The 230,686-nt window shown below is 57.1% G+C and carries 208 protein-coding genes and 20 pseudogenes (1 of these 228 cut by a window edge); 120 read left to right on the top strand and 108 right to left on the bottom strand.

The window, feature by feature from the left end:
- From HTIA_RS14945 to HTIA_RS14900, 8 genes are all read left to right on the top strand, one after another.
- Positions 1-1,166, top strand: partial view of an RNA-guided endonuclease InsQ/TnpB family protein gene (locus HTIA_RS14945; RefSeq protein WP_008526046.1) — the 3' portion only. It extends 97 nt beyond the left edge of the window; 1,166 of the gene's 1,263 nt are visible here — the last part of the coding sequence; the start codon falls outside the window, past its left edge; it ends in the stop codon at positions 1,164-1,166.
- Between the two features lie 1,347 nt (positions 1,167-2,513).
- Positions 2,514-3,005, top strand: coding sequence for a hypothetical protein (locus HTIA_RS14930; RefSeq protein ID WP_008526050.1), 492 nt, complete (start codon positions 2,514-2,516; stop codon positions 3,003-3,005).
- A 3-nt stretch (positions 3,006-3,008) separates the two neighbouring features.
- Positions 3,009-3,374: a DUF7568 family protein gene (locus HTIA_RS14925; protein WP_008526051.1), complete on the top strand. Its 366-nt coding sequence runs from the start codon at positions 3,009-3,011 to the stop codon at positions 3,372-3,374.
- A gap of 460 nt (positions 3,375-3,834) precedes the next feature.
- Positions 3,835-4,230 (top strand): DUF7567 family protein, encoded by a 396-nt coding sequence (locus tag HTIA_RS14920; protein WP_008526053.1) that lies wholly within the window; start codon positions 3,835-3,837, stop codon positions 4,228-4,230.
- Between the two features lie 132 nt (positions 4,231-4,362).
- Positions 4,363-4,758 carry a hypothetical protein gene (locus HTIA_RS14915; protein WP_008526054.1) on the top strand — a complete coding sequence of 132 codons (396 nt, stop codon included), beginning with the start codon at positions 4,363-4,365 and terminating at the stop codon, positions 4,756-4,758.
- A gap of 124 nt (positions 4,759-4,882) precedes the next feature.
- Positions 4,883-5,230 carry a winged helix-turn-helix domain-containing protein gene (locus HTIA_RS14910; protein ID WP_008526055.1) on the top strand — a complete coding sequence of 116 codons (348 nt, stop codon included), beginning with the start codon at positions 4,883-4,885 and terminating at the stop codon, positions 5,228-5,230.
- Positions 5,230-5,574 (top strand): hypothetical protein, encoded by a 345-nt coding sequence (locus tag HTIA_RS14905; RefSeq protein ID WP_008526056.1) that lies wholly within the window; start codon positions 5,230-5,232, stop codon positions 5,572-5,574. Before HTIA_RS14910 ends, HTIA_RS14905 begins: the two co-directional genes overlap by 1 nt.
- A gap of 504 nt (positions 5,575-6,078) precedes the next feature.
- The gene (locus tag HTIA_RS14900) at positions 6,079-6,750 is read left to right on the top strand and encodes a hypothetical protein (RefSeq protein ID WP_049938224.1); all 672 of its coding nucleotides are present in this window, start codon (positions 6,079-6,081) and stop codon (positions 6,748-6,750) included.
- 63 nt (positions 6,751-6,813) lie between these two features.
- Here HTIA_RS14900 and HTIA_RS14895 read toward each other — a convergent pair whose 3' ends face one another.
- Positions 6,814-7,635: an ABC transporter ATP-binding protein gene (locus HTIA_RS14895; RefSeq protein WP_008526059.1), complete on the bottom strand. Its 822-nt coding sequence runs from the start codon at positions 7,633-7,635 to the stop codon at positions 6,814-6,816.
- Between the two features lie 8 nt (positions 7,636-7,643).
- The gene (locus HTIA_RS17265; protein ID WP_008526061.1) at positions 7,644-9,080 is read right to left on the bottom strand and encodes a hypothetical protein; all 1,437 of its coding nucleotides are present in this window, start codon (positions 9,078-9,080) and stop codon (positions 7,644-7,646) included.
- A 399-nt stretch (positions 9,081-9,479) separates the two neighbouring features.
- On the opposite strand from HTIA_RS17265, the gene HTIA_RS14885 reads away from it, so the two are divergent.
- From HTIA_RS14885 to HTIA_RS14875, 3 genes are all read left to right on the top strand, one after another.
- On the top strand, positions 9,480-9,971 hold the full coding sequence (locus HTIA_RS14885; protein ID WP_008526063.1) for a hypothetical protein: 492 nt from the start codon (positions 9,480-9,482) through the stop codon (positions 9,969-9,971).
- A 3-nt stretch (positions 9,972-9,974) separates the two neighbouring features.
- Entirely contained in the window at positions 9,975-10,340 is a 366-nt protein-coding gene (locus HTIA_RS14880) for a DUF7568 family protein (protein ID WP_008526065.1), read from the top strand.
- A 73-nt stretch (positions 10,341-10,413) separates the two neighbouring features.
- A complete protein-coding gene (locus tag HTIA_RS14875; RefSeq protein WP_008526066.1) occupies positions 10,414-10,809 on the top strand; it encodes a DUF7567 family protein in 396 nt (131 codons plus the stop codon).
- A gap of 22 nt (positions 10,810-10,831) precedes the next feature.
- On the opposite strand, the gene HTIA_RS14870 is transcribed toward HTIA_RS14875, so the two are convergent.
- A complete protein-coding gene (locus HTIA_RS14870; RefSeq protein ID WP_008526067.1) occupies positions 10,832-11,695 on the bottom strand; it encodes a hypothetical protein in 864 nt (287 codons plus the stop codon).
- Positions 11,696-11,902: 207 nt separating this feature from the next.
- Between HTIA_RS14870 and HTIA_RS14865 the strand changes: the two genes are divergently transcribed.
- Positions 11,903-12,475, top strand: a complete 573-nt coding sequence (locus HTIA_RS14865) for a hypothetical protein (RefSeq protein ID WP_008526068.1) — start codon at positions 11,903-11,905, stop codon at positions 12,473-12,475.
- A gap of 13 nt (positions 12,476-12,488) precedes the next feature.
- Here the strand turns inward: HTIA_RS14865 and HTIA_RS14860 are convergent, their stop codons facing one another.
- From HTIA_RS14860 to HTIA_RS14835, 6 genes are all read right to left on the bottom strand, one after another.
- On the bottom strand, positions 12,489-13,853 hold the full coding sequence (locus HTIA_RS14860; RefSeq protein ID WP_008526069.1) for a restriction endonuclease: 1,365 nt from the start codon (positions 13,851-13,853) through the stop codon (positions 12,489-12,491).
- Positions 13,854-13,966: 113 nt separating this feature from the next.
- On the bottom strand, positions 13,967-14,569 hold the full coding sequence (locus HTIA_RS14855; protein ID WP_008524612.1) for a flavodoxin: 603 nt from the start codon (positions 14,567-14,569) through the stop codon (positions 13,967-13,969).
- Between the two features lie 115 nt (positions 14,570-14,684).
- A complete protein-coding gene (locus tag HTIA_RS14850) occupies positions 14,685-15,698 on the bottom strand; it encodes an aldo/keto reductase (protein ID WP_008524610.1) in 1,014 nt (337 codons plus the stop codon).
- A gap of 2 nt (positions 15,699-15,700) precedes the next feature.
- Positions 15,701-16,081: a cupin domain-containing protein gene (locus tag HTIA_RS14845; protein WP_008524608.1), complete on the bottom strand. Its 381-nt coding sequence runs from the start codon at positions 16,079-16,081 to the stop codon at positions 15,701-15,703.
- Between the two features lie 156 nt (positions 16,082-16,237).
- Entirely contained in the window at positions 16,238-17,089 is an 852-nt protein-coding gene (locus tag HTIA_RS14840) for an aldo/keto reductase (protein WP_008524606.1), read from the bottom strand.
- Positions 17,090-17,141: 52 nt separating this feature from the next.
- Positions 17,142-17,819 (bottom strand): helix-turn-helix domain-containing protein, encoded by a 678-nt coding sequence (locus HTIA_RS14835; RefSeq protein WP_008524604.1) that lies wholly within the window; start codon positions 17,817-17,819, stop codon positions 17,142-17,144.
- A 276-nt stretch (positions 17,820-18,095) separates the two neighbouring features.
- On the opposite strand from HTIA_RS14835, the gene HTIA_RS14830 reads away from it, so the two are divergent.
- The 12 genes from HTIA_RS14830 to HTIA_RS14775 all read left to right on the top strand — a co-directional run bounded on the left by HTIA_RS14830 (position 18,096) and on the right by HTIA_RS14775 (position 25,090).
- Complete coding sequence (locus HTIA_RS14830; protein ID WP_008524602.1) at positions 18,096-18,500, top strand: DUF6166 domain-containing protein; 405 nt, start codon at positions 18,096-18,098, stop codon at positions 18,498-18,500.
- 19 nt (positions 18,501-18,519) lie between these two features.
- Complete coding sequence (locus HTIA_RS14825; RefSeq protein WP_008524600.1) at positions 18,520-18,798, top strand: DUF7389 domain-containing protein; 279 nt, start codon at positions 18,520-18,522, stop codon at positions 18,796-18,798.
- A 39-nt stretch (positions 18,799-18,837) separates the two neighbouring features.
- A complete protein-coding gene (locus HTIA_RS14820; protein ID WP_008524598.1) occupies positions 18,838-19,509 on the top strand; it encodes an IclR family transcriptional regulator in 672 nt (223 codons plus the stop codon).
- A gap of 73 nt (positions 19,510-19,582) precedes the next feature.
- Positions 19,583-19,804 carry a hypothetical protein gene (locus tag HTIA_RS14815; protein ID WP_008524597.1) on the top strand — a complete coding sequence of 74 codons (222 nt, stop codon included), beginning with the start codon at positions 19,583-19,585 and terminating at the stop codon, positions 19,802-19,804.
- Positions 19,805-19,857: 53 nt separating this feature from the next.
- On the top strand, positions 19,858-20,157 hold the full coding sequence (locus HTIA_RS14810) for a hypothetical protein (RefSeq protein ID WP_008524595.1): 300 nt from the start codon (positions 19,858-19,860) through the stop codon (positions 20,155-20,157).
- A gap of 156 nt (positions 20,158-20,313) precedes the next feature.
- Positions 20,314-21,000, top strand: a complete 687-nt coding sequence (locus HTIA_RS14805; RefSeq protein WP_008524593.1) for a DUF6166 domain-containing protein — start codon at positions 20,314-20,316, stop codon at positions 20,998-21,000.
- Positions 21,000-21,152 carry a hypothetical protein gene (locus HTIA_RS16925; protein WP_008524592.1) on the top strand — a complete coding sequence of 51 codons (153 nt, stop codon included), beginning with the start codon at positions 21,000-21,002 and terminating at the stop codon, positions 21,150-21,152. The genes HTIA_RS14805 and HTIA_RS16925 overlap by 1 nt, the downstream gene beginning before the upstream one ends.
- On the top strand, positions 21,152-21,682 hold the full coding sequence (locus HTIA_RS14800) for a hypothetical protein (RefSeq protein ID WP_044951376.1): 531 nt from the start codon (positions 21,152-21,154) through the stop codon (positions 21,680-21,682). The genes HTIA_RS16925 and HTIA_RS14800 overlap by 1 nt, the downstream gene beginning before the upstream one ends.
- A gap of 153 nt (positions 21,683-21,835) precedes the next feature.
- A complete protein-coding gene (locus HTIA_RS14795) occupies positions 21,836-22,153 on the top strand; it encodes a hypothetical protein (RefSeq protein ID WP_242401926.1) in 318 nt (105 codons plus the stop codon).
- Positions 22,154-22,328: 175 nt separating this feature from the next.
- Positions 22,329-23,330: a DUF6610 family protein gene (locus HTIA_RS14790; RefSeq protein ID WP_008524587.1), complete on the top strand. Its 1,002-nt coding sequence runs from the start codon at positions 22,329-22,331 to the stop codon at positions 23,328-23,330.
- Between the two features lie 74 nt (positions 23,331-23,404).
- Entirely contained in the window at positions 23,405-23,752 is a 348-nt protein-coding gene (locus HTIA_RS14785) for a hypothetical protein (RefSeq protein ID WP_008524586.1), read from the top strand.
- Positions 23,753-24,160: 408 nt separating this feature from the next.
- Positions 24,161-25,090: an ArdC-like ssDNA-binding domain-containing protein gene (locus HTIA_RS14775; RefSeq protein ID WP_008524581.1), complete on the top strand. Its 930-nt coding sequence runs from the start codon at positions 24,161-24,163 to the stop codon at positions 25,088-25,090.
- A 123-nt stretch (positions 25,091-25,213) separates the two neighbouring features.
- Here the strand turns inward: HTIA_RS14775 and HTIA_RS14770 are convergent, their stop codons facing one another.
- On the bottom strand, positions 25,214-25,909 hold the full coding sequence (locus HTIA_RS14770) for a nucleotidyltransferase domain-containing protein (RefSeq protein WP_008524579.1): 696 nt from the start codon (positions 25,907-25,909) through the stop codon (positions 25,214-25,216).
- Positions 25,906-26,577 carry a helix-turn-helix domain-containing protein gene (locus tag HTIA_RS14765; RefSeq protein WP_008524577.1) on the bottom strand — a complete coding sequence of 224 codons (672 nt, stop codon included), beginning with the start codon at positions 26,575-26,577 and terminating at the stop codon, positions 25,906-25,908. The genes HTIA_RS14770 and HTIA_RS14765 overlap by 4 nt, the downstream gene beginning before the upstream one ends.
- A gap of 228 nt (positions 26,578-26,805) precedes the next feature.
- Here HTIA_RS14765 and HTIA_RS14760 point away from each other — a divergent pair, with 228 nt between their 5' ends.
- The 3 genes from HTIA_RS14760 (at position 26,806) to HTIA_RS14750 (ending at position 28,388) form a co-directional block, all read left to right on the top strand.
- Positions 26,806-27,627, top strand: a complete 822-nt coding sequence (locus HTIA_RS14760; protein WP_008524575.1) for a hypothetical protein — start codon at positions 26,806-26,808, stop codon at positions 27,625-27,627.
- A 74-nt stretch (positions 27,628-27,701) separates the two neighbouring features.
- Complete coding sequence (locus tag HTIA_RS14755) at positions 27,702-27,953, top strand: AbrB/MazE/SpoVT family DNA-binding domain-containing protein (RefSeq protein WP_008524573.1); 252 nt, start codon at positions 27,702-27,704, stop codon at positions 27,951-27,953.
- Complete coding sequence (locus HTIA_RS14750) at positions 27,954-28,388, top strand: PIN domain-containing protein (RefSeq protein WP_008524572.1); 435 nt, start codon at positions 27,954-27,956, stop codon at positions 28,386-28,388.
- A gap of 37 nt (positions 28,389-28,425) precedes the next feature.
- Here the strand turns inward: HTIA_RS14750 and HTIA_RS14745 are convergent, their stop codons facing one another.
- Positions 28,426-29,349: a helix-turn-helix transcriptional regulator gene (locus HTIA_RS14745; protein WP_008524571.1), complete on the bottom strand. Its 924-nt coding sequence runs from the start codon at positions 29,347-29,349 to the stop codon at positions 28,426-28,428.
- Positions 29,350-29,486: 137 nt separating this feature from the next.
- On the opposite strand from HTIA_RS14745, the gene HTIA_RS14740 reads away from it, so the two are divergent.
- Positions 29,487-29,810, top strand: coding sequence for a hypothetical protein (locus tag HTIA_RS14740; RefSeq protein ID WP_008524570.1), 324 nt, complete (start codon positions 29,487-29,489; stop codon positions 29,808-29,810).
- Positions 29,811-29,945: 135 nt separating this feature from the next.
- Here the strand turns inward: HTIA_RS14740 and HTIA_RS14735 are convergent, their stop codons facing one another.
- From HTIA_RS14735 to HTIA_RS14715, 5 genes are all read right to left on the bottom strand, one after another.
- Positions 29,946-31,340: a Cdc6/Cdc18 family protein gene (locus tag HTIA_RS14735; protein WP_008524569.1), complete on the bottom strand. Its 1,395-nt coding sequence runs from the start codon at positions 31,338-31,340 to the stop codon at positions 29,946-29,948.
- A gap of 825 nt (positions 31,341-32,165) precedes the next feature.
- Positions 32,166-34,313, bottom strand: a complete 2,148-nt coding sequence (locus tag HTIA_RS14730; protein ID WP_008524568.1) for a type B DNA-directed DNA polymerase — start codon at positions 34,311-34,313, stop codon at positions 32,166-32,168.
- 272 nt (positions 34,314-34,585) lie between these two features.
- Positions 34,586-34,963: a hypothetical protein gene (locus HTIA_RS14725; protein WP_008524567.1), complete on the bottom strand. Its 378-nt coding sequence runs from the start codon at positions 34,961-34,963 to the stop codon at positions 34,586-34,588.
- Positions 34,964-34,995: 32 nt separating this feature from the next.
- Positions 34,996-35,316, bottom strand: a complete 321-nt coding sequence (locus HTIA_RS14720; RefSeq protein ID WP_008524566.1) for a hypothetical protein — start codon at positions 35,314-35,316, stop codon at positions 34,996-34,998.
- Positions 35,317-35,318: 2 nt separating this feature from the next.
- Positions 35,319-36,263, bottom strand: coding sequence for a hypothetical protein (locus tag HTIA_RS14715; RefSeq protein ID WP_008526073.1), 945 nt, complete (start codon positions 36,261-36,263; stop codon positions 35,319-35,321).
- 294 nt (positions 36,264-36,557) lie between these two features.
- Here HTIA_RS14715 and HTIA_RS14710 point away from each other — a divergent pair, with 294 nt between their 5' ends.
- The 3 genes from HTIA_RS14710 to HTIA_RS14700 all read left to right on the top strand — a co-directional run bounded on the left by HTIA_RS14710 (position 36,558) and on the right by HTIA_RS14700 (position 38,315).
- On the top strand, positions 36,558-37,337 hold the full coding sequence (locus HTIA_RS14710; RefSeq protein WP_008524564.1) for a hypothetical protein: 780 nt from the start codon (positions 36,558-36,560) through the stop codon (positions 37,335-37,337).
- A 57-nt stretch (positions 37,338-37,394) separates the two neighbouring features.
- Complete coding sequence (locus HTIA_RS17370) at positions 37,395-37,925, top strand: hypothetical protein (protein ID WP_021029493.1); 531 nt, start codon at positions 37,395-37,397, stop codon at positions 37,923-37,925.
- A 66-nt stretch (positions 37,926-37,991) separates the two neighbouring features.
- Complete coding sequence (locus tag HTIA_RS14700) at positions 37,992-38,315, top strand: hypothetical protein (protein WP_044951373.1); 324 nt, start codon at positions 37,992-37,994, stop codon at positions 38,313-38,315.
- Between the two features lie 13 nt (positions 38,316-38,328).
- Here HTIA_RS14700 and HTIA_RS16095 read toward each other — a convergent pair.
- From HTIA_RS16095 to HTIA_RS14675, 6 genes and pseudogenes are all read right to left on the bottom strand, one after another.
- A pseudogene (locus HTIA_RS16095) lies at positions 38,329-38,619 on the bottom strand (transposase); the annotation flags it as partial.
- Between the two features lie 213 nt (positions 38,620-38,832).
- A complete protein-coding gene (locus tag HTIA_RS14695; RefSeq protein ID WP_008526077.1) occupies positions 38,833-40,005 on the bottom strand; it encodes an ISH3 family transposase in 1,173 nt (390 codons plus the stop codon).
- A 73-nt stretch (positions 40,006-40,078) separates the two neighbouring features.
- Positions 40,079-40,615, bottom strand: a pseudogene (locus HTIA_RS14690) (IS5/IS1182 family transposase); the annotation flags it as partial.
- Between the two features lie 9 nt (positions 40,616-40,624).
- The gene (locus tag HTIA_RS14685) at positions 40,625-41,284 is read right to left on the bottom strand and encodes a TIR domain-containing protein (RefSeq protein WP_008526081.1); all 660 of its coding nucleotides are present in this window, start codon (positions 41,282-41,284) and stop codon (positions 40,625-40,627) included.
- Positions 41,277-41,708 carry a hypothetical protein gene (locus tag HTIA_RS14680; protein WP_008526083.1) on the bottom strand — a complete coding sequence of 144 codons (432 nt, stop codon included), beginning with the start codon at positions 41,706-41,708 and terminating at the stop codon, positions 41,277-41,279. The genes HTIA_RS14685 and HTIA_RS14680 overlap by 8 nt, the downstream gene beginning before the upstream one ends.
- 4 nt (positions 41,709-41,712) lie before the next feature.
- Positions 41,713-42,129 (bottom strand): TIR domain-containing protein, encoded by a 417-nt coding sequence (locus HTIA_RS14675; protein ID WP_044951371.1) that lies wholly within the window; start codon positions 42,127-42,129, stop codon positions 41,713-41,715.
- Between the two features lie 62 nt (positions 42,130-42,191).
- On the opposite strand from HTIA_RS14675, the gene HTIA_RS14670 reads away from it, so the two are divergent.
- Both HTIA_RS14670 and HTIA_RS14665 read left to right on the top strand, forming a co-directional pair.
- The gene (locus HTIA_RS14670) at positions 42,192-43,337 is read left to right on the top strand and encodes an ISH3 family transposase (protein ID WP_020931504.1); all 1,146 of its coding nucleotides are present in this window, start codon (positions 42,192-42,194) and stop codon (positions 43,335-43,337) included.
- A 411-nt stretch (positions 43,338-43,748) separates the two neighbouring features.
- On the top strand, positions 43,749-45,254 hold the full coding sequence (locus tag HTIA_RS14665; protein ID WP_008524843.1) for a hypothetical protein: 1,506 nt from the start codon (positions 43,749-43,751) through the stop codon (positions 45,252-45,254).
- 9 nt (positions 45,255-45,263) lie between these two features.
- Here HTIA_RS14665 and HTIA_RS14660 read toward each other — a convergent pair whose 3' ends face one another.
- Together HTIA_RS14660 and HTIA_RS14655 are read right to left on the bottom strand one after the other, a co-directional pair.
- The gene (locus HTIA_RS14660; RefSeq protein ID WP_008524842.1) at positions 45,264-46,067 is read right to left on the bottom strand and encodes a hypothetical protein; all 804 of its coding nucleotides are present in this window, start codon (positions 46,065-46,067) and stop codon (positions 45,264-45,266) included.
- A gap of 63 nt (positions 46,068-46,130) precedes the next feature.
- Complete coding sequence (locus HTIA_RS14655) at positions 46,131-46,655, bottom strand: hypothetical protein (RefSeq protein ID WP_148291002.1); 525 nt, start codon at positions 46,653-46,655, stop codon at positions 46,131-46,133.
- Positions 46,656-46,975: 320 nt separating this feature from the next.
- On the opposite strand from HTIA_RS14655, the gene HTIA_RS14645 reads away from it, so the two are divergent.
- Both HTIA_RS14645 and HTIA_RS14640 read left to right on the top strand, forming a co-directional pair.
- On the top strand, positions 46,976-47,662 hold the full coding sequence (locus HTIA_RS14645; RefSeq protein WP_008524837.1) for an SOS response-associated peptidase: 687 nt from the start codon (positions 46,976-46,978) through the stop codon (positions 47,660-47,662).
- A 113-nt stretch (positions 47,663-47,775) separates the two neighbouring features.
- Positions 47,776-48,456 carry a class I SAM-dependent methyltransferase gene (locus HTIA_RS14640; protein WP_044951370.1) on the top strand — a complete coding sequence of 227 codons (681 nt, stop codon included), beginning with the start codon at positions 47,776-47,778 and terminating at the stop codon, positions 48,454-48,456.
- A gap of 90 nt (positions 48,457-48,546) precedes the next feature.
- On the opposite strand, the gene HTIA_RS16720 is transcribed toward HTIA_RS14640, so the two are convergent.
- From HTIA_RS16720 to HTIA_RS14620, 5 genes are all read right to left on the bottom strand, one after another.
- Positions 48,547-48,684, bottom strand: coding sequence for a hypothetical protein (locus HTIA_RS16720; protein ID WP_008524834.1), 138 nt, complete (start codon positions 48,682-48,684; stop codon positions 48,547-48,549).
- A 33-nt stretch (positions 48,685-48,717) separates the two neighbouring features.
- A complete protein-coding gene (locus HTIA_RS14635; protein WP_008524832.1) occupies positions 48,718-49,146 on the bottom strand; it encodes a hypothetical protein in 429 nt (142 codons plus the stop codon).
- A gap of 91 nt (positions 49,147-49,237) precedes the next feature.
- Positions 49,238-49,669, bottom strand: coding sequence for an HNH endonuclease (locus tag HTIA_RS17255; RefSeq protein ID WP_242401925.1), 432 nt, complete (start codon positions 49,667-49,669; stop codon positions 49,238-49,240).
- A gap of 20 nt (positions 49,670-49,689) precedes the next feature.
- A complete protein-coding gene (locus tag HTIA_RS17250) occupies positions 49,690-49,878 on the bottom strand; it encodes a hypothetical protein (protein WP_008524828.1) in 189 nt (62 codons plus the stop codon).
- A 995-nt stretch (positions 49,879-50,873) separates the two neighbouring features.
- A complete protein-coding gene (locus HTIA_RS14620) occupies positions 50,874-52,364 on the bottom strand; it encodes an AIPR family protein (protein WP_008524824.1) in 1,491 nt (496 codons plus the stop codon).
- A 105-nt stretch (positions 52,365-52,469) separates the two neighbouring features.
- Between HTIA_RS14620 and HTIA_RS14615 the strand changes: the two genes are divergently transcribed.
- The gene (locus HTIA_RS14615; protein ID WP_020931497.1) at positions 52,470-54,767 is read left to right on the top strand and encodes an AAA family ATPase; all 2,298 of its coding nucleotides are present in this window, start codon (positions 52,470-52,472) and stop codon (positions 54,765-54,767) included.
- A gap of 130 nt (positions 54,768-54,897) precedes the next feature.
- Here HTIA_RS14615 and HTIA_RS16740 read toward each other — a convergent pair whose 3' ends face one another.
- The 4 genes and pseudogenes from HTIA_RS16740 to HTIA_RS14605 all read right to left on the bottom strand — a co-directional run bounded on the left by HTIA_RS16740 (position 54,898) and on the right by HTIA_RS14605 (position 57,832).
- The gene (locus tag HTIA_RS16740) at positions 54,898-55,149 is read right to left on the bottom strand and encodes a hypothetical protein (protein WP_148291001.1); all 252 of its coding nucleotides are present in this window, start codon (positions 55,147-55,149) and stop codon (positions 54,898-54,900) included.
- Positions 55,089-55,640 carry an FtsK/SpoIIIE domain-containing protein gene (locus HTIA_RS17490; protein WP_079980347.1) on the bottom strand — a complete coding sequence of 184 codons (552 nt, stop codon included), beginning with the start codon at positions 55,638-55,640 and terminating at the stop codon, positions 55,089-55,091. Before HTIA_RS17490 ends, HTIA_RS16740 begins: the two co-directional genes overlap by 61 nt.
- Before the next feature lie 163 nt (positions 55,641-55,803).
- Positions 55,804-56,448 (bottom strand): annotated as a pseudogene (locus HTIA_RS14610) (IS5 family transposase); the annotation flags it as partial.
- A gap of 79 nt (positions 56,449-56,527) precedes the next feature.
- Positions 56,528-57,832 carry an IS4-like element ISHti13 family transposase gene (locus HTIA_RS14605; protein ID WP_008528742.1) on the bottom strand — a complete coding sequence of 435 codons (1,305 nt, stop codon included), beginning with the start codon at positions 57,830-57,832 and terminating at the stop codon, positions 56,528-56,530.
- Positions 57,833-57,934: 102 nt separating this feature from the next.
- Between HTIA_RS14605 and HTIA_RS14600 the strand changes: the two genes are divergently transcribed.
- On the top strand, positions 57,935-59,053 hold the full coding sequence (locus tag HTIA_RS14600) for an ISH3 family transposase (RefSeq protein ID WP_044951368.1): 1,119 nt from the start codon (positions 57,935-57,937) through the stop codon (positions 59,051-59,053).
- Here the strand turns inward: HTIA_RS14600 and HTIA_RS16070 are convergent.
- Together HTIA_RS16070 and HTIA_RS16535 are read right to left on the bottom strand one after the other, a co-directional pair.
- Positions 59,027-59,203: a hypothetical protein gene (locus HTIA_RS16070; RefSeq protein WP_242401928.1), complete on the bottom strand. Its 177-nt coding sequence runs from the start codon at positions 59,201-59,203 to the stop codon at positions 59,027-59,029. The genes HTIA_RS14600 and HTIA_RS16070 overlap by 27 nt on opposite strands.
- 16 nt (positions 59,204-59,219) lie before the next feature.
- A pseudogene (locus tag HTIA_RS16535) lies at positions 59,220-59,414 on the bottom strand (IS5/IS1182 family transposase); the annotation flags it as partial.
- 543 nt (positions 59,415-59,957) lie between these two features.
- On the opposite strand from HTIA_RS16535, the gene HTIA_RS16065 reads away from it, so the two are divergent.
- Complete coding sequence (locus HTIA_RS16065; RefSeq protein WP_158413132.1) at positions 59,958-61,808, top strand: ATP-binding protein; 1,851 nt, start codon at positions 59,958-59,960, stop codon at positions 61,806-61,808.
- A gap of 52 nt (positions 61,809-61,860) precedes the next feature.
- Entirely contained in the window at positions 61,861-62,805 is a 945-nt protein-coding gene (locus HTIA_RS14590; RefSeq protein ID WP_008528658.1) for a DNA adenine methylase, read from the top strand.
- A gap of 142 nt (positions 62,806-62,947) precedes the next feature.
- On the opposite strand, the pseudogene HTIA_RS16060 reads toward HTIA_RS14590, so the two are convergent.
- The 7 genes and pseudogenes from HTIA_RS16060 to HTIA_RS16715 all read right to left on the bottom strand — a co-directional run.
- Positions 62,948-63,133, bottom strand: a pseudogene (locus HTIA_RS16060) (hypothetical protein); the annotation flags it as partial.
- Positions 63,134-63,299: 166 nt separating this feature from the next.
- Positions 63,300-64,664 (bottom strand): IS66 family transposase, encoded by a 1,365-nt coding sequence (gene tnpC / locus HTIA_RS14585; RefSeq protein WP_008528744.1) that lies wholly within the window; start codon positions 64,662-64,664, stop codon positions 63,300-63,302.
- Positions 64,665-64,973: 309 nt separating this feature from the next.
- On the bottom strand, positions 64,974-66,302 hold the full coding sequence (locus tag HTIA_RS14580; RefSeq protein WP_008528581.1) for a hypothetical protein: 1,329 nt from the start codon (positions 66,300-66,302) through the stop codon (positions 64,974-64,976).
- A 7-nt stretch (positions 66,303-66,309) separates the two neighbouring features.
- On the bottom strand, positions 66,310-69,087 hold the full coding sequence (locus tag HTIA_RS15530; RefSeq protein ID WP_008528582.1) for an MrcB family domain-containing protein: 2,778 nt from the start codon (positions 69,085-69,087) through the stop codon (positions 66,310-66,312).
- An 84-nt stretch (positions 69,088-69,171) separates the two neighbouring features.
- On the bottom strand, positions 69,172-69,651 hold the full coding sequence (locus tag HTIA_RS14570) for a hypothetical protein (RefSeq protein ID WP_008528583.1): 480 nt from the start codon (positions 69,649-69,651) through the stop codon (positions 69,172-69,174).
- A 2-nt stretch (positions 69,652-69,653) separates the two neighbouring features.
- Entirely contained in the window at positions 69,654-71,696 is a 2,043-nt protein-coding gene (locus tag HTIA_RS14565) for an AAA family ATPase (protein ID WP_008528584.1), read from the bottom strand.
- A complete protein-coding gene (locus tag HTIA_RS16715; RefSeq protein WP_158413131.1) occupies positions 71,696-71,842 on the bottom strand; it encodes a hypothetical protein in 147 nt (48 codons plus the stop codon). Before HTIA_RS16715 ends, HTIA_RS14565 begins: the two co-directional genes overlap by 1 nt.
- A 189-nt stretch (positions 71,843-72,031) precedes the next feature.
- Between HTIA_RS16715 and tnpC (HTIA_RS14560) the strand changes: the two genes are divergently transcribed.
- Positions 72,032-73,477, top strand: a complete 1,446-nt coding sequence (gene tnpC, locus HTIA_RS14560) for an IS66 family transposase (RefSeq protein ID WP_008528725.1) — start codon at positions 72,032-72,034, stop codon at positions 73,475-73,477.
- 23 nt (positions 73,478-73,500) lie between these two features.
- On the opposite strand, the gene HTIA_RS14555 is transcribed toward tnpC (HTIA_RS14560), so the two are convergent.
- Positions 73,501-74,934: a DEAD/DEAH box helicase family protein gene (locus HTIA_RS14555; protein WP_008528629.1), complete on the bottom strand. Its 1,434-nt coding sequence runs from the start codon at positions 74,932-74,934 to the stop codon at positions 73,501-73,503.
- Positions 74,935-75,224: 290 nt separating this feature from the next.
- On the opposite strand from HTIA_RS14555, the gene HTIA_RS14550 reads away from it, so the two are divergent.
- The gene (locus tag HTIA_RS14550) at positions 75,225-77,231 is read left to right on the top strand and encodes a homing endonuclease associated repeat-containing protein (RefSeq protein WP_148291000.1); all 2,007 of its coding nucleotides are present in this window, start codon (positions 75,225-75,227) and stop codon (positions 77,229-77,231) included.
- A 9-nt stretch (positions 77,232-77,240) separates the two neighbouring features.
- Here the strand turns inward: HTIA_RS14550 and HTIA_RS14545 are convergent, their stop codons facing one another.
- Entirely contained in the window at positions 77,241-78,815 is a 1,575-nt protein-coding gene (locus HTIA_RS14545; protein ID WP_008528631.1) for a DNA gyrase C-terminal beta-propeller domain-containing protein, read from the bottom strand.
- A gap of 178 nt (positions 78,816-78,993) precedes the next feature.
- On the opposite strand from HTIA_RS14545, the gene HTIA_RS16055 reads away from it, so the two are divergent.
- On the top strand, positions 78,994-79,935 hold the full coding sequence (locus HTIA_RS16055) for an IS701 family transposase (protein ID WP_242401930.1): 942 nt from the start codon (positions 78,994-78,996) through the stop codon (positions 79,933-79,935).
- Here HTIA_RS16055 and HTIA_RS14530 read toward each other — a convergent pair.
- Complete coding sequence (locus HTIA_RS14530) at positions 79,832-80,977, bottom strand: ISH3 family transposase (RefSeq protein ID WP_044951360.1); 1,146 nt, start codon at positions 80,975-80,977, stop codon at positions 79,832-79,834. The genes HTIA_RS16055 and HTIA_RS14530 overlap by 104 nt on opposite strands.
- A gap of 46 nt (positions 80,978-81,023) precedes the next feature.
- Here HTIA_RS14530 and HTIA_RS14525 point away from each other — a divergent pair.
- A pseudogene (locus HTIA_RS14525) lies at positions 81,024-81,599 on the top strand (IS701-like element ISHti12 family transposase); the annotation flags it as partial.
- 746 nt (positions 81,600-82,345) lie between these two features.
- Positions 82,346-82,618, top strand: a complete 273-nt coding sequence (locus HTIA_RS14520) for a hypothetical protein (protein WP_008524956.1) — start codon at positions 82,346-82,348, stop codon at positions 82,616-82,618.
- A gap of 20 nt (positions 82,619-82,638) precedes the next feature.
- Here HTIA_RS14520 and HTIA_RS14515 read toward each other — a convergent pair whose 3' ends face one another.
- Both HTIA_RS14515 and HTIA_RS14510 read right to left on the bottom strand, forming a co-directional pair.
- Complete coding sequence (locus HTIA_RS14515; RefSeq protein ID WP_008524955.1) at positions 82,639-85,518, bottom strand: UvrD-helicase domain-containing protein; 2,880 nt, start codon at positions 85,516-85,518, stop codon at positions 82,639-82,641.
- Positions 85,511-88,096, bottom strand: a complete 2,586-nt coding sequence (locus HTIA_RS14510) for a PD-(D/E)XK nuclease family protein (RefSeq protein WP_044951423.1) — start codon at positions 88,094-88,096, stop codon at positions 85,511-85,513. Before HTIA_RS14510 ends, HTIA_RS14515 begins: the two co-directional genes overlap by 8 nt.
- 233 nt (positions 88,097-88,329) lie before the next feature.
- Here HTIA_RS14510 and HTIA_RS14505 point away from each other — a divergent pair, with 233 nt between their 5' ends.
- Both HTIA_RS14505 and HTIA_RS14500 read left to right on the top strand, forming a co-directional pair.
- A complete protein-coding gene (locus HTIA_RS14505; protein WP_008524953.1) occupies positions 88,330-89,169 on the top strand; it encodes a ParA family protein in 840 nt (279 codons plus the stop codon).
- Positions 89,166-89,552: a hypothetical protein gene (locus HTIA_RS14500; protein WP_008524952.1), complete on the top strand. Its 387-nt coding sequence runs from the start codon at positions 89,166-89,168 to the stop codon at positions 89,550-89,552. Before HTIA_RS14505 ends, HTIA_RS14500 begins: the two co-directional genes overlap by 4 nt.
- Positions 89,553-89,701: 149 nt before the next feature.
- Here the strand turns inward: HTIA_RS14500 and HTIA_RS16040 are convergent.
- The 3 genes and pseudogenes from HTIA_RS16040 to rdfA all read right to left on the bottom strand — a co-directional run bounded on the left by HTIA_RS16040 (position 89,702) and on the right by rdfA (position 92,996).
- Positions 89,702-90,327, bottom strand: a pseudogene (locus HTIA_RS16040) (IS6 family transposase).
- A gap of 67 nt (positions 90,328-90,394) precedes the next feature.
- Entirely contained in the window at positions 90,395-92,329 is a 1,935-nt protein-coding gene (locus HTIA_RS14495) for an archaea-specific SMC-related protein (protein WP_008524951.1), read from the bottom strand.
- Positions 92,330-92,375: 46 nt separating this feature from the next.
- On the bottom strand, positions 92,376-92,996 hold the full coding sequence (gene rdfA / locus HTIA_RS14490) for a rod-determining factor RdfA (RefSeq protein ID WP_008524950.1): 621 nt from the start codon (positions 92,994-92,996) through the stop codon (positions 92,376-92,378).
- 1,294 nt (positions 92,997-94,290) lie between these two features.
- On the opposite strand from rdfA, the gene HTIA_RS14485 reads away from it, so the two are divergent.
- Together HTIA_RS14485 and HTIA_RS14480 are read left to right on the top strand one after the other, a co-directional pair.
- On the top strand, positions 94,291-95,832 hold the full coding sequence (locus tag HTIA_RS14485) for an alpha-N-arabinofuranosidase (protein WP_020931482.1): 1,542 nt from the start codon (positions 94,291-94,293) through the stop codon (positions 95,830-95,832).
- A 100-nt stretch (positions 95,833-95,932) separates the two neighbouring features.
- A complete protein-coding gene (locus HTIA_RS14480) occupies positions 95,933-96,175 on the top strand; it encodes a hypothetical protein (RefSeq protein ID WP_008524948.1) in 243 nt (80 codons plus the stop codon).
- 70 nt (positions 96,176-96,245) lie between these two features.
- Here HTIA_RS14480 and araA read toward each other — a convergent pair whose 3' ends face one another.
- Positions 96,246-97,733: an L-arabinose isomerase gene (gene araA / locus HTIA_RS14475; RefSeq protein WP_008524945.1), complete on the bottom strand. Its 1,488-nt coding sequence runs from the start codon at positions 97,731-97,733 to the stop codon at positions 96,246-96,248.
- A 183-nt stretch (positions 97,734-97,916) separates the two neighbouring features.
- Between araA and HTIA_RS14470 the strand changes: the two genes are divergently transcribed.
- Positions 97,917-98,489 carry a helix-turn-helix domain-containing protein gene (locus HTIA_RS14470; RefSeq protein ID WP_021029606.1) on the top strand — a complete coding sequence of 191 codons (573 nt, stop codon included), beginning with the start codon at positions 97,917-97,919 and terminating at the stop codon, positions 98,487-98,489.
- A 62-nt stretch (positions 98,490-98,551) separates the two neighbouring features.
- On the opposite strand, the gene HTIA_RS14465 is transcribed toward HTIA_RS14470, so the two are convergent.
- Positions 98,552-101,170 carry an alpha-L-arabinofuranosidase gene (locus HTIA_RS14465; RefSeq protein WP_008524941.1) on the bottom strand — a complete coding sequence of 873 codons (2,619 nt, stop codon included), beginning with the start codon at positions 101,168-101,170 and terminating at the stop codon, positions 98,552-98,554.
- A gap of 213 nt (positions 101,171-101,383) precedes the next feature.
- Here HTIA_RS14465 and HTIA_RS16035 point away from each other — a divergent pair, with 213 nt between their 5' ends.
- From HTIA_RS16035 to HTIA_RS14405, 12 genes are all read left to right on the top strand, one after another.
- Positions 101,384-101,662 carry a glycoside hydrolase family 97 C-terminal domain-containing protein gene (locus HTIA_RS16035; RefSeq protein ID WP_242401931.1) on the top strand — a complete coding sequence of 93 codons (279 nt, stop codon included), beginning with the start codon at positions 101,384-101,386 and terminating at the stop codon, positions 101,660-101,662.
- Between the two features lie 128 nt (positions 101,663-101,790).
- On the top strand, positions 101,791-103,302 hold the full coding sequence (locus tag HTIA_RS14455) for an alpha-N-arabinofuranosidase (protein WP_008524937.1): 1,512 nt from the start codon (positions 101,791-101,793) through the stop codon (positions 103,300-103,302).
- Between the two features lie 143 nt (positions 103,303-103,445).
- Positions 103,446-104,987: an alpha-N-arabinofuranosidase gene (locus tag HTIA_RS14450; RefSeq protein ID WP_008524934.1), complete on the top strand. Its 1,542-nt coding sequence runs from the start codon at positions 103,446-103,448 to the stop codon at positions 104,985-104,987.
- 51 nt (positions 104,988-105,038) lie between these two features.
- The gene (locus tag HTIA_RS14445) at positions 105,039-107,213 is read left to right on the top strand and encodes an alpha-L-arabinofuranosidase C-terminal domain-containing protein (protein ID WP_008524931.1); all 2,175 of its coding nucleotides are present in this window, start codon (positions 105,039-105,041) and stop codon (positions 107,211-107,213) included.
- Positions 107,214-107,431: 218 nt separating this feature from the next.
- On the top strand, positions 107,432-108,565 hold the full coding sequence (locus HTIA_RS14440; protein WP_049816618.1) for a sialidase family protein: 1,134 nt from the start codon (positions 107,432-107,434) through the stop codon (positions 108,563-108,565).
- 82 nt (positions 108,566-108,647) lie between these two features.
- Positions 108,648-110,675 (top strand): glycoside hydrolase family 127 protein, encoded by a 2,028-nt coding sequence (locus HTIA_RS14435; RefSeq protein WP_008524926.1) that lies wholly within the window; start codon positions 108,648-108,650, stop codon positions 110,673-110,675.
- A 74-nt stretch (positions 110,676-110,749) separates the two neighbouring features.
- Complete coding sequence (locus HTIA_RS14430; RefSeq protein ID WP_021029607.1) at positions 110,750-112,627, top strand: ABC transporter substrate-binding protein; 1,878 nt, start codon at positions 110,750-110,752, stop codon at positions 112,625-112,627.
- Positions 112,628-112,702: 75 nt separating this feature from the next.
- Positions 112,703-113,716 carry an ABC transporter permease gene (locus tag HTIA_RS14425; protein WP_008524924.1) on the top strand — a complete coding sequence of 338 codons (1,014 nt, stop codon included), beginning with the start codon at positions 112,703-112,705 and terminating at the stop codon, positions 113,714-113,716.
- Between the two features lie 11 nt (positions 113,717-113,727).
- Positions 113,728-114,723: an ABC transporter permease gene (locus HTIA_RS14420; RefSeq protein ID WP_008524923.1), complete on the top strand. Its 996-nt coding sequence runs from the start codon at positions 113,728-113,730 to the stop codon at positions 114,721-114,723.
- Positions 114,724-114,726: 3 nt separating this feature from the next.
- On the top strand, positions 114,727-115,785 hold the full coding sequence (locus tag HTIA_RS14415; RefSeq protein WP_008524922.1) for an ABC transporter ATP-binding protein: 1,059 nt from the start codon (positions 114,727-114,729) through the stop codon (positions 115,783-115,785).
- Entirely contained in the window at positions 115,778-116,863 is a 1,086-nt protein-coding gene (locus HTIA_RS14410) for an oligopeptide/dipeptide ABC transporter ATP-binding protein (RefSeq protein WP_008524920.1), read from the top strand. The genes HTIA_RS14415 and HTIA_RS14410 overlap by 8 nt, the downstream gene beginning before the upstream one ends.
- A 160-nt stretch (positions 116,864-117,023) precedes the next feature.
- Positions 117,024-119,009 carry a beta-galactosidase gene (locus tag HTIA_RS14405; protein ID WP_008524919.1) on the top strand — a complete coding sequence of 662 codons (1,986 nt, stop codon included), beginning with the start codon at positions 117,024-117,026 and terminating at the stop codon, positions 119,007-119,009.
- A gap of 13 nt (positions 119,010-119,022) precedes the next feature.
- Here HTIA_RS14405 and HTIA_RS14400 read toward each other — a convergent pair whose 3' ends face one another.
- Together HTIA_RS14400 and HTIA_RS14395 are read right to left on the bottom strand one after the other, a co-directional pair.
- Entirely contained in the window at positions 119,023-119,937 is a 915-nt protein-coding gene (locus HTIA_RS14400) for a hypothetical protein (protein WP_008524917.1), read from the bottom strand.
- An 85-nt stretch (positions 119,938-120,022) separates the two neighbouring features.
- Complete coding sequence (locus tag HTIA_RS14395; RefSeq protein WP_044951355.1) at positions 120,023-120,841, bottom strand: aldo/keto reductase; 819 nt, start codon at positions 120,839-120,841, stop codon at positions 120,023-120,025.
- A gap of 91 nt (positions 120,842-120,932) precedes the next feature.
- Here HTIA_RS14395 and HTIA_RS14390 point away from each other — a divergent pair, with 91 nt between their 5' ends.
- The gene (locus HTIA_RS14390; protein ID WP_044951418.1) at positions 120,933-122,144 is read left to right on the top strand and encodes a glycoside hydrolase family 88 protein; all 1,212 of its coding nucleotides are present in this window, start codon (positions 120,933-120,935) and stop codon (positions 122,142-122,144) included.
- A gap of 69 nt (positions 122,145-122,213) precedes the next feature.
- A complete protein-coding gene (locus HTIA_RS14385) occupies positions 122,214-124,175 on the top strand; it encodes a DUF2264 domain-containing protein (protein ID WP_008524914.1) in 1,962 nt (653 codons plus the stop codon).
- 47 nt (positions 124,176-124,222) lie between these two features.
- Here the strand turns inward: HTIA_RS14385 and HTIA_RS14380 are convergent, their stop codons facing one another.
- From HTIA_RS14380 to HTIA_RS14370, 4 genes and pseudogenes are all read right to left on the bottom strand, one after another.
- Positions 124,223-125,761: an FGGY-family carbohydrate kinase gene (locus HTIA_RS14380; RefSeq protein ID WP_008524913.1), complete on the bottom strand. Its 1,539-nt coding sequence runs from the start codon at positions 125,759-125,761 to the stop codon at positions 124,223-124,225.
- A gap of 5 nt (positions 125,762-125,766) precedes the next feature.
- Positions 125,767-126,414, bottom strand: a complete 648-nt coding sequence (locus HTIA_RS14375; RefSeq protein ID WP_008524912.1) for a class II aldolase/adducin family protein — start codon at positions 126,412-126,414, stop codon at positions 125,767-125,769.
- A 580-nt stretch (positions 126,415-126,994) separates the two neighbouring features.
- A pseudogene (locus HTIA_RS16030) lies at positions 126,995-127,123 on the bottom strand (IS1595 family transposase); the annotation flags it as partial.
- Between the two features lie 285 nt (positions 127,124-127,408).
- Positions 127,409-129,181, bottom strand: a complete 1,773-nt coding sequence (locus HTIA_RS14370) for a transposase (RefSeq protein WP_049816617.1) — start codon at positions 129,179-129,181, stop codon at positions 127,409-127,411.
- A 317-nt stretch (positions 129,182-129,498) separates the two neighbouring features.
- Here HTIA_RS14370 and HTIA_RS14365 point away from each other — a divergent pair, with 317 nt between their 5' ends.
- On the top strand, positions 129,499-130,035 hold the full coding sequence (locus HTIA_RS14365; RefSeq protein ID WP_008524910.1) for a MarR family winged helix-turn-helix transcriptional regulator: 537 nt from the start codon (positions 129,499-129,501) through the stop codon (positions 130,033-130,035).
- Positions 130,036-130,204: 169 nt separating this feature from the next.
- Positions 130,205-130,648 (top strand): hypothetical protein, encoded by a 444-nt coding sequence (locus HTIA_RS16525; protein WP_021029715.1) that lies wholly within the window; start codon positions 130,205-130,207, stop codon positions 130,646-130,648.
- Positions 130,649-131,062: 414 nt separating this feature from the next.
- Here the strand turns inward: HTIA_RS16525 and HTIA_RS14360 are convergent, their stop codons facing one another.
- The 5 genes from HTIA_RS14360 to HTIA_RS14340 all read right to left on the bottom strand — a co-directional run bounded on the left by HTIA_RS14360 (position 131,063) and on the right by HTIA_RS14340 (position 135,242).
- Positions 131,063-132,085, bottom strand: coding sequence for an IS110 family RNA-guided transposase (locus tag HTIA_RS14360; protein ID WP_008524909.1), 1,023 nt, complete (start codon positions 132,083-132,085; stop codon positions 131,063-131,065).
- Between the two features lie 384 nt (positions 132,086-132,469).
- Positions 132,470-132,766, bottom strand: coding sequence for a DUF3006 domain-containing protein (locus HTIA_RS14355; protein ID WP_008524907.1), 297 nt, complete (start codon positions 132,764-132,766; stop codon positions 132,470-132,472).
- On the bottom strand, positions 132,766-134,307 hold the full coding sequence (locus HTIA_RS14350; protein ID WP_008524905.1) for a lamin tail domain-containing protein: 1,542 nt from the start codon (positions 134,305-134,307) through the stop codon (positions 132,766-132,768). Before HTIA_RS14350 ends, HTIA_RS14355 begins: the two co-directional genes overlap by 1 nt.
- 111 nt (positions 134,308-134,418) lie before the next feature.
- On the bottom strand, positions 134,419-134,643 hold the full coding sequence (locus HTIA_RS16025) for a hypothetical protein (protein ID WP_008524902.1): 225 nt from the start codon (positions 134,641-134,643) through the stop codon (positions 134,419-134,421).
- Between the two features lie 257 nt (positions 134,644-134,900).
- Positions 134,901-135,242 (bottom strand): hypothetical protein, encoded by a 342-nt coding sequence (locus HTIA_RS14340; RefSeq protein WP_008524900.1) that lies wholly within the window; start codon positions 135,240-135,242, stop codon positions 134,901-134,903.
- Between the two features lie 286 nt (positions 135,243-135,528).
- Between HTIA_RS14340 and HTIA_RS14335 the strand changes: the two genes are divergently transcribed.
- Complete coding sequence (locus tag HTIA_RS14335) at positions 135,529-135,762, top strand: hypothetical protein (protein ID WP_021029714.1); 234 nt, start codon at positions 135,529-135,531, stop codon at positions 135,760-135,762.
- 1,054 nt (positions 135,763-136,816) lie between these two features.
- Positions 136,817-138,091: an orc1/cdc6 family replication initiation protein gene (locus tag HTIA_RS14330; RefSeq protein WP_394324559.1), complete on the top strand. Its 1,275-nt coding sequence runs from the start codon at positions 136,817-136,819 to the stop codon at positions 138,089-138,091.
- Positions 138,092-138,578: 487 nt separating this feature from the next.
- Here HTIA_RS14330 and HTIA_RS14325 read toward each other — a convergent pair whose 3' ends face one another.
- Positions 138,579-138,902: a hypothetical protein gene (locus HTIA_RS14325; protein WP_008524895.1), complete on the bottom strand. Its 324-nt coding sequence runs from the start codon at positions 138,900-138,902 to the stop codon at positions 138,579-138,581.
- A 502-nt stretch (positions 138,903-139,404) separates the two neighbouring features.
- Between HTIA_RS14325 and HTIA_RS14320 the strand changes: the two are divergent.
- The 5 genes and pseudogenes from HTIA_RS14320 to HTIA_RS14300 all read left to right on the top strand — a co-directional run bounded on the left by HTIA_RS14320 (position 139,405) and on the right by HTIA_RS14300 (position 142,660).
- Positions 139,405-140,236 (top strand): annotated as a pseudogene (locus tag HTIA_RS14320) (ParA family protein).
- A complete protein-coding gene (locus HTIA_RS14315; RefSeq protein WP_008524894.1) occupies positions 140,229-140,630 on the top strand; it encodes a hypothetical protein in 402 nt (133 codons plus the stop codon). Before HTIA_RS14320 ends, HTIA_RS14315 begins: the two are co-directional and overlap by 8 nt.
- Before the next feature lie 190 nt (positions 140,631-140,820).
- A complete protein-coding gene (locus tag HTIA_RS14310) occupies positions 140,821-141,189 on the top strand; it encodes a UPF0175 family protein (RefSeq protein WP_008524893.1) in 369 nt (122 codons plus the stop codon).
- Positions 141,186-141,692, top strand: coding sequence for a twitching motility protein PilT (locus HTIA_RS14305; RefSeq protein ID WP_008524892.1), 507 nt, complete (start codon positions 141,186-141,188; stop codon positions 141,690-141,692). Before HTIA_RS14310 ends, HTIA_RS14305 begins: the two co-directional genes overlap by 4 nt.
- A 59-nt stretch (positions 141,693-141,751) precedes the next feature.
- Complete coding sequence (locus HTIA_RS14300) at positions 141,752-142,660, top strand: hypothetical protein (protein WP_008524891.1); 909 nt, start codon at positions 141,752-141,754, stop codon at positions 142,658-142,660.
- Positions 142,661-142,675: 15 nt separating this feature from the next.
- On the opposite strand, the gene HTIA_RS14295 is transcribed toward HTIA_RS14300, so the two are convergent.
- Entirely contained in the window at positions 142,676-143,035 is a 360-nt protein-coding gene (locus HTIA_RS14295; protein WP_008524890.1) for a hypothetical protein, read from the bottom strand.
- Between the two features lie 107 nt (positions 143,036-143,142).
- Between HTIA_RS14295 and HTIA_RS14290 the strand changes: the two genes are divergently transcribed.
- The 3 genes and pseudogenes from HTIA_RS14290 to HTIA_RS14280 all read left to right on the top strand — a co-directional run.
- The gene (locus HTIA_RS14290) at positions 143,143-144,114 is read left to right on the top strand and encodes a hypothetical protein (protein ID WP_008524889.1); all 972 of its coding nucleotides are present in this window, start codon (positions 143,143-143,145) and stop codon (positions 144,112-144,114) included.
- Complete coding sequence (locus tag HTIA_RS14285) at positions 144,111-144,998, top strand: IS1096 element passenger TnpR family protein (protein ID WP_008524888.1); 888 nt, start codon at positions 144,111-144,113, stop codon at positions 144,996-144,998. The genes HTIA_RS14290 and HTIA_RS14285 overlap by 4 nt, the downstream gene beginning before the upstream one ends.
- Before the next feature lie 63 nt (positions 144,999-145,061).
- A pseudogene (locus tag HTIA_RS14280) lies at positions 145,062-145,400 on the top strand (transposase); the annotation flags it as partial.
- Between the two features lie 49 nt (positions 145,401-145,449).
- Here the strand turns inward: HTIA_RS14280 and HTIA_RS14275 are convergent.
- Positions 145,450-145,734, bottom strand: coding sequence for a hypothetical protein (locus HTIA_RS14275; RefSeq protein ID WP_008524884.1), 285 nt, complete (start codon positions 145,732-145,734; stop codon positions 145,450-145,452).
- Between the two features lie 280 nt (positions 145,735-146,014).
- On the opposite strand from HTIA_RS14275, the pseudogene HTIA_RS14270 reads away from it, so the two are divergent.
- The 3 genes and pseudogenes from HTIA_RS14270 (at position 146,015) to HTIA_RS14260 (ending at position 149,248) form a co-directional block, all read left to right on the top strand.
- Positions 146,015-147,691 (top strand): annotated as a pseudogene (locus HTIA_RS14270) (transposase).
- A 496-nt stretch (positions 147,692-148,187) separates the two neighbouring features.
- Complete coding sequence (locus tag HTIA_RS14265) at positions 148,188-148,724, top strand: DUF7437 domain-containing protein (RefSeq protein ID WP_021029711.1); 537 nt, start codon at positions 148,188-148,190, stop codon at positions 148,722-148,724.
- The gene (locus HTIA_RS14260) at positions 148,721-149,248 is read left to right on the top strand and encodes a hypothetical protein (RefSeq protein WP_008524878.1); all 528 of its coding nucleotides are present in this window, start codon (positions 148,721-148,723) and stop codon (positions 149,246-149,248) included. The genes HTIA_RS14265 and HTIA_RS14260 overlap by 4 nt, the downstream gene beginning before the upstream one ends.
- Positions 149,249-149,546: 298 nt before the next feature.
- Here HTIA_RS14260 and HTIA_RS14255 read toward each other — a convergent pair whose 3' ends face one another.
- Together HTIA_RS14255 and HTIA_RS14250 are read right to left on the bottom strand one after the other, a co-directional pair.
- Complete coding sequence (locus tag HTIA_RS14255; RefSeq protein WP_044951347.1) at positions 149,547-150,770, bottom strand: IS701-like element ISHti12 family transposase; 1,224 nt, start codon at positions 150,768-150,770, stop codon at positions 149,547-149,549.
- 200 nt (positions 150,771-150,970) lie between these two features.
- The gene (locus tag HTIA_RS14250) at positions 150,971-151,921 is read right to left on the bottom strand and encodes a helix-turn-helix domain-containing protein (protein ID WP_008524782.1); all 951 of its coding nucleotides are present in this window, start codon (positions 151,919-151,921) and stop codon (positions 150,971-150,973) included.
- A gap of 419 nt (positions 151,922-152,340) precedes the next feature.
- On the opposite strand from HTIA_RS14250, the gene HTIA_RS14245 reads away from it, so the two are divergent.
- From HTIA_RS14245 to HTIA_RS14235, 3 genes are read left to right on the top strand one after another with little or no spacing between them, the layout of a single operon-like run.
- On the top strand, positions 152,341-152,868 hold the full coding sequence (locus HTIA_RS14245) for a DUF7342 family protein (protein ID WP_008524784.1): 528 nt from the start codon (positions 152,341-152,343) through the stop codon (positions 152,866-152,868).
- Between the two features lie 2 nt (positions 152,869-152,870).
- Positions 152,871-153,329: a hypothetical protein gene (locus HTIA_RS14240; RefSeq protein ID WP_021029758.1), complete on the top strand. Its 459-nt coding sequence runs from the start codon at positions 152,871-152,873 to the stop codon at positions 153,327-153,329.
- Complete coding sequence (locus HTIA_RS14235; RefSeq protein WP_008524786.1) at positions 153,326-154,567, top strand: tyrosine-type recombinase/integrase; 1,242 nt, start codon at positions 153,326-153,328, stop codon at positions 154,565-154,567. Before HTIA_RS14240 ends, HTIA_RS14235 begins: the two co-directional genes overlap by 4 nt.
- 54 nt (positions 154,568-154,621) lie before the next feature.
- Here the strand turns inward: HTIA_RS14235 and HTIA_RS14230 are convergent, their stop codons facing one another.
- Together HTIA_RS14230 and HTIA_RS14225 are read right to left on the bottom strand one after the other, a co-directional pair.
- Positions 154,622-155,113: a type II toxin-antitoxin system VapC family toxin gene (locus HTIA_RS14230; protein ID WP_008524789.1), complete on the bottom strand. Its 492-nt coding sequence runs from the start codon at positions 155,111-155,113 to the stop codon at positions 154,622-154,624.
- Positions 155,110-155,397, bottom strand: coding sequence for an AbrB/MazE/SpoVT family DNA-binding domain-containing protein (locus HTIA_RS14225; RefSeq protein ID WP_008524791.1), 288 nt, complete (start codon positions 155,395-155,397; stop codon positions 155,110-155,112). The genes HTIA_RS14230 and HTIA_RS14225 overlap by 4 nt, the downstream gene beginning before the upstream one ends.
- A 387-nt stretch (positions 155,398-155,784) precedes the next feature.
- Here HTIA_RS14225 and HTIA_RS16920 point away from each other — a divergent pair, with 387 nt between their 5' ends.
- Complete coding sequence (locus HTIA_RS16920; protein WP_008524793.1) at positions 155,785-155,940, top strand: DUF7837 family putative zinc-binding protein; 156 nt, start codon at positions 155,785-155,787, stop codon at positions 155,938-155,940.
- Between the two features lie 93 nt (positions 155,941-156,033).
- On the opposite strand, the gene HTIA_RS14220 is transcribed toward HTIA_RS16920, so the two are convergent.
- A complete protein-coding gene (locus HTIA_RS14220; protein WP_008524794.1) occupies positions 156,034-156,858 on the bottom strand; it encodes a TraB/GumN family protein in 825 nt (274 codons plus the stop codon).
- Positions 156,859-157,231: 373 nt separating this feature from the next.
- A pseudogene (locus HTIA_RS16510) lies at positions 157,232-157,399 on the bottom strand (IS4 family transposase); the annotation flags it as partial.
- 150 nt (positions 157,400-157,549) lie between these two features.
- On the opposite strand from HTIA_RS16510, the gene HTIA_RS14215 reads away from it, so the two are divergent.
- The 5 genes from HTIA_RS14215 (at position 157,550) to HTIA_RS14195 (ending at position 160,247) form a co-directional block, all read left to right on the top strand.
- The gene (locus HTIA_RS14215; protein WP_008524795.1) at positions 157,550-157,825 is read left to right on the top strand and encodes a type II toxin-antitoxin system HicB family antitoxin; all 276 of its coding nucleotides are present in this window, start codon (positions 157,550-157,552) and stop codon (positions 157,823-157,825) included.
- A gap of 2 nt (positions 157,826-157,827) precedes the next feature.
- Positions 157,828-158,085: a type II toxin-antitoxin system HicA family toxin gene (locus HTIA_RS16020; protein WP_008524796.1), complete on the top strand. Its 258-nt coding sequence runs from the start codon at positions 157,828-157,830 to the stop codon at positions 158,083-158,085.
- Positions 158,086-158,182: 97 nt separating this feature from the next.
- Positions 158,183-158,491, top strand: a complete 309-nt coding sequence (locus tag HTIA_RS14205; protein ID WP_008524797.1) for a DUF7526 family protein — start codon at positions 158,183-158,185, stop codon at positions 158,489-158,491.
- A gap of 139 nt (positions 158,492-158,630) precedes the next feature.
- A complete protein-coding gene (locus tag HTIA_RS14200) occupies positions 158,631-159,620 on the top strand; it encodes a hypothetical protein (protein ID WP_008524798.1) in 990 nt (329 codons plus the stop codon).
- Positions 159,621-159,824: 204 nt separating this feature from the next.
- Complete coding sequence (locus HTIA_RS14195; RefSeq protein ID WP_008524799.1) at positions 159,825-160,247, top strand: hypothetical protein; 423 nt, start codon at positions 159,825-159,827, stop codon at positions 160,245-160,247.
- A 96-nt stretch (positions 160,248-160,343) separates the two neighbouring features.
- Here HTIA_RS14195 and HTIA_RS14190 read toward each other — a convergent pair whose 3' ends face one another.
- From HTIA_RS14190 to HTIA_RS14160, 7 genes are all read right to left on the bottom strand, one after another.
- Positions 160,344-160,841: a PIN domain-containing protein gene (locus HTIA_RS14190; protein WP_008524800.1), complete on the bottom strand. Its 498-nt coding sequence runs from the start codon at positions 160,839-160,841 to the stop codon at positions 160,344-160,346.
- Positions 160,842-160,869: 28 nt separating this feature from the next.
- Positions 160,870-162,141 carry an IS200/IS605 family transposase gene (locus HTIA_RS14185; protein ID WP_044951341.1) on the bottom strand — a complete coding sequence of 424 codons (1,272 nt, stop codon included), beginning with the start codon at positions 162,139-162,141 and terminating at the stop codon, positions 160,870-160,872.
- Positions 162,142-162,399: 258 nt separating this feature from the next.
- Positions 162,400-162,690, bottom strand: a complete 291-nt coding sequence (locus HTIA_RS14180; RefSeq protein WP_021029759.1) for an AbrB/MazE/SpoVT family DNA-binding domain-containing protein — start codon at positions 162,688-162,690, stop codon at positions 162,400-162,402.
- 73 nt (positions 162,691-162,763) lie between these two features.
- Complete coding sequence (locus tag HTIA_RS14175) at positions 162,764-163,159, bottom strand: hypothetical protein (RefSeq protein ID WP_008524807.1); 396 nt, start codon at positions 163,157-163,159, stop codon at positions 162,764-162,766.
- Positions 163,152-163,922, bottom strand: coding sequence for a ParA family protein (locus HTIA_RS14170; protein WP_008524809.1), 771 nt, complete (start codon positions 163,920-163,922; stop codon positions 163,152-163,154). Before HTIA_RS14170 ends, HTIA_RS14175 begins: the two co-directional genes overlap by 8 nt.
- A gap of 179 nt (positions 163,923-164,101) precedes the next feature.
- Positions 164,102-165,037, bottom strand: a complete 936-nt coding sequence (locus tag HTIA_RS15520) for a hypothetical protein (protein ID WP_021029760.1) — start codon at positions 165,035-165,037, stop codon at positions 164,102-164,104.
- A 64-nt stretch (positions 165,038-165,101) separates the two neighbouring features.
- Positions 165,102-165,290 (bottom strand): hypothetical protein, encoded by a 189-nt coding sequence (locus HTIA_RS14160; protein ID WP_008524813.1) that lies wholly within the window; start codon positions 165,288-165,290, stop codon positions 165,102-165,104.
- A gap of 159 nt (positions 165,291-165,449) precedes the next feature.
- Between HTIA_RS14160 and HTIA_RS14155 the strand changes: the two genes are divergently transcribed.
- Positions 165,450-167,021 (top strand): MBL fold metallo-hydrolase, encoded by a 1,572-nt coding sequence (locus HTIA_RS14155; protein WP_008524815.1) that lies wholly within the window; start codon positions 165,450-165,452, stop codon positions 167,019-167,021.
- Between the two features lie 691 nt (positions 167,022-167,712).
- Positions 167,713-168,795 (top strand): ATP-binding protein, encoded by a 1,083-nt coding sequence (locus HTIA_RS14150; RefSeq protein ID WP_339325558.1) that lies wholly within the window; start codon positions 167,713-167,715, stop codon positions 168,793-168,795.
- Positions 168,796-168,797: 2 nt separating this feature from the next.
- On the opposite strand, the gene HTIA_RS16500 is transcribed toward HTIA_RS14150, so the two are convergent.
- A complete protein-coding gene (locus HTIA_RS16500; protein WP_148290996.1) occupies positions 168,798-169,196 on the bottom strand; it encodes a hypothetical protein in 399 nt (132 codons plus the stop codon).
- Positions 169,197-169,864: 668 nt separating this feature from the next.
- On the opposite strand from HTIA_RS16500, the gene tnpC (HTIA_RS14140) reads away from it, so the two are divergent.
- Complete coding sequence (tnpC, locus tag HTIA_RS14140; protein ID WP_008528725.1) at positions 169,865-171,310, top strand: IS66 family transposase; 1,446 nt, start codon at positions 169,865-169,867, stop codon at positions 171,308-171,310.
- A 507-nt stretch (positions 171,311-171,817) separates the two neighbouring features.
- Positions 171,818-172,642, top strand: a complete 825-nt coding sequence (locus HTIA_RS14135; protein WP_008528768.1) for an IS5 family transposase — start codon at positions 171,818-171,820, stop codon at positions 172,640-172,642.
- A 22-nt stretch (positions 172,643-172,664) separates the two neighbouring features.
- Here the strand turns inward: HTIA_RS14135 and HTIA_RS17060 are convergent.
- A pseudogene (locus HTIA_RS17060) lies at positions 172,665-172,826 on the bottom strand (IS6 family transposase); the annotation flags it as partial.
- A 100-nt stretch (positions 172,827-172,926) separates the two neighbouring features.
- Between HTIA_RS17060 and HTIA_RS14130 the strand changes: the two are divergent.
- The 3 genes from HTIA_RS14130 to HTIA_RS14120 all read left to right on the top strand — a co-directional run bounded on the left by HTIA_RS14130 (position 172,927) and on the right by HTIA_RS14120 (position 174,542).
- Positions 172,927-173,256 carry a carboxymuconolactone decarboxylase family protein gene (locus HTIA_RS14130; protein ID WP_008528586.1) on the top strand — a complete coding sequence of 110 codons (330 nt, stop codon included), beginning with the start codon at positions 172,927-172,929 and terminating at the stop codon, positions 173,254-173,256.
- A 205-nt stretch (positions 173,257-173,461) separates the two neighbouring features.
- Complete coding sequence (locus tag HTIA_RS14125) at positions 173,462-174,238, top strand: MOSC domain-containing protein (protein WP_008528587.1); 777 nt, start codon at positions 173,462-173,464, stop codon at positions 174,236-174,238.
- A gap of 70 nt (positions 174,239-174,308) precedes the next feature.
- The gene (locus HTIA_RS14120; protein WP_008528588.1) at positions 174,309-174,542 is read left to right on the top strand and encodes a DUF2249 domain-containing protein; all 234 of its coding nucleotides are present in this window, start codon (positions 174,309-174,311) and stop codon (positions 174,540-174,542) included.
- A 326-nt stretch (positions 174,543-174,868) separates the two neighbouring features.
- Here HTIA_RS14120 and HTIA_RS14115 read toward each other — a convergent pair whose 3' ends face one another.
- Positions 174,869-175,462 (bottom strand): hypothetical protein, encoded by a 594-nt coding sequence (locus HTIA_RS14115; protein ID WP_008528589.1) that lies wholly within the window; start codon positions 175,460-175,462, stop codon positions 174,869-174,871.
- A 155-nt stretch (positions 175,463-175,617) separates the two neighbouring features.
- On the opposite strand from HTIA_RS14115, the gene HTIA_RS14110 reads away from it, so the two are divergent.
- A complete protein-coding gene (locus HTIA_RS14110) occupies positions 175,618-176,982 on the top strand; it encodes a hypothetical protein (protein WP_008528590.1) in 1,365 nt (454 codons plus the stop codon).
- A 14-nt stretch (positions 176,983-176,996) separates the two neighbouring features.
- Here HTIA_RS14110 and HTIA_RS16490 read toward each other — a convergent pair whose 3' ends face one another.
- From HTIA_RS16490 to HTIA_RS14090, 6 genes and pseudogenes are all read right to left on the bottom strand, one after another.
- The gene (locus HTIA_RS16490; protein WP_008528591.1) at positions 176,997-177,176 is read right to left on the bottom strand and encodes a hypothetical protein; all 180 of its coding nucleotides are present in this window, start codon (positions 177,174-177,176) and stop codon (positions 176,997-176,999) included.
- Positions 177,177-177,327: 151 nt separating this feature from the next.
- Positions 177,328-177,507 (bottom strand): annotated as a pseudogene (locus tag HTIA_RS17485) (DUF2249 domain-containing protein); the annotation flags it as partial.
- A gap of 56 nt (positions 177,508-177,563) precedes the next feature.
- Positions 177,564-178,619: an ABC transporter ATP-binding protein gene (locus HTIA_RS14105; protein WP_008528592.1), complete on the bottom strand. Its 1,056-nt coding sequence runs from the start codon at positions 178,617-178,619 to the stop codon at positions 177,564-177,566.
- Positions 178,616-179,248, bottom strand: a pseudogene (locus HTIA_RS14100) (molybdate ABC transporter permease subunit); the annotation flags it as partial. The pseudogene HTIA_RS14100 and the gene HTIA_RS14105, both read right to left, overlap by 4 nt.
- An 11-nt stretch (positions 179,249-179,259) precedes the next feature.
- Positions 179,260-180,705, bottom strand: a complete 1,446-nt coding sequence (tnpC, locus tag HTIA_RS14095; protein ID WP_008528725.1) for an IS66 family transposase — start codon at positions 180,703-180,705, stop codon at positions 179,260-179,262.
- A 427-nt stretch (positions 180,706-181,132) separates the two neighbouring features.
- The gene (locus HTIA_RS14090) at positions 181,133-182,593 is read right to left on the bottom strand and encodes an orc1/cdc6 family replication initiation protein (protein WP_020931448.1); all 1,461 of its coding nucleotides are present in this window, start codon (positions 182,591-182,593) and stop codon (positions 181,133-181,135) included.
- Positions 182,594-184,618: 2,025 nt separating this feature from the next.
- On the opposite strand from HTIA_RS14090, the gene HTIA_RS14075 reads away from it, so the two are divergent.
- Together HTIA_RS14075 and HTIA_RS14070 are read left to right on the top strand one after the other, a co-directional pair.
- Positions 184,619-185,878, top strand: a complete 1,260-nt coding sequence (locus HTIA_RS14075; protein WP_008528033.1) for a Cdc6/Cdc18 family protein — start codon at positions 184,619-184,621, stop codon at positions 185,876-185,878.
- Positions 185,879-186,849: 971 nt separating this feature from the next.
- Positions 186,850-187,155: a hypothetical protein gene (locus tag HTIA_RS14070; protein ID WP_008528031.1), complete on the top strand. Its 306-nt coding sequence runs from the start codon at positions 186,850-186,852 to the stop codon at positions 187,153-187,155.
- 214 nt (positions 187,156-187,369) lie between these two features.
- Here HTIA_RS14070 and HTIA_RS14065 read toward each other — a convergent pair whose 3' ends face one another.
- The 3 genes from HTIA_RS14065 to HTIA_RS14055 form a co-directional block, all read right to left on the bottom strand.
- Positions 187,370-188,014, bottom strand: coding sequence for a ribonuclease H-like domain-containing protein (locus HTIA_RS14065; RefSeq protein WP_008528029.1), 645 nt, complete (start codon positions 188,012-188,014; stop codon positions 187,370-187,372).
- Positions 188,015-188,096: 82 nt separating this feature from the next.
- Positions 188,097-188,321, bottom strand: a complete 225-nt coding sequence (locus HTIA_RS14060) for a hypothetical protein (protein ID WP_008528027.1) — start codon at positions 188,319-188,321, stop codon at positions 188,097-188,099.
- Between the two features lie 396 nt (positions 188,322-188,717).
- On the bottom strand, positions 188,718-189,059 hold the full coding sequence (locus HTIA_RS14055) for a hypothetical protein (RefSeq protein WP_008528026.1): 342 nt from the start codon (positions 189,057-189,059) through the stop codon (positions 188,718-188,720).
- A gap of 243 nt (positions 189,060-189,302) precedes the next feature.
- On the opposite strand from HTIA_RS14055, the pseudogene HTIA_RS14050 reads away from it, so the two are divergent.
- The 4 genes and pseudogenes from HTIA_RS14050 (at position 189,303) to HTIA_RS14035 (ending at position 191,041) form a co-directional block, all read left to right on the top strand.
- Positions 189,303-189,696, top strand: a pseudogene (locus HTIA_RS14050) (toxin-antitoxin system TumE family protein).
- Between the two features lie 24 nt (positions 189,697-189,720).
- A complete protein-coding gene (locus HTIA_RS14045) occupies positions 189,721-190,170 on the top strand; it encodes an HVO_A0114 family putative DNA-binding protein (RefSeq protein WP_008528023.1) in 450 nt (149 codons plus the stop codon).
- A gap of 143 nt (positions 190,171-190,313) precedes the next feature.
- Positions 190,314-190,616 carry an AbrB/MazE/SpoVT family DNA-binding domain-containing protein gene (locus HTIA_RS14040; protein ID WP_008528020.1) on the top strand — a complete coding sequence of 101 codons (303 nt, stop codon included), beginning with the start codon at positions 190,314-190,316 and terminating at the stop codon, positions 190,614-190,616.
- A gap of 2 nt (positions 190,617-190,618) precedes the next feature.
- Positions 190,619-191,041 (top strand): PIN domain-containing protein, encoded by a 423-nt coding sequence (locus tag HTIA_RS14035; RefSeq protein WP_008528018.1) that lies wholly within the window; start codon positions 190,619-190,621, stop codon positions 191,039-191,041.
- 184 nt (positions 191,042-191,225) lie between these two features.
- Here HTIA_RS14035 and HTIA_RS14030 read toward each other — a convergent pair whose 3' ends face one another.
- Positions 191,226-191,618: a winged helix-turn-helix domain-containing protein gene (locus tag HTIA_RS14030; protein WP_008528016.1), complete on the bottom strand. Its 393-nt coding sequence runs from the start codon at positions 191,616-191,618 to the stop codon at positions 191,226-191,228.
- A 213-nt stretch (positions 191,619-191,831) separates the two neighbouring features.
- A complete protein-coding gene (locus HTIA_RS14025) occupies positions 191,832-193,172 on the bottom strand; it encodes an ISH6 family transposase (protein ID WP_008524214.1) in 1,341 nt (446 codons plus the stop codon).
- Between the two features lie 73 nt (positions 193,173-193,245).
- Here HTIA_RS14025 and HTIA_RS14020 point away from each other — a divergent pair.
- From HTIA_RS14020 to HTIA_RS14010, 4 genes and pseudogenes are all read left to right on the top strand, one after another.
- Positions 193,246-193,617: pseudogene (locus HTIA_RS14020) on the top strand (DUF7509 family protein); the annotation flags it as partial.
- Positions 193,618-193,698: 81 nt separating this feature from the next.
- Entirely contained in the window at positions 193,699-195,039 is a 1,341-nt protein-coding gene (locus HTIA_RS14015) for an ISH6 family transposase (protein WP_008524214.1), read from the top strand.
- 20 nt (positions 195,040-195,059) lie between these two features.
- Positions 195,060-195,305: pseudogene (locus HTIA_RS17365) on the top strand (DUF7509 family protein); the annotation flags it as partial.
- A 195-nt stretch (positions 195,306-195,500) separates the two neighbouring features.
- On the top strand, positions 195,501-195,695 hold the full coding sequence (locus HTIA_RS14010; protein WP_008528495.1) for a hypothetical protein: 195 nt from the start codon (positions 195,501-195,503) through the stop codon (positions 195,693-195,695).
- 44 nt (positions 195,696-195,739) lie between these two features.
- On the opposite strand, the gene HTIA_RS14005 is transcribed toward HTIA_RS14010, so the two are convergent.
- Positions 195,740-195,991, bottom strand: a complete 252-nt coding sequence (locus HTIA_RS14005) for a hypothetical protein (protein WP_008528498.1) — start codon at positions 195,989-195,991, stop codon at positions 195,740-195,742.
- 103 nt (positions 195,992-196,094) lie between these two features.
- Here HTIA_RS14005 and HTIA_RS14000 point away from each other — a divergent pair, with 103 nt between their 5' ends.
- A complete protein-coding gene (locus tag HTIA_RS14000; RefSeq protein WP_008528501.1) occupies positions 196,095-197,588 on the top strand; it encodes a lamin tail domain-containing protein in 1,494 nt (497 codons plus the stop codon).
- The gene (locus tag HTIA_RS13995) at positions 197,588-197,884 is read left to right on the top strand and encodes a DUF3006 domain-containing protein (protein WP_008528502.1); all 297 of its coding nucleotides are present in this window, start codon (positions 197,588-197,590) and stop codon (positions 197,882-197,884) included. The genes HTIA_RS14000 and HTIA_RS13995 overlap by 1 nt, the downstream gene beginning before the upstream one ends.
- A 73-nt stretch (positions 197,885-197,957) precedes the next feature.
- Here HTIA_RS13995 and HTIA_RS13990 read toward each other — a convergent pair whose 3' ends face one another.
- Complete coding sequence (locus HTIA_RS13990; protein ID WP_008528503.1) at positions 197,958-198,395, bottom strand: hypothetical protein; 438 nt, start codon at positions 198,393-198,395, stop codon at positions 197,958-197,960.
- Entirely contained in the window at positions 198,388-198,957 is a 570-nt protein-coding gene (locus HTIA_RS13985; protein WP_008528504.1) for a DUF7342 family protein, read from the bottom strand. Before HTIA_RS13985 ends, HTIA_RS13990 begins: the two co-directional genes overlap by 8 nt.
- Before the next feature lie 504 nt (positions 198,958-199,461).
- Here HTIA_RS13985 and HTIA_RS13980 point away from each other — a divergent pair.
- Entirely contained in the window at positions 199,462-199,779 is a 318-nt protein-coding gene (locus HTIA_RS13980) for a hypothetical protein (protein WP_148290995.1), read from the top strand.
- Between the two features lie 100 nt (positions 199,780-199,879).
- Here the strand turns inward: HTIA_RS13980 and HTIA_RS13975 are convergent, their stop codons facing one another.
- Positions 199,880-200,107: a hypothetical protein gene (locus HTIA_RS13975; RefSeq protein ID WP_008528506.1), complete on the bottom strand. Its 228-nt coding sequence runs from the start codon at positions 200,105-200,107 to the stop codon at positions 199,880-199,882.
- A gap of 81 nt (positions 200,108-200,188) precedes the next feature.
- Between HTIA_RS13975 and HTIA_RS17535 the strand changes: the two genes are divergently transcribed.
- From HTIA_RS17535 to HTIA_RS16710, 3 genes are all read left to right on the top strand, one after another.
- Positions 200,189-200,428 carry a hypothetical protein gene (locus HTIA_RS17535; RefSeq protein WP_449404940.1) on the top strand — a complete coding sequence of 80 codons (240 nt, stop codon included), beginning with the start codon at positions 200,189-200,191 and terminating at the stop codon, positions 200,426-200,428.
- Positions 200,429-200,431: 3 nt separating this feature from the next.
- On the top strand, positions 200,432-200,959 hold the full coding sequence (locus tag HTIA_RS16480; protein ID WP_148290994.1) for a hypothetical protein: 528 nt from the start codon (positions 200,432-200,434) through the stop codon (positions 200,957-200,959).
- A 266-nt stretch (positions 200,960-201,225) separates the two neighbouring features.
- Positions 201,226-201,378 carry a hypothetical protein gene (locus HTIA_RS16710; RefSeq protein ID WP_020931439.1) on the top strand — a complete coding sequence of 51 codons (153 nt, stop codon included), beginning with the start codon at positions 201,226-201,228 and terminating at the stop codon, positions 201,376-201,378.
- Between the two features lie 85 nt (positions 201,379-201,463).
- On the opposite strand, the gene HTIA_RS13965 is transcribed toward HTIA_RS16710, so the two are convergent.
- Complete coding sequence (locus tag HTIA_RS13965) at positions 201,464-201,847, bottom strand: hypothetical protein (protein WP_008528509.1); 384 nt, start codon at positions 201,845-201,847, stop codon at positions 201,464-201,466.
- 78 nt (positions 201,848-201,925) lie between these two features.
- On the opposite strand from HTIA_RS13965, the gene HTIA_RS16000 reads away from it, so the two are divergent.
- On the top strand, positions 201,926-202,612 hold the full coding sequence (locus HTIA_RS16000) for a CBS domain-containing protein (RefSeq protein WP_008528510.1): 687 nt from the start codon (positions 201,926-201,928) through the stop codon (positions 202,610-202,612).
- Here HTIA_RS16000 and HTIA_RS13955 read toward each other — a convergent pair.
- Entirely contained in the window at positions 202,609-203,715 is a 1,107-nt protein-coding gene (locus HTIA_RS13955) for an IS630-like element ISHti6 family transposase (RefSeq protein ID WP_008528511.1), read from the bottom strand. The two genes, HTIA_RS16000 and HTIA_RS13955, sit on opposite strands and share 4 nt — an antisense overlap.
- Before the next feature lie 158 nt (positions 203,716-203,873).
- On the opposite strand from HTIA_RS13955, the gene HTIA_RS13950 reads away from it, so the two are divergent.
- Positions 203,874-205,154, top strand: coding sequence for an RNA-guided endonuclease InsQ/TnpB family protein (locus tag HTIA_RS13950; protein ID WP_008528512.1), 1,281 nt, complete (start codon positions 203,874-203,876; stop codon positions 205,152-205,154).
- A gap of 265 nt (positions 205,155-205,419) precedes the next feature.
- Here the strand turns inward: HTIA_RS13950 and HTIA_RS13945 are convergent, their stop codons facing one another.
- Entirely contained in the window at positions 205,420-205,920 is a 501-nt protein-coding gene (locus HTIA_RS13945; RefSeq protein ID WP_008528513.1) for a metal-dependent hydrolase, read from the bottom strand.
- A gap of 9 nt (positions 205,921-205,929) precedes the next feature.
- On the bottom strand, positions 205,930-206,856 hold the full coding sequence (locus tag HTIA_RS13940; RefSeq protein ID WP_021029592.1) for an ADP-ribosylglycohydrolase family protein: 927 nt from the start codon (positions 206,854-206,856) through the stop codon (positions 205,930-205,932).
- Positions 206,857-207,182: 326 nt separating this feature from the next.
- On the opposite strand from HTIA_RS13940, the gene HTIA_RS15995 reads away from it, so the two are divergent.
- A complete protein-coding gene (locus HTIA_RS15995) occupies positions 207,183-211,796 on the top strand; it encodes a UvrD-helicase domain-containing protein (RefSeq protein ID WP_020931435.1) in 4,614 nt (1,537 codons plus the stop codon).
- Positions 211,797-211,986: 190 nt separating this feature from the next.
- Here HTIA_RS15995 and HTIA_RS13920 read toward each other — a convergent pair whose 3' ends face one another.
- The 3 genes from HTIA_RS13920 to HTIA_RS13910 all read right to left on the bottom strand — a co-directional run bounded on the left by HTIA_RS13920 (position 211,987) and on the right by HTIA_RS13910 (position 218,254).
- Positions 211,987-214,278 carry a DUF5797 family protein gene (locus HTIA_RS13920; RefSeq protein ID WP_020931434.1) on the bottom strand — a complete coding sequence of 764 codons (2,292 nt, stop codon included), beginning with the start codon at positions 214,276-214,278 and terminating at the stop codon, positions 211,987-211,989.
- 184 nt (positions 214,279-214,462) lie between these two features.
- A complete protein-coding gene (locus HTIA_RS13915) occupies positions 214,463-217,072 on the bottom strand; it encodes a DEAD/DEAH box helicase (protein WP_206772041.1) in 2,610 nt (869 codons plus the stop codon).
- A gap of 333 nt (positions 217,073-217,405) precedes the next feature.
- Complete coding sequence (locus HTIA_RS13910; protein ID WP_008528521.1) at positions 217,406-218,254, bottom strand: hypothetical protein; 849 nt, start codon at positions 218,252-218,254, stop codon at positions 217,406-217,408.
- Positions 218,255-218,419: 165 nt separating this feature from the next.
- Between HTIA_RS13910 and HTIA_RS13905 the strand changes: the two genes are divergently transcribed.
- The 6 genes and pseudogenes from HTIA_RS13905 (at position 218,420) to HTIA_RS13860 (ending at position 227,576) form a co-directional block, all read left to right on the top strand.
- Positions 218,420-220,189: a DEAD/DEAH box helicase gene (locus HTIA_RS13905; RefSeq protein WP_021029589.1), complete on the top strand. Its 1,770-nt coding sequence runs from the start codon at positions 218,420-218,422 to the stop codon at positions 220,187-220,189.
- Positions 220,186-223,473 carry a hypothetical protein gene (locus HTIA_RS16475; protein ID WP_020931433.1) on the top strand — a complete coding sequence of 1,096 codons (3,288 nt, stop codon included), beginning with the start codon at positions 220,186-220,188 and terminating at the stop codon, positions 223,471-223,473. Before HTIA_RS13905 ends, HTIA_RS16475 begins: the two co-directional genes overlap by 4 nt.
- Before the next feature lie 266 nt (positions 223,474-223,739).
- A complete protein-coding gene (locus HTIA_RS13875; RefSeq protein ID WP_158413130.1) occupies positions 223,740-224,492 on the top strand; it encodes a restriction endonuclease in 753 nt (250 codons plus the stop codon).
- Between the two features lie 209 nt (positions 224,493-224,701).
- A complete protein-coding gene (locus HTIA_RS13870; protein WP_020931431.1) occupies positions 224,702-225,385 on the top strand; it encodes a hypothetical protein in 684 nt (227 codons plus the stop codon).
- Between the two features lie 225 nt (positions 225,386-225,610).
- On the top strand, positions 225,611-226,681 hold the full coding sequence (locus tag HTIA_RS13865) for a hypothetical protein (protein ID WP_008528529.1): 1,071 nt from the start codon (positions 225,611-225,613) through the stop codon (positions 226,679-226,681).
- A gap of 208 nt (positions 226,682-226,889) precedes the next feature.
- Positions 226,890-227,576: pseudogene (locus HTIA_RS13860) on the top strand (SOS response-associated peptidase).
- 200 nt (positions 227,577-227,776) lie between these two features.
- Here HTIA_RS13860 and HTIA_RS13855 read toward each other — a convergent pair.
- The 3 genes and pseudogenes from HTIA_RS13855 to HTIA_RS13850 form a co-directional block, all read right to left on the bottom strand.
- Positions 227,777-229,165: a hypothetical protein gene (locus HTIA_RS13855; protein WP_008528530.1), complete on the bottom strand. Its 1,389-nt coding sequence runs from the start codon at positions 229,163-229,165 to the stop codon at positions 227,777-227,779.
- A gap of 22 nt (positions 229,166-229,187) precedes the next feature.
- Complete coding sequence (locus HTIA_RS17320; protein WP_008528531.1) at positions 229,188-229,310, bottom strand: hypothetical protein; 123 nt, start codon at positions 229,308-229,310, stop codon at positions 229,188-229,190.
- A gap of 31 nt (positions 229,311-229,341) precedes the next feature.
- Positions 229,342-230,423 (bottom strand): annotated as a pseudogene (locus tag HTIA_RS13850) (Cdc6/Cdc18 family protein).
- Positions 230,424-230,686 lie beyond the last annotated feature (263 nt).

Here is a 230,686-nt window from a genome sequence, read left to right as displayed (position 1 = left end):
AGCTGACCTATGCCCGCCGTCAGCGGTTCTTCGATGACGAGAACATCTGGGAGACCGATGAGTTTCGCGGACAGTACAAAGGCCAACTCGGCGCTGCCGGCGTCCAGACGGTGACACGAAAGAACAACGCCGCCTGGAAGTCGTTTTTCGCGCTGTTGGAAAGCGGTGAAGACGCGTCCCCACCGGGCTACTGGGGGAATCAAGAGGACGGGCGAGATCTCCGGCTGTTCGTTCGGAACGATTCGTACGAGATCGAGTGGGGCGACTACTCCCGGGTCGAAATTCCGGTCGGGCAGGATCTCAAAGAGAAGTATGGACTGGGGTACTACGAACGGCTCCGGCTGGAGGTGCGTGGCGATCCGAAGTGGTCCGGCGAACAGGGCCGACTGGAAATTCAATACGACGAGGTTGAAGACACCTATCGAGCATATCAACCAGTCACAGTCGACGACTCGGACCTGGATTCACCACTGGCTTCCGAAGAAGCCGCCCTCGATTTAGGTGCCAACAATCTCGTTGCCTGTACGACCACGACAGGGGAACAGTACCTCTACGACGGTGAGGAGCTGTTCGAGCAGTTCCGATCGACGACCGAAGAGATCGCGCGCCTGTCGTCCAAGCTGCCGCCAGAGCGGGACACGAGCCAGCGAATCCGCCGGCTCTACCGCAAACGCTCCCGCCGGCGGACCCATGCCCAGAAGGCCCTCATCCGTGACCTCGTTGAACGATTGCACGACGAGGGGATCGCAACGGTGTACCTCGGTGACCTCACCGGCGTCATCGAAATCCAACCATCCCCTGAAATCAACGAGAAGCTGGAGAACTTTTGGGCGTTCAAGCAGTTCATCGATCAGCTGCGGTCCGTCTGTGAGGAGTATGGGATCGAGGTAGTGGAGAAGAGTGAGGCATGGACGAGCCAGACGTGTCTGGAGTGCGGGGAGCAGGACGAGACGGTTCGGCATCGAGAGACGCTGACCTGTCCCTGCGGGTTCGAGGGACACGCCGATCTCACAGCCGCAGAGACGTTCCTCCGGCGGAACACCGAGCAGCAAGTCAGGCCGATGGCGCGGCCCGTGCGGTTCCAGTGGGACAATCACGAGTGGCGTTCGACCACAGACGCCCCTGAGATCGGGACAAATCCCAACGAACAGCGCACAAACCCGTAAGTCACTCCCGTGGACCATCGTCCAGCGTGGAGGAGCCTCATTTCAAGGTGGACGTCAATACGTTACATTCGACGAGGACGAGAGAATTGACGCAATCAGGGAGATTGGCCCTATTTGATTAAGAGGAGTACGCAGTGTTGTATTCAGGCGTCTTTTGCTGAACTGGCCACACAGTGTACTTGCCTACCTAATTCGCACTCAGTTCGTGATTGTAGAGAACAGATGAGACAAGGTAGCTCAGGCAGAAATAGGAGAGCAAGAGTACGGTAATCGTTGTCAGTACGGTCATTATCGAGGAGTAACCGAAGAGGTGTTCCCAGAGTTGACTCAGCTCCCAAGAGATGAACAGTCCAACTCCACCAGCAATCCCGACGACGAGAAGCCAGACCTTTACTGAATCGAAACTAGTCACGGTACTCCACGTTTCTTTGAGGGACTCAAGTACTGGGGACACAAGCAAAAATCGGACATCCAAAGGCAAAATAGTTGTTCTGTATTTACCGAAGCAGCTCACCACATCGAGGCGGGTTCTCACCGACTAATTGGGGGTGAAACAGCTGCTCTGCAGGCGTACATTCCTAACGAAAAGACACATCTACCGTCTACGGTAATTATGCGTATGGGTACTCTTCGAGGTGTGTACCAGCAATTGGATGATCGGGTGCGTGACCTAACTCGTGTTTCCTACGCTCTTCTCGTTGGGTTCGTTTCCGCTGTGGGCGTGCTTGCTGTTCGACTCCTGCTCCCGGGCGATGGAAGTTTTGGACCAGTCGTAATGGGTGTCACGATGGCTGTGGTCTACTACGCCTTTGACCCGAATAACAAGAACTGATACGAACTGCCTCCTCTGTATTTTTCAGATTAGTCTGCACTCACTTGGCCCATATTAACTCTGGAGCTAATACGAGGAGAACAAGGAAGACAACGAGGATACCGAGGCCAAGTGTTCGCAAAACTCCTGCTGAACGTTGTCGGGTCGGAGGAAGAGATTCAGCTAACCCAGAGAACGCAAACGCGATACCTAAAAAGAGCATATTGTGAGGACCGTTGAGTACAATACCGAAATACATCCACCCGAGGATGGAAGCGAACGATAAGAGCAAGAAAGTGAGACTCTTCGGTCGCCCATCCGGCTCACGAAACAACATTCGGCGAAGCGTCTTCACACGTACTAACAGAAGTTTGACCTGATAAAGCGTTCGGCTGTACTGAGCGAATATATCCTTCTGAGTGAGGCCTGTTCCGTACTGCCTCTGAATCATCGTTCTCTCTGGTAGCTGTCTATTCGCGCCAGCGAGAGAGTGGCGCGCGTCGGTGACCGGACCGACGGGCGTTGGAGTGGTTCAGATGCATATGGTCATCTACGCGCTCGTCGAGGCATCGACAGAAAACGAAGCATTAGCTACAGGGAAAACGGTGTTCAATCGATTGGTTGGCGCTGAGCCAAATTCCTGTACAGTATTCGACTATTTTGTGACCTTCGACGAGGAGGACACGTCCGTTGCGAGGAAGGCACGATGGGGGAAGTTGCCGACGGCAGCCCCCGTCGACTCCGATGACGGCCAGGACCTGCTCGAGCGTGGCTGGGAGGCGACGAAGGAGGAATTCGAGCGTAATCTCGATCGGGTGAAGGAGGCCATCGACGAGCTCTCCGACGAGGAGATCATGCGCGACGAGGACCTCGCCCGGCACGCCTTCCACAAGGTCGGTGCGTACGACGGCCCGACGATCTTCCTGTACACCGAACACGGAACCGGCATTCGTCACCGTGGACAGCTGGATCGACTCCTCGAGGAGAGTGAAGAGCTCTGGATCGTACCCGCTGACGTCCACTTCTAAAGGATGTCCAGGATTACCAATTGGCGACGCGAGAGCCGCTCGCCGACACTCGCGTATCGGAACACCGAGACCGGTGCGCGAGCCGTCCTGCATCGAGCCCCGGACTCCTACCGGTACAAATGGCGTGGGGCAATCCTCGTCGACGGCTATCCTGTCTGGTCGCAGGGGTACGAGACGAAGGACGCGAAATCGTTCCGTGACGAGCTCCGGAAACGGCCAGCGCCCGAACTGAGTTGTCCCGAGTGTTCGAACAGTGATGTGGCAACGGGCGGAAAAACGGCTGACGGCGCGAAGACCCAGCGCTGGTTCGAGTGTCGGAACTGTGGGTACGAAGCATCCTCAAGAATCGTGTACGGCGCCGAGCGCTGATTAATGGGAACGTATCCGCGGTGACGAGGGTGTCATAGAACAGTTCCCATACTGCTGCTACGCTCTCGTTGAATCGCTAAGTACAGACTGACGCTCTATCAATATTTAACATGGCTCCTTTTTATTGTTTTTCTGTGCCGAAGTCTGATGCCGATATCAACCGTCTCGGGACGCAGATGATGATTTTGGGTACACAGGTCAGTTTACTTGGTCTCGCTATTGCTCACTACTTCAATCCAGTTGTCGGGCTCACGGTTTTCGCGTCCGGATTCCTCGGAACTATTGGTGTATTCATGGATACTGAGTAGGCGAATTCGCTCAATCCGCAATCCCACTTAGCGGGTGATTCGATACATATGGCCTGAAACTAACCCTTGTGAATCGTTCTATGACACCCTAGCGGTGGCGTTTATTTCTGGGCCGGGATGGGTGGCCCGTCTCAATCGGGCCAGATTCACAGATGAGTCTGGAAGTTATCGACCGTCACAGCGAAGCACTGTTCGAGTTCCTCTGGTGTCCAGTCTGTGGACACGAGGTGTTCAGCCACATCCCGTTCGAGGGGGTGTTCTGCAAGCACTGCAACACACAGGTCGAACTCCAAGAATCCCGAGAGACACGCGGCTACGAGGAGGCCGTGCTCGCCTGCTTCGATACAAGCACGACCTGGAACCTTCACATCGACGAGAAGCTTCGTCGCGATCTTCCGGATGGGTCGGCACGCGTGAAGATTCTTGGCGCACCGGGCGCTTACGAGGTCGATTGGTGGAGTCCAGAGCCGGGCGAGGACTGGGAACCGGTCGAACGTGGCGAATTCGATGATGTCGAGGAGCCAGACGAGGTGTCGCATCTGGCGTAGAGTCCGCGAAAGGGACTGGAGTGTTGTTCCGCTCGACAGGCTTCGCAGTCTCCGTCTCCTCGACCGATCGGAGATTCGCTGGCTCAGCGAATCCACACAAGCACCTTCATCCGTGGCTCCATAGAGTGACGTATGGCAAACGACACGTCGCTGGGGACACGTCTCAAAGCAGAGCTGACAAAGGACTTCACAGTCAGCGTGGTCTCCGTCCTCATGGCGCTGCTCACCATCTACCCGTTGTACCGGACTGGGGTTTCGTTTGCCGCATCTTTTCTACTCTTACTTGCGATCGCGACGCACATCCCGCACGCCTATGAGCAGTACTGGCCGATTACGTACTCTGGCGGTGCCGCCGTCGTGTGGACGATCTCAGCGGCGCTCGTTACGTCGGGAATTCTCATCGGTGCCTACCAGCTCGCCCTGACCTTCGTGGAGAGTCCATACGCCGGTATCATCGCGTACCTCGTGACCGTCGTCCTCCAGTTTGGCACCGCCGCGCTATTTAAGCGCGTCCACCAAACCTCGTGACTAACATCTGGCGACGAATGAATGATCTGTCCCTGGAGCGTCCGAAATGAGCGTAGGTGTCGCACTCAATCGTGTCCCTCGCCGGGAACTCCAAGGAGCACGAGTGACACAGGAGAGGGTACGCGTGGGTAATGAACCGGACACCGACGAGATTCTCGCGCTCCTTGACGACAGTTACGCCCAGGAGATCCTCCGGCGGACGCGAGACGATGCGATGTCCGCAAAGGAACTTAGTGAGGCCTGTGACATCTCGATTTCCACGGTGTATCGTCGTGCGGAGCGCCTTGTCGACTGCGGGCTCCTCGCGGAACGACGGGTACCGCAACCCGACGGGAACCACTACAGCATGTACGAAGCGCGATTGGACGAACTCACGGTTCGGCTCACCGACGACGGGTTCGAGATTACGGTCGCCGAGCGAGCAACCGGACACCTCGCCGACCGCTTTACCGAGATGTGGGAGGGCCTGTGATGACGGCACTACAGATGGGCGGCGTGCAGCCCCAATCCGAGTATCTCCTATTGCTCTCGGCGACGCTGATCGCGACGGGACTGGCGCTGTTCATCGTGTTTCACGCCTACTCGGGCTACCGCCGGAACAACAGCACACGAATGCTGTACCTCGCGGTGGGCCTCTGCCTCATCACTGTCGTCCCGATGGCCCTCTCGATCGGGATCAATTCGCTCGGCCAGAGTATCGGCTTCCAGTCGCGGGTCTATACGTTCTATCTCCCGCTTCTCAGCAGAATCAGCGAAATCATTGGCCTGTGTACCCTCCTCTATTCTCTCCTTGTGGTTCCGAGCCCCCCTCGATAATCCGGGAAGACAGAAATTGACGCGTCTGCTTCTGTGACGCAGCTCTCCGGAGAGACCGGCAATACGTATCAAAAGAAGTGAGTTATATCTCGTTGGTTCCGTCTCACCGGCCTTGTTTAGACGCTCCCGATAACGTGGGTTAGTGTCTGTGTTGGCTGAACAGGATCGTCTATGAGAGCCTCTCTGTTCGATTTCGTTCTTCGGATAGAGACCGTTTCGTCTGATCTACACCGCGTCTAAACAAGGCCGACGCCCCCGATAACGGAGGCTGGTGTCTGTGTCGGATGAACAGGATCAGTCTGTGAGAGCCTCTCTGTTCGATTTCGTCTATCGGATAGCGACCGGTTCGTCCAATCCTCGCTGCGTCTAAACAAGGCCCGTCTCACCATAGTCCAACGGAGCAGAAACCCTAGCACCATCGAGGTCGTCACGAACCGCTCTCCAGTAACGTCGTGACTTCGCCCGAGCGAGAGATTTATGCTGTCTTCAATACATTTTGTGGACGTGAACGAAGAGTTCGTCGACGCACTCCGGGAGGAATTCCGGCCCCGGGCCGTCGCTGCCATACTGGCCGTTCTCGTGGCGCTCGCCGTGGTCAGCGACGATCTCTGGCAGGTCGCGTATCTCGGTGCGCTGGCGGCACTCGCGGGCGTGCTGAGCGCTGCGATGGAGGCCGAGATGCTCGACCGGCGTCTGGTCTGGATCGGCGTCGGCTGCGTTCTCGGGGTCGGCGGTACGGTGCTCTGGCTCTCCGGCGAGGGCAACGTCGCCGGACGCGTCCTCGCTGCCGTCGCCCTCCTCGCCGGCCCCTGGTTGGCGCTCGATAGCGCGGTCGCCCGTTGGACGGGGATCGACGCGGCCGCCGACCGCCCAGACCTCGGGCTCGAGGACGCGGACGCCGGTGAGGCCATGCTGACGATGCAGGTGACGCGACTCGTCCACGAGGAACTCCGTGCAGCGGACCACCCCCTGACGGTCGGCGAGGTCGCTGAACGGACCGACATCGGGGAACGCCGCGTCGAGACTGCCCTCAAGTTCCTGGAACACGACGCCAGGGCGACTGCCACTGACGCCGGGTACGTCCACGACGATACCTACGCCGGCAAACGAGGTGAGATCCGCCGGCTTGGCCGCCGGCTGACCAGGCCCGTCCGCCTGCTCGCTGCAGCTCGGTGATTCCGGGCCGTACCAACCAACGATTGTGAATCGCTACGAACTGATCGCTCTCAACACCCTCCACTACCTAGTGCTGTCAGTTGCGCTCGGTTCCTCCGTTGTGACATCCAGGAAGACGTCTTCGAGAGTGCTGTCTTCACTGGTTTCCAAGCGGTCTTTCAGCTCTGCAGGCGGTCCTTCTGCAACGAGCTGGCCGTCGTAGAGAATCCCGACCTCAGTAGCGATTTCCTCGACGACAGGAAGGATGTGGGTCGAGAGAAAGACCGTCATGTCGCCGGCAGCGAGTTCGGTGATCGTCTCACGGACGGTCCGTGCTGCCCGGGGGTCGAGGCCAGCAGTCGGTTCATCGAGAAACGCGACTGTGGGGTCGTGCATGATCGCCTGGATGAGCCCTGTCTTCTGTCGCATCCCCTTGGAATACGTTGCGATCCGGTCATCGGCCGCGTCGGTGAGGTCGAATCGGCCGAGCAGCGTCTCGATGCGCTCTTCGATCTGACTCCGATCCATGTTGCGTAACCCGCCGTGGTATTCGAGTTGCTCGCGGGCAGTGAATTCCTCGTGGATCGGCGGTGACTCGGGCAAGTAGCCGATGTGATCGATGACTGCCTCGCGGTCGGTGATCGACGCACCGGCGACGCGTCCGGACCCGCTGGTCGGTGGCAGCAACGCTGTGAGCATCCTGATCGTCGTCGTCTTCCCCGCGCCGTTCGGGCCGAGAAACCCGTACACTGCCCCATGTTCGACGGTGAGATCGAGGCTGTCGACGGCCGTCGTCTCCCCGTACTCCTTCGTCAGGTCGTCAGTGACGATCGCGCGACGGTCACCCGTCCCCGTATCGGTTTCGTGCTCGGTTGCGGTCGTCGGTTCGTTCGGACTGTTGGTCATAGTCTGGATCACCCGATTTGATAGTCGCGGAACCGCTGCACTGCTATTCGGAAGGCGATTCTCGTGACTGCAACGACGAGTAGTAGCGTCAGAAAGAGAGAGCCGATCTGGACCCCGAGGGCCGGGATGCCAAGCGCTTCGACACGCTCGTAGACGGGTGGGGCATTTCCCAGAAATGCCGGGACGGTCACAAGCGTCACGACAGCGAATATCGATCCGAGCCGAAGGAATCCGTTCAGTCCGATTTCCGCATATACGGGAATGTCAGTGAAGAATGATGACATGGGGGTATAGTCGTAGCGCTCCACGCCCATACCGATCGCAAGCGCCACGGATGCGGTACACGTCGACACTGTAACGCCGACGAGGGCTATCACGATCGTCTGGATGGTCCCGACGAGGCTACTAATGCCGAGCGGGACGATAACGAGCAGGACGAGTGGCGCACCGACGGTGGTGGCAGCCAGCACCAAGCCGCCAGCGAACTGTTGTCCATCGACCGTCGTGAACAGCATCGGCAAGGTCCGGTATTCCGTTCCGATCGGGGCAGATGCGAATGCGATTCCAGCCATCATGCCAAGGCCGACCGCGAACAACAACAGCAAGCCGTTCGGCCCGCCGCCACCGATAGCGACTGCCGGAAACCCGAACATTCCGACGAGAAACACCACGTAGCCGCTCATCAACAGGCCACGTGGACCGCGCCGCTCCAGCAGCCATCGTTCCCGAGCGACGGTGTACGCGGCACGCGGGATGCGATCACCGACGAATCGCTCCAGTACCCCTTCCTTGAGGAGAGAGTGAGAGCCGCTCGATCCCGTCGATCCGACCGAACTGACCGGTTCGCTTTCCCAGATCCGGCGCGCGAAGACGGTTGATCCGGCCACGAGGACGGGGACCGTGAGTACGAGGAGCCCAAGCGCGCCGAACGCGTGACCGACCGATCCGAACGAGGACTCCACACTACCGAGGAGCGCCAGATCGACGAACCACGCAAGCGGCAACGCGCCGAACACCGCGAGTAACGGGGCGAGCGATATCGACAGCTCCTGAAGGATCATGAAGCCAATCATGAGCGGGATCCAGCCGAACACAATGAGAATATCCCTGTAGACGCGAACTCGCGTGAGTCGCAGTGCGACGAGGCGGGCGGCGAGTCTGCTCGTGGTTCCAAGTGCCACGGCGAGCGAAGCGATGCCCGCAATCGCCACGAGGACCGTGATACCAACCGTCGGTGACCGGAGGCCGACCGCGATTCCAACCGCGACGCCGAGCGTCGGCAGGGCGAGCGTGGTGATCAGCCGAGCGTAGACGAATCCTAGGAGTCCCAGGGTGGCCGTCCTCGCGGGAACGGTCGTCAACAGTGGATCCGGGCTCAGCCGCTCGAATCGAGCGTGCGTGTACTGGGAACTCCGCCACGCCATCCAGACGAATGTGACGCTCACGAGAAGGCTCAATAGCTCGTATGGAAGCGGTTGTCCCGTGGTGAGGTCACGCCCTAGTGAGTGAGCGAGCCATCCGAGGACGAGAGTGATTGCGGCGACTGCGACCAGCAGGACGGGACGTCCTGTTAGTGGAGTTCCGAATTCCCGCCGGTGACGCGTCCATTCGGCACGCGCGATTCGCAAACTCCCTCCGGCCATAGTGAGACGTACTCCTGCGAACTGATATAAGAGGGTGTTCGGCGTCGACTGACTGTTTGAACTCTTTTCCCAACTGGTGTACAATCCTCTAGTTGCGCACTGTCACTGCTTGTGTTGTTTCTGCGCCGGCGATGGGTGCCGGCGCACTAAGCAGTGACGCGGAGCGGAGTCGTGTGCGTCGGCAGACCGAGGTGAACACCGATGCACATGGTCATTTACACGCTCGTAGAGGCATCGACACGAGACGACGCACTCGCCAGCGGAAAGACGGTGTTCGATCGACTCGTCGGCGCCGTGCCACACGCAGGTGCTGTCTTCGACTACTACGTCTGCTTCGACGAGAAGGACACGACGGTCGCTGGATCAGCCCGTTGGGGCGATCTCCCGGTAGCAGCCGCTGTGGAATCCGACGAGGGCGAAGAGCTGCTCGAACGAAGCTGGGACGCCACGAAGGAAGAGTTCCAGCGGAATCTCGACCGGGTGAAAGAGGCCATCGACGAACGCAGCGACGAGGACATCATGCGTGACGAGGACCTCGCCCGACACGCCTTCCACCAGGTCGGCGCGTACGACGGGCCCTCTGTCTTCCTGTACGACGAACACGGCAGCGGCATTCGACATCGAGGCCAACTGGATCGACTCCTCGAGGAGAGTGAAGAGCTCTGGATCGTGCCCGCTGACGTCCACTTCTAACCAATGCCTCGCATCACTAATTGGCGGCGGGAGAGCCGATCGCCAACGCTTGCGTATCGGAACACCGAGACCGGAGCGCGAGCCGTCCTGCATCGAGCGCCGGACTCCTACCGGTACAAGTGGCGCGGGGCAATCCTCGTCGACGGCTATCCGGTGTGGTCGCGGGGATACGAGACGAAGGACGCGACGTCGTTCCGTGACGAACTCCGGGAGCGGCCGGCCCCGGACCTCAGCTGCCCGGAGTGTCCGAACAACGACGTTCGCGTCGGCGAGAAGGCAGCAGACGGGGCGAAAATCCAGCGATGGTACGACTGCCCCGACTGTGGGTACGAAGCCCCCTCACGCATCGTCTACGGTGCCGAACGGTGAGTGAGTGAGCGGTGGGCGCTGTTTTTCGGCCGGGCACGAGGTGTTGGCCCGGTACGACCGGGTGAGTCAACCAATGAGTCTCGAAGTACTTGACCGACACAGCGAGGCACTGTTCGAGTTCCTCTGGTGTCCCGTCTGCGGGAAGGAGGTCTTCACTCACATCCCGTTCGAGGGGGTGTTCTGCAAGAACTGCAACACCCAGGTCGAACTCCAGGAATCCCGAGAGACGCGCGGCTACGAGGAGGCCGTGCTCGCCTGCTTCGATTCTACCACGACCTGGAACCTCCACGTCGACGAGAAACTGCGCCGCGACCTGCCTGATGGGTCGGCGCGCGTGAAGATCCTCGGTGCACCGGGCGCCTACAAGGTCGACTGGTGGAGTCCAGAGCCGGGTGAGGACTGGGAACCTGTCGAGCGCGGCGAGTTCGACGACCTCGAGGAACCATCAGAGGTGTCGCATCTGGCGTAGGTCACGCGTTAAGGCGGTGAATTTACGCCCGACACACGTCGCAGTCTCCGCACCCACGAGGGGTTCGCTCGTCGAAGTAGAGACGGCGCCATCGAGCAAACTGATCCGCATACGTGTCCTTGCTGTACGGGAATTGGTACAGATTGACCCCGTCCGGCAGGTCTGTGATTTCGGGCGCATCTACGCCGGGGAATCCGTTACGAAACACGAGATCTTCTGTTTTGGACACCAACTCAGGAGCAACTGTGGATGGGTCCGAAGCCTTCAAGAAGTAGAGTGATGGAATGAACTCTTTCGGGTCAAAGAATCCGTTGGCGTGCAGAATCCACCCACAGAGCCACAGATACGCCTTCTCACTGGAGAAGAAGACTCCGTAGTGGTTGTCCGATTGCCGGCGTTTGTACACGAACACGGGGAGACCATAGCTGAAGCCGACCCGCGTTGGTTCTGCGTGGATATAGCAGTCCTCACGGTCGATGTAGTGGACCAGCGGAGCTTGACACAGCTTGCCCGGGTGCTCACCAGTACCGATCTGCTCCCACAGCTCCGAGACGGAGGCCACGTCAGCGCTCTCGTCCTCGAGAGTCGTATCATCGATTGCACGATGAACAGGCGCAGCAGACTGAATCTCCTCAGGGAGATCGTCGCTGGACAGCTTCGCCGTCTCTCGATCGGGGAGTGTCCGATAGAAGTGTTTATAGAAGCCCTCACGACGCCGCTTGTCGGCGAGCGTTTCGCACCGGGCGCAGTCCTCAATGAACATCGCTGGCACCACCCGGTCTGGATTCTCGGCGGCTTCCTCGTACAGACTACGCTGCCGTTCGGCCCGCCTGGCAATCTCATCCGGATCGGGGAGCGGTGAGCTCCTCTCGGACTCCGATGACATACGCATACCTTTGGGCTGGAACAGTATCAGTTTCCGAGCAAGGACCCCGCCCGACTGCCATCTTGCGAATTTCGGAATCCATTTTTAACCGGGTTTAAGTTGTCCAGTGACAGCCATTCGGCGAGATTCCAGCGACTCCACTCGATTCAGGAGAAGTTGTTTCTGCGCCGGCGATGGGTGCCGGCGCACACGCGCCGGCGGTGATCGATGTCGACACGAAGTCAACTCCGATTCATCCAACGGAGCGAGCCCGCAGACGAACAGTCCGATACCGACCGAATCGCACAAATCTACCGCCACTCGGATGGCTATCCCGACAGCGTCCTCCGTGACCTTGTCCAGCTGAAGGAGTTGCTCGACGAGACACGAACAGAGCGCGGGCCTGCATACGCCGCTGCCCAGTTCCTGTTCCTCGACACGCTCTCGACGATGACCCTCTACGTGGACGAAGCGCGTGATCGGAGCATCCACGCTGACCAACCCTCGGATCTCCTCGACCCGGACAATATGGAGCACCTCGACCAGCCGATGTTCCTGCTCGGACACGGCGTCGAGAACCCAGCCGACGGCATCCACGGCGACGAGGAGTACCTCTACGTCGTCGAGCTCCCGACCCGGAACCCGTTCGAAGAGCCGTCCGAGTGGACCGTCAAGGTGAGTGGTCACTCCGCCTTCCCGCGCTGGGATGGGCCGACCGACGAAGCCTTCGAGCGGGCCAGCTGGCAGTTCCACGGCCCGCTTGAGCACGCGCTCGAAGAAATGGTCGCCGAGCCTGCGTGAGAACGCAACCGGTCTAAATGATGCCGCCGATGACGAGAAGGCCGACGACGACCAGCAGCGTCGCGACAACGCTTCCCCCGGCCAGCCACTTGTTCTCCATCGCCTTCTCGTGAAGCGGCATCGCGGCGTACTCCTCGCGGAACGCTTCGAGGTTTTCCTCGTCGTAGAAGTACTTCGTCTTCAGCGCGAACCGTTCCGTCCTCGCACAGCCCGTACAGACCGGCTCGCCTTCCAGCCGCTCCGTTTTGATGTGACTGGAGCAGGCGATGGCCCCGCAGCTCGGACAGTAGGTGTACATCTCGTCGCGGCCGCTCGTGTCACAATGGACGCAGCGGTGGATGCCATCCTCGTCTGTCACTCGTGACGGACCTGCCGCGTAGTACTCGTAGGGGTAGGTGTACTCCTGGAGGTCAGTCGTGTGCCGAACCTCAGGGAGGTACACTGGTTCGATCGACTGGACAGAGATGTCCGAGCGGTTCGGCTCACAGGTCTTGTTGTACGTGACGTTGTTGTCGCCCGTGTAGGTCACCGTCGTTGTGTGGTGCTGCTGGAGCCGCTCGACGGCCCATTCCTTGTACTCCGTTTGAGTCTGCCCGAAACGGCGCTCTTCGACGTCGTCGAACACCTCTCCGAACTGCTCGGTGTCGAGTTCGACCGTCGCGTGGAGGTTCTCGGTGACCAGCGTGGCGACATCCTCGTCGACGACCTGCGGCTGCCCGCGTTCGGCGTGGGCGACGAATCGGGTCCGGTCGTTGATCCGGTGGATGACGCCCACCGACGTCTCGAAGACGGCGTTCGTGTCCGCGGTGACCGCGACCACCGGGCGGAACGTCACCGATGAGTGCGGTTCTGGGAGGTCGGCGGCTTCGATGTTCTCGATGTCGCGGAACGCCTCCGTGACCGGCGCGTCGACGTCGGCGGCAGGGTCGTACGGGCGGAGCGTCTCGTCGCAGAGAATCTCGATGCGACCGTTGTAGAGGTCGAGGCCGATCTCGTCGGCGATCTCCCGGAGGTCCTCGCCATCGAGCAGCTCGATTGGATGTGGATCGTCGTTCTGCTGGAGTCGGTTTGCGTACTCCTGGGCGGGATTCGTGAACCGGCCGGTGGTGACGACCATTCCGCGTTTGGGGCCGTCGAAGTCGAACGTCGCGATCGCCGAGTGGAGCTTCTGGACGACCGGCCGCCCGACCGTCCCCGTGTGCTTGCACTCGACGATGATCGCACGCCGCGTGCCGTCGACGACCTCCTCCATGATGACGTCGCGACCCTCGTCAGCCGTGCGGTCGGCCTGGCGGACGTTCTCGTAGCCGAGGTTCCGGAACACGTCCTCCATCACGTCCTCGAACTCGAACCCCGAGAGATCGTCCAGTACAGCCATCCTCAATTATGTGGACAGTACGTTGCGACTGCCAAATACGTTGCCGAACGCTACGCCGTCTTGTTTGTTGAACCCCTGAGAGGGGTGCGGCCTCGGGACCGGCAAGGCTGAGGTTACATCTGAATCCTCTGTAACCAGTCCGTCACTTCCGTCCTGACTTCCTCTCTCCGATCGTCTTGGATTGCCAAGTACACACCATCTCTCTCCAACCCACCCCGAGTAGAGAAGCCCTCCCGTACGTCGGCATCGGGACAGCGATCTTCGATCGTTTGAAAGCTACTCCCGACGCCATACCCACCATTCGTATTGAAGGGGACCACAGTTTTCCCGCCTAAATCGTGTTCATTCAGAAAGGTCTTCATCGGCGGTGGCAACTGCATATCCCACGTCGGGGCACCGAAAAACACGGTGTCATACGCCTCGATATCCTCCACGTTGCATTGGAGAGGCGGTGTATACCCCTCTTCGTTTTCTTGGTCTACCTGTGAGACGAGCGTGTCGTAATCGACGGGGTACGGGTCTGCCGGCAACACTTCGAACAGCTCTCCACCCACTTCTTGCTGAATGATTTCAGCGACAGCCTGAGTGTTTTCCGTACGAGAGAAAAACACGATCAGGACGCTGTTCTCATCCGCAGTTTGGGAGGGGGTAGTCTGCGCTTCCGTCTCGGACCCGCTCTGGTGTATGCATCCCGTAAGGAAGCCACCGCCTGCCACTGCAGCTGCCCCTAGCAGTTTTCGCCGACTCGTTCTATCGATCTCTGAATCGTTCGAAGTACGTAGGGTATTCTCTCTCATTGTGGAGTGACTGAGTCCTCAGATTACTGAGGCGCTAGTTGGCTTCCGACCCAGGGACAGGAGCGCCAGCAATCGGCAGGGGCTCGTACGGTTCTTCCAAGTACTCTAGCTCTGAATCCGTCAGGTCGATATCGAGTGCTTCGACGGCTTGTTCGAGATGTTCGACGCTCGTGGTGCCGACGATCGGCGCATCAACGACGTCCTGGTGGAGTAACCACGCCAGCGAGAGCTGTGCCATCGTCACCCCCTTCTCCGCAGCGAGTTCCTCGACACGCTCGTTGACGGCCGGTCCGCCGCCCATCCGGTATTCCTCGTGCGTCTCGGTGAGCTCTTCGCCGCGGGTCGTCGTCGTCATCTCTTCGTGGGGGCGGGTGAGGTATCCTTGTGCGAGCGGACTCCACGGGATGACGCCGATGTCTTCTTTCTCGCAGAAGGGGAACATCTCCCGCTCGCCTTCGCGGTAGACGAGGTTGTAGTGGTCCTGCATCGTCACGAACGGTTCAAGATCTAGGTGATCGCTGGTGTACAGTGCCTCGGCGAACTGGTGAGTCCACATCGACGACGCGCCGATGTATCGAACCTTCCCGCGTCGAACTGCGTCATCAAGGGTACGCAGCGTTTGCTCGATGGGTGTCTCGTAGTCCCACCGGTGGATCTGGTAGAGGTCGATGGTATCCATCCCCAGTCGGTCTAGCGAATTCTCCAGTTCTTGCTCGACAGTCTTCCGGGAGAGTCCCGACGCGTTCGGGTGTGGTTCGTCTGCATCGGAGAAGAGGTTCGTGGGGAAGTAGCATTTCGTGGCGACGACGTGTTCGTCGCGGTCGTACTCTCCGAGAACGTCCCCGATGATCTCCTCGGACTCCCCGTTCGAGTACGCGTTGGCCGTGTCGAAGAAGTTGATACCGAGGTCAATCGCGCGTTCGATGATCTCGCGCGAGCCCTCCTCGTCGAGCGTCCAGTCGTGCAAGTCGCTCACGCCGAAACTCATCCCGCCGAGACAGATGCGGCTGACCTCCATTCCGGTCGAACCGAGAGTCGTGTATTCCATGGTTATGGTTCTTCGAGGGCAGTTACTTCAGATCCATCCGGTTCAGCCATGAAGGCGAGGTGGCTGAACGGCGAATCGGCATTCCGTGTGTTCCCGTGCCAGTGCTCTTCATCAGGCTCGAAGACGATCAGGTCGCCCTCCGAGACCTCACGTTCTCCGTTGCGGGTCGCGACGATTCCTTCGCCTTCAGTGACGTACAACACCTGTACGCCAGCATGCGTGTGGAATTTGGTTCGTTCTCCCGGTCGGAACGTAACTTCCACCGAGCGGACGGTATTCCCGTCGAACTCGCTCGAAACACCATCCGAAACGAGCGCCGTCGTCACTTGGACCGGGTGATCGGATTCTTCTCTATCAGCGGACGGAACGTTTGTCACATCCATATTTTGTACGTATGCGAATTGCGGGTTTGATATCCAAGACTTCGATGCTATCTGGAAACCGTATTTAACTCCCGTCGTCTCTGAAGTGGCGAAGGGGATACCGGAGATCGCGTCTGAGAGACGGTTAGGTCACGTAGAGAGAGCGCTCAGATCAGCTCACGTGTCCCGTTCAGCCTCCCCCAACCACTTCACCATCTCCGGGTCTCGGTGGTCGAAGAACTGGCTTTCGCCCTCGTTTAGTTCGGCGATCGTCTCCATTTCCTCCTTGGTGAGTTCGAAGTCGAAGACCTCGAAGTTCTCGGCGATCCGGTCGGCGTGGACCGACTTCGGAATAGCGACGATGTCGCGCTGAATGAGCCATCGCAGTGTCACCTGTGCAGCGGATTTACCGTGGCGGTCCCCAATCGTGGTCAGCACGTCGTGCTCGAAGATGTTGTTCTGGCCTTCGGCGAACGGCCCCCACGACTCGTGTTGGATGCCGTGTTCCTCGAGGAATGCTGCATCCTCGGTTCGCTGGTAGAAGGGATGCGTCTCGATCTGATTGACGGCTGGGACGACATCGTTGTGGACCATGAGGTCCATCACCCGGTCGGGGTGGAAGTTGCTGACTCCAATGGCCCTGATCTTGCCGTCCTCGTAGAGGTCTTCCATAGCCTGCCACGAACAGTGGACGTCGCCGTAGGGCTGATGAATCAGAAACAGGTCGAGGTAGTCGAGGCCCAGTCGGTCCAACGATCGCTCGAACGCGTCCAACGTAGCCTCGTAGCCGGTGTCCTGCACCCAGAGTTTTGACGTAACGAACACCTCGTCTCGCGGCACGTCGCTCTTCTCGATTGCCCGCCCGACCGCCTCCTCGTTCTCATACGACGCCGCAGTATCGATGAGTCGATACCCTGTTTCGAGGGCTTCCGAAACACTTCGTTCGCACTCGTCGAGGTCCTCGATTTGATACGTGCCGAATCCGAGAATCGGCATCTCTACACCGTTGTTGAGTTCAACTGTCTTCATAGTAGGTCTCTGTCTACAAAATCAGAGGGACTACGGCCAGATAGCGACGGTGCTAATTGGAAACCGTGTTTAAGTGCTCCTGTGTTTGGAGTGCCGAAGAGAGTAGCTGACGCTCACCCCGCCTGAGGAGTCTCGAGAGCGAGGGTTGTGAGATGCCGAGTTCCGTAGCGAGCTCCTCAGTCGAGGTCTGGCGTGGGCTCTCGTAGTAGCCACGAGAGAGAGCGAGTGTCAGCGCCTCGTATTGCCGTTCAGTCAACCCAAACGGGATAGCATCGTCCGATGCAGCGGAAGTGGAGGTCATCGAAATAAGGTCGAGCGAAATCCCGTAGTTCTCACAGCGGGTCCGGGACTCCATGAACGCATCACGGTCCTTGTACACTTTCCTCTCGTACCATCCGTCCGGTGTGACGACGGTCGGCTCGAGTTTGGCCGCTACGGAACTGCCCCCACTGAATACTTCCGAGATCGCGTCGGCGAGGTCTATCGTAAGGTTGTGGACGGTTTGCTCGCCCGCGTAGCCGATCGTTGTCGCCTCTTGGACTTCGTCCAGCGCTTCCAAGTCGGCTTCTGAGACGTTAATCTCGGAATCAATTTTGACGATAAACATCCGGGCGTCCTGCTCGAAACAGAGTCCGTGGACGCACTCAATTTGGTCCGGTGGGAGTCTCTCAGTGATACTGACCAGCGGGAGAGACGGTGAACTGAGGGAAAACTCAGTCGTAATTGTCATACATAGACGTGTGCTTCCCCGGTAGTTAACGTTCGGGACTCCCGTGTTTACAGCGACTCTTCCAGCAGGAGATGGTCTGGGCAACCCCATTTCCCGTAGAGCAAACCAGGTGATCCGACCCTTGGCGCGTTGAGTACGGCTGATGGATGAATAGTCTTCGGCAGTTCTGGTGGGTAGCTGATCCGTTGTATCTCAAGGACGATTCTGGACTGGTAGTGTTTATCGCCCCTGAGAGGGGTGCGGGGGTGATCAAACGAGCCTCCCGCGAACCAAACAATGAGTGGAATCAGCGACCCACGTTCGCTCGTACAGTCACGGACCTCGGCTGATCCCGACGTCATCTACGTCGGTTACCGTCGTCGAGGCCGCGCCATCGTCGAGAAGCAATCGGATCAAGAAAAGCTCACCCCAGAGCGGAGTCTCGAGCTGGCGAATCACAGTCCTTCGGGCTTTGAATGGGGATATGGCGGCAGCGGGCCGGCCCAACTCGCACTCGCCCTTCTGCTCGATTACACTGACAATGAGGAGGTGGCACTGGGGGAGTACAAGGCGTTCAAGACCGAAGTGGTGAGCCAGCTAGAGTGTACAGGACCTGACGGCTGCTGGCGACTCACCGGACACGAGATAGATGCAACCCTTCGTGAGATAGTCGACGATCCAGTCGCACCGTCCGTCAACTAACGATCACAGAGCGCAATCAATGTCAGAACACACTCAGCAGCCTCGTGCGGACTCAGAATCGCAACAGAACCGTGAGCGTCAGGTGCCAACCGAGTACGTCGAGCGAAGCGATGTCGGCGTCTCACTCACCGTCAAACTCACTCGCGGTACTGGCACCCGCGATCAAGACAAGATCACGGCCAAAGTGAAGGGTAAGACGCTCGAAGACGCCCGCGAGGATATGGAAACCCTCCGCGAGTATATCCACGACCTCGCTGAGGACACTCGCCAGATCCAGCCAGCCGACCCACACGAATAGTACTTTTTTGACTATTGCACAGAATTGTGTAGCCGCAGGATGTACGAAGTGTGCGGTGAGAAGGAACTCAAGGTTATCCTCGCGCTTGATCCGGGCGATTCTATCTCAGGCGTCGCGCGGAAGATCGACGAGAACCGGGAGACGATCCGTCGCGTCGTGAATAGCCTCGAGGAGGCGGGATACGTCGCGTACGACGATGGGCTTCATCTCATCGATCAGACGCTCCGAGACGCCGGTCTCGAGTTCCTGACAGCGTCAGCGGACATCTCGCCACCGTCGATCTCAGAAGCCTATGTCCTCCCGCAGTTCGCGGGGATGGAGTATGCATACACTGGCATCGATGCGGTCTACGTCTGGACTCGCGGTGGCTACCAGGTCGCTCGCGACCCAGAGGACTATCCGCTGTTCATCGCCGTCCACGAGTCTGACCTCGATGCCTGGACGGCGTTCTTCGATCGGTTCGAAATCCCGACTGCGGAAGAACGCCTGCCTGCTGCCGACCTCGATGGTTCGATACAGGTGGTACTCAAGCCGCGGCCACAGATCGAGGCCGAGAGGGTCGACGGACGGCCTGTCATCCCACTCGAAGAAACTGTGGCGTTCGCAAACGAGCACTACGCGCACTTCCAGTCAGCGCTCGACATGCTCGGCCATATGTACGACAGCGTCGACACTGACGCGAACTACCGCCAAACTGACGTGGAGTTCTGACAAGGGATTTCTTCGACTGGGAGGGGCCTGGCCGCTGTTTGTTGCCGCCTTGAGAGAGCGGAGGCGAACAAAAATGAGCGATTCGTCAGATCTATCCGTCGAATCAGACGGTCTCACACCGAAACAGCGTCTCGAACCGCCAAATACCCGACTCATCAATGCTGGTATCGCGACGATTCATGACATGGAGACGCTGCGAGCCTGCGTCGCCTACGAGAATGCGAATCAGCAACGGATCCCGATTCTTCGCCGGCTCAAAGATCGGGCCAGCGAAATTCGCGCAGAAGACGATTGACGCAGCACTCGGGGATGTCTGTCGGAGCCTCGGTGGGTGGAGGCTCGAATGAGATGAGCGATCAACCCGAGATCGAAATTCAACGACAGACCGCATTCGGCGACGATGGCCAACTCGAAGTAACTGAAACGAGCGTCGAGACCTCACTCGAGGACTTCGGTGCTGACGTGGATCATCGCGACCGGGATTCACGTCTTGATCGGCCCGAGGCCAGTGAGTTCGGCGTCGACGATCGACCCGCAGTTGAGCAATCAACCGAAGGAGATCAATCAACACTCTTCGCTGATACGGACGAGGATCAGCAGACCCTCGCTGGCGACGATGCAGCCGCTCGCTGTCTCTTCGAAGAATAAACAGTCCCTATTGATTAGTTATGTGTAGAAATGTTATAGTTTGAACTATAATAGTCTGAGTTCTAACTTTGAAGCGACGCTGAGGGCCTAACAGCCGGTGGTGGTTTTTCGACCCCCAGCAGGGGCGCGGGGGATCCGAACGCCCGCATGCAACCGATGGAGACGAATTCGACTACCGACCCACGAGCAGTCGTACAGGATACGGATGAGCGATGTCAGGCGAGTACAGACCGCGTCGAGTACGTCGGGATGCGCGTCGACGGAACGCCAGTGGTCCTGAACCTCACCGCACACGAACGCCTCTCCCCTGATCGAAGTCTCAGTCTCGTGCGGCATAGCCCGGTGGGATTCGACTGGGGCTACGTTGGGAGCGGCCCGGCGCAGCTCGCCTGTGCGCTACTCCTCGATTACACCGACAACGAAACCGTCGCCCAGCAACACTACATCCAGTTCCGCGACGCAGTGGTCAGTCAGTTAGTGTGTGATGGCCCGGCCGACTGCTGGCATCTCACCGGGGAGGATATCGAGGCGGCACTCGCTGAATTCGAAGAGTACCGAGCACTCACGCCAGATGGTGGGATGCCGCCATCGTCACTGCCGGCGAATTGGAGTGCGGTGAGCCGGACAGATCGAACAGTCTTTCAACGCCGGGATATCGACCACTACGTCGTCCTCGCCGAAGGGAGCGAGGAGTGGCTGATCATACTTTGCGCGCAGGGCGACCGGGCGTATCCCGCCCCGCTTGGCCATCGAACACTTCCGGTTGAAAACGACCCTGTCTCTGCCGTTCAGGCACTCGTCGCTGAGAGTAACGACCTCGTCGAGCCAGAGGAGGACAACTGATGGAGACATTCCGACTTTCGCGAGCAACGTATCAGCTCATCGAACGCGCCGTCACGGCGCTGGAGTGCATCGGCCGAGAACTCGAGCGATACAACGACCGGCACGAGCGAACAGCTGGGAAAGACACAGACGAGACAAATCCCGGCGAATGATGACTGGCGAAGCGACGCTTGACGACTTCGAGACCGAGAATTCAGCCGGTGAGTCCCGCTCGCTCACGCTGGAAGAGCGACTCCTCACCCCAATTTTCCCGTCCATCGGTCTGCGGGTGATTGCCGGGTACGGCGATCCGCTCTATCTCCAAAATCGGGGAACAGAACGGTATCTCTTCCGCGACGATTATGACCGGTGGTTCATCCTTCAACCCTCAGCGAAGGACTCAGAGGACGCGTTCGTTCGGTGGGTGTACCTCCCAGCAGACCGGCCCGAACGGCTGGCGCAGTCGGCACTTCGTCGACGGACTGTGATCGGCTATGATTACGTTCAGCGGTCGGCCGCACCAGATCCAGTTAGGTCGACGGTGACGGCGATGTTCGTCACAGAACGCTGGCCCGAGACCACCTACGAATGTGGGTCGTGCGAGGCGTTGTTCGACACGGCACAAGAGCACGCCCTGCACTGCTGGGACGCTCATCCGTGGGTACCGAATCCTGAACAGGTGCGCCGTAGGCGGAGAGATTGAAGGACAGAAGGGACAATAATCGATGCGGCGATGTTATTTCTTTGCCCTACACCTATGTTGAAAGAGATACGAGTTGGTAATATGGCGACAAGGATGGCCACCCGGCTCGAGAACTTCTTCGAGCAACGAACTGACGGGAATCTCCGGAGTATCGTGAAATACGAGGAAGACACGTACGAAATCGTCCATCTCAGGGATGACGTCGCTGAGCAATATACGACAGATGAGCTCGAATCTGCAATTGACGAGTCCCGAATGGAGTCGTTAACGGCACCAATCTACGAAAACACCTTCTCAGAAGACCACGGACAGCTCACGTGCCTGGTTCAGTGCTTCGAGAACGTTATCGAGATGAATTTCGTTCTCGAAGACGGGATTGGAGCCGCCGTCGCTCTTGATGCGGAAGCAATGTCCGATGCCCACGGACTTGTCGCTGAAGCAAGGCGGATCGTCCTCGAAGAACGAGAGTAGTCGCCGACAATAGGCCATCCAGCTGTATTTTTGAGAGGGTCTTCGTGCCTACCAGCGGCCGCTAATTAACCAACAAGTCCCAGATCCAAGAGAGAGTGTTGGTTAGCGTGTGTTGTTTTTGCGCCCGGGAGAGGGGTGCAGGGCGACCGAATTCGCCCTCGCACGGTCGTAATTCATGTCGCTCGAAATCAACTCCAGCAGCAGCACTGAACGCGACATCGCCGCTGCCAGACAAGCCGACGTCGTGGCGTTCCTTCATCGAGCGCCGTTCGCTCTGGATGCGCATCAGCTCGGATTCTTGCCCGGGTTCCGAGAAGACTGTGGGTACCAGCAGACCCAGTATCAGGACCTGAACATCCCCGTCGGGATGTTGGATAACGACTTTCGGAATCCCGATCTGGATCGGTACATCGCCCGATTTTTCGAATACGAACCCAAGGTTGGCGTGATCGGAGATGTGTACGAGGGAGACGACGTCAACGAGTACGTAGCCGCTGCCCGCGAAATTCAGGCGAGTTACCCCGATGCCGAACTCGTCATCGTTCCAAAATGCCGCGAAGTGATCGACACGGTCCCGAACGACCTCGTGCTCGGCTACTCGCGGGGGTACGCCGACCGGTTGGCGCACGAGTTCTCCGAGCCGACCGACTGGCGTGGCCGCCGTGTTCACATCTTGGGGGGCAGCCCACCGAAACAGTGGGACGTCATCCAGCAGTTGACCCGTCCGACACTCACGGACGACCCACCGGCCGACATCGTCGGCCTCGATTGGAACGGGCTGCATCGCGGCGCGCAGTTCGGGGAGTTCTGGACGGCTGACGGCTGGGACGACAGTGGTCGTGACGCCTCCCACGTCACAGTTCGGAAGACAGTCCGACACAGTCTCGCCCGCATCAAGGCCTTCTGGCAGTCTCACGGCGTCTGGCCCGACTCGACACCACACAGCGACATCCCCGAAATCGAGTACGAGGGCCCGTCACCAACCGACCTCGATAGTGCTGCGTGTACCGAATGCGAAGCGAACGTCTGGACGACTCGGCGCGGTCCCTTCATCGCTGAGTATGATACCGGCGTGCTCTGTGGCTACTGCAGCTACGAGTGCTACTTCTCACATCGCCATCGGAACAACCTCGAGGAGATCGCCGGCGACCAGAGTGTGTACATTCCGCCGGCGTGACGCCACGAGTGGTTTTTCGCGCCCCGGAGGGGCGAGGGCTCGATCCAGAAAGTCCTCCGAGAAGGTGATTTTCCGTGAGTCAACAACAGCGTCCGAACGACGTCTCGATCGACGACATTCCAGTCGACGTATCGAACACCCAATCAGGCGAGGTCGATCCCGCTGAGGTACCCGAGGAGATCCGGTCGATCACTCGTGGACTCGCGAGCGAGCAACCGCCGGCGAATCCGCTCGTCGTCCTGAAGGCCGCCCGCTGGTGGTATATACATGGCAAGGGCGGAACCGATCCTGCGTTCCAGTGGGCCATCGAGTGGGCACGACACCTCGCGGCGGACACGCCGAGCGATGTCGACCAGTTCGACGCGTTCCTCGAGTATCTCGTCACGGTCGGCTTCGCTGACGAGAAGACAGCGCTTCGATAACCGATTCCCCATTCACACTGCGGGGTGTTTGACCGGGGACTATCTCGAACAGAAACGAGTCTGACCGCAACCTGTTCAGATAGAATAACATTCACTTAGAACTGGTAGCAGGCAACCTCTTCTTCACCACAGGTCGGACACGTTTCGGCGTCCTCGGAAAGGGTCGTTCCGCAGTGCCGGCACTCATACAGGGTAGATGTCGTGGACGTGCGAGTACCAACGACCCCGCGAAGCGTTTCGACGAGACCCATTCTCCCGGTGATTGTGTCGCACTGGTTGTTAATCCCAGCCTCCGATAGCAACCCCGACATAAACCCCGCAGTCGCGCCGTCGTTTATTGTGCGCCCCCGAGGGGTGCGGCGCGTCCTGACCTGACGCAGCGCCGTCGTACTCGACGTGATGCAATCCATGTTGACTGCCAGTGAGACGTCGGTCTCGTTCGAGGAAACCGACACACGGAACAACGAGATGCACAGCACCATCGAAGACTGGATCGACGAGCTCGTCGTTGATGTCGACGAGGCGAAAGCCAGCCAGCAATTCCAGGAGTGGCTCGACGTTCAGTCCCGGTTCCATGACTACTCACATCGCAACACACTCCTGATCAAGCTCCAGTGTCCCGAGGCGACCCGCGTTGCGGGCTACAATACCTGGCGAAATGAGTTCGACCGGCACGTCCAAGAAGGTGAACAGGCGATCTGGATCTGGGCACCCATTATTACGAAGCAGTGCCCAGAGTGCGAGAATTCACCGAGTTACCACGAGCAAAGCGACTGTGACTACGACGAGACATCGCCCGAGGAGTGGTCGAAAGGACTGGTTGGATTCAAACCAACGGCAGTCTTCGATGTGTCTCAAACCGAGGGCGAACCGCTCCCCGAGCTGGAAACCGAGGCCACAGGTGACGCCGACGACCTGGTGCCAGCACTCCTCGATGCGGCAACTACTCTCGATATCGACGTCCGTGTCGTCGACGCTGCCGAGTGGGAGCATGGCGACGCGAAAGGCGTCTGCAAACACCGGACTCTCCACGAGGGCCAGCCCGTCGTCGAAGCGAAAGCCCGCTCAAATCAGGCCGATCTCGCGGTGACGCTGATTCACGAGTATGCCCACGCGCTGCTCCATTTCGAGGGCGACGACGAGCCCGAGCGCGCAAAACGCGAGGTCGAAGCGGAAGCCGTTGCGTACATCGTCGGGCGGTATTTCGACCTGGATACGAGCGGGTCAGCGTTCTATCTTGCCGCGTGGCAGGACGACGATGCGGAGAGCATTCAGGAGCGTCTCGGCCGGATCAGTTCGACCGCTCAGGAGATCATCGACACAGTTGTAGAGGGCTGAACACCCCCTCCCCGGCTGTTAACCAACGCCGGAGGGTACTATCCCACTCTGTTGGTTAATTCGTTCGGCGTCCGACCCTGCGTGTTTCGATCGGTCCCGAGACATACCCATCGACAGTCGATGTTATCGTTCAGAATCGATTCGGCGCTGCTGGTCACGAAGGAACTCAACGACGGCATCGATATCCTGTTCGGGAACCGTTTGCTGTTCGAAGACTCCTTTGAATGCATCTGCGAAATCCTCCGACGTGAGGCGGTTGAGGACAGTCTCGATGCGACCAGCGAGCTTCTCGGACTCCCCGCGATGCAGATGAGTCGCGATCCGGTCGAAATCCGCGCCAGCAGCCAGCACCACTAGATCCCGAGAGTCTGCCTTGCGGCCACTGTGGAGTTTCACCGCGAACAGCAACTCCCGTTCCGGAATCCTGGCTGTTACCGGGCGCCCGGTTCGTAGTTCCTCGGTGACAGAGTGCTGGGCCAGATAGCGATACGACCACTCAGCTTCCGTCTGGCGACAGCCCAGCGCGTCCACCATCGCGTCGAACCGAACCGGATTCCCGATATCTTTGGTAAACCGGATAGTCCGGCCCTCGTAGAGTTCGTTTCGCTCGACTTCGGCCGTTTTCTCGTAGCCGCGGTCGGTGAGAAGGTCCGTGTAGTCGTCGACCGCTTGGGCCGGAATGACGACGTCGACGTCCGTGGTGAAGCGTTGATTGAACGCCGCGATCGCCCACCCACCGACGAGCACGTACGGCAGGTCAGCGTCGATGACTGCCTCCAGCGTATCCAGTAGTTCGTCTTCGCGTTCACCGAGGCTCATGCATTGAGACGCGGATCCTCGTGGGACGCGTCGATATCGCGGTCGTACTCGTCGGCGATCATCTCCAACGCCGGCTCGTAGTTCACTCGGTACTCCAACATGTGCTCGATTGCCTCATCCAACGGAATGACCGGATTGCCGTCGACCCACTCACGAGTGATGTCCCCACTCGTCGGGAACAACACGTACGAGACGGCCGCGTCGGAGTCGGTCGCGTCCGGCCGCTCTTCGATCCGGCTCGGAATCCCGAACTCATCAAAGAACGCTGTCCACCGTTCGACGTCCTGGTCAGCGACCTGGATAAAGATCGGATAATCGTCGTGGCCGCGAGCGATCTGATAGCCGCCGTGGGTCCAGACGTAGACGCCGTCGATTTTCGTGTACGCAAAGGGCATCCCGGCGAAGTGTGGAATGACGTAGCCGTCGTCGATCGAAGGGGGAACAGCGCGAGAAATGGCCGCGACGAGATCGTAGTAGCGATCCCTGACAGCGTAATTCTCGATGTAGACGCCGTCATCACGCCGGATGAAGCCTGCGTCCTCTAACCGCTCGATCCAGTCGTACACCCACGAGTAGGAGCCGTCGATCTTCTGGGCGATTTGACGGATCGAGTCGCCCGGCCGGGCCGCGACCATGATCTTCGCCGCGGTCTCGTCGACGTACTCCATCATCGTTAGTTATCGGTATCGCATCTAACGGTATTAGTCTTGTCCCCCGTATTTCCTATGACGTTATCGCTATACAGATATACTATTCTTAGCTCCAGTAGTCCGATCCGGCGCAGCATTCGAGCAGAGAGGGGTTAACCAACAGAGGATACGATTGATCGGTATTTGTTGGTTAAGTTTTTCAGCGCCCGCCGAGGGGCGGGGGCGCACTTCCGTCTCCACCGACCCATGACCGACCAATATCTAACGACCGTTCTCGACGAGGCAGAGCGAGTCGCAGAGCACCACGAGCAGGTCGCCCAATCTTCAGACAATCCGAATCACGAGTATCTCCGGTACGCCGTCCTTCGGCTGCTCGAAGACGAGGCTGACGAGACATCGGTGGAGATACCGCAGATCGACGGCCTGACCGTTGGATACGGGGAGGATAAGGCGATGTACGAGAGCTGGGACGACGACGTCGAGTGGTGGGAGACGGTTCCGCCGCAGGCGGAATGTACTCGCTTTCGGATGTTCTACCCCGACAAGCACGAGGCTGTTCCGCGAGTCATCGTCGACGTGATGGCAGCACTCGGGGCGTGGCGTGTCTGGACTGGGAGCGCAGCCGCGTGCGGCTCCTATGACCATCGCGAGCGCCGCGAGGTCCATTACCTCTGGCCGGAAGGCCATCCGGTGGAGGAAGTGCTCCACGAGCGGCTTAGTGGCCCTGCGGAAGCCGTCGCTCCCGACGGTGGCCGAACGGGCGACGTTCGCGACCGACTGGTCGTCGACGAGAACCCAAAGTCACAGGACGATCTCGAGCCCCGAACGAAGCGTGCTGTCGCCGAAGCGATGGACGTTTCGCTCCTCTCGAAAGGTGGCCGCTACGAAGTTCAGTCCGCGTCCGGAAACCGGTACGAAGTCGACGTCATCGACAAGTCGTGTACCTGCCCTGACTGGCAGCAGCGCTCACCCGAAGGCGGCTGTAAGCATCTGCGTCGCGTCGATCACGAGATAAAACAGGGTCGTGTTCCACGTCCGGATGGGCGCCTTCCAGCACCCTCGAACTAGAACGATATCTTCTGGAGCGCGTGGTAGTGTGGCGGCACACTAGACTTTTCACGGCCGGTCACCTACCGTGAGGTATGAGCAGCGACAGAATCGACGCCGAAAGCAAGGTGTCTGGAAACCAGGCAAACATCCCCGCCCGGATTCGGCGTGAACTCAATATCGACGATGGTGATCAGCTCCGTTGGCATCTCGAAGACGATGGGAGCATTCGGGTCCACGTCATCCAACAGCAAACCGGCACGTTCGCCGACTTCGACGGCTACGCTGGTGAGGAGCCGACCGATGTCACGAGCGATCACGACGCCTGGGGCGTCGACGTCGAGTAAATGCCCCGTGCACTGATCGATACGACAGTCCTTTTTGTCGCCGCATACCGGCGAGATGGATCCCACGATGCCGCGCTCCCGGTGCTCCACGGCATCGACGACGGAACGCTCCCGGAAGCAGTCGTCCTCGACTACGTGCTCGCGGAAACGCTCAACGGCCTCACGACCCACGCCGGCCACGACGCAGCCGTCGACCTCCTCGATCGCATCGAAGAAAACGCCCGCTTCCACATCGACTCACTCACCACCGACGCCCTCGCGACAGGAAAGGCCCTCTTTCGCCAACACGAACCCCTCTCCTTCGTCGACGCCTGCATTGTCGCATATATGCAAACCGAGGGGCTCGGCTACCTGTATGCGTTTGACGACGATTTTGACGCTGTCGAGGATGTCTATCGACTCGATACAGCAACGAATCCCTACGATCCGAACTGACGCTGGCAGACGGCACGGCTGCTGACGATGTTCGGTCTCAGGATAATCGTACCTCGTAGTCAGCCGCCAGCTCCTGGAACTCGTCCCACTCCGGAAGCCGGTCGTCGTCGACCTCGCCGTGCGTCTCGAGGTATCGCAGCAAGGCGTCGATTTCGGCTTCGAGGCCATACGTCGCCCCCTGCTCTCGGAGATCCTCCTCGTCGACGTCGACGTGGCTGAGTAGGAGGAGACAGTACGAGCGGTGGCGGCTGCCGTCGTCGATCAACAGTGTGTGACAGCACAGCTCCGCCGGCGAGACGGCATCGAGATCCTCGGAGTAGACGTAGTAGCGGTGGCCGGTGAGCAGGAACTGGAGGTCGAAGGCCGCGAATCGAGCGAGGCCGGTTTCGTGAAACCCCTCCGCGTCGATCTCCGTCTCGGTCTGGGCGAGGAATTCGTCGTAGTCCTCCCAGAGAATCGTGCCCTTCGGGGCGTCGGCTTCGAGGCGCTGACGATGCAGATGGTGTGCGAGTTCACGGGCAAACTCGTGGAGGCGGTCGAAGTCGGCGTTGAAGTCATAGCGGCCGTCGGCCGTCCCGACGAGCCCACGGTCACGAAACCGCTTGAGGACGCGGTTGACCGTGTTGCGGTAGTTATCGCTCCGGTCGGCAATCTCGGAGACGGTTCGCGGCTGGTCGAGGTAGTACAGTACCTCGAGTGCCTTGCCGGTCAGCAGCTCGGGGAAGTCGATGTGGGAGTGTTGGCGGATGAGGTCCCGATAGAGTTCGACGGCGCGAGCATCCGACGGGACGACTCGTTTTCGCCGGCCATCGCGTTCCGTGTAGACGAGCCCCCTCTCGACGAGGTCGGCGACGGCACGAGAGATGTAGCTCTCGCTGTGGTCGAGCTTCGTCGCGAGCTCGGAGATTGTGTCGCCGCGGTCGACCGTGGCGAGGACATCAAGTTCGATGCGCCGGAGCACGGTGTAACATAGTTCGAAACTACTATATAAAGAAGTTTCGCGTAGTGTTTCAGTCAGCATGCACGGTAGCCGCCCCATCGTCTTAACCAACAAAACTATGGATTAGCGGGTTGTGTTGGTTAACGCGAGAGCAGCCGATGTCCTACGAGCCCCCGACCCCACCGGCGAACTTCCCGACGGAGATCGTCAACACGCTCAACGAGTCGACCCCGGAACGACTCCGAGACGTTGCTACGTACGCTGAAGCGTTAGCCGAGTACAAGGCACGTGAGGACCGCCTCGAGGAGTCGGATGACCAGGAAGAAGTGGAGGAGCGACCAGACGACCTCCCGGACGACGTCCCTGCCAAAGCGACGATCACGATAAAGGAAATCAACGACAACCGCTATTACTACTGGCAGTGGCGGGAAGGCGAGAAGGTGTGCTCGCAGTACAAAGGACCGGTCAGTCCAGACGATTAGCTAATCTGGTTCTCTCGAGAACAACCCCCCTGATTCGAAGTGAGCTTGTTCACTTCTCAGAATATTTGACACCCCTGATTCGGAATGAGCTTCAGTAGAAGGGTTCTAGGTAGAACGAACCCTCATGATGCTTGATTAAATCTCGTAGGTTCCGTTGTGAAGTTCTGAAAGCCGTTCATCGCTCTCTACAACTGCCTTCATCACTACATCTTTGTCCTTGATAAGCTGGTGTTCCAGATAAACACCCTGCTTGTGTCCGCCACCAATCTGGTGAGACTCAGAGATTCCCATTAGCGCGAGCGTGCTGAGAATCTGACTCACTCGATCATACGAGAGGGGATCAGCGCCGACGTCACCGCAGGTCGTCTCGTATTGGCTGTAGATACCAGAGGTACGGAAACGGCGGTTGTTCGAGCCAGTCAAGCGACCGAGAGTGTAGAGGACGAGTTTGGATTGCGGTGAGGTACTTTCAATCGTCTCCTTGACTCGATTGATCTCTGCACGCTTGACGGCTTTATCGACGTGGTCCGCACTAACGACCTCTGCATCGTTGTCGTCAGCGATGTCACCAGCAATCCGCAGAACGTCGACTGCCTTCCTCGCATCACCATGTTCATCCGCCGACCGGTCAGCAGTCTCGGTTATGACGCCGTCTTGTACGACACCGTCTTGGAATGCATCTCGTCGATACTCGAGGATCTGCTCGATTTGGTCGCTCTGGTATGGTTCAAAGACGAAGTCCGTCGTCCGCATCGAGCTCTGAACGCGTGCATTGAGTTTCTGTCCGAAGTCGATGTCGTTGCTGATAGCGATGATTCCGATATAGGCATCAGTATGGCCGGCTTCTCGGGCTCGCGAGAGTTCATGGAGGAGTCCCTCAGCGTCATCAACCATGTCGATCTCATCAAGGATGACAATAAGTCCATCGTAGTACTCGTCGATGATGTCGTAGGCGTAATCGTAGTATTCGGCGGACCCTAAACCGACGCGAGGGATTTCTATGCCAGAACCGGATTTGTCGCTTAGGGCACGAGCGATTGTTCGGGCGACTCGCGTTTCGGTATTATTCTTCTTGCACTCGACGTAGATGCTTGCAGCAGGGACGTTACGGGCAGTGGCAGTATCAACGAGACGGTCGGAGACGTGCCGGCTGACAAGTGATTTGCCAGTTCCGGTTTCGCCGTAAATAACGACGTGGTTAGGTTGGGATTCGTGGACGAGGTGACGGATTTCTCCAGCAACCGACTTGATTTCGGTGTCTCGACCGACGATGCGGTCCGGCCCAGGAACGGTTCCAATTGAAAGTAGATCGCGATCCGCCCAGATTGGAGTTGAGGAGCCGTCTTCATCGCCCTCCCGAACGAACAGTGGGTCATTTGCCGGGTCGTTCGGTTCTGATCGCTGGATTTCTTTCGTAGCCGACGAAATTTCAGAAGCCGAACTGTCCTCCCTGTTTGTATCGAAACCATCCAGCTGTTGGTCCGTGATAGACGAGTCACCTCCTCCGTCTGATTCCTCGTTGTCTGTCATAGATTCATCCTGGGAAGGAACCTACTTAGTCGTTACCCCCCTGATTCGGAATGAGATTCATTGGATATCGGTGCTAAACAGCGGAAAATCGATAGGTGACGCCGTCATACAGGAGGAGACCCAATTCAGAGTGAGCTATCTTCAAATCCGTGTTCTGTGGAGACTTTACTCCCCTGGTTCGGAATGAGCTACATCGTAGAACGAGTGGATTGCCAGTAGCTCGAATAATCAGCAAGTCCAGATCAACCCCCCTCGTTCGGAATGAGGTAGGTCCATCAGCCAAGAATCGAGGACGCTACAGAGACCCCCCTGATTCGGAATGAGTTGTCCACCGAACTAATAGGCGATATTGATGCCAGCCCAATTAGGATAGATCCGGATTGGAGCTAGAGGGACACACCCCCCTGATTCGGAATGAGATACCGTGAAACTGGCCGTATGGACGAGATCTTCCAACAATCTACTAGGCGTACCCTAACTAGGACAAGATAATTCCCCAAATCACAAGATGGCGTAGACTTTCGCGGATCACTTGTCTAGTCACAACCCTAGCTTTATTACCTAGTTGCCCTAAAAGCTCTCCAAGTAGAATACGCCACTAGTTAGAAGTATTCGTGAATACGCCTAACAATGGAAGTACAGCTATTCTATCCTTCGAATTGAAGCAGTAGACCATGCGTCGAGCGCGTATACCCAACGAATCCATTACTACAACCTTCTCATTGGGTGGAACCACGGCCTCTAATCAGGTAGTATGGTGGGTATAATCTCATTCCGAACGAGGGGGGTGTGTGGTCCTACTCATATCTTGTTGTAAGCGAAGGGTCAGAAGGAGGTAATCTTAGTCGTTCGTGTCTTTGCCAACCTTCGTCGAATATCCGACCGATCCCATCCCAGAGGTGAAATAATACTCTCGACAGCTCGTACCAGCTGCGTCTCGTAGTACGATGGATCATACTGGTCCGTCTCTTCGTGAGCAAGGGCGACACGCTCTCGTGATGCTTTCTCGTCGTCGACGACCACGTACTCGACATCTTGTCCGGGATGGACAGCGAGGTCCTGGTCGCGAGCACGCTCGAGTGCCGCCACGTTCTGGGTGTACTGCGTGTACGCCTCGACAGGCTTGGAAACACGGTTCCGTTCGACGAGTCGGTCGGAATCGACATCGCCAGCGTGAAGCTCCGAAATCGCCCGTTCCAAGCGACTGATAACCGCGTCTGGAGATTGCGTTTGACCGAGGATCTCGAGACAGTCGCGCTGGACATCTTCAATGAACTCCGGCGTGGATCGTTGCCGGGCTTCGATGCCGCGTATCTTGAACTCATCCTTGCCCGTAACCTTCCCGAAATACTTCGTCAGTGCGCCGGCGTCGCTTTCGCGCTGTGGCACGAACGCCACCCACTCGTACTCGGCTTCATATTCGAGACGGATCTCGACGGTGTCCGTGATCTCGGAGGCCAACGTCTCCAGTGATTCTCGTTCGTCGTCGCTGACGTCCGGGTCGGGCGTCACCCAGATCGAGTCGACGATCCCGTGAACGACACGCCAACCGCCCGCCTCCAACCGCTGTTTCGCGGTGAGCAGGATCTCCCGAGCGAACGCGTTGATTGCTTCATGGCACTCGATTCGCCCGAATTTCGCGTTACTGAATCCCTGATATCCAAAGCACGCGACGAGAATCCACTTTAGCGCGGCCGACCGCCCCTCGAGTTCGTCGAGACGGTCCTGGTCGAGATTATCGCGCTGCTGTTCGCGATGAATATCTGCCTTGATATCGTCGCGAGCGTCGATGATCGGTTGGAGGACGTCGACGAGGTAACCCTGCTCGTCGCAAATGGAGTAGCCGAGGCTGGGAACGTCCTCGCGATCACTGTGACAGTCACACCGAATGACGTCCGGAGAGACGTTCCACATGCAGATGATATTCGGATAGAGACTCGAAAAGTCGAGTTCGTGGACATCCTCATGGAGTCCGACTTCGGGCGCGAAGATGAACCCACCACGGTCGGCATCGTGGAGGGTTCCCATTGGCTTGTAGAACTCGTGTCGCCAGGAGTTCCACGGCACGAGAACACCGCGGTCGTGCGCCTCGCAAATCTGAATTGCGGTGAGGACGTTCCCAATCGACGCCCAGGCGAGTTCTTGGGCTGGCTTTTTCGACCGCGAGACGAGGTCGAAAATACCGTCGAGGTTCGTCTCCCCGTAGAAGAACGTGTTCGATTCGTCGATGATCGCCCGGCCCGGCACGTTGTAGCGGGCGGGCGAATGTCCTACTCGGCCGTAACTCGAAAACGTCGATTGACCGGCGAGCTGCTGGTAGTCGACGTCGGGCCACCGACTCAGCGTGAAGCCGTCGACGCCGGCGGTGCGAGCCATCGCGTAGAGCGTCGAGATGATCTCGCTCGTCGAGCATACGAGGACATCCGGGTCAAGGGTGTCGATCGCGTCTTGGACCGCCGCGAGGAGATCCACTGGAGATCCCGTGACGGTCTTGCCGTTCACGCCAAGCTCGGCGTTGGTTTCACTGTTCGTCTCGGTCACCGGGATACTGAGGTGGAGCGTCGACAGCTCGCTCGCCGGCGTCGGGTCGACGCCGGTCTCCAGACAGTACCGGAACTCTCGCGAGAAGTCGACATTGAAACAGGCGAGATCCCCGACTGGATAGTCCGACAGCTGGCGCGCCTGCCGGGCGAGTGGGATGACACGGTCGATGTGGACGACGTCGACGGCGAGGGTGTCCTCGTCGTCGCGACGGAAGCCTGGCCGCCGGGCGACGATTTTGGTCGCGACGACGTCCGGGTGCCGTTCGTACACGCTCCGGAGTCTCGTGAGGTCGATATCGGCATCTGGTGCGCGGGATGCGACGTAGAAGCGCGGTGAGTAGTCTTCGCGTTCGGTCGCGACGGCGCCGTCAGCCGTCGTCTCCCATTCGAGGACACGGCCGTCATCAAGGAAATCGAATGTGAATGGCATTTTCTATCCGTCGTCCTCCAGCATAGGCACGCCAACGTACGCTCACCCGATAATCGACAGTGTGTCGCTTCCGGAGTTCAGGGAACCAGTGTGACACGGCTGCGAAGGGCTTGGAACGCGAATTTGGGGCTTTCCATCCATTTTCCGCAAACACTTCCGGGGCGCTGATCCCCCTTCTCCGCCCATCTTAACCAACAAAAACCCCACGCTTGCTACGGGATGTTGGTTAAGTCTACTAATTACGGTACTGAGGCGTTGTATTCGATACAAATTCACTCGAGAACATCGAGATCCTCGAGTCCCAGGGCATGGAGAGTATAGTGACCGGGACTATCTTCGATCAGCTGTTTGAATGTCAGCCGAAGTGTGTTCTCCTGTTCCATCCGATGTGCGGTTTTCAACACGACGCGATCAGGCGGCACGATCTCGTCAGGTGCATCGAGACGCACTGTCCGATGAAATTCGATATGTCGGACCTCATCTCCCTTCCGGGGGTCCTTTCTCTCTTCGTGTACGCTTCCGACGGAGGTCTCCCACGGATTCTGAAACGTCACACCGCCAGCCTCAACCGGACCGTCCCCGGTAAGGTGGATTCGAATTCGATCACCTGATTCCAAGTTGTTGACCCTCTGGAAGCGATCCGTTGCCATATGAACGGTCTAGTACCCCATACTAAAAACCATCAGTGCAATCTGTCCTCCGTTGTACCTGCCTGGGAGTGTTGTTGTCGATCATCCGCCTCGTTGAGTGCGTTTTCGAGTTCAGCGAGGCGGTCTTCGTGTTCATCGAGTCGGGCTTCCTGTTCGAGATCGATGCTGATCAGCGCCGGAAACAGCGGGTTTTGGTGGTTCAACAGGCCACTCGCGTCGGCGTGCTCGCGAGCGTACTCGAACAGCTGGTCGAAGCGCGGTTGGTCGCGACGGCGGAGCGCCCGCCGGAAATCCGTCCATCGCTCCTCGATAGCCCGCAGCGCATCCCGATACGTCGGATTGGTGCGCCCCATTGCTATCGCCCTCCAGCACTCGTCCAGGCATCGAGTAGTGGGTTCGCAGTGAGTGACGCAATCGTGCCATCAGCCGTCACGCCCGTTCCGACGCCATCGGTGGCCGTGGTCGGGGTGGAGGGCGAGGCCGGTTCCAGCCCGACCTGTTCGGCACGCGCGCCGAGTAACTGACGCCAGTAGGTAAACGTCGTCTGGTAGTATGCCCCATCGTCGACGGGATAGACGAGCGTCTCGAACTCCTCACCCGTGAACCGTGGCCCCATCCGGGTTTGCTCGCACTCTAAGTGGTGCTCGGCAGCCGTCGCGACCGGCGCCGCGAACTCGTCCGCTTTGCTGCGAGTAACGAGCACCGGCACCTCGTACCCATCCGCGTAGGTCGCCAGTCGAGTGAGCGTTCGCGCTTGGAGTGTCCCGGCGTGGGCGTCTCCAAGCGTGTCGTCAGTGCGGTACTGCGCGTCGACCGCCGGGGCGACGATGAGCGATGGGGTGTGCGAGGATGCGCCCTCGTTGCGAGCCGTCAACTGTCGACTGCTGATTCCGGTGTCTGCGGTAGATCTCCAGATTGATTGGTTCACCGCCGTCGGGAGGTCGCAGACGGTGCCGTAGTGCTGGTAGGCAGTGAAACCCCGTGCGACGTGGATCCGGTCGAGCAACCGCTGGCTGGGGGCGATTTGGGCGAGCGTGGTCGTCGTCGCGTGGCCGTTCGCGTCCACCCAGAAGGCGGGGCCGTCGTGCAGGAGGAGGTGGTCGAGCACGAGCGATTGCAAGATTGGGACGTCGCGGCCTCCCTCGACGTCGAGCACCGTGATGCCGTCGTCAAGTGACGGCAACAGCATCTTCTCCGTGGTTGGGTCGGCTTGTTCAGTAAGGGTTCGATTGCGGTCAGCGTCCCGGGTCGGCTGATTCACCGCTAATCGGTTCGGCGTTGATGTCGCGTTGTTGGGCATATTCGACTAGATGTTCACGTTCCCGATAAGCCGCGGCGTGGCGCTTCCATGTTTCCGGGAAGCGGTTCGGACGTATGCCGGACCGGACCAGTCGCCGAGTTTCGGTACAGTTCGACCGTTTCCGAGACTGTTTCCAGAATGGTCTTGTTGAATTCCTCTTCCGGTGATGAGTGCCAGTGTCGTGCTGGATATAGCGCGCAGAAGTTGTATAGAGGCCCTATTATCTCATCCAACAGACGGTGCGGTAGTTACAGGTAGTTGACTTCTGTACCCCTGTCCATGTCTCGGGATCCTATGGTAACTCTCATCGGCCAGTTTTCCCGATTTGCCGTCCAGAAAGATCTGGAGCCAGATGACTGGGAGATGGCCGCTACAGAGTTCGGCGTAACAGACACTATGCGGAACATCGACCGATTTTACAAAAGCTGGGACTTCAAAGACAACGACCAGCAGCCAAACACCACTCAGTTTCTCAAAGAGGTAGCGGAGGAGGACGAGGAGAAAGCCGTGGGCGTTATGAAACGGATCTACACCTTGGCCGACACCGACTCAGATACACTGAACAAATACCCTGCCTTGGACATCCTCGAGAACGAGGATCCTGGTACAGGAGTGCTACACTCTACGTTTCGCTCCGAACGGTTTCTCGACATCGACAACGTCCCGGGCACGTTCTACCCGGATCTGGTTGAGGACATCAACCAGTGCTACCGTATCGGGGTTAACGACGCTACGCTCGTCCTGACACGGAAGCTCTTAGAGAACCTCCTTATCGACCTTCTCCGGGACCAGTACGGGAAGCAGGAGATTGAACTGTACTATCTTCCTGAAAACCGGCGGTTCAGGAAGTTCAGCGACCTCATCAACACCTTTGAGGAAAATCTCGACGACTTCCAGCATCGCTCTGGAGGCCTTGACAGCGACTTCATCAACGAACTGGACGCTTTCCGCCAGAACGCCAACGCAGAAGCCCACTCCATCGAGACCAACATCACTGAAGACGAGATGAAGGACTACAGGGAGCAAGCCCGTCACGCGGTCCAGATCCTATTCCGTATAAACCAGAATCTGTGAAGCCTATTGTAGCGTATCGAGAGAAGCAGTTAGCTGCTGTTGCATATCAAGACCTGTGTGGAACCGACCAACGATCTCTACTTGATGCTCTGGACAGGCAAGGATCGCAACTGCTCCGTCCTGTACCGGAACCACCGGTTGATCTGGATTATGGGGTGCGAGGTGGCAACTAGGACAGTTGATACCGCCGGCTGGCCGATGATCTATGAGTTCAGCTGTGCTCTCGGTAGTGAATCCACAGACAGAGGTGAACTGCTCAAGGTGTTCATTACATCCAACAAGGGGGAGTGTGAGCTGATCCACGAGAAGGAAGGACAATGTGTGACCTTTGTTAGAGTGGAGAGCAGACTCGCACGCATCACACTGGATAGGCGGATGACTATGGAAGTCGTCCGTCTGTTGCTGGGAGGAATCTGCTGGAGGCATACTGAGGTGTGTAGCTTGGAGTTTAGTTGGCACACGGGTAAGTTATGGGAACATATTGTCGTCTCCAGTAGCCTGCTGGAACTGGGAGAGGTCGATATTCTCCAGGATATCTATGTCGGTGGCCTTGTTGAAATCCTATTCTTCAGACACATTCTCGCCTGAAACAGCCGGTCGATGAGAATTGCGAAAAGAATAAACTGTTTCTCCTTGGAATATAACTCTCTCAGCGTGATCGATCAGGAGTTACGGAGGAATCTCTGTAGGGTGGGGCTCATCGTTGTTGCTTTCTTCGGAGCGGTTTTTGTTTCCGTCTACCTCGATTCGTATTTCCTCAGCGCCCTCTTCTCGTTAATCGCCGTCGCTGGTGTGTTCCTGCTCTTGAAGTTTCAGAAAGTGTACTCCGTCATTATGATCGTTGTTGGAGTTCTCTCACTTGCGTTCGCCGTTCTCGGCTATCTGAATCTCGGTCTCGTAAATATGCCCGTTCTGTATGCCCTCCTCGCGGTACTGGGAATCGTTCGTGGCGGTCAGGCGTATCGAGCAACGGAATAACTGTATAGACCGTTCAGAATGACCGGTCGAGATTATGAACGAGACAAGCGATAGTGAGTTCACGAAACTGTTTCCACCAGCATCGTGATCGGACGAACGCACCGTACTTTCGCTTGAGCGTTGAGTTCACAGTCTCGGATTGACTCCGCTGGCCGTAGAGATCAGCGTCTAAGCGTGCGTTCCATGCCTTGTGGAGTGATGTGAACTCACGATGCTTAATCAGTGGCCGAACCTCATGTTGCCGGGCGAGCCGCCTGATCTTCTGGTCGTCGTAGCCCTTGTCACCGAGCAGAATATCAATGTCGTTACTTCCCGAACGAGCCGAGAGAGTGCTGCTTGAGCGCCACGAAACAGTCACTTTCTGTATGGTTTGGCAGTCAGTCTCGGCTGCTGCCGCGGCGTAGATCGAGACAAGTCCAATTTACCGCTCCAAACAGACGATCTCACCCGGATTTCGCCGGTCTCTGCCGACAGCTGTCGCTTACCGCCCAACGAATAGGCCGTGGGCTGACCCCGGTCAGCCCGCGGCCGTTGCCTGTGATGCCGGCATGCCAACCCCGTTCGCTTGGATCTTCCACTGCCGACGTAACTCCTCTTCCAGTTCGTGACGAATCCAGTCACGGAACGTCTTGAACGTGAATTCCTCAGGCAGGTCGCGCCCGCCCCGTCGCGGGCGGGCGACGACCGCCCACCTGAGAACGAGCCACAGGTTCTCCAGCAGTGCTGCAACCAACATGATCGCAAACCGCACGACGGGATCACGCGTCGTCGTGATCCCGCGTGCTTGCCGCAACAAGCGATAGGTCGTTTCGATGCCTGAACGCTTTCTATAGAGGCGTTCGACCTGCTTGGCCGATCGATCAGTAACGCCACACGCCACGTAGCCCCGGACAACCTCACCGTGTTTGCCTCGATCACCGTTCTGGTAGGAGACAGCGACCGCGAGCGGGAAACACAGTTCCCGCTCGCTGTCCTTGTACATGCGATAGGTCGTCATGTACGACTCGTGGGTGTCGAGTTTGTCCTTCATCCGTTCACCTTTCTTGGGCACGTGAACGACCGTTGCGGCGATGTCACTAGCACGGCGGATGACGCGCTCGTTGTAGAAGCCGCTGTCTGCAAGGAGTAGATCGATCTCGAAGGGGTAGTTCTCGACGCGGGCGAGCACGCGCTCGACCGCGTCAGCCTCATCTTCATCGTTGCGGACGTAGGTCATCGCCAGCGTTACCGGCTTTTCATTGGAGACGACATACGCCGTGCAATAGCGGTGGCAAGTAGTCGTCCCGTCCTTGGGAGCCATCGAGCAGAGTTCGCCTTCGTCGGCGTAGTGCTCACCATGGTAGGGATTGTCGATGAAGTCGATTGAGACGATTCTCGACCGGTCCGGGTCGAGAATCGTCATGGCAAGGCGTCCGAGCAGAAGGTTGGCGACGAACTCAAGCCAGTCCCGGTCAAGTGTATGGAGCCATGCGAAGACGGTGTCGTCACACGGGGTTCCGTTGGTGTCGTTGCAGGTTTCCCAGATCGAGGTCTGGTTGACGCAAGCCAAGATGACGACGAGCCAAATGTCGCCGGGGTCGAGGGGGCTCCCCTCGACGCCCGGCAACGGGAGTGGTGCAATGACTTCTTCCGCTACGTCTTTGACGTCCGAGGCCGAAAGGTAACCGTCTGGGTCGGGGATACTGAACACATCCAGACCCAGACACTTTCTCGTGGTCAACTCGGCGATTCAATTGTACCGATTACGGTGTTGGGAAGTACCGAATGTCTTCGGGATTGCGCTTGATCAACGATGGAGCGATCTGGCTATCGTGTTTTCGTGTCGTCGTCACGTGGAGATCGAGGATTGCGTTGACCTTCGCATCAACCAACAGCGTCACTTTGAGCTGCTGAATCGTGAGTTCGGCTCGTTTCGTGTAGTGTTTTGAGGCGTGACTGCGGTCGAATCCTGACGCATCAACTCCAACGACACCGCTCGTCGGAAGTAGCGTCGCTGAGAGAGTCAATATAGCACGCCATACAGCCATATCAAGCCGGTTGAACGCCTTACAAAGCGTTGATGGCGTAGGAAGTTCAGCTAATCCGAGGGCGTGACGAATGCGTGGCATCTCGATCAGTTCGTCAAGCAGGCCACGATAGGTCGTGTTCTTCCGAACTTTGAGGCACAGCAAAACAACGTGCTGGGGAAGTGTATAGCGATGTTTGGAGAACTTCGAGGAGTATCGAGAAACCGCTCGGCGTGCCAGATGGATCGCCTTCTCAGTAAACCGGAGAATCTGCGACTTCGGGAGGGCCTTCATCTCGTCGAATTACACGGCGAATATGTAACTCTCTGAGGATTTCAACAGAGCCATGTCGGTATATTTCTCGATGAAGATTACGATCAAGATACCGAGTACGATTACTGCGCCAACATCGAAATTCAATCCTTCAGCAATCGATTCTATGCGTCTAACCGATCTCCGCTGAACACCAGATAATTGCTCAGAGGCCTGAGCTGCTTCCTCCACCCAGTTACCGATATTCTCCCTGCCGTTGTCCCTCTTCCAGTGATAGGTCGGAAAAATGCTGGAGAGAGTTTTCACATCACCGTCCTCCTCAACGACGAACTTCTTCAACGGGTTGCTCCCACTGAAATCAGTACTGCCCTCCTTGTCCTTCAGGGAGTGGACTTTGATGCCAACGATGCCGTTCCCTCGCTTGATGCTCTTCTTTATCTCATAGCGAACCCAGTCCCGGTCTGCTGTCTCGTTCCCGATCAGGACTGCAGTGACAGAAGTGCCGTGCATCTGCTCATCGATCCAATCCTTGATAGTATCTTCACCCTCACGCTTTACCTCCTCCCACTCTGCCGCATCGATGAACCCTGCAGCCTCCCGGTTTTCCTTGGCAACCCAGCTGTTACGGACCTGATTCACCCTCCAGACGTCCCGGCCGTAGTGGAAGCTGAAGAAAACTCGTCTAACCAAAGATCGTCCCTCCGTTGATGAAGATCAGGATGGCCGAGTACAATATAAGTAAGCCGCCGACCGTGCCGTAGAACCACAGCAACGAGTTATTCAACATCAGCCTGGCCGTGCCGTCGACGTCACCGTCAACCCTAGATGGATCCATATCGAAGAGGTGGTCTTCGTTGTCCGGCCTGTTCTGTCTCACCCAGTTGTAGAGTTCTCGGAACCTACGCTCCTGCTTCAGGTAGTATGCATCCAAGAACCAGAACCCAATTAGTGGGATGAATGCCGCGAACAGCTGAAAGTTGTTAGTCCGGAATAGCAGAGCGACCACAACCAAGGTCACTGTCCATCCTTTGATTTTGAACGAGTTAGAGGCCTGCCGGTCGATAACATTCTGAATCTGTTCGAGCTCTTGATGGAAGCTCTCGTCCGAAACCATTTCTCTATCGACCTGCTATTTGAGCGGCTTCTTCGACCCAGTCTCCCAAGTTATCGTAGCCGCTATCCCGCTTCCAACGGTACGTGCTGAAGATATCATCGAAGAACTTCTTTTGCCCGTTCTCCTCGATGTAGATCTTGCTGAGCGGATTCTTTCCACGCGAGTCCGTGTATCCGCTCTTATCCTCTAAGTTGTGGATTCGGATGCCAACAATGCCGTTACCGTCTCTCCAGCTCTTCTTGATCTCGTATTCAACCCAGTCACGGTCGTAGGTCTCCTGGCCGATGAGAACTGCTGTGACTGAGGTACCCTTCATCTGGTCGTTGATCCAGCGTTTGATCGCGTCGTCACCTTGTCGTTTCAGACTCTCCCAGTCAGCTGCATCGATGTATCCGGCTGATTCTCGGTCGTCCTGAGTCAGCCAGCTGTTCCTGACCTCAGTCGATCACATCGGGTTAGAGGAAGTGTCTGCTTTGGGAGGATGTGCAACAACCCGAAGCAGACAACGAGATAGAGGAAGAGCACCTGCTTAATTTTGTCGTCAACAGCCTTGACGAAGAGCTTGCGATAGATCTCGGCGAAAACGTCGAAGTCACCACGGAGAAGCTGTATGAGGTCCTCGCCGGCGCCAGCGCCGGCGGGACCTCGATCAACCACGTCTGCGAAACGACAGACGACTCACCGCACGCCAACACTGTCCGGGGACATCTCACCGATCAGTTCGACCTTGACACTGTTGAGGTAGTTGGAGACACGCTCTTGCAGCGAGATGCACTTGAGACACTCCCAGATCGACCGGTGGAGGTCTGCGCAGACCTCCACCTCGATCCCTACTACGGCGACGAAGACGAGACAGAAGCGCTGTACTTCTCGCAGGCGAAACGTGGAACGACGACGTTTCACGCCTATGCGACACTCTATGCACGGGTGCGCAACAAGCGGTACACGCTGGCGGTTCGCCAGCTCGTCGCTGGCGACACCACCAGCGATGTCCTCGCTGAGTTCCTCGAACTCCTCGACGGCCTTGACCTCGGCGTCAAGGCCGTCTACCTTGATCGTGGATTCTACAACAGCACCTGTCTCGGACTGCTGTACGCGCACAACTACGCCTACGTGATGCCGATCGTCAAGTGGGGCGAGACGATTCAAAACGAACTCAGCAGGGGCTGGAGCCGCGAGATCGAACACGATCTCGCTGGCGAGGTGACCTTTCCCGTGTTCATCGACTGCGTCTACCAGCAGGGACGATACGACGAACACGGGGTGGCGCGTCACGGCTACGCCGCTGACGCGCCGTTTATCGACACGCCGCGGGATGCCCGAGAGCATTACAGCAAGCGCTTCGGCATCGAGTCGAGTTACCGCTTAGCCAAGCAGAGCCTCGCATTCACCAGCTCTCAGGACGCTGGTCTACGGCTGGTGATGTTTGTCGTGAGCCTGCTGCTCCAGAACAGCTGGCGGTATCTCCACTGGAAGTACGTGGCGGCGCCCCGCCGCGGGGGGCGCCGCCTCTGGAACTGGTCGTTCACGGAGTTCTGTGAGATGGTGCTGCGGGCCGCCTGGACAGCGCTCGGTGTGCGCAGGGCTGTTCCAGCGAACCAGTCACTCGACGACCGGTTCTTCCGGTAGCTGTATACCGGTCCGGACAGCGGTCGTGAGTGGCGACACTGTCGCGTCGGCGGCAGTCCGCCGCCGACAGCGACGGTTCATCCCGAAGATTACGCTCACGAGCGCGCTTCGAAAACGCTTCACGACCAGTTCGATCTGATTCACCGCCATCAGACAAGATTACGCGGCCGCCGATGTGATCGACTGGACCTGGTTGACTCGCCAGTGATCGCGGTCGAAGTGGAAGCTGAAAAATACTCTCCTGACCATAATTTTCCTATTAACTGTTATTAGGTGTCTACTCACCAAATAACTACTGTTTATGTAGGATTAGATACTGCTCAGAAGCACTTTTTTCTGGAGGAGATTCGACTTCGCCGCTACTGGCTAAAGACCTACTTATTAGGTCTTTAACCCACAATCAGCTGGGTAATGGCGAGGATCATCGAACCCTTGATCCAGGAAACCCTCTGGAGCGAACTGGAGTCCCGAGGATTTTCTGTCTACGGTGAGGTCTCACTGCCGGACTCAGGCCGGATCGATCTCTACGTCGTCACACCGAACGGACAGCGGTGGGGTATCGAAGTCAAGAACCATTGGAACATGGTGGCCTGGGGAGCACGCGACGAAGATCTCGGCACCGAGGTTCCGGATCCTGAGGATGAGATCAAACCTACAGAGATCCGAAGACTGACCGAGCAACTTGACCGATACGCTGAGTCCGGTTACTGCGACTCGATGTACGCCGCTACACAAGGTCCGAAGCCGTTGATTCGGGCGATCGAGGACAGGGACAACTGGGACGAAAAGTGGAGCCTGTTCTTCGACAAATGGGGTGACAGAGAACCACCAGAATACGTGGGTGCGATCCGGACACCGCCTTTCGCACCTGGCGACGTCGAAAGGAGAATGCTGCCACGGGACTTCGACAGGCCCTGCGGAATCGAGATCGTGCGCCAACCCAGAGCATTGACCGACGACCGGCCCTCCGGTACTTTTCCTGAGCTACCTCCCTGCGTGGAAGCTGCGGAGAGAGGAGAAGGCGAGCCTAGGGAATTTGATATCGCACACGGTGTGTGGAAGCACTTGATGGAACAAACCCCTGGACCTGTTGTCCGTGAGCCCGTGATTCCCAGCAAGGAGAGTAGGAAGCCGCAGCAACCGGATATTATGCATTTCTCTGGACACGCGAGTCCGTTCAGGATCTACCACGAACGCCAAGACAAGCGGTACGGGTTCGGAGGAATGGAAACCGACGACGACGAAGACGATGACGGTGAGAATCCTCGAGAACAGTTCAAGATTACTGCTACCGAGGTGAAGCCAGATCTCTCCAACAAGGAGAACATCGCCGAGCAACTGAAGCGGTACCTCGACTCCGGAGGCCTGACAGAGCTCTATCTCTGCCTACCCCTGAAATACGCAGAGGACGGCCTTCATTTCTTGGAGACCCGACACGACACATTGGGTGATGTAGGCCTGCTCGTCTACGATGGGGAAGAAGATGAGGTGCAGCTGGCCCGCCGCCCCTCTGACCAGGATCTAGAGTACCCTGGGTTGGAGCTCTCTCGGAACAATCACAGTGTCTGCCAAACCGGCTGGGGAATGGCATGGCTCGAAAAGAACCAGGGTCTGAAACCGGTGTGGGATCAGGAAAACCTGGAAGGCCGATACGACGGACCGGACCCCACAGAAAGAGATGTCTCCGACTTAGACTGGAGCGACGAAGCCTTACAGGCAGAGGAATACGACGATCCTGAGGAAAACCTCACTTTCGTCGAGTGTACCTCCTGCGAGGCTGTTGCAGAATTAGACATGAGTGGCCGTCGCTGCCCCGAATGCAACCGACCCTTGATCCGAAGAATCACCCAGATGAACGTGAGAAAGGTCGGAACGGACAAATACGGGAACACAGTCTATACGAAGGTCACAGAGTAGAAGACGGTATCAGTGAAGCGGGTTTCGCCGGATGAAGTCTTCAGAGTCGTTGATCAACCTGCGTACAGCAGGCTTTTTCGGCTCTTCTGCATGGGCACAGGTCTCCCGGATACTTGCTAACGCTTTTAGATCGTTCCACGTAGTCTTCTCAATCACATCTGCTTCGTGAAGGGTTTGTGCCAGGCGAGAAATCCCGTGGTTCGGCTCGTACTCCTCGACCTCTTCTGAGTTCTCGCAAAGAGTCAAGAGGTGGCGTTCCAGGGCTACTGCAGCGACTACACCACTGGCCCTGACGAAATCCTCGTCAAACAGTTCCCTGGCCTGCTGGATCTCTTCCTTCTCCACTCGGCGGGAGATCTGCTGCCACGCTTCCAGCGTAGCTGATTCGATCCTGCCAGGCACCGAGTTCAGGATGTGTCTCTGCTCATCGAACAGATCCACGAACCCGTTGAACGCATTCTCCCAGCCTCGTCCCGCACTCGGCTTGTCCAAGTCGAAGTACTCCTTGATCTCTGAACGAGCTTCCTCAAACTCGTCTAACCGACCGGGAAGATACTCCGCAACCAAATTCTCCGACCTGGTATACCAGGACTCATACTGCCTCTTCAGATCGCGTTGAGTATCCCTTAGAGCGCCTTCAGGGTCTACCCAGAAGGTCTTCGGACTCTTCTTATTTGACATAATACTGGCTCTCACCCGCTTCTTCTCCGTATCGAGCGAAGAGAAAAACTGCCGGGCCTGCTCCTCGATCTCCTCGGCGTCCTCTTCCAAATCATCGATATAGTCCTGTACTTCCTCCCTTGACTGACTCATTACCGGAGTCGTCGTGTGCCGCCCAATTAAATGGCCAGTAACCAGGCCTTCAGGATCAAGGATTTAGGGCCGTGAATCCTCGTCTTCCACTATCTCAAACTCGCCGTCGAGAAGAGTTCCTACCGAGTCGATGTGGTCGTCTCCTGCAAAGAAAACGATCCCGGAGTACTGGTCTCCGTACTTCCTCAGGTCTTCGGCCATCTTCTGGTCTCGCATTCCCATATGTACCCGGTGAGTCCACAGCGCCATGGTCGGGACGAACAGGATGGACAGAAAGCTCAGTGAGGGGTGTAGAATCCAGCCGAAGAAAAGCAGTAGTACGGCGGTGCAGGAGGCCGCTGTCAAGTACAGCGGTTGCTGGTCGAAGCGCTGAAGCCAGGACAGATCCGTGTATTCCACTTCGAGCTCGAGCTCCTCCGCCACTTCCTCCGCTACAGAGGTTTGACTCCCTTCCGTAACCCTGTCCGACGCCGATCTCTTCCTCTTCTGCCACCACACCGTAAGCAGTTGAATCAGGATCATACTCGGGTTCTTCAGGACCACCCACTGCGAGGGTTCCTCTCCACCAGTCTTCTCAGCGTGCTCCATAACCAAGGCCTCAGCACTTTCCGGGATTACGGAGTGCAGCCGTTGCTTCACTTCGCCACGCGAGTCCCGATGGTTGTCCCCGAACAGGTAGATGGAAGACTTCTGGGAAACACTCACTCTGGATCTTTAATCCTCAGAGAAATTGCTTCAGCCTTCTGATGCGTACTGAAAAACAAGCCATATAGGACTCGGCTAGTGTCGATAGCGATAACCAATATCCTGTCCTGATGAGCCCGAGTCGTGTTGGTTAAGACGAGAGCCGCCGTTGACGATGCTCCTTTGCGACTACGTTGAAGACATTCCTCCACGAACACGCGCATATGTGTGGACGCAATTCTCTCTTCGTCGAACAAGGAGACCTCGAGGCTCGCTTCGACGCCGAGGTCGTCACGGACGGCGGGTATACACCCCGATACAACATCGCGCCTGGCGAGGACCTCTTCATCATCACGAACGAGGCTCCAGACGAGGTCGACGCCTACCACTGGGGGTTGCCGTTCTGGGCGGACGAGCCCGAAGAGAGCATCATCAACGCCCGCTCCGAGACTGCCGACGAGAAACGCGTCTTCGAACAAGCGTGGGAATCCCGCCCCTGTCTCGTCCTCTCGTCGGGGTTCTACGAGTGGAAATCACCGAACGGCGAGATGAAACATCCGTATCGAATTCACCGCGAGGATGATCCGGCCATCGCGATGGCTGGACTCTGGGACGTCTGGGGGGGTGACGACGAGACCATCTCGTGCGTGACGATCCTGACGACGGATCCGAACGACCTGATGAAGCCCATTCACGACCGGATGCCGGTCGTCCTGCCGCGGGATGGCGAGTCCGAATGGCTCTCCGCCGGGCCCAACGCTCGCAAGGAGTTGTGTCGCCCGTACCCGAAGGACGACCTGGACGTCTACGAAATCTCGACGCGGGTAAACAACCCCGGAAACGACGATCCGCAGGTCATCGAGCCGCTGGACCACGAACAATCGGGACTCGGTGAATTCAGCTCGGGGTAGCTGTTGACAGCGCGTGTTATCAAATCAGCTGTGAGATAGCGTGTGTATCTCGATCGAATCCGTAGGACTATGATAATTCAGGGCGGTAGCGAACACGATTAGAGGATCTCGCTATGACACCGCCAATGCATGGCGATGATACCGTCAAGGACCTCGTCCAGCAACATTGGAATGGCCGGGCAGCGACATTTGACGAGGAGAGTCAACACGGAATTCATTCCGACGAACAGCACGACAGCTGGCTCTCAGTACTGCGGGAATGGACAGGGAACGATTCCCACCGGATACTCGATGTCGGTTGTGGGACAGGGGTCATCTCGCTGTTGCTCGCAGAACTCGACCACGATGTCGTGGGCGTCGACTTCGCCCGGGAGATGCTCGAACACGCCCGAGCGAAGGCCCGACAGACCGAGTACTCGATTGCGTTCCAGCAAGGGGACGCGGAGAGACTCGCCCTGCCAGATGACATCACCGAACTGGTCACCGCTCGCCACCTTGTCTGGACGCTCCCCAATCCCACTGCGGCACTGCAGGAGTGGCAACGCGTCGTCGAGCCAGGTGGGCGGATTCTCCTGATCGAGGGGTACTGGAACCACGACGAGCCGTGGGACGAGTACGAAGACATGCACGATAATCTGCCAATGTACGACGGCCGGCCGCCCGACGAACTGAGCGACGTGCTCGTCCAAGAGGGTTTCTCCGATGTCACGCACGAACCACTGATGGATGCAACACTGTGGGGCCGAGAACCTCACCACGACTATTACATCATGAGCGGTACTGTCCCCCGTTGACGCGGGCTAATTCCCTGTAGCGGCGATTCACTCTAGAGCCCACGGCAAACGTAACTTCGGCGACGACACGATCGGGAATCTGCTTTGGGGTTACTGCATCGGCGACGCCGCGGCCGAATCGACGAGCGAGTACTCTTGATCCCGGATGGTATCTTCTGCCGTGAGGCGGTCTTCGAGATGCTCACGCTCGGTCTTATCGAATTGTGCCTTCCGCTGAGAGAGCAGCACGTACTATGCGACGATGACCCATCTGTTATCAGGCTAGCACCTATCTTGATCATCTGATACTGTGTCCGATGGCCATGTTGGGCCCTCTGGGCGGGGGATCTCCTCAACCAGATCCTTCTCGAACTGCGAAGCTCTCCAGGCTATCACGTTCTCCTTCCGCTGGACGTACTTTTCGTCGGTATCCAGCCAGCGGGCAATCTCCTCGTAACTGTGGCCAGCACAGAGCAGCACCATCACTGCGAAATCGAAGCGATCGAGATTGCTCTCGTTCGCATCGGCATCAATCCGGTCGAGGAACGCCTTTGAGGCATCACCGACGAACTCCATCAGTATCTCATACAGCTCTTCGTCATCAGATCCATCAAACGTGAATCCCTCCGTGATGTTGTTCCCGGGGTCACTCTCTTCGGCAGTGTTCAGATATGGATCTGATCCAAGTGAGACTGCCCTGAAAGCCCTCACCAGTTTCGGTCCCGCGACTCGTTGCGCGCTTCGGTCGCGTTGCGGCCTGCAGTGCTTACTTCGTCGGGGTTCCCGAAAATGGCTCGCCATTTCAATCCACCAGGATTCGGCTGGTTAGTCGGCAGAAAGTAGCTCTTTGATCGGCGCTTATCTGAACACCGCCCTCAATCAACTGCTGATTGAATGCGTCGCCATTCTGTTCATAGTGCACCCGTCGGTGGCAGTTCGGACACAGTGCCACTACGTTATCGGGGTGATCAGCCCCACCATCACTGCGCCGATGGAGATAGTGCACCTCCAGAAAGGGCTCCCCATCTTCGTCCAAGAACGGCGCTTCATCACCACCGCCCTGACAAACGCCGTCGGCAACCCGTAACGCGTACTGCTTCACGATCTCCGGCCGACGGTACTGTGTCTGTGAAGACTCAGTTGTCGTCCGCCTATCCCCAATCACACTCGCCTCCGCTACCTCTCGCAACTCTGCCTCCGATAACTCAGACAATCTCTGTCTGCCGACGTGCATCTCAACCCCACCGACAGGCATCAACTCGAAGCGGATCGCATCCCGAATGCGCCCGTTCCGGTCGGTAGACGCGCCCAGTAATGATCCGCATACTCGTACTCACCCACGTAGGTAATCTTCCACGCTCCGTCTTGAATCTCGAAGACGTGGTGTTCGTCATTGTGTTTGTGATAATTCCGAATCGCTGCATTCCCGCCCTCAATCGTCATCTCTCCCCCCGTCCTTCTCCCGTGTAGAGGAACCGCCCGTCTTCGGTGAACTAGTCGTCGTAACCGTGCCACTCCCCAGACTCACCGTAGAAGATGAACACATACGGGTAGTCGGCGCAAGGGGCGATCCCGCTATAGCGGTTGCCGCCGTATTCCTCATGAATGTCCTTGACGCGGTGGTATGTGGCATCGATGTCAAACGAAAGCGGGCACATATACAGAGGATCTACGCGTGGATCAGTTCATACTATTGGTGATCGTAATGCGACAGGATCGACCCAGATCGAACGGTTGGATTGCTCAGAGCGAGTCAAATTATCCGCCGCATAAGTAGACGCATGCAACTATCAGTCTGAGGCAGGTCGAAGATCTCTCCATCGAAGGTGTTCGATTGTACTGTCATCAATCTCAACACAAAACAGATGCGAGTCACGTGGGTCTCCGGTTTCTTGGTCAGCGTCATCCTCGATTATTTTGACGATTGTACCGTGTTTTCGATGGAGTCGCTCATGATCGGGATCACCTTCATCCGGAATATCAATCCGCACCCGATTGCCGACCTCAAATCGCCTCATTGGTTAGTCTTACTGCTGCTCTGCCCTGTCAGTTACGGCTGGTACTGAAAATTGACGAAGGCACATAGGTCATTCTATAACACTTTCCTGGTAACTATGGAACGTAGTAGGGACACGAGACGGTCGTCGTCCGGTGGCACATGCCTATACATTTGTCGGCCTTTGTTGCGATACGTGCTGTCCTTCCAACCCCCGATTGAAACCGAAACGAGACCTGGAGTTTACGCACAGTGATGGCCATCAGTTGTCCTAGCGGGCCATCGAATGTTTTGCAAATTGGAATCATGTCCACGGATGGCTCGATCATACTACGGTGGTGTCTAGCAGTTATGGCCCTTTTCGATCGAACTCATCGAAGTGTCCACACTACTCTCTGCAGAACAAGGGTCATGGCAAATGAATATAGGAACGGTATACCGGCTATTCGCTTAGCATCGCGTACTCATATACATCTCCCAACTCAACACGCGTCATTGCCACCTCATCGATATTGCCGGTCGCGGGCTCCAACTTGTCTGGCTCATCTGGATCGTTATGTACTGTCAGCTCGTGTGTTGCATCCTGCGGATCTTCGGGCTGAACATACCTGGCTTCGTCGTCTTCATCAACAGTGTACACAATCTCGGGTGGTTCATCGATGACATCGGACATACCATGGAGGTAGAAATCATGTGTGAATGTCGCATTAGCCCGAATGAAGTTTTTCGGATCTTTATCGTTATCTTTGAAGTCTCCTTGGAGGTCCATGAGAATAGCTTTACTCCGTTCAGCCCAGAGTTGATCTAGATCACGGAACCACCCAACAATTTTCACTGACCCTATATCGGACTCTGATAGGTACAAATTCGTTCTGAAAAGACCGGAAAACAACACTTCTACCGGATTCGGGAGATCATATCCTGTTGTATTTTCAAAACCATTGATGAGGAGATCTCGTGAGCTACTTTGGAAGTACTCTTGGAAGACCTTTCTCCGACGCATTCCGGAATCATAATTGAAGTGTTTTAGATGGTGAGACACCATCTCACGGAGATATATTACGTCGTTTGTCAGCGGCGTCAAATACCGGAGCGGACGGGTCTCCGGATCACCTTCCTCCTGCTTCCAATCGTCCATGTTTTCTTTCCAACGACGATGGACGCGAGACACACTAGTCGCGAGTGAGCTGTGGTTTTTTCCCCGGACATCATATAGCGGGTGTCCATACTTCTTCACGTCAAGTGCCTTCAATAGTCTGAAAAACTGATAGGCATTAATCGCGTCATCAATGGCATTGGGATCTCCTTCGTGCCAGTCGACGACACGAGAATCATTTAATTCCTGTTTGTATTGATCGTAGTAACCCAAGAAATTTGCCTCAGAGCGCTCTTCAAGCTGGTTATTATTATTACGAGCATCTGCAATCTTGCTGATTTCTTGTCGTCGTGATGTACTCTTCGCTTCAACATCCCCTAACTCAATGACTTCGACATGGACTACTGCTTTCGGTACATCACCGTGTTTTTGAATCGCCAAGAGTGTGTGGCCACCATTGCAAACACCCTCTCCATCTCCGAAATTGAAGGTTACTATGCCTTCAGTAGTACTCTGTTTGACTTCTTCGGTCTCGACATCTGAGGCCAAGACAACAATCCCGTTATTTCGGTTGATAAAATCCTTCGGATCATTTTGAAGTGTATCACGCATCGCACTGACCTGCACGTTCATCTGGGGATGTCGGGGATTGGCGTCGAGGGGGAACGAGATTGGCGTCTCCCCCACCTCCTGACATTGAAAATAGAAGTGATGGATTGTATATTTTCCCCCGTATTCATTGGACTTCGCCTGTTCGTGAGCCAGATAAGGGATCTGGACGTTATCTGCAGGTGCTGAGATGGCATCGATCGGAGACGTCCCAGTTTCGCTCGACATATTGTTAATGGCCTTTCGAGACTCTCCGACATAACAGTACGGCTCTTTGTGACAGTAGTTACGTTGGGTTTTATTGCATTCCGCGATACCCCCACTATTACTAGGATGATTGATCAAGTCGAAGTTTTGAATTTTCGCTCTGTTTTGGGTCGCGGGCCAGATGATAGTGGTGATCCGGTTCGACTTGAGGTCGAAGAGGATATCACTACACTGATTGGGCAGAACGAAGCAGGAAAATCGAATGTACTTGATGCAATTAATCAATTCGGTAAATCCGTCCCTCTTTCTGACACCAAAATCAGCAACTATCGGGATTATCCCGATCCAAAAGATGAACTTGAGATCCTTCGATGTAGACTCTCTTCTGGTGCCCTCGATCGTAACTCAGAACAGGTAAAGTCGGTCCCCTGGTTGCTTGGCCCATATCGAAGTGAAGGTCTGGATGGGTTCCCGGTCCGTGAGACACTTGAAGAAATGACGCCAATTCAACCCGCTGATGGTGGCGATTCTCGAAGTGAAGACAATAGTATTGCTGATGAAGCAATCGATGGCGCAGTGCTTCCCCTTGGTGAAGTTTTAGCAACAGGCCGTATCGAAGTTGTTCATTATGCCAGCGGCGACCATGCTATTGATATCGTCGACTCAACGGATGTTAGCGGTTCCTCTGACACTTCCTCCATTCGTGATCAGATCAGCTTCCCGATGGATCTTGATGAATTCTTGTCCCAGCGGTATGATGAGTACCTGCGGCTATGCCAGTGGTTTGTATCTAATATTGTAGAGGTGGCTGACCTAAACCCGGAAATCGAAGAGATCACTGCCCTCAATCGTGATGCGGTTGCAGACAAGTCAGATCTACGTGTTCAACTCACTGACCGACTCGAAAGTATTTCCCAAGCGTTCGGCGATGCCGAACCAATCGATGAACCGCCCGTGGAGACCCAGGGTGAAGCAGAATTCGAACTGCCCAAGATATCCGTTATCCAGAAGTTAGCTAATGATTTGCTTAGGACACTGAGCAACATTGACAGCCCACCGAATCGGATCGAAGATTTGCCAAATATTGTTGACCAATCGAAAATTAACTTGGCTGATTCGGAGTACGATTTGAGAGCCGACGAGGACAACCCAGTTCTCCGGGGCCTTTTTGCGCTCAATAATATCAATCTTGAAGACTACTCTTCATTAGATTCACCGGAATTCCGAAAATCCCTAGATACAGCCGTAGAGCAACTCTCTCTATATCTCAACTGGTTCTGGGATTCAGATCCAACAGGACGTCAGCCTATAGAAACTGTCACACCAGAAGAAACGGACAGTTATCGGTTTGAATACGAATTACATGAGGGCACTATCACGTTGAAGCTTGCTGAAGACGAAACCCCTCCTACGCCGCTTGAACAGCGAAGCGACGGCATGCGATGGATAATAACATTTTTGTTGACGATAATAGCCCAACCATACGCCCAATCGGGGGGACGGCAGACATTGGTCACACTTGACGATCCTGGAATTCACCTTCATCCCGAAGCTGAAAAACAGCTATTTCGAGCGTTCTTCAATGTTACTAACCAAGCACAGATTATCTATACAACACACTCTCCTGCACTCATCGACCGAAAAGAAGTCGACCGACTTCGGATTGTTAAAAATATCACCGAGAAAAAAGATAGTAGCCTGATTGGGACAAGGATTGCTAACGATCTTGATGACGCGAGGACCCCAGGCGAACAGGTGGACCCACTCGCCACTGCTAGAGAGGCTATCGGTTGGACTCTTTCCGATTCGCTGTTTCGAGGTGAACAAACAGTACTGGTTGAGGGGCCGAGTGACAAACGGTACCTTAATTTATTCAATGATTATTTTAAGTGGGATGGAAAGCCCCATCTGGATAAAGACCCGACATTTGTCGATTCAAAAGGCGGCCAACTCCCCTTTCTTTCGCGAATTCTCTCAGCAGAGGATGTAAACCATGTCATATTGATGGACGACGATAGCGTAAATAATGGGTATGAAGCAGAAATTGAAGCGCGAACAGTCCGATATAATGATCTAGAGATACCGGATTCAAGAGAATACGAGGCCGAAATCGAGGATCTATTCGACAGAGAATTTCTCATCAAGGCTGCAGCTGAGGTTCACGACGAGCTGGACGCAGAAGAAGCTCTTGAGCCACCATACCACACGTTTGAATGTAGTATTGTCAGTTATATAGAAGAGTATCTAGAGCAAACCGAATATTACCCTGGCGAACTGTGTAAATACGACTTATCTATGGAGGTAAAAGATCAGCTAGAAAAGGAGCTACGTACCTCTCCTGAAGAACACTCCGAGACTATTGAAAGATTCCAATCCGTCATTTCTGAACTAAAAGAAAAGATCGAAAAGATGGATGACGAATAGCTTGAAATATAGGTTGACCCTGAGTGCTGTCCTGGAGTGGACTTTCTTTCATGATTGCCATCGCCGTGGTTATACACAAAATGCCGATTAAAGTACTGGCTTTGGTGAACTGTGTGGATAAAAACCTCAATCATTTACTAACTCGCTTCCGGATTGTCACGCCATCTTCTGGCGTCAAAAGATACCATTGCAAGTGATATTCGTCTCCACCAGAGGTCAGGGCGATCATATCGCCGACACCTTCCAGATCTTCCGCCCCCGGCTGGTCTAGAATCACTTGTGAGTCCGTATTGGAGGATAATTCGAAGCTAATCCGGCAGTTTAAATTGGTCTTGATGTTGCCCAAGACGATCTCTGCATCAGGGCGCTGCGTTGCCAGCAAGATCGAGTACCCCAGTGCTCGACCGGTCTGTGCCAACCGACCGACAGTGTCCTCAAACTCCTCTTGGTTACCTGAAAGGGCATCACGAGATCTGCGAATTCGTCGATGACGATGACTCGATACGGGACTGGTTCGAAATCTCGCGATTCGGCGAGTGTACTATACTCGGTGACAGACGTTGCAGCCTTCTGTTGTAGTTTTTCCTTCCGTGCTTGGAGCTCTGTCTCCAGCAGTGATTCCAAATTCTCGAAGCAGTCTGTCGCGTCGTCCACGTACGTATCCACGTGCGGTAAGGACTCGAATCGACCAAAGTCGATCCCTTGGGGATCGGGGAGAGATGATCGTACTTCTGCTGGCGAGTAGCCCACTGCTAAGCTACAGATCGTCGTCGCGAGGAAATTCGATTTGCCAGACTCAGTCGCCTCTCCAATGAAGGCGTGGTGCCTTGTTGAACGCAAGAAGGCGTCGGGGTGGGGTTGCTGATCTACAATTTCACGGCGCTAGAGACGGCTTTTCGACCTCAGAAGATGCAGTCGCTGTCACTCACGGCGGTTGCTGAAGGGTCACAATTATGGTACCTTGCTCCGTTGTTCCGATGACGACGGCGATGCCTCTCCCGGATACGTCCGGAGAAGGAGAGCAGGCGGCGAGCCCTTAACTCGCCGCCTGCGTTAGGTTATGGATGATGCACTTCCGAGTCAGCTCCCGGAACTGGCCGTGCCAGCTCCGGGAGCGCAGCTTCTCGCCGTCGTCTTCCTTCAACTGCGAGAAGCCGGTTTCACTCATCCAGCGCTGGTTGTAGTCCTCGTTCATTCGGGCGTTGTGGGCCTTCTGCAACGGTGTCTGTTCCCTGTGCTTGATCAGTGGTCGCGTTGACTCGGAACGACACTCCTCACGAAGTTCTCCCCACGAGTAGTTCGCGTCAGCGGACAACACACGCAGGTCTTCCGCGTTCCGGCGGAAGACCTGCATCCCGATGTGGCCGTCCCAAGCCTTCTGCGTCGTGTAGTGAACGTCCTTGATAGCTAGCGAGTTCACGTCGATCAAGATCGTCGTCTTCATCGACTGGAATGAGTAATTCGCGCGGTCGCGGTAGTGGTAGCTAGTTTGATCACGCTGGAAGCCACTCGCATCAATCGCGGCTTCACCACTCCAGCCCGCCTGCTCCGCGCTTCGGCGGAGCAGGCGGCGGAGTTCACGCATCCGGTACTCCTGTTCCCACCGGCAGAACGAGCTGTAGTTCGGTGCCTCGTCGAGGTCGAATACGGCGAGAATACCGGGCATCTCGTTGAGGTAGTCTCAGTCGATCACATCGGGTTAGAGGAAGTGTCTGCTTTGGGAGGATGTGCAAGAACCCGAAGCAGACATGCGTCTTTAGCTAAGCCTCAGTCCTCGGTTGTGTAGCGGTAGCGAGCGTCTCCTGTAGTATCGGTCGTTGGCTATGGATTTTCTGTGCATCTTCGATCAGCCGTTCCAACAGCGGAGGTGGCGAGTAGCCGAGGAATTCACCCAAATCGTTGAGAATGAGTTGGGCGTGCGACCGGAAGGTCGCCGCCCAACGCCCTGGAGGGAAGACAGCTTCATCATCGGCGCACTCTGTCACCAGCGACAGCAACTCACGACTCACTAACAGCGACAACAACGCCGCATACACCAGAATCTCCACAACGTGCTCTTTCGTTGTGTCGAACTCATCCAGTCCGTATTGCGTCTTGAGCTCCCGAAACAACCGCTCGACAGCCCACCGACACCGATAGATCGTCGCTAAATCTTCCGGGAGAAACTCCTCACGCGGCAGATTCGTGATGTACAGATGGTAGTCGTCGGCGTCCTCGTCGCGGACGCCGACGACGCGGAACCGCTTGGAGTCCAGCGACCGTGTTCCGTTGTACGGCCCGCGCTTGAACTCAGCCTCGACTTCCACATCGATGTATTTCCGGTAGAGATCCTCAACGACATCGTGGATCTTCTCTCCTTCCAAGGGAATGGCGTCGCCACGCCATTCCCGTAACTCGTCCGTTACAACCGGATTTGCGTCGGGTTTCAGCCGACTCACAAAGTAGCCATCGTTCTCGTCGATCAACGCGAACCGCCGGTATTTGAAATACGCCTGATCGAACAGTACCAGCCGCTGTTCGAGCCACGAGCCGGTGTTGAACTCCGTGCTGTCGTGGGCTTTCTCGTCGGTGATGCTGAATCGTTCCAGCATCTGATCGCTCGGGTTGTGGAGCAGGTGGAGCCGTGCTCCAGCCTGCTCCTCGTTGCGTCCTTCGAACTCATCGGAGAGGAACTGGTGCAGGCGCAACACCGTCCCATCAGCAATCATCACGTCTCTGAATCGGTCGAACTGGTCGGTCACAGTGTGGGGGACAGCGACCTCGTCGAGGCCGTACTCGACGAGGTCGTGGAGATACTCTGCCAACGTCGGCGTCAATCGCTGGTAGTACCCACCGGGAGACAGCGGTTTGTCAGCTGTGGAGTTGTAGCTCCGACGGAAGGCTGCGAGCGTTCGGCTCTCGCCAGTGGCGAAGCCGAACGCAAACGACCACACGAGCGGCGGGATCTGGAGCTTTCCGTCTCGTTCGATCACGCCGACAGCCTCGGCGTGATCTTCCAGCGCAGCAGAGGGAAAGAGGGTAGTGAGCCGACGTTCAATCTGATCTGAGGAGGGAGCGTTGTGCACACTCGCAACCTCCTCAATCCTCCTGCAAAGGTACCTCGATAAGCCGCTGCTGTCAGGCGGTTCTTCGCTTAGCTAAAGACGCATGCCGAAGCAGACAACGAGATAGAGGAAGAGCACCTGCTTAATTTTGTCGTCAACAGCCTTGACGAGGAGCTTGCGATAGATCTCGGCGAAAACGTCGAAGTCACCACGGAGAAGCTGTATGAGGTCCTCGCCGGCGCCAGCGCCGGCGGGACCTCGATCAACCACGTCTGCGAAACGACAGACGACTCACCGCACGCCAACACTGTCCGGGGACATCTCACCGATCAGTTCGACCTTGACACTGTTGAGGTAGTTGGAGACGCGCTCTTGCAGCGAGATGCACTTGAGACACTCCCAGATCGACCGGTGGAGGTCTGCGCAGACCTCCACCTCGATCCCTACTACGGTGATGAGGACGAAACCGAGGCTCTGTACTCGTCGCAGGCCAAACGCGGAACAACGACGTTTCACGCGTATGCGACGCTCTACGCGCGGGTACGTAACAAGCGGTACACACTAGCGGTTCGCCAGCTCGTCGCTGGCGAAACCACCAGCGATGTCCTCGCTGAGTTTCTCGAACTCCTCGACGGCCTTGACCTCGGTGTCAAGGCCGTCTACCTCGATCGCGGATTCTACAACAGTACCTGCCTCGGACTGCTGTACGCGCACAACTACGCCTACGTCATGCCGATTGTCAAATGGGGTGAGACGATTCAAAACGAACTCAGCAGGGGCTGGAGCCGCGAGATCGAACACGATCTCGCTGGCGAGGTGACCTTTCCCGTGTTCATCGACTGCGTCTACCAGCAGGGACGATACGACGAACACGGGGTGGCGCGTCACGGCTACGCCGCTGACGCGCCGTTTATCGACACGCCGCGGGATGCCCGAGAGCATTACAGCAAGCGCTTCGGCATCGAGTCGAGTTACCGCTTAGCCAAGCAGAGCCTCGCATTCACCAGCTCTCAGGACGCTGGTCTACGGCTGGTGATGTTTGTCGTAAGCCTGCTGCTCCAGAACAGCTGGCGGTATCTCCACTGGAAGTACGTGGCGGCGCCCCGCCGCGGGGGGCGCCGCCTCTGGAACTGGTCGTTCACAGAGTTCTGTGAGATGGTGCTGCGGGCCGCCTGGACAGCGCTCGGTGTGCGCAGGGCTGTTCCAGCGAACCAGTCACTCGACGACCGGTTCTTCCGGTAGCTGTCCACCGGTCCGGAGAGCGGTCGTGAGTGGCGACACTGTCGCGTCGGCGGCAGTCCGCCGCCGACAGCGACGGTTCATCCCGAAGATTACGCTCACGAGCGCGCTTCGAAGACGCTTCACGACCAGTTCGATCTGATTCACCGCCATCAGACAAGATTACGCGGCCGCCGATGTGATCGACTGAGTCTTCAGTCTCACGGAGACTCTTCTCCAGTTCGACACGGTACAGAATCAACGCGATCTGCACCCACTCGGCGTACCCGTCCGCGCCGTCCGGCGCGGCGGGTACGTCCGGATTGTCAGCGTGCTGTTTGGCAAGATCACGACACATTCGAGCGAGCCGTCTGAGCGATGCCATATCGCCAGACGGCGTCCATTCCCCGGTTAACTTGACGGAATCTTCCTGTGAGAACGTCTGAGACTCCCGTCAATCGGCGGTAAAACAAGGCAAGGCGTGGTGTTCTTTTGGTGGATCGATAGTGATGTGCCCGTTCTCCGTTGTCACACCGAGGGGAACCGTCAACGGTTCCCTGAAGGACTCACTGACTGCCTCGAGACCGTCTCGTAAGTATACATTTCTTCGTTGGAATAGCTTCCAAAAATTGCCACCCGCTGGCCGCGCTGGCACGCGTACAGGAGGTCATAGGGGGACTCGGAACCCTCGGGGAAGGATGCCGATGACATGAATGGTGAGTATCCCACCAGAACTGTTGTATCATTGCAATAAGTATTTTTAATAAGGGATATTAAATGAGTGAGCCCGTCCAATTACTATCTGCTTAAAAATTAATGATGCGTATTTTATAAGACCTGCCTACGATGGGCGATTTTCGCTCCCTTCATCTACTAGGACGGAAAGCTTAATGGACCTCCGATCTCGGTATGAGTCATAATGTCTCAAATGCGTGGAAAGGAGCGCGCACAATTGCTTCCAACTAAGGAGGCCCTCACTGCGCTGAAATCAGACGTAACTCTTGAATCTGCGATACTCGAACTATGCGACAATGCGCTGGACGCGTGGAAGCGAGCGTCTGATCGCTCTGATGAAGCTAAAATTGAAATCTCTGTTGATCAAGAAGAGGCACGGACACAACTCATGATTCGCGACGATACGGGTGGTGTTCCACGTGATGAAGCAGCGATGTTATTCGGTCTCGGCCAAACCGCCAAACAAAATGGGGGTTCAATCGGGACATTTGGTGTCGGTGCGAAGAAGAGCTTAGTTAATCTCGGTGTGCCGTTCACAATCCGATCACACCACCCCAGCGATGAAAACGGCTGGCGATATCGAATCGATGAAAGCTGGTTCGAAGACGATCATGATTGGTCAGTATCACTCCATACCGATGCAGAAATTGAGCCGGGTGTGACAGAAATTTGTATCGAAGATTTGAATTATGAATGGAGTGAAGAGACAGCGGCTGGACTACGTACGCGTTTAGGACAAGCGTATAATCTCTTCCTGAGCGATGAAATGCAGGAATTGCGCAATGAGGACTTTGATCTAACAATTTTGGTAGATGGGGAGCCGGTCACGCCGGATGGCGTACCAGAGTGGGCATTTTCACAGTTTGATGGTCTCTTCCCGCGTCGCTACAAAGATATCCAATTGGATTTTGACCATCTTGAAGCGCCTGTCCGACTCCACATTACGGTAGGATTACTGCACAAGAAAGACACACACTCTGCAGGAACCGATATCTATATCCAAAAACGGAAAGTCGTTTCGAGCGCTCGTGATGCGCAAGGCGGCTTCGGTGACGGCCAAGAACGAATTGGGAAATTCAATGCCCGACATGACCGGTTACGTATTATTGTGGAACTTGAGACCGAAGCAGATGGGCAAAAGCTCCCTTGGGACACTCAAAAGTCATCAATAGATAAACATAACCCGATCATGCGGGGGACAGATGAAACAAAGGGCGTCTACAATTGGCTAAGACGGGTTGCTCAGGCTTATTACGAGCTGGACGCCGATAAAGTTCCACGCGCCTTTGTTGAGCCATATGATGCTGATTCAGCCGTAGCGGCGAACGGGGGAGATGTGAAGACTCAAGATTATAGAGATCGCCAACGAATCGTCTCTTCTCACCGACCAGATACTGATCTCACAGAAATACGTGCTCTCCGGCAAACAGCCGAGGCTCATGCGACCTTGCGAATTCGTTGTGATGAAGTCCTGCCAAAAGGGAAACGCCCGGCGTATCGAACGCAATTGGCACAAGAGAGCGACAGAGGGCTCGACCAATTGGTTGCCATTGAAGAAGCTCCGCCAAAATGCCTCGAAAAAGATGCGCACAAGGTGGCAGGACGCATCAATGAGCTTGCGCGGATCCACATGGAAAACGCCTTTCGACATTCAGATGATCTTGAAGCCTGGCAAAAGCCTCGATATCAAAAGTATTTCAAAAACCATGGAGGACAAAAGCTGTCGGTAGTCGAGGAGCTCCCCGAGCACCTACCGAGCACACCGGCCGATATCAAGAACGGCGATCACGAAGTGGAAATCGATGGGATGACTGAGCAGCCGATTGCAGAATCATCACAGACGGTGTCTGAGGATCAAAGTCAATCGGAGACTGCCGAGTTATTCTTGGTATTCAATGACGAAGAGGAAGAGGAGGAACGAGGTGCAAAGATTCTCGATCTACCAAGATCACAATTGTGTGGGAACCTCAACTTACCACACACCGCTGGCGACGATCTCGTTTGGGAAGAAATCCGACACCTCATAGAATCATCACTTGAGTGAATCCCCACGGGATTTCCAAGCATATTATTGGCAGCCCACGAAAGAACAGTATATGGCCGAACCGATTCTAAAATGGGCTGGCGGAAAGCGGTCGATGCTAGATGAAATTCTAAGTCGCCTCCCATCAAACTCTCAATTTAACAGATATTTTGAGCCCTTCTTCGGAGCGGGTGCGGTCTTTTTCGCTCTTCAGCCCACCAATGGGTTTATTAACGACATCAATCCCCGTCTGATAAACTTCTACCGCCAAATAAAGCGTAATCCTGAGCAAATTATCTCTCAGAATAAGGAGTTTGATGCAAAATACAAACAGCGACGCGAGGGTGAGGGCGATGGGAGTGATTTCTACTACGACAAACGCGACATCTTTAACGGATTGCGTGAAGGGCCAGACAAGTGTAAGGACCCTCTTCGTGAAGCCAGCCTCTTGTTGTTTCTTAATCGGACCTGTTTCAATGGTCTCTATCGGACGAATCAAGAAGGCGATTTCAATGTGCCTGTCGGATCAAAGTGGACAGAAGTATCGGTGCTTGAACGGCGGATTAGAGAGGCACACCGGATTCTACAGAACACAGAAATAACTAAAAAGGATTTTACATTCGTACGGGACCACGTCGAAGAAGGCGATCTCGTGTTTTTCGACCCACCGTACCCGTCAGTCCGAAAGACAGGGAGTTTCGAAAAATATCACCCCGGCGGATTTGACTACGAACGGCACAAGGAACTCCAACAGTTAGCATTTGAACTCGACGAACGGGGGGCGTACGTCATGATCACGAATGCGAATGATAAAGAAAACGAAATAGAGAAGGAAAACTACGTTGAGAAGCTGTATTCAGAAGACGTCCTCCCGGAGTCGTTCCGTAAGACAACGGCTAGGGGAAAACGGATGATCAACAGCGATTCTACGAAGCGAACTAACATCGGAAAGACGGACATCATCGTCACGAATTTCTCCCCCTTCGAAAGCCAGCGGACGTTCGAAGATTTTCGCTGAGATGCCGCTGCTTTCGCCAGAATTTTGAGGAAAACTAGCTGACAGCTCATGAGTCCATTCTAATTAAAGGGAATCGTCAGTGCGAGGGGCCCCATGGCGTTGAAAATGTTCTTATGATGGTTCCTAGACTCTGTATTTCTGGTCAATTATTCTTTCGGCCGTGGTGAATCGTCAGACGTAGCTTGATTTCACTGTTTACTGCCTGCTTGATGTTGTGAACTCCAAACATCTGGACGGGTTCTCGAAATTCGCCGTACCAGGATCGCGCACACACGGCGTCGCCGAGCGTGCGCTTAATCGTCGAGAACACGGTTTCAGATATCGGTCGTTAGCAGTATCGAGGCCGTTTCAGGGTCTTCAAAATCGAGGGATAAAGAAGCATTATTAGTGACGCGAGTTGCCGGACAGATATCGGCGATACTGATATTATCGTTTCAAACTGATCGGCTTTCAAACAAGAGTTGGAAGAATATCCTAAAGATTCAGGTACGTGTTTACTCCGGAGTCTCGACGGCCGGCACAGCGTGAGCGCGTGAGATCATCTCATTGCTGCTGACGACTCGACGAAGCTCTTCGTATGGATTGCGTCCCTGCTGGCGCCACGTCGCCAGCAGGGACAAGACCGTCTCGTGAACAAACATTCCTCGGTCATTACGGAGCGTTCCGATGATTTTCCGGAGAACCACTGGCTCACGAAGCGCGTTCTCCGCGGCATTGTTCGTCGGAGAGACCGCTGGCTCACCGACGAAGGTGAGCCAGTGGTCGAGACCTCCTTCGATCTTCCCGAGCAGTGTTGCCACTGGTCCGTCGGGTACTGACCGCTCAATCAGCGATTCAAGCTCTCTTCGCGCTACCCGCTGGAGGTTTGCTCGTTCACGGACTGTCAAGTCGCTCTCCAGCCGCACCTGGAGAGCGACGTACACCTGTCTGAGAGCGTGGTAGATCGGTTCACCTTCTGCCTGCTTTTCGGCGGCGTCTTCAGCCTCTCGAAGAATATGTGCCCAACACCGCTGGAGGTTGCTGCTGAAAGCTGGGTACGCCGTCCACCCGTCACAGACGACCGTTCCCGCGAAGTCCTCGCCGAGGACTTCCGCGGGAACATCACTCCCACGACTCTCTCTGACCGCGTACAACGTGTGCTGGGCGGTCCGAAACGTCCAGATCCACGCTTGTTCACCGTCGCGTTTGATGCCTGTCTCGTCGATGTGAACCACGTCAGCATCTTGGATCTCTTGACGGATCTGCTCGTATTCACAGCGACCGGCGCGCGCAGCGCGCTCGGTCGCGTGCCACGCGGATGCGCCCGAGAGTTCGAGTCCATGCAGTTGCTCGAAGCGGTCAGCGATCTTCCGGTAGGGAAGGCGGTGATCGTACCGTGACAGAGCTGATTGCGCGATGACGTTCACCCCGAACTGCCCCTCATCGGGGCAGTCGGGGTGAGTCGCAACGGTCTCTGTTCCACAGGAGTCGCACTGGTAGCGGTGGCGGTTGTACTGGGTGACTTCTGGTGGCTGTGGATCAGGGATCTCCTCGACGAGTCGGGGGCTGACGCCCACCGACTCGTCGAAGTGTTCGCCACACTCAGGACAACAGTCAGAGGTGACCTCGATTTCTTCATCAGGATCGGGCGGAGAGCGCCACTCTGGGTCGTGACCATCCTTTCGGCCAGGAGTGCCGCCATCAGTTCGGACATCGTCGTCTTCGTCGTCCTGCGAGGTCGGGGACCCGTCGGTCCCCGACCGTCGCTTACTGGGTGGAGTGTGTGGATTCTCGTACTTCCGGAGGCGTGTTTCGAGTTCTTCGATCCGCTCCTCTTTCTGGTCAAGTTTCTCCTCCAGTTCGTCGATCCGTTCCTCCATCTGGAGAAACCGTGAGAGAAGTTCGTCCTTGGTGAACTCGTCCTCGTTCACCGCTCCCACCTCTGAACGATGACAGCAGGGCCAACGGGATGGTCTCCGCTACTCGGAGACCATCCCTGAGAAAGCATACTCAATCCCTGCTGATGGACCATGTGTCACTCGCGTGTCGCCATCTATGAGACAGTGGCGAAATCAGCCGAGGCTAAACACGTACAGATTCAGAAAATGAGCCACGACGGCCCAGCACCGTTATTTTTCCAGCCAGTAACGAACTCGCAAGCAGTCGCTGGTGCTTCCATCGGAAGGGAGCTAAGTTTCAAACGCCTCTAAGAGAGTGTCTGTAGAGAGGTGGCGCACTAGATCCGTTTGGTCTGCATTGGTGTCCACGCCGTCAGTACACAATACCCCCGACACGTTGAGGGTACTCTCGCCGTGCCGATCGAGGAGGTAGTGATCACCATTCCGAGCGAAAAACAAGTACTCGAGTAACTCTCGAAGTCCAGTTGCGAATGTTCGTCTAGACCGTGTGTACTTAATCTCACCAATTACGACCTCTGCTGGAGAGTCACTCGCCTGGCTCGATGGCGTTCGAAGAATGAGGAAGTCGGGACGCCCTCCGTAGAAGCTTTCCTGCGACGATCGTCCCAGGAAGTGCTGCAACTGATCAGCTTGTGTTTCGACCGCTGTTACCTGACGGTGGAGTGCCTCAGGCACGTCATACTCGCGCATAAGCGTCTCAGATTGTGGGTACTCTTCGAAGAAACTGAGTGGACCACCCTGATCGTAGTAGATTGCAATTTCCTGCTCGTTGCTCCCGAGTTTGGCTAGCTCCTCCATGCCAGGTTGAATTCGCTGGATCGTAAGCCCGGAAAACCGTGCTTGCAGCCGGCGTATCATCGCGAAGACGCAAAACAACTCGAAGAGCCGCGCGTCGCTGGTTGGAACTACAAGAGTTGACTCCAACAGTTCACGCACTTCCGGCCGATCTCGATCATCAAGGAAGTCTTGGTGGAGTTGCAAGAGCCGTTCGGCCTCTGAATACAGTGTCTGTCGCGACTGTCGTGCGGCAGTCAAATCTCGGCGTGATAACGATATATCGGCTGGATCAGGGAGGCGCTTGAGATACACGTTCTGTTGAAGGTGACGCTGAAGTCGCAGAATCCGATTCTGGGGCCAGTGACTGGCCCACGACTGATCAAGTGAAAGGACATCTTCTCGCAGTGGCTCTGCAATGGATGCGAGGAACTTCTTTAACACCCGATTCTCAGGTATGTCGTATTCTACCTCAGGGATATCAACCACGAACAGAGTCCGATTATTGTATCCTGTCCGATACCGGCGCTGTCGCGTTTTGGACCAATCGACTCGGCCACGAACCTCGCTTCGCGTTACCGTTTGCTCTCTTTTGTTTACTGTTTTGAGACGGCGGAGTCGTTCAGGAAGTTTCTGAACGAACTTGTAGACAGCATCTGACAACACAAAATGGAGCGTTTTGAGTTGGTTGAGGTCGGCGATATTCAGGTCGCCATAGTCAATTGACTTGGCTAGCCGATACCGATTGAGTTCTCCACTACCGAGATAGGTGATGAGTTCCTCAGCCACAAGCGATGTGAGCTTATCCGGTGCGGTCTTCGACATGCTTTAATCACCGGTCAGGCTGGAGCTGGAACATGTCGACGGCAGTCCGCCAGAGGTAGTCGACATCGACAGCAAGATCAATTGGCTCCCGCGAGTCTTCGGATTCTAACTGGACGTAGCCGCCGGTTTCAAGATCATCTCGAAACTCTTGGTAATCTGGCAATCGCAGCCCTTCTAGCTGTGGGAACACGAGGTTAACCAGAGCCGATGTCAGCGCTGCCGACCGATCGCCCCCCTCGAAGGCAGCGACATGTTCAGCAATATCGCGAATGATGGCTGGGCCGATCGATCGCTGTTTGTTGACGATAGCCCAGATAAGTTCCAGCTCCGCGTAATGATCGCTCAGCACGGCCCAAAGCGCATCGTCGTCGCCCGTCCAGACAGTTGCGTAATTGGGCCCCATTGCCGGGTTGAGTAGGTCACCACCGACAATTCTCTCTTCTTGGTCTATAAATATCTCCGGGACGCCCATATGGATGAAGCTAAACCGCCGCATAAAGGCAAAGGAAAGTTCATACAGCGAGGTTTTGTCGAACGTGTTCATCGTCCCGATCAGCCGCCACGCGGGTGTGACAGGATACCGGTCCTGATTGACTGCGATTGCCTCCAGTTCACTCTCGGGAGTTGTCTCGTCGACCCATTCGATCCTGAGATCCTTGCTAGTCTCTCGGTTTTGTTTGTACGGGAGCGTAACGGAATCCTCTGCCAGGACTGAGAAGAGCTGTCCAAACGCCTTGTCGATATCAGCCCGATTGAGTTCGTCAATGATTAGCCACCGATTCCGTAGCGTTCCATCTTCGGCTCGAAAGCAATCTAAAAAGAGTCGCGGGTCGAACACGAGTTGTTCGCTCTCGCTCTCGGGATCGGGAACATATCCACCAATCGTATCAAACGTGGTCCACTCAGCAGTAGCTGTTGTGAAGGTATAGCCATCCATCCACTCTTCAGTCGCCTGCTCCTGTGCGGCTTCGCAGACAGCCCGAGCGAGCCGGCTTTTGCCGGTTCCTGGGGGGCCAGTGAAGATGAGGTGCTGGCCTGAGGATAATGCCGCTTCGATTTGCCGTTCTAATCGGGCTTCTTCCCCGCCAGGAAAGTACAGTGGGAGTGCGTTGAGATCAATCTCTATCGACGGGGTCTGCAATCGATTCTGCAGGCGTTTGACCCCACCTTCCGCAGCACGGCCACGGTCGAGAATAAACGTACCCACGTTTTCGGGTAGGTTGTAGAGATATCCATCGTGGGGCACCCCGTTCGGTTGCACTGGGTACAGGTCACTCTCAGATGGTGCTCGGTGACGCAGTGTTCTGAAGATCTCGGCGAGATCGATTGGGCGTTCGAATGCCTGATATGCGGTCTCGACACGCCGATACTCCCGCTCTTGGGCATCACGATGGTAGTATGCGGCCCCCTCAACCGTCGAATAGCCGACAATAGCCCCATCCTCATAATGGATGAGTGTATCACCTGTCGAGAGCTTCATCAAATCGTGGGCCGGTGACTCATCGCGCGGCGCTTGGAGAATGGCTGTCGGATCCGGCTCGCTTTGTTCCGTCTGGTCCACCCAATAGTATGGCGCCGACGGAGACACTGACGGATCATCAAGCTCGTCCCCGGGCGAGTACTTGGACGGCGTTGGGAGATCAAGTGTCTCGAGGAATTCTGCTAAGACATCTTCCGGGGTGACATCACCCTTGAGGACAGCCATTCGACGAGCTGCAGCGCCCAGGGTCCGCTGTCCGAGTGACTGGGAGAGCTGACGGAGTGGTGCTGTTGGCTGCAGTGATTCGTCCCCGACGACTGTGATTGGTACCCCGGGCTCACCCAAGGATGCCCAGTGACAGCGAATGAACCGGTCTTCTGTGAGCCCAAAGCGCTCGTCGACCTGCTCTCGAACTTCGGATTGGAGGGTTCCCCCATGACCGACAGTCACTGTCCCGATGCCGCAAAGAATTGGCGCCGGCTCGCCTGGCCGCACAGCGAGCAAGACGTCACCCGAAGAGATCACCTTTTCAAACGTGTGAATCTGCTCCTGTGTCAGACTTCCCTGTGTTTCGTCCTCTGGTGGCTCTAACGTTGCTACGCCATGCGTCCGCCACCCGAACCACGCTTCTTCGCTTGGTGGCGTAAGTAACACGACATCACGGGTATCGAGTTCGAGATTGGGCCAGTTATAGAGACGGTCCAGAAGCGTCTCGTATGCGCTGACAATCCATGTGAGATCAGTCACCACTTGCTTGGTGTCAGTAAGATCGTCTAAATCGTATCGGGCATAACAAATCGTCCCATGGTTGTATGGCTCGCTGCGACGCAACTCCGTAGAAAGGGTCGCTGCCTCAGCTGTAAACCGTCGGTCAGTCGGTAGGTGATCGCGATACAGTTGCGCATGCCGATCAAGAATATCGTTTGGTGCAGGGTCAAAGCCTTGGCCAGAAATCTGATCCACTTCGGTCGCCCCCTGGTTCAACGTAAGGTACAGGGTTTCGGAGACAGGATCGAAAAGATACACCACAAAGATGCCACGCTTTGTCGTGTCTGTCTCGTCGGGCTGAAATATTGCGATAGACGGGATATGTGCGAGTGTTCCCTGGCCGTAGTTGCCAGCGATCTCGAACTCACCATCGACTTGATCAGCGAGTGCCGATTGAATCGCAGCAGGAACCGTCTCGCTGATTAATTTCTGCAGTTCCGGGAAGTTCGAGACACTTCGGGCTTGTTCGTCAGCACCGAGTTCACTCGGGGTTGGATACGCCGAAAGAATTTGTCGGAGAGTTTCTGCAAGAGACATGATTAAGTATGCTCACGGCCGCTGGGAATCAGACTAGCTCGCTGCCGGCGCGACTCGGCCGCCACCACATACTGTGGTGCGATCTCACGAGGATTCTGCATCCAACATCTCCTCGTCAAAACTGCTAATGATTTCTTGTAGGACCGAGTCCTGTTCCTCCTGGGTATTCGGATCATGGTTCGACTGAATGAAGTTGAGGACAGTGTCAGTCGGATCCCCTTTGATGTCGCCGAACTCCTCCTGTGCAATTTCGGCCCCACCAGCTGCGTACTGCGCTAAGATCTCCAGTTGCCGGCTGGGATCGACCAACGCCTCCGGATCATCGGTGTCTTGATAGGCGATAGCTGCGGCCGTTGCCCGGTACAGATCTTTATTGCCAAGATGCATCCAAAGCATTTCGTTATCGCCGCCATAGTCGGTCTCTTTCTCATCGCGCGCAAATCCCAGACTCGCTGCGAACATGAAAAAGTCCACATACGAGCCAAAGACATCGTGCTCGTCGACAAGCTGTTCGTAGACTGGTTTCTTCTCGTAGGTCTCTCTGACTTCGGTAGCGTTCGTCATACTCACTCTCCTGTAGCTGTGGCAGCTTGCTCGTTAACGATCTCGGTTTCGGGATACGTCTTGGTCCCATCGCCAGGATTAAAGTCCAGCTGGTACTGTGCACCTGCAATCCGTTCCATCTCTTCAGCAACTGGCCCGTCCCACTGTGAGTCGGTCACGAGTACAATAACTTGCTCTCCCAACTCCGGGATGATTTGCCCGACATGGCGACGGTGATCTTTGTCGAGTGCTCCGAACGGGGAGTCCATCACAATCGGGTAGATACCACCAGTGAAATAGGGTGAATCGGTGTCGGATTCATAGCGCTGCTTTGCGATGCTGACGAGACTGCCGATAAAGGCGAGACTGGCGATCTGGCGCTCACCGGTTGATTTCTCAAGTTCGATCGTCTGATTCCCCACTTCCTTCCAGATTTTGAGGTGGAATTCGTCGGTAATTTCAGCTTCGAGGTCTTTGTGTGCCGCGATCGAAGTGAAAGTCTCGTCAATCAACTGATCGGCCCATTCGCGAACCTTATCTTGTAATTGTTCGAATGACGCTTCGAGTTCCTTCCGGATGAGCTGCGCTGCCTTCCATCGCCGGCGCGCAGTCTGGGCCTGACTCTGTTTCTCCCGTGCCTCGTCGATCTCGCTCTCGACTTCTTCTTTTTTCTCCTGAATATCCTCGATTTGCTGTTCCAATTTCGCCGCCTCGTGACGCGCCGCCTGCTGCTCTTGTTCTTTCTCTTTACGAGCTTGTTCAAGTTCTTGGGGCGTTTCTTGGTCCCGACCGGTTGGTGCGTCCATCTCCTCCAGTTCGCGACCGATTTCGTCAATTTTCTCTGTGAGTTGGTCGACGTCCTTCTGGACTTCCTTTCGCTTATCGACGAGAGATTCGATCTCCTCGAAGAACGTCGACCGCTGCTCCGAAATCTGGTCAAGATGCGCGATAAGCCGCAGAGCCGCCTGATCGACTCCTTCATTACTCATCTCCGATTTCCAGGAATCGACGGCACTGTATGGGTCAGTATTCGGTTGCAACGGCCTCCCGCAGATACACTCGCCCCGATCAAGCAGGTCGTCGACGAACCGGTTGCTGAGTTCTGACGGGATGAGCCCTTTCTCTCTGAGCTCATCGATGTCCTGCGCTGTATCTTGAATCGCAGGCATTGCGAAGGTTAGAAATCCAGAGTCAGAGATCTTCGACCGAATTTTGTCATTGATCTCTTCGATTTCTGCTTCTCGATCTTCCTTCTTGGATTCGTATTCCTGACGCTGCTCTTGTAGCGCTGCCGTCTCCTCTAACTTGGATAATTTTTGTTCGATGGTTCGAATCTCGCCGTCGAGCTTTTTGATGATCTGCTGCGTGTCAGACTGCTTTTGCTCTTTGTCCTCGGTTTTTTGTTTGAGCTCCTGTTTCCGATCGATTAAATCGGATAGCTCGTCGCTGCCGTATTCCTGCATTTCCGACTCGAAGCGGCTTTCGACATCCTCCAGATGGCGGATTGACCGCTCCAAGATTGTGAGGCCCATGATATTCTGGATCGACTCTTTGATTTGTTCCTGATTGTCGATCCCAGCGAGCTCATCGATATCCTCACCATCGAAAAAGAAGAGATTGCTGAGTCGCTCAGGGAGGATCTGGCGAAGCCGGTTTTCAGGGTTACTTGGCGTCGATCGTACCCCAGAGCTGTCCCAGCAGGTCACATCTACCCCCGAATCCATACGGCTGCCCCGAAGGTCCGCACTGTTCTCCTTCTGGTACTGTGCCCACCGGATCGCTTCGTAGTCCTGGCCATCGTGTTCGAACTCGAGCGTGACCGCGACACGGATTGTTTCACCCGTCTCAGCTTCAGCCATCGCCCCTTGGTTCACTAGATGGTCATGACCAGTGTCGAAGTTGACTTCGTCATACAAAGCCCAGGTAAAAGCATTGAGTATTGTCGATTTCCCAGCACCGTTTTGGCCGTGGATGGCCGTTACGTTGTTGTCGGCTTCGGTCGAGAACTCAATTTGTCCCTCACGGAACTGTCGAAAGTTCTCGAAAGTGAGTGTCTTGAGTTTCATTACTGGACTTCTTCTTCAATAATCTGCTTAATGTCGGGAATGATCCCTTGTGCCTTTCGTAGATGGAGCTGGTCTTTTTCTGCCTCCAAAACGCGTTCCCGCACCACCTCTAGAGTCTCATCATCAACATTAACCGAGTCGTCCATATCTAACCCTTTTACCACCAGCCTGAATAAACTTCTAGGTATGTGTTTAGCCCGAACTGATTTCGATGCTGTCTCATAGGAGGCGCATAAGTTGGGCTGTATGAACTGGCAGCAGAGGTTCGTGATGATCCTCAGGGATGGGCTCCGTCGTGGAGCCCATCCCGTTGCCTCTGCTGTCTGTACTGGAAGGTGGGATCTTTGAACAGAGATAATCTCACCAAAGAGGAGTTGTTCTCCCGGTTTTTACAACTTGAACAACGAGTCGAAGAGGTTGAACAAGAGAACGCACAGCTTCGAGAGAAGTTACAAGAGAAAGACGAGCGGATCGAAGAACTCGAAACACGTCTTCGCAAATACGAGAATCCGCACACTCCACCCAGCAAGCGACGGTCGGGGACCGACGAGTCCCCGACCTCGCAAGATGACGAAGACGACGATCTCCGAACTGACGGTGGCACTCCCGGTCGGAAAGACGGTCACGATCCGGAGTGGCGTTCTACAGCTGATCCCGACGAAGAAATCGAAGTCACCTGTGACCGTTGTCCCGAGTGTGGCGACCACTTCGACGAGTCGGTGGGCGTCAGCCCCCGACTCGTCGAGGAGATCCCTGATCCGCAGCCCCCAGAGATCACCCGGTACAACCGCCACTACTACCAGTGCGATTCCTGTGGAACAGAGACAGTTGCGGCTCACCCCGACTGCCCCGATGAGGGGCAGTTCGGGGTGAACGTCATCGCTCAATCAGCTCTGTCACGGTACGATCACCGCCTTCCTTACCGGAAGATCGCTGATCGCTTCGAGCAACTACACGGACTCGAACTCTCGGGTGCATCCGCGTGGCACGCGACCGAGCGCGCTGCACGCGCCGGTCGCTGTGAGTACGAGCAGATCCGTCAAGAGATTCTGGATGCTGACGTGGTTCACATCGACGAGACAGGCATCAAACGCGACGGTGAACAGGCATGGATTTGGACGTTTCAGACCGTCCAACATACGTTGTACGCGGTCAGGGAGAGTCGTGGAAGTGATGTTCCCGCGGAAGTCCTCGGCGAGGACTTCGCGGGAACGGTGGTCTGTGACGGGTGGACGGCGTACCCAGCTTTCAGCAGCAACCTCCAGCGGTGCTGGGCGCACATTCTTCGAGAGGCTGAAGACGCCGCGGAAAAGCAGGCGGAAGGTGAACCGATCTACCAGGCTCTCAGACAGGTATACGTCGCTCTCCAGGCCCGGCTGGAGAGCGACCCAAGTCCTCGTGAGAGAGCAAACCTCCAGCGTGTGGCGCGAAGAGAGCTTGAATCGCTGATTGACCGGTCAGTACCCGACGGACCAGTGGCAACACTGCTCGGGAAGATCGAAGGAGGTCTCGACCACTGGCTCACCTTCGTCGGTGAGCCAGCGGTCTCTCCGACAAACAATGCCGCAGAGAACGCGCTTCGGGAGCCAGTAGTTCTCCGGAAAATCATCGGAACGCTCCGTAATGAACGAGGAATGTTCGTTCACGAGACGGTCTTGTCCCTGCTGGCGACGTGGCGCCAGCAGGGACGCAATCCATACGAAGAGCTTCGTCGAGTCGTCAGCAACAATGAAATGATCTCACGGGCTCACGCTGTGCCGGCTGTCGAGACCTCGGGGTAAACACGTACACTTCTAGGAAACATTCACATTTGTAATAGATTGTATTGACGCTTTAGTTCTTGTAGCGAAAACGGACCGCTACTGGATGGAATCCCCTGAATATCGGCATCCGGATGGTTTCGTGCCGCGCCAGCGAACGTCGCGACTCGCTCGAGCTCCTTGCGAAGCAAATTCCGCTCAGCATTGAACTGATCATCATCAAGCAGTGTGGGATCGATCTCCGTTTGGGGGATCGTGATAAAATCGTGAATAACAGCATACTCTTTGCCAGGATGTGTGCGAAGGATCCGTCCCCGGCGTTGCACGAATTGGCGCGGGTTTGAGGAACTCGCAAGAATGTAGGCCGTTTGCGTGGCGGGGACGTCGATCCCTTCGTCAAGACACCTAATAGCAACGAGGGCGTCGAGATCGCCACGCTCAAATTCAGTGAGGAGTTCCTCTCTCGTTGCCTGGTTTTCACGGGCGGTGAACCGGTGCGCGTTTATATCGAGATTGTCACGGAGACGGGTGACAGTCGCATCGACGTGCCGCTTCGTTTCACCACTGACTGAGTCATCAACAGAGCCGTCCCCACAGTAAACCAGTGTATGTTTCACCTGTTCTGTCTGACTCAAGAGCGATTCCAAGCGTTCGAGTTTGTTTGCCGCGGTCCCGATCAGCCGGGCGCGTTTGAATAGCAATTGCTTCAGTTCTTGGTGGCCCTGGAGGTCTGCGTCGCTCAAGTCGCCCTCGACTTTCGAGATGAGTTTTCCAATCGCCCGAGACAGTGCCATATACTGCTTTGTTTCGTCCGGCGTGAGTTCGACAACGTGGGGAACGTAGTAGTACTCGGCCAGATCGTCGTTCTCGATCGCCTGTTCAAGGCCGTATTCGAAGACGACACCGCCAAAGTAGTCAAAGAGGTCAGCCGTGCCCTCATCGTCATACCACCGTTTCGGTGTCGCCGAGAGACCCAGCCGCAATTTGATCGATTCCGGCAGTGCGTCCCGGCGGTGTGGCGCGCCGAGGTGGTGTACCTCATCAGCGATGAGCATCCGCTCGACACCCGAAACCCGATCTATCGCTGCCTGGAACGGCTCCATGGCAAACGTATCGTGCGTGGTGATAACGACGACGGAGGAACGTGACCCCATGTTGAACTCGACTAGCTCGCGCTCCAGTTGCTCTTGCCACTGTTTCCGCGATTGGTACGCTAAGACCGGTTGAGTTCCAAAATCATCGAGATCCTCTGCCCATTGATCAACAAGATGTTGATAGGGTACTGCAATAAACAGCGCCAGACGGTTGTCCAGCCTTTGTGCCAATTCTGTCGCAGCCTGCAATGCTGTAACCGTTTTTCCAGTTCCTGTCGCCATCTGGAGAATTCCATGTCCACCGTTGTCTAGCCAGCTGGCGATGGCCCGTCGCTGGTATGCCCTCGCTTCGACCCAATCCGGCTTCTGCAAGGTTGCACTCATTGCATATCCGTTATGATAGCTTGAACGACCGCACACTAAGGTGTTACCCGTAGATGATTCGCCTCCTCTGCCATCGACACGCGACGTGGAAGCCCTACCCTCCGACCATAAGATACGGTGAATGGTCCTCAAAGACACAAGACAGCAATGGCCATCCCCAGTCATGTCAGCATCGAATAAAAACATATTACACTGGCGTGCTGCCAAACTTAGTATACTCAGTGTAGATGTCTGACAATTGGATCGATAAACTCCGCAGCGGGGTCACTACTCCTAAAGAGGAAAAATCGATGGAAGACCACACGCGGGGAGTCAGAGAGCACGGTCGTACTGACTCGCAGGGCAGTCGAACGGTTTCAAAAACTGTCCACCACTTGAGTGCGGCTGAATCAGCACTTCAGACAGCCCAGGATGCAATCGAGAATCAATCGACGACTGCTGCAAACGAAGCCTTAGAAAAAGCCCGACTTAATTTGAAGATGGCTACTGACGATCCTGCGGACCTTCCGTCAGAACTATCTGAGCGGTATACCGCTGTCAACCAGCAGATTACAAGTATTGCAGACACATTCGAGACTGCCAGAGAAAATGAGTCTGAAAGTGCGACAAATACAGAGTCGCCCACTCGCGCCGAACTCCTGTATGAGTTATATCGATTGACAAATGAAATAGAGCGTGTTCCACTAACACCGGAAATGCGCGAGCGTGGCTCATATGGGCCTCACCAGTATTATGATGAGTTTGGTGGGTGGAATGAGGCACTGCTTGCGGCTGGGATCGATAAAGAAGCAGCGCTGATCCGTGATATTCAACGTGTCGCTGAAGAGGCCAAAGACCAACCGACGACGACGGATATGGAACACCATGGGCGGTATTCTTCAGGGGTTCACACAACGTATTTTGAATCCTGGGATGATGCACTAAGAGCGGCAGGGATCACAGACACGTCGGAGCCCGATTCAACTCCCTCACAAGATCAGTCCACAGACGACAAGTCAGACGCGGACGAGACAACTGGCGGGTCAGTAGAAACCACCAAGAAGAATTACATTGACGAGCTCACCCGGTTGCAAGAAGAGAGTCAGTTGTACGTCCGCGCTCAGGACATGAATACTGATGGTGCCTACTCGGCAAGCGAAATCATCGATACCTTCGGTTCGTGGGATGAGGCGTTGTCAGCGGCGGATATCGATAAGGGAGCGATTCTATCGACTGAACTCCAACGCGTCGCCTCAAAACTGGGCCACCCACCCACACAATCAGAGATGCACTCGCACGGACGGTGTAGTCCGTCGCCGTACGTAAGCTACTTCGGCAGTTGGTCGGCAGCGAAAGAACAGTGTCTAAGCGACATCGAGTTGGAAACCGACTCGGATGAAGATCAGTTGTCACGGGTGGCGATGATCGAAGAACTGCAAGCGCTGAACGACAAGGTAGAGGGTGTGTTCAAGGCCGCCACATTCCGCCAAGAGGGATCTTTTTCTGTGCAAGAGATTAGAGCCGAGTTCGGTTCCTGGGAGAACGCACTTGAGGCGGCCGGGATTGACCGGAAAGAACAGCTTATCGATGAAATCCAGCGCGTTGCCGACAAGGTTGGCGAGCGACCGTCACGGGCCGCATTTGATGCGCGGGCCCAGATTAGCAGCTCAACTGTTGCGAAGTATTTTGAGTCGTTTGCGACGGCACTAGACGATGTACTTGACACAACACCAGCTTCGAGGTTGGAGTCAAACGATGCCACCCCTCAACAGAGCTCGACACCCCAGCCAACCGTGTCGACCACGATAGCCGACGTATCGACAGAGGGGCGTCTGGAGGAACCAATCCTTGTCAAAGTTATCGCAAGTGACGAGTCCCCTGGACCGCGGAAACAAGCGGAATTACAAGTCCAAGACGTGGCTGATACAAAGGTAGCCCTCCAGATCTGGGAAGTTCACGACGTGGAAGTCGATTGGGATCCGGGCCACTGGTACGAACTCGAGGAGGCCCGCCTAAAACTGTGGACCACTGATTCAGGAGAGGCAATGAAACGGCTCAGCAGTACGAAAGATCTAGCTGTCCGACAGCTGGGTGAACAGATCGAACTGGGTGACGAGGAACCCGACGGTCAGAGCCGGCCCAATGATGCTAGCCATGACCAGGGTGATCAGTCCTCCCAATCCGCAGACGACACGTCAGCGACAACAACAGAGTCGGATCAAGCGTCCGATAGCCAGCGCGTCTCCGGGGACACTGCAGAGACGTCCGATGAGCTACAGGACGAGATTGACGAGCTGCTTTCGGAATTCGACGTCTAACTCACGCCGCTACTCCGTACCCCCGCAGGTCGCAACTCCTGACACACGATCGCCATCATCAAGATCCATCACCTGAACACCTTGCGTATTCCGACCGAGACGTGAGATATCGTCCGCGCCGATGCGTATGAGCTGTCCGTCCCCACTAGCAAGCACGATATCGTGAGTAGGCTGCACGCGGGTGATATCGACGACAGGACCATTCCGATCATCAGTCACTATGTCGAGCAAGCCGGAGCCATACCGACTCTGGGTCCTGTACTCATCGACGGCTGTTCGCTTGCCGTAGCCATTTGCCGTTACTGTCAGAATCTCTTCATCGTGTCCTGGCTCTACCGTGGTCAGTCCTACGACATGGTCATCAGCCGCTAACTCGATGCCATGAACGCCACGTGCCGGTCGCCCCATTTCTCGCGCTTCCGTTTCATCGAATCTGATGACTCGTCCCTGGTTTGTGCCAAGGAGGATATCCATCGATCCATTCGTCAGAGTTACATCACAGATCCGATCATCGCCCTCCAATTCAACAGCCTGAATTCCACCGCGGTGGATATTGCTGAATTCCGTTGTCGCCGTCCGTTTGACGTGACCGTCAGACGTCGCTAGTGTGAGAAACAGCCCCTCTGAGATTGTCTCGATCGGGAGGATTGCTTGGATCCTTTCATCGGGATCGAAATCCAGGAATTCGTGGATCTGCTCACCGGGCTCAGTTCGCTCTTTTGGGGCGATCTGGTTTGCTTTCACTTGGTGAATGAGGCCGTGGTTTGTCAGAACCAATAGTTGCTTGCGTGGATCAGTCAACTGCACCTTCTCGACTGCGTCCTCAGCATCCACTTCACAACAGATCACTCCTTTTCCACCCCGTCGTTGTCGAGAGAATTCGCTCAGCTCAGTTCGCTTGCATAGTCCCGACCGTGTATAGATGTATACGTTATTTTGCGAGGAGATCAGACCATCCCCGTCGAGCGCCGCCTCGAAGGCCCTCATTTCGGCATTAGTGAACTGTCCTGGATCGCCTTCGGCCTCACCAACCCCCTCAATAGCTAGTTTCAGTTGAGCGCGCAGATCAGCTAGGTCGCCCGTCTCCGTCTCGAGCGTCGTAGGTATGGCCTTCATCAGTCCCGCTACCTCGTCTCGCTCAAATTGCAGGGGGTGCTCTGTCGGTTCAGACACCGCAGGAATCTGGGCACTCAGTTCTTCACGGATCTTTTCGATCTGCTCTTCTTCAGAGAGTTGGTTTTTGATTTGCAGGCAGAGATCGCACGGATCGAGTAATTCTGGTTCGTTTGTCGTACTCTTGTACTCAATGTCGCTCAGGTCGCGGCCGCAGAATGTTTTCTCAACACCCTCATAGGTGAGATGGTACGTTGGGGCTTCAAATCGCATATACTCGATGGTGAACCCCTCTGTGTTGTCCGCTGGTTCAGGAGCTGCATCTGACTGCTTGGCTGTTTCCAAATCCGTACCAGTAAACGCTGTCGTCTCAGTAGAGGAGTCTGATCCGGGTTCTGTCTCAGGGATCAACTCATTCAAAACGTCGTCAATATCGTTCTCTTGATTGACCATGGTCAGGAGGGGAGTCATTAACCCCTCATTGCGGTAGCAGGATTTAATTTTGGATTTCACTCTTGGGAAGCAGGTTGTTGGTAGCACTGCCGAAGCTCGGCGTGTGCCCGAACGACCCCAAGTTCAGCCGGTGTTAACTGTGAACTCAGCTTTGAACGTTGAAGTAGGATCGTGACGTAGGCAGTAGCGAACACGGATGATGCCGATTACGGACTTCTTGTCGTGCACGCGTGTATTCGACGAGTTCGAGTCGCTGTCACCCGCACAACGTCAGCACGCGAAAACCTACGCCACAGGTCTTGTTGCAGCCAGCAACAAGACCGTGGCAGGCATCGCACGCGAAGTCCTTCCAGCTGGAGACAAACGCGCTCTCAACAAGTTCCTCACCGAGTACAACTGGGACGAACAGCAATTCAACCACGAACGCCTCGAAGAACTCCAAAAACACGGTGAAACACGCTGGTCAAAAAATGGCTACATCATCCTCGACGACACGATCACCGAGAAAGCCGGGGACGAAGTCCCCGGCGTCGGCCACTTCTACGATCACGCTGAAGGTGACACTGTCTGGGGCCAAGACATCATCTACGCCTTCTACGCTGACGACAAAACCGCCTACCCACTCACCTTCCGCCTCTACGAAAAACAGGACGAAAACGACCAAAATCACGACACTAAGTACGATCTCGCCCGTGAGATCGTCACCGAACTCGAAGACGAGGTAGGTGTCCCGGCGGACACCTACCTCTTCGACTCGTGGTTCGCTCACGATTCTACCCTCGTCGAACACATCGAATCCTACGGCAACGACTGGATCGGCCCGCTCCGGAGCAACCGACAGGTAACCTCAGTCGATCACATCGGCGGCCGCGTAATCTTGTCTGATGGCGGTGAATCAGATCGAACTGGTCGTGAAGCGTCTTCGAAGCGCGCTCGTGAGCGTAATCTTCGGGATGAACCGTCGCTGTCGGCGGCGGACTGCCGCCGACGCGACAGTGTCGCCACTCACGACCGCTCTCCGGACCGGTGGACAGCTACCGGAAGAACCGGTCGTCGAGTGACTGGTTCGCTGGAACAGCCCTGCGCACACCGAGCGCTGTCCAGGCGGCCCGCAGCACCATCTCACAGAACTCTGTGAACGACCAGTTCCAGAGGCGGCGCCCCCCGCGGCGGGGCGCCGCCACGTACTTCCAGTGGAGATACCGCCAGCTGTTCTGGAGCAGCAGGCTTACGACAAACATCACCAGCCGTAGACCAGCGTCCTGAGAGCTGGTGAATGCGAGGCTCTGCTTGGCTAAGCGGTAACTCGACTCGATGCCGAAGCGCTTGCTGTAATGCTCTCGGGCATCCCGCGGCGTGTCGATAAACGGCGCGTCAGCGGCGTAGCCGTGACGCGCCACCCCGTGTTCGTCGTATCGTCCCTGCTGGTAGACGCAGTCGATGAACACGGGAAAGGTCACCTCGCCAGCGAGATCGTGTTCGATCTCGCGGCTCCAGCCCCTGCTGAGTTCGTTTTGAATCGTCTCACCCCATTTGACAATCGGCATGACGTAGGCGTAGTTGTGCGCGTACAGCAGTCCGAGGCAGGTACTGTTGTAGAATCCGCGATCGAGGTAGACGGCCTTGACACCGAGGTCAAGGCCGTCGAGGAGTTCGAGAAACTCAGCGAGGACATCGCTGGTGGTTTCGCCAGCGACGAGCTGGCGAACCGCTAGTGTGTACCGCTTGTTACGTACCCGCGCGTAGAGCGTCGCATACGCGTGAAACGTCGTTGTTCCGCGTTTGGCCTGCGACGAGTACAGAGCCTCGGTTTCGTCCTCATCACCGTAGTAGGGATCGAGGTGGAGGTCTGCGCAGACCTCCACCGGTCGATCTGGGAGTGTCTCAAGTGCATCTCGCTGCAAGAGCGCGTCTCCAACTACCTCAACAGTGTCAAGGTCGAACTGATCGGTGAGATGTCCCCGGACAGTGTTGGCGTGCGGTGAGTCGTCTGTCGTTTCGCAGACGTGGTTGATCGAGGTCCCGCCGGCGCTGGCGCCGGCGAGGACCTCATACAGCTTCTCCGTGGTGACTTCGACGTTTTCGCCGAGATCTATCGCAAGCTCCTCGTCAAGGCTGTTGACGACAAAATTAAGCAGGTGCTCTTCCTCTATCTCGTTGTCTGCTTCGGGTTCTTGCACATCCTCCCAAAGCAGACACTTCCTCTAACCCGATGTGATCGACTGAACCTACGCCGGCGAAGAGATCAGCGTCGATGCGCTGGCAGAGCGCATCGACACCGTCGAACGTAACGTTGAGGACGAGACCTACCACATCTGGACGAAGAAGCTTCCCGTCTCCCAACTGGGAGACGTGAAGCTGGTCATCGCCGAGAAAGAAACTGACGAAGACGAAGAGAACCCGGTCAAATACCTCGCCACGAACAAGATCGACGCACCGACCGAGCACGTGATTCGCTCTTACGGAATGCGGTGGCGCATCGAGACGTTCTTCGAGGACTCGAAGCAGGATCTCGGCTTGGGAGACTGCGAGATGCAGACTGACGAAGGTGCCAGTCGGCACTGGCACCTTCTGATGGCTGCCTACAGTCTCGTTCGTCTTGATCCCGATTCGAGAGCCTTGGGGACGGTTCGCTCGAAAGCGTCATCGCTTCGAGCGAACCTCGAACATTCCCTGAAGGAAGCCGTTTACAACCTGCTCTCGTGGGTTCGAGACAACGATGATCGTGGCGTCGATGACCTTATGAAAGAGATCGATCACCTTTTCGTTCACTCAACAGCCGACGCTAACGTTCAAAGCTGAGTGTGAATTCAGCCAGTTTCGTCTGATTCGGCCGTGGTGTATCGCCAGACGTAGCTTGATTTCAGGGTGTCACGGCTCCCTCCATGTTATGAACGATACATTTCAGAACGATTTCGCGGAATTCACGAAAACTCGACCCGATCAAGACCAAGAGTCAGTAGTGTGTGCGTGGGGGCGGGACGGCGTGTTTACCCGGATTGCAGGCGATGGGACAGTAACTGAAAATGGACCGATGGATTCCTTTCCGACGTGGTGTGATCAATTCCTCGATAACCGAGAGAAGTCAACAAAGTCGCCACAGTAGCTGGGTAGTTTTGTAGAGCGTGTCATAGAATCCATCTCATAGCTTCTCACAGCCCAGTTCGTTTCCTCGCTCGTAGTTGGTGATGGCAACGACCAGCTGAAGACACAGCGCAAGGATCACATTTGTCGCGGTAAGCCCCTTGATAAACTGCAACTGGCAGACGGTTCCGGCCCAAATATAGTACTGCTGCCAGCAAAGAGGATCTTGCGAAGATCCCCGACGAACTCCTGAATCGGCTCCAGCTCGTCTTCTATACGTCCCTTTTGATGCTGCAAGCAAAGCCATCGAGTTGGAATAACTCACTTCTTGTCCTCAGCAACCACAGAACGACGGTCCTGACTCTCTGTAAAAATTATCTAGAGATAGAGGTGGTGCCAAAATACAGGAGAAGTAGAGTTCGTTACGCATTCGAATCGATTTCCAAATTTAGAGCAATCCATCTATGACAGGAAAATCACCCGATAAGCTTGATGAGTTAGCCGACCAGGTCGCCAACGAATTCGATGCGTACAGGCAACCAGACGAATTCAAGGAAGTCTCGATCGTCATCGACGATAGCGATCCGGAGTATCCGACGTTGATCGTACACGTCGAGAAGCCGGATGCGGAAGCGTTAGCTGACAGAATCGATTCGTTCCTTCGAGAACACGGGGCACGAACGGAACGAGAACGACATTCTGACACGGATATTCGAGTGCTTGCAACCATTGACTGACGGGAACTGACAACGATCGTCTACCGAATTTGCGGCTCTTCTCTTTCACCAATTGTGTCGTCTCGATTCCTCTCGATCAGGCCCGAAATCTCCGTCATCGAATGTGGTTCTACCGTCACGCGTTCTCCGCTCGCAGTATAGAAGATACTCGGCGACACCGGTCGATCCGGGTAGAGTCGCTGGACGACGTGGTAGTAGACGCTGAGTTGCTTCCGATATTCGTCTTCGGCATCCCGTGTGAGATCAGTCTTGTAATCCACGATTTCGACCTGTTCATCAGTGACACAGAGGAGGTCGATCACGCCGGAGATCGTCACCTCTTGTTCCCCTACCGACACCGGAAGATACGCGTCCTCTTCGACGTGCAGCTCTCCCTCCAGCTCATCGATGAAGTCTCGCACCCGATGTTCGTCCTCTCCTGCAGGCTCGACCCCTTCACCGGCGGCATACCGCTCGGCGAAGTCGTGAATGCGATTGCCGAACTCGATCCCACGGCCCTCATCGCGGTCCTCAAACACCCGGTCGTCCATCAGTGCATGGGGCGACTGGCCCGCTGGCACGTCGGGCTCGGGAATCGACACTTGCAATCGCGTCTGTTCGGTGCGATCGATCCCGGCCGCCTCGATTTCCGGATCGACAGATTCCGGTTCCAGCGGCAGGTTCTCGAACAGCGGACTCGGCTCCGCGCCCGCCGAAAAGAGCAGGTGATCCTGCGCTCGCGTCATCGCGACGTAGAGCAGCCGCCGCTCTTCGTCATAGTCACGGCCTAGACACGCCGAGAGGACGCGATACCGCCAGTTGTCGTAGAGATGGGGCCGGCCGTGGGCTGTCGAAGACAGTTTCGTCTGGCGGAGGCCGATCGGATCCTCGTAGCGGATACGGTCGTCGCCGCCACCCGACGGCGGGAAGCTGTATCGGTTGACATTCGCGACGATCACGATCGGGTGTTCGAGGCCCTTGGCCGCGTGGATTGTCTGAACAGTGATCGAGTCCCCACCAGGGTTGTCGTCGATCTCGTGGGTCGCCTCGGCGTCCAGACTTCGTTCGATGAATCGGATCATCCCGCCGAAATTGCGCGTTGTTCCGTCCGAAACGTCCTGCAGGAGCGCCACGAGCGAACTCGCATACGCGTCGTCGTAGCCGTAGCGGTCGAAGACCTGCCGGGCGATCGCACCGACCGATTCCCTCGCTGTGAGTCGCTCACGGAACGCGACCATTGCGTCGGGATAGGCACCTGTCTCGAGAATCTGCTCCACTTCCGCGAGCGTGTAGCCTGCCTGTTCAAGGACGACCGCCCAGCCACGTCGCGAGTCCTCGTCGTCGAGAATCCGGAGCCACGCGAGAAGCAGAATCGCCTGATCGGTCTCGAAGAGTTTTACCCCACCCTCGTAGGCGACTGGCACCGCACACTCGTCAGCCTTGGTCTGCAACTCTCGCCCGAAGCGTCGCGTCCGGGTGAGGACGGCGATATCGTCGTAGCTCGGCGTGCGAAGATCGCCGCTATCGTCTTCCACTGCGTAGGCGTCGTTGTCGACGATCGTCTCAATCCGGTCGAGGATTGCCTCGTGTTCGCTCTCACTCGTGAACGCCGCGATCGTCGAGTGCTCGCGATCGGTGTCGGCCTCGAGTCCGTCGATGTCTTTAACAGTTCGATCAACCGACTCACTGCCCGTCGCGGACACCGTCAGCGCGTGCCGTGAGAGGTCTAGGATCGACTGCGTCGAGCGGTAGTTCCGCCGGAGCGGAATCGTGTTCACCTCCTCGACGGGGAAGTCCACCCGCTTATGCTCGCCGTTGAGTTCGCGTTTGTACTCCCGCAGCCGGCGTTCGAACGAGCGAATATTCTCGACGGCGGCGTACTGGAAACCGTAGATCGACTGCTTCCAGTCGCCGACGACACAGAAGTTGTCGGTTTCGGCGAGTAAGAGTGCCAGCTTGAACTGGATCTCGCTGGTATCCTGAAACTCGTCGACCATCACCTGCTTGAAGGCGACCGACTCGCGGAGCGCGTGATCCTCACAGAGGAGGACGAACGCGAACAGCTGGAGGAAGCTGAAGTTCAAATAGTTTCGCCGGAGCGCGAACTGGATGTACTCGACGTAAACGTCGTGGACGAATTCCTTCAGGGCCTCGCGGTCCTCCATGAACGCTTCCTCCGCCCATCGGTCGTCGATCGAGGGATAGCTGTCTCGCAACTCGTCCTCGCTGGGGGCGTCCGGGAGGAAGCAGCGATTACGCTCGAAGCCGCTTAGGGAGTCCCGAAGGTCCGACTGCGTGGCCCCGTTCGCTCCCTCATTCGGCCCGTTCGCCTCGGCGAACAACTTCTCGAAGGTCTCGAAATCCCCGTCCAGAGAGACCTCGCCGTCACGATACCACCCATTCACGGTCGGGAAGACGCCCTTCGCGGCAAGCTCTCTGATCAACTCAAGGAGTGCAGTCGGGTCGTTGAGCACGCGGAACACGGCCTCGTGTTCGGGATGCGCGTCGACGAACTGCGAGAGGAAGGTCCGGAAGCGATCGGCCTCGATGACCTCGTTTTCGAGTAGCTGCGTCGAGCCGGTGATCTGGTCGTCGATATCGAGATACGACGGCGCGTCGGCCCCGTATTCGAGGAGCAGGTTGTGACAGAAGCTGTGGAACGTGCTGATCGGCGCGTCCCGGAGCGCAGACATGGAGTAGTCACACCGCGCGACGACGCGCTCTTTCATCTCGGTGGCGGCGTTGTTCGTGAACGTGACCAACAGTACGTCCTCTGGCTCGTACCCCTCTCGGAGCAGATTCGCATACCGGCGCGTGATGGCGAAGGTCTTGCCAGTCCCGGCGCCGGCGTCGACGACGTGAATTCCCTCGGTCGCCTCGATCAGCTCACGCTGCCGGGCGTTCGGCGTGGGCTCAGTCATCGAAACCACCGCCCTCTGTCAGCAGCAGGTCACGATGGGTTACGCGATCCAGGTTGGGATCGCCGACTGGGAACGACGACTCGCGGTAGTCATTGATCAGATCGATCTGCTCGTCGAGGAACGCTTCGAACGCGTCGATGTCGTCCCGGAAGTAGTTCTCTCCACGCAGGCCGAACAGTGTCTTGAGCGCGCTCTCGATTCCCGACGTGACGTACTTGTACTCACCGACCCGGTCGCGAGCGTCCCTGACGAACGCGTCCGCAAACTCGGTATCGAGGAGTTCCTCTTTCTCGTCGACATCGGGGAATGCGTGCCCGTCGAGGAACTGGGCATACGCGTCATATCCCAACTTTTCGAGCGTCTTCCGCCGGCTATTGCTCTCCGCGACACCCTCACAAAGTGCGTCGAAGGCCGTCCGTGTGCCGGCCCACTCGTCGAACGCCACGGGATAGTAGGTCACGCGGACGAGGGCGTCCTCGACGTCGGCGGATCCGGTAATGGCGTCATCCACCAGATCGAGGAAGTGATAGAACACGAAGTCGATCGGTTCGTCGGGACGAACCCGACGGTGATGGGCGAGATAGAGCAGTGCCTGGAAGTCGGGTTTATCGTGAATCTCCTCGATCGACGAGCGATCTACGACCTTTGACGCGGAGTTCGACGACCCGCTCTTGTAATCGAGGAGTTGCGTCGGCGAGTGGATGAGATCCACCTTGCCTTTCCCGCCGAGTTCCGGATTTTCGAACCATTGCTCGGTGATTGACGAGTCGATCGACCGATCGAAATAGTCGGCGACGAGATTCCCAAACGGCAGCACCTCGTACTCGTCGTAGTCACGCTTGACCGGTGGGTTCTCGTCGATAAATCGCTCGACCAGGTCGATCCCAACGTCGAACTCCGTTTCGAGGACGTCACGATCCACCTGATCGACGAACGGCCGGAGTTCGTCGAGCAAGAGATTGACGAGCTCCGCTCGATCCGCATCGGCGACCACGTCGGGATGGTTGACGTAGAACTCGGCGAAGTTGTGATAGCAATTGCCCTTCCGGAAGTAGTCCTGATCGGGCTGCTCGACGAGTTGGTCGAAGAAGTAATCGCGCGGGCAGTTGACGAACGTGCTAAGACTCGATTGACTGAGGGTTTCGATCGACTCGGGCTCTGCGGTGACGGGTTCGTGCTCGAAGCCGGTTGATCCACTCTGTCGCCGATACGTGTGCGGGATGGTCCCGAAGTCGTCGAACGTCTCGACGTCAGCCTCGAGGAGGTCGTGGAAGTACAGACACGGCCGGACCGACTCGCCGGCGCTGGTCTCCTGGACAAGATAGTACTGTTCGCGACCGTTCTGGAGGAGCAACTGGAACTGCCGGAGGTGCTCACGGTCCTTCTGTTTGGTGTCGATCCACGGCCGATCGACGACCTGATGGGTCCAGTCGGCGTCGAGGCCGAGATAGAAGACTGCGGGGCGGTCGACATAGACCGACGTTTTCGCGTCGGCGAGCAGGACGCCGCTGTCCTCGCGGTCGATCGGTACGTCGAACGCACTGAGGTAGAATTCGAGGTCGTCGAGTCGGCCGTCCGTGACCGGCTTGTCCACTAATCCGAGCACGTCGAGTTCGTCCCGAACGGCGTCCAGCGACCGGTCCGACAGCCCCGCGAACTTCTCGAGCGCCTCGCCGAAGGTCCACTCGCCGACGTCCTCGCAGAAAGCCTGAATCGGCTCGACCGCCCGCCCATCGAGTTCGCGGAGGAGTTTCTGATCGTCCGTGACGGGGAGATCGATTCCGAGCCCGCGAGCGATCGGCCGGACATCCCCGACGCGGGCTCTCGAATCTGCGTGTGCAAGCCTCAGTAATTCGAAGAACGTCCGCAGTCCCTCGTCGTCGGCGAAGCCTGGCCCGCCGTAGAAGGGGATATCTCGCGCTTCGAGTGCCGACTCGATCAGCGCGGGGAACGGTCCGCCCCGATCCATGACAACCGCCACGTCGTCGGCGTTCTCGCTCGTCACGTTGTCCACGATCGCCTCGACGATCGCCGTCCGGGAGGCAAAGCTGTGGAACGCCGGCAGATCGAACGCTTCGCTCGTGAGTGGATCGATCACGTCGTACTCGGCGGGCAGGATCGACCGGTCCAGCGCGCTGAACTGGGATTCGCCGATGACGACGACGTCGAGGTCGTCGTCGATCTGGTACTCGTCAAGATCGCGGTGCGCACTCTCGACGGATGCGATGACCTCGAGTACCTCCCGTGTTGCTGATGTATCGTAGCGGTCGAACTCGAGGATTGCTTGACGGTCTCCGGTCTCCTCCCAACAGCCGAGGATCAACTCGACCAGATGGGCGGCCTGTTTCCAGGGCAGTGCCGTCGCGTCGATCACGTCGAGAAAGAGCTGTCGTTGGTCCTGCGGCCGGAACTCGTCAGCCGCGAGCATCTGTGGCGTGGCCGCGAACCGGCCGAGTCGTGGGTGGTCCAGGCGTCGATTGAGTGCAAGACTGAGCGGCGCGTCAACCGTTAGGACGAGATCGTAATCCGCCACGGTATCGAAGAGATCATCGATAGAGTGGGCCCGTTGTAATGACACACACCGATTCATTTCCCGGGCCACAAAAATGGACACCTCTTGCCTAGTCCGACACAAGTCAAATCGCCTATCTGGATCAGTCAGCTATCTCGTTTAGTTATACTTTTTGGTTATGTTAACTATCTAGATTAACTATCTGGCTTAGCTATTCAAGTTAGTTGGATGGTATAGCTATACTGATTAGCTATGCCGTCTGACTGAGCTTTATGGCTGAGTAGCTCAACTGGGTAACTATGCTGGCCTACACAGTGTATTCAGAAGCTGGCGGCGTGGGGAAGACGACGCTCGCCGCGAATCTCGCGAAGGCGGACGTCCGTGCTGGCAGAGACGTCCTCGTGATCGACCTCGACACGCAGGAGGCATCGCTATCGTATTTGCTCGACGTCGACAACGATCGGAACGACGAACAGGCAGACAGTCTCCTCCGGCACATGGTCGAACGTCCCCGCGGCGAGTTTACAGATCTTATCAAGTCTAGCGAGGGGATCGACATCATCCCGGCTCATAACATCCTCGAGTATGCATCAAAACATCTCCGGCGCCGTGAAGAAGAGGCTGCGGACTTCGGAGAATCCTGGAATCCGAACAAGCAACTGCTTCGCGTCCTCCGAGACGCCGGCGTCCACGAGCAATACGATACGCTGATCATCGACCCACCTGCAAGCGCGGACGTCAAGCTCCACAACGCGATCCACGCCACCCGTCATCTGGTAATCCCGTTCGAGCCGAGCGGGAAAGGATACGAATCTGTTCAGGGCCTCGATCAACTTGTAGGTGGCCTCGAAGGCGAACTCGGCATCGAGGTTGGTGTCCTCGCAGTAGTCCCGAATCGATACAAGGGGATGAATGATCAAGATCGCTTCCTCGAAGAATTGCAGAGCGACGGATGGGACGTGCCAATTCGACTTCGGGAGCGGTCTTCAATGCTCGAAGGCTGTTGGGCCGAACAATGCACCGCATATAGATATATCGATGAGTACCGTGACCGTGACCGCGAACATGAACTCGATACGCTTGAGAAACTCGACGAACTCGCTAACCACATTCGGCAGACAAAGGTGGTAGAAGCATGAAACAGGGTTCGACCGACGATCCCTTCGCTGACGATGCGGAGTCCGATGACGATGAAGCAAAAGCGGATTTCCAAGAGAATGAGGGGGAAGATACGAGCTCTACACTTGATGAGTCACCAAAACTGTCACAAGGTCAAACTCAGCGACAGTCGCTTCCGTACATCCACTCACGGGATGGTGTCAAAGACGGACGCAAGCAGCGACCGATTTTTCTCAGAGACCATATCGAAGACGGTATCGACGATCTAGTCGACCAAATGGAAGACGAACTTGGGGAGGACGTCTACAAGACAGACATTACAGAGGCAGCGATGGCTGTCGCCCAGGAACATCCTGAATTTGTTCTGGAGAAACTCGAGGAGTGGGGATACGGTTGGAGTTGAGTGGTGGAAGCGGACTTATCTTCTCTACAGCGTGTTTCGCAATGAAGGTTAACTTCTCCTGAAGACGGCGACAAATGTTCTCTGGTTTTCGGACTCAGTTCCCCAGCGCCCCTCCGACTCTTTTAGCTACCCGCAGAACACCATCTCTGTCAGTCCGTGTTTCTCCGTCGTCTTTCCGAAAAGTTCAACGAGGTTGCGAGACCTTGAAGCCAATTTTTGCTGTTTCCGGTTCGACGTAGCTGAAACAGTTTGAAAACGAAGGAATTTTTCTTTTTACCTAATTTATTATATATTCAATACTGTTCTGATTTCCAGCGTGTTCGTGTCTGAAATTGACGCCGTGTCGATTGCAGGCGTATTTCAATGATCTCCATATATCCTTGAGAAACACCACGTCGTCGATATCGTGTTTTTCATGCATATCGTGGAAGAACACGTGAGCAAGAGCCGAGTTTGTGGTCAGTATAAACTTTGTATGGAGCAATTTGTTCGTTTCAGAATCGACGGCGGCGTACAGGCAATACTTCTCTTCGTCGAGTCAGATTACGGTTTCATCAACCACAACGTGATCCAGCTTCGTCCAGCTTCGGGCTGTAGATAGACTTTATGAACCCAGTTGTGAACAGTTGTGCAAGCGCGTTTGATACCAAATATCTCCATAATCGAAACAGTGTTCGAAAGCGATAATTCAGCAAGATACAGTTGAATACTGAGCTTCATCACAAAATCGCGGTGTCGCTTCGCGCTCCACAAATTCTAAGTTGATCTGGTCGATACTACTGTTGAGGTGACTGCGTCAGTATTGACGCCGAGTCTCGGTTCTATTAGGACGCAGGGCTCATTCAGATCGACTCGATCCGGGCGTGATCGCCCTCGACAGCGTTGGCGTCTTCCTCGAGCAAGGCGACAACGAGGTAGTCGGCGAACTCGCTGAAGTACTCAACCAGATCGGCGATCCGCGCGGAGTCGATCGTTTCCAGGGAATCGAGCAGCATGAACGGCACGGTCTCGTAGACCTCGTGGACCAGATAGCCAGCCAGCGCGAACACCAACCCGGTCACTTCGCGCTCGGACTCGCTGAGGTGATCGACCGTGTCCTCGTAGGTCGTTCCCGAGGGCGTCGACCGGACGACATGCAACTCGAAGAACGTCTTGATCGCTTTCCGTCGCCCTTCCCGGACCTCCCGTGTTACCCGTTCGATCCAGATCCGGTCTAAGTTGTCGTAATCGAGCGCGCCGAGTACCTCTTCCATGTGGTCGTTGAACGCCTCGACGGCGTCTTCTTCGAGTGTGTCGACCCGCGTCCGGAGATCGGTGAGTTCGTCGGTGATCCGTTCGCGTTCGGCCTCCAGCTCGGACTGTTCGTCGATTCGAGATTCGATCGCCTCGATGTCGTCTTCGACGTCTTCGAGGTCGGTCTCCAGGCGGCCGAGTTTGTACTCGAGCTCGTTGGCTTCCTGGTGGAGTTCGAGAATCTCGTCGAACTGCTCGGACTCGCGGTCCTCGACGGCTACCTGCAGCTCTTTGACTTCTGTTTCCATCTCGGTGCGACGCTCCTGTAACGCCTCGATCCGGTCTTCCCGCTGGGCCAGTTCGTCTTCGATCTCCGAGAGTTGGCGCTCGTATTCGCTTCGCTGCGTCCGTTGTCCCTCCAGCCGTTCCTTCTCTGCTTTCAGGTCGTCGAGTTCGTCGGCGAGCTCCCGCTTCGTTTCGAGTTTGTCCTGTCTGAGGTCCCGTAGTTCCTCAAGGGTCGCCTCGATCTGTTCACGAGGGACCGTCGACCCACACGTCCAGCAGACCACGTCGTCGGTGAGGAGATCGTCAGTGGTGTGGCCGTCGTCGGTCATGGCCTCGTAGACGTCCGTCCGCTCGCCGTCGAGCATCTCCTCGTTGAACCGGACGGTACTCTGCAAGGAGTTGATCTCACTGTCCAGCCGTCGGCGCTGTTCGCGCAACTGACTGATATCGGCATCGAGGCGATCGATTTCGTCGTCCGGCGTCTCCGGAAGGGCCGCTAGTTCCTCCTCGAGCGTCGCACGATCCTGTTTGAGGGACTCGACACTCTCGCGTTCGGTGTCCAAGTCGTATCGGATGTCTTCGAGAGTGTTACGCGCCTCCCGCAATTCATCGAGTTTCGCCTCGAGTTCCTGTTGTTCTGCTCGTTGCGTCTGGACGTCGGCGTCCGCCGCGTCGATCTCCGCCTCCTTCGCTGTGAGGGCCTCGCGTGTCTCCTCGATCTCGTCTTCCAGACGCGCCTTCTCGGACTCGAGTTCTGGGAGCGTCTGCTTGCGTGCTTCGATGGCCTCTATCTCCTCGTCGATGTCATTCTTCTCAGATTCGAGCTGGGATATCTCCGCTTTGATCTCTTCGAGGTCGACCGGTCGCATGATGACGTCTCGGAGATTCTGTTCGGTCGTCACCGCCTGACGTGCCTCGTTGGAGTCGAGCAGGAACGCGAACAGGTCGGCGAGTTCGGGGTCCTCGAGGTATGGATCCCCCTCAAAGGCTACGCCATCGTTCCGGCGATGTAACTGACGCCGGTAGGTCGATCCACCGATCGTCAACGTTGCTTCGGCCTCGTCGGCGTCGCCCTTCAACGTGACATCTTTGCTCCCGAGTGCGGCCATGATCGCTTGGAGAAACGATGTCCGATTCGTCGCGTTCCGGCCTGCGAGGATGTTCACGCCGGGCTCCAGATCGACGATCGCCTCGTCGATCCCGCCGATATTTCTCACCGAGACAGTCGCCTCGGCTCTCGTTTGTTCTGTCGTAACCATGTATGCGTTACACGTTCGTATTCGTATATACGTTTTGGTAGTTGTGTCATTTGGCGTCGCTTTCGATGAGATCGAAGACGTCGAACTGTTCGCCGGAGTCCGCAAAGATCACCTGGATGTCTACCATCACCTCGACGTCGCCGTCGGGGACCAGATCTGCCCGTTGTAACCCTTCGACCGCATCCTGGGTCACTGCTGCCGTTCGGTCCTGGAGCTTCTGGATGCGTTCGACTGTCGATTCTCGCCGTTGCTCGGGCGTGGGGTCCGGTTGCTGGACGTCACGATACTCCCGGAGATACGTGTGTATCGCTTGATGAGTCACGAAGTTGCTCCTCAGCGATTCGACGTCTACGCCGTTCCGTTCGAGTCGTCGCTGTGCGCGTGTCCGGGCCCCTGCGCTTACGTTGTCGTTAGTTAGCTGTTCGTAGAGTCTCTCGATATCTACGTTGAGAGCGCTCAAGTCACTCTGCTCGATCGCCGCCTCGAGGACGGTCTGGTTGAAGTACGCTGCCAGCTCTCGGAGACTCATCCCGGTCTCGTCGGTGGCGAGCCACCGGCGTTGCAGTTCCCCTCCGATATCGAGGTCGTAGGTGTCGATCACTCGCGCGACCTTGCTCCGTGGCTCCCTCTCGTCCGCCGTTCGGTCGTCACTTCCGTGCTCGGCCATACGGATGACCAGGCTTCCCTTGGGTAAATGTGTTCCCGTCGAACGTGTTTGGCCGCGATTCCCATTACAGACATATGTGTGTAATCTCTACCGTCAATTCTGTTGCATTCCCCTTCAGTTGTTCGAACACATCTGTGAGGCGGTAGCAGCTGCATTTGAATCCTCTTACTGCCGTGTCTTCGTGTGGTTATCGCCGACAAATGATGGTGGAAATTACCGTAATAGGTGCCTTTACACTCGTACGTATGTAATAGCATTTGTGTCGTTGGTCGCTCTGTGAGAGATTGCGGACATCGTGTTCGATTAGTGTTCAGTAGCCCTGTCCACGAGAGGTGCGATATCAAATGATTCGGACCGACCAGTGATGGGGGCACGGTTGGTTGTCCGTATCGCGTGTTCAACGTCATTTCTGACCAAACCGACGGCCACTTCGATTTGTCTTGGGTTCCTCACATGCCGCGCTTTCGCGGCCGTTCGCACGACTTCGCAGCGACGATCGGTGTGTTAAGTTAGAATTCTGTAGTCCGGTCGATTACTCATCTGGCTGCCCCTCTCATATCTTCGGTAAAAAATAATTATACACCTGGCGATACGGAGTTAATTTCGAACGATCTCGATATTGGGATATGACGTGAAGACTTATTTCTTCACGACGTGAAAAAGTAAGTAAACACTGAGAACTCCGCCCGCTGAGACAGTGATTTCGCCACCAGATTTGCCGGTCAGCGGGGATGTGAGTCCTGCTATCGTGGATTCTTACCATAGCGACGATACCTATGTCAAACGTTTACATTATACATATAAACTGACGTTACACTCTTGCTGATACGTTACCCCATGTTGGACTGTGCTCCCACTTGTTCAATCATTTTTTATCGCTAACTGGGTTTGTCTCTTGACTCGCATACCCGATACACACATCGTCCCGACTGTGTTCACGTTGTTTCCCGTGCTGGCTCTTCGACTACTACTGCCCCCGCGAGTGGACATAGTGACTGGGGTTCTGCTGGTGCCGGCACTCCTGGCGTGAACTGGCGGTCCGCCGTCCGATATTCCGCACGATCCCCGGAGCGATTGAGTCAGTGTGTCATGGAATGTTCCGGCTCAGTTTTCTTTCTCTTGTTCCCCGCTGGCGCTTCTTCGTTTCCCTTGTTCGGGGATTGATAGCCGGTCGACGAACTTGTTAAATTACTATTTTGGATTGGCGTTGAATAGCCACTCTCTGTCTGGTTCAGGCCGAAAATTATCGCTTTCACCGTAATAGTTATATAGATGCATTAGAAAGCTTGCTCGTATGTCTTCGACAGTCACGGTTAAGAGACAGAATTCTATCGATCGAATCGACGAACAGCTCTATGGACACTTTGCTGAACACCTTGGACGGTGTATCTACGGGGGCCTATGGGTTGGAGAGGACGATCGCGTCCCTACCGAAGACGGGATCCGGATGGATACGGTGGAACTCCTCGAAGAACTTGACATCCCAGTACTCCGATGGCCGGGCGGGTGTTTCGCCGACGACTATCATTGGAAGGATGGCATCGGGCCACGTGAGGAGCGACCCACCCAGCGGAACCTCTGGTGGGCACAGGGGCGTGAAGAGGCCTTTATCGAACCAAACGACTTTGGTACCGACGAGTTTCTGCGGCTGTGTGAGTTGCTTGAGACTGAGCCCTATCTTGCCGTCAACGTCGGCTCTTCGACCCCCGAGGAGGCCCTTGACTGGATCGAGTACTGTAACTTCGACGAGGAGACTGACCTCACTCGCCGTCGCGCCGAGAACGGCCATTCAGAGCCCTACGGCGTGAAATACTGGGGGATCGGCAACGAGAACTGGGGCTGTGGCGGGCGCTTTGCGCCCGCTGAGTACGGTGATGAGTACCGCCGCTTTGCGAACTACCTCCGCGGGTTCCGAAACCATCTCGCGCCTGAGGAGACTGACGCTGAGTTCATCGCCTGCGGGCACCTTACCGACGACTGGAATCGGACGTTTCTTGAGCAGCTCAACGCAGGGATGGAGTTCGGCCCGGGTACGTTCCTCGGGATGGGTGCGCCCGCGGAACTGATGGATCATTTCTCCGTCCATCGCTATTATCAGGCCGGTGGCGATACCGAGTTCAGCGACGAGCAGTACTATCGGATCTTCGCCCGGGCGCGGCAACTCGCCGGCGACATCGACCGCGCCGCGTCGACGCTCGCCGAGTACGTGCCAACGGGCGAGGTCGGTATCATTGTCGACGAGTGGGGGGTCTGGCATCCGGAAGCCACCCCCGATAACGGCCTCGAGCAGGCCAACACGGTCCGGGACGCCCTGACAGCTGCCGGCGCGTTCGATATTATGCACGACCGCGCCGACGTCGTCTCGATGGCCAACATCGCCCAGACCGTCAACGTTCTCCAGTGTCTTGTCGAGACTGACGAGGAGGCGGCCTGGAAGACCCCGACCTACCACGTCTTCGATTTGTACAACGACCACGCCGGCAACACCGCTGTCGAGACTGATATCGAGACGGAGACGAAGGTATTCCACGACGAGGACAACGACGTGCCGCTAGTCTCGGCTTCCGCCTCTGTGACCGACAACGACGAACTGTACGTGACAGCGTCGAACCGCCACCTCGATGAGACCCGAACGCTCGAGATCGAAGCCGGCGGCGAAGCCGCTTCGGCATCCGGGACGGTGCTCTTCGCGGACAGCGATCCACGGGCATACTCGACGAAGGACAACGCAGAGACGTTCGAACCCGAGTCGATCGCTGTCGAGGCCACTGACGACGGGACTTTCGTCGTCGAGATACCGCCGGCCTCCGTTGTCGGTGTCACGATACCGCAGTAGTGGACCGGCGTTTTTTGGCTCCTTCCGGTGATCGGGTCGGTCGACGAATGAATCTCAGGGTATCGATACGTCTTTTAGGCTCTCCCCTGAAATGTGTACCATGTCACTCAGCAAAACCGTCTTTCGCTTCTTGCTGGTCATCATGACGTTTCTGGCACTCGTGACCGGGTTCCTGTTTCTGCTCCAGAAACCGGGGACCGGGAGCTATGTCGTGTCCGTGCTGACGCTCGTGACCCAGCTTTCGTTCATTCTCTTTCTTGTCGTGGCGTTGCGCCGCGACTGGGAACCGCTCGAATCACTCGAGGAATTCGATCAGCTGGAAGACGCTGAACCGCCGCGATAGCCCGAAACAGGAATCGATTCTGTATCGAAAACAGATCTGAGCGAGCCTACTGTTCGTCCTGCGTCTTGTTTCAGGTGAGTTCCCGCTCGACGTCCGCGATATCGGTATCCTCACCCACGTGGAGATGTTCGATCCCGACCATTTCCGCGAAGTCCGTGAGGTGCTCGTTCGTCACGGCCTGGCTGTAGCCCGTGTGATGCGCACCGCCGGCCTTGATCCACGCTTCGATGGCGGTCTCGAAGTCGGGTTCGGGCTTCCAGACGGCCCGGGCGACGGGGAGTTCGGGCAGCGGTTCGTCCGGCCCGACCGACTCGACGTCGTTGGTGATCAGCCGGAAGTGATCGCCCATGTCGACCAGCGAGGCGTTGATCGCCGGGCCAGTATCCGCATCGAAGACCGCCCGGACCGGGTCGGCCTTCCCGCCGATGTCGAGCGGGTGGATCTCCAGGCGGGGCTGCTCGCCGGCGATCGACTCACAGATCTCCAGCATGTGGGAGCCGAGGACTTTCTCGTCGCCGACGGAGAGGTCGTAGGTGTAGTGTTCCATCAGCGACGTGCCGCCCTCGAGGCCCTGGCCCATGACTTTCATCGCCCGGGTCAAGAGCGCGGACTTCCAGTCGCCCTCCGGGCCGAAGCCGTAGCCGTCGGCCATCAGCCGCTGGACCGCGAGGCCGGGGAGCTGGGACAGGCCAGTCAGGTTCTCGAAGGTGGTGGTGAAGCCGACGAACTCGCCGTCCTCGAGGAAGGCTCTGATTCCGAGTTCGATGCGTGCGGCCTCTCTGAGCGACTCGCGTCGATCGCCGTCGGCCCGGAGTTCGGCTGCGAGTTCGTACTGCTGGTCGTACTCCGCCACGAGGTCGTCGATCTCGCTCTCGGTGACGTCCTCGACGAATTCGACGAGGTCGCCCAGGCCGTAGCCGTCGACGCTCGCGCCGAAGGCCATCTGGGCGGACACTTTGTCGCCCTCGGTGACCGCGACGTCGCGCATGTTGTCGCCGAAGCGGGCGATCTTCGCGCCCCGGAGTTCGTGGCGGGCGGCGGCGGCGCGCGCCCAGGTGTCGAGTTGCTCGCGGACGTCGTCGTCCGCCCAGTGGCCGACGACGACCTTCCGGTCGATGTCGAGTCGCGAGACGATGTGGCCGAACTCGCGGCCGCCGTGGGCGGACTGATTGGCGTTCATGAAGTCCATGTCGATCTCGTCCCAGGGCAACTCGCGGTTGAACTGTGTGTGGAGGTGGACGAAGGGGACGTCCAGCGCTTGCAGCCCGCGGATCCACATCTTCGCCGGCGAGAAGGTGTGCATCCAGGTGACGAGACCGATGCAGTTCTCGCTGGCATTGGCCTCCCTGACGACCGATTCGATGGCGTCGGCTGTCGTCAGGACGGACTTGCATTCGACGCTGACCGGGATCTCCGGGGCGTCGTCGAGCGCGGTGGCGATCTCCCTGGCGTGGCCCTCGACGATTTCCAGTGTTTCGTCTCCGTAGAGATGCTGGCTCCCGGTGACAAACCATACTTCGAGTTCATCGAACGATGTCCCGTGAGGGATAGCTGACATAAACACACAATGATTGGACGACTTCGGATAAAAAACAATCGGTGACCTCTCAGTTGTTGTCCGCAAGTCGGCCCGCTGGTGGGATCTCGGAGGTCGTCGTAGAATCACGTGACGTTGGCGCCGGACGGCCGAGTCACTTCTGGCATCGAAAAGTAATTGTATATTCGACCCGTGGTTGGGAATATGTCCCAAGCAGCTCGAGCAGTCCGACCAGAAAACGTGTCGGTCGAGGAACTGCGGGAGTATCTCACGGAGGTGGATGGCAAGACTGCGACCCAGCGGATCATGGTCGGGATCAACCATAAAGAGGGCATTCCACAGACCCAGCTCGCTGACTGGTACGACGTCTCTCGGACCACGATTCACAACTGGCTCAAACGACTCGAGCGTCTCGAGGAGGAACCGCTCGAGGACGTCATCTACGACGAGAAGCGGCCGGGTCGCCCGTCGAAGCTGGACGACGACGAGCGTGACCGTCTCGAAGCCGTTCTGGACGCGTCCCCGACCGTTGTCGGGTACGACGCCGTCATGTGGACACCCAAACTCCTCCAGCGCTACATCGAGGACACGTTCGACGTTGAATACAGCCTTAGTTACGTCCGGGAACTCATGCACGAAAACGACGTGACCTGGCGCACAGCCGACCGTTCGGATACCGATCAAGCCCTCCAGCCGGACCGGGAATCCCAAGACGGGAGTGAGGATCGCACCGATGACGATCCGGCCCCCCAGCGAGTTCACGGCTGTCGGAGCTGATTCCGTCCGCAATATTTCTTTTTCCAGTTGGAACGATCGGTCTTGTTTCCGTTGTGAGGTCTCTAGTAGATGTCCCTCAACAGCGCGAGGACGTCATCCACAGTCACGGTTCCGTCGTCGTCGAAGTCGAAGAGCGCGGGCTGGTCCGTGACAGCCGGATGGGTCCGATTCCAGAGGAGCGCCCGCACGTCGGCAATATCGACGTCGCCGTCCCCGTTCACGTCGGTCAAGAGTCCGTCACCGTTCGGGTCTCTCGGCAGTCCGTCGCCGCCGGCCAGAGTCTGGAGTTGGATGTCCGGATAAGTCATCCCGCCCCAGGCTCCGTGGTCGCCCACGGATTTGACCGTGTCCGGGTCGGCGCTGACGTACAGCCGCGCGACGCCGGCCGGTTCGAGTTCGACCGTCATCGTTCCGTCGTCGCCGACGCTCGTCGTCATCTGCTTGACGGTCGCGTTCGAGGGGGCTTCGTAGGACTTCCGGAAGCTGTGCGGGAGCGGCCGCTCACTCGAAGCGGGACCCAGCTTGACGACCTCGACGGCATGGCCGGCGTAGTCTTCGCCAACTTCGACCGTGACGTCGCTCGACGTGCGAAGGTTGCGGTTGATCACGAACACCGCCAGGTCGTCGTCGCCGTTCTGCATTGCTGCGCCGTCCACGTACGGCATGTCTTCGGCGGGGTTGACTCGCGGTCCTGTGTTGGGTAGATCCCGGCTGGCACCGCTCGAGCTGACGCCGACTGAGTACCAGGTGTCGTCACCTTTGAACAGTGTCGCGTACAGCCGTGTCACTATTCCGTCCGGACGCAACGGCGTCTCCGACGTCGGGCCCATGACGACTGGCACCCAGGTCTGGGCCGCCCACCGGACACTGTCGCTCAGCCGGATAAGCGCGTTGAGCGCGCCGGCGACGTATGCACCACCGGGCATCGTCTCCGGTCCGGGATACGGCGCTGCTTGCTCGGTGTCTACCTGGGGGAAGATGCCGAGTTCGCTGAGGTTGATGTAGCAGTCGTCCTGGCCGTGTTCCGTGGCCATGGCGGCAACCCCTTCGAGCTGGTTGCCAAGCTGGGTCGCGGCCATTACCATCACTTCGTTGTAGTCGATGTTGTCGGCGTCGTGCTCGTCCTTCCAGGACTTGACCGCGTCGATGCTATCGAGACCCCACTGGTAGCGGTGGATGTTCACGCCGTCCAGCAGGTCGTCGTCCAGTTCGTCGAACAGCGTTTCGTTCCAGGGTGTCTCGTTGTGCTCGGCCTCGGCGGGGTCCCACCCGCTGGCGATGATTGATATCGAGTCGTCGACCTCGCGCATCGCCCGGGAGTACGTCTCGAAGCCGATCCGATCGTTCGACCCGGTCGCGTATTCCGAGGGGTCCGGTGTATGGCCGAACTGCCAGCTCCCCCAGACCTCGTTGCCCACGCCCCAGTGTTCGACGTTCCAGGGGTCGTCGTAGCCGTGATCGGCCCTTCGAGCACCGTACTCGGTGTCGGTCGAGCCGTTAACGTACGCGACCCAGTTGGCGGCGTCTTCCGGGAGGATCTCCCGTTCGGCGGCCCACTCGGCTGCGTTGTCGTGCCACCCGACCGTGATTTCGGGTGTCTGATCGGCCAGTGCACACAGATCGAGGTATTCGGCCGTCCCGAAGTAGTTCGGCTGGATGCCGCCCCAGGCGTGGTTGAATCGCGGCGTCCGTTCCGCGAGCGGCCCGATGCCGTCCTCCCAGTTGTACTGGCTGGTGACGTTCCCGCCGGGCCACTTTAGCCAGGTGTTGTGCTGGTCCTGGAGTAACTGTATCGTCGTCGGATTGAACGGCGCACCGGTCTGTGGCCCCTCGATTGCGTCGGCGGCAGCGAACTCGATGAAATCGATGTCGAAGTGACCGTCCGCGTCGGCTGTGAACTCGACTGCATACTCCCCGTAGGGAACGTGCTCGTGTTCGATCAGCCCGAGCGGCCCGTTGTGCTTGTCACCGCTTGCCTCGCTCAGTTCGAGTGTGGGCTCGTGACGCGTCCACTCCTCGGAGACAGGGACATCCGTCGAGGCGAGCGTCTCGCCGTCAAGCGTCGTGATCGATACCCTCACCGCGTCCACGCTCCCGCGGACGGACAGCCCGAGGTTGTACTCAAGCGTCCGGAAGTCCGGGAGGACGGTCTTCTGGTGAATACCTCCCCTGTTCCCGCCGTCGACTGTGATCCGCGGGTAGCCGACGCCCTCGTCCTGGACTTGCCCGCCAGCGACCTGCTCGCCGTCGGTCCGGTGCTCGAAACGCACGTCGTCGCCGCCGACCTGCTGCCAGGGAAACGGCAGGACATCGTCGCGCTCGACGCTGATGAACGCCCCCATGTCCTCGGCCCAGTCCTCGGCCCACGTGTCGACCGTCCGGTAGAACGTCGGGTTCTTGACGTGCAATGAGTAGGCCGTCGGATAGATCGTCGCGTCGCCGTAGAACTCGTGGAGCCGACCGAACAGCGTGTCTGGGACTTCCTGGTCGGCCTGTTCTGATGTATCGATCGAGACAGTGTTTTGGATCATCTCCTCGGACTTTCCGGCGGCTGTTCCTGCCCCGAGTCCTACCACTGAGCCGGCGGCTACCGCCGACTGCGCTGCGAGAAACGTTCGTCGGGAGACGTCGACGGAGCTCCCGCCCAGTTCGTTGCCACTGTCACTGCTATCTGTTGTCATACGATTCGACAACTCTCACTTATAGAATAAATAAGTTGGGGTCTTTCAGATAGTGTAATTCGTTTCGAGTGCTTCGTCATGGGTCCCCAATGATCACCGATAGCAGTGAACTAGCGGTATGGTTTCGATCATCTGTCCGACTGGCGAACTCACTGCCCAGATTAACCCGAACGGCACGCTCGTCCTCGAACGCGACGGCACTCGCGTCCTCGTCTGCTCGCCGCGGACGTACCCGAAGCCGTTCCGGCCGCGTGGGATGCAACCGTTTTCGTCGGCGGTCACCTCGGAAGCGAGGCGACGCTCGCCCGCCGGCGGGGTGAGGCGTGGTTTGTCGGGTCGATCACCGCCGGGCCCGCCCGGACGGTTGAGGTATCCCTCCTCGACTTCGACGGCGCGCGGCCGGTGACCGTCACGACTGACGCCGCGGATGGGTCGGGTCTTCTGGAATACGAATGTGAGATTTCTTCCGACGCTTGCTGTCCCCGTCGCTGAACACGGCGGGTGCGTCGTTCGACTGTAGGCCGTTTGCGAGTTTCGGCGAGTCGCCATCGGGAACTGATCCCGTGATATTGTCCGACGGACCAAAATTTATAAATAATTGTTAGCCGCTCGGTGAACCTATGGGCTCAGAGATCTATGTCCATCAGCACGAGCCGATCGATACAATCAACCCGAACGTGTACGGCCACTTCGCCGAGCACCTCGGGCGGTGCATCTATGGCGGGCTGTGGGTCGGCGAGGACGACCGTGTCCCGACCGAGGACGGGGTTCGGATGGACACCGTCGAACTCCTCGCGGACCTGGAGATGCCCGTTCTGCGATGGCCGGGTGGCTGTTTCGCTGACGACTACCATTGGGAGGACGGGATTGGCCCGCGCGAGGAGCGGCCGACCCGCCGCAACGCCTTCTGGACACAGGGACGTGCGGACATCCCCGAAGAGCCGAACGAGTTCGGCACGGAGGAGTTCATGCGGGTCTGTGATCTCCTCGATACCGAACCGTATCTCGCGGCCAACGTCGGCAACGGGTCGCCGGGTGAGGCGGCAGACTGGCTCGAGTACTGCAACTACGACGGCGACACCGAACTCGCGAATCGCCGTGCCGAAAACGGCAGCGAGGACCCCCACGACGTGAAGTTCTGGGGCGTGGGCAACGAGAACTGGGGGTGTGGTGGCCGCCTGAGCCCCGAGGAGTACGCCGAGCAGTTCCGTCGCTACGCTACCTATCTCCGGAGTGTCGATGGCATGCTGAGCGAGCGAGACGTCGATCTGGTTTCCGTCGGCCACATCAACGAGGACTGGAACCGGAAGTTCCTCGACGCCCTCGACGACTGCGCGGAGTTCGTCCAGGGTCCCTACGACCTGATGGATCACATGTCGGTCCATCGCTACTACGAGGCCGGCGGTGACACCGACTTCGACGACGAGGAGTACTTCCGCCTGCTCGCGCGCTCCCGGAAGGTCGGGGGAGACGTCGACGACGCCGTCGACGCGCTGTCGACCTATGCACCCGAGTCAGACATCAGCATCATCGTCGACGAGTGGGGCGTCTGGCACCCCGAGGCGACCAACACGAACGGCCTCGAACAGGAGAATACGGTCCGTGATGCGATCTCCGCGGCCGGCGTCTTCGACGATCTCCACGAACGGGCCGATGTCGTATCGATGGCGAACATCGCCCAGACGGTCAACGTCCTACAGTGTCTCGTCCAGACCGACGAGGAGGACGCCTGGGCGACCCCGACCTACCAGGTGTTCGATCTCTACGAGAACCACGCCGGCGGCACGGCGCTCGACACGGTCATCGAGACCGACGAGCACGAGGTCGAGGACGAACCCTACGACGTGCCGCTCGTGAGCGCGTCGGCGTCCGCCCACGGCGACGAGGTCTTCGTGACGCTGTCGAACCGGGCCCTCGAGAGCGAGGACGTCACCGTCTCCCTGGAAGACAAGAGCGCGTCGCTCGTCGACAGCGAGGTACTGTTCGCCGACAACGCGGTCGAGGAATACTCGACGAAGGACAACGCCGACGAATTCACGCCCGACGACGTCGACGTCGTGGCCAACGGCGACGGGACCTTTGCGGTCGCGGTCCCCGAGAGCGCCGTCGTCGGCCTCACGTTCGAAGCATAGCTGCCCGTCGGCGCTTCGACGGGATCTACTATTTTCCGGCCGCCTACTACCATCGATTTGCCGGTCGGCGCGCGTGGCGCGTCCGTCGGTTTGCGGCGGTGTGAGTCCATATCTATATGAGCCTCTGGCGATACGCGTGAGGTATGGACGCAGCGATCTACGTCTCGCGGCACGCCCCGATCGACCGGATCGATCCCAACGTCTACGGTCATCTGACCGAACACCTCGGGCGGTGTATCTACGGCGGGGTCTGGGTCGGCGAGGACGACCGTGTTCCGACCGAGGATGGCATTCGGATGGACACGGTCGAGTTGCTCCGGAACCTCGACGCCCCCGTGCTCCGGTGGCCGGGCGGGTGTTTCGCCGACGACTACCACTGGAAAGACGGGATCGGTCCGCGCGAGGAGCGCCCACGCCAGCGGAACATGTGGTGGGCTCAGGGGCGGGAGAACCGCCCCGAGGAGTCCAACGCCTTCGGGACTGAGAGCTTCATGCGGTTGTGTGACCTCCTCGACGCTGAACCGTATCTCGCCGTCAACGTCGGCTCGGGCGACCCCGAAGAGGGGGTCGACTGGGCGGAGTACTGCAACTACGACGGCGACACGGAGATGACCCGGCTGCGTGCCGAAAACGGGAGCGAGGAGCCACATGACGTCACCTACTGGGGCGTCGGTAACGAGAACTGGGGGTGTGGCGGGCGCTACAGTCCACAGCTGTACGCCGAGGAGTTCCGCCGCTTCGCGAACTACCTCAAGGGCTTCGACCGTGTGATGAGTGACGGCTCGATGGAACTGGTGGCGTGTGGTCACGTGACCGACGACTGGAACCGCCAGTTCCTCGAACACTTAGAGAAGTGCGTCTCCTTCGGCCAGGGCAGCGTCTATGACCTCCTCGATCACCTTTCAGTCCATCGATACTACTACGCCGGCGGGGACACGGACTTCTCGACCGAGCAGTACTACCGTATGCTCGCCCGGGCGGCCCGGATCGGCGAGGACGTCGACCGCGCGGCCGAGGCCTTGGAGATGTTCGCCCCCGGATCGAACGCCGGTATCATCGTCGACGAGTGGGGCGTCTGGCACCCCGAGGCCGTCTTCGCCAACGGCCTCGAACAGGAGAACACCGTCCGGGACGCACTCGCCGCCGCGAGCGTCCTCGACGACCTCAACGAACGGGCTGACGTCGTCGCGATGGCGAACATCGCCCAGACGGTCAACGTCCTACAGTGTCTCGTCCAGACCGACGAAGAGGACGCCTGGCCGACCCCGACCTACCAGGTGTTCGATCTCTACAAGGCCCATATGGGGGGAACTGCGCTCCGGACGACCGTCGAGGCAGACGTCCACACCGTCGAGAGCCGGAGCGACGAGTTCGGCCCACAGGACACCCACGACGTACCGCTCGTGAGCGCGTCGGCCTCCGAGACTGACGAGCGCGTGAGAATCACGCTGTCGAATCGTGCGCTCGACGCTGTGAGCTCGACGACCGTTGCAATGGATGTCGCGGACGCCACTGTCGTCGATAGCGAGGTGTTGTTCGCTGGCAAGGAGACCGACGACTACTCGACGAAAGACAACGCCGAGAGTTTCGAGCCATCGACTATTGCCGTCGAGAATCACGGTGACGGAACTTTCGCCTTTGACGTTCCCGCCAGTTCCGTAGTGGGACTGACCGTAGAGCGTTGAGCAGCGGACCTACACTTATGTACTCCCCGTGACTCACGTCTACGTGAGTCGATGACGCGCCTGCTTACCCACACCGAAAGCGATATCGCCCGGCGAGCGACGGTCCGGCTCGACCCCGAGACGACGGTAGACCGGACAGTCGACGCCGAACTCTTCGGCAAGTTCGGCGAACACCTCTACTCGCCCCGGAACGTCTCGAATATCCTCGAAGCCCAGACGCTGTTCAACCCGACCCTGGGTTCCTGGAAGTTCCAGGACCGCCGGTTCGGTGCCGACGGCGGTCGCGGCGGCATCCACGACCCCGCCGAGATCGACGACCGGATCGGGACCTACGCCGAGACCCACGATCTCCCCGAAGCAGATCGCTTCCGGGCGGCCTACCGCGACGGGACCGCGCTCTTCTGGTTCCCCTACGGAGACGGCGTCACGACGAGTCCGGACGTCGGCACGGCCGAGGATCGGGCACAGCGGATCGAAGTCCGGAGCCGGGACGATCCCGCTGGGATCGCCCAGTGGTGTCACTTCCCGCTTCATCGCACGCGCACGTTCGAGGGGAAGACGACGCTCCGGGCGACAGACGAGACTGATGTCAGGATCGCCATCCACAGCCCGGTCGCGGACGACGGCACGCTCGGCGATCCCGTCGCGGCGACGACCGTCACTGCCGGTACCGAGTTCGAAACGGTCCCGTTCGCTCTCGACGTGCCGGCGTCGGCGCCCGACGACGCGCTCCTCGGCGTCAGCGTCACGACGGTCGGCGAGGCAAACATCGTCCTCGATCGTCTGCTGGTCTATCCGGACGACCACGTCGAGACGGCCGACCCGGAACTGGTCGAGCTACTCGACGGACTCCCCGTGTTGCGGTGGCCGGGCGGGAACTTCGCCTCTGGGTATGACTGGAAGGACGGCGTCGGGCCGGTCGAGGACCGACCGACGCGGCCGAACCCGGCGTGGGACGCCATCGAGACCAACCTCTTCGGGACCGACGAGTTCCTCCAGTTCTGTGATGCGATCGACGCCGAACCGGTGATCTGCGTTAACGCCGGCGACGGGACTCTGGAGGAAGCTGCACAGTGGGTCGAGTACTGCAACGGCTCGGCCGACACGGAGATGGGGGCGCTCCGGGCCGAGCACGGTCATCCCGAACCCTACGACGTCACCTACTGGGAGATTGGCAACGAGATCTACGGCGAGTGGCAGATCACCTGGTCGACGCCAGGTGGGTACGCCGATCGATTCGACCGGTTCCGGGCAGCCATGACTGCTGTCGACGACTCGATCGAGCTCATGGCGACGGGCAACCGGCTGACCGACTGGAACGACCCGACTGTCGAAACGCTTGCGGGCGACGAGTGGCTCACAGACCACGTCCTGATCGAGGCTCACGCCGACGCTACCACCGATCCGGTGGAGCTGTTCAACGCCCATACTGGACTCGCCTCGCAGCTGGGCGAGGAGTACCGCGACGTCGCCGTCGATTGTCGGGACGCCAGGGTCGACCCGAGACTGGCGATCACGGAACTCCAGTTGTTCACTCGCTTCGACGAAGCGGCGGACGCGGATGCGGCGGCCTCGACGGAGGGAGAGCCGATTGCCACAGGTGACACGGACACCCTTTCCGCCGCGACGCTGCCGAACAGCCATTCCATCACGGAGGCGGTCTTCGACGCGACGGTCCGCACCCAGTGCATTCGGGACGGCGACGTCCGGATGGTGACCCACTCCGGGATCGGCAACCACGGCGGGGGCATCCGCCACCGAAAGGCCCGAACCTGGGCCGACCCGTGTCTCTACGGTCGAAAGCTCGAGATGGGGTTGATCGGTGGGACACCGATCGGCGTCGAACTCACCGCTGGCACGTTCTCGACCGAGACGGCCTTCGGAACGGACACCAGTCGGTGGTTCGGCGAGCTACGGCCCGTCGAGGACGAACCGGTTGTCGACGCCGTCGCGGTGGTCGACGCCGACGATCACGACGTCGCGCTCGTGCTCACGCACCGAGACGCCGGCACGGGTCCGATCGAGGTTACGATCGACGGCGAGAGTCTGTTCGCCGACGCCGAGTCTGTCGCCGTCGAGACGCTCACCGCTGCCTCCATGCACGCGGAAAACACCCTCGAGGAGCCGACACGAATATCACCAACTCACGAGGACGTTCCCGTTGAGGACACGGCGGTCACGCTGTCGCTGTCGCCGTATTCTGTCGTGCGCGTGACCGTCGATTGACCACGTGTTCCTTTGCGTGGTGGGGAACGTTTTACCGTAGATAATATGTAGGTGGAGACAGTTGGCAGACGTATGGTTCGCCGGACAGTCGCCCCTATTCCAGACTCTGTCGTTTCGATTCGTGGCAATCACACTGTCGCCCCGGGGTGTCCGTGATGGCCGGGGGCGAACGCGCAAACAGTACACTTTCTCCCTCGACTCGAACCGACGGGCAAACGTTGTATCGACCGCCGGAGGGGACGCCCGCCCCGGGCGCGATGTATCCCCGGGTCGAACGGTTGGCTCACGCCGACACGGGCGGGGACGTTCTGATCGCGACGTTCGAACACTACTGGAGTACAGACCCCGAGAATGCGAGCCAGCCGTTCTTTCCGGTCTACCGGAGCACTGACGGCGGCGAGTCCTGGACGAAGTGTTCTGAGATCCACGACACCGAGAACGACTGGGGGTTGCGCTACCAGCCGACGCTGTTCGAACTCCCCGTCGATGTGGGCCCGTGGTCGGCCGGGACAATACTCGCCGCCGGAAATTCGATCCCCGACGACCTCTCCCGGACAAAAATCGACGTCTACGCAAGCGAGGACCGGGGTCAGACCTGGGAGTACGTCAGTACTGTCGCCGAGGGCGGGCAGGCGGTCCCACAGGCGGGATCGACGCCGGTCTGGGAACCCGACTTCGCGCTCGATCCGGACGGCAATCTCGTGGTCTACTTCGCCGACGAGCGCCACCGCGATGAGGGCTACAACCAGTTGATCGGCCACCGCGTCTCCGAAGACGGCGGCCAGACATGGGGCGAAGAAGTGTTCGACGCCGCGATCCCGAACGGCGAGGACCGGCCCGGAATGCCCGTCGTGACTCGTCTCCCCGACGGCCGGTACGTGATGGTCTTCGAGGTCGTCGGTCCGACTCACGAGGGTGGAATCTTCGTGATGGCCTCGCCGGACGGACGATCGTGGGGCGATCCGGCGGACGTTGGATCGCCCGTGATGACTACGGCGGGCTATCAGGGGTGTAACGGTCCCTACGCCACGTGGACTCCGGCGGGTGGGACGGATGGCACGCTGCTGGTCTCGGCGAAGACGTTGCGAGACGAGAACCGCGAGCAGGCACCGGGAAGCGGCGACGTCCTGTTGGCCACCCATGACTTCGAGTCGTTTTCGGACTGGCGAACAGTCTCGTCGCCGATCACCTACGACGACGAACTCGACGTCGGCTATCAGATGGTCGCCTGGACGACACCACTGCTCCCCTCGCCAGACGGCGAGCGGTTGCTGGCGATGTCGAGTACGTACGTCGGCCCTGAGCGACTTGAGATCAGATACGGAATCGACGAACTTGACGTGGACGGCTGAGCAGTTTTTCCGACCCGAATTTTATCGAGAGGCCACGTTCGGACGGAAGCGTTTATAATCGTATCCGTCGCAGGTGTCGGTGATGTTCGAACAGCGAACGCACCTCTCGATTGGAGACGTGACTATCGACGACGGGTTCTGGAGTCCTCGTCGCGATGTCAACCGGACGGAGACCGTCGAGTACCAGTACGAGCAACTCGAAGAGGCGGGCTCGCTCGACAATTTCCGGCGGGTGAGCGCGGGGGAACGTGGCGACCACAACGGTATGTGGTTCCAGGATTCTGACGCCTACAAGTGGATCGAGGCCGCAAGTTACGTGCTCACCTCGCGGGACGATCCAGACCTGGAATCTCGCGTCGACGAGGTGATCGACCTCATCGCCGCCGCCCAGGACGCCGACGGCTACCTCAACACCTACTTCGACCTGGAGGTGCCCGACAAACGCTGGACCAACCTCAACACGATGCACGAACTCTACTGCGGGGGCCACCTCATCGAGGCCGCGGTCGCGCACTACCGCGCGACCGGCAAGGAGACCCTGCTTGACGTGGCGCGGGCCTTCGCCGATCACGTCGATCGCATGTTCCCCGAGCAGATCGACGGCGCGCCGGGCCACCAGGAGATCGAACTCGCGCTGATGAAACTCGCTGCCGTGACCGACGAGGACCGGTATCGCGACCTCGCGGCGTACTTCGTCGACGTGCGCGGGAACACCGATCGCTACGAGTGGGAAGACGCCCATCGTGACGATATCGCCACGCTCGACGAATGGGAGGGTGACGAGGGTGGGGCAAACGCCGATGGCGAGGACGGCGGGGCAGATGCCGATAGCGAGGACGGCGGGGACGCCGATGGTGAGGACGGCGAGGACGATGAAGATGATTCGGCCGACGAGCAATGGGCGGACGCCGAGGTCAAACCGTACGACGCCAGCTACAACCAGGCCCACGCCCCGCTTCGCGACCAGGAGGCCGTCGAGGGCCACGCCGTCAGGGCGGTGTACTACTTCGCCGGCGCGACCGATGTCGCCGCCGAGACGGGCGACGACGACCTGCTCGCCCACCTCGATTCCCTCTGGGAGAACATGACCCAGCGACGGATGTACGTCACCGGCGGGATCGGCTCCCAGCACCCCGGCGAGCGCTTCACCCGGGATTACCACCTGCCGAACGACACGGCCTACGCCGAGACGTGCGCGGCGATCGGGAGCGTCTTCTGGAACCAGCGCATGTTCGAAGCGACGGGCGACGCGAAGTACACTGACCTGATCGAGTGGACGCTGTATAATGCCGTACTGCCGGGCGTCGACCTCAACGGGACCGAATTCTTCTACGACAACCCGCTCGCGAGTGACGGTGACAGCCACCGGGAGGGGTGGTTCGAGTGTGCGTGCTGTCCGCCGAATCTCGCGCGTCTGCTCGCGTCGCTCGAACGGTATCTCTACGCGACCGACGACGAGGGCGTCTACGTCAACCAGTACGTCGGCGGGACGGCCGAGCTGTCGGTCGCTGGCTCGGCCGTCTCGATCAGCCAGGACTCCGATCTGCCGTGGGACGGGACTGTGACGCTCGACGTCGAGACCGCTGAGCCCACTGCGTTCGACCTCCGCCTGCGGGTGCCCGGCTGGGCCGAGGAGGTCTCGGTCGCGGTCGACGGCAAAGATGTCGAGACCGCCGTCGATATCGCGGACGCGCCGACGTACGTCACGCTCGACCGGGAGTGGGACGAGGCCGAGGTCAGCGTCGAGTTCGGGATGTCCGTCGAGGTGCTCGAAGCCCACCCCGCCGTCGCGGCCGACGCTGGCCGCGTGGCACTGACGCGTGGCCCGCTCGTCTACGCTATCGAGAGTGTCGATCACGACCGGCCGCTCCACCACTACGCCATCGATCCCACGAATGACTTCGAGGCGACTCATCGCGAGGACTTGTTCGATGGCATGACCGTCCTCGACGGCGAGGCCACGGTGCCGTCACTCGAGGGCTGGGACGGGAAGCTCTACCGGCCCGCTGTCGAAACTGAGACGGAGAACGCGTCGATCACCGTCGTCCCCTACTACGCCTGGGACAACCGCGAGCCCGGTGCGATGCGCGTCTGGATTCGGACATCCTAACCCAGGACATCGCGGGCGATTCAATCAGCGCAATTTACCAAAACTTTTATTGCCTATTGTGTGGATCTTCACACATGGCATCGAATACGGATGCTAGCGATCAGGCTCGCCAGTCGATTCACCGACGAGAGATCCTGCGTCGGGCAGGTATGCTGGGGGCCGGCGGCAGCATTGTTTCCGTCGCCGGCTGTGCAGGGGACGAGACAGACACGCCCGGTTCCGGAAACGGTCAGGACGGGACCACCAGCACCGACGAGTTCGCTCCGGCTGACAACTCCTTTGCCAACGCGACGACGGACAATCCGACCAACTGGCAGCATAACACGTTCAACTTCACTACCCCGTATATGCACCAGATGCAGGTCGATCGGCTCCAGCGGTGGAACATCTCGACGGGGGAATTCACCGAGTACGCGATGTCGATCGACGAGTACGAGCGCTCCAACGAGCGGGCAGTCCTGGAGGTCCGTGACGGGCTGACTTGGCACAACGGAGACCCGGGCGATCCGGTCAGCGCCGAGGACCTGCAGGCCTTCTTCGTCTGCAACGAGATCGCCAACGAGACGGTCGCCGGGTTGTACGACTCGACGGGTATCGAGATCCTGGATGACCGCCGGCTCGAACTGCCCCTGAGCGGGAAAGTCAACGAGCGGATCTTCCGCCAGTCGATGAACAACTGGGACCTGGATACGCCTTACCGGAGGTACGGGGACTTCGTCGAACGGTACCTGGACGCCTCCGACGACGAGGAAATTAATTCCGTCCGGTCGGACCTGCGGAGCGCGGAGTTCGAGGAGCCCCACGGCAACGGCCCCTTCAAGTTCGTCGAGAAGACGAGCAGCCGCTACCGGATGGAGCGCTATGACCACCACCCGGACGCCGAGAACATCAACTTCCAGTACTGGGACGTCAACAAGGTATCGACGGACACCAACAGCGTCGTGTTGAACATGTTTCCGGACGGCGACGTCGACATGATCCGGAACTACAACGCACCCCCGACCGTCTGGGAGCAGCGCGACGACGATCATCTGAACACCCAGCTGCCCGCGCTGTGGGGACAGGCCCTGACCTTCAATTGTGAGCACGATGATTACGGCAGCGTCAGGGTCCGCCAGGCGATCGCCGAACTCATCGACCGCGACCTGGTGGCGCGGAACTACGGCCAGTGGGGCCAGCCCGTCCAGGCACCCAGCGGCATCGTTGGCAATATCGCCGGCGACAACTCGCCGTCCGAGCGCTGGAAGGACTGGGTCACCGAGGAGGGAGCCGAGGCACTGCATCGCTACGACGACCCGGAGCGTGGCCGCCGGCTCCTCCGTGAGGAGGGCTACGAGAAGGTCGACGGACAGTGGAAGCGTTCCGATGGCTCTCAGCTTTCGATTGACATCAAGGTACCCGCCGACTACTCGGACTGGCAGCCGATCTTCGATACGGTCGTCAACATCCTCGACGAGGAGGGGATCAGTGCGAACAAGAACCTGATCGACTCGACATCCTACTATCCCGATCACTACCTTGAGGGCAACTACGTGGCTGCTTCGACGGGTTGGACGCTTGGCCGGGACAACCCGTTCTACACGTTCGGGCAGTGGTTCCGACCCCTAGCCGACCGGGTCTACAAAATGAACTTCGGTCCCGAGGATGTCGTCGCGCCGCCATTTGGTGAGCCCGACGGCGAACTTCAGGAGTGGGATGTCCAGGAACTGTTCGCCAACGTCCGCACCGCTGAGGGCGACGAGCTCTACGAGGCCGTCGAACAGTTCGCGTGGGTCGCAAACCAGTTTGTGCCGATGCTCCCGCTGATCGAGATCAACGACGTGACCTGGCAGACCGCCGACGACTGGGACTGGCCCGATCCGGACGACGAAGCCTGGCAGGCCAAGTGGCCCCAGTGGTGGCTCCCGCGGCAGGGCCTGATGGGCGCAAAGGATGACGACGAGGCGGCCTAACGTCACGGACTGACGTTTTCCATACCGCCGAACAGCAACATACATATTCCCGAACTCAATAGTACTCAGAAATCGATGCAATACATAATCAAACGTGTTGGACAGGCGATCGTCACGATGGTGTCGGTGGTCGTCCTGACGTTCCTGATGATTAGGGCGATGCCGGGGGGGCCAATGGACTACATCAAGTCCCAGCTTATGCAGGAACGGACCGGGCAGACACTCACCCCGGAGCAGATCAACCAGCTCGCACAGGACTACATGAACTACAACGTGGATCAGCCCGTTCATCTGCAACTCGTCGATTATGTGGCGGGTGTTCTCCAAGGGAATCTCGGGCAGTCATTTCACTTCAGTCGGTCAGTGAATGACATCATCGTCGAGGCGGCCCCGTGGACGCTGTTCCTGCTCACGCAGGCCGTCATCCTCACGTTCGCCATCGGCATCGTGCTTGGGGCCGTCATGGCCTACAAGGAAGGGAGCTGGTTCGACGCCTCCGGGACCGTCGTCTCGATGTTCCTCAACTCGGTCCCGTATTTCATCGCGGCGCTGCTGTTCGTCTACATCCTGGCGATCCAGATGTCGCTATTCCCGGCGTCAGGGACCGTCGAGTCGGGCCTCGAAGCCGGATTCAACTTCGAGTATATCGCGAGCATCTATTACCACGCGATCCTGCCGATCGCCTCACTCGTCATCACCGGGTTCGGTGGGATCGCCTTGGGGATGCGTGGCAACGCGATCAAGGAGATCGGCGAGGAGTACATCCGGGTCGCACACTTGCGTGGCGTCCCGGGACGCCGGATCGCTATCCGGTACGTGGGTCGCAACGCCGTGTTGCCCCTCTACACGCAGTTCCTCATTTCGATTGGCTTCATGTTCGGTGGGTCGGTCGTCCTTGAGGAGATCTTCGCATATCAGGGGCTCGGGTACTATCTCCTCGAGGGGATCAACGGCCGGGACTACCCGTTGATGATGGGAATCTTCCTCATCATCACGGCTGGCGTCGTTTCGGCGGTGTTGTTCGCCGACCTGACCTACGGCAAGATCGACCCCCGGGTCGGCGGCGAAGGATCTGGTGAATCATACTGAGGTGAGCACACATGTCCGATAACACTTCAACTTTCGACTCCGCGGGCAGTTCGGACTCGCAAGGCGTCGTCCGGTCGCGGCGAGACCTTTACCGGGAGCGCGCCGACCGGTACCTCCTGACCCCGTTGCGGGTCATCTGGAGCGACTGGCGTACCCGGATCGGGACGTTGATCATCCTGTTCTACGTCTTCGTCGCGACCGTGCTGACCCAGGTCGTCCCCGAATCTAAGGGTGGCGGCCCGGGATCGCCACGATACGCTGGCATTCTCGAGGTGCCCGGCTATCCGCTGGGGACGAACGCGAACGGCGAGAGCCTGCTACCAAAACTCGTCCATGCGACGCCGCCGATGCTACAGATGATCATTGCGGGTGCCGTCTTCTCAACGGTGATTGCGACCGCGCTGGGCACCGTGTCGGGATACAAAGGTGGCCTGGTGGACACGGTGATTACGACCATCATGGACATTGCGATGACTATCCCCGGTCTCCCGCTGATCATCCTCGTGGTCGTGATCTTCGAACCCGAGAGCCCGTACCTGATTGGCGTCTTCCTCGCGATCAACGCCTGGGCGGGGCTCGCCCGACAAATCCGGTCGCAGGTCCTCGAGTTGCGTGATAAGTCCTATATCGAGGCCTCCCGGATCATGAACCGGCCATTGCGTGCGATCATCACTGACGACATCCTCCCGAATATCATGCCTTTTGTGTTGATCAGCTTCGTGAACACGGCCCGAGGTGTGATCTTCGGGTCGGTCGCCCTGTTCTACCTGGGCGTCTTGCCGGTAAGCTTCCCGAACTGGGGGATCATGCTGAACAACGCCTACTCGACCGGCGGTGCGCTGTACTCCTGGGATTCTCTATACTGGATCCTCCTCCCGATGATCACGATCGTGATGCTGTCGTTCGGCCTCGTGTTGTTCTCTCAGGGAACCGAACGCCTGTTCAACCCCCGGATTCGGGCGCGTCACGCATCATCTATCGACGAGACGGCACCAATGGAGCAATAATCCATGCAAGCACAATCAAGCAAGAAGTTCGGCGTCTCGGACCCGATCTTCGAAGTACGGAACGCGTCGATTACCTTCGACATGGACCGCGGGGAGTCCAAAGTGATGGACTCCGTCGACATGGATATCGAACGTGGCGAGATACTCGGCGTCGTCGGCGAGTCCGGATCCGGAAAGTCGATGTTCGCCTCGGCGTTGCTCGACGCCGTCCCCGAACCCGGGGTATTGCTGGGAGACATCACGTTCCACCCCGAGTCCGGCGAGGAGATCGATCTTCTCGATCAGAGTGAACGCGAGATCAAGCAGATCCGCTGGGAGCAGATCGCGATGGTGTTCCAGGGCGCGATGAGCTCGTTCAACCCCACGATGACCATCGGAGCACACTTCCGGGAGACGCTGTCCGTCCATGGATTCGACGTCGAGGAGGGGATGGAACGCGCCGAAGACCTCCTCTCCCAGCTGTATCTCGAAGCCGATCAGATCTTCGACTCGTACCCACACGAACTCTCCGGCGGGATGCAACAGCGCTCGCTGCTCGCACTCTCGCTGGTATTAGAGCCGGAAGCCCTGGTCATGGACGAGCCAACTGCGGCGCTGGACCTGCTGATGCAGCGTTCGATCATCGAGTTGATTCGCGAGATCGGCCGCGAGCGCGATCTGACGATCGTGTTTATCACCCATGACCTGCCGCTGGTCGCGAACCTCGCCGACCGCCTCGGGGTGCTCTATGCCTTCGAGTTCGTTGAGGTCGGCCCGGCTTACGAAGTGCTCACCGGCTCGAAACATCCCTATACGCGGGCGCTGCTCAACTCGACGCCGAATCTGGACACGCCACGTGAGGAGATGAAACCCATTGAAGGCAAGAGTCCGGACCCAGTCAACGTCCCGAAGGGATGTTCGTACCACCCACGGTGTCCCCTCGCCGACGAGACGTGCGTCCAGGTGGATCCCGAATTCAGTACCGGCAACGGTGATGACGACCACCAGGCGAAGTGCCACTACATAGATCAGACCCGCGCGGAGATCCCGCTGAACCTCACGGAGGTGACCCACAATGAGTAGCGAGAGCGAACACGTCGTCTCGATGACGAATGTCGAGGTCCACTTCGAGACCGATTCGGGCATCTTCTCCCGTAACACCGACGTAGTTCAGGCGGTCGACGGCGTTACTCTCGACGTCGAGGAGAACGATGTCGTCGCGCTGGTCGGCGAGAGTGGCTGTGGCAAGACCACGCTCGGGAAGACGGCGATCGGCGTCCAACGGCCCACAAGCGGCAGCGTTACTTACAAGGGTCAGGACATCTGGGAGGCCCGCGACTTCGGCGGCGACGCCGATATTCCCTTCGACGAGATCCGTCGCTCGTTACAGATCATCCACCAGGACCCGGGTGCGTCGCTCAACCCGAACAAGACGGTGATGCACACTCTCAACGTGCCCCTCCGGATCACGAATCCTGGGATGGACGCCTTCGATCGGCGTGAGCGCATCCACGAGATGCTCTCCCGCGTCGGGATGGAACCGCCGCAGGACTACGCCAATCGCTTCCCACACCAGCTTTCCGGCGGCGAGAAACAGCGTGTGGCACTCATCCGCGCGCTGCTGATGAACCCCGACCTCATCCTGGCCGACGAGGCGGTATCGGCGCTGGACGTCTCTCTGCGGATCGACATGATGGACCTCATGCTCGAACTTCAGGACCAGTTCGACACCTCCTATCTGTTCGTCAGCCATAACCTCTCGAACGCGAGTTACATCACGGGGAAGGCCGATGGTCGCATTGGCGTCATGTACCTGGGCGAGCTCGTCGAGGTGGGGCCGATCGACGAGGTCTTAGAGAACCCACAGCACCCCTACACGAAGGTACTCATGTGGGCCGCGCCGAACCTTGATCCCGACGCGGATGCTGAGGCCCGCTCGCCGCTCCGGAAGATCGACATCCCGGATCCGCGGAACCCACCGACTGGCTGTCGGTTCCACACCCGGTGTCCCGAAGCTCGCGAGGTCTGCAAGCAGCGTCCGCCGGTGACCGAGATGGACGACGAGGGCGATCATCGGGTCATGTGTTATCGGGCGCTCGAAGACCACGAGTACTGGGACAGCCCGGAAATCGAGGACGAAGCCGACGACATGCCACGGTGATCGGCTGCTCGACCGGGTGTGTGTCGACTCGCCGTCGCGTTGAACTCCACGGGACGGCACCCTGTGTCGTCCAGGGCTGTTCTCGATAGGTGCTTCGGACGATCGATCACCAGGCCACGTGACGGAAACACTTTAGCGACTGGCCGGAGAGCCCTGGAGTATGTCGATCGGAGTCTGTTACTTTCCGGAGCACTGGCCGCGAGATCGCTGGGAGGAAGACGTCCAGGAGATGGCCGACGCCGGCCTAGAGTACGTCCGGATGGGCGAGTTCGCCTGGTCACGGATCGAACCGCAGCGAGGGGAGTTCGATCTGGAGTGGCTCGAGGCCGCTGTCGACCTCGTGGGCGAATACGGTATGCAGGCCGTCCTGTGTACGCCGACCGCGACGCCGCCGAAGTGGCTGGTCGACGAGCGCCCGGAAATCCTCCAGGAAGAAGCCGATGGTACCGTCAGAGACTACGGCAGTCGCCGCCACTACTGTTTCAACTCGCCGGCCTACCGCGAGGAGACGCGTCGAATCGTCTCGAAACTCGCCAATCACTTCGCCGACAATCCGTACGTCACCGGGTGGCAGACTGACAACGAGTTCGGCTGTCACGGGACGGTCCGGTGCTACTGTGACGACTGCGCGACGGAGTTTCGCGACTGGCTCCGAGACCGCTATGATTCGATCAACGATCTCAACGAGACGTGGGGGACGACGTTCTGGAGTCAACACCTCACCGGCTTTCACGAGATCGACCCGCCACGTGAGACGCCCGCCGGTCACCATCCCTCCCGTCTCCTGGAATACCATCGATTCGCGAGCGACAGCGTCGTCGCCTACAACCGCTTGCAAGCTGACATCCTCCGGGAGCACAATGACGAGTGGTTCGTGACGCACAACTTCATGGGGCAGTTCCCCGATCTGGACGCCTTCGACGTGGCCGAGGACCTCGATCTGGTTTCCTGGGACTCCTACCCGACCGGAAGTGTGCAGGCGAAGGAGAACCCGACCGTCGACGAATACCGGGCGGGCGACCCCCGACAGGTGGGGCTGAGCCACGACCTCTATCGGGGCGCGCTCGGCAAGCCGTTCTGGGTGATGGAACAGCAGCCGGGCGACATCAACTGGCCGCCCCACTCTCCTCAACCCGCCGAGGGAGCGATGCGGCTCTGGGCCCACCACGCGGTCGCCCACGGTGGCGACGCCGTCATGTACTTCCGCTGGCGGCGATGTCGGGAGGGCCAGGAGCAGTATCACGCTGGCCTCCGGAAGCAAGACGGCTCACCGGATCGCGGCCATGCCGATGCGAGCCGGGCCGCTGAGGAGTTGTTTGATCTCGAACCAGTCGATGCGCCGGTGGCTCTCTTACACCGCTACGACGATCTCTGGGCGACCTCGATCCAGCCGCATTCGCCCGACTTCGACTACTGGGACCACGTCGGGACGTATTACCGGGCGCTGCGCCGCCGGGGCGTTCAGGTCGATGTGATCCCTCCTGATCGGGATCCCTCGGGATACGCGGCCGTCGTCGCCCCGTCGCTGCATCTTGTGGCCGACGATCTTGCCGACCGCCTGGAGTCCTACGTCGCCGAGGGCGGCCACCTCTTGTGTGGGATCCGGACCGGCGAGAAGGACCCGTACAACAAGCTCCCTGACGCCCCCCAGCCTGGGCCGCTGGCCGATCTCCTCGGGGCGACCGTCGACCGCCACGAGACGCTCCCCGCCGACTTCGAGACGCGTGTCACCTACGACGGCGATACCTACGACTACCGGACGTGGGCCGAGCGGTTCGATCCTGACGGGGCCACGGTTCGTGGCGAGCACACCGGGGCAGTCGACGGGACGCCCGCCATCGTCGAGAATGAGCAGGGGGCGGGATCGGCGATCTGGAGTGGCGTCTGGCCCGGCGCTGACCTGGCCGACGCGCTGGTCGAGTCGTTGCTCGTGCGGGCGGACGTCGAACGGACACCAGTGCTTCCCGACGGCGTGGCCGTGGCCGAACGCGACGGATACGTCTGGGTGACAAACTTCACCGGATCGCCGGTGTCAGTGGACCTTCCAGCCGGAACGGAGTGGATCGTCGGATCGAATCCAATCGACGGCTTCGACGTTGGGGTGACCGACGCCGGGCTCGGGGCCATCACCGTCGATACGGACTGACAGAGCGGCGTTCCTATCCCACCGTGAGGATCGGCGGCTGCCTGTCGGCGGGTCGGCTCAGATGGCGTCGAGCGAGATGTCGGTCGCCCCTCGGGACCCCCTTGGCCAGTGTCCAGGTCTCGACGTGTTCGACGGCCTCGCCCGGCTCGACGGTTCGAAGCGGGCCGAGCGTCTCCAATTCCAGGATCTCCCCGTCAGTGTAGACCTCCGCGCCACAGCCGCGGTCGGGATACGTCCCGGCCGGATCGACACTGACGTCCTTCCGGAAGGCATGGCCGTCGTTGACGTAGGCGACCCAGGCGTCGCCGGCGGACGTGCCGATCTTCAGCGGCCCATCGGAGTCGGTCTCCTGGGCGACGAGGACCCGCTCCTCGCCGTACGCGAGGCGATTGTCCCCCGGCGTGGTGTACGGCCAAAAGGTGATCGACCGGTCGGGCAACAGGCTGTCCTCCTCGGCCTGCGGGCTGAGCGGGATAACAGCCGTTCCGCCCGGTTTTAGAACACTGAGTCCCCACGGCGCGAACTCGACGGGCCAGACGCCGCGGTTGGTCAGTTCGTGGGTGATCTCGACACTCGCCCCCGATCCCATCCTGACCGTGATCGCCTTCTCGATCCCGGTTCCCTTGTCGGCCCCGCGCCGGAGGGCGACCCCGTCGTCGATCACCTCGGCGTCGATCGGTTCGAGGTCGGGCTGGTGAGTCCGTGGGGCGTACTCCGGCCCGTGCCAGAGCCGATGACCGCCGACTAGGGGCCACTCCTCGCGGGGCTCCGGGAAGACGCGGAACTCGTTTCGAGCACCCTCGAACCCGAAGCGGGCGATCCGCGGGCCGACCGTCGTCGGGGCGAGCAGTTCGATCGTCCCGTTCGACACGTGGACGGCGTTGATCCAGCGCTCGTCGGTGACCTCTTCGACAGTAACGTGACTCATGGTTCTCCGTGGTTCGATCCCACAGCGGACCCAACCGCCAGCAAGCGCATAAGACTGCCGGACCAGAGGCGGCACCGTCCCGCCGCTAGGCGAGCCAGGGTGAATCGTCGCGTTCCACGTAGCGCTCCCGGCGGTCGATGTCGTCGATGCGCTCGATGTCTGCCTCGTCGAGGGTGAGATCGACCGCGCGCATGTTGTCACGGATGTGTGCCTCGCCCCTGGCTTTCGGAATCACGCTGACGTTGTCCTTCGAGAGGAGCCAGGCGATCGAGACCTGTGCCTCGCTCACGCCGTGTTTCTCCGCGATCTCATGGATCACGTCACTCTCGAAGACATGACCGCGCGCAAGCGGCGAATAGGCGATCAGCCGGATGTCGTGTTTCTGGGCGTACCCGAGGACCTCGTCCTGGTGGCAGAACGGGTGCATCTCCATCTGGAGCGTGAGCGGCGGCTCCTCGAGCACCGACAGCGCTTCGTCGAGGAGATTTATCGAGTAGTTACTGAGTCCAATGTGGTCGATGACTCCGTCGTCCTTGAGCTGCTCAAACGCCGAAAGCGTCTCCTCGGTATCGTATTCGAGCACCGGCCAGTGGACGTAGAGAACGTCGAGGTACTCCAGGTCCATCCGCTCACAACTCTTTTTCGCTCCCTCGATCACCCCGTCGTAGTCCAGTCCGAACTTCTCGGCGTGGACCTTGGAGGCGACGACGACGTCGTCGCGGTCAACGTCCGCCGCGTGGATCCCGCGACCGACACTCTCCTCGTTCCCGTAGTAGTGGGCGGTATCGACGTGCCGGTACCCTATCTCGAGTGCCGTCCGGACGCTGTTGGCGCACTCCTCCGGATCGGTGTTTTGCCACGTCCCCAGTCCGATCGCCGGGAAATCGTTCTCGGATAGCTGCATCACCTGATTGCACAGTAACTGGAGCATTAGTTTTTGGGAAGTCTCCGTCCCCTCGACGGCTTTATGAGTGGAGGGGTACACCACGCAGGTGATGCCCCGGGCACCATCGGTACTTGCAGCGACAGTGACCGACGAGGGCGTTCCCGAGCGATACGCCGAGCGCCCCGCGATCGAACACGCCGACCTGGAGACGCGGTTGGCCGACGCGGTCGACCGGATCGACGACAACGTCGACCAGTTCTACGACCGGTTCCCGGCTCCCTCCAGCACAGATCTCGTCTACCAGCCCACGGACAACGCCGATGGGTGGACCACCTCGTTCTGGACCGGGCAGTGCTGGCTTGCCCACGAGGTGACCGGCCGCGAGCGGTTCCGTGACGCGGCCGAGACTCAGTTACGAACGTTCGACCGACGGCTCGAGTCGGGCAACGTGCTGACGCACGACCTGGGGTTCCTCTATACGCTCTCGGCCGTCGCCGGACACAAGGTGACGGGAAAAGATCGGTACCGGGAGATGGCTGTCACGGCTGCCGACTACCTGGCCGACCGATTCTGGGACGCCCCGGGACTGATTCAGGCCTGGGGCGACCCCGACCGACCCGAGGACGACGAGTGGGTCCACGGCCGGATGATCGTCGACACGATGATGAACCTCCCACTGCTGTTCTGGGCCAGCGAGATCACGGGCAACGACGCCTACGCTGCCATCGCCGAGACCCACGCCAGGACGAACGCCGAGCACATCGTCCGACCGGACGGGTCGACGTTCCACACCTTCCAGTGCGACGTGGCGTCGGGCGAACCGCTGGGCGGGGAGACCCACCAGGGGTACGCCGACGACTCTTGCTGGGCGCGCGGGCAGGCGTGGGCCATCTACGGCTACGCGCTCGTGGCCGAATACGCCGACGAGCCGGCCTACGCCGAGCTCTCTGCCAAGCTCGCCAACTACTACCTTCACCGCGTCGAGGCTGACCACGTCCCCCGGTGGGACTTCGACGCGCCGGACGATGACGAGGTGCGGGACACCTCCGCCGCCGCCATCGCGGCCTGTGGGTTAATCGAACTCGCTTCGGTCCTCCCGGTCGCGGACGAGCGCGCTGATCGGTACCGCAACGCTGCCCTGGAAATGCTCGACTCACTGGGTGCACACTACGCGGCCGATCCCGGGCGATCGAACGGCCTGCTCACCGACGCCGCCTACGCCCGCGGCGACGGCGACTACAACGAGTGCTGTGTCTGGGGTGACTACTTCTACGTCGAGGGGCTGGTCCGCGCGACCGAGAGCTGGCGCCGATACTGGTAGCGTAGCGAGGCCGACGGTCCCACCGTCTTCCCCACGGCTTTATAGGTCGCTCGGGCAAACCTCCGGACGATGCATCCGCTCGACGGTAACCCCCTGGAGAGCCGTACGGACCTGCAGGAAGCGGTCCGGTCGTTGCTGGCACCGCTAGAACGGTACGCGAGCCCCGGCGGCGCGAGAGTCCGGCCGGGCGTTTCTGGCGCGCACTTCCCGGCGGGGGAGGCGGAACTCGAGGGGTTCGCGCGACCCCTGTGGGGGGCGGCCCCGCTCGCGGCGGGCGGCGGTGCGTTCGATCACTGGGAGCGCTACCGGTCGGGACTGGCCGCCGGGACCGATCCGGCCCACGAGGAGTACTGGGGCGAGGTGACCGACCACTCTCAGACGGCCGTCGAGATGGCCCCGATCGGCGTCGCGCTCGCGCTGGCGGGCGACGAACTCTGGGAGCCGCTCTCGGTCGACACACGGGCGGCGATCGCCGACTGGCTGCGTGGGATCAACGACGTGGACGTCCCGGACGGCAACTGGCGGTTCTTCCGCGTGCTCGCCAACGAGGGGCTCCGAGCGGTCGAGGCGGACCCGGACGACGAACAGGTGTGCCGGGACCTCGATCGCCTCGAATCGTTCGCCCTACAGGACGGCTGGTACCGTGACGGCCCCGAGGGTGCCTGTGACTACTACACTGCTTGGGAGCTGCACACCGACGGGCTGGTGTACGCGACGCTGGCCGGGGACCGCGACCCGGAACGGGCCGACCGGCTCCGCGAGCGCGCCCGGGCGTTCGCCGGCGAGTTTGATCGCTGGTTCGCCGCCGACGGGAGTGCGCTGCCGTTCGGCCGGAGTCTTACCTACCGGTTCGCACAGGGGGCGTTCTGGGGGGCGTTGGCCTTCTCCGGCGTCGAGGCGTTCCCCTGGGGCGAGCTGAAGGCGCGGTGGCTCAGGCACCTGCGCTGGTGGGTCGAGCGTCCGATTTTCACCGCTGATGGCGTGCTCTCGCTCGGATACGCCTACCCGACGCTGAAGATGACCGAGCCCTACAACTCCCCGTCCTCGCCGTACTGGGCGATGAAGTTCTTCCTCCCGTTGGCACTCGACGCCGACCACCCCTTCTGGCAGGCCGAGGAGCGGGTGCCGGACCGGCCGAACGGTGTCGCCACCCAGCGGCCGGCGGGGATGGTGATCCAGCCCGACGGCGACCAGGTGTGTGCGCTCTGTGCCGGCACGGACGGGGCCGATCCGGAAAAGTACAACAAGTTCGTCTATTCCACCCGGTTCGGCACGAACGTGGCCGACGGGAACGATCGGTTCGGTGGGGCGCCCGACAGCACGTTCCTTCTGAGCGACGACGGCGAGCGGTTCCGACGGCGCCGGCGGATCGTCGAAAACGGGGTCAGCGACGGTGTCGTCCACTCGCGGTGGGAGCCCTGGGACGACGTCGCGGTCGACAGCTGGCTCGCGCCGGCCCTGCCATGGCATGTCCGCCTCCACCGCATCGAAACGGACCGTGAGCTGATCAGCGTCGAGGGCGGGTTCCCGGTTCCGGCGGACGGTCACACGGACGCCGCCGGGGAAGGAACTGCGGTCGCCGCGACCGGCGTCGGCGACAGCCTGCTTCGAGCGCTCGAGGGGGCTCGCGAGGCTGCGGTCGAACTGCAGTCGCCGAACACGAACCTGCTCTTCCCCCGGACGGTCGTCCCGACGCTGTCCGGCGAGCACCCCCCGGGCACGACGTGGCTGGCGACGGCCGTCCTCGGCGGCCCCGCGGGAACCGCTTCCGGGCACTCCAGAGCCGACCCAATCGAGGACACCGGCACGGATCGGTGTGCGCCTGCCAGCGACGGGACGGCCGCGCTCTCCCACGCGTGGGGCTACCCGCCGGCGACGGTCAGCGGTGGTGGCGACGTCGTACCCGATCCCGACGTTGCCGGCCCCGTGTACGACCGGAGCGGCACGGAACACGTCCTTACCTGGACCGACGGCGAAACCCTGTTGCGGATCGACGCGAACGCGCCCGCCGGTGGCATCGACAGCCAGTAGCGTCGGCGCGACCAAAAAAGACGGCCCGACGAAAAAGATGACCGCCGCTATAGCTCCGTCAGCCGGTGCATCTCGTCTTTCGTGTTCTCGTAGAGGCGCTTGTAGATGTCGTAGTACTCCTCGTAGGTCTCGTGGGTCTCGGCGTCGGGCTCGTAGACCTCGCCGGTCTCGGTCCAGTCGGTGATGGCGTCGTAATCGTCGAACAGTCCGGTGGCGACCCCGACGAGGTAGGCGTCGCCCAGCGGTGCGCCGACGCCGCCGGCTGGGACTTCCATTCGCCGGCCGGTGACGTCCGCGAGGATGTCCATCCAGAGCTCAGAGTTCGAGACGCCGCCGACGACGCGGGTCTCGTCGTTCAGCGGCACGCCGATGTTCTTCGCGACCTCGACGTTGTGCCTGAGGCTGTACCCGCCTGCCTCCATCAAGGCCCGGTAGAGGTGCTCCTTCTCGTGGTATAGCGTCAAGCCAACGAACATCCCGCGGGAATCGGGGTCCCAGATCGGCGAGCGCTCGCCCTTGAAGTACGGCAGCGCGACCAGCCCCTCCGAGCCCGGCGACACGTCCTCTGCCTTCATGTTCAGGAGTTCGAAGGGGTCGATGTCGGCGAGTTCGCCCGCCTCGACCTCGGGGCCGCCGAACTCTTCCTTGAACCATTCGATGAGCCCGCCCGTCGTCGCCGACCCGCCGAAGGTGTAGACTTTTTGCTCGCCGTTGGCTACGTGGGGGAACGAGACCAGTTCCTTCGCGAGCCCGTCGCCGTCGTGAACGGTCCCCCAGCACGTCGAAGTCCCCATCATGCTCACGTTGTCCCCACGTTCGAAAGCCCCCGCGGCCAGCGTCGCCATCGGCGCGTCGACGCCGCCCGCGATCACCGGCGTCCCTTCCTCGAGACCACACTCTTCCGCGGCCTCGGCGGTCACCTCGCCGACGATGTCGTCGGAGGCGACCAGCCGGTCGGGGAACTTTTCAGTCGAAATCCCCAGCATCTCGCAGGCTTCCTCGGACCACTCTAGGGCCTCCAGGTCGAAGACACCGCCGACGTTGCCGGCTGAGGAGTAATCGACGGCCAACTCGTCGGTCATGACGTACTCGACGTAATTGTTCGGGGGGACAAAGTTCTCGATGTCTTCCCAGACATCGGGTTCGTTCTCCTTGAGCCAGAGGATCTTGGTGTACCCGAAGTACGAATCGACGTAGTTGCCGGTGATCTCGAAGAGTCGATCGAGGTCGACGTTGTCCTTGACCCACCCGACCTGGTCGGTCGCGCGGCGGTCCATCCAGATCAGACAGGGGTAGACCGGCTCCCCGTCCTCGTCGATCGGAACGCCCGCGCCGCCGTAGAGGCTAGAGATGCTGATCCCCCGGATGTCGGCGGGATCGACCTCGGCGTCGTCGATGGCTTGCTGGATGGAGTCGTAGGTCGCCTCGACCCAGACGTCGGGCCACTGCTGGGCCCAGGAGGGTTCGGGCTGTTCGACTTCGTAGCCGGCATTGCCCGTGCCCAGCACCTCGCCCTCCGGCGAGACGAGGATCGTCTTCGTGCTGTTCGTCCCGATGTCCGTCCCCACGAGGTATTGTCCGTCCATCGGAATCACTCCTGGCCGTAGCCCTCGAGATACTCCTGGTTGAGGCGTTGTGCTTCCTCGTCGGGGATCTCCTCGGGCGTGCCCAGGTCCTCGGCGATCGAGGAGATCTTCGCGCTGTGTTCGATGTGGAGTGCGGCCTTCAGCGCGTCCCCGGGTTCCTTGCCGGCGGCGAACAGGCCGTGGTTCTTCATGAGCAGGCCCTGGAACTTCCCCTCGCCCGTGTGCTTGGCGAACTCCTCGCCGATGGCCTCGGTCCCCGGCGGGACGTAGTCAGAGACGGGGATCGACTCACCGAAGGTGTCGGCGAGTTCCGTCACGTAGACGGGGAGTTCCCGGCCGGCGGCCGCAAAGGCCGTCGCGTACGTCGAGTGGGTGTGGATGATCCCGCCGAGTTCCTCGTTCTCCCGGTAGATGTGGAGGTGTGCGCCCGTGTCGACCGAGGGCTTGAGATCGCCTTCGACCACCTCGCCGTTCATGTTGACGACGACGAGATTCTCCGGCGAGAGTTCGTCGTAATCGACGCCACTGGGCTTGATCACGACGCGATCGCCCTCGCGACCGCTGACGTTGCCGCTGGTGCCTCTGACGAGGTCGTTTTCCGGCAGTGCCATCAGCGTCTCGTAGACCGTCTCTCGTAGACTTGCCAGTGTCATGCGTATACGTAAAACGGTTCGCCCGTGTGTTATAATATCCCTTTGATAATGATCGCCGTGGCCCCGCTTGCTAGTTACAGAAAATATATTCAACACAATTGTACATAGGGTAAATTTTATAAGGTTCTATGCTTTACGACGAACTGGATCATCAGGTGTCCGTAGCTGTGCTGAGTTCGCGACTGACTTACCACTGTGGGAAGTGTCTTCGTCTGGACACTTGTCAGGGTCTACCGCTTTCCCACGACAGTCGCCGTACGTCTGTCGTCTGTCACGCATCTCGACACGGTCCTTCGGCCCTGATGAATCCACCCCCTGCCCCGAGAAGCGGACGGACCCGGTCGGGATCGTGCTGTCCGGTCGCACCAGTCATTGTCCCATCAGTGATGTAGTAACCCCCACTTGTAAGCGATGAACGATGTCCGTTCGCTTTTTCCTCTTCGATATCGTCTACGGGATCGGATCAACCACGTCCGCCATCGCAGTGGCCTGATTCGTGACGCCGTGACGCCGACTTCGAGCTGTTTCGACCCGTATCGTATTTTTCGGTTTACTCTTAGGCAAGCGATTATTGGTGGCGTCATCGCGTCGTTTTGAGGATAGTTTTGAGCGCTTCGTCGCCAGGTTTGCGGTGGACGCATTTTCGAAGCAGTAACGCTCTAAGGTGATGTGTGAGTTTGTCTTTGGAGATGCCTTGATGCGGCGAGAGCTACCGTCGTGCCAGCGTGAATTCTGTCGCGATTACGCATTTCAACCCCGCTATACCCGCTATAGTCTCATCTTCCCCCAACCTGACTGTTTGGCATTTCTACAAGCGAAACGAGGGGATCTCCGACGGTTCAGGAGATCGAACAGATTGGGACAACGGAGCCGGTGAGAGAATTACTAGTTTGGTGACTATTGGATCACGAATTGACCAGGGATCGGGCGGAAACAGCACTCAGGAGATACAGCTGTCGCTCACGGGATTTGCTTACTCGGAGAAGGATCTCGGCTAGTCGGGTGGGTCGAACAGGCAGAACGCCACCAACTCGATCAGTTCGCCTGCGAGAATCGGCGGGTGGTCACCGAGATCAACATCCACCGCGTCCCGGAGGATGAAGTTCGCCATCCGCCACACGTTGTACAGCAGCGACCCAATCACGAAGTACAGGAACCGAATCCGGAAATCCTTCGACGCCGACGTCGGCAGGAAGTGCTTCTTGATAGTCTTGTATTCGTTCTCGATCTCCATCCGCTGGCTGTACTGGCCGAGCAACGCTTCCGCACGGTGATGGTCCACGTGCTCGTTGATCGTGAACACCGCGTACTTGTCGCCGTCCTTCTTCGATGGCGTGTACACGTACGTCATCTCGTGCTCACGTCCATCGAACGTCTGCGACCCATGCACGATTCGACTATCGTACGCCTCGTGCTCCTGGATATCCTCGATGTGGTCTTGGTCAACCTTCGCCCGCGCCGGTTTCCCAAGCACATACAACTGCTCGCGCTGGTCGATAACATCACGCGTTTCGAGGCTACTGAACCCCCGGTCGAGGAACACCTTGTGAATGTCCACGTGACGGGACGCCTGCTCCAACAAACTCTCCACAATATCCGCACGCGATGTCCGCTCAACGTCCCACCCCATCTCTTTCTCCCACTTCCGCTGATCGCGTACTGGTTCCACACCGAGGACAATCGGCGTGTTCTCCGCGATAATCGTGATCGTGGCGAACTTGTACCCGCGCTCATCGCTATCCTTGAGCCCAGACACCAAATCCGGATGATCAGGGTCTAACAGTTTCTCCTCCCCATCGATTGTCACCTCGATAGGGGTCTTGTCGGACGTCCGCGCGTCCTGCTCGGATATGAACGGCGACGCATAGAAGTTCCACGCCGTGATGTCAATCGCTGCATGCACCGGCTCAGTGAAGCCTGCCTCGGCGTAGTCCTCATCGGTCAGCTCATCGAGGATGTTCTCCACGCCCGCGTGGAACGGCTCTAAGACCTCGTCCCGAATCCGTTTCCATTCCGGCGTCTGCTGGCCCGTCACGAATTCGTCGAACGTGAGCTGGGACTCCGGCTTGGCAACCTTCTTCATCGTGCGGTTGTGCGAGGAGCCGTGTGGGACGGTCTTCCGTTCGCTGAGTCGGGCGAACCGTCGTGATGCGGTCGTCGTCCCGGCACGGGACATGTTCAGGTAGCCTTGCCGCTCGAAGTACGCTTCCAGCGGGTACGTCGCGTTACTGGCGCGATCCGCGCTGAACTCACTGAACCCGAGGTCAGTCGCACGCTGGACTGCATCCATAATCTCGGCTTCACTGACTTGGTCGTGCTGGACGTCTTCCGGTTCAAGCGCCGGTTCATTCGACTGGATGACGTCGTGTTCGCCACAGACGGTCCGAATCACGTCCGCAGCGTCCTTCAAGAGGCTGCGTTCTGCCGCGTTGAAGCGGTTGCGCTTGTTGTGACTGATGATCTGCTGGGAGATCGGCTGGTCGAAACCGAGACGCAGATACACGTACGCAGCCCCGCGCAGCCGGCGTGCGACCTCGGACTGATTCAACTCGCGGGCGTGCTTGTAGAGGAACAGCCGCACCATCGGTTCCAGGTCGAACTTCGCGCGATCAGGGTCATCGTACCCCCTGAACCACTCCTCACGGATGTCGAGGTTCGTGATGATGCGCGTGATATGGTCGTGGATGTGGCAGAGGTCCTCTGTCTCCGCCTCGATGGCGTCCAGGAATTCCTCACGGGACGGATCATCAGAGTCAGGAGTGGTCACCGACTCCACCACCGTTGCACCCGGCGTCGGTGAGTCCTACCGAGGTGGATAGGCACGGACGCGTGGCTGCCTGACTGCGTCCGGTGCGTGACCGGTCCGGGCAGGAAGCCGAGCATGACGTACCAGAGTGGTACTTTGATTCGAACCATATTCTCGTGGGTGTCGTTTCCGGATTTCCGAATAAGCGTACGAGCTAGAGGGTTTTGAGCGGGAACCGTACAGCACTTTCCAATCGTAACGAGGATTCGGAACGAATTGGAATTTGATTCGAAGGTATCTTCGGTTTCTAAGAGGGTTGATTTGGAAGAGTGTAGTGAATGCCCGACGCTGAGTCGATTAGTGGGTTCCTTCAGAAACGCGGCGCACTCGGCATTCTCACGTTGCTCTCGATGGAAGATGGGCAGCGGTTCAGTGACTTAGACGACCGACTGACGATCAGTTCGTCAACGTTGACTCGGCGGCTCACTGAAGGGCGGGGGTTAGGGCTGGTTGTCCCGGGGATGACGCCGGAGGAGTCCAGTGTGAGCAACGAGTACCGGATTACGACGCGTGGGAAGCGTGTCGCGCGGCGAATGGAGAATCAGGGGCTCATCCATGCTGTGCGGACGATTCTTGATTATCAGCAGAATGTTGAGAATGAGTTGCCGGAGTTACTGGACTGGGTTGACGCGCATACGGAGGAGTTAGCCCGGCTGGATGCCCAGACGCCGTATCAAGACCCGTTTGGCGAGTCAGTTGTTGATCGTGGGGAGGAACCGGAGTATGACGAGGAATTCATGGTCAAGGAGGATCCCGGTCGCGTGGAAACGTGGGGGAGTGAACCCGAAGACGACGAGGAGGACGAGACGGACTAATGCGGAGCTCGAAATTTGGTTCCGGTGAATCCGTATCCCGGGAATTCTGCTAAAGCACGGTTAGTTCGCCGATCCCGTTACTGAAACAACCGGTAGGCAGGCGTGCGGGTCTAACAGTACAGGTTGGGCTTAGCAGAAGATATTTGCTCACCGATAGAGTATGAATTGTATGAACCGTCGAACCCTCCTTGGCCTCTCTGGGGCCGCCCTTGCTGGTCTTGCAGGTTGCAATACCTATCGGAACGAGCAACGAGCTAGGAATCCTCGTTTCGCGTTCGCTGGCGTCATCGTCGAGTCACTCTCGACTGCAGAGCAGTACCAGCCACTTTCAGTCACGGTGAGCGTCGAGAAAGATGGGGCAGAAATATATCAAGACGACCATACAGTTCAGGATGTGGTTCACGGCGAGGCGTTCCGTGTCACCGGAGAATGGGCAGAAGAGCGACTCCCATACTCGGTGACGCTTTCATCTTCGGTTCACGAGCCAACAACACAGACTACGGCGAAACTGGATGCTGATGATGAGCGAGGGAGATTTTCAGGAACGTCGCTCTGGTTTCGGTTCCAACTCACGGCGAACACGATTCTGTTTCGGCCAATGCCCGTGAAATAGGCTGACCACCTTCCTTTCCAGACCGGCCACACCCGTGACGACTGGGAAAGAGTTCGTGCTGTATTGAGCGATACGTGCTTTCCCTATATTGATCAATTGGGGATGGCTGTTTCTGGAAGTTGCTCCGTGCAAGATACGCGCGCTGTATCTTGCACGGAAATCTTGACAAAAGTCGGATAGACTGGCCGTGCAAAGCTTTCTATGACATCGCTGAGAATCCCGCTATCTGAACAAACCACGTCGAGATGCTTAGATTTTCTGGGTGAGCATGTCCCGAGCGGTCCTACGAGAGAAAAGCCACACCAAGCAGTCCGATCAGGCGTCTCCACATCCGCCGTGCGGGGGCATCTTCACACGACACACCAGCCGCTCATCGTGCGCTGGCCCGCCCAAAGAGAGACGCCTCGGCGTCTCTCAGGCGCTCACCTCCGGTGGGTCATATGGTTCGTTTTTCCTGAGCATGTTGAACAACGCCACTAACAGCTTCCGCGCTGTTGCCACGATCGCTACCTTGTGCGGTTTGTTTCGCTTGTTCCGTAACCGCCAGTAGAACTGACTCAGGTACGGATCCTTCACGTTGTGTACAGCAACATTCGCACATTGGACGAGGATCCAGCGTAAGTTTCCGTTGCCTTCCTTGCTGATTGCTCCTTCTCTCCGCGAGTCGCCAGACTCGCGGATTACAGGATCTAATCCGGCGTAACTCACTACCTCGGCGGCACGATCAAACCGCTCTACCTCGCCGATCTCGCTGTGAATCATCAAACCGGAATACGACGCAATTCCCGGAACTGTCATCAGCAAATCTACTTCTTCAACATCTACCGCCACTTCCTCAATCTTCGCTTGAATCTCAGTAATCTTCTCCGTGAACTCATCAATCGCTTCTAACCACTGCTCCAACAACAGCTGTGACGGCTCTCCAAGCGTGAGTTCGTCCAAGAACTCACGCCCTTCATCCGTCCACAACGATCCATCGTACGTGATTCCGTTCCGGTCGAGCAACGAGTTCACCTCGTTCTTGAAGTCGTTGCGTTTGTCAACGAACTTCTTGCGACCGCGCGCAAGCGCGCGGTAGCGCCGATACTCTTCGGGTGGGACGTAGCTCTCTGGCACGTCGTTCAACCGGAGATACCGTGCCAGATTCTTTGCATCCTTCCGGTCACTCTTCTGGCGCTGAGTAGCGAGCCAATCGGCCTTGGCCGGATTGGCGAGCGTCACATCAACGTACTGTTCCAACTCGTCGTAGATGGTGAAATGGTTGCTTCCCGCTTCGAGCGCCGCTTCGCTCCCTTCGTACTTCTGTGCAAGTTCGTCGAGGTCCGCGTTGGCGACGCGGACCTCTTCGACGAGTTCGCCTTCCTCGTCCATAACAGCGACGTAGGCGTCTGTTTTGTGGACATCGATGCCCAGGTAGTGATCCGTTGTCGTGGACATGGTTCCCTCTGGAGTCCTGGATACGTGAAGCGGAACGACATCGCTCCGGGCTTGCGGCCACGGCCGACCGGGGTCGGCCGGGCCGCGATCCCAATTCTCCTGTTCCTTCGCATCCCAGGTCTGTCACGCTCCCGTCTTCCAAGAGACGTGTCATAGATCGACCTTGGTGACTCCATTTCGTACTTCACACTCCAGGCTTTTCAGCGGGATTCTCATGGAGTCACGCCCGTCCCGAAACGAACATTCTCAGCGCTACTAGCAACCTGCTTCCCAAGAGCGAATCCTCGATTTTCGGTAATTCGGTCCTCGATGCCGACAGAATGTCGGAACACTTGTTCTTCACCGGAAGGGCAGAAGGCACACTTTCAAAGGCAGCGACCACTCTCACGTCGAGCCCGAGTCGTCTTCACTGGTGGGTGGCCGTTGTGACAGCGAATCGAATCGACGCTGGGCCCGCTCCGAACGGCTCTCTGTCTCGTCTGCTTCGTAGGCGATCTCCTGTATCCCACCGTCCTCAAGTTCGATAGTCAGCACGGCATCGACGTGGCGTCCGTCTTCGGGCAATCGGTCTTTGTCTAGGACGATTTCGTCGATCGTCTCGCCGTCGGCTTCGAGCAACACCACGGCCCGGTCCGCTTCGAATCGATCAACGACCCCGGTGAAGGTTCCATCAGCCGCCATTAGTATTCCTCCGTGAGTACGGGCGTGCCTTCGTCATCGTGGACGAAGACGGTATCGCCGGCGTTGTTCCAGATCGGGCTTCCGGAACCCCAGTAGAGGTCCGTCGCCGAGTCCGTCCCGCTCCCGGTGTGCAGCGTCACCTGGGCACCGGGATCGAGTGTGAAGCCGCTCGGGAACGTATACGTGTGATCGGCTGCATCATCAACCGTCCACCCGGAGAGATCGAGAGCCTCGTCACCCGTGTTCTCGAAGACGACGTACTCGTCGTTGAGGTTCTCCCGTTCGGTTCCCTGAGCGTCTTCGTGAATCTCGGCGATCGCGAGTGTCCCACTCTCAGTAGCCGTCGGCGTGGCCGTTGCTGTCGGTGTCTCAGTGGCGGTCGGCGTCGTCGTCGCTGTAGGCGTCTCTGTTGCCGTGGGCGTCGTCGATCCACCGTCAGTTGCCACGGGCGTCGTCACCGTGCCCGTCGTCGAGACGATCGTGCGGTCTTCGAGTGGGTCAGTATTCCCGGGCTCGACCGGGCTGCCGTCACGAAGGTCGAGCGGTGACGTCGGGGCCACAGCTTGGGTGGCAACCGTGAGCGCCGAACCGTTCGTTCGCAGCTGGATATTCCCGTGAGTCGCCGTCCAGTACGTGCGGATTGACCGCTCGGCGAGGCGCTGAAGGACGGCTTCGTCGGGGTGGCCGTACTGCGAGTCGTACGCGCTGGAGATGACGGCGATCTGTGGTGCGGTCGTATCGAGGAACGCGTCGCCAGTACTAGACTGACTACCGTGGTGGCCGGCTGCGAGGACGGACACGTTGAGTGCGTCGCCGTATTCAGTCCGGAGATATTCCTCGCTGGCGGTCTCACCGTCGCCGGGTAACAGCATGCTGGTCTTCCCAAAGGCAAGTCGCATGACGAGGCTGTTCTCGTTGCGGTCGCCATTGGCGATGTAGTCTTCAGGCGGGGCGAGAACCTGGGCATTGACGTTCTTGAGCGGGATCTCGTCGCCGGCACGGGTCTGATAGAGGGTGACGTTGTAGTCTTCGATCGCGTCAAGATAGCGTTCATAGGTATTCGACGTCGAGGTGATCCCGGGATCATACACGGCGCCGATACCTTCGCCTTCGGTCTCAAAGTATTCGATGACAGCCGCGTGGCCGCCGATGTGGTCGGCGTCAGCATGGGAGGTGACGAGGTAGTCGAGGCCGTCGATATCGAGCTGGCGAAGATAATCGAGGACAATCTCACCATCATCGCGCCAGTCACCGGAATCAATTAGCATCGTCTCGCCGGTCGGCCCGACGACGAGGGTCGCCGAGCCCTGGCCAACGTTGAGATAGTGGACCGACAGCGTACCGTCGGGGTCGGTCGGAGTGGTGGACGATGTCTCGCCGGGCGTAGTCGCTGGGCTGGCCGTCGGCGTAGTGGCGTCGGTGAGTGTCGTCGTCTCGATCAGGGTCTCTGCAGGCGTGGCGTCCGTCGTCGTCCCACTGCAGCCGGCTAGTGCCAGCAGGACTCCGACGACGAGAACCACGAGAAGACGTCTGCCATCCATATGTTCACGGACGGGCGACGGTCGGATAGGTGTGCCGGCGGGACGATCGGATTCGTGTGGATTCGGCTTACCGACCACGATGCCGAATCGTCCGGTAGTGCGAGCGTGTAGCTACCGTTCGCGACCGTCAGCTGGGCCGTGCCAAGTGGGGTCGAGTTGGGTTTGAATCGCGTCACGGTGTATTCCGTTCTGGGCAGCGAAGTGATCGGCGAGGTTCCTGGCGCGTTCGGCGCGTGGCGGTTTCCGGCCGCAGTAGGTGAGCTCTTCAGCAAGTTCGTCAAGCGCCTGGACGATTATCAGCCAATCCTGGGGGTGGAGATCGTCTGTCGGTGGCATGGCGAGAGTGGACGCGCCATAGTATTTGAAGGCGCGGCCGAAGATATCTTAGGAACTTGTAGATTCTATACTTTGCATCTGGTGCTCTCAACTGAGAGCTCACAGCTGGTTGCTGTTTGAATCGATCGCAGGAGCAAATCATCGAGGAACGACTGGTAGTGCTAGATGAGCGTTCATCATCGGCTAGTGATTGAGTATGGCCTCAACTCCCTCTGCCGTCCAACTCTTCTGTGAACCATTACAGGCCGTGGAGGATATCAACCTTCGACAGGGCCTTTGTAGTCCCAGACGAGTTTGCCTCCCTGACGCGAAACCTCGTAGCGATACGGGCCATGCTTTGTTTCCGGACACTTTGTACAGGCATCCTTCCCACAATCCACGCGCTTTATTACTGTCGTAGTGCCGCCACTCTCATCCACTTCTTCAATCTCTTCTCCGTCGTCTGCTTCGATATCCTCGGCAGAAACAGCTTCACGGTACTCAATCAACTGGTCGATCCAAGCCTGGAGATCTCGCAACGATTCGTTGCTCTGTTTCGGGATGCCCTCGACGATGTACTTCGGCAGTGAATCGGGAGCGGTGGGGAGTTCTGAACTCATCTCTCGGGTCTTACCTAACAGACTCGTGCCGAAAATCCATTAATGTTAGGTAAGACTCTGTAGAGGGGTCCAAGGAATTATACATAGAACACATCACAAATCATCAAAATGCATGGAATGACACTGTATAGAGGAAGGGATTTTGGCGAATTAGTGCCTCAAACCAGAGATACCAGAATCGAAGCGAACAGCTCTGTTGAAATCCTTATTCTCGTCTGAAACGGGCGATCGCTGAAGAGTGCGTATTGAACGAAGGTTTATCAGGTGAAGCAACCATCAATCATCTGTGGCTACAGACAATCGGCAGTCGGATAGTCTCTCCTTGGTCAGACCGCAGTTACTCCTGTCGTTAGTTGTGCTTGCCGCGCTCGCAATCGCTATCGACCTCTCAGGTCTATTGAACTTGTTCGGGGTTGAGACAATTACCGACGCGATTCCGCCGTTCGTGGGGATGGTTCTTGGAGGGTATCTGGGAATCGCTATTGCCGACCGATTCGGCCCTCCGAACGCCGGTAAATAGTTCGCCTGTACTGATCGATTCACGAACTCCGTGGAGATCTTACTATGAGACGCTCCCGACAATTATTAACCAACGGAAAGCGTCCATCGCGGGGAAATGTTGGTTAAACTCGAAACCGTAAAGCACGATGACGGCACAGTACAGCTGTCCTATGGCAAATATGGAGATACCCCTCTATCGATGTGTTCCAACAGAGTGTAGGGGAACACAGATTCTCAAGCCATACCAAAATTGAGGAGAAAATCGAGCAAAGCTAACTCGAAAAGACAGACACACCTCTATCGATGTGTTCAGGCCAGGCTAATACAATAGCACAAGAAATGTTGAGCAGACTGAAGCAGAGTGATCAAACGAGAATACGAGAGATATCAAGCAATAGAAGATCTGTAGACACAAGATAGCAATATTATGATGGATATTCAAATTGGACACAAAGAATAGGAAATAGAAGCCAAGCGAACACATCGAACACATCGATAGAGGTGTGTGTGTGAGTGTCTCTTCTAGTAAGCTAGAAGAAGAATGAAGAAAAGAATCCAACCCAATCACATTGATACCTCATAGAAATCAGGTTCAGACTCTCTAACCTGAATTCTGTTAATCGAAGACTCGCTATCGTCAATTTAGTTTTCGTTTCCTTATTTTGAAGCCCCCCCCACACCGGTAGCTACGAACACTTCGATAGAGGGGTGTGTCTCTCACCCATTCTTTCTGAATCTCTTCCTGAAACATATCGTTATCCCTCTTCGGAAAACTACCGTAAAACTATCTTAGACCGCTCTAATCCTAAGTGTCATCAACTGAATCCCTAAATCACACATCGACAAAGGTGGGAAGATTTTTAGTCCCTGCTTGTGTTGCCGCCCACATGGGTACTCACGAATCCGACGGTTCCAGCACTGATCAGGAATCATCGGAGAAGGAGATCTCAACGCAAGCGGACCTTTCAACGGAACCTCCTGACACGGACCCGACCGCGGAATCTCCCGATAGTCCGCCGTTTGGCGAGCCACTCAATACGAAACAAGATTCAGGGTCGCAGTCTATCGAGGACATGCTTCTAGAGTTCGACGAACAAGAAGGGCTCATCCGTGATCGGTCACTCCTTGATCCGAACTATGTCGTTGTTGAGGACCGCATCGTCGGTCGCGATGAACAACTCCAAAAAGTCACAAAGATGCTTCGCGTCGCGCTTGGGGACAATCGGCCCCCGAACCTCTTCCTCTATGGGCCCTCCGGGACTGGAAAGTCACTCATCACGAAGGCTGTCTGCAAGAACATCAGTCGGCTCTGTGGTTCCCGGGATATCGAGTTCGGCACGATCGAAGTCAACTGCCAGGATCTCGATACGCTCGGCGTCGCAGTCTACGAACTCGCTCAACAAGCCGCGACTGAGGCCGGTGTTGACGTCGAAGTCCCAAAACACGGTGTGGCGACCAAAGAGAAATGGGACGAACTCTACCGCATCGTCAACGAAAATTTCGATTCCGTCGTCTTCGTTCTCGACGAACTGGACATGCTCGTCGGTCGCCGCGATAAGCAGGATCCTGCGTTTTCCCGACTGCTCTACCAGCTGTCGCGGGCCGGTGCCGACGACGATATCACTGCGCACATCTCCGTGGTTGCCATCTCGAACGACACGAAGATGATGGAATCTGTCGGCAGTCGTGCACTGAGCTCGTTCACGCCCGAGGACGTCCACTTCGACGATTACGACGCGAACCAACTCCAAGCGATCCTTCGTCGCCGCCAAGACGCCTTCCACGACGGCGTCGTCGGGGAGGAAGTCATTCCGCTGGCAGCGGCGTTCGCCGCCCAGACGCACGGTGACGCACGGAAAGCGATCGACCTGATGCGAGTCGCTGGTGAACTTGCCGAACGCGAAGGCGACGAGCGCGTTCGCGAACAACACGTTCGGGAAGCCCAGGACAAAGTCGAGAAGAACCGCGTCCTTGAGGTCGTTCGCGGTATCACCACACAGAAGAAACTCTGCCTGTACGCGACGGCGGCTGTCGCTGTCGAGACGAATGACGGGACGGCCCGAAGTACGACTGGCTATCGGGTGTATCAGTACCTGACTGACTCGATCGAGGCGGACCAATATCAACAGGAGTCGTACGTGAACAAGATGAAGGAGTTGACGACGTATTCTCTCGTGGACTTCGAGCGACGGAGCCACGGCCCCAGTTCCGGGATGTTTCTCGAATTCCAGTTCGGCGAACGGCCGGAAACCATCTTGGAGACTCTACGTGAGGACTCCCGTCTTGAGAGGGTCTCGGAGAGTGAGGTCACCTCGGTGGTACGAGCCCAGACGCGAAACGAAACTTGACTAGGCCTCAATTGCTTTCGATCGAGAACGCTGGGGACACCCCTCTATCGATGTGTATCTGAGAGGTGTTTGCATGGATTGCCGTCGTAGTCGGTTTCACCTCTAGTAACGTTCTGCCACCGTTCACTATCAGTTTGCTTGTTATGACACACCTCTATCGAAGTGTATTCGGACGGGAAAACACTCGAAACAGCTGAAAAATTCAATTCAATATATTCTGGTCTGGTTCCCACTATTTCGGTTTTTTCGTTAGCTTTACTCGAAACTCAATCCTCGATTGGTTCTCCGCGGGATTTCGCTATCGAAATGGTTTTGTATTGCTGTATGAAGGGGGACACACCTTTATCGATGTGTTCGCTATTGGCCTGGCGAGGTAACCGAGGTCCGCTCTACAGACGGAACAGACCGAATGCCTCGGGGTCGTACGAAAATCGATGCAGTGAAGACGAGCATCGGAGATTCTCGAATCAATTGACCCCCAGTCGGCTCACTCGTCTGAATTAACCGGCCCTTTGTATTTGGAAGTCACCGTATCCCCCTCTCGCCACTGCCAGTAGTAGTAGCGGTTGTCGTTGATCTCTTTGATTGTGATCGTGGCTTTCGACGGTACGTCATCCGGAAGGTCATCCGGTCGTTCGTCGATCTCGTCGTCATTCGATTCATTTTCGAGGCGCGCTTCACGAGCTTTGTACTCTGCCAATTCTCTGGAGTAGCGGGCGACATGCTGGAGCTGGTCTGGGGAGTAGCCGTTGAGCGTGTTGACGATCTCTGTCGGTAGTTCCGCCGGCGGCGTCGGGGGTTCGTAGGACATTTGCGTCACCCTTTATTAACCAACATTGTGGCCACAGGCAAAGTTTTGTTGGTTAACTAAGCAGCTGAGCTCGAAAGAAATGTAGTTGCAGCTTAAAGTTGTGAATACCGTCTATGGCATTTATGAAATAATACATCTTAGAGATCTATGGATGGGAGAGAAGCATCACTCTTGCAAGTGACGCAATCGTTAGATTACGATTTGTTCGTTCACGTGTATCCATGGTCTGGTGAAATTGTGGATGCCGGAGCTCGTCTCCTGAGCATGTTCACTGAATCTATTCTAACTATTTCGGAGTAGTAGTCTATTTTAGAGTAGAGTATTGTTTTAGAATAGAAAACTATTCATACTATTCACCACAGAGTTAAGTTGAGAGGGGTTGATATTGCTGAATAGTATGAGTGGTTCAGATAGCAAGAATCGCATAGATAGGACGAATAGCCCGAATAGCCCATATAATTCGGTACAGACCGATGGGAACTCTCGGGCTGTTTCGGTATGTATGCTGAAGGGAGGCGTCGGCAAATCGACGATCGCTGTCAACCTCGCTCGACAGCTGGCCGCACAGGATCACGATGTGCTCCTCATTGACCTTGACCCGAACGGCCATGCCTCCGTCGGCTTAGGCTTTGATGACCAGTATCACAATACCGAGGAAACCATCGGCGACGTCTTCTTCGACGATGCTGACCCGACTTCTGTTGTCTACGATACCAGCTACGAGTTCGATATTCTCCCGTCCAGCGAGGACTTAGAACAGGTCGAGCGGGAAATCGTCGTCGGCGACGTGTTCCAACCTTCTGCGCTGCTCAAACGGGAAGTAGTAGATCCACTCCTCGGGGACACGTATGATTATATCGTCACGGATTCGCCGGCGTACCGATCCCGACTCACGGACAACGCGCTCGTCGCGACGGCGAACTTGGTGCTTCCGCTCGCCCCGGGGAACGAGGCGATGGCCGGCTTGGAGCGAACCATCGAGCGACAGATCTCCCCGCTTCGGGAGCATATGGACGTCGATGTCCTGTCGCTGGTTCCGAATATGTTGAGTAGCCGTATTGACCAGCAGACTCAAGATCGACAGCTCCTCGAACGTCTCAACTCGCACGATAACCTTCAGGACCGTATCCCGAATTTCGCGCGGATCACGGACTGGGAGGCTGTCGATGCTGGCGACCTCAAACCCTCACCGGGCATACGGGACCGAACCAGCATCACAAAAGCCTATGGCGAGCGAACCCCTGCTGGACTACGACCCTGACTGTGACCAGTTGCAGTGTTTCGACGAGTTGGCGCACATCGTCGAGGCCGGGGAGGTGGTCCGCCATGGCTGACGACGATCCGTTTGCCGACCTCGGAGAGACACTCGAAGATGAACCGGATGCCGAATCCCAGGATACGGATGACGCGTCTGAATCGGGGGGTTACGCGGAGACGCCTTCTCAGGAACCCGTCGAACGACGAAACCCGATGACAGATTCAGCGTTCAGCTATGAGGCCGCCAAACAGCGCCCTTTCTACGCCCGAGAGGCTACGATTGAGGACTTCGATTCCTGGCTGAAGTACGAACTGGAACGCGAGCTCAACCAGCAGGGCTACCAGAACATCGTCGTTCGGGAGATGACTGATGCCCTCTTACGAACTGTCGTGGAGGAAGACCTCGTGGACGAAGTGGCCGAACGGTTCGAACAAGCCCGCGAATCTGCTTCTTCAAAATCGACTGAATAGCGTACTATTCCAAAATAGAATACTATTCTACAATACCCCAACAGCAACCTCAGAAGAGTCTGATTCCGCCTCTATACGGTGAACTCAGTTGAGACCGCCGGCTCACAGTAGTTGAGACTGGTCGTCTCAATGCATATGGCATCCCGACGTAGTTCATAAATAGTATGAAGACGTAGTCTCGGATAGAACGATGGCACGAATTACCGGCTCCTACCCAGACGATCTCGACCTCCTCATTGAGGGGGCCGTCGAGGCTGGTGTGTTCGGGGGCAAGAGCGATGCGTTACGCGAGTTCGTGCGTGAATACTTCGAGGACCACGAGAACGAACGGATTGCAGCTGCGGTCGCCCTCTACGAACGCGAGCGGATCACACTCGGTGATGCTGCGAGACTCGCTGATGTCGATCGCTGGACGATGCGTGACATCCTCCGTGAGCACGGTGTTGCACTTCGACTCGGGCTTGTTGACGAAGACGACGCAGCCGACGAGATAGAGGCAGCACGTGAACTCGAATTCGATGATAGGGACTCGTCTGATGAGGAGCCCCATGTTAAATGATCGGTGACGATCTCTCAGCGAACCCGAGTGTCTTGAACACGACTGTTCTCTCGAACTTTGCGTACATCGATCAGCTGTGGGTAGTTGCTTCCCTCTCTGGAATCTGTACAGTACCAGTCGTTCGTGAGGAACTCAAACGCGGCGTTGATAACCACCCATATCTCCAGGAAGCACTCGATACGCTTGATGACGAAATCCCAGTCGCGACGATTTCGGATACTGTCGCAAACAGAGAAGCCGTTGTTGGTGGGCATCTCGACCCCGGGGAAGCACAGGCGTTCGCCCTCGCCGACGCACACGACGGTCGGCTGCTGACAGACGACGGAGATGCCCGATCGTTTGCGAAAGACCACGGCGTGACCGTTGTCGGGTCGGTTGGCGTTCTGTTGGCTGCAATCGATGCTGGGACAATCGATGAAGCCACTGCTGACGGGTGGCTATCGACGTGGATCGACGAGATTGGCTACTACGTCCCGTATCGAACGATTTCGGAGTATCGATGACGGGCTTGCTCGGAGTTCGAAACGCCTGACTAGTGTGACTGTGAACACGTCTACTATCAATGAGTGAAGCCGACAGACGACTATCTGAAGAGAGCGAGCAACGGTTTCTGGACCTGTACGCCCATCTGTTAGTGTATGTCAACGACCGCTTCGAGGTCATCGAAGAGATCGAAACGGTCGCTGATCTTGAACAGCATTACACTGATGAGCTCCTCCCACTCCGAAACACACTGTACAGCGACTCGACATCGGATCTGATAGAGGACTTCGTTGAAGAGAACCCTCCCGGCCTGTCGGAGGCTGATCTCGAACAAGTCGCAGCGTGGACTGACTTCGTCGCCGGTGAGTTCGTCGTCGTCCGCTATCGCGAGAACGATGCGATCTTCCTCGATTGGACTGAACCGCCGCAAGCATATGCAGTCCGCCCGGCTCGGCTTCCGTTCGCCGAGCTGTGGGACGAGTCGGCACTTCCAGTGCCGGTTTCGAGTGTCGTGCTGTTGCCGTTCGAAGGCGAAATCGTCTATGATGGATGGATCGGTGTCAAGAACATCATTTTCGGGGGCTCGCTCAGTACTGACATCGACGACGAATACGAGGAGGCCAAACATCGCTTCGGCATTATCGACTCGCTTCCAGCACCCGAGGAAGACGAAAAGACGGACGCCGAGGAGTTGCGCTTCTACATGAAGAACAAGCGCAACCGAGAACGATACGCGTCGGAGATCGAGCAGTTGCGGGAGAAAACCGACGAACTGGAGCGGATTTACCATCAAGAGATGGGGAAAGCCCGTGCCCGAAGCTTGGGACGTGAACTACGCGAGTTAGGCCTTAACGAAGCCTATGTAGCAATCTACGACGATCGAATTATCACCAGTGCACCCTCTGAATCCGAGGTTCGCGAGCTACTCGAAGAGATTATGCCCGCTGGGAAAGCTGATCACCCCTACGTCTACCACTTCGACCCCTGAACGAGAATCAATAGCTTACGACTGGAGTTGCGTGACAGTCGATGCGATTTCGCTTTTTGTCGGTTCGCTTGAGAACTCGAATACTCTGTCTCCGACACCGAAGGCGTATCTCCGGTAGGAGACGTCGACGTGAATCCAGCATTCGACATCGCTGTCTGTCGCCTCATATTCGGCTTTACTTGTATTCTCTCCGTGCTTCAGCACGTCGAGCAGGTACTCTTCGATACGTGGCGCATTCGCGATCCGCAAGAGATGGTCGGCAGCGACGTTGTCTAACACGTCTGCTGGGGTTCCGTATCCGTCGCCGACGAGATAGAACTCGTCGTCGTACTCGTGTGACCCGACCTGAACACGGAGTGCGTACGTTTCAGCCATATCAGTGGTTTCGACGAGCCACGTATCAGACTGTCTATTGAAGAGACGATCCGCCAGTAGCCGCGTCGTGAACAAGATTTAGTCGGGATGGCTCGCAACCTCTGTATATGTCTTTCACCGCCAGCTGGCACACGCTTCTCGACGAACTCGACGACCTTCCCGAGAGCGCGACGCTCATCACGCCGCTCTCCCATCAGCGATTTCGTATTACTGACGTGCAGGACGCTCGCGTCATCATTCAGTTCGAAGATAGAGACGAGACGCGACCACTCCAGCGCGACCAGTTCGAAACGCTCTATCGACGAATCGAGGACGCCCCTGACGGGTTTAACCTTGACCGTCTCCCGCCGGATGCCGACCCATACCCGGCGGTGTGGAGTGTCCATCCACGATTCGAGGTCGATGAGGATGCTGGCGTCATTACCCGATCAGAGATCGCGACGGCGACGCAGGTAGTCGACGCAGAACAGGAACCTACGGACGAGGACCGAACTGAACCCGACGGACTGGATGTCTACTCGGACGCGCTCCTCCTCATCGATGCACTCGAACGTCACGAAGTGACTGATCTCCCTGAATTGGAGACGAACGCGCTGGTGAACCTCTATACGCTGCTCTCGGATGTCCAGCGAGATGCGAACGACTTTCGGCAGGAAGTCGCGGATGTTCTTCTTGTTCGACTCCATCACGACCGCCCCGTCTCCGGGCAGTACGGCTCTGTCCAGCGGACGAGTCGCCGCAATCGCTCGCTCAAAGACGACGAGGAGGTACTGGAACGCCTCGAGAACGCTGGCATCGACCGTGAACGTGTGCTGAGCGTCGACCGCTCGAAAGTCGATGAAGCACTCGAAGTGACCACTCTCTCTGAATCGGATGTCTACGACATCGAGGAAAGCGAGTACGTCCGGAAAGCAGAGGTCGATGAAGACGTGAAAGAATCGCGGCTCCAGGGGTTGAAAGACCGTCTCGCCGCCAGTGACGACGACGAAGCTGAACAACTTCGAGACGAGATCGAAGACCTAGAGCAGCGTATCGACGACCTCACGAGCTTCCGCACGGGTACGGAGATGCAAAGATGACTGCCTACCGATTTCGCGTCAAGTTCGACCCCGATCCGACATCCCTGTGGCGAGATATCGTCGTCGGCGCAGACAGAACGATAGCTGAATTCCAATCAGCAATCAACCCCGCATTCGGGCTCGATCAGGGGCATCTCTGGTTTGTCGGCGACGACGAGGACTACTGGGACAGCGCAATCAAATACCAGTGCCAGCAGGAGTATGAGGAATCACTTGGTGGCGATCCGGTATTACGTACCGTGCGGATCGAGAACGCGGGTGATGTGACGATCGGTGAGATGACTCGTCAACTCGGTCTCGAACAGTACGACCGCATCTGCTATCTCTACGACTACGGCGACGAGTGGCGCTTCTACGCTATCCTGAAAGAGATTCTCAGCGATGAACCGAGTGACACAGAGCCTACAGTCGGGAAAGAGAAAGGCGATCCGATCGACGATCAGTACGAGCTGTCGGGGGCCGATGAGAGCGACCCTCTTCTGCCTGATCCGCTGTATTCTGTACTGCCAGAGACCGCTGTGCCCGTTGCGGACCTCCGTGAACTGGAGGAGCACGAGGATATCGTCCACGTTCTTCCGTTACTCAGCATCGAAACCGGGTTCGGAGCAGTCTGCGAGCGGTTCGCGATTCAGTTCAAGGAGACAGGATACGTCCTCGAAAACTTTCAGCCGGGGTGGCAGGTCGTCGAGGAAATTGATGGAGCAGACAAGACGGAGGAAGAACTCCTCGCGGCCCTTGCGGACGCAGTCCGCGAGTGGCACGCTGAAATCGCGGAGATGTCGGGAGCGATGACGGGTCAGCACTTCGGCGAGGAGACCGTCGAAGCGATGCACGTCGAACTGGAAGCCGAACTCGAACGCAAAGGGTACGGCCACTTGTTGTAGTAGTCGTCCAGCCCTCTGTTGATCTGGACGAATTCTTGTGCGTGTCCTACTGACTCTCAGGTAGTGGCTTCGACTCCTGTCTCTCGTCGAACGGTCTTTCGAGGTATCGCTCGACGATCGTACGTCGAGTGGCCGGCGTATCATTCGACACCACTGTACGACCGAACATCGCTTGCAAGATTGGAATCGGATATCCGAACGGTTTCGGGCGCGTGGTTCGCCCACGAGAGCCACGACTCAATCGAGCAGTTCGTCTGTTCGCTACCGCTGGCCTACTTCAGATTCGATCCCCATGACCGCTACGCGAAGTCGACCCGGTATGAGATGGTCACTCTCTTTCGCATCTTCGTGCTGCAAGAGATCCACGGATGGAATCACGAGACGGCACTCGTCCGGTCGCTGTTACGGTTCTGTTGAGGAGAACAGTCTCGCACTGTTACTCCCGGACTGTCTACAGTATCCTGCTGGCCACCGCGCGAGTGACCGGGAGTAACTCTCCACGGTCGCGATATCGAGAGAGACTGCTCAGACTCAAGAGCAAGAACAACCCGATCCATACGACGACGGCTATCCCGAGCGCCAGTGGAATGCCGACTCGCGCCTGCCCGCTCCCGTATTCGAACCACAAGTGGCCACCGAACAGTGCCCCCCAGCAGGCGTACGCGACCGTCGCGCCGATGGTACAGTAGGGGAGCGCGTCGAGCATCCCCTGAACGAATCCTTTCACGAGCGTCATAGACGAATGTGAAGTCGGTTGCCAAGAGTAAGTGTCTATGGGGTATGATCTCCAATCGGCTACGAGGGGGTTTGTGGTGGTTCCCACTAACGGAACTGGTATCGGTTTGCCGAGTGACGCAACCATACCGACTGTAACACCGGCCTGATGAACCCAACCTCTAAGTCTTGCACAGCAACTCTAACTGGATTCTGATATGGAGTACATCTTGACAATCACTGTCTCGTCTGCACTGAGCAGTTGGACGAATACTTGAGTGTGTCGTCGCCACCATCCCGCCGTGGCCCTGACACGTGAGTCTCGCCGCACTGTCTTCCAGCAGATCGCCCAGTGATCCTACGCTGACTGGCCCACCTACGAATCGAGCCCGCTGTTCGATCGCTCGTCCCTCTCAGCGCTGGAATCGGATGTTCGCCTCGTTGCGGAAACATGGTTCCAGCATGACGCTCACGAGGCCGTCGAACCATTCGTCCACGCAGTGCCGCTCGCATACGTCCAGTTCGATGCCCACGACCGGTATGCGGGGTCAACGAGCTACGAGATGGCAACGCTGTTTCGCCTGTTCCTGCTGAAGGAACTCTACGACTGGGACCACGAAACCGCGCTCGTCGAATACCTCACCCAGCATCCCGATCTCTGTAATCAACTCGGCCTGGAGTCGGTGCCGAACCAATCCACCCTGTGGCGCAGCTGGCACCATCGGTTCACTACTGAACTCCAGGATACCATCAAGACGGCAGCGCGTACCATCCTCATCAAAGCCCAAAATGCGGGTGTCTCTGTTCCACGAGAACCAGAACGGCAGAGCCGCAGACACCATGATGAGAATGAAGAATCGGACCCCGATGATCAGACCGTATTAGAGCAAGCTGAGACAGTCACTGAGCACGTAAGCCGGGTTGTGTTCCCAGCGTTCTCATTGGACCGTGGTGAGGGCTGTGAGATCCACGAGAACGCCTACTGGGATCTCCAGACCTATCTCGGACTTCGAGAGAACCTTGCCGTCAACGAAGGCGCTCGCAGCTTCATTCACGAGTCTAGTCGGAAGCGGACGCCGCTCGGCCACGCCCATCGCGAGCATGTACGCGACCTCTCGATCGAACAGATTCGGGAGATGTATCGACAAGCCGTGAGCCGACTCTTGGATCGAGTCGCAGACACGGAGGAGTTCTTTCGGGCCGGCATCGTTGCCATCGATATTACCGAGTCCGACCCGTTCACCGGTGATCGAGCCGGCCACGAAGACGAGATTATTGGGACGAAGGAGAAAACCGACGAGTATGCCTATCAGTGGGCGACAATCCAACTGGTCGGGAATGCTGTTCCGATAGTCCTCGATGCGCGCCCGGTACGCAAAGGCGATACGCGCAAGGAGATTGTCGAGGACCTCTTGGACTCGGCAGAGGCGACTGTTCATGTCGATAATGTGCTGATGGACCGGGAGTTCGACAGTCAGAACATCCTGGAGATGATCAGCCAGCGTGGCCTCTCCTATGTGGTTCCGAAGCGGATGCAGACCAGCGAAAAAGCGCAGGCGAAACGACTTCTCAAGCGGGGGAAGGACCGCTACGAGACTGATCGAAAATTTCACTTGGCCGACAACGAGTGGCACTCGACGACGCTAATCTATCGGCGGAAGGAGAATTCCGAACACACCGATCATCGGCAGTATTCGGTGTTCATGACGAATCGGAAGAGTGGCCTTCTCTCGGAGTATGGCTACCAGTGGGAGATCGAGAGCGGCTACAAGTCGATCAAGCGGTTCATGGGTGCGACAACCTCGAAAGATTTCGGATTGAGATTCTTCTATTTCGCGTTCGCCTGTCTGTTGTACTCGATTTGGCGGGCAGTTGATTTGCTCGTGCAGGTACAGTTGACCGGTGAATACGAGCACTCGCCGATCGTGACGGCTGATAACATGCTGACGCTGGTAAAGAAAGAAACGGGAATCGGATAGCGAGGGTCTCTCTCCGTGAGAGCACGGCTTCTGAGTGGCGACACTATCCAGAGTCTTGGAAATCCTCTAAATCAGTCAATTGTAGAATAAGAACAGTCGTTCAGAAAGCGATCTGACGCAGATTCTCTTTTCGATTTGGCCGAAACCACGCATTACAGACCCGCTATACCCGCTGTAGTCTCAACTTCCCTGCCTCAGTTTTAGTATAGCGGCATATAATTTATAAATCCGATTTCTCGGCTATTAGCACTGATACTGCGGGAATTCGGCACTTCTGGTGAATAGTCATCTGGTCGTGATTACTTCAATAATCACGACCACTTTGAAGTACCCCGCCGCTGTCGGTGAAGCACGAATGCTGCAACCACCTCACGACGGTGCTTCCCTCAGGGTAGAACCGCTGAAAGTGTTGTCTCTCTGCGAATATTAGATCGGTCGCGAGTCGCATTCTGTCGACGGAAGGCTTATCACGAATTCTCTATAATTCGTAATCAAGATGGCGCAATCACCTCCTCGGTCAGGCCAACCACCAATTCAGCAGTTACAAACGGTTGCCGACCTCCTTGATAAGCCTGCGCTCGCGCGGCTGTACGCCTACATTTTGCAACATGGACCGGTTACCGTATCAGAGATCGTCGATACGATCGATATCCCACAGGGGACCGCATACGACTATGTCCAGAATCTCGAAACAGCAGGCTTAGTAGACAAAACCCATAATCAACGTCCATACGGATACGACGCTGAGTCGATTACACTCACGCTTTCGACCGACAACGAGACCCAAACGATCACGCCGGCGCTTATCGAAGCTGTCGCCCGCCGCGACGAGGATGAGGACATCGATGTCTATATCGAGCGCCATGGCCTCGACGGTCTTGCTGTCGCACTTGAGTACGCCTACGAGTACGTCGACGGGACGGTCAACCATCGGATTGCAGCACGGGAACTTGATCTTTCACCGCTTGAAACCGAGATCATTCTCCAGGCGCTGGAACCGGTTGCCACCGAATACACCGACGCGGTTGCATGACGACGGTCTATATCGCCGATACCGGCGTTTTCGTCCGGTGCGGTGGGCCGGACAAGAGCAAATTTCAACGGCTTCGGCGGGCACTCCAACAGGCAGGAGTCTCGTTGCGTATCCCGCAACGCGTCTACCAAGAACTCGGAGGCAATCCTGCAGCAGACAAATATCCCTCAGGGGATATTCCTTATGCCGATGGATTCGAGGACGGCTGGATCGTCGTCGCAGAAGAGCTTGACTACGCAAATCCACTCGTCTCGACGGTGATGGACGAGGTACGTCGGTTCATTGCCAACGAGACCGATCGAGACGAGGATATCATCGAGAAAGCGGATACAGCACTCGTTGGACTTGCTGCTCAGGTACTTGATACTGGGGAAGCAGACCACGTTGTTCTTCTGACGACCGATAAGCCAGCTGGACGAGCAGCCGAGGCACTCCTCCCACAGCACGGCTTCAGCGACAGTATCGAATTCCGGTACGTCAGCGTCGCATACCTCGAATCGCTCACAGCCGACGAATTTTGGTAGATCAGCTTGAAGTGAGATGGTGCAGATCAGATGTTGGCGAAAACCATATTCGTGTAGGTCATAAATCTAGAAACAGATTGAATGGTGCTAGAAGACATCCCTTCGATTGAAGAGCTGGCCGAGATTACTGGCCAGGCCGAAGAACAGCTCCAGAAAGATCGGGAAGCATCCTCCCGGATGGCCCAGTCTAGTTGTGAGGAGCCTCGGCGCCACGCAGACGAATAGATCTTCGCTCTTGAGAAGCAGGTGATTGATTATTCGAGAGCGGCATCAAGTGCACGTTTGAGCGCTTTGTAACTCAGCTTTGAACGTTAGCGTCGGCTGTTGAGTGAACGAAAAGGTGATCGATCTCTTTCATAAGGTCATCGACGCCACGATCATCGTTGTCTCGAACCCACGAGAGCAGGTTGTAAACGGCTTCCTTCAGGGAATGTTCGAGGTTCGCTCGAAGCGATGACGCTTTCGAGCGAACCGTCCCCAAGGCTCTCGAATCGGGATCAAGACGAACGAGACTGTAGGCAGCCATCAGAAGGTGCCAGTGCCGACTGGCACCTTCGTCAGTCTGCATCTCGCAGTCTCCCAAGCCGAGATCCTGCTTCGAGTCCTCGAAGAACGTCTCGATGCGCCACCGCATTCCGTAAGAGCGAATCACGTGCTCGGTCGGTGCGTCGATCTTGTTCGTGGCGAGGTATTTGACCGGGTTCTCTTCGTCTTCGTCAGTTTCTTTCTCGGCGATGACCAGCTTCACGTCTCCCAGTTGGGAGACGGGAAGCTTCTTCGTCCAGATGTGGTAGGTCTCGTCCTCAACGTTACGTTCGACGGTGTCGATGCGCTCTGCCAGCGCATCGACGCTGATCTCTTCGCCGGCGTAGGTTACCTGTCGGTTGCTCCGGAGCGGGCCGATCCAGTCGTTGCCGTAGGATTCGATGTGTTCGACGAGGGTAGAATCGTGAGCGAACCACGAGTCGAAGAGGTAGGTGTCCGCCGGGACACCTACCTCGTCTTCGAGTTCGGTGACGATCTCACGGGCGAGATCGTACTTAGTGTCGTGATTTTGGTCGTTTTCGTCCTGTTTTTCGTAGAGGCGGAAGGTGAGTGGGTAGGCGGTTTTGTCGTCAGCGTAGAAGGCGTAGATGATGTCTTGGCCCCAGACAGTGTCACCTTCAGCGTGATCGTAGAAGTGGCCGACGCCGGGGACTTCGTCCCCGGCTTTCTCGGTGATCGTGTCGTCGAGGATGATGTAGCCATTTTTTGACCAGCGTGTTTCACCGTGTTTTTGGAGTTCTTCGAGGCGTTCGTGGTTGAATTGCTGTTCGTCCCAGTTGTACTCGGTGAGGAACTTGTTGAGAGCGCGTTTGTCTCCAGCTGGAAGGACTTCGCGTGCGATGCCTGCCACGGTCTTGTTGCTGGCTGCAACAAGACCTGTGGCGTAGGTTTTCGCGTGCTGACGTTGTGCGGGTGACAGCGACTCGAACTCGTCGAATACACGCGTGCACGACAAGAAGTCCGTAATCGGCATCATCCGTGTTCGCTACTGCCTACGTCACGATCCTACTTCAACGTTCAAAGCTGAGTTTGTAACCTGGCTTCCTATTAGAGCGGCGGAGTTGAAACGTTCTGAGATGGGGCGTGAGCTTATCTTTTGATACTCCACGAGGGGCGAGAGCCAACTGTCGAACTCTTCGAGGAACGCTCTGATCGCATCTCCACCTTTGAACACAGTCATGAGACACCGTACTGCTCTTTGAGAGCGGTAAATTCTGGTTCACTCGGGAGGATGATCGAGAGGTCATCAGCAGTCTCGAACTCATCGTGAAGAGGACGGTACATCGCGGCTACCACTGTCTCCAGATCGTACCACGTTGCCGTTTCTGTAAGGGTTTCTTTGTCGATATCCAATTTCTCGATAAGCAGCATCGAATAGCTGACACGGCGAGAGCCGCTATCGAGGAGGAGGGTATGGCACACTACCTCCGAAGCCGTGAGATCCTCATCGGGAGCGTACCAGAATGCGGGTTCACCTGCGAGGAAGAACTGCAAGCCGTACTCCTGAAATCGCGCGAGTCCAGTTACCCGCCACTCAGTAGCCGACTCTAGTGCAGTCGTATCCTCGGACGTCTGGACGCGAACGAGTGCCCGCTCTGGATCGGACCACTCCACAGTTGCACTCGGAGCAAGTTCGCGAACCCGTGAGCGATGTTCGTGAGCCGCGACTTCCCGCGCGAACGTCAGCAACGGCGAGAGATCATCGGTCAACGCGTATTCGGGCCCAGACGGCGAAAGCATTGCACGGTGCTTGAGCGGCGATAGCGCGTTATGGACGCCCTGCCGGGTGATGTTGAGCCGATCTGAAATTTCGGTCGCTCGGCGTGGCTCGTCGAGATACCAGCACACCCGAAGCGTAGCTGGCGAAAGGATCTCAGTCCAGTTAATATGACTCAGCTTCGAACGGAGATCTCGATACGACTCAACGACCGGATGATCAGTCACCCGGACGAGACGTCGATTCTTCGAGCCACGAGATTCGGTAAGTAGCCCAGATGCGAGCAACTCATCTAGCACTTCGTAGATGTGATCCTGCGAAAACCCAGTTTCCGATGCGAGTTCGTTTGGAGTTGCTTCACGACCAGCGTTGAGCGTGTCTATTAATGCAAGGCTGGCCTTCGTCAGCATCTTTGTAAAGTATATCCCCTATTCATATAAGTATGTTTTGGGATTACTATTTACGAAGGGAGCGAGACGATTCTGCTCGCTTCGACGATGATGTGCGAAACATGCTACTTGATCACCACGAGGCTGACCGTAATGAGGGACAGTACTGAAAAAGCGGATGCGATCATTTCGGCCTTTCTGCACAACTCCTTGATACTCAGAAGCTGACCACGTCGTTCTTCTGGCAACCGACAAACCGGCTGGATGAGCGGTCGAAACACTCCTGTCACAGCACGGTTTCAGCAACAGTATCGAATTCTGGCACGTCAGCGTCATATACCTCGAATCGCTCACAGCCGACGAATTTCGGTAATCTCCTTTCCTTCAATATAGAATTATTGACCTCAACTTATATTAAGATACAGACTGAATAGGAGGACATGACTGAAGAAACTGGGATCCGGGACCAACAGACTACGGGCGAAGACCGCGTTCGGATGACCGCCCGTCAGCTGTCAGAGCCGCGGACGGCTAATTGGATCGCTTCTGAAGCGGGCTGGTCACATGAACCGACGAAGCGAGTCCTCGAACGACTCGTCGATGATGGCATACTGCATCGTGACGACAGCGGTACCCACACGACGTACTACCCTGATTATCGCCGTCAAGCGATGCAGGAGGCGATGCGTCTTCGAGACAGCGGGCACACTGTCGAAGAACTCACAGACCGTCTCGCCGATATGAAGACCCAAATCCGCGACTGGGAGGACGAATTCAGCGTTGAGTCACCGAACCAGCTTCGCGGAACCCTCGCTGACGAGTCCCTTGACGCTGAAGAGGAAGATCGTCGCCGTGAGATTGCTCGTGAGTGGGAGCACCTCCAGCGGCGCATCCAGATCGTTGGTTTCGCCATCCGCGAATGGGACTTCCTCGCTCCGACGACAGAGTCTGCTGAGGCCAGCAGCTAGCGATGTCGGTCCCGCATCCAGGCGGTGATCCGAACGCGAATCTCTATGCTCAGATGAAGCGGGACGTTCTTGATCGCGTCCCACAGATTACGGCGGTCGAGTTCGATCCGAATGATATCGAAGCCAAGCAGCTGCAGGCAATTTTCGATCCGGTTCGCCTCGATCCCCCGACAGGCCCAGATTCCCCAGAACTGACTGTCAAGTGGTATCGACAGAATCCAGACGATTGGTTCCGTATCAACTATACCGACCCAAACACGGGCTTTCACGCCGGCTGGCACCAAGACGAGGACCATCCGGATCTTGGACAAGCGCATTTCCAGTACTCAGCCGCCAATCGAGAGGATCGATGGGGGGTCACATTCGAACACGAGACCCCATCCTTGATCCTTTGGGAGATTGTTGAAGAACTCCTCGAAGCCGTTCGTCCGACATACCAGTATACGAACGAGGAATTATGACCTCCGGTACACCTCGAAACAGCTCCGATCAGTCACTCGTGAGTTCCTTCGAGCGCTACCTCCAGGACAAGGGCAAGGGTCGTGGTGGCGACGGTGGGAACTACCGACGTAATGCGGCGCGCGAACTCGAACGGTTCGCCGAGTGGGCTGCTGGTCAGCGCGGCGCCGACGACTGGACTGGAATCGTTCCCGCTGACGCCGACCGCGAACCCGCCTTTGAGGATCTCGATGAACGCGTCTTTCGGGAGTACGCCCGACATCTTAGCGGAGATCGCGGCCTCAAGCAGAATACCGTCCAAACCTATTATCGCTATATCTCTGCGTGGTGTGGTTGGTGCGTTAACGAGGGATACCTTGAGGCCCATTACGCCCAGCGGGCAAGCGCGATGGCACCGCTTCCCGAGGACGATGGCCGCAAGCCCGGAGATCAGCAAGCCTGGACATCCGAACAGCGCCACGCCCTCACCCGCCACGTTGATGAACGCGCTCGTGAGGCGATCGAGACCTACACGACACTTCCGGAAGATGCCGCTCCACTCGACAGACAGCGAGCACGCTACACGGCCCTCAAGGCCGCTCGTGACCGTGCCCTCGTGTTCGTTCTCGCCTACACCGCTGTCCGGGTAGGCGAACTCCTGCGGGACCCAAACGACCCACGTCGGCGTGGGGTTCGATGGGAAGATATCGATCTGGAAGACGGGAGTATGGACGTCTACCGAAAGAAACAGCAGTGGGACGCTGCGAGCCTCCCCGATCCAGTTATCTCGCCGCTACAGAGCTATCAAAAGATAATGGATCCACCCACGGAGCGGTGGCCAGTGTTCCCGACGTTCGACCAACGAACGCTTGCGGAACTCGTTCAGGATGAACTGGCTGACCGAGGGGAGCGCCTGGATGCGATCGGCAAGCGACGTAATGAGTACGCTCGTGACCTCTTGCTGGCGCTCGACGAGGATATTCGGCCGCCGTCGATCACGACTGACGGCGCACGGTCGATTCTCCAGCGACTCTCGGAAGCCGCAGAGATCGACATTGACCATCCGAAACACGACTACCTCGCACCCCATGGCGGTCGGCGCGGAATGGGCGAAGTCCTCGTCCGTGCGTTCGGGTACACTGTCGCCGCCCGGTACTTGGACAACTCAGAGGAGATGGTTCGTGAGCGATACTCCCATATTGAAGCAGGGGAACTCGGCGACGTGGCTACCGAAGCACTCAATGAAATCGATCCCAGTTGAATCGACGAGAAGAATACTCGAATCCGTAGGGTTAACGAGAAAACCGACGACCGTCTACATCTCATCGAGAAGATCTGGCAGGACAGTCAACGAAGAAAAGTACGTGTTGTAGAATCCTTCATCAAAGCTTACCAGTGAGTCGGCATCGACGCTCGCATGCCCTCCAATGATGAAGTCAGCCGCAATGTGCTGGCGCGGTGAGAGCGCCGTGTCACACTGCTCGCATGTGACCGACTGCTTTGCTCCACAGGAAGGGCATTGAAGGCCATCTGGCCGCCGCTCGGTGTAGCGCTGGAACGCCTTCCCTGCCTCGAAAAGAGCCTCACGTGATGGCTCCACAAGCTGGATGCTGAAGTCGTCGAGAAATCGATTGAGGTCGTCTGTCGTATCAAAGTGACCGTCCGCGGCGAGTTCCGCGTACACAATTGGCGCAACGACGACCCTTCCTTCTTGATAGGCACGTCGGAGTGCCTTTTCACTCGCACCCGCATACTCATCCTCGTACAGGAGTGCGATGAGCGCGTTCGTATCGACCGCTGTTGTCACGTCTTGGCCCCCGAATCATTGTTTTCATCATCCTCATCGCTGACGTCGCGAGGAAATTCCCCGCGGAGCCTGCGCATACGGTCGGGCATCGTCTCACTACTATCCGCACTGCCTCGGTATTTTTGAAACGGGTCGTCACCCTCTGCTGTCGTCGGTTCTTCCTTCCGTAATTTGTAGCCAGACTCAGTCTGCTCGAACGAGACCTCATCTCCTGGCTCAATCCCGAGCGCCTCTCGGATTTTCTTTGGGATAGTAACCTGACCTTTGGTAGTGACGCGTGGCATTACTCCTAGTATTACATAGAAAGTAATACAACAAAAGTATTGCGGATAGTATCTTACTCTTCAACCACAGCCTATTCAGAAATCCGATAACGGACGATCTCGTCTGACCCGCATTCTGGACACTCATCTGCATCCGGGGTCAGATTCGCCCCGCATTGGCGACATTCCACGACTACCTCCGTGCCATCACCAGAGAGTAGCCGACCGAGGACCGCCCGGACACTCATGGGTTTCTAAGGTTCCAGCGGCACCGAGTTAATGATACTGGTAGCTCGTTACAGCAGATAATGTGTTTCAGTGTGGGGGATTTCGCAGAAAACTTACCTTCAAAGACGCTGTAGAGACCAACGGAAGGAACCTGTCACACGCTCCTTCCATTCCCCTTTCATGAGCGACGACGACACGCGAGTCCTGGGTCGCTGTCCGGACTGCGGCAAGCGAATCACTCAGGCGTGGCTGCTGGTTGAATACGAGAAGGACACTGGTGAGATGGGCATCTGGGCCGAATGTCCGGTATGCGAGGACGTGGTTGCGCCTGAGTAGAAGGAACCAGAAGATGGTCAGTTCGCGTGTTTTGACTCGATCAGCGGCTTCGATGCACGCTCCGAATTGGAGTGCGCTCCGGATATCGAGATCCTACCAGGATATGATATGACTGTATTGTGTTGCTGACTCCTTTCCGAACAATCGGTAGTCGGCGATCGGTGGGATCTCAATTTGTTCGGACGGGATTTGCGATGGTGTAACGAGACGGTCAAGGATACCTGGGAGGTGTTGAACCCCCACTGCTGCGACGATCGTCTCAATATCATCTTCGTCTGCGAGTGCGTGAAGATATCCGGCCATAGATTCGTCGCGGTCAGCAAGGACTGTCTGAAAAGCCTCCGGGTCACGCTGTTTTGTCAACTCCCGCCATCGGCGAATCGTCGCTAAATCCAAGTTGTGGTACGTAGAGGGCGTTAATTCGTCTTCAGATTCAATAAGCCCTAATTCTGTGAAGATCTCGCTGTCGTACTGTGCGAACTCGTCCCCGATTTCGTACTCTTGGGTGTCAATACCGGCGAGACGTACGTCCCAGATGCGATCCGTGGCGTACCCAGCCGCTTCAAGCTCATCGCTCGGCGGCCACGTCGCATCGTGATTGTCTGGGTGATACTGTGAGATTGCCTCACTGCAGGCCTCAATTGCAACGACGTCGGGTTTGTACCGAGTGATTGCACCGGTTAATCGGGCGATCGTAAACGGCCGTCTATGGAGGACACCTAGAACATGGATCCCACCGACGCGAGCTGAAATATCACATGCAGCGACGCCGGTCGGCTGTATTGACTCGTGTTCGCCTGCAAACGCGGGATTCTCAGCTGGGGTGCAGGACGTATCCTGGGTAGTGGAGCCCGTTCGCGTAGCAGACTGGAATTCCTCCAGATCGCTTTGACGGGGAGAATCCGGTTGTCTACTCATCGGGATCCCTCACAGGATGTGTTTAATTGCCTTCTCAGATTATGTTTTCCGCTACTATTCCGTTGCGGGGGCTTTGTAGGACCTAGAGCGCGATTTTGCTGAACTCTCGCATTAGGATGGCTATGTCTTGGTGTTCGTACGGTTATCGCGGCCGGAGCGGTGTTCATCTGTGACTCCCACGTATCAGTACAGACAATTTTCGCTTTCGGCGGCGTGTATTCGTGGGCAGTCGGCAATCGTCCACGTTTCGGCACCTCTTGGCCGCGCCGCGACGCGGACACGATGTGGAAGTGTGTACAGTGATGCATAGCAAGTGAACCCCTTCGGCAACGTCGTGTGTGCGGTGATGGGGAATCGAATCATTCGTTCTAGTTTAGTGGCGGTCAAAGCCGAACTCACCTCGTTCAACCTGCTCGCGTAACCGATCTCTGTGTGGATTTGGATTTCGTGACGCCCACAGCAACAGATCGTCCAAATCCGGCAGTTCGTAGCCCAACTCGACCATGAGATACAGCTGGATCAGATGAGCGTGGCGTTCAACCAGGGCGTCATAGAACAGGTTACAAGATGATTGATTTCAAGATTGCTGGAGGTAAATTACCTACTCAGTAGGTGTGCGTATCGAACACTGACGAAGTGTGGCACTGGTGAAGCCCGAAACGTTTTGCGTCCTGGCAAAGTACACGTGGATATGGCGCAAGCCGACTCGGGTGACGCAGATACACCTGATCGAGAGATCAGGTTGCTGAAGAATCCGAACGGGCAGTGGACGGCCCGTGACCTTCGCGTCGGAGTGACTGCCCAGGGCGAGAGTCGGGATGGCGCACTCGACAATCTCGACGCCGTTGTCGAGGCAGTAGAAGGCGACGGCGGTCAGCCCCCGACCGACGACGAGATTCGTGAGCTGGGTGTCGATCCCGAAGACGCTCGAACCCAGGACGGCGAACTCCCCGATGTCTTGCAGTAGCGATGGTGACGAGAGACTTTTCCGGCGAAGACATATACAAAGTACTCGTCAACGTTGGTGGCTTCCGGCACGTGCGTACGACTGGCGACCATCTGATTCTACGATGGGATCCACCGGAAAGCCACGAGAATACAGCCCCCCGCATTGTGACCGTTCCAGCCCACGACTCGATCAGTATTGGCACACTCCACGATATCGCCGATGATGCAGGGGCGGCGGACTTCGAAGCGTTCTGCGAATGGATTGATGAACACCGGTAACTGGCTCTCGACGCGTGCCTCGATCGGTGCGGTCACTGTACTGAGAACCGCGCTCGGGTGAGCAACGTTTCTATAGACCGCTATCTACTGCATACGCATGACTGAGATCTTGGAGGGAGAAGTTCTGTTTGTGGTTCCACCGGACGAACTCGATGAGCACAACCTGACTGATGAGGTTCGTGAGCTTGCTGCCGCGGAATCTCGGTACGTCCTGGTCTGTCGGAAGGGCGGACGACCCTCCTGGCTCGAACGGATCTGGTCGTTTCTCCGCCGGCAGCCGATCGAGGCCGTCACAATTGTCACTAACCAGCGGGCTGAAGCCGGCGATCACGTGACGATGACCGTGCGAGAAACAGCACTGCCAGAAGTATACGAGACTGTCCAATCACACGAGAATTTGGACTAAGAACGACGTTAGTGAAAAAGAACGCCGCCCCAAACCGGCGCACAATCGCACACTTTTGGCCACCGTCGTAGTACGTCTCGTCGCCAGCGGGACCTGCGGGACACCCATAATTTTCTACCGACCGGGGCTATGCTCGGATATGAGCTTCACTGCGACGTGGCACAACCTCCTCGACAATCTCGACGAGTTACCCTCGGATGCGACCCTCGTCACGCCTCTGTCGCGGAAAGCGTTCACTGTCACCGACGTCCAGCAATCCCGCGTAGTAATCCAATATCGTGATGATGATGAGTCGATCCCGCTCCAGCAAGATCAGTTCGAGACACTCTACCGGCGGATCCAGGACACACACGGCGCGTTCGACCTCGACCGTCTCCCGCCGGACGCCGAGCCGTACGCGACTGTGCTCTCCTTGCACCCTCGCTTCGAAGTCAACGACCGCGACGGCACGCTTGCTGAGAGTGACAATTCCACGGGCTCGCCACTCGTCAAAGCTCAAGCGAGTGCTGACGACGCCGACCAGGAGCGCGCCGAGCCGGACGTCGATGTCTATGCGGACGCGCTGTTGCTTATCGACGCCCTCGAACGCCACGATCTTGCTACTCTCGAAAATGCGGAGACGCCCGCTCTCGTGAATCTCTACACGCTGCTCTCGGACGTCCAGCGCAACGCCAACGCGTTGCGCAAGGACATCCGGAGTATCCTCCTCGATCGACTCCATCACGACCAACCCGTCAGCGGACAGTTTGGCTCCGTCCAGCGCACGACGCGTCGGAATCGCTCACTCAAAGACGATGCGTTGGTGCTGAACGCCTTCGAGAGCGCTGGCATCGAACGCGAACGACTCACTACCGTTGATCCGGACAAGGTTGACGACGCCCTCGACGTGACCGAACTCGCTGAGGACGACGTCTACGAAATCGATCAGTCCGAGTACGTACGCAAAGCTGACGTTGACGAAGACGAGAAGGAAACACGCCTCCAGGGACTCAAAGACCAGCTGGCAGCCACAGAGGGCGATGAAGCTGAGGAACTTCGCAAAGAGATCGACGAACTCGAAGATCGCATCGATGAACTCACCGAGTTTCGCTCCGGGCGGTCGTTCCACGAATCGTCCGCTGGCGAGTGAGATACTGGCGAACTTTGTATCGCCTCGCGCGCGGTGATGACCGTTGTAACAGCCCTCGGTAGCTCGACCCTCAATCCATGTCATTGAGGATGGACTGGAAGATTCAGGCGTTCGGACCGTCGCTGTTGGCTTCGCGCTTGAGTGCTACGAGACGGGAACTATGATGTATCCATCGTTCCTCATGATCCCAGAGAGTGATTTCCCATGACGGAGAATGATGACGTCGATCCAGAGGATCCACGTCCGGAGGGCCACTACCCTCGCTTCGCCGACAACGAATGGCACTACGTTCCCGACGAGCTGGCACAGACAGTCTCGCTTGGGCCAGCTGGCGATGGTGAGGAAGGGCAGGATTGGGTGCTGACGTACACACCGGAGAAGCGCGACGACAACGACAGAGAGAAAGTCCTCGTCCGGCTGACGCCGCGCTCGCTACACGAACTCTACATCGAGACGAAGAACCTCTCAGCTGACCAGCGGATGCATGGCCACAGTGCGGAGTGTGATCTCTGTGGCGACCAGGTCGATCTCGACGAGGCGATCCCGAACCCGCGGGGCGAGCCGTGTCACAAGCACTGCTGGGCAGAGTACACAGGCGCGCCTGACTGGTTCGCTGACCACGTGTAGCGAAGAACTGGCGAAACGAGAGAACAGCGCCGTGCGGACCCGTTCGTGTGGACGTGAGGGTAGGGTTGAGGCAGGGAAACAGGTATCCAGTACGGGTCAGACAGGGCTTTCGCGGATTTGATGCAGGTCGATGTCCTCAGACAGGTCACCGAACTCTGGGTCCGCTCCAACGACGAGTGTCGCTTCCTCTTCGAGTGCCAGCGCGGCAGCGTACGAATCGCCGAGTGAGATACCACCCGCGCCTTTGATCCGGGCCACGGTGCTCCAGGAGGGCGTCTCGATCGTCACCCCATAGCCGCGGAGAATGCGCAGATCCTGCTCCCCGACATCGAACTCGTCATCGCCAGGTGGGGTTCGGTTCGGGTCACCGGTTTCGAAACGTGCGATTTTGTAAACCACTTCGGTGGCGGTCGCGTGGGAGATCGCGCCGGTCGCCTCTTCTCGCTCGATCGTCTGAAGCCGCTCGGTCACATCGGAAGCGCCGGGTTCGTCGTAAAAATACGCGATGAGCGGCTCTGTGTCGAAGACGAAGTCCTTGACATCCTCCCCACCCTGAAGGGATGAGGATTCCTCGCGTTGGCGGTCTCGGCTCATGCCGAACCACCACACGAGCGACTTTCTCCTACACCGATTGTAGGATACTCTGGTCTGTGCGCACTTCTTTGGGACTTTCGTGAGAGTATGGTAACTCCGACCACTGGTGGTCGTCCCACTCGAATCGCACGGGCCGTGCCATCGGCCGTGGTACGTCTGTTTCGTGCCGCCTGAGGAACGTCTCTGACGCCGTGAGGTCGGCGTGCCCCTCGAAGCCACACGGACACGTGAGGGTGTCCTGATGCCGCGTCGTCCGGTCGGTTGAACCGCAGTTCGGACACGTCTGACTCGTCCACGCTTCCGTTCGAACTTCGACCGTGATGCCGAACTCTTCGGCGGTGCACGCAAGTCGGTCGATGAACGCGCGGAACGCCCAGAAGTTGTGCGTCTTCTGGTTCGTCCGCACCGACCAGTGTGTTTCGAGCACGTCGGTGAGGTCGCCGACGAACACCCTCGAAACGCCCTCGGCGTACAGTCGATCCATGAGATCGCGGGCGAGCCCGTCCATAGCGTGGTCGCGCCGGCGGGTCCGGCGACGGTACAGGCGTTGGATCCGCTTCGACGTGTGCCGCCCCTCCTGGAGCTTCGACTGTAGCCGTGCGATTTCTCGTGTTGTCTCGCGGAATCGCTCGAAGAGGTCGCGCCCCTCGTACAGATACTGCTGGCCGGTCGTGGTCGTACAGGCGACGATGTTGTTTGCGCCGATATCCAGAGCAGCCGTCTCGTCGGCTAATGATGAGTCCTGTCGAGATTTGTCTACCGTGACAGGTTGAATGGCTCTGAATTGGTCGCTCAACTCGTCGTAGTACAGTTCTAACCGGCCCTGCTTGCCATCCCACTTCGGAGCGCCTGCGACTTCGAGGCGTAGGCGCTCGGTATGCCCGAGATCGTACTCGTCCTTGAGGTCGGAGCCGACCGGGATTTCGAGACGGGAGCGGTCGCCCATTTCCAACGTGTACTGGTCGTTGCGGATGTACGTTCGCAACTCCCGTCCCTCGTCCTCGTTGCCCCAGTATCCCGGTGGGGCAGTGTCCTCGCCATCCTCGTGGGCGGCGAAGAACGACCGCCACGCCTCGCTGTTCTTGCGGATGACTTGTTGAGCGGTGGCGGAGCCGAGGACGCCGACGTACTGCTTGCGGTAGTCGGCTGTGTCCCACACCGATTCGCCGTCGAAGAAGTTCTGGCGGCGCTCGTAGTTCAACTCGTTCCACAGGCTGGCGGAGGCGTCCAACAGGTCGCGGAGCAGTCGCTCGTCCTGCTCGGAGCGGGGCCGCACCGCAAACGTGTTGGTTCGCCTCACGACACCAACTTCTATGGTCTTGTGGTCCTAAAGTCTTGTCACTGATGCGTCCGAACGTGGATATTCCGTGGTCGCTCCACGGCCAAGTGAAAGAGTGGGCCGAAGACACTGACCAGACTCTCACCGAAGCATACATCGAGTTAGTGAGAACCGGACTCGACAATGTGGAACATCCAGACGAGCCGTAGCGTGTAGACTGTCGGGCCGTGCTGTCGCTCGGACCCACCCGTGAATAGGTGGGCTTCCACTTGCCATCCGTCATTGATGGCGTTCGAGTCTCTCGTCGCGCTCACGTTCGAGCTGCTTGTCCTCGTCTTTCATCTCCCGCAGGTGCTCGAGGACCTCACCCTTCTCGTAGCGTCCGGCGTGGACGCCCTGCATCTCTTCGACCGAGGGGAGGGGATCGACCACGATGCTCCCATTCTCTTCGTGGATCAGTACCTTTCCTGGCGTGTCGATGCCGAACCGTTCACGCAGCTGCTTGGGGATCGTCGCCTGCCCCTTCCTGGACACGCGGATAACTTCCCCGTCGTCAGTATTACTGGACATTCCTGTATTACAGTTAGAAGTAGTGCTACTAATCTCTTTCCGTCACACTTTCACCCCAATGGACTACATGACGCTATACCGAGTCCTTGCTTTCCAGTCGTTCTGTGACTTCTGTGATGTCCATCTCTTCCAACCGTTCCAAACCGAGTTCGACGAGGAGCGGGTAGAAGTGGCGAGTCTTCTTGAGATCGATATCAGTGTCAGACTCCGAGAGCTCCAGATCCAGGCGCTTGAACGCTGTCGAGAGGCTACTGTTGAGGTCGTCGTCGAGGTAGAAACTCCGGACGTTCCATTCCTTCTTGACGTTCTGTGCGTTCTGTGAAGTCTGGTCGTTCTCGGAAGTCTGTGATTCTATGGAACTCATTTCGGCCTCCAACTGCTGGGGTGCGTCGTCGCTGTCCTCCTGGTCGCGATCGTCTTCGGTGGTCTCGAACCGACGGCTCAGCCGGTCGTCGATCTCGTCAGCCATCGGCCACCTCCGTCGCGATCTCCGCGAAGACGTCGGTCATGTCTACCTCCTCGGCGTTGTCTGCGAACACCGATCCGCCTTCTTTCATGGCTCGCTTGATTGCCGCCCGCGTACGGACGACCCACACCGGAACGTGCCCCTCGAAGCGCTCGTCGTACCACTCGATCGCCGCTTCCTGCTCGTTGTCCAGGGGGTAGCTGACGTTCGAGACGATCACGCCGGCGATGTCGATCGTCGTGCTATAGTTGTCTTCCAACGTGTCCAGCTGCCGGAGGAGATGGTTCAGCGCCAGCTGGGAACTGTCGTCGGCCTCGACCGGCACCAGGAGCTCCTCGGTCGCCAGGACGACGTTGTCGTTCAGTGGGCCGAGTGACGGTGGGGCGTCGATCAGGATGACGTCCCACTCATCGACGCCCTCGAGGAGGAGGGGGAGTCGCATCCGTGGTCGCATCCCCGAAGCGATGAGGTCCTGCTCCAGGCGGAACATGTCGATGTTCGCCGGCAGGAGGTCGAACTCTTCGTGGTGGACGACCAGATCAGCAACGTCGTATTCGTTCGGTGATTCGAGCGCATCGTACAGTGACGGTGGATCGGACGCGTAGGCGTCCTCATAGCCGAGGCGATGGGTCAGGTAGCCCTGTGGGTCCATATCGATCGCGAGTACGCTCTCGCCCTGTGCAGCGAGCGCTCCGGCGACGTTGATCGTGTCCGTCGTCTTCGCGACGCCCCCCTTCTGGTTCGTGATGCCGATTCGGCGTGTCATGATCTCCTATCGTTCTGTGCGTTCTGTGACTTCAAATATTCCCGTCAGACGCCCGGCTGCCTTGTTGGGGTGAGAGTACAGTAACAGCGGGCACGGATGTCTCGGTGTTGCGGAACAGTCTCGCAGTCGGTGGTGAACGACGGGGTGGCCACCCCGGCGGTCGGATCCGGAGTGGCGACTCAGGAGTTTGAGGGTTCTTCGAGCGTGAACGTCACCGTCGCTGCTTCGGATGTCCCGTCGCCCGTCTCATCGCGAAGCAGTACTTCAGCAGTGTACTCGCCCGGATCAGCATTCGTCGTCGTAAAGGTCATCCCGTGTTCGAAGACGCCCCAGCCATTCTTTGAGGCGATCTGATTGTCCTCGTACTGGTCCATTGTCACCCGATTGCCGTCGGGTCCAAAGACCCGGCACTGCTCGAAAACGTGATGTGTGGAGTTCTCGACGTAGTACTGATAGCGCCACGCGATCGTGATCGGCTCGCCGATCGTCGCCGAAGAGAGAGCTTTCTCGACAGCATCGCCATAGTTCTCCCACTCGGAAACGAGATTGACGTCTTGAATGATCGGCGCCGTATTACCAGTCACCTCTATCGAAGTGATGGGGCCGCTTTCACCGAGGCGGTAGTCGATTGTATATCCAGCTTGGTCGAGGGAGACAGGTTCGCTCTCCCAGGTCTGTGTTTCGCCAGCAGGAACGAAGACCTGGACTGTGGATGGCGTCTCCCACTCTCTGACGCGATCGCCAGATCGCGGTCGAACGTAGAGATCTCCCTGCCACGTGCCGTCTTGCCCGCCAGCGTTCCGAATCGTGATCTCGATCCGATACGACTCACCAGCCGCAACCTGGCCTGGGAGAGACAGTCCCACCACTTCGAACTCGGCCGGCGACGCGGTCGTGGTTGTCTCCGTAGGCGTGTCTGTCTCCGTAGGTGTGTCTGTCTCGGTGGGTGTCGCTGTCGGCGTGGGTGTTGGGGTACCTTCCTCCGTTGACGTCGGAGACGCTGGTGCAGGCGTCGTCGTGGCTGTTGGAGAGGAGTCCGTCTCGTCGTCGCCCCCACTGCAACCAGCCATCCCAATCGTGGCCGCAACCGCTGTTAGATACGCGCGGCGATCCATACACGAAGCTGTCGGCGAGAGGAGAAAATAGTAGGGGCACGGTGGGAGCCGGATTACTCAGACTCTACTCCGAGTCACGATCCCGTCCAGCTGCGATGTCGTCAGAACTCTCGATGCCCTCGATCATCTCCTCGGGGTTTTCGAGAGTGAGGTACAGCAGCGCGGCGTCCTCGACGGCGTCACGGGCGGTCCCACCGTGCTGGTCTTGAAGCGTTGCGAAGAGATCGCCGGACAGTTCGACGCTCACTGGCATTGGTGTGCTCCTGGAGGGTCGCCCCTCCAACGGTCACGCTCTCACGCACGTCTGGAAGAGGTATCGGTCGTCAGCATCAGCCCGAGTAGCCATTGTATCGGCTACCGAAGCCGCCACCACCCCGACCGATATACATGACTGGGGGGCGAACTACCGCCTGTGAGCGAGTTCGAGATCACGCCGCGTGGTGGGGTCGAAGAGGTCGGGCGATCGTGCTATCAGGTCCAGGCTGGCGATCGTGACTACCTCGTCGATTGCGGCCTGAAGCAGTCCCACACGGCTGAGTTCCCCACGTTTCGCGGGCTGGAACCCGGGCAGATCGACGCGGTGTTCATCACCCACGCCCATATCGACCACATCGGCGGGCTGCCCGTCGCCGAGCAGCGTGGCCTGTTCGCCGACGACGCGTCGATCATCATGACGCGGCCGACGAACGCCCTCGCGACGATTCTCCTCCACGACTCACTCCAGATTCACAAGCAGGAGGCTGAGGAACTCGGGCGACCGCAGGAGTTCACCAGCGACGACGTCGAGCGCGTCCTCGATCGCGTCACCAGCGTCGGCTACGATCGCGACCATCACCTCAACGTCACCTACGAGTTCGGCGACGCCGCGCACCTGCTGGGGAGTGCGTGGCTCGCCCTCGAATTCGACGAGCGGCGTATCGTTTTCTCCGGCGACCTCGGTGGTCGGAGCGCCCACCTGGACGACATCGACGACCCGCCGGAGGCCGACGAACTCCTCCTTGAGTCCACGTACGGAGATACGATGCAGCACCGCTCGTTCAGCGACGCCCGGACTGAGGTCTACGAGCAGGCCAAGCAAGCCCAAGCGGCGGGAATCCCCGTCCTCATCCCGACGTTCGCCGTCGGTCGGGCCCAGGAGATCCTCCAGCTCTTCCGAGAACGAGAGGACGATCTTCGGGGCGCTGTCGATGGCAAGCCGTCGATCGTCTACGACGGGATGATCACGGACTCGATGCCTGTCTACGAGGTCTTCTGCCAGGACGAGTTCATGGGCGATTCCATAATCAACTACCGGATCAACTCCAACGACGCCGAGCCATTCACCCCGGACTGTGCCTGGACGCCCGAGACGATGGACGAACGAGAGCGCCTTCTTGACGGCGACAACGCGCCGATCATCGTCGCGCCGTCGGGGATGCTTACCGGCGGCTGGTCGCCGTACTACCTGCGGGACCTCGCCCGGCACTACGACGAGGCACGAGTGCTCTTCATCGGCTACCAGGCCGAAGGGACGCCTGGTCGAGAGATCCTCGACGCGCCGGGCGACGACGCCGACGTCCAGATCACAGCGCTGCCGGCTGCCGAAGACTACGATCCCGAGACCGACGACTTCGGCTTCCAGGAGCAGGAGATTCGTGTGCCCACTTCGTGGGTCCGTGAGATTGGTGGGATGTCTGGCCACGCCGCCGCGAACGATTTGCTTGAGTTCGCTCGCGAGGCTGATCCACTGGGGATTTCACTCGTTCATGGGCCACCAGGCGCTTCGGCTCATCTTCGGGAGCACCTCGCCGACAACACTGACGCGGAGCGGGTGCAGACTGGGCAGCACCTTGCGACGATCGAGATCGGCCAATCTGACGTGATCACACCGGATATCGAACAGTTGCTCGAACGGCAGGCTCGTCTCGAAGACGAGCTGGATGCTCTTCGCGAAGAGATCGAGAAGGTGGCGAATCGCCAGCGAGCGCGTGAAGAACAAGACTGACGAGTGGGTTACTACGTGATCGGCATTGAGTTGCCGGAAGCGGATAGGAAGGCGATCGGTGGGTCAGCTCGGCCATCGAGTCGAAAAGCGTCCGGAGTGCTGTGTGACGACGTATTATCGATCCGATATCGATCTGTCGTCGAAAGCGTGTTGACACGGATCCAGACAGTGGGAGTGAGCGAGCAACACGCTGGAGCGCAGTCCCGTGCCTCTTGTCTCTCGACAGGGAAGGGGCAGTTCCCTGTGTAAAGAGACTCGCCAATATTTCAGGCCAGCATTTGATAGCCAGCCAATACCAAATACAAGCTTGGGGAATGTAAGTGCTATGGGGTGGTTTCAGGAATTCGTCACGTCATGTTACGATGGTTAGTGTCAGAAGACGGGGGAGAGGGGGCGTCCGAGGGTGGGGGTCACCCTGAAGTCAGCAATTGATGAGTCGGACCGCCCCCTCGGGATTCAACGTGGCAGGGGAACCACGATACTGAATCCCAACACGCGAGGCGAGGCGTATCGCCTGGGTCGGCAAAAACCGACCCGTTTTGAGAGTGTGGGTCCCCCGCACGTAAATCCTGTGAGTACTTTCTGGATCAGATAACAGTCCGCTCGGTTGCATTGACAATCGACGGTTCACAGACTGAGAAAATGGGCAGTCCAGTTATTACGGGGCAGATATCATAATCATACGATCCCATTGGTCCATTCGGAACAAGCAGATGCCTGGTTGCCGGTCCCTCACTTGATCGCCGGGTTTGGTGTCGTGCTGCTCTTCATCGCTTCCGTCTATCACGCCATCGAACTACGGGCACTCGATGGGTCATTTGGTCCGGTCGCTGCCCTCGTTGTAGACGGAGTGCCGGCGCTTGGTATCATCTTCGCCGGCTACTGGCTTGCAGACAGTGACCTTCCATCGGCTGAATTGGACACGATCTGGTGGCGGACGTTGATCGGCGCTGTGGTCATTGGCGGTGCGTTTTTCGCGACAGTGCTTGTCCGACAGTACGAATCACGAGCCGTCACCGAGCCGGTCTTCCCACTGCTCGTGGCCATCGAGGTTGGGGCGCTTGCAGGGTTTCTTACCAGTTACTATTACGCGCAAGCCCGCGTCGATGCTCAACAGGCAGAGGCCGTCACTGACGCGTTGAGGTTCGTCAACAAGCTCATTCGTCATGATCTCCGCAATGACTTGAGTGTCATCGCTTCTCGGAGTGAACTTCTTCGCACACAGCTTGATATCGACGATACTGATATCGAGAGTCCCCACCTCGTCGTCGAAAAGGCCGACGAGGCGATCGAACGCATCGAGACGACCGAGGCCATCACTAAAACACTGGTCGGTACGGCTGATTTCGAGCCGATCGATCTCACGTCGATCACGGCCGAAGTGGCTGACAGACTAGACGAAACCCACCCGATCGACGTCCGGACAGACCTCCCCGAGACGGCACTCGTCTACGCGAACGCTGGACTCCAGTCAGTGGTTGATAATCTCCTAGAGAACGCTGTCGAGCACAACGACGCCGACGATCCCTACGTCGAAATCACGATCACGGTCGCCGACGACGCTGTCTGGCTGACCATCCGCGACAATGGCCCAGGCATTCCGAATGATCGTCGGCGGACGCTGTTTGAATCGGACGTAGACACTGGCGATGGAGGGTTGGCATTAGTTGGCACGTTGGTCGATATGTACGACGGCGAGATTTGGATCGAGGCAAACGAGCCTCGGGGTACCGTTGTCACGGTTGAGCTCCCGTTGGCTGACGATCAAGATTAATGTCACGAACCGTCAGTCGATACCGTTTCGAAGTCGATCTCGAAAATAACCTTCCCATCACAGTTCTGGTCCAGCCGTACATTGGCGTACGCGTCGATTGCTGTTTCTGCCAGATAGAACTTCAGCCCGCTCTTGCGTTCGATGGGCTCGAACAACGCTGCTTCGACCGCCTCAGGGAGTGCTGCCGGTGACGCGGTGAGCCGGCACGTCACCTGATCGGATATTGACGTACACGAGCATGCGATCGTCCCGTCGGGCTCCAGTATCGTTGCCAGTGCTTCAAGAAAAAGAGCAAGCTCTTGTTCAGCCCGGTCTCCGACCCGGACGGTCTCACTTTCTTCTGGCGCATCGATTGTGCAGGAGACATCGATCTCTGCGCGTGCTGTCGCTCGGTCGAACATCGTTTGGAGATCGCCGACGGTCGTAATCCCCTCTTCGTCGAGCGAAGGGCCGAGATGGTCAACGTGGGTCCCGATCGTGGTAATCGTCTCTAGACGATCGCGGATCGTATCCAGATGTGATTGCTTGTCTCGTGAATCACCGGGACGAAGTTCAGAGAGTCGAGTATCGATGACTGTAACCGAGTTAAGAAGGTAGTGCCGCAAGACGGTATTCAGTTCGTTCCAGCGCTGTCGTTCAGTTTCAAAATCTTCGAGTCTGGTCTCGGCACGAGTCGCGTCTGCCGCCCTGGTAAGTGCACGAGCTTCGAACGAACCCACGACCGCGCCGAACAGTAATCCGGACCCGGTATTGATTTGGAGGAGGTGTCTCAGTTCCGATCTCGTGAGGGTCTCTTGGACGAGTGGTTGGGTCACGATCGACTCCGTCGTGAGGACGAAGGCACCCCCGATCGTCCAGGCGAGAATTCGGCGGTTCCGTTTTGGGTTAAATGACCGTGCGGAGTGCCAATAGCTGATGGTATGTGTTTAGCCCGAACTGATTTCGATGCTGTCTCATAGGAGGCGCATAAGTTGGGCTGTATGAACTGGCAGCAGAGGTTCGTGATGATCCTCAGGGATGGGCTCCGTCGTGGAGCCCATCCCGTTGCCTCTGCTGTCTGTACTGGAAGGTGGGATCTTTGAACAGAGATAATCTCACCAAAGAGGAGTTGTTCTCCCGGTTTTTACAACTTGAACAACGAGTCGAAGAGGTTGAACAAGAGAACGCACAGCTTCGAGAGAAGTTACAAGAGAAAGACGAGCGGATCGAAGAACTCGAAACACGTCTTCGCAAATACGAGAATCCGCACACTCCACCCAGCAAGCGACGGTCGGGGACCGACGAGTCCCCGACCTCGCAAGATGACGAAGACGACGATCTCCGAACTGACGGTGGCACTCCCGGTCGGAAAGACGGTCACGATCCGGAGTGGCGTTCTACAGCTGATCCCGACGAAGAAATCGAAGTCACCTGTGACCGTTGTCCCGAGTGTGGCGACCACTTCGACGAGTCGGTGGGCGTCAGCCCCCGACTCGTCGAGGAGATCCCTGATCCGCAGCCCCCAGAGATCACCCGGTACAACCGCCACTACTACCAGTGCGATTCCTGTGGAACAGAGACAGTTGCGGCTCACCCCGACTGCCCCGATGAGGGGCAGTTCGGGGTGAACGTCATCGCTCAATCAGCTCTGTCACGGTACGATCACCGCCTTCCTTACCGGAAGATCGCTGATCGCTTCGAGCAACTACACGGACTCGAACTCTCGGGTGCATCCGCGTGGCACGCGACCGAGCGCGCTGCACGCGCCGGTCGCTGTGAGTACGAGCAGATCCGTCAAGAGATTCTGGATGCTGACGTGGTTCACATCGACGAGACAGGCATCAAACGCGACGGTGAACAGGCATGGATTTGGACGTTTCAGACCGTCCAACATACGTTGTACGCGGTCAGGGAGAGTCGTGGAAGTGATGTTCCCGCGGAAGTCCTCGGCGAGGACTTCGCGGGAACGGTGGTCTGTGACGGGTGGACGGCGTACCCAGCTTTCAGCAGCAACCTCCAGCGGTGCTGGGCGCACATTCTTCGAGAGGCTGAAGACGCCGCGGAAAAGCAGGCGGAAGGTGAACCGATCTACCAGGCTCTCAGACAGGTATACGTCGCTCTCCAGGCCCGGCTGGAGAGCGACCCAAGTCCTCGTGAGAGAGCAAACCTCCAGCGTGTGGCGCGAAGAGAGCTTGAATCGCTGATTGACCGGTCAGTACCCGACGGACCAGTGGCAACACTGCTCGGGAAGATCGAAGGAGGTCTCGACCACTGGCTCACCTTCGTCGGTGAGCCAGCGGTCTCTCCGACAAACAATGCCGCAGAGAACGCGCTTCGGGAGCCAGTAGTTCTCCGGAAAATCATCGGAACGCTCCGTAATGAACGAGGAATGTTCGTTCACGAGACGGTCTTGTCCCTGCTGGCGACGTGGCGCCAGCAGGGACGCAATCCATACGAAGAGCTTCGTCGAGTCGTCAGCAACAATGAAATGATCTCACGGGCTCACGCTGTGCCGGCTGTCGAGACCTCGGGGTAAACACGTACAGCTGATGTAAAGCAAACCGATCCCAGCGCCCCCTGTAAGGGTAAGATTGCTTAAAATGTGAAGCTGCGGGACCGAGGATAGATCACCGATCAGAAACTGACTCACTGCGAGTGCGACAAGTCCAGTACCACCGATCGCGAGGAGGGAAGCTAATCGGCGTGAGTCCATCATCGGCATAATTTACCATGATAGGTGATAAAACCGCATGCTGGCAAAGGGATTCGACTTTGAGATCAATGTGATGGCTCGCCGATCGGGCCGGGCGACCTATCCAGAACCTTGATCGAGATGTTCGACTCCCCCTACAGCAGACCTCGCAATATTTACCGAAATGAATTTCGAGTGTGACACCAACGAGTGGAGACGATGGGCGAGGACGAAGAGGCAATCCAACAGACTGGGACCTACCAGTGTACAAAATGTTGCCGTGTTGAATAGCGACCTAATCGGCTTATATCACGGAGTAAAAGGGCGAAGCCGAGGAAATCGATTCTGTCCATGGAAGTCGATATCCTCGACTTCGTTGAACAGTGTCGGCACCTAGTCAAACAAGCGTTGGGGAAGCACGCGGGCGAGCCCGCCAGCGGCGGGTTCGCCCGCTGGAAGCACGTTGTTCTGCACTGTTTTCGGCTCGAAGAAGACCATAGCTACCGCGAAACGCCGAATCGGCTGGAATACATGGCTGAGATTCGTGACGTACTCGACTTAGATCGAGACGACCTCCCAGACTACAGCACGATTTACAAGTCGTTCGATCGGCTGAAAATGTGGGTGTGGCGGGCGCTGCTGCGCGTTTCAGCGCAGCAGCACCCGCAGTCTGGACATGCAGCACTTGACAGCACGTTCTTCGACCGCCGCTCAGCTTCGTCGTACTACCGCCAGCGGTCGGGAAGTAACGTACAGACACTGAAAGTGACGACACTAACCGATACGGAGTCACTTGCCGTTCTCGATGTGCAGTGTCACGCCCAATGGAGGCATGATACGAAGACTGGTCCGCAGATCGTCCGCCGGAACGCGGACGATCTGCATACTGTCGCCGCCGATAACGGGTTCCAAGACTGGCACACCGAATACGAGATTACTGCACTGGATCTCGACTATCTCGTTCACTATCGCGGTTCGTCGCTGATGGCAACCGCGAACAACGCGCTCATCCGGTCAAAAGGCTACTCTCAGCGCTGGATGGCAGAAACATCCTACTCGACAACAAAGCGCTCGCTCGGCGATGCCGTGCGAGCGCTTGGCTGGTATCGACAGTTCCGGGAAATCGTCCTGATGTTCGCCATTACGAACATAGAATCGCTTTGTGAGCCACTCTAACTATGGTTCAGAATCTATTCAACAGAGCAAATACCTCAAGAATCAAAACAGTATTCGAAAGCGATAGTCCAGCAAGATGCAGCTGAATACTGAGCTTCATCAGAAATCACGGTGTCGATTCGCGCTCCACAAAATCTAAGTCGATCTGGTCGATACTACCGCTGAAGCGTGCGTTTTCGGCCATAGACACTTCGAAAACCCCTCCCCTCACTCTTCAATCCGTATCTGAGCACCGCCCTATAGGTGCTCCCAACAGTTAACCTCCCTCCGTCTGAAGGATCGCCATGGCGGACGAAATCGACTCTCCAAACGACCTTCCGGCAGCGGCCGGCGGACTGGCCGAAAACTATCCCGAAATCTGGGACGCCTATGCCGATCTCGGGAAGGCGTGTTCAGGGGCGGGCGAGATCGACGGCGAGACAAAGCGGTTAGTCAAACTCGCCCTTGCGGTTGGTTCCCAATCCGAGGGCGCTGTTCACTCGCACGTTCGACGCGGACTCGAAGAGGACATCGACCCCGAGACGCTCCGGCACGTGGCACTGCTCGCGATCCCGACGGTCGGCTTTCCGAAGGGGATGGCCGCGCTAACCTGGATCGACGACCTGGCAGAGTGAAACGTTGAAACACCGCACCAGACGGTGGCAAACAACTCCGCTCCCGAGGTGCACGTTTCCTGGCTGGTGCGGCGATTCAGCATTCGACGTACGGGTTCACTCGCGGGACTGAACAGTCTGGTCCCGAGGAGTCCGCTCTGTCGAGGTCCAGTCGCTTTGAGGGCACTGTCGAAGGGTTTCTGAATGCATAGGACCGACTATATCCATGGCTACGATCGACCGGATTCGGGTGTACCCGCTGAAAGGTCTCGACGGGATTGACGTCACGAGCGCACGCGTTCTCGACGGCGGCACGCTCGAACACGATCGGCAGTTCGCCCTCTTCGACGTCGACGGCGACGTCCTCAACGGCAAGCGGACCGCTCGCGTCCACGGACTCTCGACTGACTTCGATCCGGAAGACAGCACGTTGACAGTCGAGCGACCGGACGGCGACGGCTCAGCGTTCGCCCTCGACAAGAATGCGGACCGTCGACGGGCAGAGACGTGGTTCAGCGAGTTCTTCGGAGAAGACGTGCAGTTGCGACGCGACGACTCGCTGGGCTTCGTCGATCGCCGGGATATGGGTCCATCAATCGTCAGTACGGCGACTTTAGAGGGGGTTGCGTCGTGGTTCGAGGGGATGTCTGTCGAGAGCGCGCGTCGTCGTTTGCGAGCGAACGTCGAGATCTCGGGCGTACCCGCGTTCTGGGAGGATCGGTTCGTGGGTGAGGGTGCCCCGGCGTTCGAGGTAGACGGCGTCCGCTTCGAAGGGGAGACGCCCTGCGGACGCTGTGTCGTCCCCGAACGCGATCCGGACACGGGTGAACCGACGCCGGAGTTCCGCGAGCGTTTCATCGAGATGCGCAAGGAGACGTTCCCGAAGTGGGCCACGGAGGACGCCTTCGAGCACTATTACACCCTGATGCTCATCGCGTCTATCCCCGAATCGGACCGGGGTACCGAAATCGCGGTGGGCAATTCTGTCGACCTCGTCGAGTAACTTCTCGTCAGGATCCGGAGAAACATATTCGGGAGAAGTTCTTCACGGACGCATATCCGAGTCGGAGTGTATGCCAACCACAACACTGGACCTCAGGGATGTCCCGCCGCCGGAACGGCATCCGAAGATTCACGACGCCTTCGAGAACCTAGAGAGCGGCGAGGCCCTACAGATCGTCAACGACCACGAACCCAAGCCACTATTCTACGAGTTCCAGGCGGAAGTCGAGTCGTTCGACGCCGACAGATATGAAGTTGAACGCCGTGGCGACGGCGAGTTCCTCGCGACGCTCCCCAAAAAGTAGCGACGCCTAAAAATATCGACACTAGCGGAAACCTCTTGTTCGATCGATCATGATTCACAGTCTCGCAGATTATTGAGTTTGGTTCCTGCGTTCTAATAAACGCCTCCTAGAGTGTGCTTTCGATAGCCGTCATCACAGAGTCGTGCTCTCCGGTGTGTTATGCGAATACGCCCATTACTGAGGATTCCTAATACGATGGTTGCTCAACTTGTCCAATGCTGTCTCATTTGCCATCCCTGTACGCTCAAAACAGCGTGTCGAACATGTTCCAGCGTTTTGCGTAAATTCCGGAGTCCTTCGGCTATGGCGATGGACGGCGCGGTACGTTAGAACGGTGATTTCGGTGAGCCTCGGCTGACGCCTTCCTCACGCATCGACCGTTCCATGGGATTCGAGCCGACGTCCCTGCTCTCCGTCGCTTCGACCGTCGGATCGCCGGTCTCAACGTACTTCTCCTCGATCTCTTTGAGTTGGTCGTTGATCGCCTCGCTCTGGTGGTGCATGTCGGCGGCCCGAACGCGGACGAGTTCGTAGTCGTGGCGGTCGGCGAGGCCGTTCCACGCGCGGAAGGATCCGATCGTCAGCGTGTGAGTCTGGGGGCAGAACGGCGTGGTCGGCGTGAACTCCGCGCGCAGGACCGAGAGATTCTCGACTTCCTCAGCGTACCGGTAGCCGGCGTTCGTGTGGCGGGTGTCAAGATTGAGCCGCGCAAGGTTGTAGTTGAAGGTCATGTCGTAGACCTTCCGTTCCTCGAAAATTTCCTTGGTTACCTGGTGGAATGCGACGTGCTCCTCGCCCGTGAGGACGTTCTGATCCTCCAGAAAATGGCCTGGCTGTGGAATGGTGTCGGGTTCAAACGCGTCGTAGTCGTCGAAGAGATCGCTGTCGTCGTTGCCGAACGGGGACGGAAAGCCTGCCATGTGCCGCTCTAGGTCTGATAGTCGGTTACGCGTGTTCCCGGATATATTCGCATCAACCCATCTTTTGCCGGAATCCAGCTTGTAAGCGGTATCACTCCCCCCACTCCGAATGTATTCGTACGCATGCCGAAAAGGGTTCTTCCCGTACCGAAACCATGGCCGCGATTCCGGGATCGATCGAGACGGACCAGCAACCACCGATGACTGTGCCGCTTCGTCACTTCGTGATCGCGCTCGCCCTTCTGCTCGCAGGTGCGCTCGTCGGCCTCGGTGCGATTGAGGGAACTGTCCCTGGGTTGGCGAACCTCGCACACGTCCACTTGCTGCTGGCGGGCTGGATCTGCGTGACGATCATGGGCGCCATGACGCAGTTTGTCCCCGTCTGGTCCGGCGTCGTGCTCCATTCCCGGCGACTGGCCAGCCTCCAACTCGTTCTCGTCGTCGTGGGGCTGGTCGGCTTCGTGGGATCGCTGCTGTTCTCCGCGCTGGCTCTGCTCCCGCTGTTCGGCGGACTCATGTTCGCCGGCTTCTGGGCGTTCGTCTACAACATCGCGCGGACGATGGCCACGATCGAAAGCTACGACGTCACCGAACGCCACTTCCTGCTGGCTCTTGGCTTCTTCCTCGTCCTGACGACGCTGGGTGTCCTGCTAGCGACTGATCTCACTCATCCGCTGTTCGCTGACGTGGCGATCACCCACCAGGGCGTCCTGGGAGCCCACGCGACCATCGCCGTCTTCGGGGCCGTTCTGACGACCGTCTATGGGGCGCTCTACCAGCTGGGGACGATGTTCACCCAGACCGACCTCCACGGCGTCGATCACACCCTCAAGCCCCTCGAGGAGTGGGGCCACCCGATCGGCGTCGCCTTCCTCGCCGGCGGACGGCTCTTCGATGTCGCGAGCGTCGCCCGGATCGGCGGCGGACTGGTCGTCCTCGCAGCGCTGTCGTTCAGTGTCATTCTGATCCGGCGACTCTACGAGATGCAGATCGACTGGACGCCGATGCACACCCGGTACACGGTCGTCGTCCCGATGCTGTCGGCCTGGGCCGTCCTGACCCTCCCTGCGTGGCTGGCCGATCCAACCGATTACGCGACACTGCTCGGTGCGAGTGGTACCGCTCACCTCCTGACCGTCGGTGCCATCGGGTTCGTCGTCCTCGGGACGCTCTATCACATCATCCCGTTCATCATCTGGGTCCACCGGTACAGCGACCTCCTGGGGATCGAAGACGTGCCGATGATCGACGACCTTTACGACGATCGTCTTGCGACAGCCGACGGCGTCCTGCTTGTCAGTGGGACGGCGGTACTGGTCGGCTCCGATCTCAGTGGGGTCGTACCGTACGGCGACATACTCGGCGGTACGTTGATCGGACTGGGTATCCTTGTCTTCGGATCTAATATGTTCCTTGTCATCCATCGGCACAGCCCGTACACGTTTGACCAGGTTCTCTTTGGATCGTTCAGTCCGCGACAACTCACAGCGACGGGAGACACCCCGTCAGAAGAGTCCTGAAGGAAATGACAGGTTCACTGCCGGGTGTCCCCAGCGACTGTCCAGATCGTACTCTGGACGATCTTCCCCACGAAGAACCCCACTATCGCCCAGAGAATCGCGACCTCGGGCGCGGCGATGACGAGACCGACAGTCCCGGCGATCACCGTGGAAATCACGGCTAGCCAGGAAAGGACCGTCGCGAATAGCTGCATACAAGTGCGGTGTCGGGCGCCCTGTATCCGAGTTCGGGCGAATAGATTCGTATTCGGGAGCGGAGGACTGACGCGACTCAGAACGCGGCGTCGAAATCTGTCGACGCCGAGCACTCCGACTCCTCGACTGCGGATTCCCAATGCGTACTCTGAACTCCTCTTCCACTTGATGCTGGTATTCCCAGGAGAACTCCTTGCCCTCTTCAGCATCGAACTGGTGATAGAACGGTCTCGGATCGTGATCGTTGACTAGGACGACTCTCTCTCGCCCGGAGAGAGTCGTTCGAACGTCTCCAGTACAGTAGTTGAGACCGGTTTTCTCAATGCACATGGTCTGATCGTATCGATGCTCGAACAGACGACAATCAGTGAGTATTCGGCTCGGAACTATTCACGGTCCGGGATCAGATGTATCGACTCTTGGGGGATCAGTACGTGGACTTCGGAGCCATTCTCAAGCGATAGTCGCTCGAAGGTCGGTGGGCGAACGTTCGCCGTGAGAGTGATCGGTTCCGCTTCAATCTCAATATCGATCCGGTACTTGCTCCCCTCATTCAACCAACGGGTAACCGTTCCCGTGACCGTATTTGCCGTTCGGTCACCGTTGGCAGTGGAGGGCGATTCGATCTCCATCCGCGATGGATGAATACAGACGGTTACTGTCGACGTCTGAATATCCGACACCGTCGTTTGGTACTGGAGATCACCAAGTTGGACCGTTGCGCCGTCTGCCGTCCGGTCAGTCACTATCCCTTCAAAGAGGTTCTCGTTTCCGGTAAAGCGGGCGACGAATCGACTCGTCGGTCGGGTAAGCACCGCCGACGGCGTGCCCACTTGTTCGAGGGCACCGTCTCGAACGATGGCGATTCGATCACCTAGTGCCGTCGCCTCCCGCTGGTCATGCGTGACGTACAGAATCGGGATGTCAAGCGATTCGAACAGGCTGTGCAGTTCGTCTCGAAGCCGTTTCCGGATCGGTGCGTCGAGACTCGACAACGGCTCATCGAGGAGGAGCATGTCCGGATCGGTCGCCAGCGTTCGCGCGAGGGCCACCCGTTGTCGTTCTCCACCGGAGAGGGTCGGAGGGGTTCTATCGAGTACGTCCTCTAATTCGAGAAGCGTCGCGAGTTCGTCGACGCGATGGCTAGCTGTGGCCGCGTACGTGATGTTTTCACGAGTGGTCATGTGTGGGAAGAGCGCTCCTTCTTGGAAAACCATCCCCACACGTCGATCTTCGAGCGGTCGGCCGACCAGTTCTCGGCCATCGACCTGAATCGATCCCGAATCGGGGCTGATGATACCGGCAATCAGCGAGAGTAACGTCGTCTTTCCGCTGCCGGACGGTCCCAAGACAGTAAGCACTTCGTTCTCAACTGTCAGGTCTACCGGGCCGAAGTCGAACTGGCCGTAGGCTTTGCGCAGTCGAGAGAGTTCGAGTGTCATTCCCATGGGTTCGAGGCGACGGTGTTGAGAACTACCAGTGCCGTGGCGGCGATCAGTACCAGTAATATCGCTACTGGGTAGGCGTTGTCCAGGCCGAGTTCGATAAAGGCGACCCAGATCTGGACCGGCATCGTCCGGGGATAGTACGCCAGCATCATCGTCGCACCGAATTCACCGATCGCTCGTGCGAAGGCAAGTGTCACGCCGGCGAGAATCCCCGGGCCAGCAAGGGGCAGTGTCACATGGCGAGCGGTCGTCCATCGACTCTTTCCGAGCGAGCGAGAGGCGTATTCGAGCGTCTGGTCGACGCTCTCGAATGCCGCTTTCGCGGTGACGACCACGAACGGCGACGCGACGAATGTCTGGGCCAGTACCACCCCGGCGAGCGACCGTGTGAGTGGAAACCCGGCAGCAATCGCGGCTTCACCGAGCGGCGAGCTGGGGCCGAAGACAGTGAGCAAGACGATTCCGCCGACCGTCGGGGGGAGCACCAACGGGAGGATCACGACTGCGAGAACTATCTTCGTTACAGCCCCGTCGGTGCGTGCGAGCCAGTACGCCAGCGGCAAGCCGAACAGGGTCGCGATGACTGTGCTAATCGACGCTCCCAGAAGCGACGTGGTCGCCGAATCGTACGTGTTTACCCCGAGGTCTCGACAGCCGGCACAGCGTGAGCCCGTGAGATCATTTCATTGTTGCTGACGACTCGACGAAGCTCTTCGTATGGATTGCGTCCCTGCTGGCGCCACGTCGCCAGCAGGGACAAGACCGTCTCGTGAACGAACATTCCTCGTTCATTACGGAGCGTTCCGATGATTTTCCGGAGAACTACTGGCTCCCGAAGCGCGTTCTCTGCGGCATTGTTTGTCGGAGAGACCGCTGGCTCACCGACGAAGGTGAGCCAGTGGTCGAGACCTCCTTCGATCTTCCCGAGCAGTGTTGCCACTGGTCCGTCGGGTACTGACCGGTCAATCAGCGATTCAAGCTCTCTTCGCGCCACACGCTGGAGGTTTGCTCTCTCACGAGGACTTGGGTCGCTCTCCAGCCGGGCCTGGAGAGCGACGTATACCTGTCTGAGAGCCTGGTAGATCGGTTCACCTTCCGCCTGCTTTTCCGCGGCGTCTTCAGCCTCTCGAAGAATGTGCGCCCAGCACCGCTGGAGGTTGCTGCTGAAAGCTGGGTACGCCGTCCACCCGTCACAGACCACCGTTCCCGCGAAGTCCTCGCCGAGGACTTCCGCGGGAACATCACTTCCACGACTCTCCCTGACCGCGTACAACGTATGTTGGACGGTCTGAAACGTCCAAATCCATGCCTGTTCACCGTCGCGTTTGATGCCTGTCTCGTCGATGTGAACCACGTCAGCATCCAGAATCTCTTGACGGATCTGCTCGTACTCACAGCGACCGGCGCGTGCAGCGCGCTCGGTCGCGTGCCACGCGGATGCACCCGAGAGTTCGAGTCCGTGTAGTTGCTCGAAGCGATCAGCGATCTTCCGGTAAGGAAGGCGGTGATCGTACCGTGACAGAGCTGATTGAGCGATGACGTTCACCCCGAACTGCCCCTCATCGGGGCAGTCGGGGTGAGCCGCAACTGTCTCTGTTCCACAGGAATCGCACTGGTAGTAGTGGCGGTTGTACCGGGTGATCTCTGGGGGCTGCGGATCAGGGATCTCCTCGACGAGTCGGGGGCTGACGCCCACCGACTCGTCGAAGTGGTCGCCACACTCGGGACAACGGTCACAGGTGACTTCGATTTCTTCGTCGGGATCAGCTGTAGAACGCCACTCCGGATCGTGACCGTCTTTCCGACCGGGAGTGCCACCGTCAGTTCGGAGATCGTCGTCTTCGTCATCTTGCGAGGTCGGGGACTCGTCGGTCCCCGACCGTCGCTTGCTGGGTGGAGTGTGCGGATTCTCGTATTTGCGAAGACGTGTTTCGAGTTCTTCGATCCGCTCGTCTTTCTCTTGTAACTTCTCTCGAAGCTGTGCGTTCTCTTGTTCAACCTCTTCGACTCGTTGTTCAAGTTGTAAAAACCGGGAGAACAACTCCTCTTTGGTGAGATTATCTCTGTTCAAAGATCCCACCTTCCAGTACAGACAGCAGAGGCAACGGGATGGGCTCCACGACGGAGCCCATCCCTGAGGATCATCACGAACCTCTGCTGCCAGTTCATACAGCCCAACTTATGCGCCTCCTATGAGACAGCATCGAAATCAGTTCGGGCTAAACACATACCTCGATTCAATTGTAAACGTTTGGGTTGAAAACGGTGGAATATCCGGCCTTGTCGGGGGTGGTGGAATGTATCACTGCGTGACGGCGCGTATCCACGGCCTGAAGGCCGTGGTATTGCGCCTGTTCAGTCTATAACAAGCAAACTGATAGTGAACGGTGGCAGAACATTACTAGAGGTGAAACCGACTACGACGGCAATCCATGCAAACACCTCTCAGATACACATCGATAGAGGGGTGTCCCCAGCGTTCTCGATCGAAAGCAATTGAGGCCTAGTCAAGTTTCGTTTCGCGTCTGGGCTCGTACCACCGAGGTGACCTCACTCTCCGAGACCCTCTCAAGACGGGAGTCCTCACGTAGAGTCTCCAAGATGGTTTCCGGCCGTTCGCCGAACTTGAACTCAAGGAACATCCCGGAGCTGGGGCCATGACTCCGTCGCTCGAAGTCCACGAGAGAATACGTCGTCAACTCCTTCATCTTGTTCACGTACGACTCCTGTTGATATTGGTCCGCCTCGATCGAGTCAGTCAGGTACTGATACACCCGATAGCCAGTCGTACTTCGGGCCGTCCCGTCATTCGTCTCGACAGCGACAGCCGCCGTCGCGTACAGGCAGAGTTTCTTCTGTGTGGTGATGCCGCGAACGACCTCAAGGACGCGGTTCTTCTCGACTTTGTCCTGGGCTTCCCGAACGTGTTGTTCGCGAACGCGCTCGTCGCCTTCACGTTCGGCAAGTTCACCAGCGACGCGCATCAAGTCGATCCCTTTCCGTGCGTCACCGTGCGTCTGGGCGGCGAACGCCGCTGCCAGTGGAATGACTTCCTCCCCGACGACGCCGTCGTGGAAGGCGTCTTGGCGGCGGCGAAGGATCGCTTGGAGTTGGTTCGCGTCGTAATCGTCGAAGTGAACGTCCTCGGGCGTGAATGAGCTCAGCGCACGACTGCCAACAGATTCCATCATCTTCGTGTCGTTCGAGATGGCAACCACGGAGATGTGCGCAGTGATATCGTCGTCGGCTCCAGCCCGCGACAGTTGGTAGAGCAGTCGGGAAAACGCAGGGTCCTGCTTATCACGGCGACCGACGAGCATGTCCAGTTCGTCGAGGACGAAGACGACGGAATCGAAGTTTTCGTTGACGATGCGGTAGAGTTCGTCCCATTTCTCCTTGGTCGCCACACCGTGTTTTGGGACTTCGACGTCAACACCGGCCTCAGTCGCGGCTTGTTGAGCGAGTTCGTAGACTGCGACGCCGAGCGTATCGAGGTCCTGGCAGTTGACTTCGATCGTGCCGAACTCGATATCCCGGGAACTACAGAGCCGACTGATGTTCTTGCAGACAGCCTTCGTGATGAGCGACTTTCCAGTCCCGGAAGGGCCGTAGAGGAAGAGATTCGGGGGCCGATTGTCCCCAAGCGCGACGCGAAGCATCTTTGTGACTTTTTGGAGTTGTTCATCGCGACCGACGATGCGGTCCTCATCAACGACATAGTTCGGATCAAGGAGTGACCGATCACGGATGAGCGCGTCTTGTACGTCGAACTCTAGAAGCATGTCCTCGATCGACTGCGAACCCGACACTTGTTTTGTATTGAGTGACTCTCCAAACGGCGAACTATCGGTAGATGCCGCGTTCGGGTCCGTGTCAGGAGGTTCCGTTGAAAGGTCCGCATGCGTTGAGGTCTCCGTCTCCGATGATTCCTGATCAGTGCTGGAACCGTCGGATTCGTAAGTATCCATGTGGGCGCCAACACAAGCAGGGACTAAAAATCTTCCCACCTGTATCGATGTGTGATTTAGCGATTCAGTTGATGATACTTAGGATTAGAGCAGTCTAAGATAGTTTTACGGTAGATTTCCGAAGGGGGACAACGAGATGTTTCGGGAAGAGATTCAGAAAGAAGGGGGTGAGACACACACCCCTCTATCGAAGTGTTCGTGGCTACCGGTGTGGGGTGCTTCAAAACAAGGAAACGAAAGCTAAAGAGGTAATAGCGAGACTTCTATTAGTTGAATCAATTAGTTAGAGAGTCTGCACCTGATTTCTGTGAGGTATGAATGTGACTAGGTTGGATTCTTCTCTTCATTCTTCTTCTAGCTTACTAGAAGAGACACTCACACACACCTCTATCGATGTGTTCGATATGTTTGTTTGTCTTCTATTTCCAATTCTTTGTATCCAATCGGAATATCCCTTCATAATCTTGCTATCTTGTATCTACAGCTCTTCTATTGCTTGATATCTCTCGTATTCTCGTTTGATCACTCTGCTTCAGTCTGTTCAACATTTCTTGTGCCATTGTATTAGCCTGGTCTGAACACATCGATAGAGGTGTGTCTGTTTTTTCGGGGTAGTTTTGCTTGATCTCTCCTTGATTTTGGATATGGCTTGCCAATTTATCGTCCCGCACTCTCTGTTGGAACACTTCGATAGAGAGGTGTACCCATATTTTGCCCTGGAACCGCTGTACTGTGCCGTCCTCGTGTTTTACGGTTTCGAGTTTAACCAACATTTGCCCGTGATAAACGCTTTGTGTTGGTTAATAATCGTCAGTGGCCGCAAATGGAGGTAACTCCTGAATTCGGGTCTTAGCGGGTTCAAGACGAAACTTCGCCCGATCGTTTCAGCACACCAGCTCCGGTCACCAGAGGCCGAGGTCACTCAAAAATCCCCTGTGCTACCGTGCGCGACGCAGTTCCCCTGAAGAAGGCACAAATAGTGAAAGTGAGTGGAACGCCGAATTGTCTAACCATCTTAACCAACTCTAGTCCGGATTCACTCATTATGTTGGTTAATATAAGATAACCACTGATGTCCAACGAGTTATCGACGCTGCCAGAGGGGAGTTCTTTCAGATAAGTCAACACTCTCAACGAGTGTTCCAAATTAACACCAACATGTCGCTCGCTACGCCGCCAAGCTTCACGCTTGGCGGCCGTGAGAAAATCGCTGTCCGAGATGAAACGAAATGAGGGATGTGCCGATCAAAATCGCTCCAATGAGGAGTGGTCCTGCCGAGAGATGGCCGCCGATTCCTAGCATCCCGATGGTGATCATGGCAATCCCAAGGAGTGTGATTGACAATTGTCGGAGCCCAATTCTCCTCATAACACAATAGTGAACAGGGAACGTATTAATATCTCGTTGACGGTTGTTGTGTGGAATCGTTGTTTGGCATGGGCGGACTAATTCCCACTATTCACACTCTGGGAGGTGTTCCATCTGGGTTACTGTAGATCCCCGGAGTGATAGACGGCGATGATAGTCGGTTCTCCGACCCGGACGGGGGGCCGGGGGTCGGAAGAGTGTAAACTCCAACCAAGTTTAATCCAACCCAAACAATAAGAGTTAATTACATATAAAGGTACGATTACGAGATCCTATAGTGAGATTAGAACAAAATCTACTTCTAGTAGATCTTCAACTATAACGGGCTCTATAATCCGTTTCTTCCTTCATACTATGTACTAGTTAACTAGAACCAACCGAAAGATATATAAAATACGTAAAGGGCTACGGAAAATCCACTTGAACCGTAGATCTGAACTATCAAGACTTGTTTGGCGTATTCGTGGGCTATTTACACTCTCATACCCCCCGTGGGGGTCTGCTGACTTCGAACTATTCCCCATTTCCATTGTTAGATTTTACACTCTCATACCCCCCGTCCCCCCGGTGCTCTCTTACACTCTTCCGCCCCCTGTATCACTCTCATCACTCTACTAGGGGGTTTTATTAGTGATGACACCATTACACCAGCCAAGATGTCACAAGGGTTCGGGAACGAGGATACTATCTACCAAGATGTCGACGTTCTGGAGGCCGATGTCGGGAAGTACAAGCCATCGGAACTTCCCGAACGGGAAGACGAACTCGACAAATTACATATGGCACTGCGGCCTGTGACGATGGATGGTTCGCCTCGTGACGTCTTGGTGTATGGACCGACTGGTCAAGGCAAGACTGCAGGAGTCCAGTTGAAAGCTGATCAACTCCAGGAGTGGGCAGACGAAAACGATCACCAACTCGAAGTCGTTCATATTCCGTGCAAGGGAGCAGACAAATCATATCACGTTCTCACACGACTCGTCAAGGAACTTCGCGAGATCCGGAAGGGACAGGGCGTCGATGAACCGAGTGGCTACCAGCGAAAACAGCTTTTCGAGATGGTGCTTGACGAGCTCGAAACTATTGGCGGGACCGTCATCATCATTCTCGACGAGATCGACGCTATCGGCGAAGACGATTACGTCCTGTATGAACTTTCGCGAGCGAACCCAGATCCCGTGAAAATCGGACTCATCGGTATTACCAACGACTTGCAGTTCCGGAACAATCTCGACGCTGACGTTCGCTCGTCACTCGGACAGCGAGAGATTACGTTTAACCCATACAATTCTAACCATCTCAAGAATATCCTTGCGCGCCGTGCGGTCCAGGCACTTCGTGATACTTACTTCGAAGATGGCCACGAAGATTTCACCCATCTCCAAAGTGATGTCCTCAACGGTGGGACGATTCCACTTGCTGCATCGATGGCAGCTCAAGAAACCGGCGACGCTCGACAAGCCATTGAGTTACTGTCCTACGCCTGCGACCTTGCTGATGATGAAGGTATCGGCACTGTTGCCGAGCGTCACGTTCGCGCTGCGAAAGAAGAAATCGAGAAAGAAGCCCTGATCGACACAATCGGTGCTGAAACGACACAACGCAAAATCGCGCTACTGACTGTCGTTTCGGCTGAGTTAAATGATTCAATCGGGGAGACAACCAACCTTCACCGGTTGTATCTTGACCTCTGTGGATACATTGATACAAACACATTGAAGCAGCATACGTTCCGTGAGAAGCTCAACGACCTCGCTCACTCGAACATCTTGGCGAAAGATCGTCATGGCCGCGGCCGGGGACAGGGAATGTCAAATACCTACTCACTCGCTGGTGATGTTGACCCACAATCCATTCTTGACACCCTCGAAGACGACAGCCGTGTCGGTGATATCGTGGACATTGTCCGGTCGTAAGCTGGTTACACTCTAGTTCCCCCCGTGTCACTCTCTTCACTCTATCGGGGGGTGTGTTGCTGATCGTTGTTTATGATTCGTACTTTTTAGAAGATAGCGGGTGAATATCCAGTTAACCAACAAGCCTAAACTGACACTTGTTTTGTTGGTTAATAAGAGCCGATCGTGGATGGCCTATGAGCCACCGACGCCACAGGTGGAATTCTCGATGGAGATCGTGAATCGCCCCGGGCTAAGCACCGAATCACTCAGCTTGCTCCGCCTGTAAATTTTCGATTAGTTGGACTGTGGGAAGCTTAGGAAGTAGTGGTGTGGCTTCGGTAGCTTAGGAAACAGGGGTGGGTGAGCAGCGGAAACGGTGGAGAGGGGTGCACCCGGTATTTCTTTAAATAAGATCTATCTGGAAAAAACTAAGTACTAGATATGTTAACTATAACCGCATTGGGACTAGAAAAGAGATCAAGACATCATACACCACTCATACACCTTCCGTAGTCTTGGTTGGACTTATTCTTTCCAATGAAGCTTAGGAAATGGTGGTGTGTGTGGGTTGGAGGGATCTCTATTCATCTGCCCTCGTCTTGTGCTTATTCGAGTTCCTCCACTCCTCAAAAGCTTCGGAAACGGTGGAGTGGGATACAAATCAAAAATATGCCTGAAATAGGCTCTCTGTGCTGTAATAAGAAGATACAGTGATTTACAACCAGCGGTTCCGAAGCTTTCACATCGTCTACGGACGTGGTAGGTCACCTTTGTCGGAATTACGATTAACCAACAGAATCTACATCGAGACTATTTGTTGGTTAACATTGCTTGGTGTTGGCGGATGCAATCCACTATACACCCGCACTTTCTCGAGTTTTCAACAAACGCGTTTGATGGCACTGCTGGAAATTCCATGCCAGTAACCTATTCTGCTATGGTATCTCTTGACGGGTAAGAATCAAATCCGGCACTTTCGTAAATCCGTTATGAGCGTTGACCGTGGCCAAGGAGACGAGTGGGGAATTACTGGAGTACAGAGAGTACGCGTTGAATTCGGTGAGGACTGGGCCGAGGGGTTCACCACTGATATTGAGGAGGGGTGTCTCATCAAGATACTCACCGAAGAGCATTCTATCGCACCGCCCGACCATGTCGAGACCCCAGGTAGTGTTAAAGCGAAACGAACTCCGAAAGGCTGGACAGTTGAGGTGAAATGGCGATACGATCGCGGAAACAAAGAAGAATCGGTACTGTTTGAGGTGAACGACGTTAGCGTACAAGTTCTTGAGTAGAAATACGCGAAAATGAGTGAATCTGCGATCAGTCCGGCTAGCGAGGAACTATGTCTCTGAAGACGCTGTAGAGAATGACGTTCTGAAGTACTGTTCACGGCGGGGAGGATGTCATCACACGGACTCGTATATACCACACAACGCAGGTCGTAGCCCACCTTAGGAACCAATCCGAGTGTTTTCCTTTACGAACCCTCACTGAGAAGCGAGTTCTTCAGGCGATAGGCTCTAGCGACTTCATAGAGAAATCCGACTTTGAACAATACCGTTCTGCAAGCTCCATCAACGCTCGAGTCCGTCGAATATCCGCGACATTGTGGATGATGAGTGGCTCGTAGGCTCCCTCCTCCCATGCGGTGACTGCCTCGCTACTGTCGGTGAATGGATCCAGGTCGTTCAATCCGGCGCCGATCAGTTCCTCGTAGACGCCACTCAGTGTGTCTTCACTCGTATTGAAGCGTGTCTCGAAGACATCCATCACGTCGACGTATGGCAACGTGCCAAACGGCCACTCGAGCCCGTGCGTACAGAGCCGTGTGCGAAGGAACGGGAGGTCGAATCCTCCGTTCCACCGCTCACCGTTGTATGCGACGAGCTTTGCATCTCGTTGGGTGAGTGTCGACGTGACGAACGTCGCTAGTTCGTTCAGGAGTTCTTGTTCACTGTCGTGGAGTGAGAGCTGTACCGGTGTCTGGAGGGTGTCGTTGAGCCGATCTGCGAGGCCTGCTTCTGGCGTTGTTTCGGTATGGAGAAATACTCGCGACGATACCGCCGAATCGAACCCAACTACTGTGAGTTCATCACCGGCCTGAAACCCTGTTGTTTCGATATCGAAGGCAATCGTCGTCAACTCCGTCATTCCACTCCTCCAGTATCACCTTCGGCGAGCAGGACGTAGGCTTCGTCGACGCCGTCGTAGGCCTCTTCAAGTGTGTCGTTACTCATCGCCGACCACTCCTCTGGCCGGGCGTCGGTGGTTTCGATGGCGTCTGAAGCCCGTAGATCGCGGACCGGGACAGGTGCTCGTCGACGTGCTGTCGGATGCGTTCGCCCTCCTCGTGGAGACACCACAGGCAGAAATCCCGGTCGGGATTGTACTGCCGGCCGCCACAGCCGGGGCACTCTACGGTCGGAAACTCGAAGGTCGTAGCGGGGTAGGGACCCATACGTTGGTGGGCGTCTGGGCGTCCCTTAGGGCTCGGTGTGTCGTTTCCGGGTTTCCGGATGTCAAGTCGATCACCGTCACGCCTGGCGGTTCGATAGGCTTCCGGATCCGTTTCCGCATTGTGAGATACCCGCCTGCAGGTACTTTGTCGACACCGTCCAGCCATGCGATTCGGCCACAAGATTCTTGCCGCTGTTACTGGGACATGAAAATGGACCGGAAGACTTCCATCCCCCACCCTCTCCCCTGAGGGTTCTGAGTGGACCGGACGTTGTTTGAGTATACTCCGTTCGCGGTCCACCATTCCCGGTCCGGCTTTCATTACGACTAGCGGTATGAGACACTCGTCGGCAGTTGCGGACCCGCCCAACAGAAACACGAGTTATACCGCCACTGGTCAGACGCGCTCGACGTGGATCCCGCCACAACTCCGGCACGTATCGATCTCCGTCGACGGGGTCGTCCGATACGTCTCTCCACAGGACTTGCACACGTGGCTGACGTCTCCCTGTCCAGCTGTGCCGGCACTTCTGGGCTGGTTCGTCCGCCGGGTCGATGTCTCACGACCCGGCTTGTCCCGCCCGACCAGGACGTAGATCAACACGCCGAAGATGCCGCCGATGAAGACGGCCAGTCCCCAGAGAAACCCACTCTGAGAGCTGTTGATACTCGCGTCGATCCCCACCGCGATCCCCAACACCACCCAAAGTACCAGGATAAATCCGAGGAAACCCGCCATAGTGTGGTACTCGGCGAAACCCAGTTTAGAAGTTTCGAATTCCTATAAAGTGTCTGCGCTTACCATGCACGGTGCTGTGTCCGACCGGCTCTTGCGCCATACCGCATGCGGGGGCCACTGTACCTGCGAGTGATCCGCCAATCACCATCGCGCGTGAGCTGCTGCAGGCCTCGCCAACGTGCCTTGGAAGTGGTCTGTTGACCAACACTCTCATGCCGTTGGTCTGCGTACCAATGGTTGAGGATGGCCGTACCGACCGACGACGACCTGGATGGCGTAAGCGACGCGAGGAAGTACCCCGATGGGACCGTCATCCGCGTGTTCTGCACGCGGACAGATCGTGACGCGTACTCATCTGGGTGGGCCTACAAGCTCCACTACGGCGCGACCGAGCCGGATCCACCCCGCACGCTCGCCGATGGGACGATTCGTCGGTATCTCGAAAATCGAAGATTTTCGACGACTCGTCGAAACGGCGCTGCCGTTTCGAGACGACAACTCCCACGAAGACACGACAGGACACGAACTGCACGTCGCACCGGATTCCGACCCGGAAATCATCACGTTCCCCGGGATGGTCGAACTCTGGGAACGGTTCTGGAGCGAGATCCCGAAGACCGAGTTCGACGTCGAGTGAGGCCAGTACACCACGGTGATCCCCATGACCGAATCCACGCCGCCGCTGCATCCACTGGAGCGCGAACAGCTTCGAGCCGAATCGACCCTCGCCGTGACTGTGAAGTCGACCGACGAGTTCCACGACGACGTCACCGATGGGATCGAGGGACTCGAAGAAGATGACGCGGTGGAGTCCACGCCGACGCTCTCGTTTACGAGCTACGACGAGCTGATGGCAACGCTGACCCCCCGCGTTCTTGATCTCATCGAGGCCATCCGCCAGGAAGGGCCAACCAGCATCAACGAGACTGCACGCATTGTCGATCGGGACGTGAAGAACGTCCACGAGGAACTCAGTCGGCTCGCCCAGCTGGGCATCATCTTCTTCGAGGAGGACGGCCAGAGTAAACAACCAATCGTCTGGTTCAACGAACTCGTCATCAATCTCTCGTTCGGTCCAGCGGCTGGCGATACAGCTACTGGATCGCCGTGATCCTGGAGGATCGACGACCGTTGTCGTCGTTCCGTCCGTCGTTTCGCTACCTGTGACTCTGCTTGACGGCCGAAATCGGAGTAGTGTTGCCGTCTACAGTCACGGGGAAACGCTTATCCATGAATATAGAGAAACTATGAACAATGAGTACATCAGAACAGTCGAACGAATCTGAGAAGGAGGTGGTCGCGGTGACGAAGCACGGCCAGGCGACGATTCCCAAGCGGTTTCGTGAGAAACTCGGGATCGAGGCACCGGGGAAAGTCCTCTTCCGCGAGACCGACGAGGGAGCAGTGATCGTCGAACAGGTCCGCTCACCGAGCGAGATGCGAGGTTTCGCCGCCCACAGTGAGGCTACGACCGACGAGCCCGCCACTGCGATCCTTCGCGATAAACGCGAGCAGGACCGTGACGACCGTGAGTCGGAGTTCGCGACCGGGGAGTAGTAATGTCGGTGATCCCTGACCGTGTTGTCTTCGACGCCGAGCCGCTCATCGCACATGCTGATGCGGAACCCGGGAGCGATGTGGTCGAAGAGTATCTCGATGCGGTCGCCCTCGGAGAGACTATCGGCTACGCGAGCTACGTGAACCTCTCCGAGTTCCGGTATACGATCGCCCGGAAGTACGACCGGGACACGGCCGACGAATATCTCGACTGGCTCACGGATCTCGGTATCGAGACCGTGACCGTCAGCGATGCGTGGGTGGCGGCGTCCGAGTACGTCCTGCAGTACAACCCTGCGCTTGGGGATTCGTTCGCTCTGGCGACGGCCGAGCACGTCGGGGGGACACTGTTGGTCGGCGGGGACGACGACTACGACGAAGTCTCCGATGTCCCAGTAGAGCGGTTCCGAGACGGGTCCGCGTAGTCGGTGGTTCTACACCCAGTTTTCCCACCGCAATCCCACCACGTTCACGAGAACGAGTCTGCCGGTATCGGCCTCACTCGCTGATCGCATTCACTCCCTCGAAGCCACCCACGGCCAGATGAGATAGAACTTCTCCCCGTGTTCGATGTGTAACAGAGTCTGGCTCGGTCACATGGTGATCATCTTATGCATACACGTCGTTGAACTCACGTTCACGGCGCATGAGTTCTTCGACGCCGTGCTCGAGGATGCCGCGGCCCATCGCTGTCGGCCGATAGTACGTGTAGAATCCCTGGCTGTCAGCAGTCCGTCGCTGACGCTTGTCGACGAGGCCGACGTCAACGAGTTCGTCCAGATGGTAATGGAAATTGTGGGATTCGACGTCAACCGCAGCTTTGAGATCAGCTGCACTCAGTTCGTCGTTGGCGACGAGCGTGCGCAGGATCCGAAACCGCGTCGAATGACCGATAGCCTGCTGCATCGCGAGGTATTCTTCGAGCGTCAGCCCGCTGTCTTTCGGCAGCGGTGGCTCGGGCCGGCGAACGTCCCCAGTCGACTGACGATCGGTTTCGGACATCTGGAACTTCCTCACTCGAATACTAGCCCACCACGTACTTAGTCTTTCTCGACTAGAATATTCTTGAGAACGCCGGTATTTATATAACTGTACGTTGAAGCGTGACCTGCATGCGGCAGCGGATCATCGAAAATCTCCCCCGTGTTGTGGATGACTCGGCTGCACTCGACCCGGTCCGACGAGAGCAATTTCTCGGTCGTGTCGCAAAGCGGTCTAGAGTTTGCCTCTGGTACTCTCAATTGAGAGGTCACAGCTCATTGCTGTTTTGGTCGATCGCTGGAGCAGTTCATCAAGGAACGCCTGGTAGTGCTCTGGATCAGCGTACTTCACCAGCCGAAGCTGGAGTATCGCCTCTAATCCCTCCGTTGTCCAGCGCATCCACTGGTTCTTGCATCGCTTGCTGACTTCGCCCATCAGCCGTTCGACGGGGTTCGAGGTCCACGGCACCTCGAACCCCTCGACAGCCTGCTCGGCAAACGTCACGATCGACGGCACCCACCGCCGAAGATACCCCGCAGCCTTCTCTGACCCGTACTGATCCAACTGCCACGCTGTCTTCTCGATACGCTCGGTCGTTCGCGCGATCCGCTCGCGGATCGCCGCGAACTCCTCTTCCGGCCGGTGCTTGGCGACCGAATTCTTCAGATGGAACACCTCGTCGATCACCTCCGAGACGATCTCGTTTCGTCGATCCAAGGAGAACACGCCGTCGTCCCAGAGGTTGTAGTCCAGTGTTCGGCCGACGTGGACGAGATCAAGTTGGTGATTGCGATTTTCGTCGGTAAAGGCCGTGACCATACCCTCCTCAGCGTCACTGACGACCGTCGCGTCGTCAGTGACTGCGTCGATGTCGTCGAGGTCGGCGGCTGTCTCGTCCCAGTCAGCGTTGACCGAGAGATCCAGCAGGGAGCGGGACTCCTCGGCAGTATCTTTGCCGAGCGTGGCTTGGACGGAGTGGTACGAGCGGTCGTCGTCTTGACTGTGACACTTCGTGGCGTCAGGAATAACCGCATCAGCGTCTGTGTCAGCGACACAGTCTGGAAGGAACTGTTTGAGCTTGCTGCCGTATTCTCTGGCGCGGCGGTTGATCGTGGTCGGCGACGGCATCTCCGAGAGGATGCCGTCGCCGTGGTCAGCGGCGTCACGATAGCTGAGCGAGGTAGCGAGATCGACGCTCTTGGCCGCAATGTCCTGCTGATAACGGTTTTCTCCGTCGAAGCTAAGAACATCTTCGACGGGGCGGAAGTAGCTGGGTTCGTCGTGGTCAGCGGCGGTATCTTCGACGTAGTGAAGGTCGAATTCGTGCTCACCGGCGGTTGTGACGGCCGTGCGGGTATCGGTACCGGCGCGTTGGTAGCGCTGGTCACCGTTGCCGTGGGCGTGTTTTTCACCACAGAGCGCCTCGACGCGAGCCGCGTCGAGGCTCTCGACGAGTCCTTCGAGAAGAACTGATTCGATGTTCTGATCGGTGATGAACTCGGCAAGCGTGGCCAGCGGTATCGTTTTGTCGTCGTCGATGCTAACGGTCAACCGCACGTCGATTGTGGCGTGCATGGGGCACCTCTCGGAGTGGACACCAGAGGCGTCCCCTTCCTCAGGGGAGTCAGTTACTGAACTCTAGAGGACTTTGCGACACGACCAATTTCTCGTCTACGTGATGGGGCCGTACCGGACGTTCGATGTTGACACACTGTTACCGGCGGACGCGGATGTCGAGACCGACGCACCGTCGTTCGCGACGTGGGACGGGGAGAGTGGCGACTACTCCGAAGACGAGGTCTTTCGTCTTCTTGAAGAAACACGGGATTGCCTACGCGAGCGCGAGTTCAACGCCTTTCTTGCGATTGACGTCGGGATCCCGCTTGACGAAATGGATGCAGCCACCCAGAGTATCGCCTTTGCACAGGCAAGCAATGCGACAATCTTCATCGCCCCACAGGTCGGTGATAACCTCGGTGTCGGGATCGAGATCGGGAGCGTCCTTGAAGATCTTTGGTCGTGTCGCAAAGTCCTCTAGAGTTCAGTAACTGACTCCCCTGAGGAAGGGGACGCCTCTGGTGTCCACTCCGAGAGGTGCCCCATGCACGCCACAATCGACGTGCGGTTGACCGTTAGCATCGACGACGACAAAACGATACCGCTGGCCACGCTTGCCGAGTTCATCACCGATCAGAACATCGAATCAGTTCTTCTCGAAGGACTCGTCGAGAGCCTCGACGCGGCTCGCGTCGAGGCGCTCTGTGGTGAAAAACACGCCCACGGCAACGGTGACCAGCGCTACCAACGCGCCGGTACCGATACCCGCACGGCCGTCACAACCGCCGGTGAGCACGAATTCGACCTTCACTACGTCGAAGATACCGCCGCTGACCACGACGAACCCAGCTACTTCCGCCCCGTCGAAGATGTTCTTAGCTTCGACGGAGAAAACCGTTATCAGCAGGACATTGCGGCCAAGAGCGTCGATCTCGCTACCTCGCTCAGCTATCGTGACGCCGCTGACCACGGCGACGGCATCCTCTCGGAGATGCCGTCGCCGACCACGATCAACCGCCGCGCCAGAGAATACGGCAGCAAGCTCAAACAGTTCCTTCCAGACTGTGTCGCTGACACAGACGCTGATGCGGTTATTCCTGACGCCACGAAGTGTCACAGTCAAGACGACGACCGCTCGTACCACTCCGTCCAAGCCACGCTCGGCAAAGATACTGCCGAGGAGTCCCGCTCCCTGCTGGATCTCTCGGTCAACGCTGACTGGGACGAGACAGCCGCCGACCTCGACGACATCGACGCAGTCACTGACGACGCGACGGTCGTCAGTGACGCTGAGGAGGGTATGGTCACGGCCTTTACCGACGAAAATCGCAATCACCAACTTGATCTCGTCCACGTCGGCCGAACACTGGACTACAACCTCTGGGACGACGGCGTGTTCTCCTTGGATCGACGAAACGAGATCGTCTCGGAGGTGATCGACGAGGTGTTCCATCTGAAGAATTCGGTCGCCAAGCACCGGCCGGAAGAGGAGTTCGCGGCGATCCGCGAGCGGATCGCGCGAACGACCGAGCGTATCGAGAAGACAGCGTGGCAGTTGGATCAGTACGGGTCAGAGAAGGCTGCGGGGTATCTTCGGCGGTGGGTGCCGTCGATCGTGACGTTTGCCGAGCAGGCTGTCGAGGGGTTCGAGGTGCCGTGGACCTCGAACCCCGTCGAACGGCTGATGGGCGAAGTCAGCAAGCGATGCAAGAACCAGTGGATGCGCTGGACAACGGAGGGATTAGAGGCGATACTCCAGCTTCGGCTGGTGAAGTACGCTGATCCAGAGCACTACCAGGCGTTCCTTGATGAACTGCTCCAGCGATCGACCAAAACAGCAATGAGCTGTGACCTCTCAATTGAGAGTACCAGAGGCAAACTCTAGACCGCTTTGCGACACGACCAGATCTTTTCTCGACCGCTGATATGGAGGGGCCCGCCGCTGAGGCAACTCCACCCGAACGCACGCGACGAATCATGGTCGCGACCGAGCCCTCTGTTCGCAGTGCGATGCTCGGTGCTGTGCATACACGCTGGGACGCCAGTGTCCGGACGTTCACCGATGCCGCAGACTGCTGCCGTCTCTGCGCACAGTTCTGTACCCATATTCAGAACGCGGAGCTCTACGGATCGCTTGAACGCCGGGGCTGATTATTATAGGATGATTAAATAAAATAATCAAAACTATTGGCAATCCTGATAGTATGCGGCGAATTTAGTTTAGCGCTCTTCTGAGACGGTTCCGATGGGGCCAGTTGTTTACGGTCGGGAGGTTGTACGAGACTCCGAAATCCCATGTGACGTTTAATCGTACCTTTTTGTACTGGAGCGCAGCCAGCCCGTGCCATGCCTGATTTGCACCCGCAGGACTGGCTGCTCGTCGTCGAGGCATTGATCCGTTTCGCCGGGAATCCCCGGGACTTGGAGACTCCTCGCGAAGAGCGCGCGTACGAGATCGCCGAGGCGATCGCGGCCGAGCAGGGGCTTGACCCCAGCGAGGCTCTGCAGCAGATCAACGACGAGTGGAGTGGGCCACCGTGACGTACTGTCCGCTGGAGTCTAGAGCGTCTACCATTCGCCTTTCGCTAAGCCTCACACCTTGGTTGCGTAGCGGTAGCGAGCGTCTCTTGGAGTATCGGTCGTTGCTGGTGGATCTTCTGAGCGTCCTCGATCAGCCGCTCCAGCAACGCATACCGCACCTGCTGGTGATACGGTAGCGATTGGACGTTTCCGATCCGACTCTTGTGCCGGGCCCGACCGTAGGCGTCGTCGACGTCCGTGTCGCGAACAACGGTGTGGCCGCGCTCAGTCACGAGTTCGGTCGCAGCCTCGAGCATCACGGGACCACATGCGTACGGTACCGGGATCGACGAACCGTACGCAATCGAGCCCAATTCCCCGGCCGGCACACCTTTCTGGCTGTCTGCCGTCTATGGAATTATGAACAGACGCCGTCTCCTCGTGGTCATCGTCGTTGCGGTCCTACTGGCGCTGGCCGGCTGCAGTGAGACGACTGGTGACGCTACGCCGACGGACACGATCGAAGGGACGACGACGTTCACGGACGCCGCCACTTCGGACACCCCAACGACCACCCTCACTGAGACACCGGCCACGACCACCAACGGCACGCTTTCGGTCCACTTTCTCAATATCGGCCAGGGCGCGAGCACACTCGTCGTCGGGCCGACCGGCGAGACGATGCTCATCGATACGGGTGACTGGCGCGACGATGGCGAGATCGTTCTCGAGTACCTCCGTCAACTCGAGATCGACCGCCTCGATTACCTCGTTACCTCTCACGCCGACGCTGACCACATCGGCGGCCACGCGGCCGTCATCGAGTACTTCGAGACCGAGGGCCAAGGCGTCGGCGCAGTCTACGATCCTGGCATCACCTCGACGTCGAACACCTACGAACGTTACCTCGACGCGATCGAAACCCACGACATCACCCTCTACCAGACCCGCGCCGGTGACGCGATCCCACTCGCAAACGTCGACGCACAGATTCTCGCCCCGCCCGAGGACTTCATCGCCAACGACGACCGCAACGAGAACAGCCTCGTCATGCGACTCGGCTTCGGCAACTCGAGCATACTGATTCCTGGTGATGGCGAGACAGCTGCCGAAGAATACCTCCGCACCGAGTACGGCGACGCGCTCAACGTGACCGTGCTGAGTGCTGGCCATCACGGTAGTCAATCCAGTACGGGAGATGCCTTTCTCGACACTACCGCTCCGAAAATCGCAGTCATCTCCAGCGCCTACGACTCTCAGTACGGCCACCCCGACGAGGCCGTCCTCCAGCGCCTCGCCGAGCGGTCGGTCCAGACCTACTGGACGGCCACTCACGGCACGATCCGGGTGACGAGCAACGGCTCGGCGATCACCGTTGCCACGCAGGCCGACGCCCCGACGGCACCGCTCGATATTCGCGACGGCAACTCGATCGAGCCTGGGAGCACCGACACACTCCAGAACCGTACGATCGTCCCGGTCGCCGGCACACCGACGCCAGTCGCCACCGATGGCGGCACGACGCCGACGGAGACCATCACTGAGACACCGACAGAGACCGCGACCGAGACACCCACCGAAGGAGGGACGCTCGCAGTCGCCGAAATCCACGAAGACGCGGCAGGCACCGAGCGAGACAATCTCAACGACGAGTATATCGTCTTCGCAAACACGGGCGACGACGCGCTCGATCTCAGCGGCTGGACGGTCGCCGACGAAGCCGAACACACCTATACGTTCCCCAGTGGATTCACGCTCGACCCAGGTGCCGAGGTGACGCTCCATACCGGCAGTGCCAGTGACACCGCGACGGATCTCTACTGGGGCTCCGGGAGTCCGATCTGGAACAACGCCGGTGATACGGTGATCGTCCGCGAAGACACTGGCGACCTCGTCCTCGAGGAGGGATACTGATGGTGAGTGATGGCACCTATACCGCGGTCGTCGATCGCTTCGAGGGAGAGCTGGCCGTACTGCTGCTCGAAGCCGACGGTGAGACCGTCGACGAACTCGTCTTGGACGGCGAGGAATTGCCCGAGGCTGGCCGACACGTTGATGCAGTGCTGACAGTCACTCTCGTCGACGGCGAGACTCAGGAGTTCGCCTACGAGGTAGACCAAACAGAGACGCGCTCAGAGCGGGCCCAGCGCCGCTTCGATAGCCTGTCACAGCGACTGCCCACGGATGAGGACGGATCAGATTCGACGTGATATGCCCCATCTTCGAATATAGACTGCGTTTATACTATTGGGAATTCTTCACACCGATCACACCTCACATCGGTCATTCGGTCCAGAACGCCTCTATCCGTTCGTCGAGTCGATCGAGAACAGTGGCAAGTACATCTCGCCAATCGTTTGGATAGTCTTCGTCCTCGCCCGGTGTCGGTGCATCCGGGGGCGGGTGGAAATGCGAGCGGGTGTTGTGATCGTTGGGGTGGCGGTCCCAGCGGCATTCCCACGAATTCCCCGTCTGGTATTGCTCGGCGTAGTGGATGCTGAAGTCGTCAGTCTCGAACCAGCGAATCCGAAGGTACGCACGCGTAACTCCAGCCGGGAAGTATCCCAGATCGTAGTCGGCAACGACAGCGTTCGGCGCATACGCAGGGCGTGCGTGGACCTCGTCGAAGCGAGCGCTTCGGTCGAGATGTGCGGCAGTCCGGTCGAGGATCTCAGCATCGATGGGACCCGTACTGGGCGGGTCAGCTGAATTGTCAGGCATCGATCGGGCCGGATTTGCTACTGGCTGCGAAGTCATCGCGTCGCGCTGCGTCGAGGAGCGTCGCTCTCCGTTCGAGCGTTTCCCACTCGGAGAGTGCCTCCCATGCGTCTTCGGTTGGCATGTCTCGACTAGCTTTCACCAGCGAGACATCGTTGGGGCCGTCTGCATCGAATCGAGCTCTGTAGTCTTCGATCTGGTCGAGAGTGTCTGAGAGCGTTTCGACGATCTCCTGGTCGGTGTATTCGTCGCGGATGCGGTCGATGCGTCGCCACTGGAAGTACGCGTCATTACGCTCGTAGCGAACGGGGCGACCGTCGTGCCGGTGGACCATCCCCATCTCGGTGAACCATTCGAGGTAGTCGCGCGCTGTCTCAGTATCACAGTCTGCGAGATCGGCGATGGCAGAGACCTTCGTTGGGCTTCGGAGTCCAGTGATACTGTCGAGGAGGCGCTCCCGAATGGGGCCGCCCGTGAGTAGTGACTCGGGTGATTCGAGGTCACTGTGGTCGGGCGGCGATTCGTCGCCAGCGTACGCGTCGTCGGGGATGTCGGTGATATCCATCCGTGAACCCTCTTACTGGAGGTTACCGCTTGTAGCGACATATATCTATCGTATACTGAATTATTTCTGTTTGAATAGCGGTCGAACATGGTGGTCGCGAGCTGACATCCCGACGACAGCACCGCGACCCAGCGTGAGACGAGCGAGAAACACTCGCAAATTACTCTCTCGGCGTTCCACGAATCGGAATCCTCTGCCAATAACAGCGAAACGTAGCCGGTATTCCCATCCCGGGAACGCACCGTTTGTGCGCGGAGGATGTCACGCGTTCTCCTGCGCCTCGTGTTCAGTTGCGCATTCAGCACAATGCGGGGGATCGCCGACGTAGCGGAGTTCGTATCCCGGATAGATCTCGCCGCACTCGTGGCAGAACCACGTCACTTGGTGATGGCCTCTCACCCCGTAATCGCCGAACGTACCGGCGACGTTCCCGGATAGTCCGCACCGTTTGCACCGCACGATTCGCTCGTAGAATTCACGCGGATGGCCAGGGATCTGTTTCCGGTGATCGCCGGACAGGAGCTCCTGCCAGAGGTCATCCGGCCACGGGAACCACTCGTGGCTCTCCGGCTCGCAAATCTGGTCGATACGCGGCCCGGGTCCAAGCGGCCGGTACCGCTCAGCGTCCAGTCCGTGTTCGTCGAGCGCCACCTGTCAGGCGACCTCCTCGTCGACGGTGAAGTGCGTTGCACCCTCATCCCATCCGACGCCGTCGTCGTACTGGAGGAGGGCAAGAGCAGGCGGGCCCGTGATGCCGACGACGGTGAAGGCTTCGTCTTCCTGCGTGTCCTAGAATCGCCGTCCAACGAATCGTTCTCGTAGATCGTTCACGTGGGTCATCGTTTGTGCTGCGTCGAGGATTCCGGAATCTGTTGGTCTCTGTGTAATTCCATGAGTTGGTCCCACCTTGCTGACATCGTGATCACGCCGCCCGCTGGAGCCGGGCGATCACGTCGGTCATCCAGTCCGGCTCGTCGAGATCTTCCAGGACGCCGTCACGCCAGGTCGTGACAAGATCGATGCTTCCCGTCCGCGTGATGTCGACGCGCCACTTCCGACCATCGTCGGCGGTGATGTCGAAGCGTGCGCCGCCGTTCGCGAGCTCTTTGACGTGCTTGATCTCTACTTCGTCACCTGTCGGCGTTCGCATCGTGGGCACACGGTGCAGGCTGACGGGGAGTGAGAGCTTAAGAGCGGCTTGCAATTCCGAAGTCTGACTGGGTAATCACACATGCCTAAATCGAACTTTCCGTGGCAACATATTTTTGTCAAACCACCCAGAGTAAACCATATGGCCGTCGTAAATGTTGCCTGCCCGTACTGTGGTGAAGAAGCGAACGCAAGCCTCCCTCGCGATGCGAAACTCTACGATGTGAAGAAAAAGTCAAAGCATTGTCAGGGTAACGGAACCTCTACGACTAGTTGCAAGAACTGCGGACACACCTTTGCGACGTCCTATACCAGAAACTGACCTATGCACGTCCCTGATCTTGATACGCTACCCGAGCACGAGCTTCAACAACAGCTCGGTCAAATGCCTGAGCCTGAATTGGGGCGGGCATTAAATTTACCAGAGGCATTTAGCGCAGGCCCCCGTGAGCAGCGCGCAATCCGGAAAGAACTGGGATGGAGAGAACATGAACGAATTGCGGCAGCGCAAGCTCATGATGACGCCATTCGTCGGGCTGGATTCGAAGATGGGTTCGACGTAGATATTACAAATGGCGTTCCCGATCCTATCGCGGATCCCCTTCCAGATCCCGTCGTGAACCACGTTGATGACGTTGTAACTGGACGATTCCAACCCTTCGAAATGCCAGATCCACCTAAGGACGTCATCACGCCGTCGACCTCTCCGCTGAGCGAGTCACCGTTCGTATCTTATGAGGCAGCACCACCCAAGTCAGTCGATGAGGAGCAGGATGATATCTCGGTTAAATTTAAGGTATCATTCGACGATGGATTTAATGACGACTTCCGATCAAAATTCTCCACTAAATAGGCGGTTGAATTCTCACACGACAGTCGGTATCTCGATCGGCGGCTCGACCGCCGCATCGAGCACCCGATATCGCCGATCACTCGTCTTACCCTCGATCTTGATTAGATCGTAGTCCTCGAGTTTGGTGAGCTTCTTCCGACGTGCCTGCTGCCCGATGGGTATCTACGAGATATCTTGGTACATACACTTGGCCACAGCGTCGTAGCGTCGTGCAACGCCTGGCCCATACACGCACCTGCATTGTGAATCAATGCGTACAGCACCTGATGGTGATACGGCAGCGACTGGACGTTCGCAACCCGAGTCTTGTGGCCCTCTCGCTCGTACGCGCCGTCGATGTCCGCATCGCGAATCACGTCGAGCTCGGTCGCGGTCTCGAGCATCTGGTCGCCTCACGTGCGACGCTCGCAGTCTTCTAATGCAAATGGTCTGTCCAGGCGACGTAAGTCAGATGTACCTAACGACGTTCGCAGAAGCCCACGACGAGTAATGTCGAAGCAGTCACTACGAGAGGTACTCCTGAATAGCGTGATTCGGTGTCGCCGATGGCCGCCCGAACACGAGTAGTGAGTATTCGTCGAGGTCGATGTCGGTGCTTTCGTTGAGTTCCTCTAAGATACCCTCTGGCACTGCATTTAGTTGGATGGCCTCCACCGTCATCCTAGCGAGGAGTTTCGATCCTCCCCAACTCTCTGGATGCACAGCCAGGACTGCATCGTCTGTGGTTTCCGTGTACCAGTAATTCGCTTCGGCCCCCGTCGCGGTCGACGCTGTGTCGATCGCTTCGTGACCGAGAATCTTCTTCGCCGTACTGTATGAGATACTCTCGTGAGTGGTATACAAGTTCGACGGCGTTTCGGGAAGCCCCTCGATATCCGTGTGAGGCATTACAGATGGGATTCTAATGCCCATAGATAATAAATCTTTCCCGTAGTATTTCCCATAGGCATACGAACGCCACCGGAGATGGCATCCACAACTGGTTGCACGGCAGGTGAACTCGCCACGCCAAATCCCGACCACCGAACTATCGAAGATTCACCGGACGATGTATTGACATGGCTCCATGAGCAGGACTACGATTCCACTCCAATCTATGAAAATGGTCAGCCCGTCGGCTATGTGACCCCAGAGATGCTCAGCGAGACAGAAACCGAATCATTGGGAGATGCCCTCAGTCGTATTCATCTCGATATCGTCATCGCAAACGACGCGTCGCTCATGACTGTCCTCGAAGCGCTCACCGAGCGGCCGTTTTACTATCTCGCAGATCGAAATCAAGTGACCGGCGTTTTGACGCGTGCTGATCTCAATACTGATCCAGTCTATCGCCAGTTGTACACTGATCTCTCCCATCTCGAACGCAAATTCCGGGATCATATTCTCACATACGCTCCCGACTGGCGAGATCTCCCAGAAGTAAGCCCTGCCCTTGACGATATTAAGGACCGCCACAGCAACGCTAAAGCAGCTGGGGTTGCGTTAGACCCGATCCATTACGCGCAGTTTTCGACCCTCGTCACGGTTATCAGCTCGGTTGAGGATTGTTGGAATTCGCTCGGGTTCGACGCTGACCATCAAGCATCGAGCCGACTTGATGACATTGTCGAATTACGGAAAGTCAAGGAGAAAGCCCCGCCCTTTAGTGACTAACGCAACTTCTGAATGAATCCGTCGAGGTGATTTTCGATCCAAGAGCCTGCGAAACTCAGCTGGTCGGTCAATGCCGTGAAGATCTCATCGAGGAGGGCGCGGTATTCAGCCGCGCCCTCCACGATCAGGGGCGACGATTCCCATTTGAGACTCTTCCAGACGGGCTCGATTGGGTTGAGATGTGGTGAGCCCACTGGGAGAAAGACGAGGTCAATCCCAATCTCATGGGCTCGCTTGCGCGTGTGCGTACAGATATGTGACGAGAAGTTGTCCAAGACGAGCAGAATCCGCTCGCCCGGATTCTGCTCGCGGATCGCTTCGAGACACGCACAGATCTCTTCTTTCTCCTGATTCGGTGGGAACTGAAGGAGGCTTTCACCGTTGAGTGCATAGAACCCGGCCGCTGGTGTGTCGATTTTCACCAGCGGCCGGGTGATCGTCGGCTCGGTCACTGTGTAGAGGCGCTGAGAATTGTCCCACGGCTGCGGGTGCGAAACGTCGAAGAAACCAACCGTCGTTCCGCCATCCGTTCGCACATCATCGTCGAGCGTCCATTCTTCGTCACTATCGTCTTCTGGCTGTTTATTGTGTGGCTCGTCTGCATCATCCTCGGCGAACGCGTCGGCAACGCGTTCGTCGAGGATTTCGTCGGCGTTCTCTGGTCGGTCCGGCCTCTCCGTACGCGGAATCGCGTACGAGAGGCCGAGATCATCGAGAAGTCGGGGCAGATAATTCGGATGGAACTCGACATCGAACTCTTCGTTGATGAGGTGCTGTATCTCCTGTTTCTTCCAGGGTTCGCCCTCTTCGAGCAGGTCTAAGAGACGCTCTCGTTGTTCCTCGTCGAGCTTCGGGGGCCGACCGCCCCCGAAGCTCGGTGTGAGAAGTCCGAGCCCACCCTTGTTCCAGAGTCTGGCCCAGCGACTGCCGGTTGATTGGGACATCCCGACATCGTCGGCTGCGTCTTCGAGTGTTGCACCCTTGTACAGCCGTTTGATGAAGGTGAGCCGCTTGCTCACCTTCTCGTCATCTGTCTGGGTGAGCAAGCGGTCGAGATCGTCCTCACTGAGGTGACGGACGATCTCTTTCTCTCGTCCCGTCATTACCCTACCAACTCAGAGTACACCTAAATCTTCTGTGAACCACTACAGGGCGGGGATGAATCCGACAGACGACGACACAAACCATGACGATAGCACGGCGGGATATTCCACGCTGCGTAATCCAGACCTTCAAGTAGGTCTGCCTACATAGGTTACGTATGGCGAAACAGGTCGTCACCCGCACCTACACTGCTTCCATCAGGAACCAGTCACGGGTGTCTGACGACCTTGATTCGCTCGGGTTCGCCGCCTCGAAACTCTGGAACGTCGGACGGTGGACGTGTGGCCGCGTGTGGTCTGAGATCGGCCACATTCCCAGTCACACAGAGCTCACCGCCTACCTCAAGAGTCACGAACGCTACGATGACCTGCATTCTCAGTCAAGTCAGCGAGTCCTCCAAGAACTCGCTGAGGCGTTCAACGGCTGGTACGGTAAACGGCGCAACGGAGACACGACCGCGAATCCGCCCGGCTACCGCAAACACGGCGACGAACATCCGCGAAGCACAGTCACGTTCAAAGCCGCCGGCTTCAAACTCGACACCAAATACGACCGCGTCCGACTCTCAAAAGGGTCGAACCTCAAAGAGTACTGGTCGGACTTCATCCTCTGTGAATACCAGACTCGCCCCGATGTTGACCTCTCATCCGTCGAGAGCGTTCAACAGGTTCGGGCCGTTTGGACAGGGGATGAGTGGGAGCTGCAATTCGTCTGCAAAGTCGAAATCGAAGTGGCCGAATCGCCCGGTGAAAAGACAGTCGGCATCGACCTCGGCATCAACAACTTTGCCGCGCTCGCCTACGAGGACGGCCACGCCGAGCTGTACCCGTTCAACTGTCTGAAGCAGGACGACTACTACTTCAGCAAGCGGATTGCCCGGTGTGACGACTCGAACTCCGAGCAGGCCACGCGGCTGAACCACAAGAAGTCTCGACGACGCACCCACTACTTCCACGCACTCTCGAAACACATCGTTCAGCGATGTGTCGAGGAGGAAGTCGGAACCATCGTGGTGGGCGACCTCTCCGGCATCCGTGAGGACGAGGAGAACGGCGAGGCGAAAGACTGGGGCACCCACGGCAACCTCGACCTGCACTCGTGGGCGTTCGACCGCTTCACCGACCTGCTCGAATACAAAGCCGAGATCGAAGGCATCTCCGTTGAGACGGTATCCGAGCGGGATACGTCGAAGTCGTGTTCGTGTTGTGGTCGCACACGTGACGCGAACCGTGTTGAACGCGGATTGTACGTGTGCGACGACTGCGGGACGGTAGCGAACACTGATGTGAACGGGGCCGAGAACATTCGACAGAAAGTATCTCCGAGTTCACCGAATCTCTCGGTGAATAGGAGTAACGGCTGGTTGGCACAGCCATCGACGTTCCTGTTTGACAAGGAAACTGGCGCATTCGCGCCTCAAGAACAGGTCACGTCGTAAACCACAATATCCCAACGCGGGAATCCTCGCCCTTCAGCGCGGGGAGGATGTCAAGGAACGATGTTGCACACCAGACGCCGATCATTCAAAATACCGACGCTAGCAGCATTGGTGCTGGTCGTACTGTTGATAACCTCCGTGAAGAATACACTCGTATTCAAACGCTCTTGACTCGATGAATGTCACATCGTCCTAGAACTCGTCGAGCGGTTCGAAGGGGGTATTGGGGGGAACTTCCGGATTTCCTGTTTTCTATGTGATATCGTTAGACCCCAGACAGGGCGTTTCCTGCGGCTAACGCGAGTCCGGTCGCGACGACGCCCATAGCCAGTAGTCCATAATTTGCGAGCGGGTTCGACGCTCGAGCCACGTCGTAGGTGTAGTGATCGTCACGAATCGGCGCGAATGGTTCGACTCCCATCGGTGTGAGGGCATCCGCTGCAATGTGCGAGAGAATCGTTCCGGTGCCGACAATTGTCCCGAATACGCCCAGTCCGATCCCCGCAATCAATCCTTCACTCCCGAAACCAACCAGAATCCCAGCAATTCCGAGGACGATTCCCACGAGTGCTGCGAACCAAACTGTGTGCGTGATCCCGCGATGGCTGATCCCCGGGATCTTCTGATCGTAATCTGGAATCATGGCAAGCGCGCCGGCACCGACGGCTCCGAGCACGGCGATACCTTTGAAACCGACAACGAACGTCACGAACCCGACTGGTGCATAGACGAACAATGCCGCCCCGATGTGCCCCTTCTGGTACATAGTTGCTGATCAGGCCGATGCGTCTATATTTGTTGACGCAAGCGTTCGCGCGAGTAAGGAGAGGTCCTCGTGATACTCGAGCTGTTCAAGCCACCGGTCGGGCAGCGATTCCTTTCCGAATCGAGCACCGGCAACGGCCCCTGTGACGGCGCCAATCGTGTCTGTATCTCCACCACGATTTACGGCTGAGACGATTGCTTCCTCGGCTGAATCAGCTGTCAGCGCATCGTGGAGCGCCGTCTGGAGTGTGTGCACGACGTAGCCGGTCGTTTCGAGGTCGCTTTCGTCGATCAGGTCCGGAACTAGTCGAAGTGTTTCGACGAGTTCGCCCGGTGCGTCACCTTCGACTTGAGCCAATGCGTTGGTAAGTGGATCGTCCTCGCCGCGGAGGTATCCGGCGATCGTCTGGTTCAGAATAACGCATCCGTATCGACATCGCGGGTCATAGTGAGTGATCGCCGAGGATTGCTTGCTTACTCGCTGTAGCGTGTCTGGTTCGTCGGCGAACGCGATTGCGTGTGGGGCACACCGCATGACGCTCCCGTTCCCGGCGTTCGAGCCTTCAGATCGATGTTGCCAGACTTCCTGGCCGGCTGAGCGCCAGTCCGTTCCGTGGCTGTATTCTCGGAGCGCGTCGGCCGTCATCAAGCCGATGTCGAAGGGATCAGTTTCGAACCACTCCAGAAATCGGTCCGCGATGTCTTGTCCGTTGAAGCGCCCGTTTTCGACGAGACTCCGTGCGATACACAGCGCCATCTCCGTATCGTCCGTGACTGTCCCCGCTGGTTTGCCATGTGATCCGTCCGCTAACATATCCGTCACCTCGCCATGCTGGGAAGCGATCTGTTCAGCGCTCTTGAATTCGCCCGGGCGGCCAAGTGCGTCACCGGAAGCTAACCCGAGGAGAACTCCTTCTGCAGTATCATTCGAAACCATACTAGGTACTAACTATCACTATTCTCTACCTAAAGATCACGGGATCGTGCTTGTTCTGGCTGGACGGTCAATCAACGAAACTTCTTACAGATCAATCTGGTATGGCGAGGATGTCAATTCGACCCTATTGGAAACACAACCTGGGTTAATTTGAGGTAGAGTATTGTAAGTAATGATCTTGATACCACCGGAGACTTTATCGGAGAAGCGACAAATAATTATTATATGAACTTCTTTCGGTTTCAATTCCACAGTGATTTAGAAAACTTACTTCGTGAGCGGTTATCTATCGTTGAATATGCAATCTACTCTAACATTATTGATATATGATAGAAATAGCTATTGGCGGGATCATCAGCATCTCACTGGGGTGGGGGGCATTCTCAACGTATCAAGCTATTCGGAAAGACAGCGAATCTAATTCACCTAGTGATACAGATGTAAAATCTCCCACAGATGCTGACGAAGCCACTGATCTTGTCGATTCCAGGGAGGATGCGGACCCCGTTCCTAATGAGATTAGTCAATTTCTCCAGACATCTCATGATAGGTTAGACGTTGCGCGGCAACGACGGGATGAAGGAAAGAAGGAGGAAGCATATGTAGAGATTGAGCGAGCAGAAAAAGCGTTGTATGATGCCCGGAGAGAATATGATAAACTCATAGAATCAAGTGGTGACAATCCTTCTACAAACGAGAGCTCTATCAAATCAATCTCGGACAAATTACGTGAAATTGCCGACCGGATTTACGACGAACGGCTTAATCTCCCTCCGCGCAATTTAGACGCGTCCATAAGTAATGAGGTGCCGACAGACTCTGAAGAAAACCTGAAAGCAGGATCTACTCAGCAAACGGGAGGGCACGCCCTGGATATCACTCAGAGTATTGACAAAACAGAGTCGCTGCTTAAGCATGGCCATTCAGATGCCGATCCCGTTGATATCCAGCAGTTTCTACTCAAACTTGAAAATCACCGAGATGAGTTAACAGCACAGATGGGTGAGCTTCCAGGCGATTCACCAGAGTATGAGGCGGCTGAAAGCCTTTGTGACAAGATTGAACAGGAGTATACAGCTGAAGTGGGCTCAATAACAAAAAGAGCTTCTGCCGCCATTGAACCTGTCCGGACAGCTACGGAGACGTACGTTCGATCACATGGCGAACCCTCGGCTGATAGATTTGATGCCCTCAAAAGCCGCCATAGCGAAATCAAATCACAATACTCTTGGATACGTCATGTCAACTGTTCTTTGATATCGACATCGGAGGTTGTCAAAGGGGTACAGGCAGTAGAAGAGCAGTTAGATCAACTTGAAAAAGTGTTCGATACCGGGAGTCGAATCAGAGCTGCGTTTCGAACTCGTCGAGAAAACGTTTTAAGCAAGAAATTACGTGAGACATGGCTACGTCAACGAGAAGATCTCCTTGCAGATGCACTTACACTTATTGTGAATGGAGAAAATCAACTATTTGAGACCATCCTTACAGAACAATTTGGCTCACGAAACCAGGTAATTGATAACGTGCTCAACGGCTGGAATGGCCCCTCAGTTGGAGTTCTTGACAGCGAGTCTACTATTGTTTGTCCTGCTTGCGGGACCGTCTCTTCAAATGTCCCACGATACGTTTCCCACCGTACCACCTCAGACATATGTAGATCTAAAATAATCATTCCGGAATACTGTGAAAATCGCTCCGGCAACACTGCTGAGGCGGTTTTGGCAGTGGAACCTGATGATCTTCGTCATAGTCTCGAAGAAATCTGGACATCAACTCAAGATGTGATTGATGAAGTTCGATCTGAGGCACAACAGCGTGGGCTCGATGCGATTTGTGAAACTACCGATCAGGTTGAAAGGGAACTTCAGATTATCTCTTCACTCTTTGAATCCCAACTTGATTACCACGAACTTCGTAATCATCTTGATACTGACGAAGCAGCGCGTCTGTTTTCCTCACTAAGGGATGATCGAACGGCGATTGAATCGGTATCATTCTTGCCGATTGAGAATCCCTCGATGAAGAAGTCAAAGAAATGTGAACTTTTAGTTGAAGAATTGCGGGGTCAACTCCTTTGTCTGTCCCTCATCACAGAAGTAGTAGAGAGCTCACTCAGTCACGAGGTTACTATCGAGGATACAGAGGCTGCGATAAATTCCGTTGAGCGACTTAGCTCCCAGACGAAGCCGAGTATGATTCGCTCAGAGTATCGTGCAGTTCTCAAAGCTATATATGGTGTTCTCACTCAGAATCGACTTGCGATGGTTGAGTCGGCTGTATCTGAGTTTGCCGATGCGACAGACACTGTCCTGCCATCCCCGAATCAGGATAGCAACAACCGAGCTGAGTACAACCGCTATCTTCCAACTCACACCCATGCGGAATATCAAGCTGATCTTAACTCTGTCGAGGGAGAACTTCAAGAGATAGGCGACCCCATCGACAAAGACCTGTTTCTTGCTGAGAGAACTGACAGCGGTATCGGGTCGCCCACACTGCAAAAACGGTTTGAAAGGCTTCGAGAAAGCATTTCTTGGTATCGACAGCTGCTTGATTCCCGCCAGCAATACAATCGGGCCTTTGTTGAAAACCAATCAGTTGCTTGCGACACCTTGTTTAGTGAGATCGGATCAAATAATTTTGTACTTGATGAGGACCAGCGGCGGGCTGTCATTCGAAATGACACATATAATCAGGTGATTGCCGCAGCAGGAACCGGTAAAACATTGACGTTAACGACGCGTGTCCAATATCTCGTACAAGAACTCGGTGTCGATCCTAACCGAATCCTCTTATTGACCTTTGGCAAGGATGCTGCTGACGAGATGAAAGAACGGCTTGGCGAGCATTTCGACATTACGAATGTAGCAGTAAGCACTGTCCATGGATATGGATATGAGATCTTAGAAGAGACCAAAGAAACGATGCCAGCGGTGTTTGATGGAACTGATTTCGATAACTTCGTTGATGACGCTTTGACGGGGAATTTAGATCCGGTACCGGATGACTTCGTCACGCATTTTGAACGGTATCTAACTGTTCGAAATGACGATGAGGCCGTGGAAAGTGAATTCGCCGAGAAGGAGGCGTACTATGAGGCCAAGCGAAAGCAGCGATACAAAACATTGGACAACGAGACTGTAAAATCGGTTGCAGAACGTCGGATTGCGAACTTCTTGTTTCGACATCAGATCAAGTATCGGTACGAGGATCGTGCTTCATGGGTTGAATCGGATGAACATCATGAAGTATACAGACCAGACTTTTATCTCCCAGAATACAATATTTATATCGAACATTGGGGTGTCGATGAACGAGGAGAGGTGGCCCCTTGGTTCAGTCAAACTTCGGCTGAGTATCGCGAGTCAGCGAGATGGAAGCGGCAGCAATTTACACAGAATGATGAACAGACGCTTATTGAAACGCATGAATTCGAACATACCCAGGACCGTCTCGAAGTGATTTTGCGCGCACGACTTGAATCACACGGGGTTTTGTTAGACCGTCTTTCATATACCGAACTCGTCGAAGCAACGTTCGATCGATACGAACAGAAGCGTATCAAACAAGAACTGAAGCAATTTATCGATCTCGCAAAGACGTTTCGATTAGAGGCCGCGGACATTCGCACATCGATTGACCACCTTTCTTCTCGCAGACATGCTTTTGGGGAAGCTGGAGTCGCGCTGTTAGAACGGTATGAAGACCACCTTGACGCCACGGGTCAGATCGACTACACGGACATGGTTAATGGGGGACTCAACGCACTTGATACTGATCTAATAGAAGACGATCACCGGTTCGACCATGTGTTGGTCGATGAGTTTCAAGACCTCGCCGATAACCAACTTGCGTTAATCGATCGGATGACTGGTCCTGATAGCGCTCGACTCTTCTGTGTCGGTGATGATTGGCAAAGTATTTTCTCATTTAGAGGTGCAGACGTGAACAGATTCGTTGAGTTCGAAGAAACCTTCGGTGATGTCACTCGAACACGCCTGAAAGAAAATTACCGGTGCCCAGAAACGGTCGTCACTGCTGGAAACGATCTCATCGAAATAAATGACCAACAGATAGACAAACGCGTGAATTCGAACTCAGGGGTTGATACCACCCCACTGCTGCACGAACTTGATGGGTCGGACTATATTGGATATGAGTATCAGCTCCGTGATTACGTTCGAGAACTCGTTGAATCATACTTAGAGAAGGGGGCTTCACCGGAAGACATTATGATTCTCTGCCGGTACGAGGCCGGTTCATATCTCGATATAATCAGAGAGGGACTTCGATCGCTGGATAATCATGGTTATATTCCGAATAAAGTATCGGAAAATATATCTATTAACACGATTCACAAAGCAAAGGGCCGGGAAGCGCGCCACGTCATTCTTGTCCATGCAGTAGAAGGGGACCTAGGATTCCCTGCTGTTGATCATAGTACCAATCTACTTGCTCCAGTTCAACCCATGTCAGTTGATTCTCTTGCCGAAGAACGACGCTTATTTTACGTTTCTATGACTCGAAGTTCCGGAACACTCGACATTATCACACGCTCTGGGAAAGAATCTCGATTCATCACTGAGATCAGGCCCCATCTGGAATCAGCTTGGAATGGAAACTCAATTGCGGAGATGCGAGGCGAGGAGACTCGGACAAGTATAACAGCGAAAGCGCGAAAATTAAAGGCAAACTCGCACCCCACGATGCGTCAAAGTGGTGTATTGGAAGACCCGACAGGCGCAGTACGGTTTATCACGTGGGCAGATGGCGGCCAGAAACTTCTCGACCAGATGCAGTACTATGAGTTCCAAGGCATATATGCTTCTAATTATGAGGGTAACCCACAACTAGAAATAAAATCAGATACAATCATCCAACAAATTGAGCCGCCGGACGTACCGACAAGCGATATTGAACCTCAGACCCTGGATTGATCTTTCCCGAAGGAAGCGGCCATAGATTACTGAAGATTAAGATTGTACTGCGGGATATACTGTCGGTTGTATTAGTATAGTCTGCAAGGGGGTGAAATGTAACCTGCCTTGGCCACTGACCAACTCAAATCGAATACACCTGGCTAGAGAGACGTCAGCGAGACCTCGCCAACACAATTAGGAGGGGACGCTACAATCCTGTTGTGACTAGTTTCCTGGCCTCGTCTGTCGGTTGAAGCATATGGTCCTCGTCGCGTTGATAGTATCTCGCAAGTTCGGATTCGAGGTATGCATGGATTTCAGAACCAGTCTTCACTCCCCAGGCCTCAGCTAATTCACCATTTGATGTCGGTGCTAACTCGACAAGATCAGCGAGGCGGTCTAGCGCTTGATCAGATAGGTCATGTTCGGGCTGTGGATCCTGATACTCGATGAGAGTCTCAAGTAGCGCAGCTTCCTGCCGAAGTTCGCTATCGATGGCGCTTGCTGTTTCGTCGATGTATGTTTGAATCGTACGGAACTGCTCTCGATATTGCTCTGTGATACGAAGTTGTTCAGAGTCCCGTTCCCACTGCCCGCTTCGTGGACTGTTCATCGGCTTCCAGTCGTCTTCACCGCATACAGCGGTGAGCCAGTTTTGAAGCGTACTGGCATATCGGGCGAGACACACTGCTTTTCTGATGCCACTTGTCTCGAAGTACTCCGGCGACTCAATATCGGCAGAGACTTGAACTCGATCGGATTCGATAGTGCCGTCGATTTCTTCCCAACTCGCAACGAGATCCATTGACCTGGATGGGGCACCGTCGAGACGCAACAATATGACTCCGCCCCGGGTTTCGCCGTCGGTTGTCGGCGACGGAAACAACGTTGAGACGGACATGATTTTACCAGCCGATCGATCGGCGTTGGGACTTCCGTAGATGGCGTCAATACCGACATCCCCGTCCAGTTCCAGCTGGAGGTCGAACACCAGCGGTGTGACCATGTACTCGAATTCGTCGTCAAGTCGCTGCTCGAACTCCGTTGCAGAGTGGACGAAGTAATGATTTGCACCTCGGATCTTCGACAGCGATTCTGCCAGATCGGGGTTTTCGTCGAGTCCCATACCGACGAACGTCGTGTGAATACCGCGCGCGGCTGCCTCCTCAACCGTCGCAGTGATAGTGTTCTGCCCGGTGGCACCAGTATTCGGCATCATATCCGTCAAGAATACGATTCGATTTTCAACTTGCGCCGCATCAGAATCTTCGTACTCACTGAGAAGATCAATAGCGGTTTCGAGGCCGGCACTCATATTCGTTCCACCGCCTGCCGTCACATCCCGAATGTGACCACGGATAGCGTCCATATCTGTCTCTCCGACGAGAGAGACCGGTTTGGCGACGTGGTCCTGTGAGTTGTAGAGGACGACTCCAAGCCGGTCGTCTGCCTCAAGGTGTGTGGTGAGAGCAGCCAGAGATTCTGTCGCAGCAGCCATCTTGGTCTCACTCGAGGGAGCGTCTACTGATCGCCGTTGCCCGGATCTGTCGTAGTAGTACTGATCGAACTGGCTCCCCATCGATCCAGAGACGTCGAGAACGGCGACGAGGTTGAGCTGGCGGCGTTCGAACTCTTCGACGCCGATAGTTGAATTGAGGCCGACAGTCAGGTAGTGTTCGGTTCGATCTGTGAGGGGATGACTGGTTACTGCCGTGCTGTACGATGGATAGAAGAGACTGTCTTTGCTATCCCGGTTATCGCCCGTGTCGAAGTAGTAGTCGTAAAACAGCCCCTCCGTCGTAAGCGCCTCTTCGCCAGGAAGATATCCCTCAGAGATATTGTCTCGGAAGTTATCAACGTCTTTCGCCCCACCAGTAGCCATCCCAATCGATTCTGACGCGTCGGCCGCAGGCGACTCCATAACGGCCGTCTCGTTGACGTGTTCTTCGAGTGGTCTACCGCCCTGCTCGATGTATCGCTCTAATTCGCCTTCGGGGATTGATAGTGAACACTCAGTACATCGATATTGGTGCTGAGGAGTGTGCGGACCCCGATTTGACCCTCGTGGTCGCCAATCGTCCCTGTCCGAGAGACGATGTAGTTCTGCCTCCTCGGTAATCACGAGATGTGAGTCTTCCCATCCTTGCTGGCTGAGTGCTTCACGGACCGTTGTTGGAGGCGATTCGACTCCGGGTTCGAAGGTCAAATCCGAGCCACATTCAGGGCAGTCATGGGATGAGGCTTTCTCAAACTGATTCGGGAAAGCTGTTCGAGCGTTGAAGTCAGGGTCAATGCCAAGTCCGTTTTCAATGCGATATGTGCCCTCGTTCGCTAATGTGTTCACTCGGTCATCAACTCCTGCCACGACGAATTGATTTCCTTCGCTGTCTTCGACTTCAAACAGCGCAACGCCGGGTGGTGAGTCAGTACGGCCCAGTATAGAAACATTGATTTCCGAAAGGTATTGACCGTGAGTGATATCGGAGGTAGTACTTACCATCTCCTAAAGTGGCTGCTCCACTTGTTTATAATGAGGGGAAGAGAGCAGCGTTCAAAATCACGCTCAACTCGTTGGCGGTCGTCGCCCATCCACACGGGGCTGGCACGACTTGATGGAGAGGTTCAGGTTGAAGGTGGTGCTGTGATCGGATTTGACACAAATTGAAGCAGCGATAGTGTCTTCCTCATAGTAGCTCGTCAAGTTCCGTATCATCAACGGTTCCTAGCACTGAATCAGCATCGGCACTGGTGTATTCGAATTCGTTCGGATTGATGACGCCGAGGAAGACTGCTTTCCCGTCTTCCATCATCAACGCGTGGTTTGCGTCGTTCACGATCACGGTCCCGCCCCCTTTCCGCTCGTAGACTATCGATGCGATGTCTTCAACTGTCTCGTGGCGGATATAGCGCCGGCCGTCAGCGGATTTTTCAAATGGTTGGCCGTCAGCGTCAACACTGAACCGATAGCCGTCTCGCGGACCAGGATACGATCCCCCTACTGAGAGGTCGGCGGTATCTGGGACTGGTCGCTGCGTATTTGGGTCGGGGAGTTCCTCTTCAGTCGCCTTCCGTACGCACTTCCAGAACGGTGTCTCTGGGTCCCAATCGCCGGCCTCCCAGTCACCTGCTGGATCCCACGTCAGGTGTGTGACGTCCGCAGTCGAGAGCTGCTTGTCCCAGTCGTAGTCCCTGAATATCTTCTCATCGACCGTATTTCGCGCATACAGCACGAATAGCTCTGATGTATTAGAAGGGTCGCCTCCGGTGCGAAGTACGCGGCCGAGTGTCTGAATTCGTTGTCGGACACTGCCTGACGATACACGAACGATGCCGACGTCAGCACTCGGCACGTCCACCCCTTCAATGAGTGCTTTAACGCTGAGCATGACGTTAGCAAAGCCATCGTCATCGAACCAGTCCACTGCGAAATCGTTCCAAGCGTTTCTCCGGTGACCGGAGTGGTACATTACTGGCCGATAGCTCGGGTCGAAGAACAAATCCTCTAACGCTTGGTCAGCCTTTTTTAGACCAGGATATTGTTCGTAGAGCTGTTGGCGGTCTCCGTATTCTGTGGCGACGTCACCGGTTCGATAATTCTTGCCACGTAACTCTGCTGACGCCACCATGCGTTCGAGTTGTTTGATTCGCTCCTGGAAGACGATCGCTTTCTTCGACTCAGTCACGGTCTGTCTGAGCAGCGACAGCGAAATTGCCTGTCGGCCAATTGCGTCAGCCACCAATTCTCGTCGTTCCTGCGTATACCGGAAGAAGTCCGAGATTGCTGGCGTTGGACCATCGATCGAGTCAGCGATCGTCTGTAGTTTGTGTGCAAAGTTCCCATTCAGGTCGTAAATCTGGTTTCCGTATCTCGTTTCGATGTCAGAGACCGCATCGCTGACGTTCTCACTCAGCCTATTATAGGTCGTCCGCTCTGCGTCGGTTAGCTCGAATCCAACGTACCGTACCTTGAATTCCGGGATTAGGTTTCGAGAAATCCCTTCATCATAGGACAGTTCGTAATAGATCTCCCCAAGTTCGGACAAGAGTAATTCGTCGCTCTCTGACCGTTCTTCATCACCAGGATCGGAGAGCGGCGTCGCTGAAAGGCCGAGTGACGCTGTTCGCGGATATTCGAAGACATTCGAGAAGGTTTCCCCTGAGTATCGGTGACATTCGTCAGCCACCAAGAGATGATTTTCTGCGTTGGCGACGGCGAGCGTGTCCCTGAGAAAGTCGTCCTTCACGGCAGAATTGACGATGCTGACCAAAACCCGAAAGTCGTCCTCAAACCGGTCTTTATGGCCACTGCCGGCCCAACCGACATCATCGGCCGGGACGTTGAGTTTCTCGACGAGTTCCTCTAACCACTGGCGCATGAGTACCTTCGTCGGGACGAGAATCGTCACAACACCCTTGGGATGTTCGTCAAGCCACCGACGGATCACTTCAAGCGCCATTACCGTTTTTCCGGCCCCAGTGACCACTCTCGCAATCCCTTGCTCGGGTTCACGGCTTTCAGTTCCCTTTGGAGGATCGAACCACTGCTGGGCCGCTTCCTGTTGCCAGTCGTACAGCTCGAAATCGGTTGGGAACGAATAGGTGGTTCCGTCCATCCCGGCCCAGCGTTCGAAGTCGGCACGCGACAACCCAGCCCCAGCCGAGGATTTGATTCGGTATGCGTCCGCTTCGTCATCTGCACTCGCGATCCGCTCGAGAACGCTCGTTGATAGACCAGCTAAACTATCACCTGTGAACGACGGGAACTGTTCGCAGATCTGATCTCGTAGTTGCCCGCGTTTATTTTCGGCTTCAATATATTTCTCAGCGCGCCGGATCGTCGGCTGTGAGACATCGTTCTCGTAGGCCGTCGTCTTGAGGTAGTCCCGTCGGAACGTATCAAAGAGTTGTCGGTGTCGGCCATGGCCACCAGACTCCCGGTAAATGTAGTACTTCGCCAGGTCTCGCTTTACCGTGTTGGAGGGTGGTTCAATGTGTGCACCTTCTTGTTTGAGCCACCGTTCGAATGTCGGGAGTAGGTCGGCATTCCGGAACCTGTCTCGCCATCGGTCTGTCGGATCTGTCGCCACATACCCGTCGTCCGTTTTCCGTGCTGCCCCAAGGTTTGTGAGCAGCGTCGGGAATCCGCGACTCTTCTGGTCGTTGAATTCGTAATCGTACTCGTTCACAAGTCGCTGTTCAATCTCGCCACTATCGAGTGGGCGGTCACTGTACACCAGAATACGATGGATTGCCCGCAGTCCGTCGATTCCTTCGGGAAAACCACCCTCGATCACCCAGGCGCGCTTGATCGCATACCAGAGGAACGTCTCGAAGTCAATTCCGCCGTTGTGCCAATCACGACCGAACTGCCAGACGGTAATCGTGCCGTCTGCTTGTTGACGGAGGATACCCAGTTGGACATACGTCGAGACGATACGCTGCATATACGCTGCTGAGTAACAACCTCCGTCGTTGGGTTTCTGTAGTTGTTCCCGGGCCTGTTCGACGAACTGCGATTTTGACAACTCTCCGTCTGAGTCAATGGCAAGTTCGACGAACGTTTCACTACGAACCTTCGTTCGTTCGACGCCGAATAGTGGTGGTGGAAAGCGTCGGGCCACACGAGGTCACCAGTCCTCTGGATCGTCCCTTGGCTTCGTCTCCGTCGTGCTGTCGAATCGATGTTCGCTTGGGTCAATGTCCTTGGTCGGTCCAAGCGAACCGGACCACGAATTCAGCTCTGCGCGTTCTTCCGCAGACAATGAATCGGTGAGCGAACGTGGCTCATTCACCTCAATCGGAACCGTATCGAGTGATCCAACGTAGACCGGAAGGCGTTCGACGCCACGCTCTCGTCTGAGTATGATAATATTCTTTATCACGCGTGGGAGTTCATGGAGCTGCTCTTTGGTCGCTTCTGGATTCGGGGGATCTTCCACTAATGTTATGACGTCATTCCACGGTGTCACTCTGAAAGATCCACCAGTCGGCTTGAGTCGCTGAAGCCTCGTCAGGACGTCGTTCGGTAGTTCCGTATTGACTGGATGGCGTTTGTGCGTCTGCGGATGGTGCCACCAGGCACTATCTTCACTAAACGAGAACTTCGCGCCATCGTAAACGCTAGGCCAGAGGTCTCCTGAAGAGAGTCCGTCAGGCTGGATGTCCACACTGAATTCAGTCTCCTCTTCCGGGACGAGTTTACCTGAGAGCGAGATGTCCCCGACATAGATCTGTTCATACTCATCGCCATCTTCGACGCGAGTGATGACAGCATTATCTTCGGTGATTCTGATTCGACCGCCGAGTCGTTTCAGCGAGAGGAGATCCTCGACGAGCTCGTCGGGTGTCGGTTCGACGTAGAGACGTTCAGTCCCGTTATAGACTTGCCACCATACGTCGCCGCTCGGGTTTGTTTGGAGGCGATAGCCCCGATAGTAACTCGGCCATTCGTCTCCAGGGTTGGGCGAAGGGTTCATTTGGAAACCACAGTTGTCGTAACTCTTCGATACCGAAAGTAGACTTAAGAGTGTGTTGGGACATACGTCCTCTTAAAATTACATTTTACAATCATTTACAGGAAGAATTGGTAGAGGGTATTGAACCGCTGATTATAACTTGGATGAAACACACAGGTTAGTAACATGGCAACAAGGGGACAAGGCGAATCTCAACCTACAATAAACTGGTCTATTGACGATCCCCCCTCTCTCGAATCTTTCACAGAGACTAGCGCTACATCCCATATTCAAACACTCCAAGCCCACAGATTTGGTGCCACACAAAGCGAACAGGAACTACTCGCCTTAGAGGAAGTCAAGGATAAGGTCAAACTCCTCGACCACCAGCTCTCAGCCGCTCACCGGGCAATCACAAACATGGGACGTGGGCTGCTGTTCGCCGACGAAGTTGGGCTCGGGAAAACCATCGAAATCGGAATGGTGCTCAAAGAACTCGACTTACGAGATACCCGAGACTCCTTCCTCGTCCTCACACCCGCACAACTCGCACCACAGTGGCAACAGGAACTCGACGACAAATTCGGACTTGACTTCGTCTGTAACTATGACGACGAATTCCAGGGGTTCGACGCTCACGATAGAATCGTCGCCAGTGTGGACACCGCGAAAAGCAGCCGATACAAAGAAGAGGTTTTAAGCCGTCGCTGGGACGCTCTCGTCCTTGACGAAGCCCACTACGTCCGCAATGAGGACACTAAGCGGTACTCTCTTATCGAACAAATCGAATACGAGGAAGCATTCTTTGCCACCGCAACTCCCATCCAAAACGATATTACAGACCTCTACAACATCACGAATCTCATCCGCCCAGGCTTGCTCGGGACATCCACCGAATTTGAAGACCGGTACGTCGCAGACGGAGATGACACCCAGATCAAGAATGCCGATGCCCTCCAACGGAAGCTCGACCGTGTGATGATTCGCAACCGGCGTGAGGAGACTGATATCGACTTCACGAACCGAGATGTCCGAACGAACACGTTTGAGCCGACAACCGCCGAAGAAGAGCTCTACGACACTGTCACTAACTACGTCCGATCCAATTATTCCAGCGAGGACGCGAAACATCTCGTGCTTTTACTCCTCCAAAAGGAGGTCGTGAGCAGCCCAAGTGCGGTGCTGGGAACAGTCAATAAGTGGCTCGACGGAGAGGGATCGACAACCGTCTCGAACCGTGAACGAGACCATTTACATGAGATCAAAGAAGCTGCCAGCGAAATCTCAGATACCACCAAACAGCAGCGGCTTCGTGAGATCGTCACGACGATTCACGACCAACTCGACACTACGCGCGTTGTCGTGTTCACACAATTTCGGGAAACCCAGAAAGAAGTCGCCGAAAGCGTCCGGAAACTCGACCAACCAGTCCACGTCGTAAACGGCGACTGTTCGAGTACCGAGAAGGAAGCGATCGTCGCAGACTTCGAAGCTGAGGGTGGTGTCCTGGTAGCTACTGACTCGATCAGCGAAGGGCGGAACATGCAGTTCTGTAATGTGATGGTGAACTACGATCTCCCCTGGAATCCGATGAAGGTCGAACAACGGATCGGCCGAATCGATCGGATCGGGCAAGAACGTGATGTCCACGTGTTCAATCTCGCATTAGCCGATACAGTCGAGGAACACGTACTGGAGAAACTATACGGGAAAATCAATCTCTTCACACAGTCGATCGGTGGGCTACGTGAGATCCTCTCCCGGATGGAGAAATCCGGGGCAGACTTCGAACGGGAAGTCTTCGAACGGGTTCGCACGGCTGACAGCCGTGTGGAACTGGAGAATAACTTCGAGGAAATGGCTGTTGACCTCGAAGAGAACAAGGAAGCCGCCGAGAAAATGAGCGAATTCAACAAGGGCGTCTTCGATAGCTTCGAGTTCGGTGACGACTCGTGAACTCAATCGACACGAGTGTCCTGAATCGCGTGAGCATCAAACGACTCACCGAAGCAGTCATCGAATCCAACGGTGGCTCTGTGGACCGATCCACGTCAGACCGCTGGGAAGCAACGCTCCCGCCCAGCCTCTCCACTGTCTCTACGAGTAACAGCACCAACCAATCCGGAGAGACGGGCAACGACACCCTGGACGCGATCGCGGCCGGTATCGAAGACAAGACCCCATCGACAACGCAACCGAAGACAACTCTCGTTTTCGACACCGAGGACATGGATCCCGGAGCCGGCGATATCGTCGTTCGACCCGGCACGACATTCTTTAACTCTCTCCTAGAAACAGCCCGGGACGGTGACCATGTCGGATACGTACATCTCGGGCCTTCGAACCTCCAGATGCACACCCCACCGGTATTCGACAGACTTGACACCGAAATCACTACTGACGGTTTCAACGCCGGCGAGAGAGAGAACGCAGCCGCGTTCCACTACCACGTCCAGATGGATTGCGTTCAATCTTACCATCGGGAACGATTTGAGACCATCACATTCGATATCGACAGCGGAGTACGACTTCCAGATCTCACTGACCGATTCGTCGCGCACTTCGACACACTCGCTACAGACGCTGACTCAGAGCAACACGACCCGGTTGATCTCTCGGTGGATCGAGCCGAACAGCTCTACAACAAGGCGGTTGAGGCGCTAAAAGAGCGGATCCAGCCGGACACTGAGGAACTCGGAACGGAAGCCAGCACGGCAGCTAGCGAGCGCGAAGCAGAAATTCAGGAACTCTATGAGCAACGACGCCAAGAGCTTGACGCGGAACTTGAGGCACAACGTCAGAAAATCCGGAAGTGGAAGCGGAAAGCCCGCAGCGCTCAATACGAAAAGACCCGCAAGGAGTATCTCTCGAACAAACGCGACGCCGAACGAGAGCTTGAGGACCTCAAACCTACGGTTGCCGAGCGGAAAGAGACACTCCGCACAGAAGAACAAGAGCAGATCTCGAAAACGCAAGCGCGACACGCCGTCGATATCGATGTTGTTGCTGTCGGCACGACGATTATTACCTACGATGTCGGCGAGCTGTCGGTCAAAGTCCGAGATGGAGACCGTATTGGCGAAACTACTATTGAATATACGCCAGCGAACAATACTTTCGGCTCGTTCACCTGTTCGGACTGCGGGCGATCTTTCGAAGACGCAGGCTCACCGGTTGTCTGTGACGACGGGCATGTAATCTGCCAAGAGTGTCGAAAGGAATGTGATGGCTGTGGTGTGCTCGTTTGTGGAGAGACCGCTGACGCGTTTCCCGCCTGCGAGTACTGTGGTACTGTGGAATGTCCTGACTGTCATACATCATGCAGCACCTGTGGCCGCAGCGTCTGTGCAGCCCACCGAAAACAATGCTCGACCGACGACGAGCCGGTGTGCTCGCTCTGTGGTGGTCAGTGTGAAACCTGTGATCGATTCCACTGTGACGATCATCTCACCGCCTGCACCGACGACAGTGCCCTCCACTGCCCTGACCACGTAAGTGACTGCGACGCCTGTGCTGGACCTACCTGTGATGACCACTTAGGACAGTGTGCGGTTTGTGACGGCGGGTTTTGCACCACCGACCGCGTCCCAGCAATCAATATCGGGGGTGATCTTTGTCCGGACCACGCCAGCTACTGCTCGCACTGTGATGGCTATCACACGTCCGACAACGTCCAATCGTGCCATGTGTGCGGCAGCGACGCTTGCGCCGACCACACTTCTCTCTGTGCGATCGGCGAGAATCCTGTCTGCGATACCCATACGAAAACCTGTGAGACGTGTCGCGACACCGTCTGTACTGACCACGCCGCCGAATGCGCGCACTGCGACGGGTGTCACTGTACGGACCACACGGTTGTCTGCGACATCTGTAATGACACAATCGGCTCAGATCACGCCACCGAATGTACCGACTGCGGCGACATCGTCTGTCCAGCTCACGTCGAGACTTGCGCAGACTGCGGCGACCAATTCTGCACCAACCACACCACCACGTGTGTAGACTGCGGTGAGCAGTTCTGCTACGACGATCTCACGAACTGCGCAGAGTGCCACAACTGGACGTGTGACGACCACAGTACTACGTGCAGCGAATGCGGAGAGCAACACTGCTCGTCACACTCAACAACCTGTGCCGAATGCGGAGACACTCGCTGCATCACGCATGCAACCGAGTGCCTGCACTGCGGGGACGACTACTGTCCAATCCATCTCGACGCCTGCGATCACTGCGACGACCCAATATGCTCGACCCACCGGAACGACTGTACCGCCTGCGACACAACGGTCTGCCCCGACCACGCCCGCGACTGTACACACTGTGGGGAAACGTTCTGTGTTGACGATATCGTTGAATGCGCACACTGCGAACAACCGTACTGTGATACAGACGCCCTGACTTGTGACACCTGTGGCAACGCGGTCTGCCCATCACATGCAAGCCAATGTGGCGACTGCGGTTCCGTCACCTGTCCGGATGACATCACGAAATGCACCGTCTGTAACGCCTCTGGTTATTGCCCCGACCATATCGCTCAGTGCTACGACTGCGGGGAAGCCTTCTGTGCTGACCATCTCCTTGATTGCGCCGGCTGCGATGACCTCATCTGTGAAGCAGACGCCGTTCACTGTACTGATTGCGACCAGCCGTTCGCTGCCAGCCATACCGAGGCGTGTACAGCCTGCGGCGAACCAGTCTGTGAAGGCGACCAGATCACCTGTGCTGCATGTGGCGAACCCCGGTGTAGCGACCACGCAGTCCCCTGTGCAGAAGACGGCGAGCTGTTCTGCGAGCGCCACCTGGATTACTGTGCACACTGCGCTAGCAAACCGGAGGAGCCGCCTGCAAAGCGGTGCCCAGAGCACCTCAACAGGTGCATTGTCGGCGACGAGCAACTCTGTGACAAACACACTATCACAGCCCCAATCAGCCAGCAACCTATCTGTGAGAAGCACGCCGAGACCTGCGAACTCTGTGAGCAGCGCTACGCGCCGCGCTTAATAGAGGACGGCCGCTGCGAGACATGCGCCTCGATCGGAGAGACGACTCACTCCATTCCGGACGATCTCGTAGACGAGTTCCGATCGGTTCGCGGCGCATCGAACCGCGCGTATCTCATCGTGTATGGGAAACACCTGCTCAAAGCTAACCAGATCGTCGTCGTCAATCGAGCGACTAATGAGGTCGTGCATCGGCGAAAAGTCGGTTTCATCGATCGACTCCGCGGGGTGTTCAAATGAGTCAACAGCAACAGTCACAGCCTCAGTGGTATCAACCAGGATCGATCACCGAGTCCATTCGACGCGCAATCGAATACGATGCGATTACAACCGAGCTAATCGTGGATGTCCTCGCAACGCACGAACTCGACGCGCCCCGTGACCGGGTCACAACTCTCGTCAAAAACGCTCGCGATCAACTCCCCGACAACACTGAGACAGCGTCGTCTACTACCGACACGGGCCCACTACGAACCTCGCCGTCACGGATTGTGTCTGCCGCAGACATGGCATATCTGAACGCTCATGATTTCGCCCGGATCCTTGGAGCCACTCTCTCCCGCTATGAGGGAAGCTTCCAGACACCAGAAGCCGTTGACGACGCCGACGTGGATCTCTTTTGGAACCGCCAGCACACGACCGTCGCTATCAAAACTGCGCCCACCGACTCGGGGACCACCCGCGGCAGTGACATCGTGCACACCGTCGCTGAGGGGAACACCACTCCGGCGACGGGTCGCGGTGCCTCATCGACTGTGATCGTTTCCAACTCATCGTTCACCGATGACGCTCACGAAGTAGCAGAGACCAAAGAGATCACACTTATCGAGCAACCGACACTCGACCAGTGGTTTACTGACGTTCAACTCTCCCACGATGTTCTCGGCACAATCGTTGAACAACATGACCTAACCCAGGAGGAATACGACGACATCCTCAACGACCTTCCACCACTCCCGTCTACCCTTCAGGAGATCGACCCACTGGATCGGCAGCCACCGACTATCGAACCAGCAGTGAGTACACGGAACCGAGAATTCACCCACGAAACTTCCGCCGAGCCGACCGGGTCAAATACGTCCCAAAACAACCAATCGTCGGAGTCTGACTCGACGACCGAAGACAGTACTGAATCAGCACTAGATACTGCCCCAGAAGAACACGGCGAGCATGGCGTTTTGTACGCGGATCCAGATGAAGACGGTGATGTCGACGCATTCGATCGCTTTGCAGCTAATCTCACGGAGGACTCAGAATGACACTTACATTCGAACAAACCCCGACAAAGGTACCGATTAGCGAGGATCAAGCCGTCTCAGTCGCACCGGGCCAACCGTGGCCGTCCGCGTACCGTGGTTCACAATACAGCCTCGTCAGCGACGACGACTTTGGCGACGACGTTGTTCTGAAATGGGAACAACGCGATCTCTCCATCCACGCGGATCCGCCCAGTGACCTCTGGACCGCTATGAACACAGCCGGGAAAGAAGATGGATACGGGAGTTTCCGCGTCACCGCCCAGGGAGAAGTCCTAACGAAAGTCAAAGCCGACAACTACGCGAACATCGATCAGGCCCCCGTTTCCACCGGCTGGATCCCGGCCTATCTTGGCAAACTCAATGGCGCACTCGATTTCGGCTCCGTCGATACTGATCCAGACCCACCGGAAAACGGGATCGCAATCTGGCAGGGCTTCCCGTTCAAACACGGCGAACGGTGGGCAGTCAGCCACGATGATCAACTCATCTGGAAATGGCGTGACTATCGATTCACCTCAATTTTCGACCACTCCGAACTCATAGCCGCGTACGACGAGTACCGCCCGAATCCCGGCCGGCTCTATGTCACTGAACACGGTCACATCTGGATCAACGTCCCACACAACGACGTCACACAAGCCAAACGCAGCGAAGTTCAACAAGCGATCTCCTCCTGGAAACAACGCGCCGAAACCAACGACAATACAAGTACACTCCGCCTCGTCAACCGCCGACTCGTTGCCACAAGCCAGTCAGACGACCCCGCAGACGGCCACCTCCCAATCCACATCGGCCACCTCCGTGACTTCGACGATGGTCTCGTTCCCCGACCAGTCGTTGACGACGACGAATACTTCCTCAAAGTTGGCCAATACGAGGAAGTCTGGGAGTAGGCCTTACGAACGATTGCTGTTCCACGAACGACAATCTCACATTCACTATTTACGATTTCAAGCTATCCTCTCAGAGGAGTTCATAAACAAATTTACTGATCTTGTGTGGTCGTAGATAGTGAAATGATGTTTGTCGAATATTTAGGCGTATCGTCTGTCATTATCCATGGTATTCTAAGGAAGTAACCAGTACATCCTTGATGCCTGAAGTTTTCACCTATCGTAATGAGTGGTGGCAGATCAAAACTATCTGCGAAAGAGCGGATAGGGTACGAGGTGTTCTTCTTTACCGCAGTTTACGGACTCTACAACGTCTTCTTCGCCAATCCGGTACTTGTCGACGGTATTGTCTTCACCTTCTTATTCGGGTCTCTTTTCGTTAGATATCATCTCGTGGTCTCCGACGAGGATCTGTCGGACTCGACCGTCGCAAGGTGGACTGGAACAGGGATGTTCGTCGTAGCTGTAGCAATTCCATCCCATCTCGGATTTAGGACTCTCAACAACATGGTGCAAGGCATTGGAACTGAGTTTAATCAGTATCTTGTTCTAGTAGGGTCAGCGATTTTTGCAGTCATGCTGTTTGCCGTGTTCAACTACAGAGTGTTTCGTGATGATGCACAGCGTCAGGAAACGTACAAGGAGAAGGCCGGGGAGGACAGCCCGACAGGTTTGATCGCTGATACGGGAATATTTCTAGAGCAGCAAACACAGAAAGGAAACTATGAGACAGACATAAAGAACTCTCTTGATATTGATGAAACGAGACGGTTGATACGTAAGACTCGTAAAGGCGAAATCACGTCAAGAGAACGCGATCAACTTTATCAGAAGATTAAGAAACAGCGGGACGCTGGGCATATCTTCGTTGTCGGGTTTCATGTGTTAGTATCGGTCGCTCTCCTGCTGGTTTTCACGGCCTTAGTTGAGGCGTTAACTACGATTGAAGCGATTGAGACGCTCGGTCTGATTCTCTTAGTTACCGGTGTTTACTATTCGTTTCTGCTGCTTCACACTCGATTCGGTTTACGGAAGAATGTCACCCGGACACTTCCGAAGATGCCGATGGAATTACTTCTCTGTATCTTTGCTGTCTTCGCCAGCTTGTCCAACGCCAACGTAATCGGCGGTGAGGGGATTATTATCACTGTTCCGTTCACTCTCTATTTGTTATCGAACTGGGGCGGCGTAATCAGTCAAAAGATGGTCCTCGGCGTAATGAAGTACTTCGTCGACACCCCTGACGATGAATACAAGGACGTAGTTCGAGAAGTTCTACAGGACGAGTCATCGTGAAGATGTGCTTTCGTCTAACGGTTACGTGTCGTGGTACCTTGCCTTGATCTGTGTCACATCGTCGTATTGTGATTTTATGTGATGGTTGTACTGACTGCGTTAACCAATAAACTCGACCCACAGTGGCGAATAATGCTTAAGACTCACACGCCAGCATTCAGGTTTCTTCACGACCACGTTGAAGATGCTTCACTTCAAATTCTTCAGTATGTGTGGCCGAAACTCGCTCTTTATCGATCAAGCAGACCTCGAGGCCCGCTTCGATGCCGATGTCGTCGTTGACGGCGGGTACACACCCTGATACAACATCGCGCCTGGCGACGACCTCCACATCATGACGAACGAGGCTCAAGACGAGATCGACGCCTACCACTGGGGGCTGATTCCGTTCTGGGCGGATGAACCCGAGGAGGGCATCATCAACGCTCGCTCCGAGACTGCCGACGAGAAACGCGTCTTCGAGCAGGCGTGGGAATCACGTCCCTGCCTCGTCCCCTCGTCAGGATTCTACGAGTGGAAATCGCCGAACGGCGGGTCGAAACAGCCCTATCGGATTTACCGGGAAGACGACCCCGCATTCGCGATGGCCGGGCTCTGGGACGTCTGGGAGGGCAACGACGAGACGATCTCGTGCGTCACGATTCTCACGACGGAGCCGAACGACCTGATGAACTCAATCCACGACCGGATGCCGGTCGTCCTCCCGAGGGACGCGGAATCGGACTGGCTTGCCGCAGATTCGGACACCCGCAAGGAACTGTGCCAGCCGTACCCGAAAGACGATCTGGACGCCTACGAAATCTCGACGCGGGTCAACAACCCCGGCAACGACGATCCCCAGGTCATCGAGCCGCTGGACCACGAGCAATCGGGTCTCGGCGAGTTCAGTTCCTGACGGATGACGGGGTCACGGTCACTGCATCGGCGACGCAGTTACCGAATCGACGAGCGAGTACTCTCGATCCTGATGGTATCTTTTGCCATGAGGAGATTGTCGAGATGCTCACGCTCGGTCCAATCCAATTGTGCTTTCTGCTGAGAGAGCATCACGTACTCTGCGACGATGTCCCCTCTGTTACCAGACTATCACCCATCCTAATCATCTGATTCTGTGTCAGATGGCCATGTTGGGTCCTCTGGGCGGGGTATCTCCTCTACCAAGCCCTTCTCGAACTTCGAAGCTCTCCAGGCTATCACGTTCTCCTTCCGCTGGACGTACTTTTCGTCAGTATCCAGCCAGCGGGCAATATCCCCGTAACTGTGGCCAGCACAGAGCAGCACCATCACAGCGAAATCGAAGCGGTCGAGATTGCTCTCGTTCGCATCGGCATCAATACGGTCAAGGAACGCCTTTGAGGCATCACCGACGAACTCCATCAGTATCTCATACAGCACCTCGTTATCAAATCCTTCAAACGTGAATCCTTCCGTGATGTTGTTCCCGGGGTCACTCTCTTCGGTATCCCAGCGAATCTTTTCAAGGGCCGCTTGTTCACAGTCGTGAAGTCTCGACAGGCGCTCTGGATACTCCTGTTCCCAAGTCGTGATTGTGTCGGCTACTGCCTCAGATTGAGCGTGTTCGATATAGGGATCACACCCACGCTTAGCGATGACTGACTCGATGTTCTTTCCTGAGATCGTCAGTAGCACGGACGCACATCGATCAGTTTTCTCGAGAATCTGTGCGACTTCACGACGCGATTCGAGTTCGTCAAGACCTGCACGTTTCTGCGCGTCGTGGACGAGGTTGTTTCTGCGTTTTTTGACCTCGACAAGTGATCCGTGGTCACCCTCGGTCAGTATTTGGATATCACAGAGTTTCTCTAATCGCTTAGCATGCCCCATACTTCGAACGTGCTCTGTGATGCTGTCGAGACGACCTTCCTCGCGAAAGAGCTCGTTGAGGACCGTTTCTGTCGTCAACTCTTCGATGAGTGCCGAGGCAAGGAGTAGATACGAAAAGAATGACCGCTCAACGTCGCTATCAATCTCGTCGGTAGACCGGAGTTTTTCAGCGATTTCAGCACGCTGTTCGAGATAATACTCGAGGACGTTGTCTGAGTGCCCGACGAGAGAGTTTTGGCGTTCTACGTAGGCAACTTGGAGGAGTAATTCCTTCTCGAAAGGGGTGCTTTCACTCAGCTCCCCGCACTTCTGGAGCGAAGCTGTGGGGAGATGGCGGGTCAAATAATCGATGTCGTCGTAGACGAGCGGCGTATTCGTCGGGCAATTGTCTACGATTGACTGAAAGTCGTCGTTGTCAGCGAGCTCGCTGAGTGCAGCACGTATCTCGTCGACGCTAAGTTCCCGGACATCTTCTGACAGGTCTGATTCTTCACCGACCGGAACGACGCGGTACGACGCATCTCCAACAATGACTACCGGTCCTTCTAGATCGAGAACCTGATATTCCCCGATAGGGCTCAGAGAGACTGTCTCTGCGTCTATTGCGAACGATAAGTCGAGATCAGTATTGTCGCCCACGCGTCAAAAACTACAAAAGGCTCTATTCGACCTGGGCTTCGTACTCGTCCCAAAGCGTGTCGATGTCCGTACCGGTCTCCTCAGAGATATGGCGCAGCAACTGTGCCCTGTTCTCGAACCGACGGAGCTGGCCCTTTGCGCTCATAGTAGGACATAATCGCTCCTATAGTAATAAATCACTGGGGTACAATTTTCCGATCCACAAAACACGACCTATCAGCTCTATAATCACCCTGCTCAGCGAGTGTGGGAGATGGCTGGTCGATGGCTGGTATTCCCGATCTCGGCTGGATCCGTCTGCTTCGAGGTGGTTGTATTGAGTCGTCTTAGACAGATACGCCCGTACAGTCCGCTTCGTTCGCGGATCATCGACGTCCTCGGAATAGTGCTCGTAGATCTCGCTCGGCCCGACCGGGCCGTGCTCGTGAACGACGTCGTAGACGACGCGCTGGTGCGGCGTGAGCGAGTCGAGGCTCTTCTGCTTGATCTGGGCCCGAGCATCCTCGGTGGCGTCCAGGAGGATGTCGTCGGTGATTCGTTCGTGGTTCTCGCGATCGGCCTTGCCGGCGGCCGTTCGGAGGATGCCAATTGCGAGGCGAGCGTCGCCGGCGGCCGCGTCGGCGATCCGGTAGAGCTGGTCGTCAGTGATGACGTCCTCATCGAGTCCCCACTTCGCCCGCGCACTCAGAATGTCGTACAGCTGCTCGTCGTGGTACTTGTCCATCCGGACGTGTTCGCTGGAGCGCAGGCGGCTCACGAGGCGGTCGTCGACGCGGCTGAACAGCTCCTCTTCCTTGTTGGCGATACAGATGATCGCGAACTGAGGGAGGCTGTGGAGGTCGTAGATGACGCTGGGGTCTTCGAGCTGGTCGACCTCGTCAAGGATGCGATGGTTCGCGGGCCGTCATGTTGCTGGAGGCGATCGACGAGTTCGTCGTGGGGCGTCGACTGCCGGTGGATGTCGATGGTCGCTCCGAGGTCTTCGAGGATCTGGTAGAGCGTCCGAAATCGGGTGTAGTTGCGCCAGCAGTTGACGTAGGTGGTTTCGACGTCGAGGACCTCTTCCCGAAGTCGTTCCGTGACGAATTGCGAGATGCACGTCTTGCGGCGCCGCTGGGTCCAGTGACGATGGCCGTGTCGGCGGGTTCCCCGTTTGTGATGGGCTCTAGAACGCTAGAAAGGTGGTTGACTTCGGCGTCGCGATGCTCACTTCTCGAGGGACGAACCCGGCGCGGAGAACGCGAGCATCGCGGATCATCTTTGCGTGATAGACTGGTTTCTGGCTAGTACTAAAAACGTGACCGGGTTGCTTCCGGAAACAATTCAATTAGTCCTCTCCGACCTGTGGAAATTCCTGTGCTGTAACGCGGTTCGGTTTTTGGAATACCAAGTTTTCCGGGAATTTCAGAATTCGGTCATGAGCAGGAGCGTGTGAAGTCCGAATTTTCCAGTCATCGACATTCAATCCAGCTAAACTAACCGATATTAGAGGGCGAGGTTGGCTCCCTCGTGATCGGGTTA

Source organism: Halorhabdus tiamatea SARL4B (genome assembly GCF_000470655.1).
Classification (GTDB): Archaea; Halobacteriota; Halobacteria; order Halobacteriales; family Haloarculaceae; genus Halorhabdus; species Halorhabdus tiamatea.
The sequence above is the reverse complement of the archived record's forward strand: the minus strand, read 5'-3'. Positions and strand labels throughout refer to the sequence as shown.

What these genes read in the sequence shown, in the direction of transcription:
- HTIA_RS14200 (WP_008524798.1), top strand. Translation starts at nt 158,631, where the DNA reads ATGAGCTTCACTGCGACGTGGCACAACCTCCTCGACAATCTCGACGAG.
- HTIA_RS14590 (WP_008528658.1), top strand. Translation starts at nt 61,861, where the DNA reads ATGGCCGAACCGATTCTAAAATGGGCTGGCGGAAAGCGGTCGATGCTA.
- HTIA_RS14120 (WP_008528588.1), top strand. Translation starts at nt 174,309, where the DNA reads ATGCCAACCACAACACTGGACCTCAGGGATGTCCCGCCGCCGGAACGG.
- HTIA_RS14125 (WP_008528587.1), top strand. Translation starts at nt 173,462, where the DNA reads ATGGCTACGATCGACCGGATTCGGGTGTACCCGCTGAAAGGTCTCGAC.
- HTIA_RS13920 (WP_020931434.1), bottom strand. Translation starts at nt 214,278, where the DNA reads ATGGTAAGTACTACCTCCGATATCACTCACGGTCAATACCTTTCGGAA.
- HTIA_RS14025 (WP_008524214.1), bottom strand. Translation starts at nt 193,172, where the DNA reads ATGCACGCCACAATCGACGTGCGGTTGACCGTTAGCATCGACGACGAC.
- HTIA_RS14725 (WP_008524567.1), bottom strand. Translation starts at nt 34,963, where the DNA reads ATGGCAACGGATCGCTTCCAGAGGGTCAACAACTTGGAATCAGGTGAT.
- HTIA_RS14030 (WP_008528016.1), bottom strand. Translation starts at nt 191,618, where the DNA reads ATGTCCGAAACCGATCGTCAGTCGACTGGGGACGTTCGCCGGCCCGAG.
- HTIA_RS14645 (WP_008524837.1), top strand. Translation starts at nt 46,976, where the DNA reads ATGTGTGGACGCAATTCTCTCTTCGTCGAACAAGGAGACCTCGAGGCT.
- HTIA_RS14875 (WP_008526066.1), top strand. Translation starts at nt 10,414, where the DNA reads ATGAGTCTCGAAGTACTTGACCGACACAGCGAGGCACTGTTCGAGTTC.
- HTIA_RS13905 (WP_021029589.1), top strand. Translation starts at nt 218,420, where the DNA reads ATGGCAACAAGGGGACAAGGCGAATCTCAACCTACAATAAACTGGTCT.
- HTIA_RS16710 (WP_020931439.1), top strand. Translation starts at nt 201,226, where the DNA reads ATGGTGATACGGCAGCGACTGGACGTTCGCAACCCGAGTCTTGTGGCC.
- HTIA_RS14435 (WP_008524926.1), top strand. Translation starts at nt 108,648, where the DNA reads ATGTTCGAACAGCGAACGCACCTCTCGATTGGAGACGTGACTATCGAC.
- HTIA_RS14640 (WP_044951370.1), top strand. Translation starts at nt 47,776, where the DNA reads ATGACACCGCCAATGCATGGCGATGATACCGTCAAGGACCTCGTCCAG.
- HTIA_RS14760 (WP_008524575.1), top strand. Translation starts at nt 26,806, where the DNA reads ATGACCGACCAATATCTAACGACCGTTCTCGACGAGGCAGAGCGAGTC.
- HTIA_RS15995 (WP_020931435.1), top strand. Translation starts at nt 207,183, where the DNA reads ATGATAGAAATAGCTATTGGCGGGATCATCAGCATCTCACTGGGGTGG.
- HTIA_RS14655 (WP_148291002.1), bottom strand. Translation starts at nt 46,655, where the DNA reads ATGGAGCACGCTGAGAAGACTGGTGGAGAGGAACCCTCGCAGTGGGTG.
- HTIA_RS14005 (WP_008528498.1), bottom strand. Translation starts at nt 195,991, where the DNA reads ATGCTCGAGGCTGCGACCGAACTCGTGACTGAGCGCGGCCACACCGTT.
- HTIA_RS14905 (WP_008526056.1), top strand. Translation starts at nt 5,230, where the DNA reads ATGACGGCACTACAGATGGGCGGCGTGCAGCCCCAATCCGAGTATCTC.
- HTIA_RS15520 (WP_021029760.1), bottom strand. Translation starts at nt 165,037, where the DNA reads ATGGATCGCCGCGCGTATCTAACAGCGGTTGCGGCCACGATTGGGATG.
- HTIA_RS14240 (WP_021029758.1), top strand. Translation starts at nt 152,871, where the DNA reads ATGTCGGTCCCGCATCCAGGCGGTGATCCGAACGCGAATCTCTATGCT.
- HTIA_RS14405 (WP_008524919.1), top strand. Translation starts at nt 117,024, where the DNA reads ATGTCGATCGGAGTCTGTTACTTTCCGGAGCACTGGCCGCGAGATCGC.
- HTIA_RS14715 (WP_008526073.1), bottom strand. Translation starts at nt 36,263, where the DNA reads ATGCCCAACAACGCGACATCAACGCCGAACCGATTAGCGGTGAATCAG.
- HTIA_RS14040 (WP_008528020.1), top strand. Translation starts at nt 190,314, where the DNA reads ATGAGTACATCAGAACAGTCGAACGAATCTGAGAAGGAGGTGGTCGCG.
- HTIA_RS13990 (WP_008528503.1), bottom strand. Translation starts at nt 198,395, where the DNA reads ATGCCTGACAATTCAGCTGACCCGCCCAGTACGGGTCCCATCGATGCT.
- HTIA_RS16490 (WP_008528591.1), bottom strand. Translation starts at nt 177,176, where the DNA reads ATGCAGCTATTCGCGACGGTCCTTTCCTGGCTAGCCGTGATTTCCACG.
- HTIA_RS14225 (WP_008524791.1), bottom strand. Translation starts at nt 155,397, where the DNA reads ATGCCACGCGTCACTACCAAAGGTCAGGTTACTATCCCAAAGAAAATC.
- HTIA_RS14880 (WP_008526065.1), top strand. Translation starts at nt 9,975, where the DNA reads ATGCCTCGCATCACTAATTGGCGGCGGGAGAGCCGATCGCCAACGCTT.
- HTIA_RS14395 (WP_044951355.1), bottom strand. Translation starts at nt 120,841, where the DNA reads ATGCAGCTATCCGAGAACGATTTCCCGGCGATCGGACTGGGGACGTGG.
- HTIA_RS14505 (WP_008524953.1), top strand. Translation starts at nt 88,330, where the DNA reads ATGCTGGCCTACACAGTGTATTCAGAAGCTGGCGGCGTGGGGAAGACG.
- HTIA_RS14495 (WP_008524951.1), bottom strand. Translation starts at nt 92,329, where the DNA reads ATGGTTACGACAGAACAAACGAGAGCCGAGGCGACTGTCTCGGTGAGA.
- HTIA_RS14360 (WP_008524909.1), bottom strand. Translation starts at nt 132,085, where the DNA reads ATGTCCACGACAACGGATCACTACCTGGGCATCGATGTCCACAAAACA.
- HTIA_RS14615 (WP_020931497.1), top strand. Translation starts at nt 52,470, where the DNA reads ATGATTGATCAAGTCGAAGTTTTGAATTTTCGCTCTGTTTTGGGTCGC.
- HTIA_RS14680 (WP_008526083.1), bottom strand. Translation starts at nt 41,708, where the DNA reads ATGGTTTCGGACGAGAGCTTCCATCAAGAGCTCGAACAGATTCAGAAT.
- HTIA_RS14195 (WP_008524799.1), top strand. Translation starts at nt 159,825, where the DNA reads ATGACGGAGAATGATGACGTCGATCCAGAGGATCCACGTCCGGAGGGC.
- HTIA_RS14065 (WP_008528029.1), bottom strand. Translation starts at nt 188,014, where the DNA reads ATGACGGAGTTGACGACGATTGCCTTCGATATCGAAACAACAGGGTTT.
- HTIA_RS14255 (WP_044951347.1), bottom strand. Translation starts at nt 150,770, where the DNA reads ATGATGCCGATTACGGACTTCTTGTCGTGCACGCGTGTATTCGACGAG.
- HTIA_RS14305 (WP_008524892.1), top strand. Translation starts at nt 141,186, where the DNA reads ATGATCGGTGACGATCTCTCAGCGAACCCGAGTGTCTTGAACACGACT.
- HTIA_RS14235 (WP_008524786.1), top strand. Translation starts at nt 153,326, where the DNA reads ATGACCTCCGGTACACCTCGAAACAGCTCCGATCAGTCACTCGTGAGT.
- HTIA_RS16925 (WP_008524592.1), top strand. Translation starts at nt 21,000, where the DNA reads ATGGAGACATTCCGACTTTCGCGAGCAACGTATCAGCTCATCGAACGC.
- HTIA_RS14110 (WP_008528590.1), top strand. Translation starts at nt 175,618, where the DNA reads ATGGCCGCGATTCCGGGATCGATCGAGACGGACCAGCAACCACCGATG.
- HTIA_RS14340 (WP_008524900.1), bottom strand. Translation starts at nt 135,242, where the DNA reads ATGAGTTCAGAACTCCCCACCGCTCCCGATTCACTGCCGAAGTACATC.
- HTIA_RS14365 (WP_008524910.1), top strand. Translation starts at nt 129,499, where the DNA reads ATGCCCGACGCTGAGTCGATTAGTGGGTTCCTTCAGAAACGCGGCGCA.
- HTIA_RS14330 (WP_394324559.1), top strand. Translation starts at nt 136,817, where the DNA reads ATGCTTCTAGAGTTCGACGAACAAGAAGGGCTCATCCGTGATCGGTCA.
- HTIA_RS14620 (WP_008524824.1), bottom strand. Translation starts at nt 52,364, where the DNA reads ATGTCGAGCGAAACTGGGACGTCTCCGATCGATGCCATCTCAGCACCT.
- HTIA_RS14410 (WP_008524920.1), top strand. Translation starts at nt 115,778, where the DNA reads ATGAGTAGCGAGAGCGAACACGTCGTCTCGATGACGAATGTCGAGGTC.
- HTIA_RS14180 (WP_021029759.1), bottom strand. Translation starts at nt 162,690, where the DNA reads ATGTCCAGTAATACTGACGACGGGGAAGTTATCCGCGTGTCCAGGAAG.
- HTIA_RS16065 (WP_158413132.1), top strand. Translation starts at nt 59,958, where the DNA reads ATGCGTGGAAAGGAGCGCGCACAATTGCTTCCAACTAAGGAGGCCCTC.
- HTIA_RS14415 (WP_008524922.1), top strand. Translation starts at nt 114,727, where the DNA reads ATGCAAGCACAATCAAGCAAGAAGTTCGGCGTCTCGGACCCGATCTTC.
- HTIA_RS13995 (WP_008528502.1), top strand. Translation starts at nt 197,588, where the DNA reads ATGGTGAGTGATGGCACCTATACCGCGGTCGTCGATCGCTTCGAGGGA.
- HTIA_RS14920 (WP_008526053.1), top strand. Translation starts at nt 3,835, where the DNA reads ATGAGTCTGGAAGTTATCGACCGTCACAGCGAAGCACTGTTCGAGTTC.
- HTIA_RS14265 (WP_021029711.1), top strand. Translation starts at nt 148,188, where the DNA reads ATGGCGCAATCACCTCCTCGGTCAGGCCAACCACCAATTCAGCAGTTA.
- HTIA_RS13910 (WP_008528521.1), bottom strand. Translation starts at nt 218,254, where the DNA reads ATGAACCCTTCGCCCAACCCTGGAGACGAATGGCCGAGTTACTATCGG.
- HTIA_RS14470 (WP_021029606.1), top strand. Translation starts at nt 97,917, where the DNA reads ATGTCCCAAGCAGCTCGAGCAGTCCGACCAGAAAACGTGTCGGTCGAG.
- HTIA_RS14580 (WP_008528581.1), bottom strand. Translation starts at nt 66,302, where the DNA reads ATGTCGAAGACCGCACCGGATAAGCTCACATCGCTTGTGGCTGAGGAA.
- HTIA_RS14565 (WP_008528584.1), bottom strand. Translation starts at nt 71,696, where the DNA reads ATGAAACTCAAGACACTCACTTTCGAGAACTTTCGACAGTTCCGTGAG.
- HTIA_RS14520 (WP_008524956.1), top strand. Translation starts at nt 82,346, where the DNA reads ATGACAGGAAAATCACCCGATAAGCTTGATGAGTTAGCCGACCAGGTC.
- HTIA_RS14090 (WP_020931448.1), bottom strand. Translation starts at nt 182,593, where the DNA reads ATGGATACTTACGAATCCGACGGTTCCAGCACTGATCAGGAATCATCG.
- HTIA_RS14755 (WP_008524573.1), top strand. Translation starts at nt 27,702, where the DNA reads ATGAGCAGCGACAGAATCGACGCCGAAAGCAAGGTGTCTGGAAACCAG.
- HTIA_RS14915 (WP_008526054.1), top strand. Translation starts at nt 4,363, where the DNA reads ATGGCAAACGACACGTCGCTGGGGACACGTCTCAAAGCAGAGCTGACA.
- HTIA_RS14190 (WP_008524800.1), bottom strand. Translation starts at nt 160,841, where the DNA reads ATGAGCCGAGACCGCCAACGCGAGGAATCCTCATCCCTTCAGGGTGGG.
- HTIA_RS14545 (WP_008528631.1), bottom strand. Translation starts at nt 78,815, where the DNA reads ATGACTCCCCTCCTGACCATGGTCAATCAAGAGAACGATATTGACGAC.
- HTIA_RS13940 (WP_021029592.1), bottom strand. Translation starts at nt 206,856, where the DNA reads ATGGTTTCGAATGATACTGCAGAAGGAGTTCTCCTCGGGTTAGCTTCC.
- HTIA_RS14220 (WP_008524794.1), bottom strand. Translation starts at nt 156,858, where the DNA reads ATGAGTAGACAACCGGATTCTCCCCGTCAAAGCGATCTGGAGGAATTC.
- HTIA_RS14925 (WP_008526051.1), top strand. Translation starts at nt 3,009, where the DNA reads ATGTCCAGGATTACCAATTGGCGACGCGAGAGCCGCTCGCCGACACTC.
- HTIA_RS14275 (WP_008524884.1), bottom strand. Translation starts at nt 145,734, where the DNA reads ATGACGCTCGTGAAAGGATTCGTTCAGGGGATGCTCGACGCGCTCCCC.
- HTIA_RS14130 (WP_008528586.1), top strand. Translation starts at nt 172,927, where the DNA reads ATGGCGGACGAAATCGACTCTCCAAACGACCTTCCGGCAGCGGCCGGC.
- HTIA_RS14425 (WP_008524924.1), top strand. Translation starts at nt 112,703, where the DNA reads ATGCAATACATAATCAAACGTGTTGGACAGGCGATCGTCACGATGGTG.
- HTIA_RS14445 (WP_008524931.1), top strand. Translation starts at nt 105,039, where the DNA reads ATGACGCGCCTGCTTACCCACACCGAAAGCGATATCGCCCGGCGAGCG.
- HTIA_RS14135 (WP_008528768.1), top strand. Translation starts at nt 171,818, where the DNA reads ATGGAAGTCGATATCCTCGACTTCGTTGAACAGTGTCGGCACCTAGTC.
- HTIA_RS14430 (WP_021029607.1), top strand. Translation starts at nt 110,750, where the DNA reads ATGGCATCGAATACGGATGCTAGCGATCAGGCTCGCCAGTCGATTCAC.
- HTIA_RS13870 (WP_020931431.1), top strand. Translation starts at nt 224,702, where the DNA reads ATGAACACAGCCGGGAAAGAAGATGGATACGGGAGTTTCCGCGTCACC.
- HTIA_RS14835 (WP_008524604.1), bottom strand. Translation starts at nt 17,819, where the DNA reads ATGACAATTACGACTGAGTTTTCCCTCAGTTCACCGTCTCTCCCGCTG.
- HTIA_RS14325 (WP_008524895.1), bottom strand. Translation starts at nt 138,902, where the DNA reads ATGTCCTACGAACCCCCGACGCCGCCGGCGGAACTACCGACAGAGATC.
- HTIA_RS16500 (WP_148290996.1), bottom strand. Translation starts at nt 169,196, where the DNA reads ATGTTCGACCGAGCGACAGCACGCGCAGAGATCGATGTCTCCTGCACA.
- HTIA_RS16055 (WP_242401930.1), top strand. Translation starts at nt 78,994, where the DNA reads ATGATGCCGATTACGGACTTCTTGTCGTGCACGCGTGTATTCGACGAG.
- HTIA_RS14300 (WP_008524891.1), top strand. Translation starts at nt 141,752, where the DNA reads ATGAGTGAAGCCGACAGACGACTATCTGAAGAGAGCGAGCAACGGTTT.
- HTIA_RS14450 (WP_008524934.1), top strand. Translation starts at nt 103,446, where the DNA reads ATGGACGCAGCGATCTACGTCTCGCGGCACGCCCCGATCGACCGGATC.
- HTIA_RS14160 (WP_008524813.1), bottom strand. Translation starts at nt 165,290, where the DNA reads ATGCCAGTGAGCGTCGAACTGTCCGGCGATCTCTTCGCAACGCTTCAA.
- HTIA_RS14750 (WP_008524572.1), top strand. Translation starts at nt 27,954, where the DNA reads ATGCCCCGTGCACTGATCGATACGACAGTCCTTTTTGTCGCCGCATAC.
- HTIA_RS14035 (WP_008528018.1), top strand. Translation starts at nt 190,619, where the DNA reads ATGTCGGTGATCCCTGACCGTGTTGTCTTCGACGCCGAGCCGCTCATC.
- HTIA_RS14380 (WP_008524913.1), bottom strand. Translation starts at nt 125,761, where the DNA reads ATGGACGGACAATACCTCGTGGGGACGGACATCGGGACGAACAGCACG.
- tnpC (WP_008528744.1), bottom strand. Translation starts at nt 64,664, where the DNA reads ATGGAGGAACGGATCGACGAACTGGAGGAGAAACTTGACCAGAAAGAG.
- HTIA_RS14315 (WP_008524894.1), top strand. Translation starts at nt 140,229, where the DNA reads ATGGCTGACGACGATCCGTTTGCCGACCTCGGAGAGACACTCGAAGAT.
- HTIA_RS14250 (WP_008524782.1), bottom strand. Translation starts at nt 151,921, where the DNA reads ATGCTGACGAAGGCCAGCCTTGCATTAATAGACACGCTCAACGCTGGT.
- HTIA_RS14015 (WP_008524214.1), top strand. Translation starts at nt 193,699, where the DNA reads ATGCACGCCACAATCGACGTGCGGTTGACCGTTAGCATCGACGACGAC.
- HTIA_RS13865 (WP_008528529.1), top strand. Translation starts at nt 225,611, where the DNA reads ATGAGTGGTGGCAGATCAAAACTATCTGCGAAAGAGCGGATAGGGTAC.
- HTIA_RS16000 (WP_008528510.1), top strand. Translation starts at nt 201,926, where the DNA reads ATGGCATCCACAACTGGTTGCACGGCAGGTGAACTCGCCACGCCAAAT.
- HTIA_RS17535 (WP_449404940.1), top strand. Translation starts at nt 200,189, where the DNA reads ATGCCTAAATCGAACTTTCCGTGGCAACATATTTTTGTCAAACCACCC.
- HTIA_RS14480 (WP_008524948.1), top strand. Translation starts at nt 95,933, where the DNA reads ATGTCACTCAGCAAAACCGTCTTTCGCTTCTTGCTGGTCATCATGACG.
- HTIA_RS14355 (WP_008524907.1), bottom strand. Translation starts at nt 132,766, where the DNA reads ATGGCGGCTGATGGAACCTTCACCGGGGTCGTTGATCGATTCGAAGCG.
- HTIA_RS14550 (WP_148291000.1), top strand. Translation starts at nt 75,225, where the DNA reads ATGGAAGACCACACGCGGGGAGTCAGAGAGCACGGTCGTACTGACTCG.
- HTIA_RS14870 (WP_008526067.1), bottom strand. Translation starts at nt 11,695, where the DNA reads ATGTCATCGGAGTCCGAGAGGAGCTCACCGCTCCCCGATCCGGATGAG.
- HTIA_RS16020 (WP_008524796.1), top strand. Translation starts at nt 157,828, where the DNA reads ATGGTGACGAGAGACTTTTCCGGCGAAGACATATACAAAGTACTCGTC.
- HTIA_RS14800 (WP_044951376.1), top strand. Translation starts at nt 21,152, where the DNA reads ATGACTGGCGAAGCGACGCTTGACGACTTCGAGACCGAGAATTCAGCC.
- HTIA_RS14570 (WP_008528583.1), bottom strand. Translation starts at nt 69,651, where the DNA reads ATGACGAACGCTACCGAAGTCAGAGAGACCTACGAGAAGAAACCAGTC.
- HTIA_RS13950 (WP_008528512.1), top strand. Translation starts at nt 203,874, where the DNA reads ATGGCGAAACAGGTCGTCACCCGCACCTACACTGCTTCCATCAGGAAC.
- HTIA_RS14105 (WP_008528592.1), bottom strand. Translation starts at nt 178,619, where the DNA reads ATGACACTCGAACTCTCTCGACTGCGCAAAGCCTACGGCCAGTTCGAC.
- HTIA_RS13955 (WP_008528511.1), bottom strand. Translation starts at nt 203,715, where the DNA reads ATGACGGGACGAGAGAAAGAGATCGTCCGTCACCTCAGTGAGGACGAT.
- HTIA_RS14375 (WP_008524912.1), bottom strand. Translation starts at nt 126,414, where the DNA reads ATGACACTGGCAAGTCTACGAGAGACGGTCTACGAGACGCTGATGGCA.
- HTIA_RS13985 (WP_008528504.1), bottom strand. Translation starts at nt 198,957, where the DNA reads ATGGATATCACCGACATCCCCGACGACGCGTACGCTGGCGACGAATCG.
- HTIA_RS14290 (WP_008524889.1), top strand. Translation starts at nt 143,143, where the DNA reads ATGTCTTTCACCGCCAGCTGGCACACGCTTCTCGACGAACTCGACGAC.
- HTIA_RS16525 (WP_021029715.1), top strand. Translation starts at nt 130,205, where the DNA reads ATGAACCGTCGAACCCTCCTTGGCCTCTCTGGGGCCGCCCTTGCTGGT.
- HTIA_RS14710 (WP_008524564.1), top strand. Translation starts at nt 36,558, where the DNA reads ATGGTAACTCTCATCGGCCAGTTTTCCCGATTTGCCGTCCAGAAAGAT.
- HTIA_RS14245 (WP_008524784.1), top strand. Translation starts at nt 152,341, where the DNA reads ATGACTGAAGAAACTGGGATCCGGGACCAACAGACTACGGGCGAAGAC.
- HTIA_RS14205 (WP_008524797.1), top strand. Translation starts at nt 158,183, where the DNA reads ATGACTGAGATCTTGGAGGGAGAAGTTCTGTTTGTGGTTCCACCGGAC.
- HTIA_RS14930 (WP_008526050.1), top strand. Translation starts at nt 2,514, where the DNA reads ATGCATATGGTCATCTACGCGCTCGTCGAGGCATCGACAGAAAACGAA.
- HTIA_RS16920 (WP_008524793.1), top strand. Translation starts at nt 155,785, where the DNA reads ATGAGCGACGACGACACGCGAGTCCTGGGTCGCTGTCCGGACTGCGGC.
- HTIA_RS14420 (WP_008524923.1), top strand. Translation starts at nt 113,728, where the DNA reads ATGTCCGATAACACTTCAACTTTCGACTCCGCGGGCAGTTCGGACTCG.
- HTIA_RS13875 (WP_158413130.1), top strand. Translation starts at nt 223,740, where the DNA reads ATGGCATATCTGAACGCTCATGATTTCGCCCGGATCCTTGGAGCCACT.
- HTIA_RS17250 (WP_008524828.1), bottom strand. Translation starts at nt 49,878, where the DNA reads ATGACGATTGAGGGCGGGAATGCAGCGATTCGGAATTATCACAAACAC.
- HTIA_RS14260 (WP_008524878.1), top strand. Translation starts at nt 148,721, where the DNA reads ATGACGACGGTCTATATCGCCGATACCGGCGTTTTCGTCCGGTGCGGT.
- HTIA_RS13975 (WP_008528506.1), bottom strand. Translation starts at nt 200,107, where the DNA reads ATGCGAACGCCGACAGGTGACGAAGTAGAGATCAAGCACGTCAAAGAG.
- rdfA (WP_008524950.1), bottom strand. Translation starts at nt 92,996, where the DNA reads ATGGCCGAGCACGGAAGTGACGACCGAACGGCGGACGAGAGGGAGCCA.
- HTIA_RS14790 (WP_008524587.1), top strand. Translation starts at nt 22,329, where the DNA reads ATGTCGCTCGAAATCAACTCCAGCAGCAGCACTGAACGCGACATCGCC.
- HTIA_RS13965 (WP_008528509.1), bottom strand. Translation starts at nt 201,847, where the DNA reads ATGCCTCACACGGATATCGAGGGGCTTCCCGAAACGCCGTCGAACTTG.
- HTIA_RS14845 (WP_008524608.1), bottom strand. Translation starts at nt 16,081, where the DNA reads ATGGATGTGACAAACGTTCCGTCCGCTGATAGAGAAGAATCCGATCAC.
- HTIA_RS14400 (WP_008524917.1), bottom strand. Translation starts at nt 119,937, where the DNA reads ATGAGTCACGTTACTGTCGAAGAGGTCACCGACGAGCGCTGGATCAAC.
- HTIA_RS14885 (WP_008526063.1), top strand. Translation starts at nt 9,480, where the DNA reads ATGCACATGGTCATTTACACGCTCGTAGAGGCATCGACACGAGACGAC.
- HTIA_RS15530 (WP_008528582.1), bottom strand. Translation starts at nt 69,087, where the DNA reads ATGTCTCTTGCAGAAACTCTCCGACAAATTCTTTCGGCGTATCCAACC.
- HTIA_RS14720 (WP_008524566.1), bottom strand. Translation starts at nt 35,316, where the DNA reads ATGGGGCGCACCAATCCGACGTATCGGGATGCGCTGCGGGCTATCGAG.
- HTIA_RS14825 (WP_008524600.1), top strand. Translation starts at nt 18,520, where the DNA reads ATGTCAGAACACACTCAGCAGCCTCGTGCGGACTCAGAATCGCAACAG.
- HTIA_RS14045 (WP_008528023.1), top strand. Translation starts at nt 189,721, where the DNA reads ATGACCGAATCCACGCCGCCGCTGCATCCACTGGAGCGCGAACAGCTT.
- HTIA_RS14390 (WP_044951418.1), top strand. Translation starts at nt 120,933, where the DNA reads ATGCCCCGGGCACCATCGGTACTTGCAGCGACAGTGACCGACGAGGGC.
- HTIA_RS16480 (WP_148290994.1), top strand. Translation starts at nt 200,432, where the DNA reads ATGCACGTCCCTGATCTTGATACGCTACCCGAGCACGAGCTTCAACAA.
- HTIA_RS14010 (WP_008528495.1), top strand. Translation starts at nt 195,501, where the DNA reads ATGCCTGATTTGCACCCGCAGGACTGGCTGCTCGTCGTCGAGGCATTG.
- HTIA_RS14765 (WP_008524577.1), bottom strand. Translation starts at nt 26,577, where the DNA reads ATGGAGTACGTCGACGAGACCGCGGCGAAGATCATGGTCGCGGCCCGG.
- HTIA_RS14055 (WP_008528026.1), bottom strand. Translation starts at nt 189,059, where the DNA reads ATGGCGGGTTTCCTCGGATTTATCCTGGTACTTTGGGTGGTGTTGGGG.
- HTIA_RS14665 (WP_008524843.1), top strand. Translation starts at nt 43,749, where the DNA reads ATGGCGAGGATCATCGAACCCTTGATCCAGGAAACCCTCTGGAGCGAA.
- HTIA_RS13945 (WP_008528513.1), bottom strand. Translation starts at nt 205,920, where the DNA reads ATGTACCAGAAGGGGCACATCGGGGCGGCATTGTTCGTCTATGCACCA.
- HTIA_RS14815 (WP_008524597.1), top strand. Translation starts at nt 19,583, where the DNA reads ATGAGCGATTCGTCAGATCTATCCGTCGAATCAGACGGTCTCACACCG.
- HTIA_RS14775 (WP_008524581.1), top strand. Translation starts at nt 24,161, where the DNA reads ATGTTGACTGCCAGTGAGACGTCGGTCTCGTTCGAGGAAACCGACACA.
- HTIA_RS14820 (WP_008524598.1), top strand. Translation starts at nt 18,838, where the DNA reads ATGTACGAAGTGTGCGGTGAGAAGGAACTCAAGGTTATCCTCGCGCTT.
- HTIA_RS16715 (WP_158413131.1), bottom strand. Translation starts at nt 71,842, where the DNA reads ATGGACGACTCGGTTAATGTTGATGATGAGACTCTAGAGGTGGTGCGG.
- HTIA_RS14385 (WP_008524914.1), top strand. Translation starts at nt 122,214, where the DNA reads ATGCATCCGCTCGACGGTAACCCCCTGGAGAGCCGTACGGACCTGCAG.
- HTIA_RS14075 (WP_008528033.1), top strand. Translation starts at nt 184,619, where the DNA reads ATGTCACAAGGGTTCGGGAACGAGGATACTATCTACCAAGATGTCGAC.
- HTIA_RS14830 (WP_008524602.1), top strand. Translation starts at nt 18,096, where the DNA reads ATGAGTGGAATCAGCGACCCACGTTCGCTCGTACAGTCACGGACCTCG.
- HTIA_RS14350 (WP_008524905.1), bottom strand. Translation starts at nt 134,307, where the DNA reads ATGGATGGCAGACGTCTTCTCGTGGTTCTCGTCGTCGGAGTCCTGCTG.
- HTIA_RS14740 (WP_008524570.1), top strand. Translation starts at nt 29,487, where the DNA reads ATGTCCTACGAGCCCCCGACCCCACCGGCGAACTTCCCGACGGAGATC.
- HTIA_RS14000 (WP_008528501.1), top strand. Translation starts at nt 196,095, where the DNA reads ATGAACAGACGCCGTCTCCTCGTGGTCATCGTCGTTGCGGTCCTACTG.
- HTIA_RS14730 (WP_008524568.1), bottom strand. Translation starts at nt 34,313, where the DNA reads ATGCCATTCACATTCGATTTCCTTGATGACGGCCGTGTCCTCGAATGG.
- HTIA_RS14070 (WP_008528031.1), top strand. Translation starts at nt 186,850, where the DNA reads ATGAGCGTTGACCGTGGCCAAGGAGACGAGTGGGGAATTACTGGAGTA.
- HTIA_RS17255 (WP_242401925.1), bottom strand. Translation starts at nt 49,669, where the DNA reads ATGCACGTCGGCAGACAGAGATTGTCTGAGTTATCGGAGGCAGAGTTG.
- HTIA_RS14770 (WP_008524579.1), bottom strand. Translation starts at nt 25,909, where the DNA reads ATGAGCCTCGGTGAACGCGAAGACGAACTACTGGATACGCTGGAGGCA.
- HTIA_RS14810 (WP_008524595.1), top strand. Translation starts at nt 19,858, where the DNA reads ATGAGCGATCAACCCGAGATCGAAATTCAACGACAGACCGCATTCGGC.
- HTIA_RS14895 (WP_008526059.1), bottom strand. Translation starts at nt 7,635, where the DNA reads ATGACCAACAGTCCGAACGAACCGACGACCGCAACCGAGCACGAAACC.
- HTIA_RS14115 (WP_008528589.1), bottom strand. Translation starts at nt 175,462, where the DNA reads ATGGCAGGCTTTCCGTCCCCGTTCGGCAACGACGACAGCGATCTCTTC.
- HTIA_RS14175 (WP_008524807.1), bottom strand. Translation starts at nt 163,159, where the DNA reads ATGGCTGACGAGATCGACGACCGGCTGAGCCGTCGGTTCGAGACCACC.
- HTIA_RS14515 (WP_008524955.1), bottom strand. Translation starts at nt 85,518, where the DNA reads ATGACTGAGCCCACGCCGAACGCCCGGCAGCGTGAGCTGATCGAGGCG.
- HTIA_RS14310 (WP_008524893.1), top strand. Translation starts at nt 140,821, where the DNA reads ATGGCACGAATTACCGGCTCCTACCCAGACGATCTCGACCTCCTCATT.
- HTIA_RS14500 (WP_008524952.1), top strand. Translation starts at nt 89,166, where the DNA reads ATGAAACAGGGTTCGACCGACGATCCCTTCGCTGACGATGCGGAGTCC.
- HTIA_RS14555 (WP_008528629.1), bottom strand. Translation starts at nt 74,934, where the DNA reads ATGAGTGCAACCTTGCAGAAGCCGGATTGGGTCGAAGCGAGGGCATAC.
- araA (WP_008524945.1), bottom strand. Translation starts at nt 97,733, where the DNA reads ATGTCAGCTATCCCTCACGGGACATCGTTCGATGAACTCGAAGTATGG.
- HTIA_RS14295 (WP_008524890.1), bottom strand. Translation starts at nt 143,035, where the DNA reads ATGGCTGAAACGTACGCACTCCGTGTTCAGGTCGGGTCACACGAGTAC.
- HTIA_RS17320 (WP_008528531.1), bottom strand. Translation starts at nt 229,310, where the DNA reads ATGAGCGCAAAGGGCCAGCTCCGTCGGTTCGAGAACAGGGCACAGTTG.
- HTIA_RS14465 (WP_008524941.1), bottom strand. Translation starts at nt 101,170, where the DNA reads ATGACAACAGATAGCAGTGACAGTGGCAACGAACTGGGCGGGAGCTCC.
- HTIA_RS14860 (WP_008526069.1), bottom strand. Translation starts at nt 13,853, where the DNA reads ATGGCTGTACTGGACGATCTCTCGGGGTTCGAGTTCGAGGACGTGATG.
- HTIA_RS14850 (WP_008524610.1), bottom strand. Translation starts at nt 15,698, where the DNA reads ATGGAATACACGACTCTCGGTTCGACCGGAATGGAGGTCAGCCGCATC.
- HTIA_RS14805 (WP_008524593.1), top strand. Translation starts at nt 20,314, where the DNA reads ATGGAGACGAATTCGACTACCGACCCACGAGCAGTCGTACAGGATACG.
- HTIA_RS14285 (WP_008524888.1), top strand. Translation starts at nt 144,111, where the DNA reads ATGACTGCCTACCGATTTCGCGTCAAGTTCGACCCCGATCCGACATCC.
- HTIA_RS16070 (WP_242401928.1), bottom strand. Translation starts at nt 59,203, where the DNA reads ATGGCGGTGAATCAGATCGAACTGGTCGTGAAGCGTCTTCGAAGCGCG.
- HTIA_RS16025 (WP_008524902.1), bottom strand. Translation starts at nt 134,643, where the DNA reads ATGCCACCGACAGACGATCTCCACCCCCAGGATTGGCTGATAATCGTC.
- HTIA_RS14660 (WP_008524842.1), bottom strand. Translation starts at nt 46,067, where the DNA reads ATGAGTCAGTCAAGGGAGGAAGTACAGGACTATATCGATGATTTGGAA.
- HTIA_RS14485 (WP_020931482.1), top strand. Translation starts at nt 94,291, where the DNA reads ATGTCTTCGACAGTCACGGTTAAGAGACAGAATTCTATCGATCGAATC.
- HTIA_RS14455 (WP_008524937.1), top strand. Translation starts at nt 101,791, where the DNA reads ATGGGCTCAGAGATCTATGTCCATCAGCACGAGCCGATCGATACAATC.
- HTIA_RS14170 (WP_008524809.1), bottom strand. Translation starts at nt 163,922, where the DNA reads ATGACACGCCGAATCGGCATCACGAACCAGAAGGGGGGCGTCGCGAAG.
- HTIA_RS14060 (WP_008528027.1), bottom strand. Translation starts at nt 188,321, where the DNA reads ATGGGTCCCTACCCCGCTACGACCTTCGAGTTTCCGACCGTAGAGTGC.
- HTIA_RS14735 (WP_008524569.1), bottom strand. Translation starts at nt 31,340, where the DNA reads ATGACAGACAACGAGGAATCAGACGGAGGAGGTGACTCGTCTATCACG.
- HTIA_RS14865 (WP_008526068.1), top strand. Translation starts at nt 11,903, where the DNA reads ATGTCGACACGAAGTCAACTCCGATTCATCCAACGGAGCGAGCCCGCA.
- HTIA_RS14215 (WP_008524795.1), top strand. Translation starts at nt 157,550, where the DNA reads ATGGCGCAAGCCGACTCGGGTGACGCAGATACACCTGATCGAGAGATC.
- HTIA_RS14840 (WP_008524606.1), bottom strand. Translation starts at nt 17,089, where the DNA reads ATGAAGACAGTTGAACTCAACAACGGTGTAGAGATGCCGATTCTCGGA.